The organism is Butyrivibrio proteoclasticus B316 (assembly GCF_000145035.1).
Classification (GTDB): Bacteria; Bacillota; Clostridia; order Lachnospirales; family Lachnospiraceae; genus Butyrivibrio; species Butyrivibrio proteoclasticus.
This window is the reverse complement of the sequence record NC_014387.1, coordinates 3,212,472-3,443,157: the sequence shown is the minus strand read 5'-3', so window position 1 is coordinate 3,443,157 and position 230,686 is coordinate 3,212,472. Positions and strand designations below refer to the sequence as shown.

The 230,686-nt window shown below is 41.2% G+C and carries 242 protein-coding genes, 2 tRNA genes, 1 other RNA gene, 1 pseudogene and 1 riboswitch (2 of these 247 only partly in view); of the genes and pseudogenes, 212 read left to right on the top strand and 34 right to left on the bottom strand.

Annotated elements, in window-relative coordinates; translation table 11 throughout:
* From BPR_RS14550 to BPR_RS14540, 3 genes are all read left to right on the top strand, one after another.
* A protein-coding gene (locus BPR_RS14550; RefSeq protein WP_013282249.1) for a sensor histidine kinase crosses the window boundary here: on the top strand, nt 1-469 show its 3' end. Its footprint begins 530 nt before the window's first position; the window shows 469 of its 999 coding nt (coding positions 531-999); the start codon falls outside the window, past its left edge; it ends in the stop codon at nt 467-469.
* A gap of 211 nt (nt 470-680) precedes the next feature.
* A complete protein-coding gene (locus BPR_RS14545; RefSeq protein ID WP_042257184.1) occupies nt 681-1,376 on the top strand; it encodes an ABC transporter ATP-binding protein in 696 nt (231 codons plus the stop codon).
* On the top strand, nt 1,373-3,964 hold the full coding sequence (locus BPR_RS14540) for an ABC transporter permease (RefSeq protein ID WP_013282247.1): 2,592 nt from the start codon (nt 1,373-1,375) through the stop codon (nt 3,962-3,964). Before BPR_RS14545 ends, BPR_RS14540 begins: the two co-directional genes overlap by 4 nt.
* A gap of 1 nt (nt 3,965) precedes the next feature.
* Here BPR_RS14540 and BPR_RS14535 read toward each other — a convergent pair whose 3' ends face one another.
* On the bottom strand, nt 3,966-5,699 hold the full coding sequence (locus BPR_RS14535; RefSeq protein ID WP_013282246.1) for an ABC transporter ATP-binding protein: 1,734 nt from the start codon (nt 5,697-5,699) through the stop codon (nt 3,966-3,968).
* A gap of 183 nt (nt 5,700-5,882) precedes the next feature.
* On the opposite strand from BPR_RS14535, the gene BPR_RS14530 reads away from it, so the two are divergent.
* Nucleotides 5,883-6,509 (top strand): CPBP family intramembrane glutamic endopeptidase, encoded by a 627-nt coding sequence (locus BPR_RS14530; protein ID WP_081441792.1) that lies wholly within the window; start codon nt 5,883-5,885, stop codon nt 6,507-6,509.
* Between the two features lie 127 nt (nt 6,510-6,636).
* On the opposite strand, the gene BPR_RS14525 is transcribed toward BPR_RS14530, so the two are convergent.
* Both BPR_RS14525 and BPR_RS14520 read right to left on the bottom strand, forming a co-directional pair.
* Nucleotides 6,637-7,344, bottom strand: coding sequence for a hypothetical protein (locus BPR_RS14525; RefSeq protein WP_013282244.1), 708 nt, complete (start codon nt 7,342-7,344; stop codon nt 6,637-6,639).
* Nucleotides 7,345-7,447: 103 nt separating this feature from the next.
* Nucleotides 7,448-8,971, bottom strand: coding sequence for a Na+/H+ antiporter NhaC family protein (locus tag BPR_RS14520; protein ID WP_013282243.1), 1,524 nt, complete (start codon nt 8,969-8,971; stop codon nt 7,448-7,450).
* Between the two features lie 230 nt (nt 8,972-9,201).
* On the opposite strand from BPR_RS14520, the gene BPR_RS14515 reads away from it, so the two are divergent.
* Entirely contained in the window at nt 9,202-11,160 is a 1,959-nt protein-coding gene (locus BPR_RS14515; protein WP_013282242.1) for a glycoside hydrolase family 31 protein, read from the top strand.
* A gap of 317 nt (nt 11,161-11,477) precedes the next feature.
* On the opposite strand, the gene BPR_RS14510 is transcribed toward BPR_RS14515, so the two are convergent.
* Nucleotides 11,478-11,550: transfer RNA gene (locus BPR_RS14510), tRNA-Gly, on the bottom strand.
* A gap of 105 nt (nt 11,551-11,655) precedes the next feature.
* Nucleotides 11,656-12,549: a polysaccharide pyruvyl transferase family protein gene (locus BPR_RS14505; RefSeq protein ID WP_042257182.1), complete on the bottom strand. Its 894-nt coding sequence runs from the start codon at nt 12,547-12,549 to the stop codon at nt 11,656-11,658.
* 298 nt (nt 12,550-12,847) lie between these two features.
* Here BPR_RS14505 and BPR_RS14500 point away from each other — a divergent pair, with 298 nt between their 5' ends.
* The 4 genes from BPR_RS14500 (at nt 12,848) to BPR_RS14485 (ending at nt 17,098) form a co-directional block, all read left to right on the top strand.
* Nucleotides 12,848-14,143, top strand: coding sequence for a class I SAM-dependent rRNA methyltransferase (locus BPR_RS14500; RefSeq protein WP_013282240.1), 1,296 nt, complete (start codon nt 12,848-12,850; stop codon nt 14,141-14,143).
* A 94-nt stretch (nt 14,144-14,237) separates the two neighbouring features.
* A complete protein-coding gene (locus BPR_RS20030; protein ID WP_167531174.1) occupies nt 14,238-15,311 on the top strand; it encodes a GGDEF domain-containing protein in 1,074 nt (357 codons plus the stop codon).
* Nucleotides 15,312-15,421: 110 nt separating this feature from the next.
* Complete coding sequence (locus BPR_RS14490; protein ID WP_013282238.1) at nt 15,422-15,925, top strand: GAF domain-containing protein; 504 nt, start codon at nt 15,422-15,424, stop codon at nt 15,923-15,925.
* A 54-nt stretch (nt 15,926-15,979) separates the two neighbouring features.
* Nucleotides 15,980-17,098, top strand: a complete 1,119-nt coding sequence (locus BPR_RS14485; protein WP_013282237.1) for a threonine aldolase family protein — start codon at nt 15,980-15,982, stop codon at nt 17,096-17,098.
* Between the two features lie 165 nt (nt 17,099-17,263).
* Here BPR_RS14485 and BPR_RS14480 read toward each other — a convergent pair whose 3' ends face one another.
* Nucleotides 17,264-18,823: a glycoside hydrolase family 28 protein gene (locus BPR_RS14480; RefSeq protein WP_013282236.1), complete on the bottom strand. Its 1,560-nt coding sequence runs from the start codon at nt 18,821-18,823 to the stop codon at nt 17,264-17,266.
* A gap of 327 nt (nt 18,824-19,150) precedes the next feature.
* On the opposite strand from BPR_RS14480, the gene BPR_RS14475 reads away from it, so the two are divergent.
* The 5 genes from BPR_RS14475 to BPR_RS14460 all read left to right on the top strand — a co-directional run bounded on the left by BPR_RS14475 (nt 19,151) and on the right by BPR_RS14460 (nt 24,455).
* Entirely contained in the window at nt 19,151-19,840 is a 690-nt protein-coding gene (locus BPR_RS14475) for an MIP/aquaporin family protein (RefSeq protein ID WP_013282235.1), read from the top strand.
* A 113-nt stretch (nt 19,841-19,953) separates the two neighbouring features.
* Entirely contained in the window at nt 19,954-20,085 is a 132-nt protein-coding gene (locus tag BPR_RS21495) for a hypothetical protein (protein ID WP_275450169.1), read from the top strand.
* A gap of 160 nt (nt 20,086-20,245) precedes the next feature.
* Nucleotides 20,246-23,437: an isoleucine--tRNA ligase gene (ileS, locus tag BPR_RS14470; protein ID WP_013282234.1), complete on the top strand. Its 3,192-nt coding sequence runs from the start codon at nt 20,246-20,248 to the stop codon at nt 23,435-23,437.
* A 162-nt stretch (nt 23,438-23,599) separates the two neighbouring features.
* Nucleotides 23,600-24,229: a helix-turn-helix domain-containing protein gene (locus tag BPR_RS20025; RefSeq protein ID WP_013282233.1), complete on the top strand. Its 630-nt coding sequence runs from the start codon at nt 23,600-23,602 to the stop codon at nt 24,227-24,229.
* A gap of 1 nt (nt 24,230) precedes the next feature.
* On the top strand, nt 24,231-24,455 hold the full coding sequence (locus tag BPR_RS14460) for a hypothetical protein (protein ID WP_042257180.1): 225 nt from the start codon (nt 24,231-24,233) through the stop codon (nt 24,453-24,455).
* A 172-nt stretch (nt 24,456-24,627) separates the two neighbouring features.
* Here the strand turns inward: BPR_RS14460 and BPR_RS14455 are convergent, their stop codons facing one another.
* Nucleotides 24,628-26,010, bottom strand: coding sequence for a hypothetical protein (locus BPR_RS14455; protein ID WP_042257177.1), 1,383 nt, complete (start codon nt 26,008-26,010; stop codon nt 24,628-24,630).
* Nucleotides 26,011-26,584: 574 nt separating this feature from the next.
* Nucleotides 26,585-27,703 (bottom strand): IS110 family RNA-guided transposase, encoded by a 1,119-nt coding sequence (locus tag BPR_RS14450; protein ID WP_013280040.1) that lies wholly within the window; start codon nt 27,701-27,703, stop codon nt 26,585-26,587.
* 248 nt (nt 27,704-27,951) lie between these two features.
* Between BPR_RS14450 and BPR_RS14445 the strand changes: the two genes are divergently transcribed.
* Entirely contained in the window at nt 27,952-28,782 is an 831-nt protein-coding gene (locus BPR_RS14445; RefSeq protein WP_013282231.1) for an AraC family transcriptional regulator, read from the top strand.
* Nucleotides 28,783-28,940: 158 nt separating this feature from the next.
* A complete protein-coding gene (locus tag BPR_RS14440) occupies nt 28,941-31,421 on the top strand; it encodes a glycogen/starch/alpha-glucan phosphorylase (RefSeq protein ID WP_013282230.1) in 2,481 nt (826 codons plus the stop codon).
* A gap of 134 nt (nt 31,422-31,555) precedes the next feature.
* Here the strand turns inward: BPR_RS14440 and BPR_RS14435 are convergent, their stop codons facing one another.
* Nucleotides 31,556-32,467, bottom strand: a complete 912-nt coding sequence (locus BPR_RS14435; RefSeq protein ID WP_013282229.1) for an AraC family transcriptional regulator — start codon at nt 32,465-32,467, stop codon at nt 31,556-31,558.
* A gap of 218 nt (nt 32,468-32,685) precedes the next feature.
* Between BPR_RS14435 and BPR_RS20020 the strand changes: the two genes are divergently transcribed.
* The 4 genes from BPR_RS20020 to galT all read left to right on the top strand — a co-directional run bounded on the left by BPR_RS20020 (nt 32,686) and on the right by galT (nt 38,088).
* A complete protein-coding gene (locus BPR_RS20020; protein WP_013282228.1) occupies nt 32,686-33,894 on the top strand; it encodes a 5-bromo-4-chloroindolyl phosphate hydrolysis family protein in 1,209 nt (402 codons plus the stop codon).
* Between the two features lie 26 nt (nt 33,895-33,920).
* A complete protein-coding gene (locus tag BPR_RS14425; RefSeq protein ID WP_013282227.1) occupies nt 33,921-35,093 on the top strand; it encodes a toxic anion resistance protein in 1,173 nt (390 codons plus the stop codon).
* Nucleotides 35,094-35,343: 250 nt separating this feature from the next.
* Nucleotides 35,344-36,525, top strand: coding sequence for a galactokinase (locus tag BPR_RS14420; protein WP_013282226.1), 1,182 nt, complete (start codon nt 35,344-35,346; stop codon nt 36,523-36,525).
* Between the two features lie 18 nt (nt 36,526-36,543).
* Nucleotides 36,544-38,088 carry a UDP-glucose--hexose-1-phosphate uridylyltransferase gene (galT, locus tag BPR_RS14415; RefSeq protein WP_013282225.1) on the top strand — a complete coding sequence of 515 codons (1,545 nt, stop codon included), beginning with the start codon at nt 36,544-36,546 and terminating at the stop codon, nt 38,086-38,088.
* Between the two features lie 96 nt (nt 38,089-38,184).
* Here galT and BPR_RS14410 read toward each other — a convergent pair whose 3' ends face one another.
* Complete coding sequence (locus BPR_RS14410) at nt 38,185-38,829, bottom strand: hypothetical protein (protein ID WP_013282224.1); 645 nt, start codon at nt 38,827-38,829, stop codon at nt 38,185-38,187.
* An 85-nt stretch (nt 38,830-38,914) separates the two neighbouring features.
* Here BPR_RS14410 and BPR_RS14405 point away from each other — a divergent pair, with 85 nt between their 5' ends.
* The 4 genes from BPR_RS14405 (at nt 38,915) to BPR_RS14390 (ending at nt 43,213) form a co-directional block, all read left to right on the top strand.
* Entirely contained in the window at nt 38,915-40,483 is a 1,569-nt protein-coding gene (locus BPR_RS14405; protein ID WP_013282223.1) for a VanW family protein, read from the top strand.
* 13 nt (nt 40,484-40,496) lie between these two features.
* Entirely contained in the window at nt 40,497-41,480 is a 984-nt protein-coding gene (locus BPR_RS14400; protein WP_013282222.1) for an AIR synthase-related protein, read from the top strand.
* Nucleotides 41,481-41,570: 90 nt separating this feature from the next.
* Nucleotides 41,571-42,059: an Lrp/AsnC family transcriptional regulator gene (locus BPR_RS14395; protein ID WP_013282221.1), complete on the top strand. Its 489-nt coding sequence runs from the start codon at nt 41,571-41,573 to the stop codon at nt 42,057-42,059.
* Entirely contained in the window at nt 42,056-43,213 is a 1,158-nt protein-coding gene (locus BPR_RS14390) for a pyridoxal phosphate-dependent aminotransferase (RefSeq protein WP_013282220.1), read from the top strand. The genes BPR_RS14395 and BPR_RS14390 overlap by 4 nt, the downstream gene beginning before the upstream one ends.
* Before the next feature lie 91 nt (nt 43,214-43,304).
* Here BPR_RS14390 and BPR_RS14385 read toward each other — a convergent pair whose 3' ends face one another.
* The gene (locus BPR_RS14385; protein ID WP_013282219.1) at nt 43,305-44,249 is read right to left on the bottom strand and encodes a 3'-5' exoribonuclease YhaM family protein; all 945 of its coding nucleotides are present in this window, start codon (nt 44,247-44,249) and stop codon (nt 43,305-43,307) included.
* 36 nt (nt 44,250-44,285) lie between these two features.
* Nucleotides 44,286-45,635 carry a S1C family serine protease gene (locus BPR_RS14380; protein WP_052301833.1) on the bottom strand — a complete coding sequence of 450 codons (1,350 nt, stop codon included), beginning with the start codon at nt 45,633-45,635 and terminating at the stop codon, nt 44,286-44,288.
* Between the two features lie 138 nt (nt 45,636-45,773).
* Here BPR_RS14380 and BPR_RS14375 point away from each other — a divergent pair, with 138 nt between their 5' ends.
* The 12 genes from BPR_RS14375 (at nt 45,774) to BPR_RS14320 (ending at nt 57,467) form a co-directional block, all read left to right on the top strand.
* Nucleotides 45,774-48,167 (top strand): endonuclease MutS2, encoded by a 2,394-nt coding sequence (locus tag BPR_RS14375; protein WP_013282217.1) that lies wholly within the window; start codon nt 45,774-45,776, stop codon nt 48,165-48,167.
* A 7-nt stretch (nt 48,168-48,174) separates the two neighbouring features.
* Nucleotides 48,175-48,876 (top strand): response regulator transcription factor, encoded by a 702-nt coding sequence (locus tag BPR_RS14370; RefSeq protein WP_013282216.1) that lies wholly within the window; start codon nt 48,175-48,177, stop codon nt 48,874-48,876.
* A complete protein-coding gene (locus tag BPR_RS14365) occupies nt 48,877-50,310 on the top strand; it encodes a HAMP domain-containing sensor histidine kinase (protein ID WP_013282215.1) in 1,434 nt (477 codons plus the stop codon).
* 92 nt (nt 50,311-50,402) lie between these two features.
* Nucleotides 50,403-50,903 carry a tRNA (cytidine(34)-2'-O)-methyltransferase gene (locus BPR_RS14360; RefSeq protein ID WP_013282214.1) on the top strand — a complete coding sequence of 167 codons (501 nt, stop codon included), beginning with the start codon at nt 50,403-50,405 and terminating at the stop codon, nt 50,901-50,903.
* Between the two features lie 34 nt (nt 50,904-50,937).
* Nucleotides 50,938-52,455 (top strand): 23S rRNA (uracil(1939)-C(5))-methyltransferase RlmD, encoded by a 1,518-nt coding sequence (gene rlmD / locus BPR_RS14355; protein ID WP_042257170.1) that lies wholly within the window; start codon nt 50,938-50,940, stop codon nt 52,453-52,455.
* 151 nt (nt 52,456-52,606) lie between these two features.
* Complete coding sequence (locus tag BPR_RS14350; protein ID WP_026662816.1) at nt 52,607-52,792, top strand: hypothetical protein; 186 nt, start codon at nt 52,607-52,609, stop codon at nt 52,790-52,792.
* A 133-nt stretch (nt 52,793-52,925) separates the two neighbouring features.
* On the top strand, nt 52,926-53,291 hold the full coding sequence (locus BPR_RS14345; protein ID WP_026662817.1) for a hypothetical protein: 366 nt from the start codon (nt 52,926-52,928) through the stop codon (nt 53,289-53,291).
* A 54-nt stretch (nt 53,292-53,345) separates the two neighbouring features.
* Complete coding sequence (locus tag BPR_RS14340; protein ID WP_013282211.1) at nt 53,346-53,705, top strand: helix-turn-helix domain-containing protein; 360 nt, start codon at nt 53,346-53,348, stop codon at nt 53,703-53,705.
* 42 nt (nt 53,706-53,747) lie between these two features.
* Nucleotides 53,748-54,710, top strand: coding sequence for an ORF6N domain-containing protein (locus BPR_RS14335; RefSeq protein WP_013282210.1), 963 nt, complete (start codon nt 53,748-53,750; stop codon nt 54,708-54,710).
* An 11-nt stretch (nt 54,711-54,721) separates the two neighbouring features.
* Nucleotides 54,722-55,540, top strand: a complete 819-nt coding sequence (locus tag BPR_RS14330) for a class I SAM-dependent methyltransferase (RefSeq protein WP_013282209.1) — start codon at nt 54,722-54,724, stop codon at nt 55,538-55,540.
* Between the two features lie 143 nt (nt 55,541-55,683).
* Nucleotides 55,684-56,412 carry a MerR family transcriptional regulator gene (locus BPR_RS14325; RefSeq protein ID WP_042257168.1) on the top strand — a complete coding sequence of 243 codons (729 nt, stop codon included), beginning with the start codon at nt 55,684-55,686 and terminating at the stop codon, nt 56,410-56,412.
* A 281-nt stretch (nt 56,413-56,693) separates the two neighbouring features.
* Nucleotides 56,694-57,467, top strand: coding sequence for a class I SAM-dependent methyltransferase (locus BPR_RS14320; RefSeq protein ID WP_013282207.1), 774 nt, complete (start codon nt 56,694-56,696; stop codon nt 57,465-57,467).
* Between the two features lie 44 nt (nt 57,468-57,511).
* On the opposite strand, the gene BPR_RS14315 is transcribed toward BPR_RS14320, so the two are convergent.
* Together BPR_RS14315 and BPR_RS14310 are read right to left on the bottom strand one after the other, a co-directional pair.
* Nucleotides 57,512-57,703, bottom strand: a complete 192-nt coding sequence (locus BPR_RS14315) for a helix-turn-helix transcriptional regulator (protein WP_026662824.1) — start codon at nt 57,701-57,703, stop codon at nt 57,512-57,514.
* A 3-nt stretch (nt 57,704-57,706) separates the two neighbouring features.
* A complete protein-coding gene (locus BPR_RS14310) occupies nt 57,707-58,243 on the bottom strand; it encodes a hypothetical protein (RefSeq protein WP_013282206.1) in 537 nt (178 codons plus the stop codon).
* 211 nt (nt 58,244-58,454) lie between these two features.
* Between BPR_RS14310 and BPR_RS14305 the strand changes: the two genes are divergently transcribed.
* From BPR_RS14305 to BPR_RS14285, 5 genes are all read left to right on the top strand, one after another.
* The gene (locus BPR_RS14305) at nt 58,455-59,540 is read left to right on the top strand and encodes a PTS transporter subunit IIC (RefSeq protein WP_026662826.1); all 1,086 of its coding nucleotides are present in this window, start codon (nt 58,455-58,457) and stop codon (nt 59,538-59,540) included.
* Complete coding sequence (locus BPR_RS14300; RefSeq protein WP_042257165.1) at nt 59,537-60,967, top strand: MBOAT family O-acyltransferase; 1,431 nt, start codon at nt 59,537-59,539, stop codon at nt 60,965-60,967. Before BPR_RS14305 ends, BPR_RS14300 begins: the two co-directional genes overlap by 4 nt.
* A 5-nt stretch (nt 60,968-60,972) precedes the next feature.
* Nucleotides 60,973-61,989 carry a hypothetical protein gene (locus BPR_RS14295; protein WP_143754311.1) on the top strand — a complete coding sequence of 339 codons (1,017 nt, stop codon included), beginning with the start codon at nt 60,973-60,975 and terminating at the stop codon, nt 61,987-61,989.
* Between the two features lie 81 nt (nt 61,990-62,070).
* Entirely contained in the window at nt 62,071-62,535 is a 465-nt protein-coding gene (locus BPR_RS14290; RefSeq protein ID WP_013282202.1) for a restriction endonuclease, read from the top strand.
* Nucleotides 62,536-62,580: 45 nt separating this feature from the next.
* The gene (locus BPR_RS14285) at nt 62,581-63,474 is read left to right on the top strand and encodes a DNA glycosylase (protein WP_013282201.1); all 894 of its coding nucleotides are present in this window, start codon (nt 62,581-62,583) and stop codon (nt 63,472-63,474) included.
* A 96-nt stretch (nt 63,475-63,570) separates the two neighbouring features.
* On the opposite strand, the gene BPR_RS14280 is transcribed toward BPR_RS14285, so the two are convergent.
* Complete coding sequence (locus BPR_RS14280; RefSeq protein WP_013282200.1) at nt 63,571-65,277, bottom strand: hypothetical protein; 1,707 nt, start codon at nt 65,275-65,277, stop codon at nt 63,571-63,573.
* A gap of 351 nt (nt 65,278-65,628) precedes the next feature.
* Between BPR_RS14280 and BPR_RS14275 the strand changes: the two genes are divergently transcribed.
* The 16 genes from BPR_RS14275 to BPR_RS14200 all read left to right on the top strand — a co-directional run bounded on the left by BPR_RS14275 (nt 65,629) and on the right by BPR_RS14200 (nt 84,045).
* The gene (locus BPR_RS14275; protein ID WP_013282199.1) at nt 65,629-66,720 is read left to right on the top strand and encodes a GntR family transcriptional regulator; all 1,092 of its coding nucleotides are present in this window, start codon (nt 65,629-65,631) and stop codon (nt 66,718-66,720) included.
* 90 nt (nt 66,721-66,810) lie between these two features.
* Nucleotides 66,811-68,406 (top strand): xylulokinase, encoded by a 1,596-nt coding sequence (locus BPR_RS14270; protein WP_026662832.1) that lies wholly within the window; start codon nt 66,811-66,813, stop codon nt 68,404-68,406.
* 21 nt (nt 68,407-68,427) lie between these two features.
* The gene (locus tag BPR_RS14265) at nt 68,428-69,126 is read left to right on the top strand and encodes an L-ribulose-5-phosphate 4-epimerase (protein WP_013282197.1); all 699 of its coding nucleotides are present in this window, start codon (nt 68,428-68,430) and stop codon (nt 69,124-69,126) included.
* Between the two features lie 176 nt (nt 69,127-69,302).
* Nucleotides 69,303-70,133 (top strand): transketolase, encoded by an 831-nt coding sequence (locus BPR_RS14260; protein WP_013282196.1) that lies wholly within the window; start codon nt 69,303-69,305, stop codon nt 70,131-70,133.
* A 24-nt stretch (nt 70,134-70,157) separates the two neighbouring features.
* On the top strand, nt 70,158-71,099 hold the full coding sequence (locus BPR_RS14255; protein WP_013282195.1) for a transketolase family protein: 942 nt from the start codon (nt 70,158-70,160) through the stop codon (nt 71,097-71,099).
* On the top strand, nt 71,099-71,758 hold the full coding sequence (rpe, locus tag BPR_RS14250) for a ribulose-phosphate 3-epimerase (RefSeq protein ID WP_013282194.1): 660 nt from the start codon (nt 71,099-71,101) through the stop codon (nt 71,756-71,758). The genes BPR_RS14255 and rpe overlap by 1 nt, the downstream gene beginning before the upstream one ends.
* A gap of 100 nt (nt 71,759-71,858) precedes the next feature.
* Entirely contained in the window at nt 71,859-72,968 is a 1,110-nt protein-coding gene (locus BPR_RS14245) for a phosphate/phosphite/phosphonate ABC transporter substrate-binding protein (RefSeq protein ID WP_013282193.1), read from the top strand.
* 74 nt (nt 72,969-73,042) lie between these two features.
* Nucleotides 73,043-74,584, top strand: coding sequence for a bifunctional metallophosphatase/5'-nucleotidase (locus tag BPR_RS14240; protein WP_013282192.1), 1,542 nt, complete (start codon nt 73,043-73,045; stop codon nt 74,582-74,584).
* 53 nt (nt 74,585-74,637) lie between these two features.
* Entirely contained in the window at nt 74,638-75,513 is an 876-nt protein-coding gene (locus BPR_RS14235) for a methionyl aminopeptidase (protein WP_013282191.1), read from the top strand.
* Nucleotides 75,514-75,549: 36 nt separating this feature from the next.
* On the top strand, nt 75,550-77,589 hold the full coding sequence (metG, locus tag BPR_RS14230; RefSeq protein ID WP_013282190.1) for a methionine--tRNA ligase: 2,040 nt from the start codon (nt 75,550-75,552) through the stop codon (nt 77,587-77,589).
* 198 nt (nt 77,590-77,787) lie between these two features.
* Nucleotides 77,788-78,744 (top strand): alpha/beta fold hydrolase, encoded by a 957-nt coding sequence (locus tag BPR_RS14225; protein WP_013282189.1) that lies wholly within the window; start codon nt 77,788-77,790, stop codon nt 78,742-78,744.
* Nucleotides 78,728-79,216, top strand: a complete 489-nt coding sequence (locus BPR_RS14220; protein ID WP_026662840.1) for a GNAT family N-acetyltransferase — start codon at nt 78,728-78,730, stop codon at nt 79,214-79,216. Before BPR_RS14225 ends, BPR_RS14220 begins: the two co-directional genes overlap by 17 nt.
* Before the next feature lie 19 nt (nt 79,217-79,235).
* Nucleotides 79,236-80,063 carry a YesL family protein gene (locus BPR_RS14215; protein ID WP_013282187.1) on the top strand — a complete coding sequence of 276 codons (828 nt, stop codon included), beginning with the start codon at nt 79,236-79,238 and terminating at the stop codon, nt 80,061-80,063.
* Between the two features lie 32 nt (nt 80,064-80,095).
* Nucleotides 80,096-81,505 carry a diguanylate cyclase domain-containing protein gene (locus BPR_RS14210; protein WP_013282186.1) on the top strand — a complete coding sequence of 470 codons (1,410 nt, stop codon included), beginning with the start codon at nt 80,096-80,098 and terminating at the stop codon, nt 81,503-81,505.
* 199 nt (nt 81,506-81,704) lie between these two features.
* Nucleotides 81,705-82,814 (top strand): ABC transporter ATP-binding protein, encoded by a 1,110-nt coding sequence (locus tag BPR_RS14205; RefSeq protein WP_013282185.1) that lies wholly within the window; start codon nt 81,705-81,707, stop codon nt 82,812-82,814.
* Between the two features lie 142 nt (nt 82,815-82,956).
* Complete coding sequence (locus BPR_RS14200; RefSeq protein WP_013282184.1) at nt 82,957-84,045, top strand: PucR family transcriptional regulator; 1,089 nt, start codon at nt 82,957-82,959, stop codon at nt 84,043-84,045.
* A gap of 127 nt (nt 84,046-84,172) precedes the next feature.
* Here the strand turns inward: BPR_RS14200 and ffs are convergent.
* Nucleotides 84,173-84,272: signal recognition particle sRNA small type (ffs, locus tag BPR_RS20430), an RNA gene on the bottom strand.
* A 90-nt stretch (nt 84,273-84,362) separates the two neighbouring features.
* Nucleotides 84,363-84,770, bottom strand: coding sequence for an RrF2 family transcriptional regulator (locus BPR_RS14195; RefSeq protein ID WP_013282183.1), 408 nt, complete (start codon nt 84,768-84,770; stop codon nt 84,363-84,365).
* Nucleotides 84,771-84,872: 102 nt separating this feature from the next.
* On the opposite strand from BPR_RS14195, the gene tadA reads away from it, so the two are divergent.
* From tadA to BPR_RS14160, 7 genes are all read left to right on the top strand, one after another.
* The gene (gene tadA, locus BPR_RS14190) at nt 84,873-85,427 is read left to right on the top strand and encodes a tRNA adenosine(34) deaminase TadA (protein ID WP_042258102.1); all 555 of its coding nucleotides are present in this window, start codon (nt 84,873-84,875) and stop codon (nt 85,425-85,427) included.
* Between the two features lie 30 nt (nt 85,428-85,457).
* Nucleotides 85,458-87,020, top strand: a complete 1,563-nt coding sequence (locus BPR_RS14185) for an extracellular solute-binding protein (protein ID WP_013282181.1) — start codon at nt 85,458-85,460, stop codon at nt 87,018-87,020.
* Between the two features lie 93 nt (nt 87,021-87,113).
* Entirely contained in the window at nt 87,114-89,402 is a 2,289-nt protein-coding gene (locus BPR_RS14180) for a hydratase (RefSeq protein WP_013282180.1), read from the top strand.
* A 47-nt stretch (nt 89,403-89,449) separates the two neighbouring features.
* On the top strand, nt 89,450-91,030 hold the full coding sequence (locus tag BPR_RS14175) for a glycoside hydrolase family 9 protein (RefSeq protein WP_207636478.1): 1,581 nt from the start codon (nt 89,450-89,452) through the stop codon (nt 91,028-91,030).
* A gap of 75 nt (nt 91,031-91,105) precedes the next feature.
* Nucleotides 91,106-91,894 (top strand): alpha/beta fold hydrolase, encoded by a 789-nt coding sequence (locus BPR_RS14170; protein ID WP_013282178.1) that lies wholly within the window; start codon nt 91,106-91,108, stop codon nt 91,892-91,894.
* An 88-nt stretch (nt 91,895-91,982) separates the two neighbouring features.
* A complete protein-coding gene (locus BPR_RS14165) occupies nt 91,983-93,602 on the top strand; it encodes a Mur ligase family protein (RefSeq protein ID WP_013282177.1) in 1,620 nt (539 codons plus the stop codon).
* Between the two features lie 32 nt (nt 93,603-93,634).
* Nucleotides 93,635-94,840, top strand: coding sequence for a D-alanine--D-alanine ligase family protein (locus BPR_RS14160; protein WP_013282176.1), 1,206 nt, complete (start codon nt 93,635-93,637; stop codon nt 94,838-94,840).
* Between the two features lie 91 nt (nt 94,841-94,931).
* Here BPR_RS14160 and BPR_RS14155 read toward each other — a convergent pair whose 3' ends face one another.
* On the bottom strand, nt 94,932-95,660 hold the full coding sequence (locus BPR_RS14155) for a lysophospholipid acyltransferase family protein (protein WP_013282175.1): 729 nt from the start codon (nt 95,658-95,660) through the stop codon (nt 94,932-94,934).
* A 147-nt stretch (nt 95,661-95,807) separates the two neighbouring features.
* Here BPR_RS14155 and BPR_RS14150 point away from each other — a divergent pair, with 147 nt between their 5' ends.
* From BPR_RS14150 to BPR_RS14140, 3 genes are all read left to right on the top strand, one after another.
* Nucleotides 95,808-97,130: a dihydroorotase gene (locus tag BPR_RS14150; protein WP_013282174.1), complete on the top strand. Its 1,323-nt coding sequence runs from the start codon at nt 95,808-95,810 to the stop codon at nt 97,128-97,130.
* Nucleotides 97,131-97,216: 86 nt separating this feature from the next.
* On the top strand, nt 97,217-98,029 hold the full coding sequence (locus BPR_RS14145; RefSeq protein ID WP_013282173.1) for a dihydroorotate dehydrogenase electron transfer subunit: 813 nt from the start codon (nt 97,217-97,219) through the stop codon (nt 98,027-98,029).
* A gap of 18 nt (nt 98,030-98,047) precedes the next feature.
* Complete coding sequence (locus BPR_RS14140; RefSeq protein ID WP_013282172.1) at nt 98,048-98,953, top strand: dihydroorotate dehydrogenase; 906 nt, start codon at nt 98,048-98,050, stop codon at nt 98,951-98,953.
* 54 nt (nt 98,954-99,007) lie between these two features.
* On the opposite strand, the gene BPR_RS14135 is transcribed toward BPR_RS14140, so the two are convergent.
* The gene (locus BPR_RS14135; protein WP_013282171.1) at nt 99,008-99,631 is read right to left on the bottom strand and encodes a hypothetical protein; all 624 of its coding nucleotides are present in this window, start codon (nt 99,629-99,631) and stop codon (nt 99,008-99,010) included.
* Between the two features lie 238 nt (nt 99,632-99,869).
* Between BPR_RS14135 and ispE the strand changes: the two genes are divergently transcribed.
* On the top strand, nt 99,870-100,742 hold the full coding sequence (ispE, locus tag BPR_RS14130; RefSeq protein ID WP_013282170.1) for a 4-(cytidine 5'-diphospho)-2-C-methyl-D-erythritol kinase: 873 nt from the start codon (nt 99,870-99,872) through the stop codon (nt 100,740-100,742).
* Between the two features lie 81 nt (nt 100,743-100,823).
* A complete protein-coding gene (locus BPR_RS14125) occupies nt 100,824-101,306 on the top strand; it encodes a DUF1934 domain-containing protein (RefSeq protein WP_013282169.1) in 483 nt (160 codons plus the stop codon).
* 5 nt (nt 101,307-101,311) lie between these two features.
* Here the strand turns inward: BPR_RS14125 and BPR_RS14120 are convergent, their stop codons facing one another.
* Nucleotides 101,312-101,788, bottom strand: coding sequence for a hypothetical protein (locus BPR_RS14120; protein WP_013282168.1), 477 nt, complete (start codon nt 101,786-101,788; stop codon nt 101,312-101,314).
* Between the two features lie 206 nt (nt 101,789-101,994).
* On the opposite strand from BPR_RS14120, the gene tig reads away from it, so the two are divergent.
* The 13 genes from tig to BPR_RS14060 all read left to right on the top strand — a co-directional run bounded on the left by tig (nt 101,995) and on the right by BPR_RS14060 (nt 114,914).
* Complete coding sequence (gene tig / locus BPR_RS14115; RefSeq protein WP_013282167.1) at nt 101,995-103,302, top strand: trigger factor; 1,308 nt, start codon at nt 101,995-101,997, stop codon at nt 103,300-103,302.
* 67 nt (nt 103,303-103,369) lie between these two features.
* Nucleotides 103,370-104,755 (top strand): asparagine--tRNA ligase, encoded by a 1,386-nt coding sequence (gene asnS / locus BPR_RS14110; protein WP_013282166.1) that lies wholly within the window; start codon nt 103,370-103,372, stop codon nt 104,753-104,755.
* Nucleotides 104,756-104,917: 162 nt separating this feature from the next.
* Entirely contained in the window at nt 104,918-106,267 is a 1,350-nt protein-coding gene (locus tag BPR_RS14105; protein ID WP_013282165.1) for a C40 family peptidase, read from the top strand.
* A gap of 203 nt (nt 106,268-106,470) precedes the next feature.
* The gene (guaA, locus tag BPR_RS14100) at nt 106,471-108,021 is read left to right on the top strand and encodes a glutamine-hydrolyzing GMP synthase (protein ID WP_013282164.1); all 1,551 of its coding nucleotides are present in this window, start codon (nt 106,471-106,473) and stop codon (nt 108,019-108,021) included.
* Between the two features lie 703 nt (nt 108,022-108,724).
* Complete coding sequence (locus tag BPR_RS14095; protein ID WP_013282163.1) at nt 108,725-109,537, top strand: hypothetical protein; 813 nt, start codon at nt 108,725-108,727, stop codon at nt 109,535-109,537.
* Nucleotides 109,538-109,578: 41 nt separating this feature from the next.
* A complete protein-coding gene (locus tag BPR_RS14090) occupies nt 109,579-110,064 on the top strand; it encodes an NUDIX hydrolase (RefSeq protein WP_042257157.1) in 486 nt (161 codons plus the stop codon).
* A 78-nt stretch (nt 110,065-110,142) separates the two neighbouring features.
* A complete protein-coding gene (locus BPR_RS14085) occupies nt 110,143-110,967 on the top strand; it encodes a class I SAM-dependent methyltransferase (RefSeq protein WP_013282161.1) in 825 nt (274 codons plus the stop codon).
* The gene (locus tag BPR_RS14080) at nt 110,939-111,169 is read left to right on the top strand and encodes a hypothetical protein (protein WP_052301832.1); all 231 of its coding nucleotides are present in this window, start codon (nt 110,939-110,941) and stop codon (nt 111,167-111,169) included. The genes BPR_RS14085 and BPR_RS14080 overlap by 29 nt, the downstream gene beginning before the upstream one ends.
* Nucleotides 111,170-111,288: 119 nt before the next feature.
* The gene (locus BPR_RS14075; RefSeq protein ID WP_013282159.1) at nt 111,289-111,996 is read left to right on the top strand and encodes a hypothetical protein; all 708 of its coding nucleotides are present in this window, start codon (nt 111,289-111,291) and stop codon (nt 111,994-111,996) included.
* Nucleotides 111,997-112,000: 4 nt separating this feature from the next.
* The gene (locus BPR_RS21550; protein WP_013282158.1) at nt 112,001-112,657 is read left to right on the top strand and encodes a CD3324 family protein; all 657 of its coding nucleotides are present in this window, start codon (nt 112,001-112,003) and stop codon (nt 112,655-112,657) included.
* Between the two features lie 31 nt (nt 112,658-112,688).
* Entirely contained in the window at nt 112,689-113,735 is a 1,047-nt protein-coding gene (locus BPR_RS14065) for a phosphotransferase enzyme family protein (protein ID WP_013282157.1), read from the top strand.
* Nucleotides 113,736-113,834: 99 nt separating this feature from the next.
* Nucleotides 113,835-113,957 (top strand): hypothetical protein, encoded by a 123-nt coding sequence (locus BPR_RS21490; protein WP_275450168.1) that lies wholly within the window; start codon nt 113,835-113,837, stop codon nt 113,955-113,957.
* Between the two features lie 51 nt (nt 113,958-114,008).
* Nucleotides 114,009-114,914, top strand: a complete 906-nt coding sequence (locus BPR_RS14060) for a lysophospholipid acyltransferase family protein (protein ID WP_042257155.1) — start codon at nt 114,009-114,011, stop codon at nt 114,912-114,914.
* A gap of 71 nt (nt 114,915-114,985) precedes the next feature.
* Here BPR_RS14060 and BPR_RS14055 read toward each other — a convergent pair whose 3' ends face one another.
* Complete coding sequence (locus BPR_RS14055) at nt 114,986-116,002, bottom strand: hypothetical protein (protein ID WP_042257153.1); 1,017 nt, start codon at nt 116,000-116,002, stop codon at nt 114,986-114,988.
* Between the two features lie 290 nt (nt 116,003-116,292).
* Nucleotides 116,293-116,401, top strand: a riboswitch (SAM riboswitch).
* Between the two features lie 170 nt (nt 116,402-116,571).
* Between BPR_RS14055 and metK the strand changes: the two genes are divergently transcribed.
* Entirely contained in the window at nt 116,572-117,762 is a 1,191-nt protein-coding gene (gene metK / locus BPR_RS14050; RefSeq protein ID WP_013282154.1) for a methionine adenosyltransferase, read from the top strand.
* Between the two features lie 210 nt (nt 117,763-117,972).
* Here metK and BPR_RS14045 read toward each other — a convergent pair whose 3' ends face one another.
* Nucleotides 117,973-121,512 (bottom strand): DNA polymerase III subunit alpha, encoded by a 3,540-nt coding sequence (locus tag BPR_RS14045; RefSeq protein WP_013282153.1) that lies wholly within the window; start codon nt 121,510-121,512, stop codon nt 117,973-117,975.
* Nucleotides 121,513-121,816: 304 nt separating this feature from the next.
* Between BPR_RS14045 and pfkA the strand changes: the two genes are divergently transcribed.
* From pfkA to BPR_RS13970, 15 genes and pseudogenes are all read left to right on the top strand, one after another.
* A complete protein-coding gene (gene pfkA, locus BPR_RS14040) occupies nt 121,817-122,785 on the top strand; it encodes a 6-phosphofructokinase (RefSeq protein WP_013282152.1) in 969 nt (322 codons plus the stop codon).
* Between the two features lie 368 nt (nt 122,786-123,153).
* Nucleotides 123,154-123,960 (top strand): TrmH family RNA methyltransferase, encoded by an 807-nt coding sequence (locus BPR_RS14035; protein WP_013282151.1) that lies wholly within the window; start codon nt 123,154-123,156, stop codon nt 123,958-123,960.
* A 97-nt stretch (nt 123,961-124,057) separates the two neighbouring features.
* A complete protein-coding gene (gene proC, locus BPR_RS14030; RefSeq protein WP_013282150.1) occupies nt 124,058-124,852 on the top strand; it encodes a pyrroline-5-carboxylate reductase in 795 nt (264 codons plus the stop codon).
* A 168-nt stretch (nt 124,853-125,020) separates the two neighbouring features.
* Nucleotides 125,021-126,136 carry a cell wall hydrolase gene (locus BPR_RS14025; RefSeq protein ID WP_013282149.1) on the top strand — a complete coding sequence of 372 codons (1,116 nt, stop codon included), beginning with the start codon at nt 125,021-125,023 and terminating at the stop codon, nt 126,134-126,136.
* Between the two features lie 301 nt (nt 126,137-126,437).
* Nucleotides 126,438-127,433, top strand: coding sequence for an ornithine carbamoyltransferase (gene argF / locus BPR_RS14020; protein ID WP_013282148.1), 996 nt, complete (start codon nt 126,438-126,440; stop codon nt 127,431-127,433).
* A 126-nt stretch (nt 127,434-127,559) separates the two neighbouring features.
* Nucleotides 127,560-128,429, top strand: coding sequence for a biotin--[acetyl-CoA-carboxylase] ligase (locus BPR_RS14015; RefSeq protein WP_013282147.1), 870 nt, complete (start codon nt 127,560-127,562; stop codon nt 128,427-128,429).
* A 100-nt stretch (nt 128,430-128,529) separates the two neighbouring features.
* Nucleotides 128,530-129,345, top strand: coding sequence for a type III pantothenate kinase (locus BPR_RS14010; protein WP_013282146.1), 816 nt, complete (start codon nt 128,530-128,532; stop codon nt 129,343-129,345).
* 31 nt (nt 129,346-129,376) lie between these two features.
* Nucleotides 129,377-129,853, top strand: a complete 477-nt coding sequence (locus BPR_RS14005; protein ID WP_013282145.1) for a DUF6145 family protein — start codon at nt 129,377-129,379, stop codon at nt 129,851-129,853.
* Nucleotides 129,854-129,913: 60 nt separating this feature from the next.
* Nucleotides 129,914-130,891 (top strand): tRNA dihydrouridine synthase DusB, encoded by a 978-nt coding sequence (gene dusB / locus BPR_RS14000; RefSeq protein ID WP_013282144.1) that lies wholly within the window; start codon nt 129,914-129,916, stop codon nt 130,889-130,891.
* Nucleotides 130,892-131,171: 280 nt separating this feature from the next.
* The gene (gene greA / locus BPR_RS13995) at nt 131,172-131,657 is read left to right on the top strand and encodes a transcription elongation factor GreA (RefSeq protein WP_013282143.1); all 486 of its coding nucleotides are present in this window, start codon (nt 131,172-131,174) and stop codon (nt 131,655-131,657) included.
* A 140-nt stretch (nt 131,658-131,797) separates the two neighbouring features.
* Complete coding sequence (gene lysS / locus BPR_RS13990) at nt 131,798-133,369, top strand: lysine--tRNA ligase (protein ID WP_013282142.1); 1,572 nt, start codon at nt 131,798-131,800, stop codon at nt 133,367-133,369.
* Nucleotides 133,370-134,163: 794 nt separating this feature from the next.
* A complete protein-coding gene (locus BPR_RS13985; RefSeq protein WP_143754310.1) occupies nt 134,164-134,910 on the top strand; it encodes a hypothetical protein in 747 nt (248 codons plus the stop codon).
* A 79-nt stretch (nt 134,911-134,989) separates the two neighbouring features.
* Nucleotides 134,990-136,153: a recombinase family protein gene (locus BPR_RS13980; protein ID WP_013282140.1), complete on the top strand. Its 1,164-nt coding sequence runs from the start codon at nt 134,990-134,992 to the stop codon at nt 136,151-136,153.
* Nucleotides 136,137-136,604 (top strand): hypothetical protein, encoded by a 468-nt coding sequence (locus tag BPR_RS13975; protein ID WP_013282139.1) that lies wholly within the window; start codon nt 136,137-136,139, stop codon nt 136,602-136,604. Before BPR_RS13980 ends, BPR_RS13975 begins: the two co-directional genes overlap by 17 nt.
* A gap of 439 nt (nt 136,605-137,043) precedes the next feature.
* Nucleotides 137,044-137,793: pseudogene (locus BPR_RS13970) on the top strand (radical SAM mobile pair protein B); the annotation flags it as partial.
* A 308-nt stretch (nt 137,794-138,101) separates the two neighbouring features.
* Here the strand turns inward: BPR_RS13970 and BPR_RS13965 are convergent.
* A complete protein-coding gene (locus tag BPR_RS13965; protein WP_013282136.1) occupies nt 138,102-139,289 on the bottom strand; it encodes a cation:proton antiporter in 1,188 nt (395 codons plus the stop codon).
* 180 nt (nt 139,290-139,469) lie between these two features.
* Here BPR_RS13965 and BPR_RS13960 point away from each other — a divergent pair, with 180 nt between their 5' ends.
* From BPR_RS13960 to BPR_RS13930, 7 genes are read left to right on the top strand one after another with little or no spacing between them, the layout of a single operon-like run.
* On the top strand, nt 139,470-141,080 hold the full coding sequence (locus tag BPR_RS13960) for an ABC transporter substrate-binding protein (RefSeq protein ID WP_013282135.1): 1,611 nt from the start codon (nt 139,470-139,472) through the stop codon (nt 141,078-141,080).
* On the top strand, nt 141,073-141,996 hold the full coding sequence (locus BPR_RS13955; protein WP_013282134.1) for an ABC transporter permease: 924 nt from the start codon (nt 141,073-141,075) through the stop codon (nt 141,994-141,996). Before BPR_RS13960 ends, BPR_RS13955 begins: the two co-directional genes overlap by 8 nt.
* The gene (locus BPR_RS13950) at nt 141,996-142,814 is read left to right on the top strand and encodes an ABC transporter permease (protein WP_013282133.1); all 819 of its coding nucleotides are present in this window, start codon (nt 141,996-141,998) and stop codon (nt 142,812-142,814) included. The genes BPR_RS13955 and BPR_RS13950 overlap by 1 nt, the downstream gene beginning before the upstream one ends.
* Before the next feature lie 2 nt (nt 142,815-142,816).
* Nucleotides 142,817-143,539 (top strand): ATP-binding cassette domain-containing protein, encoded by a 723-nt coding sequence (locus BPR_RS13945; protein WP_013282132.1) that lies wholly within the window; start codon nt 142,817-142,819, stop codon nt 143,537-143,539.
* A gap of 1 nt (nt 143,540) precedes the next feature.
* A complete protein-coding gene (locus tag BPR_RS13940; protein ID WP_013282131.1) occupies nt 143,541-144,281 on the top strand; it encodes an ABC transporter ATP-binding protein in 741 nt (246 codons plus the stop codon).
* Between the two features lie 38 nt (nt 144,282-144,319).
* On the top strand, nt 144,320-145,081 hold the full coding sequence (locus BPR_RS13935) for a class I SAM-dependent methyltransferase (protein WP_013282130.1): 762 nt from the start codon (nt 144,320-144,322) through the stop codon (nt 145,079-145,081).
* A 20-nt stretch (nt 145,082-145,101) separates the two neighbouring features.
* The gene (locus tag BPR_RS13930; RefSeq protein WP_013282129.1) at nt 145,102-145,842 is read left to right on the top strand and encodes a DUF4198 domain-containing protein; all 741 of its coding nucleotides are present in this window, start codon (nt 145,102-145,104) and stop codon (nt 145,840-145,842) included.
* A gap of 18 nt (nt 145,843-145,860) precedes the next feature.
* On the opposite strand, the gene BPR_RS13925 is transcribed toward BPR_RS13930, so the two are convergent.
* Entirely contained in the window at nt 145,861-146,817 is a 957-nt protein-coding gene (locus BPR_RS13925; protein WP_013282128.1) for a succinylglutamate desuccinylase/aspartoacylase family protein, read from the bottom strand.
* A 431-nt stretch (nt 146,818-147,248) separates the two neighbouring features.
* Here BPR_RS13925 and BPR_RS20765 point away from each other — a divergent pair, with 431 nt between their 5' ends.
* The 21 genes from BPR_RS20765 (at nt 147,249) to BPR_RS13835 (ending at nt 159,279) form a co-directional block, all read left to right on the top strand.
* On the top strand, nt 147,249-147,416 hold the full coding sequence (locus BPR_RS20765; protein ID WP_207636477.1) for a hypothetical protein: 168 nt from the start codon (nt 147,249-147,251) through the stop codon (nt 147,414-147,416).
* Nucleotides 147,417-147,668: 252 nt separating this feature from the next.
* Nucleotides 147,669-148,709, top strand: coding sequence for an XRE family transcriptional regulator (locus BPR_RS13920; RefSeq protein WP_013282126.1), 1,041 nt, complete (start codon nt 147,669-147,671; stop codon nt 148,707-148,709).
* Nucleotides 148,710-148,711: 2 nt separating this feature from the next.
* Nucleotides 148,712-149,206, top strand: coding sequence for a PIN domain-containing protein (locus BPR_RS13915; protein WP_013282125.1), 495 nt, complete (start codon nt 148,712-148,714; stop codon nt 149,204-149,206).
* Nucleotides 149,207-149,410: 204 nt separating this feature from the next.
* Nucleotides 149,411-150,133 carry a DUF4417 domain-containing protein gene (locus BPR_RS13910; RefSeq protein WP_013282124.1) on the top strand — a complete coding sequence of 241 codons (723 nt, stop codon included), beginning with the start codon at nt 149,411-149,413 and terminating at the stop codon, nt 150,131-150,133.
* Complete coding sequence (locus BPR_RS13905; protein WP_013282123.1) at nt 150,123-150,524, top strand: hypothetical protein; 402 nt, start codon at nt 150,123-150,125, stop codon at nt 150,522-150,524. The genes BPR_RS13910 and BPR_RS13905 overlap by 11 nt, the downstream gene beginning before the upstream one ends.
* Nucleotides 150,521-150,865, top strand: coding sequence for a hypothetical protein (locus BPR_RS13900; RefSeq protein ID WP_013282122.1), 345 nt, complete (start codon nt 150,521-150,523; stop codon nt 150,863-150,865). The genes BPR_RS13905 and BPR_RS13900 overlap by 4 nt, the downstream gene beginning before the upstream one ends.
* An 849-nt stretch (nt 150,866-151,714) precedes the next feature.
* On the top strand, nt 151,715-151,900 hold the full coding sequence (locus BPR_RS20760) for a hypothetical protein (RefSeq protein WP_207636475.1): 186 nt from the start codon (nt 151,715-151,717) through the stop codon (nt 151,898-151,900).
* A gap of 102 nt (nt 151,901-152,002) precedes the next feature.
* Nucleotides 152,003-152,551 carry a GNAT family N-acetyltransferase gene (locus BPR_RS13895; RefSeq protein WP_013282121.1) on the top strand — a complete coding sequence of 183 codons (549 nt, stop codon included), beginning with the start codon at nt 152,003-152,005 and terminating at the stop codon, nt 152,549-152,551.
* Nucleotides 152,552-152,628: 77 nt separating this feature from the next.
* Nucleotides 152,629-153,207 (top strand): HAD family hydrolase, encoded by a 579-nt coding sequence (locus BPR_RS13890; protein WP_013282120.1) that lies wholly within the window; start codon nt 152,629-152,631, stop codon nt 153,205-153,207.
* A 1-nt stretch (nt 153,208) separates the two neighbouring features.
* Nucleotides 153,209-153,439, top strand: a complete 231-nt coding sequence (locus tag BPR_RS13885; RefSeq protein ID WP_013282119.1) for a tautomerase family protein — start codon at nt 153,209-153,211, stop codon at nt 153,437-153,439.
* Nucleotides 153,440-153,451: 12 nt separating this feature from the next.
* Nucleotides 153,452-153,979, top strand: a complete 528-nt coding sequence (locus BPR_RS13880) for a hypothetical protein (RefSeq protein WP_013282118.1) — start codon at nt 153,452-153,454, stop codon at nt 153,977-153,979.
* On the top strand, nt 153,979-154,113 hold the full coding sequence (locus BPR_RS21485; protein ID WP_275450167.1) for a hypothetical protein: 135 nt from the start codon (nt 153,979-153,981) through the stop codon (nt 154,111-154,113). The genes BPR_RS13880 and BPR_RS21485 overlap by 1 nt, the downstream gene beginning before the upstream one ends.
* A gap of 79 nt (nt 154,114-154,192) precedes the next feature.
* Nucleotides 154,193-154,840, top strand: coding sequence for a metallophosphoesterase family protein (locus BPR_RS13875; RefSeq protein ID WP_013282117.1), 648 nt, complete (start codon nt 154,193-154,195; stop codon nt 154,838-154,840).
* Nucleotides 154,841-154,853: 13 nt separating this feature from the next.
* Complete coding sequence (locus BPR_RS13870; protein WP_013282116.1) at nt 154,854-155,294, top strand: GNAT family N-acetyltransferase; 441 nt, start codon at nt 154,854-154,856, stop codon at nt 155,292-155,294.
* A 24-nt stretch (nt 155,295-155,318) separates the two neighbouring features.
* Nucleotides 155,319-155,969 (top strand): class I SAM-dependent methyltransferase, encoded by a 651-nt coding sequence (locus BPR_RS13865; protein ID WP_013282115.1) that lies wholly within the window; start codon nt 155,319-155,321, stop codon nt 155,967-155,969.
* 14 nt (nt 155,970-155,983) lie between these two features.
* A complete protein-coding gene (locus BPR_RS13860; RefSeq protein ID WP_013282114.1) occupies nt 155,984-156,433 on the top strand; it encodes a GNAT family N-acetyltransferase in 450 nt (149 codons plus the stop codon).
* A gap of 12 nt (nt 156,434-156,445) precedes the next feature.
* A complete protein-coding gene (locus BPR_RS13855; protein ID WP_052301831.1) occupies nt 156,446-156,736 on the top strand; it encodes a DUF5131 family protein in 291 nt (96 codons plus the stop codon).
* Nucleotides 156,737-156,770: 34 nt separating this feature from the next.
* Nucleotides 156,771-157,487, top strand: coding sequence for an SAM-dependent methyltransferase (locus tag BPR_RS13850; RefSeq protein ID WP_013282113.1), 717 nt, complete (start codon nt 156,771-156,773; stop codon nt 157,485-157,487).
* Between the two features lie 46 nt (nt 157,488-157,533).
* Complete coding sequence (locus BPR_RS13845) at nt 157,534-157,752, top strand: hypothetical protein (RefSeq protein ID WP_013282112.1); 219 nt, start codon at nt 157,534-157,536, stop codon at nt 157,750-157,752.
* A gap of 31 nt (nt 157,753-157,783) precedes the next feature.
* On the top strand, nt 157,784-158,494 hold the full coding sequence (locus BPR_RS13840) for a hypothetical protein (protein ID WP_013282111.1): 711 nt from the start codon (nt 157,784-157,786) through the stop codon (nt 158,492-158,494).
* 17 nt (nt 158,495-158,511) lie between these two features.
* Nucleotides 158,512-159,279, top strand: coding sequence for an AlkZ-related protein (locus tag BPR_RS13835; protein WP_013282110.1), 768 nt, complete (start codon nt 158,512-158,514; stop codon nt 159,277-159,279).
* Nucleotides 159,280-159,376: 97 nt separating this feature from the next.
* Here BPR_RS13835 and BPR_RS13830 read toward each other — a convergent pair whose 3' ends face one another.
* On the bottom strand, nt 159,377-159,655 hold the full coding sequence (locus BPR_RS13830; RefSeq protein ID WP_013282109.1) for a hypothetical protein: 279 nt from the start codon (nt 159,653-159,655) through the stop codon (nt 159,377-159,379).
* 245 nt (nt 159,656-159,900) lie between these two features.
* On the opposite strand from BPR_RS13830, the gene BPR_RS13825 reads away from it, so the two are divergent.
* The 8 genes from BPR_RS13825 to BPR_RS13790 all read left to right on the top strand — a co-directional run bounded on the left by BPR_RS13825 (nt 159,901) and on the right by BPR_RS13790 (nt 162,907).
* Nucleotides 159,901-160,338 (top strand): hypothetical protein, encoded by a 438-nt coding sequence (locus tag BPR_RS13825; RefSeq protein WP_013282108.1) that lies wholly within the window; start codon nt 159,901-159,903, stop codon nt 160,336-160,338.
* Nucleotides 160,339-160,355: 17 nt separating this feature from the next.
* Nucleotides 160,356-160,604, top strand: a complete 249-nt coding sequence (locus BPR_RS13820) for a hypothetical protein (protein ID WP_042257141.1) — start codon at nt 160,356-160,358, stop codon at nt 160,602-160,604.
* 201 nt (nt 160,605-160,805) lie between these two features.
* Nucleotides 160,806-160,878: transfer RNA gene (locus BPR_RS13815), tRNA-Ala, on the top strand.
* 29 nt (nt 160,879-160,907) lie between these two features.
* The gene (locus BPR_RS13810) at nt 160,908-161,336 is read left to right on the top strand and encodes an SWIM zinc finger family protein (RefSeq protein ID WP_013282106.1); all 429 of its coding nucleotides are present in this window, start codon (nt 160,908-160,910) and stop codon (nt 161,334-161,336) included.
* Nucleotides 161,337-161,354: 18 nt separating this feature from the next.
* Nucleotides 161,355-161,693, top strand: a complete 339-nt coding sequence (locus tag BPR_RS13805; protein WP_042257139.1) for a hypothetical protein — start codon at nt 161,355-161,357, stop codon at nt 161,691-161,693.
* A complete protein-coding gene (locus BPR_RS13800) occupies nt 161,693-162,202 on the top strand; it encodes a pyridoxamine 5'-phosphate oxidase family protein (RefSeq protein ID WP_013282104.1) in 510 nt (169 codons plus the stop codon). Before BPR_RS13805 ends, BPR_RS13800 begins: the two co-directional genes overlap by 1 nt.
* A gap of 53 nt (nt 162,203-162,255) precedes the next feature.
* Nucleotides 162,256-162,483 (top strand): hypothetical protein, encoded by a 228-nt coding sequence (locus BPR_RS13795; protein WP_013282103.1) that lies wholly within the window; start codon nt 162,256-162,258, stop codon nt 162,481-162,483.
* A gap of 172 nt (nt 162,484-162,655) precedes the next feature.
* On the top strand, nt 162,656-162,907 hold the full coding sequence (locus tag BPR_RS13790) for a zinc ribbon domain-containing protein (RefSeq protein ID WP_013282102.1): 252 nt from the start codon (nt 162,656-162,658) through the stop codon (nt 162,905-162,907).
* Here the strand turns inward: BPR_RS13790 and BPR_RS13785 are convergent.
* Nucleotides 162,900-163,913: a LacI family DNA-binding transcriptional regulator gene (locus BPR_RS13785; protein WP_242662229.1), complete on the bottom strand. Its 1,014-nt coding sequence runs from the start codon at nt 163,911-163,913 to the stop codon at nt 162,900-162,902. The two genes, BPR_RS13790 and BPR_RS13785, sit on opposite strands and share 8 nt — an antisense overlap.
* A gap of 334 nt (nt 163,914-164,247) precedes the next feature.
* Between BPR_RS13785 and BPR_RS13780 the strand changes: the two genes are divergently transcribed.
* The 12 genes from BPR_RS13780 (at nt 164,248) to BPR_RS13725 (ending at nt 175,475) form a co-directional block, all read left to right on the top strand.
* Nucleotides 164,248-166,188, top strand: a complete 1,941-nt coding sequence (locus BPR_RS13780) for a glycoside hydrolase family 127 protein (RefSeq protein WP_042257138.1) — start codon at nt 164,248-164,250, stop codon at nt 166,186-166,188.
* A 52-nt stretch (nt 166,189-166,240) separates the two neighbouring features.
* Nucleotides 166,241-167,692, top strand: a complete 1,452-nt coding sequence (locus tag BPR_RS13775; RefSeq protein WP_013282099.1) for an ABC transporter substrate-binding protein — start codon at nt 166,241-166,243, stop codon at nt 167,690-167,692.
* A gap of 153 nt (nt 167,693-167,845) precedes the next feature.
* Nucleotides 167,846-168,769, top strand: coding sequence for a carbohydrate ABC transporter permease (locus tag BPR_RS13770; RefSeq protein ID WP_042258082.1), 924 nt, complete (start codon nt 167,846-167,848; stop codon nt 168,767-168,769).
* 16 nt (nt 168,770-168,785) lie between these two features.
* On the top strand, nt 168,786-169,631 hold the full coding sequence (locus tag BPR_RS13765) for a carbohydrate ABC transporter permease (protein WP_013282097.1): 846 nt from the start codon (nt 168,786-168,788) through the stop codon (nt 169,629-169,631).
* A 15-nt stretch (nt 169,632-169,646) separates the two neighbouring features.
* Complete coding sequence (locus BPR_RS13760) at nt 169,647-170,396, top strand: DUF624 domain-containing protein (RefSeq protein ID WP_013282096.1); 750 nt, start codon at nt 169,647-169,649, stop codon at nt 170,394-170,396.
* 115 nt (nt 170,397-170,511) lie between these two features.
* The gene (locus BPR_RS13755; protein ID WP_013282095.1) at nt 170,512-171,039 is read left to right on the top strand and encodes an NUDIX domain-containing protein; all 528 of its coding nucleotides are present in this window, start codon (nt 170,512-170,514) and stop codon (nt 171,037-171,039) included.
* Nucleotides 171,040-171,245: 206 nt separating this feature from the next.
* Nucleotides 171,246-171,797: an ECF transporter S component gene (locus tag BPR_RS13750; protein ID WP_013282094.1), complete on the top strand. Its 552-nt coding sequence runs from the start codon at nt 171,246-171,248 to the stop codon at nt 171,795-171,797.
* Nucleotides 171,798-171,800: 3 nt separating this feature from the next.
* Nucleotides 171,801-172,397: a class I SAM-dependent methyltransferase gene (locus tag BPR_RS13745; RefSeq protein ID WP_013282093.1), complete on the top strand. Its 597-nt coding sequence runs from the start codon at nt 171,801-171,803 to the stop codon at nt 172,395-172,397.
* A 99-nt stretch (nt 172,398-172,496) separates the two neighbouring features.
* A complete protein-coding gene (locus BPR_RS21375; RefSeq protein ID WP_013282092.1) occupies nt 172,497-173,063 on the top strand; it encodes a DUF4298 domain-containing protein in 567 nt (188 codons plus the stop codon).
* Between the two features lie 50 nt (nt 173,064-173,113).
* The gene (locus BPR_RS13735) at nt 173,114-173,794 is read left to right on the top strand and encodes a hypothetical protein (RefSeq protein WP_013282091.1); all 681 of its coding nucleotides are present in this window, start codon (nt 173,114-173,116) and stop codon (nt 173,792-173,794) included.
* On the top strand, nt 173,791-174,681 hold the full coding sequence (locus BPR_RS13730; RefSeq protein WP_013282090.1) for a J domain-containing protein: 891 nt from the start codon (nt 173,791-173,793) through the stop codon (nt 174,679-174,681). The genes BPR_RS13735 and BPR_RS13730 overlap by 4 nt, the downstream gene beginning before the upstream one ends.
* Nucleotides 174,682-174,893: 212 nt before the next feature.
* Nucleotides 174,894-175,475, top strand: a complete 582-nt coding sequence (locus BPR_RS13725) for a hypothetical protein (RefSeq protein WP_013282089.1) — start codon at nt 174,894-174,896, stop codon at nt 175,473-175,475.
* Between the two features lie 123 nt (nt 175,476-175,598).
* Here BPR_RS13725 and BPR_RS13720 read toward each other — a convergent pair whose 3' ends face one another.
* Nucleotides 175,599-175,913 (bottom strand): hypothetical protein, encoded by a 315-nt coding sequence (locus BPR_RS13720; RefSeq protein WP_042257132.1) that lies wholly within the window; start codon nt 175,911-175,913, stop codon nt 175,599-175,601.
* A gap of 593 nt (nt 175,914-176,506) precedes the next feature.
* Between BPR_RS13720 and BPR_RS21365 the strand changes: the two genes are divergently transcribed.
* From BPR_RS21365 to BPR_RS13690, 6 genes are read left to right on the top strand one after another with little or no spacing between them, the layout of a single operon-like run.
* Nucleotides 176,507-176,827: a helix-turn-helix domain-containing protein gene (locus BPR_RS21365; protein ID WP_013282087.1), complete on the top strand. Its 321-nt coding sequence runs from the start codon at nt 176,507-176,509 to the stop codon at nt 176,825-176,827.
* A 2-nt stretch (nt 176,828-176,829) separates the two neighbouring features.
* Complete coding sequence (locus BPR_RS13710) at nt 176,830-177,954, top strand: AAA family ATPase (protein WP_013282086.1); 1,125 nt, start codon at nt 176,830-176,832, stop codon at nt 177,952-177,954.
* Nucleotides 177,951-178,778, top strand: coding sequence for a DUF3226 domain-containing protein (locus BPR_RS13705; protein ID WP_013282085.1), 828 nt, complete (start codon nt 177,951-177,953; stop codon nt 178,776-178,778). The genes BPR_RS13710 and BPR_RS13705 overlap by 4 nt, the downstream gene beginning before the upstream one ends.
* A 33-nt stretch (nt 178,779-178,811) precedes the next feature.
* Complete coding sequence (locus BPR_RS13700) at nt 178,812-179,225, top strand: EamA family transporter (protein WP_013282084.1); 414 nt, start codon at nt 178,812-178,814, stop codon at nt 179,223-179,225.
* 31 nt (nt 179,226-179,256) lie between these two features.
* Entirely contained in the window at nt 179,257-179,559 is a 303-nt protein-coding gene (locus tag BPR_RS13695; RefSeq protein ID WP_013282083.1) for an HNH endonuclease, read from the top strand.
* Nucleotides 179,552-179,962 carry a peptide deformylase gene (locus BPR_RS13690; RefSeq protein ID WP_013282082.1) on the top strand — a complete coding sequence of 137 codons (411 nt, stop codon included), beginning with the start codon at nt 179,552-179,554 and terminating at the stop codon, nt 179,960-179,962. The genes BPR_RS13695 and BPR_RS13690 overlap by 8 nt, the downstream gene beginning before the upstream one ends.
* 84 nt (nt 179,963-180,046) lie before the next feature.
* Here BPR_RS13690 and BPR_RS13685 read toward each other — a convergent pair whose 3' ends face one another.
* On the bottom strand, nt 180,047-181,582 hold the full coding sequence (locus tag BPR_RS13685) for a methyl-accepting chemotaxis protein (RefSeq protein ID WP_013282081.1): 1,536 nt from the start codon (nt 181,580-181,582) through the stop codon (nt 180,047-180,049).
* Between the two features lie 186 nt (nt 181,583-181,768).
* Entirely contained in the window at nt 181,769-182,431 is a 663-nt protein-coding gene (locus tag BPR_RS13680; RefSeq protein ID WP_013282080.1) for a Crp/Fnr family transcriptional regulator, read from the bottom strand.
* 107 nt (nt 182,432-182,538) lie between these two features.
* Here BPR_RS13680 and BPR_RS13675 point away from each other — a divergent pair, with 107 nt between their 5' ends.
* Nucleotides 182,539-183,309 (top strand): ATP-binding protein, encoded by a 771-nt coding sequence (locus BPR_RS13675; RefSeq protein ID WP_013282079.1) that lies wholly within the window; start codon nt 182,539-182,541, stop codon nt 183,307-183,309.
* Between the two features lie 223 nt (nt 183,310-183,532).
* Here BPR_RS13675 and BPR_RS13670 read toward each other — a convergent pair whose 3' ends face one another.
* Complete coding sequence (locus BPR_RS13670) at nt 183,533-184,405, bottom strand: LysR family transcriptional regulator (protein ID WP_013282078.1); 873 nt, start codon at nt 184,403-184,405, stop codon at nt 183,533-183,535.
* 121 nt (nt 184,406-184,526) lie between these two features.
* On the opposite strand from BPR_RS13670, the gene BPR_RS13665 reads away from it, so the two are divergent.
* From BPR_RS13665 to BPR_RS13645, 5 genes are all read left to right on the top strand, one after another.
* Nucleotides 184,527-184,742 carry a hypothetical protein gene (locus tag BPR_RS13665; protein WP_013282077.1) on the top strand — a complete coding sequence of 72 codons (216 nt, stop codon included), beginning with the start codon at nt 184,527-184,529 and terminating at the stop codon, nt 184,740-184,742.
* Between the two features lie 20 nt (nt 184,743-184,762).
* Nucleotides 184,763-185,764 carry an alpha/beta hydrolase gene (locus BPR_RS13660; RefSeq protein ID WP_042257130.1) on the top strand — a complete coding sequence of 334 codons (1,002 nt, stop codon included), beginning with the start codon at nt 184,763-184,765 and terminating at the stop codon, nt 185,762-185,764.
* Between the two features lie 189 nt (nt 185,765-185,953).
* The gene (locus BPR_RS13655) at nt 185,954-187,033 is read left to right on the top strand and encodes an acyltransferase family protein (protein WP_013282075.1); all 1,080 of its coding nucleotides are present in this window, start codon (nt 185,954-185,956) and stop codon (nt 187,031-187,033) included.
* 3 nt (nt 187,034-187,036) lie between these two features.
* A complete protein-coding gene (locus tag BPR_RS13650) occupies nt 187,037-187,456 on the top strand; it encodes a helix-turn-helix domain-containing protein (RefSeq protein WP_013282074.1) in 420 nt (139 codons plus the stop codon).
* A 37-nt stretch (nt 187,457-187,493) separates the two neighbouring features.
* Complete coding sequence (locus tag BPR_RS13645) at nt 187,494-188,072, top strand: TetR/AcrR family transcriptional regulator (protein WP_013282073.1); 579 nt, start codon at nt 187,494-187,496, stop codon at nt 188,070-188,072.
* Between the two features lie 50 nt (nt 188,073-188,122).
* Here BPR_RS13645 and BPR_RS13640 read toward each other — a convergent pair whose 3' ends face one another.
* The gene (locus tag BPR_RS13640) at nt 188,123-189,013 is read right to left on the bottom strand and encodes a LacI family DNA-binding transcriptional regulator (RefSeq protein WP_013282072.1); all 891 of its coding nucleotides are present in this window, start codon (nt 189,011-189,013) and stop codon (nt 188,123-188,125) included.
* Between the two features lie 185 nt (nt 189,014-189,198).
* Between BPR_RS13640 and BPR_RS13635 the strand changes: the two genes are divergently transcribed.
* From BPR_RS13635 to BPR_RS13490, 30 genes are all read left to right on the top strand, one after another.
* The gene (locus BPR_RS13635) at nt 189,199-189,963 is read left to right on the top strand and encodes a hypothetical protein (protein ID WP_013282071.1); all 765 of its coding nucleotides are present in this window, start codon (nt 189,199-189,201) and stop codon (nt 189,961-189,963) included.
* 13 nt (nt 189,964-189,976) lie between these two features.
* Nucleotides 189,977-191,653 (top strand): glycoside hydrolase family 13 protein, encoded by a 1,677-nt coding sequence (locus BPR_RS13630; RefSeq protein ID WP_013282070.1) that lies wholly within the window; start codon nt 189,977-189,979, stop codon nt 191,651-191,653.
* Entirely contained in the window at nt 191,650-193,110 is a 1,461-nt protein-coding gene (locus tag BPR_RS13625; protein WP_013282069.1) for a sugar ABC transporter substrate-binding protein, read from the top strand. Before BPR_RS13630 ends, BPR_RS13625 begins: the two co-directional genes overlap by 4 nt.
* 11 nt (nt 193,111-193,121) lie before the next feature.
* A complete protein-coding gene (locus tag BPR_RS13620; RefSeq protein WP_013282068.1) occupies nt 193,122-194,408 on the top strand; it encodes a carbohydrate ABC transporter permease in 1,287 nt (428 codons plus the stop codon).
* On the top strand, nt 194,405-195,232 hold the full coding sequence (locus BPR_RS13615) for a sugar ABC transporter permease (RefSeq protein ID WP_013282067.1): 828 nt from the start codon (nt 194,405-194,407) through the stop codon (nt 195,230-195,232). Before BPR_RS13620 ends, BPR_RS13615 begins: the two co-directional genes overlap by 4 nt.
* A 122-nt stretch (nt 195,233-195,354) precedes the next feature.
* Nucleotides 195,355-196,341 (top strand): serine hydrolase domain-containing protein, encoded by a 987-nt coding sequence (locus tag BPR_RS13610; protein ID WP_013282066.1) that lies wholly within the window; start codon nt 195,355-195,357, stop codon nt 196,339-196,341.
* A gap of 152 nt (nt 196,342-196,493) precedes the next feature.
* Nucleotides 196,494-196,796, top strand: coding sequence for a Dabb family protein (locus BPR_RS13605; RefSeq protein WP_013282065.1), 303 nt, complete (start codon nt 196,494-196,496; stop codon nt 196,794-196,796).
* A 33-nt stretch (nt 196,797-196,829) separates the two neighbouring features.
* On the top strand, nt 196,830-197,249 hold the full coding sequence (locus BPR_RS13600; RefSeq protein ID WP_013282064.1) for a DUF523 domain-containing protein: 420 nt from the start codon (nt 196,830-196,832) through the stop codon (nt 197,247-197,249).
* A 114-nt stretch (nt 197,250-197,363) separates the two neighbouring features.
* On the top strand, nt 197,364-198,167 hold the full coding sequence (locus BPR_RS21545; protein ID WP_013282063.1) for a cyclophilin-like fold protein: 804 nt from the start codon (nt 197,364-197,366) through the stop codon (nt 198,165-198,167).
* 35 nt (nt 198,168-198,202) lie between these two features.
* On the top strand, nt 198,203-198,586 hold the full coding sequence (locus BPR_RS13585; protein ID WP_013282062.1) for a VOC family protein: 384 nt from the start codon (nt 198,203-198,205) through the stop codon (nt 198,584-198,586).
* A 16-nt stretch (nt 198,587-198,602) separates the two neighbouring features.
* Nucleotides 198,603-198,971 (top strand): hypothetical protein, encoded by a 369-nt coding sequence (locus tag BPR_RS13580; RefSeq protein WP_013282061.1) that lies wholly within the window; start codon nt 198,603-198,605, stop codon nt 198,969-198,971.
* Nucleotides 198,972-199,064: 93 nt separating this feature from the next.
* Entirely contained in the window at nt 199,065-199,598 is a 534-nt protein-coding gene (locus tag BPR_RS13575; protein ID WP_013282060.1) for a flavin reductase, read from the top strand.
* 58 nt (nt 199,599-199,656) lie between these two features.
* Nucleotides 199,657-199,974 (top strand): glutaredoxin, encoded by a 318-nt coding sequence (locus BPR_RS13570; RefSeq protein WP_013282059.1) that lies wholly within the window; start codon nt 199,657-199,659, stop codon nt 199,972-199,974.
* Nucleotides 199,975-200,071: 97 nt separating this feature from the next.
* Nucleotides 200,072-200,551, top strand: coding sequence for a GNAT family N-acetyltransferase (locus tag BPR_RS13565; RefSeq protein WP_013282058.1), 480 nt, complete (start codon nt 200,072-200,074; stop codon nt 200,549-200,551).
* Nucleotides 200,552-200,682: 131 nt separating this feature from the next.
* Nucleotides 200,683-200,889 carry a hypothetical protein gene (locus BPR_RS13560; RefSeq protein ID WP_013282057.1) on the top strand — a complete coding sequence of 69 codons (207 nt, stop codon included), beginning with the start codon at nt 200,683-200,685 and terminating at the stop codon, nt 200,887-200,889.
* A 301-nt stretch (nt 200,890-201,190) separates the two neighbouring features.
* The gene (locus BPR_RS13555; protein WP_013282056.1) at nt 201,191-201,742 is read left to right on the top strand and encodes a flavin reductase family protein; all 552 of its coding nucleotides are present in this window, start codon (nt 201,191-201,193) and stop codon (nt 201,740-201,742) included.
* A gap of 28 nt (nt 201,743-201,770) precedes the next feature.
* Nucleotides 201,771-201,992, top strand: a complete 222-nt coding sequence (locus tag BPR_RS13550) for a hypothetical protein (RefSeq protein WP_013282055.1) — start codon at nt 201,771-201,773, stop codon at nt 201,990-201,992.
* 562 nt (nt 201,993-202,554) lie between these two features.
* The gene (locus BPR_RS13545; protein WP_013282053.1) at nt 202,555-203,106 is read left to right on the top strand and encodes a prolyl-tRNA synthetase associated domain-containing protein; all 552 of its coding nucleotides are present in this window, start codon (nt 202,555-202,557) and stop codon (nt 203,104-203,106) included.
* Nucleotides 203,103-203,336, top strand: coding sequence for a purine biosynthesis protein PurH (locus BPR_RS13540; protein WP_013282052.1), 234 nt, complete (start codon nt 203,103-203,105; stop codon nt 203,334-203,336). The genes BPR_RS13545 and BPR_RS13540 overlap by 4 nt, the downstream gene beginning before the upstream one ends.
* Entirely contained in the window at nt 203,333-203,638 is a 306-nt protein-coding gene (locus BPR_RS13535; protein ID WP_042257124.1) for a hypothetical protein, read from the top strand. Before BPR_RS13540 ends, BPR_RS13535 begins: the two co-directional genes overlap by 4 nt.
* Before the next feature lie 279 nt (nt 203,639-203,917).
* Complete coding sequence (locus BPR_RS13530) at nt 203,918-204,316, top strand: flavodoxin family protein (protein WP_013282050.1); 399 nt, start codon at nt 203,918-203,920, stop codon at nt 204,314-204,316.
* A 51-nt stretch (nt 204,317-204,367) separates the two neighbouring features.
* Entirely contained in the window at nt 204,368-204,502 is a 135-nt protein-coding gene (locus BPR_RS21480; protein WP_013282049.1) for a hypothetical protein, read from the top strand.
* A gap of 150 nt (nt 204,503-204,652) precedes the next feature.
* Nucleotides 204,653-205,321 (top strand): alpha/beta hydrolase, encoded by a 669-nt coding sequence (locus BPR_RS13525; RefSeq protein ID WP_042258077.1) that lies wholly within the window; start codon nt 204,653-204,655, stop codon nt 205,319-205,321.
* A gap of 76 nt (nt 205,322-205,397) precedes the next feature.
* Nucleotides 205,398-205,940: a YgjV family protein gene (locus tag BPR_RS13520; protein ID WP_013282047.1), complete on the top strand. Its 543-nt coding sequence runs from the start codon at nt 205,398-205,400 to the stop codon at nt 205,938-205,940.
* Nucleotides 205,924-206,253, top strand: coding sequence for a putative quinol monooxygenase (locus tag BPR_RS13515; RefSeq protein WP_013282046.1), 330 nt, complete (start codon nt 205,924-205,926; stop codon nt 206,251-206,253). Before BPR_RS13520 ends, BPR_RS13515 begins: the two co-directional genes overlap by 17 nt.
* A gap of 96 nt (nt 206,254-206,349) precedes the next feature.
* Complete coding sequence (locus BPR_RS13510; protein ID WP_013282045.1) at nt 206,350-206,724, top strand: YccF domain-containing protein; 375 nt, start codon at nt 206,350-206,352, stop codon at nt 206,722-206,724.
* Nucleotides 206,725-206,925: 201 nt separating this feature from the next.
* Nucleotides 206,926-208,491 carry a phytoene desaturase family protein gene (locus tag BPR_RS13505; RefSeq protein WP_013282044.1) on the top strand — a complete coding sequence of 522 codons (1,566 nt, stop codon included), beginning with the start codon at nt 206,926-206,928 and terminating at the stop codon, nt 208,489-208,491.
* Nucleotides 208,451-208,972, top strand: coding sequence for a TetR/AcrR family transcriptional regulator (locus BPR_RS13500; protein ID WP_242662170.1), 522 nt, complete (start codon nt 208,451-208,453; stop codon nt 208,970-208,972). Before BPR_RS13505 ends, BPR_RS13500 begins: the two co-directional genes overlap by 41 nt.
* A 14-nt stretch (nt 208,973-208,986) precedes the next feature.
* Nucleotides 208,987-209,376, top strand: coding sequence for a DUF1284 domain-containing protein (locus BPR_RS13495; protein WP_013282042.1), 390 nt, complete (start codon nt 208,987-208,989; stop codon nt 209,374-209,376).
* Between the two features lie 134 nt (nt 209,377-209,510).
* The gene (locus BPR_RS13490) at nt 209,511-209,981 is read left to right on the top strand and encodes a PaaI family thioesterase (protein WP_013282041.1); all 471 of its coding nucleotides are present in this window, start codon (nt 209,511-209,513) and stop codon (nt 209,979-209,981) included.
* A gap of 59 nt (nt 209,982-210,040) precedes the next feature.
* Here BPR_RS13490 and BPR_RS13485 read toward each other — a convergent pair whose 3' ends face one another.
* From BPR_RS13485 to BPR_RS13475, 3 genes are read right to left on the bottom strand one after another with little or no spacing between them, the layout of a single operon-like run.
* Complete coding sequence (locus tag BPR_RS13485; RefSeq protein WP_013282040.1) at nt 210,041-210,433, bottom strand: C-GCAxxG-C-C family protein; 393 nt, start codon at nt 210,431-210,433, stop codon at nt 210,041-210,043.
* A 35-nt stretch (nt 210,434-210,468) separates the two neighbouring features.
* Nucleotides 210,469-211,050, bottom strand: a complete 582-nt coding sequence (locus BPR_RS13480) for a 4Fe-4S binding protein (protein WP_013282039.1) — start codon at nt 211,048-211,050, stop codon at nt 210,469-210,471.
* A 3-nt stretch (nt 211,051-211,053) separates the two neighbouring features.
* Complete coding sequence (locus BPR_RS13475; protein ID WP_026661833.1) at nt 211,054-211,248, bottom strand: 4Fe-4S binding protein; 195 nt, start codon at nt 211,246-211,248, stop codon at nt 211,054-211,056.
* 110 nt (nt 211,249-211,358) lie between these two features.
* Between BPR_RS13475 and BPR_RS13470 the strand changes: the two genes are divergently transcribed.
* From BPR_RS13470 to BPR_RS13360, 24 genes are all read left to right on the top strand, one after another.
* A complete protein-coding gene (locus BPR_RS13470) occupies nt 211,359-211,691 on the top strand; it encodes a winged helix-turn-helix transcriptional regulator (protein ID WP_013282038.1) in 333 nt (110 codons plus the stop codon).
* A 61-nt stretch (nt 211,692-211,752) separates the two neighbouring features.
* Nucleotides 211,753-212,232 carry a hypothetical protein gene (locus tag BPR_RS13465; protein WP_013282037.1) on the top strand — a complete coding sequence of 160 codons (480 nt, stop codon included), beginning with the start codon at nt 211,753-211,755 and terminating at the stop codon, nt 212,230-212,232.
* 58 nt (nt 212,233-212,290) lie between these two features.
* Nucleotides 212,291-212,461, top strand: coding sequence for a hypothetical protein (locus BPR_RS13460; RefSeq protein ID WP_013282036.1), 171 nt, complete (start codon nt 212,291-212,293; stop codon nt 212,459-212,461).
* Between the two features lie 72 nt (nt 212,462-212,533).
* Entirely contained in the window at nt 212,534-212,941 is a 408-nt protein-coding gene (locus BPR_RS13455) for a hypothetical protein (protein ID WP_013282035.1), read from the top strand.
* Between the two features lie 47 nt (nt 212,942-212,988).
* The gene (locus tag BPR_RS13450) at nt 212,989-214,230 is read left to right on the top strand and encodes a 6-phosphofructokinase (RefSeq protein ID WP_013282034.1); all 1,242 of its coding nucleotides are present in this window, start codon (nt 212,989-212,991) and stop codon (nt 214,228-214,230) included.
* Between the two features lie 12 nt (nt 214,231-214,242).
* Nucleotides 214,243-215,283 (top strand): NAD-dependent epimerase/dehydratase family protein, encoded by a 1,041-nt coding sequence (locus BPR_RS13445; RefSeq protein ID WP_013282033.1) that lies wholly within the window; start codon nt 214,243-214,245, stop codon nt 215,281-215,283.
* Nucleotides 215,284-215,382: 99 nt separating this feature from the next.
* Nucleotides 215,383-215,868 (top strand): hypothetical protein, encoded by a 486-nt coding sequence (locus BPR_RS13440; protein ID WP_013282032.1) that lies wholly within the window; start codon nt 215,383-215,385, stop codon nt 215,866-215,868.
* A gap of 155 nt (nt 215,869-216,023) precedes the next feature.
* Nucleotides 216,024-216,857 carry a YitT family protein gene (locus BPR_RS13435; protein ID WP_013282031.1) on the top strand — a complete coding sequence of 278 codons (834 nt, stop codon included), beginning with the start codon at nt 216,024-216,026 and terminating at the stop codon, nt 216,855-216,857.
* A gap of 21 nt (nt 216,858-216,878) precedes the next feature.
* Nucleotides 216,879-217,640, top strand: a complete 762-nt coding sequence (locus tag BPR_RS13430) for a tRNA threonylcarbamoyladenosine dehydratase (protein WP_013282030.1) — start codon at nt 216,879-216,881, stop codon at nt 217,638-217,640.
* Between the two features lie 99 nt (nt 217,641-217,739).
* Nucleotides 217,740-218,831: an HAD family hydrolase gene (locus BPR_RS13425; protein WP_013282029.1), complete on the top strand. Its 1,092-nt coding sequence runs from the start codon at nt 217,740-217,742 to the stop codon at nt 218,829-218,831.
* 85 nt (nt 218,832-218,916) lie between these two features.
* The gene (locus tag BPR_RS13420; protein WP_013282028.1) at nt 218,917-220,068 is read left to right on the top strand and encodes a hypothetical protein; all 1,152 of its coding nucleotides are present in this window, start codon (nt 218,917-218,919) and stop codon (nt 220,066-220,068) included.
* A gap of 175 nt (nt 220,069-220,243) precedes the next feature.
* The gene (locus BPR_RS13415) at nt 220,244-221,065 is read left to right on the top strand and encodes a nitroreductase family protein (protein WP_013282027.1); all 822 of its coding nucleotides are present in this window, start codon (nt 220,244-220,246) and stop codon (nt 221,063-221,065) included.
* Between the two features lie 37 nt (nt 221,066-221,102).
* Nucleotides 221,103-222,023 (top strand): DUF2156 domain-containing protein, encoded by a 921-nt coding sequence (locus BPR_RS13410; RefSeq protein ID WP_013282026.1) that lies wholly within the window; start codon nt 221,103-221,105, stop codon nt 222,021-222,023.
* A gap of 134 nt (nt 222,024-222,157) precedes the next feature.
* A complete protein-coding gene (gene nagA, locus BPR_RS13405; protein WP_013282025.1) occupies nt 222,158-223,291 on the top strand; it encodes an N-acetylglucosamine-6-phosphate deacetylase in 1,134 nt (377 codons plus the stop codon).
* A gap of 106 nt (nt 223,292-223,397) precedes the next feature.
* Entirely contained in the window at nt 223,398-224,483 is a 1,086-nt protein-coding gene (locus tag BPR_RS13400; protein WP_013282024.1) for a radical SAM protein, read from the top strand.
* A 126-nt stretch (nt 224,484-224,609) separates the two neighbouring features.
* On the top strand, nt 224,610-224,927 hold the full coding sequence (gene trxA, locus BPR_RS13395; RefSeq protein WP_042257114.1) for a thioredoxin: 318 nt from the start codon (nt 224,610-224,612) through the stop codon (nt 224,925-224,927).
* A 283-nt stretch (nt 224,928-225,210) separates the two neighbouring features.
* The gene (locus tag BPR_RS13390) at nt 225,211-225,423 is read left to right on the top strand and encodes a FeoA family protein (protein WP_013282022.1); all 213 of its coding nucleotides are present in this window, start codon (nt 225,211-225,213) and stop codon (nt 225,421-225,423) included.
* 76 nt (nt 225,424-225,499) lie between these two features.
* Entirely contained in the window at nt 225,500-227,491 is a 1,992-nt protein-coding gene (gene feoB / locus BPR_RS13385) for a ferrous iron transporter B (RefSeq protein WP_013282021.1), read from the top strand.
* Between the two features lie 16 nt (nt 227,492-227,507).
* On the top strand, nt 227,508-227,651 hold the full coding sequence (locus tag BPR_RS20585; protein WP_085954371.1) for a FeoB-associated Cys-rich membrane protein: 144 nt from the start codon (nt 227,508-227,510) through the stop codon (nt 227,649-227,651).
* Between the two features lie 99 nt (nt 227,652-227,750).
* Nucleotides 227,751-228,188, top strand: coding sequence for a hypothetical protein (locus BPR_RS13380; protein ID WP_013282020.1), 438 nt, complete (start codon nt 227,751-227,753; stop codon nt 228,186-228,188).
* Nucleotides 228,189-228,313: 125 nt separating this feature from the next.
* A complete protein-coding gene (locus BPR_RS13375; RefSeq protein ID WP_013282019.1) occupies nt 228,314-228,631 on the top strand; it encodes a hypothetical protein in 318 nt (105 codons plus the stop codon).
* Between the two features lie 118 nt (nt 228,632-228,749).
* Nucleotides 228,750-228,944, top strand: a complete 195-nt coding sequence (locus BPR_RS13370; RefSeq protein WP_013282018.1) for a hypothetical protein — start codon at nt 228,750-228,752, stop codon at nt 228,942-228,944.
* A gap of 146 nt (nt 228,945-229,090) precedes the next feature.
* Complete coding sequence (locus tag BPR_RS13365; protein WP_013282017.1) at nt 229,091-230,278, top strand: pyridoxal phosphate-dependent aminotransferase; 1,188 nt, start codon at nt 229,091-229,093, stop codon at nt 230,276-230,278.
* A 155-nt stretch (nt 230,279-230,433) separates the two neighbouring features.
* Nucleotides 230,434-230,686, top strand: the 5' portion of a protein-coding gene (locus tag BPR_RS13360) for a DUF6465 family protein (protein WP_013282016.1). 239 nt of this gene lie beyond the right edge of the window; only the first 253 of its 492 coding nucleotides appear in the window; it begins with the start codon at nt 230,434-230,436; its stop codon lies off the right edge, out of view.

The window sequence follows — 230,686 nt, the reverse complement described above, 5'->3', positions numbered from 1 at the left end:
AGGTACTATCACAATGAAGCCTGAAAAGGAAAAGGCTAATGAGCTGATTGCACAAGTGATGAAGCCTTTTGAAATACAGATGGAGCTTAAAAACATCACATATCACCATGACACCAAAGATATGCTCGTAAAATGCGATAAAAACTGGACTATTGAAGCCCTTCAGAACATTGTGAAAAACTGCATTGAACATATAGGTGAAGGTGGAAAACTTGAAATCACCACAAATGAAACCAACATTTACTCAGAAATAGTTATAGAAGATAATGGCTGCGGAATTCCTGAAAATGAACTGCCACATATTTTTGAAAGGTTCTATAAGGGCAGTAATGCGGGAAAAGACAGCGTGGGAATTGGACTTGCGCTTTCAAATTCAATAATCACAAGTCAGCATGGGGATATCCTTGTAGAGAGCAGGCAAGGAGAAGGAACAAGGTTCAAGGTTAGGTTCTATAAGACAATCCTGTGAAAGAGCAAATATGAGCCTAAGATATTCTGAGAACAGAATTATACATTATATGACAAAATTGTAATTAAAAAGTCATAGGATAGTAAGGTTTTGGCGATAATCTATTCTCATAACTGGATTGAACTACAAAGTGAATAATACAATTAAAAAAATGATAATGGATAGAATCTCTTGGTATAGTTCTTTCCTGCACTGAGAAAGGGGCATGAATATGAATATTTTGGAAATCAGAAATTTATGCAAAGTATATGGTCAGGGGGAGACAAGAGTTGATGCTCTGAAAAATGTCTCTTTTGACGTGGAACAGGGAGAATTTGTGGCAATCGTCGGCCCATCCGGATCAGGTAAATCAACCCTTCTTCATATACTTGGGGGAGTCGATGTACCGACCTCAGGAACCTGCAATATTGCAGGCACTGATATAGGTAAACTTGACGAAACAAAGCTTGCAATCTTCCGCAGAAGAAACATCGGGCTTATCTACCAGTTTTACAACCTCATTCCAATTCTGAATGTGGAGGAGAACTTGACACTTCCAATCCTTCTTGATGGCAAAAAGCCGGATAAGGCCCTTCTCAATGACCTTGTGGAAAAGCTTGGATTAAAGAGTAGACTGTCTCACCTTCCAAACCAGCTATCAGGCGGACAGCAGCAGAGAGTATCCATCGGACGTGCACTTATGAATCATCCGGCCCTCCTCCTTGCAGATGAGCCAACAGGAAATCTTGATTCTGAGAACAGCAAGGAGATCATCTCACTTCTTCGCAAGTTCAACAAGGAAAACAACCAGACCGTTATCATCATTACTCACGATGAGAGGATAGCTCTTTCTGCTGACAGAGTGATCACAATTGAGGATGGCCAGATTACCAGGGATTCAGGGAAAGCCGGGGTGATCGCATCATGAATATCATATCGAAGTTAACACTAAGGCACCTTTTGGAAAACAAGAAAAGATCTGTAGTAACAATTCTTGGTATAGCTACTTCAACAGCGCTTATCAGCGCTATTCTTCTGGGTGTATTTTCTTTCTTTAACTTTTTTGGCTATATATCAGTTCAGACTTCCGGAGCTGCACATGCTGCTTTTGAGAAAGTGTCAAAAGAGCAGTATGAGGCCCTTCTTGCGGATGATACATTAAAGGCAGTTGGCCTAAGGGAGGTTGAAGAAGAAAAGACAGGCGTAAGGTTATTAACGAATACAGAGGAAAGATTCAGAGTCGGGAACATAGACCACGCTACACAAGAAGATTTTGAAATGAGAGTTGTTTCAGACTACGAGGGTACCTTGCCTTCAAACTCGTCTGAAATAGCGGTGGAAGAAAAGTTCCTTACAGATAATGGACTGAATCTAAAGGTTGGAGATAAGCTCACATTTGAAGAGGGCTACAGATACTTTGACAATGAGCTTGAAGGCTTTGGATACCTTGGTGGGAATTACAGGTCTGACGAATTATTTAAAGCAAACTCTACAGAGACCTGCACCATTACAGCAATTCTGCATGGAAACCGCGCTACCAGGGATTGGGATATTCTCAGAGGAATGGATGAAAACTATTATCCAAACCAGGATAAAGCTAAAGTCTCTATAATGCTTAAAAAATGTGACAGATCATCGATCAAACAGATAAAGACTCTGATCAAAAACTATGGAATCAAAAAGTACACGATAAATACTGAGTATCTTCTTAGCAGATTCGCTTTTGAAGGTAGTGCCGGTTCCTACAAAAGATTTTTTGTACTTATGGGAATTGCACTGGCAATTGTAATAGCAACTTCAGTTATCCTTATATTTAACTCTATAGGGATGTCCCTTACAGAGAGGATGAGATATCTTGGGATGTTGGCAAGCGTTGGTGCCACGGCCCGTCAAAAGAGATTTTCAATCTACTACGAAGTCTTTGTACTAGGCCTTATTGGTATTCCACTGGGACTTCTCTTTGGATATATAGGAACAAAGATAACGCTGTCTATACTTGGAAGAAGAATCCTTGAAGCAGATATCCTGGCAGGAGCTGAGGGAATGAGGGGCACGATTTCAATAGTAGTCCAGCCACCTGTGATTGCAGCTATTATTATCTTTTCTGCACTTACAATATTGATTTCTGTTTTGGTGCCTGGAATTAAGGCGGCCAGGATCATGCCTATAGATGCCCTCAGACAGAGCACAACCATCAAGATTAAGGCAAGAAAACTACGTGTCAATCCGCTTATCAGCAAGATATTTGGTTACGAGGGAGAGCTTGCCTACAAGAATATAAAGAGAAATGGAGTTAAAGGAAAGGTGATCACAGTGTCCATTGCTGTTTCTATAATACTTTTCCTGACTCTCAATTTCTTTTGCAGATCAGTGGACAGAGCTAACAGTTATAACGTTGATATTCCCTATCAGATAATAGCTTCCTGCTTACTTGATGAAAGCGACAGGTTAAGAGAAGAAATCATGGAGATGGATGGAGTAACAGATGTTTATTGTTCTGGACTGATCCATTTCTCCTTAAAAAAGCAACCAGAGGACACGTATACAACTCTGGCCAACACAGATATTGCTGATAGAGCTTTTTTGACAGAGAGTTTTAGAGAAAAGACCGATGCCTTTGATCTGTATACTATGGCTGTAGAAATAGTTGATGATGAAGATTTTAATGAGATACTTGATAAAAACGGGCTTTCCAGGGAGGATTACTATTCGGGTAAACTTAGAGGAGTTCTACTAAACAGCTATTTTCATGAGGCTAAGGATACACCTGTATTTAATGAAGGCATCATTGGTCAGAGCCTTCATTATGACGAGGTCATGGGCTTTCCGCCTGCAATTGAAGTGGCTGCTCTGGTTCCCTATACAGATGACAGTAAAGTCTTTGACTATATACCAAAAGGGACAATGACAGTATTTGTTCCCAGGTCAGTTTATTATGAGAAGGCAAAAGAGGTACTTCCTGAGGATAAGCTGACGCTGGACCTTGCAGTTGAGACTACAGATAATAAGGCTGTTTATTCCAAAATCTATCAGCTTCTGATGGAAGAGGGATATCACAATTATTATTGCACAGATCTAACAGATTCCCTGAAAGTAATGGACACTATTACACTTATGCTCAACACGGCTATGTACGGCTTTTCAGCATTATTGACGCTTATAGCTATTGCAAATATTGTGAATACTATTTCTACAGGTGTCCTCTTGAGGAGAAAAGAGTTTGCTATGTATAAGTCGGTAGGCCTTGATAATAGAGGTTTTAAAAAGATGATATGGCTTGAAGTGTTCCTATATGGTTTTAAGGCCTTGTTCTGGGGACTTCCGATATCTCTTTTCTTAAGTTTCATGATGTACCGTTCATTTGATTCTGAGCTGTTTACTTTTAGTCCAAACCTTGCCTTTTATGGCGTGGTTATAGTTGCCGTATTTGGAATACTGGGAATCAGCATGGGCCTTAGCATACACAAGATCAAGGACGACAATATCATAGAAGCCCTGAAAGAAGACGCAGTCTAAGTTACAGCTGCACCTTCTGCATTTCGTAGTAGAAGCCCTTCTTGTCAAGGAGCTCCTGATGGGTTCCCTGTTCAACAATACGTCCTTCATGGATTACCAGGATCAGGTCTGCGTTTATGATGGTGGAAAGTCTGTGGGCAATTGCGATAATTGTCCGCTTTCCAGCCATCTGACTGATCGCAGCCTGAATCTGTTTTTCAGTCTGAACATCTACAGAAGCAGTAGCTTCGTCCAGAATTATGATAGGAGAATTCCTGAGTATAGCTCTGGCAATAGCTACTCGCTGCTTCTGTCCACCGGAGAGCCTGAGTCCTCTTTCTCCAACCTGAGTATCATATAGCTTTGGCATATTGAGAATGTCGTCGTGAATATTGGCCGCCTTGGCAGCAGCTATTATTTCCTGTCTTGTGGCATCAGGCCTTGCGTAGCCTATGTTCTCGGCAATTGTGCCGTTAAAAAGAAATGTATCCTGCAGAACTGGGGAGATGTTATGCCTAAGGCTTTCAAGAGTCACGTGCTTAATATCTTTTCCATCAATCAGAACGCGGCCATGCTGAGGGTCATAGAATCTGGAAATCAGCTGAGTTGCAGTGGTTTTACCAACTCCAGTAGGTCCTACAAGGGCAACCATCATCCCTGGTTTGCAGGAAAAAGAAACATCTTTTAAAACAGGAACTTCGTTGCTGTAGTGGAAACTTACATTTTCAAAGGCAACAGCTCCCTTTACATCGGTGAGTTCTTCTGCGTCCTCTGAATCAGAGATAGCTGAAGGAGTATCAAGGATGAGGGCAACTCTTTCTGCACCAGCAAGTGACTGTTGAAGATCTTCTATGAGTCTGGCTAGTCCTGATACCGGCTGGTAAAAGAGCGAGAGATAGAGCATAAAAGCAACGATATCCGCAACCCCAAGCTGATTCTTGTAAGCAAGGTAACCACCGAAAAATACTACAAGAATTGTTCCGATGGATGAGAGAAACTCAACACTTGGATGGAAGATTCCACTGGCTCTTAGTGCCCGCAACATAGCTCTGACCTGATCAAAGCTCTTGGTTTTAATGCGCTCACTTTCATATTTTTCCTGGCCAAAAGCCTGTATTTCGTGAAGGCCTGATAATGAATCCTGAAGTTGTGCATTGAGTTCGCCCATACTCTTTTGAGAAGCCCTGAAAAATGGCCTTACGACCTTGGCAAAGATAACTCCTGAAATAAGAATAAGTGGTATTGGGAAACATGTAATAAGTGCAAGCTTAACATTTACTGTAAGTAGAATGACAAGGACCCCAACAAAGGTCACGACATTAGTGATCATATCAGGGATCATGTGGGCATAGAGGAGCTCGAAGTCCCTTGTGTCATTGACAATCCTGCTCATAAGATCACCTGTCTGTTTATCATGGAAAAAGCCAAGATCAAGACTTTGAAGTTTGTCATAGAGTCTGCTTCTAAGGTCGCCGACAAGATACCAGGCGGCCCTGTGAGCAAGATAATTACTAAGAAATCTAAAGAGTACTCTTAGAAGATACAGAATAAGGAGTGCCAGAGCCAGTCCTTTTAACTGTGAAAGAGCAGCTTCATCTACACCTTTACCAACTATTCCTACCATATTTGAGAGAACCTTTGGAGCAGTGAGATTGACTGCTGTTAATCCAAATGTTGCCAGAATTGCAATTACATATAACCCCTTGTAGCGCGCTGCTTCTTTGGTCAGCTTCCACAATACTTTCCATACACCCATGTTTCATACCTTCCCCGTATTTATTCTATGACTATATTATAAAAAAGTTTATTAAAAGTATAGTGGGCCATTAAATTTGATACAAGTAAGATGCTCTTTAAATGCGCATGGAACGTATATTTTTGAGTTTTTTGGTGTTTTTTATTGCGTATCACTCTTTAATACTTTAAAGTAGTGATTGGTATGAAAAAATTATTGGAGGAATCAGCAATGACACAGACAATCAATGAATTAATAGGCTCAGTAGTACAGATACTTCTTTTTACGTTGATACCATTTATATGGTGGCTTATAACTGCAAGGAAAAAGGAGAATTTCTTCTCCTGGATAGGGCTTAAAAAGCCAGTTGGGGATAAGAAAAAAATACTATTATTCATTCTTGGTGCATTTGTCATATGTGAAGTGGTCGGTATGATCCTGAATAATACCATTTTGAAAACTGAATGGAATGTATCACCGTTTGCGGGAGAAGGAATTGGCGGACTTTTGGCCGCAGTTTTGTATTCTTATTTTCACACAGCATTTTCCGAGGAAATAATCTATCGTGGTTTCCTTCAGAAAAGACTTCAGAAAGCACTTGGGTTTACGGCAGGAACACTTGTGCAAGCTTTCATTTTCGGAGCATCGCATGTTATTCTGTCATATAATCTGATCACATTTACTGAAGGCGTTGCACTACTTCTTTATCCGATGCTACCTGCAATTCTCATTGCATTTATCAATGAAAAGAAATGTGAAGGTTCAATACTTCCCGGCTGGCTCATTCACGGAACATTAAATGTAATAACACATGTATCTCAGTTGTGGTAAAGAAAAAAGATGCATTCAAATATAAGCAAATTGCCTGTATTTGAATGCATCTGATGTAGCTGTTTAGTATTAACTCGACTATATACTTGTTTGAATTGGAATCTGCTGCATTGTCATCAGGTTGACGTTAGTTCAGATCACCATAGAAATTATCGATATTTTCTTCGGGAAGAGTGACAGGATTCCAACCGTAATCCTGATATTTGGTTATGCTCAGGTCATTGTCAGCAACATAGTTTGCAATGATCTGGGCTCTTGTTTTTTCCATAGCTTCGCGATCTGACATTAGGTTAATAAATGCATCATATTTATCGCCGAATATTTCCTTGGCGGAAGCATCGAAGTCTGAACCGTCGGCTACTACGTCCATCCCGGTTACTATAAAGCCCTTTTCCGGATCATATTTGAGGTGGATAAGTCCCGGGAAACTACCGCCTGATGTACATAGAAGTGTGTCGCCGTCGAGGTCATAGTTATATACCCAGAAATCACCATACACTTTGATATCAGATTTATCAGCATCGTCAATTTCCAGTATTTGAGGAGATGGGATGCAAACATCATAGTCATCAAAGTATGCGCCAAGTTCATCTCTAAGGTAATCATACAGGACTAAGTAGAAGAGCTCTGGGCCGGGATACTCGTAGCGTGGAAGCGGACTATTCGCATTAGAAGCCTCCTTATCAGAAGCCTCTGATGTGGTTTCAAGCTCAGTAGTTGAATACTCAGTAACTTCTGTGATCACAGTCTTGGCACCGCAGCCTGCAATTGCAGAAAAAACAATCGTTGCAATAAGAATATTGGTTAAAGATGAAAATCTCTTTTTATTAAACATATCTTTACATCTCCCTTCCTCATCGTTAATTATATACGAAAAAAAGTAAAAAATGGCAAAAGAAAACCTCAGGGGTATAAAAAACTCCTGAGGCTTAAATATGTCAGTTCTTTTTCATATTCCTAATGACAAAGAGTGTTCCAATCATAAGTACAATTCCTACACCAAGGCAGATGATCCAGTTTCTGACAAATCCGGAAACAATGTAAGAAGCAAAAGATACAACTGCTGCTGTCATAGCATATGGGAGCTGAGTTGAAACGTGCTTGATGTGGTCACACTGAGCGCCTGCACTTGCCATGATAGTAGTATCTGATATCGGTGAGCAGTGATCTCCGCAAACAGCGCCGGCCATACATGCTGAAATAGAAATGATCATTAGTTCATTATTCATGTTTGAACCAAACACATTAACTACGATAGGAATAAGAATTCCAAAGGTTCCCCATGAAGTTCCGGTAGCAAAAGCAAGGAAAGTAGCTATTACAAATACGAGGGCAGGAATGAAACTCATAATTGCGCCGTTATCTGCAAAGTTTTCAAAGATGCCTGCCACATAAGTTGCAGCTCCAAGGGAGTCTGTCATGGATTTCAGCGTCCAGGCAAATGTCAGTACCAGGATAGCCGGAACCATACTCTTGAAACCTTCAGGAATTGAGTTCATGCAATCTTTGAAGCTGAGAACTCTTGTAGCCATGAAAAAGACTATTGTGAGCAGAAGTGCTACAACTGAGCCGTAAACAAGACCAACAGAAGCATCTGCATCGGAAAATGCCTGAACAAAACTTGCGCCATCAAAGAATCCACCGGTATATATCATTCCGATGATACAGCAGATAATAAGAGAGACAATTGGGAAGATCAGGTGGATGACTTTACCCTTCTGTGAAGTAGGAGGATGTGGCTGATCGCTTGCGCCGAGCAGGCCTTCACCATCTCCAAATGGAGCATTAAAATCTTTTATCTTCATATGTTCTTCTGCAAGTTTCATTGAACCATAATCAAAGTTCATAAGAGTAAGAGCAAACATCATGACGATGGTAAGAAGTGCATAGAAGTTATAAGGAATGGCTCTTACGAAGAGAGTCAGACCGTTAACACCATCAACGAAGCCTGTTACAGCGGCTGCCCAGGAAGAAATAGGAGCAATGATGCAGATAGGAGCAGCTGTTGCATCGATAAGATATGCAAGCTTTTCTCTTGAAATCTTGTGTTTGTCTGTTACGGGGCGCATTACTGAGCCTACAGTCAGACAGTTAAAATAGTCATCAATAAAGATTAGCATTCCCAGGATAATAGTAGCAATCTGGGCACCGGTCTTGGTTTTAACATGGGTAACTGCCCATTTTCCAAAGGCTGCAGAACCGCCGGCTCTGTTCATGAGCATAACCATGGTTCCTAGAACGACCAGGAATATGAGAATTCCAACATTCCAGGAATCGGAGAGCTGACTTATCATACCATCTACAAAGACGTGCTCTATTGTTCCTGTGAAACTAAAGCCGGAGTACAAGAGACCTCCAACTACAATTCCAATAAACAGTGATGAATATACTTCCTTGGTAATAAGGGCAAGAGCAATAGCAATGATTGCCGGAAGTAAGGACCAGAAAGAGTTAATGAACATTTTTATCTCCTTTACATTAACGTGTTAAAGTTATCTCTATTATTTTACGGAATGTTTATAATTGTCAATGCTAAATATTCATGATAGAAAATAGCCCTAATAGTTTCCGGATAAATTGGAAGTCATGGGTAATTCTGAAAAAATAGCACCTTGGGATTTTCCAGGTGACATTATATAATTAATCTGCAATTTTAGAGGGAAAACCATAATAGGATAGGAGTAGCTAAGGTATGATCAGAAAATACAAAATAGGAAATCCCATAGAAACAGATTCAGTTGTAGTTGATATCGGTTTGGAAAATGAAGTAATCCCTTACTTTGAAAAGAATGATGAAAAGAAAGAGTTAGCTCTTTTGCTGGGGAAAGATGATCAGGTATACGGACTTGGAGAAACTGTGCGCGGAATCAACAAGAGAGGCTATATCTATACGAGCTTTTGCGCTGATGATCCTAACCATACAGAGGATAAGCGTTCTCTTTATGCTGCACAGAATTTCTTTGTTGTATGGGGAGTTAACAGTGTTTTTGGAATGTATGTTGATACACCGGGGAGAGTGTCATTTGACATAGGTTATTCAGATAAGGACTATTTTCTTATAGATTTTGAGGATTTTGATGCTTATATATATGTAATTGAAGGTTTGGATGTTTTGGATATAGTTAAGCAGTTTAGGGGAATTATCGGTAAGAGCTATATTCCGCCAAGATGGGCTTTTGGCTTTGGTCAGAGCAGATGGAGCTATATGAATGAACAGGAGGTAAGAGAGGTTGTCGATAATTACGACAAGCAGGGAATACCAATCGACAGTGTTTACCTCGACATCGATTACATGGAAAGATACAAGGATTTCACTGTAAGTGATGAGAGATTTCCTGAGTTTGAGTCTTTTGTGAAAGAGATGGCGGATAAGAATATTCATCTTGTTCCGATCATTGATGCAGGAGTCAAGATTGAGGAAGGATACGACGTCTACGAAGAAGGTGTTAAAAACGACTATTTCTGCAAAAAAGAGAATGGGGATAAGCTTGTTGCGGCTGTATGGCCGGGAAAGGTTCATTTTCCAGACTTTTTGAATGAAGATGCCAGAAAGTGGTTTGGAGATAAGTACAAGGTTCTTTTGGATAAGGGAATAGATGGCTTTTGGAATGACATGAATGAGCCTGCTATTTTTTATACAGAGGATCATCTGAAAGAGGTATTTGAGCAGCTTCATGACTTTGAAGGCAAGAACCTTGATATAGAGTCATTTTTTAATATGCAGGGAATTGTTGGCGGACTTGCCAATAATGATGAAGATTATAGAAGATTCTATCATGAGTATAAGGGCAAGAGATATAGACATGATAAGGTTCACAACCTCTTCGGTTATAACATGACGAGGGCAGCAGGAGAGGCATTTGAGAGATTGTCTCCGGATAAGAGAATTCTCATGTTCTCAAGATCATCATATATTGGAATGCACAGATACGGCGGAGTTTGGTGTGGTGATAATAAGTCATGGTGGAGCCATCTTCTTCTCAATATTCAGCAGATGCCTGCACTTAATATGTGCGGATTTTTGTATAGCGGAGCAGATGTAGGCGGTTTTGGGGCAGATGTGACTGAGGACCTTTTGATGCGCTGGATAGAGTTTGGCATATTCACACCTCTTTTCAGGGATCATTCTGCAAAAGGCACAAGAAGACAGGAATTATACAGGTTCAAGGATACTACAGGATTTAGAAATATCATTCAGCTCAGGTATGCTCTTATTCCTTATCTTTATTCTGAGTTTATGAAGGCTGTTAATAATGATGAAATGCTGTTCAAACCTCTTTGCTTTGAGTATTCACAAGACGAGATGGCAAGAGAAGTAGAAGATCAGCTCCTCGTAGGAGAGAGCATCATGATAGCCCCAGTTTACAAGCAGAATGCTAAGGGAAGATACGTATATCTTCCTGAAGATATGAAGCTGTGCAGATTTAGAAGCTTTGATGATTATGATGTTGAAGTTATAGGAAAAGGCCATCACTTTATTTCTGCTGAGCTAAATGAAGTACTTGTATTTATCAGAAAGGGCCATGCGCTTCCTATTGCTGCTCCGGCAAGCAGAACAGAGAAAATTGATTATTCTGATCTTAAATACGAGTGCTATGAATGCCAGGGAGAGGACTACGACTTGTATACAGACGATGGAATCTCACGCTAAATGATGATATGGGATTTGTTTATATTTTGTTGATTTAATACCATGAATAACAAAATCAATGCTTTGTTATTACGGATTTTGAGGCTTTTAGTGGAATAATTGATAAAAAGTAATAACAAGAGCCTGAATACTGGAAGAGTGGTATTACATTTTTTACATTTTGAATCGAGAAATTAGAATTTACATAATAACAATAAGGGGATTTTATTCTACATGGTATTATTTCAACCTTGAGCATAATACCATGTAGGGTGGAATCTCCTTGTTGTTATTACAGATAAAACAAAAGACCCCAGATAAAATCTGGGGTCTAAAAAAGCGATAGACGGGGCTCGAACCCGCGGTCTCCACCTTGGCAAGGTGGCGCTTTACCAACTAAGCTACTATCGCGTTTCATATGTTGTTGTCTGCGCGACAACAAAGTAATTATTACACTAGAGGCTATAGTTTGTCAACGGTTTTTTTACCATAATTAAAGTATTCTTTTCTTTATGTTCAATCCCACAAATCTTTTGGAAAGCTCTTTATAAGATTATCCTGAAGTTCAGACAAATCGGGAACTTCAGGAATAGGCATCTTAAGCCCTTCTTCAACTGTGGTACAAACAGGATAATCATATCTTCCTGTACTATGGTAGTAGTCATCGTATTTGAAACGATCGTCTTTTTCGACACAATCCAATAGAATTGCTGGAATGCCATAAGCTTCGGCAATAATACAGCCATGAAGTGAGCTGCTGATGATCAGTTTGCTGTTATATATCTGGTCAATTGTCTTTTTCCAGTCATTAGTTAGAACATCAATCTGGTTATCTATGCCTTTATTTTTACGATTCATATGAAGAATAACTGAATATTCTTTCTTTTCGTCATATTCTTGTGGAGTATATATAAGAGGCATCAATACACCTGGATCTCCAAAAAGGCAACGACTGACATCATATCCGTTTTCCATAAGTCTTCTTTTGGTTTCTGGGCCTCTGACACATCTGATATCAAGCTTTCTGTAGCTGCTACGTTTCCACACAGATCCTTCAGGATCTGTCCGCAGTAAACCGCTTCCCCAAACGGTTGCGTCCTGATATCCCAAAAGAATGATCGATCCGATTGTATATAAATGCCTGGTCTTTTTTACCTTTTTATTTTTATCCAATCCGAATCTGTCTGTCATATAGTCATAAATTGGAAGAGCGAGGTAATCTCCAAAATTCTGTTTGTCTGTATCGATTTTATAATAAACATTTTCACCAACAGACTTCCAGATAGGGGTCCAGTTGAGATTTATTCGTTTTCTTCTAGCGGGATAATTGATCATTGAAAGAATTACCCCGTTTCTATTTATAATTATAAAGGCTTTTCGCAGCTTGGCATTCAAGGCTTTCATGTTCATAATTAAATCTCCCCCCAAATTGTATGAATATGATTAGTATAACTGTAAATTAGACTTTTCAAAAGATATAGCGAAGATAATTTGCTGTATTTCTATATCATATGGTGTTAGAATCTACTTTTGGCATCTATATCATAATATTATGATATATATTTGTGATAATTACGATAGTCATATATCAATTCGTATATTATAATGTGAAGCACAAATTTTATTGCGTGAAGATATATAATAGCTTTGTGAGCAACTAATAATTGGTAAATACTTGTACAAAGATAAATATAGTAATGGAGATGTTATGAGCAAAAAAGAAATCACTACCGCAAATGCAGTAGCAATAATTAAAAAGAGAGAAGGACGTGAGTTCAAGGCAGGCGGTGCCTGGATCTATGACAATGAAATAGACAGAGTGGAAGGCTCTTTTGAAAATGGTGATGTTATAGAAGTCCACGATTTTGATGACTATTTTCTTGGATACGGATTTATAAATGAGAAGTCCAAGATAAGGATCCGCATGATGTCCAGGAAAAAAGATCATCCGGTTAATGAAGAGCTTATTGAAAAAAGAGTCAGAGATGCCTGGGAGTATAGAAAGGCAACTATGGCTGACTATATGCTCGAGTATCTGGCGCCTGACAATAGTGATAATAGCTATGCTCTTGGTGCAGATGAGTACACAAGACTTTCCTGCAGACTTATCTTTGGCGAGGCAGATTTCCTTCCCGGCATCACAATTGATAAGTTCGCAGATGTACTTGTAATTGAATCACTTGCTCTTGGAACGGATCGCATGAAAGATATTATCCTTGATAAGTGCAAAAAAGTGCTGGCTGAGGATGGAGTACAGATAAAGGGAATTTACGAGAGAAGTGATGCCAAAGTTCGTGAGCTTGAGGGACTTGAGCGCACTAAGGGATTTATAGGAGATAAATTTGATACCAAGGTTTTAATAGAAGAAAATGGTGTCAAATACTATGTTGATGTGGAAAATGGCCAGAAGACAGGCTTTTTCCTTGACCAGAAGTTTAATAGACAGTCAATCAGAGGACTTTGTAAGGGTAAAAAAGTACTGGACTGCTTTACACATACCGGCTCTTTTGCCCTGAACGCTGCTGCAGGAGGAGCTTCATCAGTTCTTGGAGTTGATGCATCAGACCTTGGATGCAGACAGGCCGAAGAGAACGCAGCACTTAACGGGCTAGAGAAGATTGCATCTTTCCAGTGTGCAGATGTGTTTGAGCTTCTTCCTGATCTTGAGAAAAAGGGCGAGAAGTTTGACGTGGTAATCCTCGATCCACCTGCTTTTACCAAATCCAGAGCTTCTATCAAGAAGGCTGCTACAGGTTATAAAGAAATCAATATGCGCGGAATGAAGCTTGTCAAGGACGGAGGCTATCTTGCAACCTGCTCTTGTTCGCATTTCATGGATGAAGAATTATTCTTAAAAACAATTGCGGATGCGGCAAGAGATGCACACAAGCGCCTAAGGCAGGTTGAATTCAGGCAGCAGGCGGCTGATCATCCAATTCTTTGGGGTGGCGCTGCTTCATATTACCTTAAATTCGTGATTTTCCAGGTATGTGACGAAATATAATATTTTTTTAATTATTATTTCATTTTCATAATTTGAACATTCAGACATGCCGCACTACAATTATGGTATGAAGAATGAACGCAGACAACCTAATATGCGTGATAGGACGCATAAGCAGACTATGCGTGGCGATTACCTTTCGGATAAACAGTATGTGGTAGTTGCCATCGCTCTTTTGATGACGCATATTTTGCTGGAACTGTTCTATCTGTGGCTTGGCTGTATACCGATGGCTTTGATAAACATAGCCAGCATTTTGATATATGTAGTAAGTATCATAGTAATTGTCAGTAACAAAGTGTTGGTGTCGATATGGATAATGGTCTTTGAAGTGTATTTGCATGTAGTTTGCTGCTGCATTTTCCTTGGCATAATGTGTGGATATCAGCTATGGCTTTTTGGTACATTATCTTGTGTCTTTTTACCATTCTTTTTGCCGGGGCTAAATGGATTTCAGAAAAAGCAGATTGGAATATTCAGCGTAGTTATTATAGGAACTTTTATGATACTTACTACGCTTGGAAGACAAAATCTTTTACCAACCAATTATAATGCATCACCTGAAGTTGCCAATGTCTTGTACTATGTAAATGCATTTTTGTCGTTTTCTGGGATCATGTTTTATGCGGCGGCGTATAACAGCAGAATGTCGGAGAAGAATATGGAACTTCAGATGGCGGCTGAACATGACTTTTTAACCGGCATCTATAACAGGCAGAGAATGCAGAAGATACTTGATGCAGAGATTTTGAGGGCACAGGAACTTGATGAGAACCATTTGATGGTTGCCATTGCAGATATCGATTTTTTCAAGAAGATCAACGATACGTATGGCCACGTTACTGGTGATGAAGCGTTAAAAGAGCTCACGAAAGTCTTTTCAAGGTATTTTGATGAGGGACTGTTATATGGAAGATGGGGCGGAGAGGAATTCCTTCTGATAGCTCCGGAGAACGTGACTTATGCTGAGTTTGGATCAATGCTTGAGGATATCAGGAAGCAGGTTGAAGATAATGAATTTATGTCAGGAAATGAAATGATTAGATTTACGATATCTATCGGTGCGGCCGAATATAAGAAAGGGATGACGTCTGAGCAGCTTATGAATACTGCTGATGACAAGTTATATATTGCCAAGGAAACCGGAAGAAACAAGGTGGTTTACTGACAAAAATAGATTGTATGCAAGATAAAAGAGTGTTAGAATCGTGGGTATGAGGTCATGGAGGACTTCTATACCTTTTTTATAGAAGGAATTATTATTAGGAGGATTTGAAAATGCCAGGAATGACAGATTACGATTTACTTACTCAGCAGCTATACTCGCTTGCGGAGGATGAAAATTTTTACTTACCGGTGCTGTCCAACGCATCAGCACTTTTATATGAGAATCTTGAAGACATTAACTGGGCAGGATTTTATCTGATTGACAAGGGATCTCTTTTGCTGGGACCATTTCAGGGCAAAGTTGCATGCATCAGGATTCCGCTTGGAAAGGGCGTTTGCGGAACAGCTGCCAAGGAGGACAAGACTCTTTTAGTAGCAAATGTTCACGAGTTCTCCGGACATATTGCCTGTGACGCAGCTTCTAATTCAGAGATTGTAGTTCCTATTCATTGTAATGGCAAAGTGATAGGCGTTCTCGACATAGACAGCCCAAGCTTTGACAGATTCAAGTTTGAGGATCAGATAGGACTTGAGAAGTTTGTTAAGGCGATTGAGGAAAAAACAGATTTCTGCAGGTTTAACGGACTGAACGAGGAACAGTTCCGTGCTGAGTGATTGGAATTAAGTAGATATATTAATAAAACAGATCAAACACAGAAGGGAAACGTCATGGCAGGAAAGATATCTTTTTCAAGTGATTATACAAAGGGCGCTCATCCCAGGATTCTTCAGAGACTGACAGAAACCAACTACGAGCAGATAGATGGATATGGAACAGATGATTACTGCAAAAGTGCTGCAGATAAGATCAGGAAGGTCTGCGCAGCTCCGGAGGCGGATGTCTTTTTCCTTGTTGGAGGAACACAGACTAATCAGACCATAATAGATATGCTCCTTGAGCCCTACGAGGGAGTTGTGGCTGCGCAGACAGGACATGTTGCAGCTCATGAAGCAGGTGCCATTGAATTTTCAGGCCACAAGGTGTTAACTGTTCCAAGTCTTCCAAGAAAAAGCACAGGATCAGCAGAAAGTGATGAGTCCGGTTCTGCTGCGAGTGGCTCTCACCGAGCTGTTTATTCTGATCAGGTAGGCAAGATAAGTGCAGCAGAGGTCAAAAAGCTGATTGATGACTTCTACGCAGATGATAATCACGAGCACATGGTATTTCCGGGTGCAGTGTACATCTCTCATCCAACTGAGTATGGTACACTTTATTCAAAAGCTGAACTTGAAGAACTGTCCAAAGTATGCAAGGAATATGATATTCCACTTTTCCTTGATGGCGCGAGACTTGGATATGGTCTTATGAGTAAAAGAACTGACGTAACAATTGAAGATATAGCAAGGCTTGTAGATGTTTTCTATATTGGAGGCACTAAGGTGGGAGCACTCTTTGGAGAAGCAGTCGTGTTTCCACATAAAGTCCCTACCAGACATCCTGTGCCAATCATCAAGCAGCACGGAGCACTTCTTGCAAAGGGATGGCTTCTGGGACTTATGTTTGACACTCTTTTTACAGATAATCTCTATTTTGATATCAGCGCAAATGCAATCGAAATGGCAGAGCTTCTGAGGAAGGGGCTTGAAGAAAAGGGCTATCAGATATATATTGATTCGCCAACTAATCAGCAGTTCATAGTTATGGAGAATAACAGACTTCAGGAGCTGTCTGAACATGTAAGATATGGCTTCTGGGAGAAGTTTGATGATACACATACAGTTATCAGGCTTGCAACAGACTGGGCTACGACCAGAGAAGATATTGATACACTTATGAGTTTTCTGTAATACTCATATGTGCGGTTCAAGTCATTTTCGAATTTCAATAACAAGACCGGCAAGCGAATGTATGCTTGCATACAAATTCATTTGCCGGTCGTAAGAACATGGAGCACTAAGTGCGGAATGTTCGTGTGCAGAATCGAGTAGGAATCAGCCTACTCGATTTCTCAATCAGTAGCATTCAGTACGTGGAACAATTTTCATATTCTCATATGTGATGTTTGTGCAATACTCTATATGGATATCCTCAATTCCTTCTGCGGGTTCTTCCATTTCTATATCTTTGAATTCTACATTTTTGATTTCATATCCCGGAACATCAAAGCCGCACAGGAGTATTGAAGGACAGTCATGCCATTCGTTATGACCTGCATTGTTGTCAAGGTACCTTCCCAGCAGGTGCATTCGTTCAAACCTGCAATCCCCAAGAATTGGAGGAACCTTGGAACCCTCACCGTCATCGTTATAACCAACAGAGTGCATCTGTATATGTGAAGCAGTGATATCACGGACTAGGATATTTCTGACATAACCGCCGCGTTTCTTGGTTGCCTTTATCTCAATACCTGACCACGTAGGTCCCATTTGGCAGTCCCACAAACGGACGTCCTCAACACCACCTGACATTTCACTTCCAATACATAGGCCATGTCCGAAATGTGTAACGCTGTCAAATACTCTTATGTGTTTGGTTGGCCTGTTTATCACATTTCCCTCAGGATTCTTGCCTGATTTGATGGCTACAGAGTCATCCTCTGTATAGAAATCACAGGCATAAAGCGTTGAATTAGTAGAAGAGTCCGGGTCCCAGCCATCACCATTCCATACTCCTTCAGATTTTAATGTGCAGTGATCGGTTACAATCTGGTCTGAGTAAATAAAGTGAATATTCCATGAAGGTGCAAATCCAAGTGTCAGACCATGGATCCAGATATTCTGACAGTTACTCATGTTGATGAGACGGCCTCTGAATCTGCTGGCGATAGTTTCCGGCTTCTCATACTCTTTTATCTTATCTCCAAGAGAAGCAATATAGTCCCTGAGGCGTTCACCTTCGATTCTCGCAATAGACTTGGCAAGCGCAGCACCGCCGCCCATAATGGATCCTTCTCCTCGGATGATCACATTTTCACAGTTAAAACCTGAACTATGATCAAGCTCGCCCAAATTCAGCAAACTTCTATAGCACTCCATTTCATAGCCTTCAAAGCGACTGTGAATCTTTGGAAGATAATCAGCGGGATCTTCTGTTCCCTGCAAAAGAGCTCCTTCCTCCAGGTAAATTTCTGAGTTTGAATGGACATTAAGAGCGCCTGTTAAATATGTTCCTTTTGGGAAAAAGACAATTGAATTCTCATCACAGTCATCAAGGGCCTTCTGAAGCGCAGCGGTATTGAGCGTTTTGCCATCGCCTAGGGCATTATAAGGTGACGTGGTTACGTCGATTTTTCTTTTGACTTTACCTGTTCGAACAGTAATGCGGCCAAGACATACAGGCTCAGAGCCATTTACATGTCCTTCCGGATATATGATCCTGATCTCGACGTCCAGAGCTGTGTCAGGAGTAAGATCAGTGAGAGAAATGTGAGTTTTAGTTATTTCTTTATATAAAGAGCCATTAATAAGGCAAAGATATCTGCAGCTAAGATCAGCGTCAAGAGGCATATCCCAGAACACTTCAGCCTCAGAGTCAGTTGCTCTATAGTCCAGTAGAAAATCAAAATCCATCATAGTAACCTCCATATTACAAAGAGAAAATAGTTAATAATTCTACTATAGTGAACGGCAGATTTATTTGCATCTGTTATAGGTAAATCATACAAGTTCTATGCAAGGTCTTCAAATAAAAAACGCTACAAATTCATGCATATTCAACTATGATCACCTGTTAAAGATATGCAATCCAAATTGTGCAAAACAAAGGTGAAAATCAGCAAAAAGACTAACACTTTTATATGGGAAAGATTATAATATTTATGTACGAAAAAATGTTGTCGGAAATAGGGGTGACAACATAAAGATGCACATGCATCAATAACAAATTTCAGGAGGCGTGGTATGAAGAAATATTTAGCAGAATGTATTGGTACAGCAACACTTGTGGTTCTTGGATGCGGAACAGCTATGCTGGTTGGATGCGATGCGGCAAGCGGTTCAGGATATCTTTTGACAGCGCTTGCATTTGGTCTGACAATAGTTGCAATGGCTTATTCTATCGGTAATATCTCAGGATGTCATATTAACCCTGCTGTTTCACTTGGAGTGCTGATTAGCGGTGGAATGGAAGTGAGCGAATTTGTTGGTTATGTAATCTCTCAGTGTATTGGTGCTTTTGCAGGCGCCGGAATTCTGGCTCTTATCTTTGGCCTCGGCGGTGTTGAAGACAAGACAGGCGGATTTGGATCAAACGGCCTTGCAGGCGTAGGTGGAAACCCTGTTGCAGGTCTTATAGTTGAGATTATTCTTACATATATTTTTGTAACTGCAATTCTTGGGGTTACTTCCAAGAAGGCAAATCATGGCTCTTTTGGCGGACTTGTAATTGGTCTTACGCTGGTAGTTGTTCATATTCTCGGTATTGGCCTTACAGGAACATCAGTAAACCCTGCAAGAAGCTTCGGCCCGGCTCTCGTTGCAGCATTTACAGGAAATACAGAACCACTTGCAGCTCTCTGGGTGTTCATTGTTGGACCACTTGTTGGAGCAGCATGTGCAGCATTTGTGTATAAGGCATTAGAAGAGAAGTAATAAAAAAATATGAAATGAGCATTTCCCGGTTGTGTAAAAATGCAGCCGGGAAATTTTTTATCTTGCATAAAAAAATAATTAATAGTAGAATGTGTCCATAATAGACAAAAGCAATGACGAAGACAGTAGGTAGTAAGCGAAGCCTTCAGAGAGCCGGCGGTTGGTGCGAGTCCGGTGCAAGTAGATGCTATTCGAAAATCACTTCTGAGCTGCAGAATCGAAAGGTATTAGTCGAAATCCTGTAGATTTTTGCCGTGAATCCTGGCGTTAACGGGAAACGTATTCAACCTGAGGGATGTCCGAGGGCGCGTATGTGTAAACAGGTGGTATAACGAGATTAGATTAATTTGCTCTCGTCCTTTTTACAAAGGACGGGAGCTTTCTTTATTAAGAAAGGAGCTCAATATGTATAACAAAGTCGAAACTGACATGAATTTTGTCGGCAGAGAAAAGAAGATTGAAGAATTCTGGAAAAATGAAAACATATTCCAGAAGAGTGTTGATACCCGCAGCAAGGGTGACATGTATATGTTCTATGATGGCCCGCCAACAGCTAATGGTAAGCCACATATCGGACACGTTCTTACACGTGCTATCAAGGATATGATTCCAAGATACCGTACAATGAAGGGATACACAGTTCCTCGTAAGGCTGGTTGGGATACACATGGTCTTCCTGTTGAGCTTGAAGTAGAGAAGATGCTTGGCCTTGATGGTAAGGAGCAGATTGAAGAATACGGAATGGAGCCTTTCATCAAAAAGTGTAAGGAATCCGTTTGGAAATATAAGGGAATGTGGGAAGACTTCTCCGGCACAGTTGGTTTCTGGGCTGATATGGAGCACCCATACATCACATATGACGACAACTTCATTGAGTCAGAGTGGTGGGCTCTTAACGAAATCTGGAAGAAGGGCCTTCTTTATAAGGGATTTAAGGTAGTTCCTTACTGCCCACGTTGTGGAACACCTCTTTCATCACACGAGGTAGCACAGGGATATAAGACTTTAAAAGAGCGTTCAGCTCTCGTTCGTTTCAAGGTTAAGGATGAGGATGCATATTTCCTCGCATGGACAACAACACCTTGGACACTTCCTTCAAATATCGGCCTTTGCGTAAACCCTGATGAGAAATATGTCAAGGTTAAGGCAGCTGACGGAAATGTTTATTATCTTGCACAGGCACTTGCTGATAACGTTCTTGGTTCACTTGCCAAGGAAGAGGGACAGGCTGCCTATGAAGTTCTTGAGACATATGTTGGTACAGATCTTGAGTACAAAGAGTATGAGCCACTTTATCAGTGCGCAGCTGACGAGGCTGAGAAACAGCACAAGAAGTGCTTCTTTATCTACTGCGATAACTATGTAACTATGACAGATGGTACAGGTATCGTACACATCGCTCCTGCATTCGGTGAAGACGACGCTAGAGTAGGACGCAAGTATGACGCTCCTCTTGTACAGATGGTTGATTCAGAAGGTAAGCTCAAGCCTGAGACTCCATTTGCAGGCATGAGATGCAAGCCTACACAGAAGGAGATGGATGAGGGTGCAATCAGTGCAGATCCAGAGGTATTAAAGGATCTTGATAAGAGAGGACTTCTCTTTGGCGCACCTAAGATGGAGCACGACTATCCACACTGCTGGAGATGTTCAACACCTCTTATTTACTATGCTCGTTCATCATGGTTTATCAAGGTTACAGAGGTTAAGGATGACCTTATCCGCAACAATAAGGAGATCAACTGGGTTCCTGAGTCAATCGGTAAGGGACGTTTCGGCGACTGGCTTGAGAATATTCAGGACTGGGGTATCTCCCGTGACAGATATTGGGGAACACCTCTTAATATCTGGGAGTGCGATGACTGTGGACATCAGCTCTCTGTTGGTTCCAGAAAAGAGCTTGCTGAGCTTTCAGGCGATCCTAGCGCAGAGACATGTGAGCTTCACAGACCTTATATCGATAAGTTTGAGATTACTTGTCCTAAGTGTGGCAAGAAGATGCACAGAGTTAAAGAGGTTATTGACTGCTGGTTCGATTCAGGAGCAATGCCATTTGCTCAGCTTCACTACCCATTTGAAAACAAAGAACTCTTTGAGAAGCAGTTCCCTGCAGAGTTCATTTCAGAAGCTGTAGACCAGACAAGAGGATGGTTCTATTCACTTCACGCAGAGGCAACACTTCTTTTCAATAAGCCTGCATTTAAAAATGTTATAGTACTCGGCCTTGTGCAGGATGAGAACGGACAGAAGATGAGTAAGTCCAAGGGCAACGCAGTTGATCCTTTCGACGCGCTTGAAAAATATGGCGCAGACGCTATCAGATGGTACTTCTATACAAACTCAGCACCTTGGCTTCCTAGCCGTTTCTCAGGTGATGCAGTTATGGAAGGACAGCGTAAGTTCCTTGGTACACTTTGGAACACATATGCATTCTTTACACTTTATGCTAATATCGACGGATTTGATGCTGCTAACTACAAGCTTGAGCTGGATAAGCTTACAGTAATGGATAAGTGGCTTCTCTCCAAGCTTAACAGCTGCGTTAAGGCTGTTGATGAGAACCTTGCAAATTACAGAATTCCTGAGGCTGGTAAGGCACTTGATAACTTTGTTGATGAGATGTCTAACTGGTATGTCCGCAGATCCCGTGAGAGATTCTGGGCTAAGGGAATGGAACAGGATAAGATTTCTGCTTATATGACTCTTTATACAGCACTTGTTACTGTATGTAAGGCAGCAGCACCTATGGTTCCATTCATGACAGAAGAAGTCTATCAGAACCTTGTTCGCAACAGCTTTAAGGATGCTCCAGAGTCAATTCACCTCTGCGACTTCCCTGCTGTAGACGAGAGCCTTATCGATACTAAGCTTGAAAAAGATATGGAAGAAGTTCTTGATATCGTAGTACTCGGCCGTGCTGCAAGAAATGCAGCTAACATCAAGAACCGTCAGCCTATCGGACAGATGTATGTCAAGGCAGAGCAGACTGTAGGTGAGTTCTACACTGATATCATCAGAGAAGAGCTTAATGTCAAGAATGTAGCATTCACAGATGATGTTCGTGACTTTACAAGCTACACCTTCAAGCCACAGCTCAAGACTCTTGGACCTAAGTATGGCAAGAACATCGGAGCTATCAAGGCTTACCTTGAGACTCTTGATGGAAACGCTACAATGGATGAGCTCAATACAAACGGTTCAATCAAGTTCAATGTAAATGATGTAGATGTAGAGCTTGTTAAGGAAGATCTTCTTATTGAGATGGCTCAGAAGGAAGGCTTTGTATCACAGGAGAACTGGGGAATCACAGTTGTTCTTGATACTAACCTCTCAGATGAACTCGTAAGAGAAGGCTTTGTCCTTGAGGTTATCAGTAAGGTTCAGACAATGCGTAAGGATTCCGGCTTCGAAGTTATGGATCACATTAAGGTATCTCTTAATGGTAATGACAAGCTTGCTGAGATCGTTAAGGCACATGCAGACAGCATCTCAACCAAGGTTCTTGCTAACGAAATCGTATACGGCTCTGATGTAGCTAATGCTAAAGAGTGGGATATCAACGGCGAGAAAGTTACTATCGGTGTTGAGAAGGTCTGATAAGAACTGACTTGTAATAAGAAAAACAAATAATATTTGTGAAAAGAAGAGTGAGATAACTAAATTGTTATTTCACTCTTTTTATATGGGTAAAAAAGATTGAAGGAAGAGGTCGGGCATGATAGAATATCCGTAATTAACGATATTAATGGAGGGTGTACAATGACGATTGGACAAAGGATTTTTTATCTATTAGAAGAGAAACATATGACGCAGAAGGAGTTTTCAGATAGAACAGGTATAGCAACAACTACTATTAGCGACTGGCGCAAGAAGAATACTAATCCAGGATCAGATAAGATTATGTCAATTTGTGCAGCCCTTGATGTTACACCAGAATACTTGCTTTCAGGAGTTACGGAAGATAGTGATAGAGGTCGTAATATAGACTACATGGTAATTCCTACTGGAACTGAAGAACGCGAATTGATTGAGATTTTTAATGATATGAACTTTGTTGATAGAGCCCATGTGATGGAATATGCGCGTAAGATTAGTGAGAGAAAATCTCGTTATTGTGAGACGGCTAAAGCTAAGTCTATGGTTAAGATTGCAGAGTTTTGTGACATTGAGGTGTTTATGAATTCAAACTTCGAGGGAGAGCCATTTGTTGACGTGAATTATATCGACGATGATGTTCTTGGAAAACTAGACATACGTAGTGGAGTTATCAGCGGCAACTTTTCCAAGTACGTTCGCCCTGTTATAGAGGCTTGGTATAAAGATAATAAAAATCTTTTGGAATCAATTTGGAACACTAAGAAAATGATGATGATTCCTGCATGGGAGTAATATGGCTTGTAATGTAAAAAAGAAATTGTTGGGATATGAAATATGTACATTTGATAGGGAAGGTACGTTGTTCTGTCAGGATCCAATAGTAGTTGTCAGAAAAGAGCATTTTACAGAAATATATAATTTACAGAAACATGACCATGAGATTGGAGATAGGATAGCAAAGGATGTAACTAGGAATATAATCTATGAATATATAGATGATTCATTTGGCGAAGGGTGAAAACTTCCTTGTTATCCTCATGCTATTTTCTATGGATAGAATTGACTTCTGAACTTAAAGTGGTGAAGTCATAATTTGTGACTTTATGTTAAAGAGAAATGTGCAAAACGGCTTCGGCGAGAAATGATTCGCCGAAGCCGTTGTTTTAAATATAGGTTATGGATATATCAAATTAAAGAGTTGTTCCGCCAAGGATTGACATAAGCCTTAAGAATCCACAGTATCCATTCTCATCAAGAAGTTTATTAACATCGTAGCCTGCTGGAATAGTAACTTTCATTTTTTTGCCCTGATATGTAAATACTACGTTTACATCGATATCAGGACGAGATGCGATTGCACTTATCATAGTTCTATCAAAACATGAAATTGTATCTGTTTCGATATTGAATGCACCGCCAGCAGGAGTATTTCCAACGTGATTAACAACGGCTGCCTGATACTGGCTAGGAGTCATTGTTGACATTGTAAGTGAAACAGTGTGTGCTGGCTTGTCACCGCTAATAGCTGCAATGGCTGCTGGTGCATCTGCAGCAGAACGAGTATCAACAATTGCAAAGTATCCAGTATTAACTACTGTGCTTTCTGATGAAGCATCAGTTACGATTGAGCTTGTGTTCTCAGGAACTACAACCTTGTATGTTTCAACATTTCCTTCGTTATCGTATGATGTAGGAACAATATGGAATATCTTTTTGAGTAAGATTCCACCACCAGGAGTAATCACTCTAAATTCATAACTACCATTTCCGCTATCACGTACGAGTGCTACATTCTCACCAGCATCAATTATCTGGCCTTCAGTATAGCTGGTATACAAATAGAAGGTATCATTAAGTCTAACTGTCGGAGCCTCACCAACACCTCTAAAGCTCTTTGAATGATCATGTCCATCATTCTGGAAGCTTAGGCTATATCCAGCAAAATCGGATAATACGAAGTAGTTTATGGCATTCATTACCGCTTCATTAAGTGCTTCACTTGCACTTTCTCCAGATGAAGATACAATCTGTCCATCAACTTTATATACGGAAATGTCTGGAATATCATCTAATATATCATCTAAACTGCTGTAAGTATTGTTTCCTGTATCTATCTGAATAGCTGCACCGATATCATTGGTTACAGTTCCCATTACAGCAACGTCGCCCTTATGATTGTCATTATCAGGGGTAATCTTGACATCAACGCTTGTTTTATCAACACCATTTCCGTCGATAACAACTGTTGCATCTCCATCGGTAACAACATCGTTAGCAGTACCATCAACATCGCCCTTTACATATACAATTGCGTTATCTGTAGCTTGCACACCAGTACTGTTCTGACCAGTTGCATCAACATCTCCTTCTACAAGAATTACCTCATTTGTACCAGCTGAAATAGCAGTGCTATTATCTGTAGCATCAGTTGTATCGCCGTATGTTGTTGTAGTAATTAATGCGTTTGGATCTGGAACAAATCCGTCTGTAGCAAAAGCAGTTGTAGCTGGAGCCATTGCCATTGTGATTACCATAAGTGTTGCTGTGATTGTTGCGAGAACCTTCTTGTACATTGGATGATTCCTCCTTGAATAAAAAATTAAGAAAATATTTAATAACACACTTTTTACCAATAACTATCGCGCCTCCACGGCGCTGACAAGTACGTATTGTATACCTGACCAATAAAATGCCAAGAAAGAAACTCTAAAAAAAGTATAAAAACTGATATGTAATGACCTCCTGTCAAGCAAAAAATGACTGGAATCACCACAAACATATTTAATTGTTGCTGAAGGCACCTTGAAAGAGCCTCGGGGTATCAGTTCCCGGCATTGGCCACTCTGATATACGTGGATTGGTTACCGACAGGTCAATGGTCCGCCGTGAGCTCTACCGTCTAGTTGCGTGGATCACAAATTTCTCTGTGCCAACATAGTTTTATCGTAGATAGCTCTAACCTTGAAATGGCCGAAGCCCTTTCAAGATGTCTTCAGTTGGTACTTGTTGGTGGCCAGATGTAAATGGCGTAAGCCATCTTACATCTGCTTGATTACCCGCTATAACAGCGGGGTGAAGATGTCAAGGCTGCGAAGCACCGCCCACGGCGGCTTGGCCTTGATATCGGAGGCGCGATGTTATACCTGATCATGCTATATTATCGGTTATCATGCCCCACATGAAGCAGGCAAGTTCTCTTGCTATTGCAGTTTTAGCCACATTGTGTTTCTTGCTTTTACCAAGAACCATTTTGTAAAACTTGCGTCTTAGCCTTTCATTAGCTTTATCAGCATATGCAATGACTTGAGGTGAGTTGCCAATCTGACGGGATTTAAGTGCTTTTGATTTATGTCCGATTTGTCCTTTGCTGTATGACTGGGATGATTCTATAAGAAGCTGTCTAACATGACGATTTCCGGCTTTTGTGATTCCAAGCCTTGACTTTTCATCACCACTGGATTCTTCACCAGGCACAAGTCCAAGATATGCAGCAAACTGATTGGCTGATGCAAAACGTTTGAAATCACCTACTTCAACCAATACAGATAGTGCTGTGTGAGTTTGAACCCCGATGAAACAGCAGAGTTTTTTAACAGGCTCTCTGTATTCATCTTTTAAAGCAAGTTCTTCTATTCGCTTGTCTAAACGTTCAAGCTTATCTCTCAAGTTTATGTAGGTCAGCAGATATTCATCGAGTATTTCTTTATACAGTGCCTCAGGCTTTAATGATTTTAACCAGTTCACATGAGCTTCTGTCCAGTGACTTTTTCCTTCATAGCGATAGTCGTGGCGAAGACAAAACGAAAGTATTTGTTGCTTCACTTTCTTGAGTGCAAGCTTATGATCATCTCTCATACGGAGAAACTCTTTTGTTTCTTCATCTGTAGAAGTAGGAACATGAACAGGACTGTAATTGTGCTGAGCCAGACATTTGCCAATCAATTCAGCATCACGTTTATCAGTTTTAATTCTTTTGCCACTACGCGGTTCAAGCATAGTGGTTGGTGCAAGTATCACACAGTTAACGTTATGATTAGTTAACTGATGATATAAAGTATAGCCGAGACATCCGGCTTCATAACCGCATATAAAGTTTGTATCATTTCCGTAGATGGTTCTAAGGAATTCCAGATATTTTAGGACTTCCTTGTAATCAGCGTGGGTGCGCCTTGTATGAGACGCCTTCTCTGTTTCGATTAAATAATCGCAGAGAGTAAAACTTTCCTTATGTACATCCATTCCTACGTAAACTGTGATATTATTCATTTAGTGACCTCCCTTTGTATGCGGTAATCCCTGTTACCATTGACTCAACATCTTTAGTATACAGGTAAATCCACGTTGCTACATAGTGGAGGTCATTACATATTGTCTAGTCAATTTTGAAATGTATATTCGTTAATGCAATCAGATTAGTGAAATATAATATTACCTGCCAAAGAGCGCACGAAATGTCGGGGGTATAATAATATGGATGCTATAATGAGATATAGCAAGAGAAAGGAGCAAGTTAGATGCAGGGTTGGATAGAAGGATTCCAGGAATCAATAGACTTCATAGAGCAAAATCTTACGGATGAACTGGATATAGAAGCTATAGCAGATAAAGCGGCGCTGTCACCCTTTTATTATCAACGCATATTTGGAGCTCTTTGCGGTGTAACAGTCGGTGAATATATTCGTGCGCGCAGAATGACGCTGGCTGCTCAGGAACTTACAAGTAAGGATATAAAGGTGATAGATGTTGCTATTAAGTATGGCTACGATTCACCGGATAGCTTCGCAAAAGCTTTTCAAAAGTTCCATGGAATTACGCCGTCTCAGGCACGAGAGCCTGGAGCTGCACTTCGTTCTTTTGCTCCGTTACATATTAGAATCACGATGGAGGGTGGAACCATGTTGGATTATCGTATAGTTGAAAAAGCACCGTTTACTATTGTTGGAGTAAAGAGACCATTTAATTCTGAAACGAGTTACCAGGAAATTCCAAAGTTTTGGGACGAGTGGCTGGCACAGGGAGAGAATCGTTCTATTAAAGGTACTTTTGGAGTATGCATTGATATGAGAGGTAAGGACTTTGACTACTGGATCGCAGATCTCTATTTTCCTTGGGAAGATATCCCAGAAGGGTGTGAGACCAGATGTATCCCAGGAAGCTTATGGGCACAGTTTCCTTGCACAATGAGTACTCTACAGGAAACAAACACTAAGATTTGGTCAGAGTGGCTGCCTGCATTAAATGGGTATTCACTGCTTGGAGAATATGACATTGAAGTATATCTTCCTCCAGAAGAGGGCTCAGATGAAATGTCAGTGTACATATGGGTGCCTCTTAAAAAGGATTGATTGCTGCTAAGAGCAAGCTATGTTTATGGATATTTAATAAAAGACTGTACGAATTTGCGGTAAAATATAGACGTACGAGTTTTGATGGCATAAAACTGCATATTTGCTTAGTTTTTGTTATAATGATAAGTATCAAACATGCATTATGAGGAGGCTTTATGAAGAAAAAACCGTTATCTTTTGACAAAGACCTATTCAAGAGAAGTGTCCTTTACAACGTTAAGACCCTTTACAGGAAAACGATGGAAGAGGCTACTCCTCAGGAAATCTACCAGGCAGCAGCATACGCGATAAAAGATGCAATAGTAGATCACTGGATGACAACACAGAAGGCAGCAGCAGAGCAGGACCCCAAGATTGTTTACTATATGTCTATGGAATTCCTCATGGGTAGAGCATTCGGTAACAACCTCATCAACCTTCAGGCTTATAAGCCGGTAAAAGAGGCACTTGATGAACTGGGACTTGATGTTAACCTTGTTGAAGATCAGGAACCGGATCCTGCTCTTGGAAATGGTGGTCTTGGAAGATTAGCGGCGTGCTTTCTTGATTCACTTGCCACTCTCGGATATATGGCTTATGGCTGCGGAATCAGATACAAATATGGAATGTTCCGTCAGCAGATAAAGGATGGTTATCAGGTAGAAGTTCCTGATACATGGCTTGAAAATGGTAACCCCTTCGAACTTAGAAGAAGTGAGCTTGCCAAAGAGGTTAAATTTGGCGGCTACGTAAATATGTTTACAGATGAATATGGCAGAACAATCTTCAGACAGGAAGGCTATCAGGTTGTTAGAGCTGTTCCTTATGATCTGCCTGTAATAGGATATGGTAACGGAGTTGTAGATACACTCAGAATTTGGGATGCCGAGCCGATACAGTGCTTCCAGCTTGACTCTTTTGATAAGGGAGATTATCAGAAGGCGGTTGAGCAGGAGAACCTCGCAAGCCAGCTCTGTGAAGTCCTTTATCCTAATGATAACCACATTGCTGGTAAAGAGCTGCGACTCAAACAGCAGTATTTCTTTATTTCAGCTTCTGTTCAGACTGCTGTTCAGAGGTATTTGAGAAATCATGACGATATAAGAAAACTCTACGAGAAGACTGTATTCCAGCTCAATGATACGCACCCGACAGTTGCAGTTGCTGAGCTTATGAGAATTCTCATGGATGATTACTATCTGTCATGGGATGATGCCTGGGATGTAACAACTAAGACATGTTGTTATACTAACCACACTATCATGTCAGAGGCTCTTGAGAAGTGGCCGGTAGATCTTTTCCAGAGGCTTCTTCCCAGAATTTATCAGATTGTTGATGAGATCAACAGAAGATTTGTTGACCAGATCATGCGTACATATTCAGGTTCCGCAGGTATTGATGTGCAGGCCAAGATCCGTAGTATGGCTATCCTTTATGATAATCAGGTCAAGATGGCTCATCTGGCAATCGTTGGCGGTCATTCAGTAAATGGTGTTGCCAAGCTTCATACAGAAATCCTCAAACAGAGAGAACTTAAGGATTTCTATGAGATGATGCCTGAGAAGTTCAACAATAAGACTAATGGAATCACTCAGAGAAGATTCCTTATGCACGCCAATCCGCTTCTGGCTGACTGGGTTACAGAGAAAATTGGTGATGACTGGATCACTGACCTCTCACAGATGGACAAGCTCAAAGACTTCGTTAATGACAAGAAAGCACAGGCTGAGTTCATGGACATTAAGCTCAAGAACAAGCAGAGGCTTGCTGAGTATATTCTGGAGCATAACGGAGTTAAAGTTGATCCTAAGTCTATATTTGATGTTCAGGTCAAGAGACTTCATGAGTACAAGAGACAGCTCCTTAACATCCTGACAGTAATGTACAAGTATCACGATATCAAGTCCCATCCAAACAAGGACTTCTATCCTAAGACTTATATTTTTGGTGCCAAGGCGGCAGCAGGATACCTCACAGCTAAGCTGACGATCAAGCTCATCAACTCTGTTGCTGAGGTTATCAACAATGACCCTGATATCAAGGGCAAGATCAAGGTAGTCTTCATAGAGGATTACAGAGTATCTAATGCTGAGCTTATATTTGCTGCAGCGGACGTTTCCGAGCAGATATCTACAGCAAGTAAAGAGGCATCCGGAACAGGTAATATGAAGATGATGCTAAACGGCGCTGTAACTATCGGAACAATGGATGGTGCTAACGTGGAAATCGTCAATGAAGTTGGCGAAGAGAATGCGTTTATCTTTGGTTTGTCATCACAGGAAGTAATGGAGTACGAGAAAAACGGAAATTACAATCCAATGGATATTTATAACAGCGATCCTAATGTTAAGAAGGCTCTCGATATGCTTGTAGATGGCACTTTCTCCAAGGATAAAGAACTGTTCAGACCTCTTTACAACTGTCTCCTTAACAAGGTTGGCGGCAACAGGGCAGATCAGTACTTCATCCTCAAGGATTTCGAATCTTATCTGGAAGCTCAGAAGAAGATATCAGATGCGTATGCTGATAAGAAGCGCTGGGCTAAGATGGCGCTGATGAACACAGCTTGCTGTGGCAAGTTCTCATCAGACCGTACAATTCAGGAATATGTTGATGAAGTATGGCATCTTGATAAGCTGAATGTGGAAGCAAAATGATTTTTCTCATGATGCAATTCGTCTATCATGTGATATAAATGTATATCATGTAATATGAATATGAACAAGAAATGAAAAAAGGGATTGTCAGCAATAAAATGCGGCAATCCCTTTTAGACTTTTTTGTAATAATTTTAGTTAGGATCATTTGAATCAAGATGATGCTTTTCTATAAGCTTTTCCACCTGCTTTAAATGTTCAGCGCCTGCGGTATTTCCACTCTTAGGAAGGCTCTTACGGAACTTGGAGGGGGACATACCTTTTTCCTGTTTGAAGGCCTTGGAGAAAACAAGAGGGTCTGAATAGCCGCAGGATATAGATATGGATTCAATTGGAAGATCCGTTAACTGCAATAGCTCTGAAGCCTTGGCAATTCGATAGCTTGAAAGGTATTGTTGAGGTGATATACCAAGGTTTTCCTGAAACAAGGTATAGAGATAGCTTCTGTTGATGCAGACATAATCAGCAATATCAGTAACCTTGATCGGATTATAGTAGTTGCTGCGTACAAAGGCCTGAGCCTTGTGAACATAGTTGTTATCGCTGCTGGAATCACTTCTGGGAGTGACAGAGAGTCCTGACGCAATAACAGACAAAAAGAGAGATAAAAGTCCATTTCTGCGAAGTGAATCCTCTACACTAAAGGTATTGTGATCCATCATATCTTTGACAAGACCGTAAATGTCCTTGGATTTATCACTCATAAATATAGGCTGCTGTAGAGAAAGGCCAAGCTGAGAGACTATTTCTTTGGCACGATTTCCGCCAAAGCCAATCCATACGTAGGTCCAGGGATCTTTTTCATCTGCAACATAGTAGGCCAGCTCATCAGGTACAATAAGGAAACCATATTTTTCAGTCAGCGGATATTTTTGGCCACCGATAGTAAATGAGCCTTTTCCGCTGAGAATATAGTGAATCATATAATGAGGCTTAAGGGCAGGCCCAAAGCTGTGTCCGGGTTCTGTCTGGGACAGGCCGCAGCAGTAAACATACAGATCATCTGATTCCTCCGTATTAAAGAGGAGTTTGTAGGCTTTTTCCATATATCTTTTTCCGTTTCTTAATGTAATCCAGATAAATTCATATTATATTTTCATATTAACAATTTAACTAATGTATAGGCAAGGAAACTAATTAGAAAAAATGAAACAAATCCCTCATTAAAATTGTATTTTAGGTAGACTTACTGTAAAATGGACTTGCATGTTTTGTAAATTAGAGTAGTAGAAATCGGATTGTTATGAAATCCGGGAGGCAGGTTGTGGATAAGAATACGCAGGAACTTTTAAATGCGGGTAACGATATATTAAAGAGTGTGACTAAGGCCATAGATACCAATGATTACAGTAAGCTGGCCGGAGAGATCAGTAGAACAGTCAAGTCAGTCAGTATTGAGCGCAAGACGACTTATGCCAGTGGTATCAATCAGGACAGAACGGTACATATAGTCCGTAACAATGGCGCTAATGCTGTTCACACATTTCCATTTTTGGCCAAGAGGATCAGCAAATATAACGGACTGGTCGAGGGAATAATTGGAACATCACTTTCTTTTTGCTTTTTCTGGGCGTTTTTTGGATGTCTTTTTTCTCATCTGATGCCTTTGATAATAACGATGCTTGCAATTACGATTGCAACAGGTTTATGGGGATTCAGAGGTCTTAAGAAATTCAAACTGGCGAAGGCAATGCACAAATATGGTAATATTCTCAAGAATGCAGAATATTTTAAGGTAAGTGATCTTGCTGCTGCGGCTCTCGAATCTGATGAGAAAGTGTACAAGAATCTCAAGGATATGGTTGCTATGGACTATCTTCCAAGAGGTAAATTTGACGCTACGAACTCTACTTTTATGATAACAGATGCTGCATATCAGCTCTATCTTGGAGCAGAGCGCGACAGAATGGCTAGAGAGGAAAGAGATGCTCAGGTTGAGGAACTCACAAGGTCTGCTACTCCTGCCAAGGCGCCTGACAAGGTTCAGAGCATTTTGGATGAAGGAAGAGAGTATATTGTTTTTGTCAGACAGATAAATGATGTTATCCCTGACACAGAGGAAATGTCTAATAAGCTCTATAAACTCGAGAGCCTTATGAACAAGATTTTTGAGCAGGTTAAAAAAGAGCCTGATACAGCAGATGATCTTCATAAACTGATGAACTACTATCTGCCTACAACCAAGAAACTTCTTGCTGCTTATGTGGAACTTGATAAGCAGGCGGTTCAGGGTGAGAATGTTCAGCAGACCAAAAAAGAGATTGATGAAGTTATGGATACGATCAATGAAGCTTTTGAGAAGCTTCTTGACAGCCTTTTCCAGGATATGGCCTGGGATATCTCATCAGATATTTCAGTCATGAAGACAATGATGGCACAGGATGGACTTACAGATGACGGAATGCAGGTTTCAGCTGCAGGAGGGATGATGGCTCAGGCACAGCAGGGTGCAGTTCTTGAGTTTGATAAATAAATTAAGTTTTTAGGAGGATTTTTGTAATGGGAGATGAGTTAAACTTTGATGCAGCACCAGCTGCACCTTCACTTTCTTTTGGGGCAGAGGCAGCTACAGCAGAGGCACCTGCACAGGAAGCAGTTCAGGCAGAGCCTGAGAAAGCCAAGGACAACGGCAACCTTGCAATGGAAGCGCAGTTATCAGCTGAGGAACTTAAACAGGTTGATGATTTCAGCAAGCAGATTGATATCAGCAACACAACAGGTATCATGAACTATGGTGTTGGTACACAGAAGAAGCTTGCAGATTTCTCTGAGAAAGCTATAGATAATGTACGTACCAAGGATATGGGACAGGTTGGTGATATGATCACTGATCTCGTTACACAGCTCAAGAGCTTTGACATCGCTGAGGATGAGAAGGGACTTAAGGCTCTCTTCAAGAGAGGTGCCAACAAGATTGAGGGCATGAAGGCCAAGTACAACAAGGTTGAGACAAACGTTGAGACTATTTCTAATGAGCTTGAGAGACATCAGGTAACACTGATGAAGGACGTAGAGCTTCTCGACAGAATGTATGACCTCAACCTCAACTACTACAAGGAGCTTACAATGTACATCCTTGCAGGTAAGAAGAGACTTGAACAGGAGCGTAGTACTACACTTGTAGAACTTCAGAAGAAGGCTGAGGAATCAGGACTTCCTGAGGATGCCGAGAAGGCTAAGGATTTCGCAAACAAGTGCGACAGATTTGAGAAGAAGATCTATGACCTCGAGCTTACAAGAACTATTGCTATGCAGACCGGCCCACAGATCCGTATGGTACAGAGCTCAGACACAGTAATGGCTGAGAAGATTCAGTCAACTATCGTTAATACTATTCCTCTTTGGAAGAACCAGATGGTTATTGCTATCGGTATCGAACATTCAACACAGGCTGCTCAGGCAGAGAGAGAAGTTAACGATATGACTAATAAATTACTCAAGGCAAATGCAGATGCACTCAAGGTTGCAACTATCGAGAGCGCTAAAGAGGCAGAGAGAGGAATTGTTGATATCGAAACTCTCAAGCATACAAATGAGTCTCTTATCACAACTCTTGATGAGGTTCTCAAGATCCAGACAGAAGGTAAGGCTAAGCGTCGTGAGGCAGAAGCTGAGCTTTCACAGATCGAGAATCAGCTCAAGGATAAGCTTCTTCAGGCTGCTAAGCAGTAATTCATCTGTTTTACAGACTTATATTTACATATGAACAAAATGACCCGGGTATATGGCTTTTGACTATACCCGGGATTTTTTAACTAATTATTAACAGTTAACATTTTGACAGGTAATATGAACAAAGTGGTATTTAAATATTTGCATCTTAAATATATAGTATAAGCAGAATAATTGCTCTGAGAGAGTAAATAAATTGATAATCTATTTATAAGAAAAAACATAAAGTTTAAAAATACAGGAGGGTTTTATGATCGATCAGAACATGAAGCAGTCAGTTCTTGAGAATTTCGAGAAGGTTTTTGGAAAAAGAGAAGGCATCAAGACATACTTTGCACCGGGAAGAGTTAACCTTATAGGTGAACATACCGACTATAACGGAGGACATGTTTTTCCATGTGCGCTTACAATTGGAACTTATGCAGCTGTTGCTAAAAGAGATGACCGCGTAGTTCAGTTCTATTCTGTCAATCAGGACAGGTTTGGTGTATACGGAGTAAATCTTGATGATATAGATACTATAAACGATCAGGCAGGATGGACTAATTATCCGATTGGCGTTATATGGGCATTTGCAGGACGTGGAATGAAGCTTGATAAGGGCTTTGATATGGTCATCAATGGAAATATTCCTAATGGATCAGGCCTTTCATCATCAGCTTCTCTTGAGGTTCTTACAGGATTTATATTAAGAGACCTTTATGGATTTGATGTTACTAATCAGGATATAGCTCTTATCGGCCAGTATTCAGAGAACAACTACAACGGCTGTAACTGCGGAATCATGGATCAGTTCGCATCAGCTATGGGTAAAGAGAATAACGCTATTTTCCTTGATACAGCAGATTTGTCATATGAATATGCTCCTATCAAGCTTGATGGAGCCAAGATTGTAATAGCTAATACTAATAAGAAGCACAAGCTTACTGATTCACAGTACAATGCAAGACGCAGCATGTGCGAAGAAGCGCTTGCAATTCTTCAGAAAACTGTAGATATAAAGGGACTTGGAGATCTTTCAATAGAAGAGTTTGAGGCTCATAAGGATGTTCTCACAGATCCTGATATGCAGAAGAAAGCTAAGCACGCTGTTTATGAGAACCAGCGTACAATTGAAGCTGTTAAGGCACTTAAGGCAGGAGATATCGAGCACTTTGGTGAGCTTATGAGACAGTCACATGAATCTCTTCGTGATGATTATGATGTAACAGGTGTTGAGCTTGATACACTTGCTGAGGAAGCCTGGAAGATTCCGGGAGTTATCGGCTCCAGAATGACAGGCGGCGGATTCGGCGGATGCACAGTTTCTATAGTCAAGGATGAAGCTGTTGAAGACTTTAAGAGAATTGTTGGAGAAAACTACCTTAAGAAGATTGGTTATGAAGCAACCTTCTATACTGTAGAAATCGGTGGCGGCCCACAGGAAATCTGATCAGGATTTAGGAGTGAAATGGCTATGACAGATATAAATGTAGCAATTAAGAAACTTGTAGCATATGGACTGGCAACAGGACTTATAGAGAAAGAGGATATCATTTATACAGTTAATTCTCTTTTGATTGAGCTGGGACTCGATAGCGTAGAGGCAGAGATAACAGATATTGAGAAGCTTGTCGCAGAGGTTCCGGGAGATGAAGCAGAACTTGGAAATTATCTGGAGAAGGTTCTTGGAGAGCTTGATGATTATGCCGCTGCAAATGGACTAATCGAGAATGACAGTGTAGTTTACAGAGATCTATTTGATACCAGACTGATGGGACACTTTGTAGAAAGACCAAGCGCTGTTATCAGGAAATTTAATGAGAAGTATAAAGAGAGCCCTGAGGCTGCAACCTATTACTACTATAATCTTTCCAAGAACAGTGATTATATACGCAGATATCGTATTGCCAAGGATATGAAGTGGATAGCACCAACAGAATACGGTGATCTTGACATTACTATTAATCTTTCCAAGCCTGAGAAGGATCCTAAGGCTATCGCAGCTGCCAGAAATGCCAAGCAGAGTGGATACCCTAAGTGTCAGCTGTGCTGGGAGAATGAGGGGTATTCAGGAAGATTAGATCATCCTTCCAGAGAGAATCACAGGATCATTCCTGTAACTATCCAGAATTCCAAATGGGGATTTCAGTATTCTCCATATGTTTACTATAATGAGCACTGTATTGTATTCAATTCACAGCACATTCCTATGAAGATTGAGCACAATACCTTCTGTAAGCTATTTGATTTTGTTAAGGCATTTCCTCACTATTTTGTCGGATCCAATGCAGATCTTCCGATAGTTGGAGGTTCTATTTTAAGCCATGACCATTTCCAGGGCGGTCATTACACCTTTGCAATGGCTAAGGCTCCAGTAGAGAGAACATTCACAGTCAAGGGCTTTGAGGATGTAGAGAGTGGAATTGTTAAATGGCCTATGTCGGTTATCAGACTTTCAGGTACTGATACGGATAGGATCATTGAACTTGCTGACGTGATCCTTAATAAGTGGAGAGGTTATACTGACGAGGCTGCATTTGTGTTTGCTGAGACCGATGGAACTCCTCACAACACAATTACACCTATTGCCAGAAAGCGTGGAGATAAGTATGAGCTTGACCTGGTTCTGAGGAATAACATTACAACTGAGGAACATCCTCTTGGAGTTTATCATCCTCATGCTCAGCTTCATCATATTAAGAAAGAGAACATTGGACTTATAGAAGTAATGGGGCTTGCTGTTCTTCCTGCCAGACTCAAATCAGAGATGGCACAGCTCAAAAAAGCTATGCTTGCAGGCGCTGATCTTAGAGCTGACGAGGTTCTTGAGAAGCATGCCGACTGGGTAGATGAGTTTAGCAAGAAATATGATGTGATCAATGAGAGCAATATTGATGAGATTGTTCAGAATGAGATTGGAGAAGTATTCATGCATGTTCTGGAAGATGCAGGTGTTTATAAGAGAACACCTGAGGGACAGGCTGCTTTTGACAGATTCACCAAGTCTCTTTGATCAGAATCTAGTAGAAAAGGTTTACATTATCGGATGAGATAGTGTAAACCTTTTTATCGTTTGTAATTCAGTGAATTGCTTTATTTTAATGAGATTTCAGGCTTCGACATTCATGGTTTCAAGAGCTTCATCAATCATTTTGGTGATCTGATTACGGCTAAGAGAATTAAGTTCATTGGCTATAGGAGTAAGAGCCTGCAATTTATGAGATATTTCGCTTTCAACAAGACCAAGTTTTGTCTTGTACATATCAATCAGGAGTCTGTAGGTTCCGGAGATATCTGTCCTTGTCTTGACAGCGAATTCAAGAACAGCGCAGGCATCTTCAAAACGTCCCTGATTATATAACTCCTGTCCCCATTTCTGGAGAGCGACAACAAGAGCAGTATAATTAAGGTCATACTGAGTAAGAGCTGTGATATTGGCGGCTCCATATTCAAGCTTGAGATCTGTATTTGTTATTCCTGTAAAATTGACGATCTTTTCATCCTTTAGTGCTAGGATTTCTTCTTCTGCCTTGCGAAGGATTTCATTTTCACCGTATGTTTCAAACGGGAGGAGCTGAGTTGGAATGTGTATGTATTCAAGATTTTCTAAACTTTTTTTACGTACACTGTTGGCCGCACGCTCTTTTTCCCAAAAGTCAGCCTCCTGTTGCTCGACCTTCCTGGAAACCTTGCGGGAGGAGATGTTGAAGAGGACGATAAGAACTATGAAGCTTGCTAAAAAGGGTAATTTCATCTATAATATCCTTTCAGTTAAGGAGTAAATATTCTAACTATATTGCATATAATTTATAATAGCACAATCTTTCAGAGGGGGCATTATGAAAAAATTTCTCGGAGGAGTTCTTCTCTTCATTGGTGTGCTGTTACTTCTGCCTGGTATTCGGACAAAAGCAGCAGATGGACGAACAATTGCAAATGGCGTTTATATCGGAGATATAGATGTTTCAGGAATGACAGTATCAGACGCAACAGCGGCTGTTCATTCCTATTTTGATAAGATGGCTGGTGCAGAGATTACTCTCGATGCCGGCGAGGGCCGCAGTCTTCAGGTTAGCGGCGAGGATCTTGGCATTTCATGGAAGAATCCTCAGATCATAGAAGATGCTTATAGTCTTGGACACAAGGGCAATGTGATCCAGAGATACAAAGCCCTCAAGGATCTTGAGAAGGAAGGCCACAGATTCGATATAGAATATGGTTTTAATGATGAACACCTTCAGGAGATAGTTGGTGACAGATGCAGCTCTTTTAATCAGGACAAGGTTAACTATACTCTTAAGAAGACAGCTGACGGATTTACAGTAACTGAGGGACAGACAGGCTATGTAGTTGATGTAGATCAGTCTATTGCGGCAATTAAGAATTTTGTAACAAGCGGATGGAATGGCGACAATGGAGCTGTTTCTCTTTCAATTAAAGAGGATGCTCCGCTTGGAAGTGCTGAGGATTTGTCCAAAGTCAGAGATGTACTTGGTACATTCACTACAAGCTATAAGACATCAGGATCATCGAGATCTGCCAATGTGGCAAATGGATGCTCGCTGATCAATGGAACAACACTGTATCCGGGCGAGGAATTTAATGTACTTGATACTATCACTCCGTTTACAGAAGCTAACGGATATTATCCTGCAGGCTCATATCTTAATGGAATAGTAGTTGAGAGTATTGGTGGAGGAATCTGCCAGGTTTCAACAACTCTTTATAACGCTGTATTGCTGGCGGAGCTTGAGGTAACAGAGAGACATAATCATTCAATGATCGTCAATTATGTATCTCCTTCTGCCGATGCGGCTATCGCAGAGTCCGGGGGCAAGAACTTCAGATTTGTTAACAATACTGAATACCCTATTTATATAGAAGGATACACATCTTCAGACAAGCATATTACATTTACAATTTATGGAGTTGAGACAAGGGATCCTGGTAGGAAGGTTGCTTTTAAGAGCGAGGTACTTGAGACTACACCAGCCTCTGAGGATCAGTATGTGACAGATGGTTCTCAGGGAATCGGCTATGTGGGAACACAGTCAGCTCACATTGGTTATAAGGCTCAGCTTCGCAAGATTGTTACTGAGAATGGTTCAGAAGTCAGCAATGAAGTGATCAACAGTAGTACATACAAGATGGTTCCAAGGATTATCACTGTAGGTACAGCAGGTGCCGATGCGACAGCTTTGGCACAACTCCAGACAGCGATCGCTACGAGAGATGTTGGCACAGTCAAGGCGGTAGCCGGAGCTCTCAAGGCTGCAAGAGACGCAGCCGGAACAGAGAACGCTGAGGCGGCGGCTCAGGCAGCAGCGGCAGCAGTTGATGCAGCAAACGCCCAGATTCAGCAGCAGGCAGTGGCTGAGGATATGGAGTCTATAACAACTAACGGATGATATAGGAGCCGGAATGAGATTAGGCAAGATTACTGAGAATGCTTTAAAGAGATCTGTTTTAAAGCAGCTTAGAACAGAATTTAAGAATACAACAAGCGCAGCTGTAGGGACAGACTGCGCTTTTTCTGAAAAGAAAAGGACTTTTTCCACAATTGTTCCTGTAACTGTAAATGTTCAGGATGCTGCTTTTTATGGTGTGGTAAAAGCGGTTAATGGGTTGGTATCCCAGGGACTTATACCAGACCATGTGGAAGTGTCAGCTCTTTTACCAATAGATGCAGAGGAACAGGTTATTAAGAAAATTGTCGCTGATGCCATAAGGGCGGCAAAATTTTGTAAGGTTGTCTACAGCGGAGGGCATACCGAGGTTACATCGGCAGTTAACAGGCCTCTTGTAACTGTTTCGGCTGTTGGATCTTGTGATGATGTTAGTAAGTCTTCAGGGCTCTTTGACAGTAAGCCGGCGCCCGGTCAGATGCTTGTAATGACTAAATGGGCTGCAATGGAAGGAACTGCGATGCTTGCAGCAGAGAAATATCAGGAACTTACAGGCAGATATCCGGCACCTTTTATAGATGATGCAATAAGCCTTAGAGAAGCTCTTTTTGTAGGAAAAGAGATGGATATAGCTGTTGAATCCGGAATTACTGCAGCACATGATCTGTCAAATGGCGGAGTGTTTGCAGGATTATGGGACATGGCCGCCCGAGCGGGATGCGGGCTTAAGGTGGATATGAGATGTATTCCTCTTAGACAGGAAACTGTTGAAATATGCGAATTCTTTGGGCTTAATCCGTATCATCTTTTGTCAGGTGGATCTCTTTTGCTTGCAACTGATAATGGGGAGAAACTCGTGGCTGACCTAAGAGAAAATGGCATTTTGGCTGTTGTAATCGGAGAGCTTGTGGAGGGGAATGACAAGGTTATCATCAATTCTGATGAGACAAGGTTTTTGGAATCCCCTCAGGCGGATGAGATTTTAACTGTGCTGGGGTAAAGAGATCATGATGTTAAATATGTCATGTTTACTTTGGAGCAAATGTAAGGCACAATAATGGTTGTAAGTCATTAAGTTGAGGAGAATAAAATGGGAACAAGAGAAGAGATATTAAATATCATCGAGAAGAATAGTAGAATTGATATTCATGAACTTAGCGTTTTGCTTGGGGCAGATGAGCTTCTCGTGGCTAATGAGCTTAAGGCACTTGAGGAAGAGGGAATTATCTGCGGATATCACACAATGGTTGACTGGTCCAAGACAAGTCTTGAAAAGGTCAATGCCCTTATAGAAGTTAAGGTTACACCAACAAGAGGACAGGGCTTTGACAATATTGCCGAGCGTATTTACAAATACCCTGAGGTTACAAGTGTATACCTTATGAGTGGTGGCTTTGACCTTATGGTAATCCTTGAAGGCAAGTCACTTCAGGAAGTTGCCGGCTTTGTAAATAACAAGCTTGCAACACTTGATACTGTTCTTAGTACAGCGACACATTTTATTCTCAAAAAATATAAAGATCACGGCACTATTTTGACTAAAAAGTACGAGGATACAAGGGAGATTATCACACCATGAGAAACCCATTAGGAAGTAAAGTTGTAGATATCAAACCTTCCGGAATCAGGAAGTTTTTTGATATCGTACAGGAGACTGAAGGGGCTATATCACTTGGTGTCGGCGAGCCTGATTTTGATACTCCCTGGCACATAAGAGATGAGGGCATTTATTCCCTTGAGAAAGGCCGTACCTTCTATACATCTAATTCCGGATTAAAGGAACTTAGGGTAGAAATATCCAATTATATTAAGAGAACACAAGGCGTGGAATACGACCCGATAAAAGAGGTCTTTGTAACTGTCGGAGGATCTGAAGCAATAGATCTTGCTATGAGAGCTATGCTTGATCCGGGAGATGAGGTTTTGATTCCTCAGCCAAGTTATGTTTCCTATGAGCCATGCGCTATTTTAGCTGATGCAACACCGGTTATTATCGAGTTAAAAGAGGAAAATGAGTTCAGACTGACAGCGCAGGAAGTTCTTGATAAGGTTACAGACAAGACCAAGATACTGGTTCTGCCATTTCCTAACAATCCAACCGGTGCGGTTATGGAAAAAGAGGACCTTGAGGCAATTGCCAAGGTTGTCATAGAAAAAGATCTGTATGTGATTTCAGATGAAATATACGGAGAACTCAGCTATAAGGGAAAGCATGTGTCTATTGTTTCGCTTCCCGGAATGAAGGAGAGAACAATACTCATAAATGGTTTCTCCAAGGCTTATGCCATGACAGGATGGAGACTTGGATATGCCTGTGGGCCTGAGATTATCATGAAACAGATGATCAAGATACACCAGTTTGCAATCATGTGCGCTCCTACAACCAGCCAGTATGCTGCTGTTGAGGCGCTCAAGAACGGTGATGAAGATGTCAGGATGATGAGGGAAGAGTATAACCACAGGAGAAGATACCTTCTCAATAAGTTCAAGGAGATTGGACTTCCTTGCTTTGAGCCATACGGAGCATTTTACGTATTCCCGTGTATCAAGAAGTTTGGAATGAGCAGTGATGAATTTTGTACCCGTCTTCTCACAGAAGAGAAGCTTGCAGTTGTTCCGGGAACAGCATTTGGAGACTGTGGTGAGGGATATATTCGTATTTCCTACGCATATTCTCTTGAGAATCTGAAAACAGCAATGGAGAGATTCGAGAGATTTATTTCAAAATTATAATTTTATATGAATAAACCAAAAAGCCGGGATATTAGATATGTGCAAGTTGTGCATACCAATATCCCGGCTTTTTGCATTGCTAACGTCCTGTTCAATCAACCTTAGTTTCGAAAATATTTGATTCGAAGAACTTATTATAGCCCTGCCAGCCAGGAACGGTTACATTTGACAGAAGTTCCGTAAATGTTTCCATCTTGGCATCTGTGTTGTCTGCAAGATTAAGTGCTACAGCTTCCATGATGGCTGGTTTCTTGGGAGAGCCATATTCAAACTCACCGTGATGGGCAAGAATGCAGTGCTGTAATTCCTGCTTGAGAAGCTCAGGGAAGCCTTCAATTGTTCTGGCCTTTTCGCTTACCATTTCACATCCCATAACGATGTGGCCAAGGAACTGACCTTCGTCAGTATAGTCATTTATCGGGAAAAGACTAAGCTCTCTTGTCTTACCAATATCATGACAAATAGCTGCTGTCAGAAGAAGGTCACGGTTGAGTCTTGGGTAAGAGGTGCAGAAGTAATTACACAACTTGGTCACGCTAAGAGTATGCTCTAAAAGACCGCCGATAAAACCGTGATGTACAGTCTTGGCTGCACTGGACTTGCGGAACAGTTCGATAAACTTCTCGTCGTGAACAAAGAACTCTTCAAGTAGCTTTTTTAAATATGGATTCTGGATACTTCCGATGATGCCAAGAAGCTCTTTGAACATTTCATCGATATCTTTGCTGGTAACAGGAAGATAAAGAGCCGGATCATATTCGCCTTCATGGCACTTTCTGGCTCTCTTGATATTAACCTGAAGAGCTCCGTTGAAGCTTGTCACTTCACCAAATACATCGATGCAGTCGGTGTCATCAAATTCATCAATTCCATCACTATTAGGTTCCCAAACCTTGGCGTCTACGGTACCGGTCTTGTCCTGGAGAGTAACTGAATAGTACTCTTTACCATTCTTGGTAGTAGCGCTTAATTTGTGTTTGCACATGTAGATATCTGCTACTCTGTCGCCTGGTTTCAAATCCTTGATAAATTTCATTAAAAAACCTCATTTCTAACTATTACATAATCATGGTCAATCATGTGTTGACTCAGTAAGTGTGGCTTCCAGATTCATTTCTATATAATCTGAAACAGCCTGACGCATTACAGTAATTGATATTACATCATCAGGGCTCAGCTGGGCAAGTTTATTTGTCAGCTGTTCATAACTTGTTATATCCATATCCCCAATGGCAGTAATTATATCGCCGCTCTGAATACCGGCCTTCATGGCTGGAGAGCCAAGTTCCGCCATTGTGATGTATGCTCCTGAAGGAACATTTTGTAGAGTCTGTATTTCCTGTGGGACAGTTGTTCCGTGAACACCAAGGTAAGCTCTGGATTTACTGTTGGATAAATCTTCCATAAGTGCCTTGAGCTCAGTAATTCCAATGGCACAGATATTATTGGACAGATCAACAGGCTCTTTATCCATGTCTATTATACCTACTACCTGTCCAAGAAGGTTTATCAAAACGCCGCTTCCTTGCTTACTGCCGTAGATATCCGTAGTAATAAGCTTATAGGTACTGTCCGGAAGATCCAGAGTAGTTTTTTCACTTGTTACAATTCCATACGCAATGGATCCCTGTACTCCAACTGGAGAGCCGATCGCTATAACCGGAAGGCCGGCAATGCTGTTGGAATTAGAGCTACCAAGAGTTGCTACAAGAATCTTTTCTCTTGTTTCTGCGGAAAGGTCTGATTTCTTGATTGAAAGGATACACAAATCGGTGATAGTGTCCACAAGATTGACCTGAGCTTCTGCCTTGGCATTGTCGCAAAAAGTGATTCCTATAGTTTCGGCATCCTTGAGTGCTTCGTAGAAAGCGAGTACGAGGAGATTACTGCCGCTGTCGGCAACAATCAGTCCTGATGCTGTTCCGCTGCTCTCAAACGATGGGCTGAACCAGTTGGTGTCACTGGAAATAGCCGTGATCTTGACGATGCTGCGGCTTCCTTCCGTAGCAACACCCTTAAGAGAGGACATCATCTTACTATAATCTTCTGAACCAAAGGTATAGGAGGCAATTGCCTGATCAATCTGATCCTTTTGTGTTGCTTCCAGGTATTGAGCCTCTGTAGCAGCAATTTCATTATCATCTGCGTACATTTCTTCCGGCGTCAGCTCGTCACTTGCTGATTCTGCGGGAAAAGAAACTTTCTCAGGCTCTTTTTCCGGATAGAGAGTATCGGTAAATACCGGCTGTAGCAAAAGAAATGTAAAACAGGCAACTACACCAAAGACTACAGCCAAAGAGATAGTGATAATAGTCCTGCGCAGCAGTTTTTTACGATTTATTGGACGCTGCTTGATCTTCTCACTGATAAAGGCTGTGTTGGCCAGAGTGTCTTTTTTGTTGTCGTCCTGATTAAGTGGCATATGCATTCCCCCAAGCTTGAAATAACATAATATCTTTATAATTATAGCCGCTTTCACATTAGAATTCCACTAGTCATGCGGAGAGTTAGGTGTTAAACTGTAGTTTGGGTAGTTATATGATAAAGAGGTTTATTAGCAATGAATTCAAAAGCATTACGCGTACTTGAGTACGATAAGATCATAGACAGGCTTGCAGAACACGCTACTTCCGAGCCTGGACGCAAGATGTGCAAGGAGTTAGTGCCATCTGCAGATATCAAGGAAATCAGACACAATCAGACCAAGACATCTGATGCTATTGCAAGAATTTTTAAGAAAGGCTCTGTGTCTTTTGGCGATAACAGGGATTTTACAGGTTCCCTCAAGGCACTTAAGATTGGAAGTGCACTGGATACAGCAGGACTTTTAAGACTTGCGGCTTTTCTTGAAAATGTAGCGAGAGTCAAGAATTATGGCAGAACACAAAGAGATGACGAGGCTCCTGATTCACTCACAGAGTCTTTTAGCATGTTGGAGCCATTAACTCCTGTTTCTGTTGAAATCAGGAGATGCATCGTTTCCGAGGATGAAGTCAGCTCAGATGCAAGCCCGGCTCTTAGACATATCAGACGTGGAATCATGCTGACTAATGACAGGATCCATGAGCAGCTTAACAGACTTATCAACGGACCTATGCGCACATATATGCAGGATGCAGTAGTTACCATGCGTGACGACAGATATTGCGTTCCGGTACGAGCAGAGTACAAATCACAGATAAACGGAATTGTTCATGACCAGTCGTCTTCAGGATCTACTCTATTCATTGAGCCGGCTGCGGTTGTGGAGCTCAACAATAAGATCAAGGAGCTGGTTCTTCAGGAAAATGCTGAGATTGAGAAGATTCTGTTAGAGCTGAGCCTGCAGGTTGGAGAGCACGCTGAGGCAATTAAATATAACTCAGATATCATGACTGACCTTGACTTTGTATTTGCCAAGGCTTCTTATGCTCTTGAGATAAATGCTATTTCACCTGTTTTTAATGATAATCACTCATTTGACATCAAGAAAGGAAGACATCCTCTTATTGATAAGAACAAGGTTGTTCCTATTGATGTTTATGCGGGCAAGGATTTTGACATGCTCATAATCACAGGACCTAACACAGGTGGTAAAACAGTTACCCTCAAGACAGTAGGTCTTTTGACACTTATGGGACAGGCAGGCCTTGCAATTCCTGCTGGGGATAAGTCAGAGCTTTCTGTATTTGACGAGGTTTATGCAGATATTGGAGATGAGCAGAGTATTGAGCAGTCTCTTTCAACTTTCTCATCTCACATGACAAATACTGTTAAGATATTGGAGAATGCTGATTCTAATTCGCTTTGTCTTTTTGATGAGCTTGGTGCGGGAACAGATCCCACAGAGGGTGCGGCACTTGCGATTTCTATCCTCAACAATTTGCATGAGAGACAGGTCAGAACGCTTGCAACAACGCATTACAGTGAGCTCAAGATTTATGCACTCAATACGCCCGGCATTCAGAATGCCAGCTGCGAGTTTGATGTAGAGTCACTTCGTCCTACTTACAGACTTCTCATCGGAATCCCGGGTAAGAGTAATGCATTTGCGATTTCTTCCAAACTGGGCTTGTCCGAAGAAATCATAAATGCGGCCAAAGAGCAGATTGGAACCGAGGATAAAAAGTTTGAGGACCTTCTTTCTGATCTTGAGAAGAGCCGTAAGACAATAGAGAATGAGAGACTTGAGATTGCCCAGTACAAACGGGAGGTTGAGGAACTCAAGGCTGAGCTTGCAAGTAAGACAGATAAGCTTGATAAGCAAAAAGAGGAAATTCTCAGGCAGGCCAATGAGGAGGCAAGGAATATTCTTCAGGAAGCCAAAGATCTTGCGGATGAGACTATCAGAACCTTTAGAAAAGCCGGTCCAAATGCTACAATGCAGGATCTTGAGAGAGCAAGAACTAACGTCGGCCAGAAGATTTCAGCCAAGAACAAGGCTATTTCAGCCAAGAAAGAAGCTGCAAATGCTTCACATCCTATACTCAAGGAATCTCAGTTAAAGCTTGGTGAGTCAGTAAAGATCGTATCTATGGGACTTAGGGGTACTATTTCATCCAAGCCTGACAAAGACGGAAATCTCTATGTTCAGTGCGGAATCATGCGTACTAAGGCTAATATAAGAGATCTTGTGCTTGTACAGGATGAAGATGGCAAGGCGGCCATGAAGAAGTTCTATGGCAGAAATACAAGCTCAGGCAAGATGGATCTGTCCAGAGCAGCCAGCATCAGAACTGAGATAAACCTGATTGGTAAGAACAGTGATGACGCTATTTCTGCTCTTGATAAATATCTCGATGATGCTTATATGTCGCATCTTAATAATGTTCGTGTTGTCCACGGAAAGGGCGCAGGCATACTCAGACAGGCTGTTCACAACTACCTTAAGTCAGTGCCTTATGTTAAATCATTTAAGCTTGGGGAATTCGGCGAGGGAGATGCCGGAGTTACAATAGTTACATTTATAAAGTGAGGGGAAAATGGCAACAAAACAGAAAATCTTAATTGTCGATGATGACAACAACATTGCAGAGCTGATCTCATTGTACCTGATCAAAGAGTGCTTTGAGACACGAATCTGTAACGATGGCGAATCTGCCATCAACACATTTGATACTTTTGAACCAAATCTGGTACTGCTCGATCTGATGTTGCCTGGTATCGATGGATATCAGGTCTGCAGAGAGATCAGGACCAAGTCACAGGTTCCTATTATCATGCTCTCCGCCAAGGGTGAGGTTTTTGATAAGGTGCTTGGACTGGAAATGGGAGCAGATGACTACATGGAGAAGCCCTTTGATTCCAAAGAGCTTGTAGCCAGAGTCAAGGCTGTTCTGCGCCGCTACAAACCGCAGGTACAGGAGATTCAGGAATCTGATGATAAGGTTGTAAGATATCCTGACCTTGAAATAAATATGACTAATTATTCTGTCAAATATATGGGAGAAAGAGTCGATATGCCGCCCAAGGAACTGGAACTTTTATACTTTTTGGCAGCATCACCTAACCATGTATTTACAAGAGAGCAGCTTCTTGATCAGATCTGGGGCTATGAATATATAGGCGATACCAGAACAGTTGATGTTCATATCAAGAGGCTTCGTGAGAAACTCTCAGACCATGAGAAATGGCGCCTTGCTACAATTTGGGGAATTGGATACAAATTTGAGGTACAACAGTAAATGAAGAGAACTCTTTATTTAAAATTTCTATTGGCGTATCTTTTGTTTGCTATCTTCGGATTCGTAGTAGTTGCTACCTTTGTGTACAGCATGACCTATGAGAGACTCAGAAGAGACAAGGCTGACAGTATGTACCAGGTTGCAACACAGATAGCCAATACTTACGCAGCGGATCTGTATAACAGTGAAACGTCGCTTGATGCAGTACATACACAGATGGTGGCACTTTCCAAATATATGGACAATGCGGCTATCTGGATCATCAACCCATCAGGCCGACTGGTTCTTGACTCATCGAGAGTAATTGAACCGGGAAAAGAAATAGTGATAGATGGTTTTGATCCTACGGTTACAGGAAGTTCTTACTATACGACAGGAAATTTCTGGAATAGCTATAGCGAAGATGTACTCAGTGTATTTGCGCCTATAACTGCTAATTTCAAGGTTCAGGCCTATGTTGTAATACACACGCCGATAGCAGCCATTCAGAGTGCGGCCAATGAGTTTTTGAATATTTCCTACCTGATGCTCATAGTTCTTTTCCTATTGTCACTTATCATTCTCATTTTCTTCACAGAGCTAGTGTACGTGCCACTTAGGAAGATCACGACAGCTACTGAGCAGTACGCGGCAGGAAATATGAGCTATGAATTCTCAGTTGAATCAGAAGATGAAATGGGATATCTTGCCGCTTCACTGTCTTATATGGCAGGTGAAATTGCCCGTCAGGAGGACGATCAGAAGAAGTTTATTGCAAATGTTTCCCATGATTTCAGATCGCCACTTACATCAATCAGAGGTTATCTGGTGGCAATGCAGGACGGAACTATTCCCGAAGAAATGCATGGCAAATACCTGGGAATAGTAATCAATGAAACTGACAGACTTACCAAGCTCACCAATGAGCTTCTGACGCTTAACAATCTCAACACCAGGGGAATGCTCCTGGACAGAACTGATTTTGACATCAATCAGGTGATCAGAAACGTCGCAGAGTCTTTTGGCGGAACCTGTATCGACAAGAAGATAGCTATAGAGCTTGTTCTGACAGATGAGAAGATGCTGGTTAATGCCGATATGAGTAAGATCCAGCAAGTGTTATACAATCTTGTGGACAATGCGATCAAATTCAGCCACAAGGATTCCAGTGTCAAGATAGAGACAACAGAGAAACACAGTAAAGTATTCGTTTCAGTCAAGGACAGTGGAATTGGAATCCCCAAGGAAGATCAGAAGCTTATTTTTGACAGGTTTTATAAATCAGATGCATCCAGAGGTAAGGACAAGAAGGGCACAGGTCTTGGCCTTGCCATTGTAAAAGAAATAATCAAAGCCCATGAAGAAAATATCAACGTGATCAGTACGGCAGGTGTTGGAACAGAGTTTATTTTTTCTCTTGCCAAAGCTAAGGCAATGGATGAAGAGGATGAGTGATCATGGGTGTTTGATACCAAATAATATACGAATTGCTTCATGATCATCATCATTTTCGCAATTCTCAATATAATAATCGGAGTTTTATAGATATGCATATAGTTTTACATCAGCCGGAGATTCCACAGAATACCGGCAATATTGGAAGAACCTGCGTTGCAACAGGAACAAGTCTTCACCTTATTGAGCCGCTTGGCTTCAGACTTGGGGAAAAAGACCTTAAAAGAGCAGGAATGGATTATTGGCAGCATCTTGATGTTACAAGATATGTTGATTACCAGGACTTTCTGGAAAAGCACCCAGGAGCCAAAATCTGGATGGCTACTACAAAGGCCAAAAAGTGTTATACAGATGTTCAGTTTGGAATGGATGACTTTATAATGTTTGGAAAAGAGAGCGCAGGCATTCCGGAAGAAATCCTTGTAGATAATGAAGAGAACTGCATCAGAATTCCAATGGGAAGCGATATCAGATCCCTTAATTTATCCAATTCTGTGGCAATAGTGTTGTACGAAGCTCTCAGGCAGAACAACTTTGCAGGGCTTGAGCAGCAGGGAGAACTACACAGACTTCATTGGAAAAATGAAGAGTAAGAACAGTTAAGTTAGATTCAATCGGGTAATAAGTATGGGAAATAATAAAAAAAGAGAAGACGTGAAATACGACAAGGGAAATCTTCTGACAGTAGAAATAACAGATATAGGAAATGACGGAGAGGGCATAGGCAAGATAGATGGCTATACCCTCTTTATTAAAGATGCGGTAATAGGTGATGTTGTAAGCGCCAAGATAATGAAGGCCAAGAAGAACTATGCCTATGCACATCTTGAGGAAGTTATCACTCCTTCTGTGGACAGAGTGGAGGCTAAATGTCCTGTTGCCAGAGCCTGTGGTGGCTGCCAGACACAGAATATGTCCTATGAAAAAGAGCTTGAGTTTAAACAGCGTAAGGTAAGAAACAATATTGTCAGACTTGGTGGATTTGATGAGTCGTTTGTCGACAGCATCATGGAACCGATAATTGGAATGGATGAGCCCTGGAGATACAGAAACAAGGCACAGTTTCCAATTGGAAAAGATAAAAACGGCAGGATAATTGCAGGGTTCTATGCCGGCAGAACTCACAGCATCATTCCTGTTACAGACTGTCTTATAGGTACCGCAGAAAATAAAGATATTCTGAGTGTTATCATAAGCCACATGGAAAAAAATAACATTGAGCCTTATGATGAGACTTCCGGAAAGGGGCTGATGAGACATGTTCTGATCAGAAAAGGCTTTACTTCAGGACAGATCATGGTCTGCCTTGTTCTGAACTACAAGGGAATTAGTAAGAATAAGAAATTTGCAGGCATTAATGCAGATGGAGAGAACACTGCTATAGAATATATATCCGGTCAGAAAGAGCTTGTTACAAGGCTCTCTCAAATCAAAGGCATGACAAGTATATCTGTCAGCATCAACACTGATAAGACCAACGTCATAATGGGAACAGAGATACACACAATCTGGGGAAATGATACTATTTCTGATACTTTGTGTGGCCTTGAATTTGATATTTCACCCCTCTCTTTTTATCAGGTAAATCCTGTTCAGTGTGAGAAACTGTACGGACAGGCAATAGAATATGCAGGTCTTACAGGAGAAGAGACGGTTTGGGATCTGTACTGTGGAATTGGAACTATCACATTATCAATGGCCAAGAAGGCAGGACATGTCTATGGAGTTGAGATTATTCCCGATGCCATTGAAGATGCCAAGAAGAACGCGCTGAGAAATGGTCTGACTAATGCGGACTTTTTCTGTGGAAAAGCTGAGGAAGTTCTTCCGGATTTCTATGCTAATGGACGTTTGGAAGAAAAAGATAAGCATGCATTACAATCTGAATACAATATTTCTGAGTCTGCTCTTCACCCTGATGTGATCGTAGTAGATCCTCCACGTAAGGGCTGCGATCAGGCCTGCCTTGATACTATGCTCAAAATGTCTCCTGACCGTATCGTATATGTCAGTTGTGACTCAGCGACTCTTGCAAGAGACCTCAGAATTCTTGCAGACGGCGGATATGAACTAAAGGCAATCCGTCCATGTGACATGTTTGGTCATACTGTTCATGTGGAGACGGTTGTTCTTTTAACTAAATAAAACAAGCAATATCTGCGGTGCAATGCAGATGGTTGCTATGGTAAGATAGAGACATGTGTTTTCTTGGGAAGAGGGCACATGTCTTTTTGTTGGAGGAATTTTGGTGGGAACGCAATTATTGAATTAAAACCCATGACCCGGGAATTGTGCCATGCACTTTTCAGAGCTTGGAATGACTGCTGTTAATTCAGACACGATAATAAAGAATAAGCGTAGTCAGCATATTCTTGATATTATGTACAATATTCATTATCCACTTGATTCCGAACATATTGGAAAGACAGCTCATGATTACGCAGGTGTTCTTCAGAAGAAAATTGATGTTGGGGAATACTAATAAAAACTATTATTTCTTTCTCCGACGTTTTTTGTCATTTGGTTCTACGATTGGAGACTTGTTTACAAGATTATCAAAATCTTCATTAACACCGATTTTAGCGACTCTATCAAGATTGGAGTCGTTATTTTTCATGCTCAATTATTCACTGACGCTTTCAAAAGAGATGAAGGAAGAATTAGAGGCGCTGCAGGAAGTTTTTGTGCCTGACGACCCAATGGAAACTGAGATACGAGATTTCCTTGATTCATCTAAAGAAAACTATGTATATGTGAGCATGCTTTTCTACAAAGCACTTGAGCACAATAGGAATTTTGATAATACTAAGCAGGGAGAAGCAAAGATTATCGCAGATATCATGGATAACATTCCAGGCTGGGATAGAGTTACTTCCCACAACTTCGTTGAGTATGGAAAACAGAGAGACTGGAAGAGAGAAGGAACGCCACTAACAGATGAAAATGCAATGAAGAGCATTGAATATGTGTTGGTGGGATGATATCATAGACGTACTGACGAAAGATAAACATATTCGTAAATGCGGAGATAAGATATGATTATTAGTGAAAGAATATTTAAGATACTTGAGCAAAGAGGAATATCGCAGAGTGCTTTTGGAAAGATGGTGGGGCTTTCAGGTAGTACTATCAGCGATTGGAAGACCAAGAAGACCAATCCTTCAGCAGATAAAATAATGACTATATGCGATGCACTTGATATAACACCGGAGCAGCTTCTTACAGGCAAAGGGATTGATGGTGATTTTGATGAGTATTCTAGTAGGGAATTAGACTTTAGTTTCCATGATAAGGAAATCATTCTGGAATATCATAAGTTGTCTATTGATCAGCAGAAGAGATTTGAGAGGTATCTTAAGACATTAAAAAAGCTTGATGATTTGGAAAAAATGTAAACTTGAAATGCCAATTTGGCATTTCAAGTTTAGGGAGGAAAAATGGAAGAAAAAAATGAGTTGGTGGAGTTTTCTACTGAAATAGATAATGATGATTATGAAGATATCAAGGATGTTATTCATTTATTGAGGGGCGCTCAGATAGTGCTTGATTCTGACCTTGCGAGGTTATATGGAGTCGAGACTGGAAGCCTGAACAGAGCTATGAAAAGAAATAAGAAAAGATTTCCAGAAGAGTTCTGTTTTCAAATAACCAAACAGGAATATGATCACTTGAAATGCCAATTTGGCATTTCAAGTGAGTATGAACATGGTGGTAGACGTACACTTCCTTTTGTGTATACAGAGCAAGGCATTGCTATGTTATCATCTGTGCTTAGAGGAGAAACTGCGGTTACAGTTAGTATACGTATCATGAAGACATTTGTAGTCATGAGAAAGTACCTTGCTAGAAATGCGTTACTGATGGATAAAGTTAATACCATCGAACATAGGCAGATAGAATCACAAATCCAAAACGAGCAATTCAGACTGGAAACAGAGAAAAAATTTGATAAGGTTTTTGATTATATTGAGTCGGATAAGGAAGATATGCAGAAAGTTTTCTTTGACGGTCAGATATTCGATGCATTTTTGCTTTTGGCGGATATTGTAGAAGAAGCTCAAAGCAGCATTACCCTTATTGATGGATATGTGGATTTACAAACATTGAATATACTGGCTAAAAAGAAGTCTGGCGTAGATGTTGCTATTTACACATTGCCAGGAACTAAACTGACTAAGCAGGATATTACAAATTTTAATGCACAGTATCCGGCTCTTAATGCGTTTAAAACAACGGCATTTCACGATCGCTTTATGATTATTGATGGTAATAAAGGTTATCATATTGGAGCATCTATCAAGGATGCTGGTAAGAAGTGCTTTGGAATCAATAGACTGGCTGATGTTGGGCTAATCAATTCCATTATACAAAAAGCTCAAAGTACCGGAAAACAGGTGTAGGAGGATTGAGGATGGGACTTAGTGGAACAGAATTATATGAGCTTTATCAGAGACAGTATGCAGGGGCTGTTGAAGAGAAACGACTGTTTTACACAAAAGCAAATGAAACGGAATTCATAATAACGAAGCATTATATTCACAAATATCTAAAGCCTAGAGCAAAGGTCATAGACGTAGGTGCTGGATGTGGCGTATATACTAAGGCTTTGGCAGATGAAGGATTCCATGTTGATGCTATAGACCTGCATCCCGACAATGTTTCAAGAATGAAAGATTTATTCCAGGATAGAAAAAATGTAAATATTTGTCAGGGCAATGCATTGGATTTGCGAGATTCTTCAGATGGTACTTATGATCTTGTTTTGGAGCTTGGGCCAATTTACCATCTTAAAAATGTTCATGAGAGAGTTGTTGCGATAAAAGAAGCTGTGCGTGTGGCAAAGAAAGGTGCTCCGATATTTGTCTCTTTTGTTCTTCAGGATGCTCCGCTTATAGAATATATTTTTCAGAGTGAAAACCCTGCGGAAGAAATAAATGAAATAGGATATGAGAGAGATACAGCGCTGGTTACTGATAATACAGGCTCATCTATACAGCTGCATACCATATCTGCAATTGATGAACTTACTGATAAAGTACTAGAGACTTTGCCTGTATCAAAGGGACCAAGATTTGCACAGGATGGACTTTCACAGGTTATAAGAGAGTCTGTAAACAAAATGTCTGAAGCCTCATATAATGAATGGATTCAGTATTTGAAAGCAACAGCTGAAAGACCTGATCTTATGGGCTATTCAAATCATGTTGTTCAGATATTCATAAAGAATTGATAATGTTGGAGGAACATCATGAGCGTCAAATTACAGAAACCTTGCTGATTATTCTATGATGTGAGGTATTTTTTACAAAAAGTATTGACCCTCACGTTACGTTATGGTTTAAGGTATAGTTACACGTGAAGGAGATGAAAGCCATGATGACAGTAAATGAAGTAAGTAAAATGACGGGAGTGAGTATACGCACACTGCATTATTACGATGAGATCGGACTCTTAAAGCCGGCGAAGTACACCGATTCTGACTACAGGCTGTATGACGATGCAGCTCTGGAAAAGTTGCAGCAGATTTTACTGTTCAGGGAGCTGGAATTTCCGCTAAAAGACATAAAGGAAATAGTTAACAGATCTGACTTTGATAAGACAAAAGCACTGGAACAGCAGATAGAACTTCTGGAACTTAAGAAGGAGCACATTGAGAATCTGCTGAACATGTGCAAATACCTTAAAGTGAGAGGAGTGAGAAAATTGAATTTTTCAGCATTTGATACAAGTAAGCTTGATGAATACGCTAAAAAGGCTAAAGAACAGTGGGGAGATACTCCTGCTTATAAAGAATATGCCGAGAAGAGCAAGAACTGGACAAAGGAATATGAGAGCGGCCTGATGGCTGACTTTACTAAGCTTTTTGAAGAGTTGGGAACTATGAAGGGAATGGATCCGGCATCCGAAGAGGTCCAGGCTCAGGTAAAGAAAGTACAGGATTTCATTACAGAGCATATGTACACATGCACTGATGATATTCTTTATGGCCTTGGAACAGGCTATGTAGGCGGCGGAGAGCTGACCCAGAACATTGAAAAGATGGGCGGTAAAGGAACTGCAGAGTTTATCTTTCAGGCTATTAAGATTCATTGCGGAAGATGATCACAACAATATACGATTTTGAAGTCATCTGGCGAATTAAACTGTCAGAATAATTAAATCAGTATTTACGCGTGCTTATAGCATTGTATATAATATCTTTGTTGTGTCAATCTGGATAAACAGATGTCGCATAGGAGGTAATCATGAGAATGCGAGATAACTACTCGGTGCAGTTTTAATGCTGACAGCAGGTTGTACCGAGATTAATAAGAGTTATTTGCTGTCACATACTGCACCGAACAAATAATGAAGAACAGTTTTTTATTTGAAAAGGAGCAGATATGAATACAGATAGAATAAGTGAATTAAGAATAGAGTGGGAAGCAGAGGAGAAGATAGCTCATATTCACGGCTGGGATTTTTCTCATATCCATGACAGGTACGAAGAGGAGGAAGATCTTCCTTGGAATTACAAGCAGATAATTGATGAGAACCGCGTGGATAGTATGGAGTTATTGGACTTTGATACAGGCGGTGGAGAATTCCTGAGATCTCTTGGACATCCTTATGGCAAAACTGCAGCTACAGAAGGTTATGCACCAAATGTTGAGTTGTGCATGAAAGAACTGTTGCCACTTGGAATAGACTTCAAGGCTTGTGATGATGCGTCAAACGTTCCTTTTGCAGATGGCTCTTTTGATATGATTATTAATAGACATGGTGACTTTGATCCTGAGGAAACTGCAAGGCTTCTTCGACCTGATGGACTGTTCATTACTGAGCAGGTTGGCGGGGAGAATGACAGAGATCTTGTAGAGATGGTTCTGCCTGATGTGCCAAAGCCATTTCCAGAGCTTGAGCTTTCTATTCAGAAGAAAAAGTTTGAGGATGCAGGATTAAAGATTATCAGAGCAGAGGAGGCCTTTAGACCTATTCGCTTTTATGATGTTGGTGCATTTGTATGGTTTGCTCATATCATTGAGTGGGAGTTCCCGGGATTCTCTGTAGATAAGTGTTTTGACAGACTTCTCAAAATACAGGAAGTAATTGACAAGAATGGTTATGTAGAAGGTACTATTCACAGATACCTTATAGTGGCAAAGAAAAAAGGCTAATAATGAAAAAGCGGTAAGTATAAAACTTGCCGCTTTTTTGAGCCTTAATTCCAAAACAGTTCGTCTAGAGTCTTATCCAAAGCTTTGCAGATAGCAATACAAAGATTTATTGTCGGGTTATAGTCCCCCTTTTCAATAGCACTGATAGTTTGTCTTGATACGTCGCAGAGTTTGGCCAAATCTTCCTGAGACAAGTCCTTGGCAGCTCTGGCAGATTTTAATTTCAAATTTTTCATGGCTTAATCCTCGCATATCTTGTTTTCTCTATACTGCTTAATTCCAATAACAACAGCCAATGTAATAAATGTAATAGTCATCATTGCACTTGCGGATACCTTGGAAAGTACCAGGTTCCAAAAGTTCTCTTCGTGCTCGCCGCCTTTTAATATGCGTGAAATGACGCTAATAAGTTCGATTAACTGAGCAAGCCCTACGCCGATGCATACACCAAAGTAGGCTTTCCAACTCTGCCCAAGGTAGAAGAAGGCATCGTGCCATATAGAATAAACTGCAAAAACAAGAAAGCCAGTCATGACAACGATTATGAGCAGTCCGCTAAGAACAAATGGCGGAAGAGTATTGCCTGAACAGGTATCATATATAATAATTCCACAAAGAAGAACGATTATGGTAAAGAATGCTCTCTTGTAAGCTTCTGCTCTGTTTTTCAGCTGCAGTTCATCATAGTGTTCGGTCTTGTGTCTGCGCTTGATCAAAAAAGCAAGCACAATTACTATCAAAGCATAGAATAATAACAATATTATAGATTCATTCATTACATCATACCTCCAACGTTTTTAATCTGTTCTTGTAATTTTATAGTAATCTTTCAGATGAATAATGTCAACTATATTTTACATATTTCCAATGAAAAAAGTAAAATATATTTTACAATAAAAGCCTTGAAGACGTGTGTAGTGCTATGTTAGAATTTTTCAGAAAATATTAAGAAGCGGTGACCCGGTATAGGCCAGGCACCGACGGAGGATGAAAATGAAAGAGTTTTTGAAGAAGAAGGATATCGAAATCTCTCTTAAGAGATACGGTATCGACGCGCTCGGAGCAATGGCGCAGGGATTATTTTGCTCATTACTTATCGGAACAATCATCAACACGGTAGGCACTCAGTTTAAGATTCCATTTCTGATGCAGACTGTAGCAACGATTGCAGGCGTTGAGTACACAGTAGGTGGACTTGCAACAGCTATGAGCGGACCAGCGATGGCAGTAGCTATTGGTTATGCTCTCAAGTGTCCGCCACTTGTTCTTTTTTCTATGATTACAGTAGGCTTTGCTGCTAATGCACTTGGCGGAGCAGGCGGGCCACTGGCAGTTCTTTTTGTCGCAATAATTGCTGCTGAATTTGGTAAAGCAGTTTCTAAAGAAACAAAGGTTGACATCCTGGTTACTCCTCTTGTTACAATAGCAGTAGGTGTTTTCTTTTCATGGCTCATTGCACCTCCACTTGGAAGAGCAGCTATGTGGGTAGGAAATCTTATTATGTGGGCTACTGAGCTACAGCCATTCCTGATGGGAATTTTGGTCTCAGTTGTAGTTGGTATCGCGCTTACACTTCCTATCTCTTCTGCGGCTATCTGTGCTGCGCTTCAGCTCACAGGACTTGCGGGAGGAGCTGCAGTTGCCGGATGTTGTGCCCAGATGGTTGGCTTTGCTGTTATTTCTTTTAAAGAGAATAAGTGGGGCGGCCTTGTATCACAGGGAATTGGCACATCAATGTTGCAAATGGGGAATATTATCAAAAATCCAAGAGTTTGGATTGCGCCAATCGTTGCGTCCGCAATCACCGGACCATTGGCGACATGCGTGTTTGGACTTCGTATGAACGGCGCTCCTGTATCATCTGGTATGGGAACCTGCGGACTTGTTGGACAGATTGGTGTTTATACAGGATGGGTTAACGATATAGCTGCTGGCAGCAAGGCTGCAATCACAGCTTTTGACTGGATCGGACTTGTGATGATATCATTTGTTCTCCCTGCTGTATTCTCACTTATCATTCACGCAGGTGTCAGAAAGCTTGGATGGGTCAAAGATGGGGATCTTAAACTATGACAGTTGGTGTCACGTCGGTACTATATGCACTGGTTATATGTATACTGTTTTATATTCTAAGGGGGAATAGCAGAAAGTATTTGCTGGCTGTAGCGAGCATTTTATATATCTATTCTCTTAATAGACTTGCAGGAGCGGTAGTCCTTTTTGTGAGCGTTTTTACGTGGGCAGCAGGACTACTCGTGTCCATTTGGCAAAAGAAAAGTGAAAGAGCTGCAACAGGCATTATGTCTGTTGCAGTTTCTATCTTTGTTCTCAGTCTACTTATTCTAAAATATTTTCCTGCGTACTTTTCGCAAGGGGCAGCAGAGGATAGTTTTCTTAGTAAAATTCTAATGCCTATTGGCTATTCGTTTTATGTTTTTCAGGCGATCAGTTATATAGTCGATGTCAAAAGAAAAAGCGTAAAACCTACAACTAACATCGCTGATGTAGTACTGTATCTTGCATGGTTTCCCAAATTTGTAAGCGGTCCTATCGAAAGATGGAACGGTTTTAATGATCAGATCAAAAATGCCTGTTGTGCAAAACTCATAGACAAGGATAGGTGGAAAAGAGTGTTTTACTACACTCTCTATGGTGCCTTCATGAAGGTTGTAATTGCAGACAGACTGGGAATCTATGTGGATAAGATTTTTGATGGTGCAGAACTCTTGGGGAGTAACTGGTTATTATTAGGAGCGCTCTTTTACACGGTTCAGATATACTGCGATTTTGCGGGCTACTCATATTTTGCAATCGGAGTATCTAAGGCATTTGGTATTGATCTTGTAATGAATTTTGATATGCCATATTGCAGTCAGAATATCACAGAGTTCTGGAGACGCTGGCATATGTCACTTTCTTCATGGCTCAGAGATTATGTATATATTCCGCTTGGAGGAAACAGAAAGGGACCAGCCAGAAAGATCATCAATACGATGATTGTCTTTTTGATCTGCGGAATGTGGCATGGCGCCGGCAAGAATTTTATAGTATGGGGATTACTTCACGGAGTCTTTTCTGCGGTAGATAGTATTTGCAGAGACAAGGGATTTAGTATAATAAGAAAAGGTGTGGTTGGTACAATAATCACTTTTTTGGAAGCTTCTTTTGCGTGGATATTCTTTAGAGCTTCGTCACTAAGTGCCGGGCTTAGGTATGTAAAGGCGATGTTTACGCACTTTGCAGGATATATCTCTTTTGCCGAAAATATGGAGAATATGAATCTTGTCGTGATAGAAATGGTTGTGATCATAGTTTCAATACTGTGTATTGCAGTGCTTGACAGGATTGCCTACAATGGAAAGTCTAATATTCCGGAGATGACAGCTTCACTGACACAGGGGAGACGATATATAGTGTGTTACTTGCTGTTAATGATACTCGTAATATTTGGCATTTATGGACCTGATATTAGTACAAGACTCATATATATGGAGTTTTAATGCATATGAAAAGAGTAATAGGGGGAATTAAGTTCATAGCGTTGGTGCTGGCACTTATAGTATCGCTTAACGGCGCGTGCAGGCTTTTATGCTTTAAGACAGCACATGGAATTAAGCAGGCCAGGTGTCTATATGCACAGCCTGAGAATACTATAGACGTGGCTTTTCTTGGCTCTAGCCATATGCATGTAAATATCAACACAGCTCTTTTATGGGAAAAATATGGGATTGCCGCCTATGACTATAGCGCAGCAGAGCAGCCTCTGTGGATGACCTACTATTATCTTAAGGAAATATGCAAGTACCAGAATCCCAAGGTGATAGTGCTTGATTTTTTTGCACCTGCGAATTTTCTGGACGATTATCAGTATAAGTATATTGCGGATAATTTCTACGGACTTAGGCCATCGCTTAATAAACTGGATATGCTGAAGGCGAGTGTAGAACCCACAAGGGTGCTTGATTTTTTTCCTGCGCTTGTTAGTTATCACGCCAGATATCAGGAACTTGAACAGGAGGATTTCGATTTTCTTTTTGAAACGACTGAGGAAAAAAGTGCCTTCAAGGGCTATACGCCTTATTTTAAAGAGTCTCAGTGGGATAAGCCTGAGTTTGATGCTGAGGATCCACTACCCCTTACTGACAAGTCACAGAAATATCTTGATAAGATAATAGATTTTTGTAATGAAAACGGGATTGAGATGTTTTTCATCGTGACTCCATATATCAAGGAACATGAGCCGGATCGAAGGTATGAATATGTGGAGAGATTATGCGCTGAGAGAGGAATTTTCTTTGAGGATGATACGGAATGGTATGATACCATAGGAATTAATTTTGATGAAGATTTCTTTGATTTCTCGCATCTGAATTATGTGGGAAGCTGTAAGTATACAGAACATATCGGTAACGGGCTTAAGTATAGGTTTGATCTGCCGGATCACAGAGGGGATGAGAGATATGAGTCCTGGGACAGAAATGTTCTTGAGATACAGAAAAAAGTAGATGAGGCCGGATGGTAATCGGGGGAATAATACTGGCGAATTGATGATGCATGGAATCATGAGGTTTGCTGAGAAGTATAGTTGAGGTTATGAAAATAAATGAATAAAGAACATGTACTTGCTTTTATCATAGGAGCCACTATAGTTTTATTGGCGCTTCTGATAGTACATATAGTAAAGATAATAAGATCAAGGCCGCTTCCAATGGATGAGATGGAAGGGCACGATTTTGAATATTACTGCGCTGATATATTGAAAGCTCATGGCTTTCTCGATGTGGAAGTTACAAAGGGAAGCGGAGATTTTGGTGCGGACATCCTTGCGGAGAAAGATGGTGTAACTTATGCAGTGCAGTGCAAATGCTATGATAAACCAATTGGAGTTAAGGCAGTTCAGGAAATATATGCAGGCAGGGATTTCTACGACAGAATGGTCGGAGTAGTGATGACCAATCAGTATTTTACTCAGCCGGCGGTGGAGCTTGCCCAAAAGCTGAATATCATGTTGTGGGATAGAGGATATGTGGATGCCATGGCCGATGAGGATGGCAGAAGACGCAGATAGGGTAAGAGCTGAATCAGGAAATTATAGAGGAATAAAACAGAAAACATGAGAATTACGATACAGGACGATTTTGATCTTCAGAAAATAGCTGATAGTGGCCAGTGCTTCAGATTCAATAAATGCGGTGAAGGCTACAGCGTGGTCGCTGGAGATAAATATTTATTTATAAAAGAAGTGTATGATTCCGATGTTGAACCGGATATTGTTGTTGGAGAATCAGATAATAAGGATGAGAAAAATAGGCCGGGTGGTCGGTATGAGCTAAGCTGTAATAAAAAAGAGTTCGAGGCATTCTGGAAAAACTACTTTGATCTGAATAGCAGTTATAGCGATATAAGGAGCCTGATCGACAAATCAGAAGACGAATACCTGTATAACGCTTCTGAATATGGACAGGGAATTAGAATTCTCAGACAGGACCCATGGGAAATGCTTATTTCATTTATTATTTCCCAGAGAAAAAATATTCCGGCAATCAAAGCCTCAATTGAGAAAATATGTGCCCTGGCAGGGCGTAAGATAGCGGTGGATCCAGAGGGAAATGATGTATATTCTTTTCCTACTCCAGAAGAACTCTCAAAACTGACTGTTGAACAACTATCAGCATGTAGCCTTGGCTACAGAGATAAATATGTTCATCAGGCTGCACTTGATGTGGTGAGTGGTGCGGCAGACCTTGATAGCTGGAAAGAAATTGATGATGATGCTCTTATGCAGAAGCTTCTTGCACTTTACGGCGTTGGAGTCAAGGTTGCAAACTGTGAGATTCTCTTTGGATATCACAGACTTGATGCTTTTCCTAAAGACGTCTGGATCAACAAAGTTCTTGATGCCAAGTATCCGAATGGCTTTCTGTTTGATAAATACAAACCTTATAACGGAGTAATGCAACAGTATCTGTTCTTTTACTCACGATCAAACGGCGTGGAAACCAAGTAATAAATAGTAGTTTTGTCTATAATAAAAGGCAGCACCTGTAAATTTAGGTGCTGCCTTTTAACAATGCGCTCAATAGCGCGCTTTTCATGCAAATCATTAACTGTTCTGGAGCACTGTGATCAGTCCTTCATAGTCCGCATCTCCCTGAAGTGGCTTGTAGTCGTAGTTCCAGAGCTCGTTTACCTTGGTTTCAAGTTCTTCCTGTGTCATTTCTACGCCAGTGTGGTTTTCGTAGTAGGATTCAGAATATTCCATATCACTGTTTGCTGCGAGCTCGTCTTCAGAAGGAATGCCGTCTTTATCTTCATCCTTGAAATAGTTTGTTTTCACGGAATAATATGTCTGAAGCTCCTGGCCTTCACTTGGCATCATGAAGGAGTCATAGTGTATAGCACCGGCGTAGTCTGAATTGTCATTGAAATAGACATTTTTGCCGGGAGCATATTCATAACCGTGATTGCCCATTGCTCCCCAGCCCCATTTTTGCATGAGACAGTGTATATGTCCGTTTTCAAAGGTAAAGAGGGAAGTAGTGCTTGCACCATTTATAACAAGTTCCGGAATAGCATCACCATTGCCGTCGATAAGGCCATAATCATAGCCGTATACACTGGAAGACATGTTGTAAAGCTTGGCTACCTGGGCATAAGCTTCATTGTAAGTATTGTAGATGCCTTCAGTATTGTCTCCAAGGAGCGCTTTCTTGACCTTGTTTAGAGTCAGGTCGCCATCAATCATTTTTTCTACAGTTTCATCTGCTGAGCACTGCTCGTAGTTGTAGTTTGTGTCAACCGATTCATATAGGATGACGTTTTTACCATTGTCAGAATCTCCGATACAAACGATATCTTTTATGCCATCAGCATTAAAATCAAAGAATCCAACAGCTGTCAGCGTTTTAACATAAATGGAACTATCGTCTCTTACCCCTGAAAGAGTTCCTGTGGAAACCACATTTCCGCCCTTGGTGAGAATGAAACGGGCAGCGCCTGAATAACCCTTGTAGGTATAAAAAGTCAGGCTTTCGCCATTGTCTGCAAGATCGATATCAAAAGACTGATCCGGATCACATCCATCTTTCCACTGAATCTCATTTGATCTGATCAGCAGGCCGTCATCTGTTTTAGTGGCCTTGACAATCCTGTCTGCTGATTTTCCTACGTGGGAATTATCATCCATTTGGAAACGAAGTGTTAAGTCGCTTCCATCTTTTTCTATAGAAAAACAGGTATAGGTCTTGTCATCGTAATCCCAGTGGAAATTGTAGAATGAATCATATTTGTACATGTATGACCAGGGGAGTGTGTGCTCGTCAGTGTTCAAAGCCTCACCTGTGTGCTTTAGAGCAAATTTTTCCAGGTCACTTCTTCTGATGACAATAAATTTGTCTTTATCAAAGAAAGAATAGTTGGAAAGTACCCTATAGTCTTCTATTTCTTCAGAGGTCAGATTCTTATCTGATATTCCTCCTCCGGCAGTCATGACAACATCCCAGTCGATTTCTGATGGTTTGCTAAAAGACTTGGTGAGGAAGCCGTTGTATTCAGGCGTGTTGAAAAGAGCTGTATACTCAGCAAGTTCTTTTTTGGTCTCTGCATTTGGATCTGCAACAGTGGATTCTACGGAAGAAGTTGTTTCTTTTTCCGGGGAATTGTCAGAGGGGGAACTATCAGAACTTGCGCTGATTTCAGATACTGATGAAGCTTCTGCGGCAGATGCGCCGCTATCATCTGTTGAGACATTTCCGCAACCGGACAATAAAAGAGCAAGTGTAAGTGGTGGAATAATTCGTTTGAAGTTCATGTTAATGCTCGCTTTCTTGTATTTACGTTGTAGAATTTCGAGAATGATGCTGATCATGGAGCAATTCATGTATCACATGAAATTTCATACTCGTCTATAATATCGTACATCTGGGGAATTGAAAATGTTGAATAATTGCTATGTTTTCTTCTGAATTTGCTTTCTAATGAAGAACTGATCAAAACAAGCTGATGGAAATTCTTTGATATATTTGTACATATACAACTTGTCAAAATTGTATATATTAGTCATTGACGCAATTCTGCCACCGAACGTAAAATGATAGACGTGGAGCGGATTTGAAAGCTCTTGATTATAAATACAAGTTATAGAAAAGCGTACAACTTGTGAATGGGGTTAGTTTTGGCTAAATATCAGAAGGTTATAGATTGGATCAGTGAGAATATTGATAGTGGCAGTTTAAAGTCCGGGGAAAAGATTCCCTCTGAAAATGAGCTGTGTGACATGTTTGGACTTAGCAGGCAGACGATAAGGCATGCTATACAGAAGCTTTCTGAGGAAGGCTTACTTGAGAGCAGAAGAGGGAGCGGAACGTATGTTGCGGATCAGTGCGCGGATGACAGCAATAAGTCTGTGGTCGCAGTTGTTACAACTTATGTAGATGACTACATTTTTCCCAGTACTATCAGAGGAATTGAGAGCACCCTTAGCTCTAAGGGATATTCTATGCAGCTTTCTTTTACCAACAATACAACCGGTAAAGAGAGGCAGATTTTGGAGGATCTTCTTGAGAGAAGTGATGTGGCAGGTGTGATCATGGAGCCTGTTAAGAGTGCACTTCCAAATCCTAATATCGGCCTTTATCGCAAACTGATAGACAAGGGGATGAAATTTCTTTTTATAAACAGCTATTACCCGGAACTCGATATGCCTCATGTTTCGATCAACGATGAGGAATGTGCCTACAGAGCAGTCAAGGCTTTGGCTGCGGCAGGACACAAGAGCATCGGATGCGTGCTCAAGCTGGATGATGGACAGGGAAGGGAGAGATACCGAGGATATCTGCGCGCAATGACAGAGTGCGGGCTTTCTTTTACCTATGACCATGTGAACTGGATTGACACAATAGATATCAAGGATGGGAAAAGAGCTTTATCAAGAGTAAAGGAGAGACTAAGGGACTGTACAGCAGTGTTCTGCTATAACGATCTTGTGGCGGGGCTGCTCATGCAGGTTTTGACTGATGACGGTCTGAAGCTTCCAAGAGATATGTCAGTTATAGGAATGGATGATTCTGATATGGCCAAGATAGGAGTTGGAGGAATGACAATTTCCTCTATTCCGCATCCCAAGGCAAGGCTTGGAGAAAAGGCTGCACAGAATATGATAAGACTTATTCACAGCACCGGGAAATTTGGGAATGCGACTTATGAATTCACAGAAGACGTTATTTTGCGCCAGTCTGTGAGGGATATCAGGTAAAAGAGGCAACAATCAGAGATCAGGGGCAAAGATACAAAAGATCTCTGCAGAATTAATTCAACAACATAGAAAACAGGAGAGAGAATGATTATGGGTGATGTAAAAAGTTTAATTGCTGAGGGAAAGACACTTCTTGGTATCGAGTTTGGTTCTACCAGAATCAAAGCGGTACTCACAGACTATGAGTATAATCCGATAGCATCAGGATCACATGGCTGGGAGAACAGACTGGATAATGGAATCTGGACATATACACTTGAGGATATCTGGACAGGACTTCAGGACTGCTACAGTAAACTGGCAGCAGATGTAGAGAAACAGTACGGAGAGAAGCTTGTCAAGATTGGTGCAATGGGATTTTCGGCTATGATGCACGGCTACATGGCTTTTGATAAGGATGGAGAGCTTCTTGTTCCATTCAGAACATGGAGAAATACAATTACCGAGAAGGCATCTGATGAGCTCACAGATCTTTTTGGATACCACATCCCACAGAGATGGAGTATTGCGCATCTCTATCAGGCTATTCTCAATGGCGAGGAGCATATTTCAAAGGTTGATTTCTTCACAACACTTGCAGGCTACATTCACTGGCAGCTGACAGGTGAGAAGGTTCTTGGTGTGGGCGATGCATCCGGAATGTTCCCTATTGATTCCAAGACTTGTGATTACAACCAGAAGATGCTTGATCAGTTTGATGAGCTTATTGCAGGCAAGAATCTTGGCTGGAAGATAAGAGATGTCCTTCCCAAGTCACTTCCTGCAGGCGCTTCAGCCGGTACACTTACTGCAGAAGGAGCTAAAAAGCTTGATCCTACAGGAAATCTTCAGGCAGGCGTACCTGTATGTCCTCCAGAGGGAGATGCAGGAACTGGTATGGTAGCAACAAACTCTGTTGGCGTTAGAACAGGTAATATCTCTGCCGGAACTTCAGTATTTTCAATGGTGGTTTTGGAGCATAGTCTTTCCAAGGCTTATCCTGAGCTTGATCTTGTAACAACTCCAAGTGGAGAGGAAGTTGCAATGGTTCACTGCAACAACTGTACTTCTGACCTTAATGCATGGGTCGGACTCTTTAGGGAGTTTGCAGGTGCAATCGGCAAGGATATTGATGATGATACACTCTACGGAACACTTTACCGCAAGGCTATGGAAGGCGACGCAGACTGCGGCGGACTCCTTGCTTATAACTATTTCTCAGGCGAGAGCATCACAGGCTTTAACGAAGGAAGACCTCTTTTTGTCAGAAGACCTGATGATAAATTCAACCTTGCAAACTTCATGAGAACTCACCTTTACACAGCTCTTGGAGCACTCAAGGCAGGTAACGATATCCTTATGAAAGAAGAGAATGTCAAGGCAGACTTCTTCTTTGGCCAGGGCGGATTCTTCAAGATCAGAGGCGTTGGTGACAGAGTAATGGCAGCAGCCCTCAACACACCAATCAAGCTCATGGAGACAGCAGGAGAAGGTGGCCCTTGGGGACAGGCTATTCTCGCAGGCTATATGCTCCAGAAGGCAGAGGGTGAGACTCTTGAAAGCTTCCTCAATAACAAGGTATTTGTTTCCGGCAAGGTTGAGACCTTTGAGCCTGTAAAAGAGGATGCAGAAGGCTTCGATGATTTCATGAAGGACTACAATGCTGGTCTTACAATTGAGAGAGCAGCAGTTGATTCATTAAAATAAGATATGAAAGAAGGCAATAAAATGTTAGAAGAACTCAAGAAAAAAGTATATGAAGCGAATATTCTTTTACCAAAGTATGGTCTTGTAACCTTTACCTGGGGAAATGTAAGCGCCATCGACAGAGAGAGCGGACTTTTCGTAATCAAGCCAAGTGGTGTTGATTACGAGACAATGACTCCTGATGATATGGTAGTTATGGATCTTAATGGCAATAAGGTTGAGGGTAAACTTAATCCTTCATCTGATACACCAACTCATGTTGAGATTTATAAGGCATTTAAAGAGGTTGGCGGTGTTGTTCATACACATTCATCCTATGCCACAAGCTGGGCACAGGCCGGAAGAAGCATTCCATGCTACGGAACAACACATGCTGATTACTTCTATGGTGAGATTCCATGTGTAAGATGTCTTACCAAGGAAGAAATTGAAGATGCTTATGAAGAGAACACAGGCCATCTCATAGTTAATGAGTTTGAACGTATGGGAAAAGATCCGGTGGCTGTTCCTGCTGTTCTGTGCAAGAATCACGGTGTATTCAGCTGGGGAAAAGATGCTCATGAAGCAGTTCACAACGCAGTTGTAACTGAAGAAGTAGCTAAGATGGCATACAGATGTGAAGTTATAAATCCAAGAGTTATGCCTGCACCACAGGAACTCCAGGATAAGCATTACTATAGAAAACATGGCGCTAATGCATATTATGGTCAGGGCAAATAAGCGGGAGCAGAAATAACTAAAGCGGTAGCATTATATAGTAAAATCTCGGCAAAAATTAACATAGATAATTGATTTTCATTATGATACATTGTATTTGCGTTAAGAATTTGAAACAGAAATGCATATATACAGTGCGTTTTGTGAGAACATTATGCAAGGAAAAAAGTGGAGGAAATATGACTAACAAAGAATTGCAGAAGATTGCAAACGAAGTCCGCAAGGGCATTGTTACAGCGGTTCACGCAGCAGGTGCCGGTCACCCGGGTGGATCACTGTCAGCAGCAGATATTTTCACATATCTGTATTTTGAGGAGATGAACGTTAACCCTGAGAAGCCAGCAGATCCTGATCGTGATCGTTTTGTTCTTTCCAAGGGACATACAGCACCAGGTCTTTATTCAGTAATGGCGCAGAAGGGCTACTTCCCTGTTGAGGAGCTTACAACACTCCGTAAGCTTGGATCAAGACTTCAGGGACATCCTAGTATGCAGTATCTGCCAGGCCTTGATATGAGTAGCGGTTCTCTTGGACAGGGAATTTCAGTTGCTTGTGGTATGGCTCTTTCTGCAAAGCTTAACAATAAAGATTACAGAACATACACACTTTTAGGTGATGGTGAGATTGAGGAAGGCCAGGTTTGGGAGGCTGCCATGTTTGCAGGTTTCCGTAAGCTTGATAACCTCGTTGTTATCGTTGATAACAATGGCCTTCAGATTGACGGACCTATCGATCAGGTATGTTCACCATATCCTATTGACAAGAAATTTGAAGCATTTAACTTCCATGTTATTAATGTTGATGCTCATGATTTTGACGCTCTTAGAGCAGCCTTCAAGGAAGCAAGAGAAACAAAGGGCCAGCCTACAGCAATCATTGCCCACAGTCTTAAGGGCAAGGGTGTATCCTTCATGGAAGGCCAGGTTTCATGGCATGGCGTAGCACCTAATGATGAAGAGTATGCAAAGGCTATGGACGATCTTAACAAGATCGGCGAAGCTTTGGGCTGAAACCAGATTGACAGGAGGTAAATAATGAGCGAAGTAAAGAAGATAGCTACCAGAGATAGCTATGGAAAAGAACTTATAGAGCTTGCAAAGGTTAATGATAAGGTAGTAGTACTTGATGCAGACCTTGCAGCAGCAACAAGAACAGGTTGGTTCAAGAAGGAATTCCCTGACCGTCATATCGACTGCGGTATCGCAGAGTGTAACATGATGGGTGTGGCAGCAGGTCTTGCTACAACAGGAATGATCCCATTTGTCAGCACATTTGCTATGTTCGCTACAGGACGTGCATTTGAGCAGGTTCGTAACTCAATTGGTTATCCACACCTCAATGTTAAGATTGGTGGAACACATGCCGGAATCACTGTAGGTGAGGATGGAGCGAGCCACCAGTGTAACGAAGATCTTGCACTTATGCGCACAATTCCTGGAATGGTTGTTATGTGCCCTGCAGATGACATCGAGGCAAGAGCTTGCGTAAGAGCAGCTGCTGAGTATGTTGGACCTGTTTACATCCGTTTTGGACGTGCAGCTTGCCCTGTTGTTAACGACAGACCTGATTATAAGTTTGAACTTGGAAAAGGTACTGTACTTAGAGAGGGTACAGATGTTAGTATTATAGCAACTGGTATCGGAGTAGGAGCTGCTCTTGAAGCTGCTGAGAAGCTCGCAGCTGACGGTATCAGCGCAGAAGTTGTTAACATCTGCACTATCAAGCCTATCGACAGAGAGCTTGTAGTAGCAACAGCCAAGAAGACTGGCAAGGTTGTTACAGTTGAAGAGCATTCTGTAATCGGCGGTCTTGGAAGTGCTGTATGTGACGTTCTTTCAGAGGAATGCCCTACAGTTGTCAAGAAGATCGGTATGCAGGACAGATTCGGTGAGTCAGGATCTGCAGCTGCTCTGGTTAAGAAATATGGCCTTGATGGTGACGGAGTATATGCATCAGTAAAGGAATTTTTGAAATAATGAAGAATATCTTGAGTCCCTCAATATTGTCTGCAGATTTTAATATTCTTGGTCAGCAGATAAGAGAAGTAGATGAGGCAGGAGCTGAGTATATTCATATTGATGTAATGGATGGCATTTTTGTGCCATCCATTTCCTATGGTATGCCAGTAATTAAGAGTATCAGGAAGACAACACAGAAAGTTTTTGATGTTCACATCATGATCACTGATCCGATCAGGTATATTGAAGAATTTGCCAAGGTCGGTGCAGACATCATTACTTTCCACCTGGAAGCTACAGACGATGCTATGGCTGTTATAGACAAGATTCATGGCTGCGGTATCAAGGCGGGTATTTCTATTAAGCCGGGAACTGCAGTAGAGGAATTATTACCTTACCTTGATAAGGTCGACATGATTCTTGTTATGACTGTTGAACCTGGATTTGGAGGACAGTCTTTTATCCCTGAGAGTATAGGCAGGGTTAAAAAAGTTCGTCAGATGTTACAGGAAAGAGGCCTTACTACTGACATCGAGGTAGATGGCGGTATATATACAGAGAACGTTTCAAACGTGCTCGATGCCGGTGCAAACGTAATTGTATCCGGTTCGGGAGTGTTTAAAGGAAATGTTTCTGAAAACGTTAAAAAGTTTATAAACATATTGCAGAATCGTTGACGCTGCTTTTTTAATATTTTATACTTGTTAAAGAGATGGGGGCTCATGTGGGAAACACATGGGCTCTCAATGTTTATAATAGAATTAATCAGGAGAGAGTATGCGAAAACTTTCGATCAATCTTTTAACAGGTATTGCTTTAGCTGCACTACTCATGGGGTGCGGAAAAGAAAAAGCTGAAATAAGCGTTGATACCGGTCCTGAGGAACTTACAATGCAGCAAAACACTGCTGATCAAATAGACCAGACACAGATTGGACCTGCGGAACCTACGCAAATAGACAAGCTTATAGTAGGTTTTGTTCCATCGCATGAACCTGATGAGATAATAGCAACAACTGAGCCTCTTAAAGAACTTCTGATCAATGAGCTGGCAACTTCCGGCTACGATGTTAAAGAGGTAGAGATAGTTGTAGGCTCAACCTATGAGTCTGTAGGCGAAGGCCTTTCTGCAGGAACTATTGATGTTGGACTGATCCCCGGGGGCACGTACGTACAATATGATGACGGATGCGACGTTATCCTGACTGCGACTCGTGATGGCCTGTCTCTTGATAGTCCGGACCCAAAAGTATGGAATGATAATAAGCCAACAACCAGAACTAAAGAGCCTATTACATATTACAGATCTATTGTGATAGCAGGCCCGTCAGATGCCGGTAAGGCGATAGCTGAGAAGGTAAATGCCGGAGAAGAGATCACATGGGATGAACTGGATTCTCTTAAATGGAGTATTATGGATTCCACGTCACCGGCAGGTTTTGTATATCCTTCTCTCTGGATACAGTCAAACTATGGTAAGCATATAGCTGACCTTACCCATGCGGAAGTTTCTGATAATTACGGTACAGCGTTTTCCAAGCTGGCAAATGGCACAGTTGACGTTCTTGTAACCTATGCAGATGCCAGGCTTGATCAGGCCGAGAAATGGACTAATACATACGGAAGAACTGAGAGCATTTGGGATGAGACTAATGTTATCGGTGTCTCAGATGGAATCTACAATGACACAATTTGTGTCAGCAAGTTTTCACCGGTTATGACAGAGGCACTTAAGGAAGCAGTTAAACAGGCTTTTATAAATGTAGGAAATACACAAGAGGGAAAAGAGGCCGTTTCAATCTATGCACACACGGGATATATGGAAGCAACCAGTTCAGACTATGATTCTGAGCGTGCTGCACAGAAGATGATGATGGCACTTGACTGAGTACTTTATAATATAGTATGGGGAAGATATCATTGGTATCTTCCCTTTTTTAAGTTTAATATAAGGAGTTTTTTATGCGTATTATTTTTACTTCAGATACCCATGGTCATCTGTTCCCAACAAACTATGCCAAGAACTGTCCGGAGAATTCCGGCCTTTTTCTGTTGGCATCTCAGATAAAAAAAGACGAAAATACACTTGTACTCGATGGTGGTGATTCACTTCAGGGAACACCTCTTTTGTCTTATTACCTTGAACACAAGGATGAATATGACTTCAATCCTATGGCAGAGGGCTTCAATGCCATGGGGCTAGATTACTATACACTTGGTAATCACGATTTTAATTTTGGCTATGAGGCGATTGAAGATTACACCAGGTACATGAAAGCGACGATTATCTCAGCTAACGTTGAGGACCTTGACGGAAAGCTTGGGATCCAGAAGAATGTTATCCACACAATGCCGGATGGAACAAGGGTTGGAATTACAGCGGCAGTTACAGGTTATGTAAATGTCTGGGAGCAGCCTGAGCACCTTGAAAAGCTCAATGTTACAGACCCTGTTAAGGCTCTTTCTGAGCAGTATGAGGAGCTTAAGGATAAATGCGATCTTACTATAGCAATATACCACGGCGGTTTTGAAGAGGATCTTGAGACAGGAGCTCTTTTGTCACAGTCTTCTGAAAATCAGGCCTGCAAGATCTGTCGCGAGCTTGGCTACGACATTCTTTTGACGGGCCATCAGCATATTGCGGTTGCAGGAACTATAATAGAGGGCACATATGGAGTTCAGCCACCATCAAATGCAGTTAAGTACTGCCTCCTGAATGTGGATAAAAAAGACAGCTCTTTTGACATAACTTCAGAGCTGGTAATTCCCGATGCACCTGATGAGAAGTGCAGGGAAATAATAGAGGCTCACAGCTTCATGAACGGACTTACTGATAAGATACAGACCTGGCTTGATGAGCCTATTGGCTGTCTGGAAAAAGAGATAGCGCCTGAGGCCAAGCTTGATGCCGCAATCCACGGAAGCAAGGTGGCTGCGATTTTCAACCAGGTTCAGCTCGACTACACCGGAGCAGATTTCTCCTGTACCAGTCTTGCAAACGACCCACTTGGGCTTAAGAAAGAGATAACAGTAAGGGATGTCCTTGGAATCTATCAGTTTGCTAATACAGTTGAGGTAAAAGAAGTAACCAAAGCTGTTCTTAAAGCTGCTCTTGAAAGATGCGCTGAGTACTTTGACTATAATGCTGAGACAGGTGAGATTAGTGTATCAGAGAAGTTTTTGAAGCCTAAGATCGAGCACTACAATTATGATTATTATGCAGGACTTGAATATGCATATGACCTCACCAGACCGGTGGGAGAGAGAGTTGTAATGCTCAGAAAGCTTGATGGAACAGAGCTTAGAGATGATGAGAAGTATACACTTGTTACCAGCAATTACAGGGCAACAGGAACCGGCGGATACGAGTGTATAGGCAATTGTAAGTCGGTTGGAAGTTATTCGGATGAGATGCCGGATCTGCTGATAAACTTTATCAGAAAAAACAGTCCTGTTAAGGAAATAATAAATGGCAGATTTACTGTGAATAATTTGACAGTTTAATGGTGAAAAGGCATACTATTATAGAGTAATTGTCGATAAAAAGAAGGTTGAATATGTACAAGAGATTAGGAAGAAATGATATGTGCTGGTGTGGCAGTGGCAAGAAGTATAAGAGTTGCCATGCGGCTTTTGATGACAAGCTGATCCACTACGAGCATGAGGGCTTTATCATCCCTAGCAGAGACCTTTTCAAAACAGAGAAGGACATTGAGGGAATCAAGAAGAGTGCTGTCATAAATATGGCTGTGCTTGATGAGGTTGGAGACAAGATCCGCGCAGGAATGTCAACACAGGAAATTGACGACATCGTCAATGATGTGACCACTAAGATGGGAGGCATCCCAGCGGACTTAGGTTATGAAGGCTTCCCTAAGAGCGTATGCACTTCAATTAATGAAGAGGTATGCCACGGAATCCCTTCCAAAGACATAATTTTACAGGATGGAGATATTATCAACGTAGACTGTTCTACTATTCTTGATGGTTATTTCTCTGATTCATCACGAATGTTTATGATAGGCGATGTTTCTCCTGAGAAAAAGAGACTTGTTCAGGTTACCAAAGAGTGTATGGAAGCCGGAATCAAGGCAGTTATTCCTTGGACTCCGATTGGAGATATGGGACATGCGGTACATCAACATGCTCTTGATAATGGTTATACTGTCGTTAAAGAAATCGGTGGTCACGGCTGTGGCAATGCTTTCCACGAGGAGCCATATGTCAGCCATGTCAGCAGACCCGGTACAGGAATGCTCATGGTTCCAGGTATGGTATTTACAATCGAGCCTATGGTCAATATGGGTAGGGATGAGATCTTTATTGACGAAGAGAACGACTGGACAGTTTATACAGCAGATATGAAACCATCAGCTCAGTGGGAGGTTGAACTCCTTGTAACAGAGGACGGGCCAGAGCTTTTGTGCTGGTAATAGAATAGATATTACGATTTGAAAGGATATATAGAAATGCAGAATAAGGGTAAATACTACATTACTACTGCGATTGCTTATACATCAGGTAAGCCACATATCGGTAACAGCTATGAGATCGTGCTTGCAGATGCAATCGCAAGATATAAGAGAAGAGATGGATTTGATGTTCACTTCCAGACCGGTTCAGATGAACATGGGCAGAAGATTGAGACAAGAGCAATTGAAGCAGGCTGTGCTTCTCCTAAAGAGTTTGTTGATCAGGTTTCAGATACTATTAAGGGACTTTGGAACCTCATGGATACATCTTATGACAGATTCATCCGTACTACAGATGATGATCATGTCAAGCAGGTTCAGAAGATATTCAAGAGATTTTATGATCAGGGTGATATTTACAAGGGATCATACAAGGGAATGTATTGTACAGAGTGTGAGGCGTTCTATACAGAGTCTCAGCTCAAGGATGGCAAGTGCCCTGAATGCGGCGGTCCTGTTCATCCCGCAGAGGAAGAGGCATATTTCTTTAAAATGAGCAAATATGCTGACAAGCTTATTGATTATATCAATACACATCCTGAGTTTATTCAGCCTGTATCCAGAAAGAATGAGATGATGAACAACTTCCTTCTTCCGGGACTTCAGGATCTGTGCGTTTCCAGAACGTCATTTAAGTGGGGAATTCCTGTAGACTTTGATGACAAGCATGTTGTATATGTATGGCTTGATGCACTTTCAAACTATATCACAGGTATTGGTTACGATGCAGAAGGCCATAGCAGCGAAGAATACAAGAAGTGGTGGCCCGCTGATCTTCATCTTATTGGTAAAGATATTATTCGATTCCATACAATTTACTGGCCTATTTTCCTGATGGCACTCGGAGAGCCGCTTCCTAAGCAGATATTTGGTCATCCATGGCTCCTTCAGGGCGGCGAGAAGATGAGTAAATCAAAGGGTAACGTTATCTATGCTGATGACCTTGTAAGTCTCTTTGGTGTTGATCCTGTAAGATATTTCGTACTTCACGAGATGCCTTTTGAGAACGACGGTGTTATTACATGGGAACTTTTGGTTGAGCGTTTCAACTCAGACCTTGCTAATACACTTGGAAACCTTGTTAACAGAACAATTGCCATGAGTAACAAATATCTTGGTGGCGTTGTAGCTGATAAGGGTGTTACAGAGGATGTTGACGCAGACCTTAAGGCTGTAGTTACATCATGCTATGACAAGGTTGAGAAGAAGATGGATGAGCTCAGAGTTGCTGATGCGCTTACTGAAATCTTTACTCTCTTTAAGAGATGCAACAAATATATCGACGAAACTGAGCCATGGGTACTTGGTAAGGATGAGAGCAAGAAGGACAGACTTTCTACAGTTCTGTACAACCTTGTAGAGTCTATTTCAATCGGCGCTGCTCTTCTTGATCCATTTATGCCTGAAACAGCTCAGAAGATCAGAGAACAGCTCAATGCTCCTGAAAGAGAATTCGACTCACTTGGCCAGTTCGGCGTGCTTGCTTCAGGCACTAAGGTTGTTGAGGCTCCTGAGATGCTCTTTGCTCGTAAGGATCTCAAGGATGTGCTCGAGAAGGCTGCTGAAATAACCAAGAAGCAGAAGGCTGATTTTGAAGAATCTCAGAGAAAGGCAGCAGAGAACCTTGCCAAGGCCGGACTTGCTCCTGCACCAGCACCTAAGGCAGAAACAGCAGAGTCTGAGCAGGCTCCTATCGACATTCCTGCCAAGGAAGAAATCGAATATGACCAGTTCGGAGCTATGCAGTTCCAGGTTGGTGAGATCATTGCCTGCGAGGCAGTTGAGAAATCCAAGAAACTTCTGTGCTCACAGGTCAAGATTGGAAGTCAGGTCAAGCAGATCGTATCCGGTATCAGAAAGTATTACACTCCTGAAGAGATGGTCGGCAAGAAAGTAATGGTTCTTGTAAACTTAAAGCCTGCTAAGCTTGCCGGAGTTTTGTCAGAAGGAATGCTTCTTTGTGCAGAAGATGCTGAGGGTAACCTTGCGCTCATGACTCCTGAGAAGCCTATGCCCTCAGGTGCAGAAATCTGTTGATAATAAATGGATCAAAGTCCAAGAATCTCATGCTTGCATGAGAGATTCTTGGACCTTGAGACATATACACGCATGAGGAAGTAGCACGATAGTGCGGATTCCGAATGTGTGCATGGATTTCGAAAGCGTAGCGGAGAAATCCATGTTATTATATATATAGGTTTACTTATAAACTAAATTATGGGGAGGAACTTCCAAATGGTGCGCAAAGAGGAATTGACTTACAAATCAAGAGACAGACAATCCATGATCCATGCAATCAAGTGGATTCCTGAGGATAAGCCTGTAGCTATTTTACAGATTATCCATGGTATGCAGGAATACGTTGATCGTTACGATGAATATGCCCGTTTTCTTGCTGAGAAAGGCATTCTTGTAATGGGTAATGATCATCTTGGTCATGGCGGCTCTGTAACTTGCAACAGCAACGCTACCAAGGGCTTTTTCTGCAAGGATGATCCGGCAACTGTACTTGTACGTGATGCACACAGACTTAAGAAAATGGTTCAGGAAGAGTATCCTGGAATTCCGGTGTTTATACTTGGACACAGCTTCGGATCTTTTGTGGCAAGAGAGTATATTACCCGTTACGGAACAGGTATTCAGGGGGCTATTATCCAGGGTACAGCGTATATGCCTACCGGAACAGTTAATTCATTGGCTAATCTGGTTAATATCATGCAGTTGTTCTCAGGAACCAAGAAGAGATCAACTATGATCAACAACATGGCATTTAAGGGATATCTCAAGAGAATCCCTAATCCAAGAACTAAGTTTGACTGGCTTTCACATAATGAAGAGAGCATAGACAAATACATAGCTGATCCTTTAGACAACTTCATTTTCACACTTAACGGATTTGCTACAATGGCTGAACTTCTCAAGAGAGTTCAGGATATCAACAAGATGGATGACATTCCTAAGAACCTTCCAATTCTTATCACAGCAGGTAAGGAAGATCCTGTAGGCAACTATGGAGAGGCTCCTGCCAAGTTGTTTGATATTTACAAGAAACAGCTTCAGATTCAGAACGTTGAACTCAAGCTGTATGATAATATGAGACACGAGCTTCAACAGGAAATCGGAAGAGAGCAGGTATTTGAGGATCAGTACCAGTGGCTAAGGAAAGTGATTGAAAGTGTCAATAAAGGTTGATACATCAAAAATAATGGTAAGGTGTGCTTACCATTCTGACTGGGACGGGGCTATGAAACTCGCATGGGACACCTTTGAGAGGTTTGATGCCCCGGATTACTCCCAGGAAGGAATAGAGAATTTCCACAAATTCGTCAATGACGATATGCTCAGGAAGATGTTTGTGGCAGGGCATTATCAATTGTTTGTTGCTATGGACGGTGATAGATATGTGGGACTTATCTCTCTTAGGGAGAGAATGCACATATCTTTGTTGTTTGTCGACGGGGATTATCATGGCAACGGGGTTGCAAGTGCTCTGATTAAGTATGTTTCCATTTATGGAAAAAATGAAGAGGGGATAGATAAGCTTACAGTTAATGCGGCACCTTATGCTGTAGGCTTTTATCATAAGAGGGGATTTCGGGACATAGGTCCCGAGACTGTGGCGGATGGGATAAGATTCACGCCAATGGAACTAAAGTTACGCTAGAAGGAACGGGTTTTGTTGTATGGGAAAGATTTTTGATATTGATAGTCCACTTATGCATGCGCTTTCTAAACTTGCAGACATAATGTGGCTGAACATTTTGACTTTGATTTTTGCTACTCCTCTGATCATTGAACAGGCGGTTACAGTTGGAGGATACTTGATACAGATTGCGTCCGGAGATATTACTTCTTTGGATGGAATTGTTTTCTATGTAGTAGTAGCCTGGCTTGGCGGTATTGTTTGTTCTATACCTTTAGGACCTGCTCTGACAGCTATGCATTATGTGCTCCTTAAGCTTGTCAGAGATGAAGATAGTTATGTAACCAAGTCATTTTTTAAATCCTTTAAAGAGAACTTTAAACAGGGAGCTATTTTACAGGTTATTCAGTTCACAGCAGGCGGAATCCTGCTTCTGGATTTCCTTATCATGAGAGATGGCTCAGGTATATACAGATACATAGTGATAGCTATTTCACTTATTCTGTATATGGTTTCACTATATATATTCCCTCTTTTATCCAAGTTTGTTAACACGGTACTTGGAACGCTCAGGAATGCTGCTCTTATGTCTATAATGGCACTTCCTAAGACAGTGCTGATGGCTCTTGTGAGCGCAGTGCCTGTAGTAATTCTCTACTTCTTTAGTGCTAAGGCTCTTCCAATCCTCATACTTATGGGTATTGCAGGCCCCGGATTTGTACAGGCTCTTTTGTACAATAATACCTTTAAGAGATTTGAGCCCAAGGTAGAAGAAATGTCTGATGAAGAAGAGATGGATGCTGCTATCAGGAAGATTGATGAAGGTACTGAAGAAATAAGTCAGGGAAATACAGATTCAAACCAGTAACTGCAGGAATTCTTTTATCAGTGAGGTATCCCATGAAAAAGGCTTATCTTAAGTGGTTAGTTCCGATTATTGCTTTGTATGTTATGGCAGGCATAACCTGCTGGATTTTTCGTGGGATAGTTGAAGAAGAAGTTCAAGAAAATGAAATGCATAAGATATCACATATTGCAGAGGAAAACGTTCGCTCTGTAGATGTGATAATACAGACAGTCGTAGATTACAATAATTCTACGGCTGTTTCTTTTGCTAATATGGATTTTAACGAAGATCAGGACAAGCTGGTCAATGTATTAAGAACACTTTCTAAAAATGAATCTGTCTTTGGAAGTATAGTAGTTGATGCTAATGGAGTTGGCGTAAATGAAAAAGGTGAAAAGATAAATATCAGCAATGAGCTGTTTTTTGCAAAGATTATAGAGAGCTTCCATAATGGTGGAAGTGGAATGGTACAAATTAGGGAAGATGGATATTTTTCAGCCGGAAGTGTTGTAGTCGTTAATTATATAAACTTTGACGGAAATACCAAGGGATATCTGATAACAAATTCAAGAGTTGAAGATGTTCAGGAGAGAATTTTAAAAGGATTGCCAAAACTTGAAGTTACAGCGCTGGTGAATTTGGAAGGCTATATTTTTGCAGGAAATTTCAATGGAGATAATATTTGGGAAGACGGTAGCGACTTGTTACCTGAAGATACGATCAAAATGTATATTTCACAGAAGAAATATTACATGTCTCAAATAGAAGGGTACGGAAATCTTATTTTTGTCCCATCAGGGCAAATATCAGGCGGAGTTGTCATTGTAGCTACTGATGATGATATGTCGGATATTATGAAGGTATATATGATGAATTACTATAACCTGGTGATCGCGCTTTTGGTTATAGTTACGATTTATATACTGGCAAATCTTGGAATATTCATGTTCGGCAGCTTTATTAGAAAAATTCGTGCAGCCAAGGAGAGCGAAAGAATTAAAACTGACAGTATCACAGGGCTTTATAATGAGTTTGGCTTTACCGGTGAACTGAGTGGATATACAAGGTATGCAGGGGATAGAAATGGTATTTTGTTCGCAATTTCAATAGATTGTGACAATTCCACAGACAGGATCAATATACTAAAAGATGTGGCAGAGGAACTAAAACGTACTTACAGGATCACAGATATACTAGGGCGCGGAGAAGAAGGGGAATTTCTGGTATTCTTAAAAGGCTTCGAAGGTGAAAAAGATATAAGAAAACAGACAGATGAGCTTCAGATGTTTTTGTATGATCTCAAATCAGGCCTTATAGACAAAGGTAAGAAGGCCAAGATAGCAGCTGGCCGGGCAATATATCCTCAAAATGGTGGAAATGCAGATGAGCTGCTTGCAAAAGTAAGGGAAGCTCTCGAAAAATCTAAGGTTGATGGCAAGGGCAGTATTTCTTTTTGCGAATAAAGCAATGGACAAATTGCACAGTGAATTTTTTGAATATTCGTCAACATTTTTAAATTGTGGAAAACTGATTGTTATCTTGGTCACATTTGCTAATGAATGCTAAAATATTTGTGAAATTAGTGAATAGATAATAAAATTTCTAAAAGCTATACTTTTTTATAGCATAAACGTATTTGCAAATTAGGAGGAAAAATAAGGTATGGCAAGTTTATCACTTCAGCATGTTACTAAGGTTTATCCTAATGGTTTCGAGGCTGTTAAAGATTTCAACCTTGATATCGAGGATAAGGAATTTATCATTTTCGTAGGCCCATCAGGATGTGGTAAGTCTACAACACTTCGTATGATCGCAGGACTTGAGGATATTTCTTCTGGTACTCTTAAAATCGGTGACAGAGTAGTTAACGATGTAGAGCCTAAGGACAGAGATATTGCGATGGTATTCCAGAACTACGCTCTGTATCCTCATATGACTGTATATGATAACATGGCTTTCGGACTTAAGCTTAGAAAAGTTCCTAAGCAGGAAATCGACAAGATGGTTAGAGAAGCAGCTAAGATCCTTGATCTTGAGAAGCTCCTTGATCGTAAGCCTAAGGCTCTTTCAGGTGGACAGAGACAGCGTGTTGCTATGGGACGTGCTATCGTTCGTAACCCTAAGGTATTCCTTATGGACGAGCCTCTTTCAAACCTTGATGCTAAGCTCCGTGTTCAGATGAGAACAGAGATCGCTAAGCTTCACCAGAGACTTGGCACAACAATTATCTACGTTACACATGACCAGACAGAGGCTATGACTCTTGGTACAAGAATCGTAGTTATGAAGGATGGTGTTGTTCAGCAGGTTGATACACCTCAGAACCTCTATGATAAGCCAGGCAACCTCTTCGTTGCTGGATTCATGGGATCACCTCAGATGAACTTCCTTGATGCTGATGTTGAGGTTAATGGCGACAAGGCTTGCCTCAAGATCGCTGGCCAGTCAATCGAGCTTCCACCAGCTAAGGCTAAGAAGCTTATCGAAGGTGGCTACGGCGGAAAGAAGGTTACATTCGGTATCCGTCCTGAGGATGTTGATGATTCAGAGATGGTTGTTAGCACATCTAAGGCTGTATTTGAGTCAACAATCAACGTATACGAGCTTCTTGGTGCAGAAGTTTATCTGTACTTCGATCTCGCTGAGTTCCCTATCACAGCTAGAGTAGATTCTCGTACAACAGCTAGACCTGGCGATAAGGTTAAGTTTGCTTTCGATGTTGAGAAGATCCACATCTTCGACAAAGAGACAGAGAAGACAATCACAAACTAATAATGATAATAATTTGGGCCGCACATTTCGTGTGGCCCATTTTTTGTTGCACAAGACCGGCGCGAGAATGTCGTTCGCGACATTCTTTTTTATGTTATGATAATAGAGAGACTAATTGTTAATAATAGATAAGGAGCAGTGTATGATTTCTGCACAGACTATCAGAACAAGTATAGAAGAACTTAGCGCTATTACAAAAGTTGAGCTATGTGTTATGGATTTGGGAGGCGAAACGGTAGCATCCACAAGCGAAAGAGATTTCCTTGATGTTTCTATCGTTATTAATTTTGCCAACTCCCCTGTAGACTCTCAGGTAATCGGCGATGTGCATCTGTTTAAGATATTGGACGAGGGTGATCCGGCCTATGTGCTTCTTGCCAAGGGTGACAGTGAGCACGCTTATATGGTTGGTAAAATAGGTGTAAGTCAGCTTCAGAATCTTGTTGTCGCATATAAAGAAAGGTTTGACAGGAATAACTTTTTCCAGAATCTGCTTCTTGATAACATGCTTCTTATTGATGTGTATAACAGGGCACGTAAGCTCAAAATAGAGGTTAGTGTTCCGAGAGTAATCATCCTGGTTGAAACCAAGAATGTTCAGGATAACACAGCGCAGGAGCTTCTGAGCAGCATGTATGGTCAGCATTCCGGAGACTATGTTACAGCCGTTGATGAGAATAGTGTGATCCTGATCAAGAATCTTGGAAGAGGACAGAACTATGAAGATGTCCACAAGATTGCTACAACTATTGTTGATATGATGAATACTGAGGCAATGCTCAATGTCAGAGTTTCCTACGGAACGATTGTTGAGGAGATCAAGGATCTTAGTAAGTCTTTCAAGGAAGCCAAGATGGCTCTTGAGGTAGGAAGAATATTCTATGCAGAAAAAAGAGTTAATGCCTACAATACACTTGGAATAGGAAGACTTATTTATCAGCTTCCTGAAAGCCTCTGCAAGATATTCATTGATGAAATCTTCGGCGACAAGGAAGTTCCTGATGATCTTGATGAAGAGACACTCAATACTATCAATAAATTCTTTGAAAACAACCTGAATGTTTCTGAGACATCAAGACAGCTCTTTGTTCACAGAAACACATTGGTTTACAGAATAGAGAAGCTTGAGAAGAGCTCAGGACTTGATGTTAGAAACTTTGATGATGCTCTTACCTTTAAGATTGCTCTTATGGTAATCAGTTACATGAAGTATCTTGAAGGCAGACAATGAAACTTCTGATACACTAGATTCGAAAGAGTCTCATCAAGTGTAGTGAGAATGTATATACTAAGCTCAGGAACACTCGCCTAGTATACACAGACGGCTCTGTAAAGGATGCATGTACGTTGACTTCCGGTAGAGACAGGCAACCTTACAACACATGGAAGGTTCCACTTAGTGCTGCTTCGTTCCCGACCTGACACGGTTCGCAGATTTCCATTGCATAAGACCCGAACCTACACAAAAGGACTGCTACATACACCCTTTACAGAGCCGCTCTATAAATATACTTGGTTTTGATAATTATTTCAAGTAAATTATGATTATTATTTTTGTTTAACGAGTTGATCCAGAGTATAGCTGTCTATGTACTGGTTGACTACATCATCCAGCCCCTTCCAGAAATTAAGACTGGCACAGGAATCAGATAAGGGACATTCAGACATCCCTTCTGCAGCACATTCTACAGGCGAGAAGTTGCCTTCCATAACTCTTAATATATCACCTACAACATATTCAGAAGGATCCTTGGCAAGGCGGTGTCCGCCGTTTGTTCCGCGCATGCTCTCAAGGTAACCTGCCTTATTAAGAGCAGTAACTATCTGCTCGAGATATTTGACTGTAATACCAAGTCTGACAGCAATATCCTTAAGGGAGATGTATTCACCATTATAATGGGCTGCCAAATCTGTCATAACTCTCAGACCATATCGGCCTTTTGTGGAAATCCTCATATTTTACCTTTCGATAATAATTAAAAATGTCTATAATAATGATATATAATAGCAAAAAATGAAACGAATTACTACTAAAATGGTATGAATTTAAATATGCAGATGAAACCTAAGGCTCTGGGCAGGATCAGTACAAAAGGTCTTACTCAGGAGGAAATACAAGATATTAAATTTATGAAAGCCGCCATTACACAGGCGAGAAAGGCATATGTTCTGGGAGAGGTGCCAATCGGGTGTGTAATAGTTTATGAAGGCAAAATAATTGGAAGAGGCTATAACAGGCGCAACACCGACAAGACAACCCTGGCTCATGCTGAGATAACTGCGATCAAGAGAGCGGGGAAGGTAATTGGTGACTGGAGACTTGAGGGCTGTAAGCTTTATGTAACCTTAGAACCTTGCCAGATGTGCGCCGGAGCTATAGTACAGGCCAGAATACCTGAAGTCATCATGGCTGCTGAGAATCCCAAGGCGGGGTGTGCAGGATCTGTTCTGGATATACTGAACAATCCGGGATTTAATCACCAAGTACAGGTTAAAAGAGGCGTGTTAAAGGATGAATGCGCCAAAATGTTAAAGGAATTTTTTGTGGAACTGAGAGCCAGAAACAAGGCTGAGAAAGAGCTGAAATCCAGTCAGGGACTAGACGAGAACTGACGCCTTACCGGTTACGAAAGGAATCCGTTAATGAAAAAGAGGATAATATCCAGCTTGTTGATCATGTTCCTGATTATTGGAACTGCTGCATGTGGAAGCTTTGGCCATAGTAAAGATAACCGCAAGACAAATGATGACGCGTACAAGGTGTGGAATATCGACTTTAACGAAGAACCTACTACAGTGACTCTTTTAACAATCGGAGATAAGCCAACTAATGGAATGACAGAAGAGGCAGTGGCAGAAATCAACAAGATTCTGCTGAAAAGAGTAAATGCCAAACTGGATATCTTCTATGTTGGATGGGACGATTATCTCCATAGATATAATGAAATAATATCATCTAAGAATTCTAATATTGACCTGATAGGAACAGGTTCTGATTGGCTTGACGCATGGCCCAATGCCAGGCAGGGTAATTTACTTCCGATGAGTAGGGAAATGCTACAGTTTTTTTGCCCTGAAACCTACAGCCGGGTGACAAGCGCTGAGTGGGACAAATGCTCCTATGATGGGAAAATCTATTTTATCCCTGAAAACGAATATACGCAGTGGACCAACCACGGGTTCATTTACAGAGCAGATGTGGCCAGAGAAGCCGGCTATGATAAGCTCCAAAGCTGGGATGACATTACCGGGTATTTTAGATATATAGTGAGAAAAAAACCTGAAATGATAGCCTGGGACAGCGATGGGACAAATACTATCATTGGTCTTGGATACCTTATGTCTCAGAAAAAATACAATCCTATATATGAAGTTACAACTTATGGACTATGGGGGGCGTATTCTGATGGCGACGGGAAAATAGTTTCTCCGTATTATGAGGGAGATGAGTTTATCAAATTTGCCAAACTCATGAAGGAATGGGACATGATAGGTGTCTGGAGAGCTGGCCAAAAAGGCGCCGGAGATGAAACTGATGAGTTTTATCAGGGGTATTCTGCAGTCGTCCAACATCATACAGCACAGTATTATAACGTTATAGAGCCTTTGCTCAGAGTTAAAAATCCTTCGGCTTCGGCCGGGTTCTACTGGTTTGGAGAAGAAAACGCTAATCTTATGAAAACCAGTATTTTACATGGCGCAATGGCCGTATCTGCTTATAGTAAAAATCCGGAAAAGGCGCTTATGGTATATGATGTACTCCGAAATGACAGAACCTGCTACAGACTTATGCGCTATGGTGTTGAAGGAATTCAATATGTCAGTCCTGATGGGAAAAAGATGGAAAAGCCCCGAGGCTATAATGCTGACAGAGACGACATTACAACTAACTTCTGGTGGGGAAGGCGAGATGATTATGAACTTCTGGATACAGAGGTAAACTGGAATGATTACTATAAATTATTGGATAGTTATAAACATGTAGCGGTAGATTACCCGTGGGATGGCTATGATTTTGCCTATGGTCTTGATCAGAACAAATTGCAGGCGGTAATAGAGGTTTGTGATAAGTATATTCCTGAAATAACCTATGCCAGATACAGTATTCCTCCGGAAGCAGAAGTTACTCTTTTTAGAGATGCTCTTAAGGCAGCAGGTATTGAGGATATAACAAGACAGTTACAAAAAATCAAAGACACACATTAAAATTGTCACTACAAATCATTACGAAATTATTGTATAATATCGCCAATATTATTGTATACATGTATAGCGGCTTAAATGGTAGGAGGATTTACTATGGTAACAACGCTCGATAAGGGATGTTATCTCTTAAATGGAACAACAATTGTTCCTGATGATGCAGAAGCCTCTGCTGTTCTTGGAAGCCATGGGGTTAATACTTCCAGGGAAGAGGCAAAAGAAAATACGATTGCTTACGGGATACTTAAGGCTCACAATACTTCCGGCAACATGGATAAGCTCTGTGTTAAGTTTGATAAGCTTACTTCACACGATATTACTTATGTAGGAATTATCCAGACTGCAAGAGCTTCAGGTCTTGAGAAATTCCCTATTCCATATGTTCTTACCAACTGTCACAACTCACTTTGTGCTGTCGGTGGAACTATCAACGAAGATGATCACATGTTTGGTCTTACTGCTGCTCAGAAGTATGGCGGAATCTATGTTCCACCTCATCAGGCAGTTATCCACCAGTTTGCAAGAGAAATGCTTGCCACATCAGGCGGAATGATTCTTGGATCTGACTCTCATACAAGATATGGCGCTCTTGGAACAATGGCTATTGGAGAGGGCGGCCCTGAGCTTGTTAAACAGCTTCTGGGACAGACATATGATGTAGATATGCCAGGTGTAGTAGCCATATATCTTGAGGGAACGCCCAAGAAGGGAGTTGGTCCTCAGGACGTTGCTCTTGCTATTATCGGCAAGGTATTCGGAAGCGGCTATGTCAAGAATAAGGTAATGGAGTTTGTAGGACCAGGCGTCAAGAATCTGAGTGCGGATTTCAGGATTGGCGTTGATGTAATGACAACAGAGACTACTTGTCTTTCATCTATATGGCAGACAGATGATACGATCAGAGAATTCTATGATATCCACGGAAGAGTCGGCGATTACAAGGAGCTTAAGCCAGGAGATGTAGCCTACTATGACGGCCTTGTTAAGGTTGATCTTGATACGCTTAACCCAATGATCGCTATGCCTTTCCATCCTAGCAATGTATATGAGATTGCTGAGGTAAATAGAAATGCGGCAGATATCCTGGCAGATGTTGAGAAGCGAGCTAAGGTAAGCTTTGGAGATAAAGTTGAGTTCTCACTTCAGAACAAGCTTAGAGATGGTAAGTTCTATGTTGATCAGGGAATCATTGCAGGCTGTGCAGGTGGTGGATTTGAGAATATCTGCGCTGCTGCAGACATTCTAAAGGGACATTTCATCGGTAATGACAGATTTACACTTAGTGTATATCCAGCTTCTACACCTATTTTCATGGAGGTTGTCAAGAACGGTACAGCCGCAACTATTCTTGAGACAGGTGCAATCCTCAAGACAGCATTCTGCGGACCATGTTTTGGTGCCGGAGATACTCCTGCCAACAATGCTTTCAGTATCAGACATTCAACCAGAAACTTCCCTAATAGAGAAGGTTCCAAGGTTCAGAACGGACAGGTTGCTTCCGTGGCACTTATGGATGCCAGATCTATTGCAGCGACAGCTGCTAATCAGGGCGTGCTCACACCTGCTACTGAATTCGACGGAGAACTTAATAAATATAAGTATCACTTTGATAGCGAGATTTATAAGAATCGTGTATTTGATTCACATGGCAAGGCAGATCCATCTGTTGAGCTTCAGCTTGGACCAAACATCAAGGATTGGCCTAAGATGGTTGCACTTACAGATAACCTCCTGCTCAGGGTAGTTTCAGAGATCCACGATCCTGTTACAACTACTGATGAGCTTATTCCTTCCGGAGAGACTTCATCCTACAGATCAAACCCTCTTGGACTTGCTGAATTTACTCTTTCAAGAAAAGATCCTGAGTATGTTGGAAGAGCCAAGGCGGTATATGCACAGGAGATCAAGAGAAGGGATGATGTTCCGTTTAACGAGATGGATCCTGAGCTTGCAGACGCGATTAAGACTGTCTTAAAGGATTATCCTGAGGTTACAAGCCATAATACAGGTATTGGCTCAACAATCTTTGCAGTTAAGCCTGGTGATGGCTCTGCAAGAGAGCAGGCTGCTTCATGTCAGAAGGTTCTTGGAGGTTGGGCTAACATTGCCAATGAATATGCTACCAAGAGATATCGTTCAAACCTCATCAACTGGGGAATGCTGCCATTTATCATTGATGGTGAGGAGCTTCCTTTTAAAAACCTTGATTATATCTTCATTCCGGGCATCGCTACAGCGGTAAAAGAAAAAACTGAGAATATCAAGGCTTATGTGGTTACAGGCGGAGCACTAAAGGAGTTTAATTTAAAGCTTGGAAGCCTGACAGACGATGAGAGACAAATAATACTGGATGGTTGTCTAATTAACTTTAACCGCGTAAAATAAACTATGTAGCGTATAAAAGTGAAGTGGACAATGACATGTTTTATGATATGAGAGGGAAAAATAGAGTAGTTGCAGCACTTATGGTGCTGATCATGGGAAGCGTCGCAGGTTGCGGCGCTTCTTCTGCTGAAAGAAGTGAGGAGGTTGTGCAGGAAACAGAGGTTTTGGAAGAAACCGGTACGCAGTCACAGACCTCTATTGAAACAAATATAATAGAAATCCCGCAACAGGTACCGAATATCCTTGTAGATCAGACCGGCTTTAATGTAGATTCTGAGAAAGTAGCTATATTCAGGGGAAAGAGAATACCGTCTGATTTTAGTATCATTAATCTGGAGAGCGGAGAAACAGTCTACAAGGGCGAAGTTGTCAAAGCAACCCTAGATGAAGCGAGTGGGAAATATTATGGGATCGGCAGGTTCAATGATTTAAGAGAACCGGGCAATTACTATATTTACGCAGACTATATAGGTGAGTCTTTGTCTTTTTCTATAGGCAAAGATGTATATAGGGCAGTTTTTGATGAAGCGTGCCGTAAATACTATACCAACAGATGTGGAATCGCTATTTCTCAGGTGGACTCAGGAGATAACGGTCACAGCGCCTGTCATACAACTGAGGCAAGACTTCAGGAGAATACAGAAACTACCATAGACGTTACTGGCGGCTGGCACATGGATGAGCTGGCAGACAGAGATGTTTATATTGGAACAAGGATTGTGGATAACTTACTTCTTGCTTACGAGATGAACCCGGACGCTTTTACGGATGAAACGGGAATACCCGAAAGCGGAAATGGAATACCGGATATAATAGATGAACTCAAATATGAATCGGACTGGCTCCTCAAGATGCAGGATACCAAGACGGGAGGTGTCTATGGCGCAGCTGTTACAGTGAGTAACGCTGGAGGGGATATCTTTTCTGCTCCAGTTGAAGTGACACCTGTGTCAATGGATGCGACAATAAGTTTTGCTGCAACTATGGCCAGATTTAGTTATGTTTATCAGCAGTTTGATCAGGAATATGCTACGGCGGCGCTTAAGGCTTCAGACAGAGCCTGGGAATGTTTCTCAATCAATCAGAGCGTGTATGAAAGTACGGCAGCTTTTAGGGCGGCAGCACAGCTCTACAGGGCAACAGGAAGCGATAAATACCAGCATGTACTTGATAGCTTTTTTGCCAGAGATGACCTGATGACTTTATTTGAAACAGATGAGAATGTATTTATCGGTGCCGTATCTTACCTTTCTACCAATCAGGAGGTTGATAAGGAGCAGTGTGAGAAACTTATTAAGGCGCTTATGAAGAGATCTGAGGCTATTGCGGCCAAAGCAACAGAGAGTAGGTATCTGGTAGCAGATGCTGCAGAGGGTGAGGATTTTACGACTCTTTTGGATGAGGCCAGATGCCTTACAATTACCAATCACATCATCTACAACCATGAGTACACAACTATAATTGAGAACCATGCTCACTATATGATGGGAATGAATCCCTCATGTGTGAATTTTGTTACAAATAGTACTGAAAGAAATCACGAGGATATAGAAGAGTACAAAGGCGTAATGAATGATCCTCAGAAGGATGCTCTTCTTATCTTTATGCTCAGTGTTCTTGAAAACTAAAGGCATTTTTTCCCTTATGGTTGTCATAATATGGAATTTGCAACTAGATAGAGCTAGTGATAATATAGGTGAGTCATGAATACAAATATAAATGGACTTAATATAAATTATATAGATGAAGGGGCCGGACCTCTTCTGGTAATGCTCCACGGATGGGGCTCAAACATAGATCTCTTTGCAGGAGTTATTTCTTTTGCCAAGAGTAAATATCATGTGGTGGCAATGGATATGCCGGGATTTGGTAAGAGTGATGAGCCGGCAGAGCCAATGGGCGTTGACGATTATGTGGACTTTGTACTGGCCTTTATCGGCAAGCTCTATCCTGAGGAAAAAGAGGTTATTCTCCTGGGACATTCCATGGGCGGAAGGATAATAATTAAGCTCGCCGCCGGAATACATGATGGAAGGATTGAGGCAGGATTTACCATTCCTAAGATAATCCTGACTGATTCGGCCGGAGTTATACCTGTCAGGACCGGTGCCATGAGTAAGCGCACCAAGAGATATAAGTTTTATAAGAATCTTATCACTAAGACCGGAATTGTTAAGCTGTTTCCGGGAACACTTGATTATCTTCAGAAGAAATTTGGAAGTGCGGATTATGCGGCAGCTTCACCTGTTATGCGCAAGTCTCTTGTTATGAATGTCAACGAGGATTGCACTCCTTACATGCCTTCTGTTACTCAGCCAACGCTCCTTATCTGGGGCGATCAGGATACGGCGACACCTCTGTCAGACGGACAGAAGATGGAAGAGCTTATGCCTGAGGCCGGACTTGCAGTTATTCAGGGAGCAGGGCATTACACCTTCCTGGACAATCCATATCTGTACAACAAGATTCTTGGTAGTTTTCTTGGAATATAAGATATAAGGCTCTATGTTAAGTGGCAGATAGAGCTGACGATTTCTATAGAAGTTACTGACTCATAGACATATATTATGGAGAGCTTATATGTATATTTTCGCAATTTTGATCAAGATTATAGGCATTGTGGCTATAACTATTCTGGGGCTTCGTTATTACACTCATATGCTTCAGTTGTCCAGTTATCAGTTTCAGGGATACTTTAGATTCCTTGGAACTATACGCAGCAGCTTTGGACTTCATGTAGGAGCTGCCTGCTCACTTGTTCTTGCGCCTCTATTCATGGCACAGGAGAAGTTTGGACTTTATCTTTTATTTGATATTCTGGCAATAGTGTTTATTGTGATGACTGTTTTTCTCTATATCCCCAAGCCTGCCAAGAAAAAGTTTGTGGTGACAGACAGGGTAAAGAGATTATTTATAACAGATGCTGTTCTGATCATTATTTTACTTGTTGTTTCTTTTGTTTTATATAATTCAAGTTCTGCAGGAATTGTAGCAGTGCTGATAGTATGGGCTGTTTATATCGGACTTTTCCCCTTTCTTACTGCTCTTGCAAATCTTATAAACAAGCCGATCGAGAATAGGATCAACCGCTACTTTATTGATGATGCCAAGAGAATTTTAAGAGAGCATCCTGGGCTTCGTATAATTGGAATTACAGGAAGCTTTGGTAAAACAAGTGTTAAGTATTACCTGACAACTCTTTTATCTGAGGGCTACAGAGTTCTCATGACTCCCGAGAGCTACAATACTCCTATGGGAATTGTCAGGACCATCAGAGAGCATCTTATGCCAACACACGAGATTTTTGTGTGTGAAATGGGTGCGAGACATCTCCATGATATCAAGGAGATTACTGATATAGTTCATCCTGATGATGGAATCCTGACTTCTATCGGACATCAGCATCTTGAGACCTTCCACAGTCTTGATAACATTATCAGCACCAAGTATGAACTACTTGATGCGGTTGATGAGAAGATGAAGGCTGACGGCAAGAAGGACGCACACCTTAAGTTCGTAAATGGTGACAATGAGATCATCCGCGCCAACATGAAGTATGAAGATGCTATAACATATGGTCTTTCAGAAGGTTGTGATTACAGAGCTACTGATATCAAGGTTTCGGGAAGCGGTACCTCTTTTACCGTGACGGCACCGAATGGAGAGACATGCGAGTTTGCAACCAAGCTTGTTGGAAGACATAACGTTGAGAATATTGTTGGAGCAATTGCGGCTGCTAACAGTCTGGGAATTCCAATGACCAAGCTCAGAATTGCAGTAAGAAGGCTTGCAAGTGTTCCTCACAGACTTGAACTGATCAAACACGGACCGGTTTCAATTCTTGATGATGCATACAACTCCAATCCAAACGGAGCCAAGGTTGCGCTTGAGACTCTTGATCTTTTTGAGGATCAGGTCAAGATTCTGGTAACACCCGGAATGGTTGAGCTTGGAGAAAAAGAGGATGAGTATAACAAGGAATTTGGTAAGCAGGCAGCAGCTGTCTGTGATTACATAATCCTTGTCGGAGAGAAGAACAGCGCATCTATTAAGGCAGGCGCTATCGAGGGCGGATTTGATCCGGAGAGAATATTTATCAAGAACACTCTTAACGAGGCTACAGCCCTTATGTATGAGATTGATGCAGGAAGAGAAAAAGTTATTCTCCTTGAGAATGATCTTCCTGATAACTATAAGTAAAAAGATATACAGATTTAGAAAGAAGGCAGGTTATGAAGCTTAAACTGGCAGTATTATTTGGTGGAAAGAGTACAGAACATGAGATTTCAATCATCTCAGCAATTCAGGCAATCGGACATATCAATAGAGATAAATATGATGTAATTCCTGTATATATTACCAAGAACAACGACTTCTACGTAGGTGAGGATGTGGATAAGATTGAGGAATACACACATATTCCTGAACTTATCAAGAAGAGCACACAGGTCATCTGGGTTAAAGAGGGCGACAAGGTTTCTCTTATGAGATATCCTATGAAGAAATTCGGTAATAACGTTATTTCTCAGGTTGATATTGCTTTTCCTATCGTGCATGGAACAAATGTTGAGGATGGTACACTTCAGGGATATCTTGCTACTCTTGGACTTCCTGTTGTTGGATGTGATGTTCTCTCATCAGCAGTTGGCATGAACAAGTATGTTATGAAGACAGTTCTCAAGGATAACGGAATTCCTGTTCTTGATTGTAAGTGCTATACATGGAAAGACTATGAGGATGTTAATGCACTTGTAGAGAAGATTGAGGCAGCATTTGAATATCCTGTTATCATTAAGCCTCTTAACCTTGGTTCCAGTATTGGTATCAAGAAGGCAAGTGACAGAGATGCGCTTATAGAGGCTCTTGATCTTGGATTTGAATTCTCCAAGAAGATTCTTGTTGAGCCTGCCATTTCTGATCTTAAAGAGATCAACTGCTCAGTAATCGGTGACTACGAGAACGCTAAGGCTTCTGAATGCGAGGAGCCTGTTAACTCAGACGATATCCTCAGCTTTGAAGATAAGTATATCGGCGGTGCCAAAGGCAGCGCTAAGGGAGCTAAGACCGGTGGCAGCAAGGGAATGGCATCTCTTAAGAGAAAGATTCCTGCAGAGATCACTCCTGAGAGAAGAGAAGAAATCAGAACCATGGCAGTTGATGCATTTAAGTGCCTTGGTTGCTCAGGTATCTCCAGAATTGACTTCATGATCGACAAGAAGACTGACAAGGTATATCTCAACGAGATCAACACTATCCCGGGATCTCTTTCTTTCTATCTCTGGGAACCACTTGGACTTAAGTACACAGATCTCCTTGATGAAATAATTGAATTGGCACTTAAGGCTGACAGAGAGAGCCACAAGGTTGTATATTCATTTGAGACTAATGTTCTTGAAGGTGTTCACCTTGGCGGCGGCAGCAAGGGCGCTAAAGGATAATAAGAAGCGGTATGCATTGAGTTATTAATGCATACCGCTTAATTATGCCATAAATCAGGTGAATTTAAGATCTGATAGTGGTGCTAAACAATCACTGAGCGTTTTTAAGATATGTTTTTTCAACAATATCTGCTACGTACTGGTCGATGTTTTTCTGATCTTCCTTGGAAAGTTCAGACATGATCACCGGCTTGCAGTATTCGATGGTAACATGAGTAGCTTTGATAAATGGGAAGTGCTTCTCTAATATTTCATCGGAATGGTTGATGACAACAGGTACGATCGGACAGTTTGTTTTCTGTGCAATCTTAAAGCTTCCTTTTTTGAACTCGCCAAGTGGCTTGTCAGTTTTATTCCTGGTTCCTTCAGGATAGATGAAGATTGATATTCCGTTTTTGACCTTATCAATTGCTGTCAGTATCATTTCCATACCCTTGCGGATATCGCTTCTGTCAAGGAAGAGACAGTCCATATAGATCATCCAGATGTTGAGAAGCGGAACTTTCAGGATTTCTTTTTTGGCAATAAAACCTGTAGGTCTTGGAACTCTTGGATATGCAAGCACAATATCGAAGATGCTGCGGTGATTACCTACATAGAGAACAGCTGAGTCCTTGGGAACATTTTCTTCGCCTATGACAGTTCTCTTGATGCCACTGAGGAAAGAAACCACGTTAAAAGCCCAGCTGACAATAGCCAGAGAGACAGTTTTCTTGGCCCAGGGATTGAACTTACCGACAATCCAGAGGACGCCCTGAATTGGGAGGCTCAGTATTAGGAAAACAGCTACAAATAAAACTACTAATATCAAACGTATCATAAAAAATGCCTCTTTTCTATAAACTAAAATACCTCATATATTTTCTCATGGTTAGCCTCAAAATGGAATAGAAAAAACAATAGTGCACGACGGGGCTTTATGATAAAGTAAATGAGAATATGGAAAAGTAAGGTCAAGGAGGAAGTCATGATAATTATCAAGAACGGAACATTACTTGATCCTGCAAGTAACAGAAGCGGAATGTATGACATTCTGATAGATGAAGACAGGATTGCGAGGATTGGTGCGTGCGGAAGCCTTGATGATATGGCGGCTGAATGCGTTTCAATGAAACTTATGGAGAATCCTGCTGCGGGTGAAGAACTGTCAGAAATTGATGCATCAGGATGTATAGTTGCTCCGGGACTTGTGGATTGTCATGTTCATTTCAGAGATCCGGGATTTACATATAAAGAGGATATTGAGACAGGAGCAAGGGCGGCGGCCAAGGGTGGTTTTACCACTGTTGTCATGATGGGAAATACAGAACCACATATGGACAATGTGGCGACGATCAAAGATGTTCTTGAAAGAGGCAGTAAGACCGGGATCAGAGTTCTGACCTGCGGAAATGTCACAAAGGGCATGGACGGAAAAGAACTTGTTGATATGGATGCTCTTATGGAGGCCGGGGCAGTTCTTTTTACTGATGACGGTAAGCCTGTTACAGATTCCGAAATTATGGAGAAAGCCTGTATAGAGGCAGCCAAAAGAAACATGATAATCAGTCTTCATGAGGAGAATCCTGAGCTTATTACTAATAATGGAATCAATGCTGGAGAAGTCTCAGAGAAACTGGGAATTACAGGTTCGCCAAGAGAAGCGGAAATCTCAATGGTGAAAAGAGATATAGAGATAGCTGAGAAGACAGGAGCTGAGATTGTTGTTCAGCACATCAGTACCAGTGAGGCAGTTGACCTGATAAGAGAGGCAAGAGCGCGCGGAGTTAAGGTTCATGCGGAAGCAACGCCTCATCATTTCACTCTTACGCAGGATGCAGTTCTCAAGTACGGCTCACTTGCCAAGATGAATCCGCCGCTCAGACTTGAGAGCGACAGACAGGCAATCATTGCAGGACTTCAGGATGGCACAATAGAAATGATAGCAACAGACCACGCTCCTCATTCAAGAGAGGAGAAACAAAAAGAGCTGACACAGGCACCTAGCGGAATTACAGGGCTTGAGACATCTCTTTCTCTTGGGATCAGAGAGCTGGTTAATACAGGATTTCTCACAATGGGAGATCTTATAGACAGGATGAGCGCAGGCCCTGCCAGAGTATATGGGCTTGATGCAGGAAGAATCACAGAGGGAGGATATGCTGACCTTGTGATCTTTAACTCCGGAGAGGAGTGGAGCTTTGTACAGAGCGTTTCCAAGTCCTCCAATACACCATTTTTGGGCCAGAGGTTGCCGGGAAAAATTTATAACACGATATGCAGGGGAAAAGTAGTTTATTTTCATGGGTGAATTTTCAGAAGAGTGCATTTTCAGCGGACTTTGTGAGTATGTGTATATGATGTAGTTTGATTTTAGATAAATTGAGGAGTATAGGAATGGGAAGAAAAGAAAAAACCGAGGCAAAAGTACTTAGTCAATCTCTTTTGGCAGAGGGAATCTACGATCTGTGGCTTGAGACAGATCTTGCAAAGGATGCTCATCCGGGCCAGTTTGTTGGGGTTTATCCGACGAATAAGTCAACTCTTTTGCCAAGACCTATCAGTATCTGTGAGATTGACAGGGACAGGTCAGCAATAAGACTTGTATACAGAGTTGTGGGAAGCGGAACAGCGGAATTTGCCCTGTATCAGCCGGGGGATTATATGATGATCCTTGGAATTTTGGGCAATGGTTTTCCTCTCGATAAGGCAGCAGGTAAAAGAGTTGTTGTTATGGGCGGAGGAATCGGAGTACCGCCTCTTCTTCAGACAGCCAAGGAATTATCCGGAAAATGTGATGATACAGCCGAGAATGTGACAGCAGCGTCAGTTACTGCAGTCATGGGATATAGAAATCAGGAAACTTTTTTATCGGAGGATTTTGAGAAATACTCTGATCTTGTCATAGCTACAGAGGACGGAAGTGTAGGTACAAAGGGGAATGTTATTGATGCCATGAGAGAGCAGAATGTCACGTGCGATGTGATTTTTGCCTGCGGCCCAATGCCAATGCTTAGGGCAATCAAGGCCTATGCGGATGAGAAGAAGATAAAAGCCTATATTTCTCTTGAGGAGAGAATGGCATGTGGCGTAGGAGCGTGTCTTGGCTGCATTTGTAAGACTAAAGAGATCGATCACCACTCATACGTGCATAATACTCGAATCTGCACTGACGGACCGGTATTTGATGCAGATGATATAGAATTCTGAGAAAAGGTGGATAATATAATGAATACACAGGTTGAAATAGCTGGAGTTAAGTTCAAAAACCCTGTAATGACAGGCTCGGGAACCTTTGGCTCCGGAATGGAATATTCTGATTTTGTAGATCTTAATAAGCTCGGAGCTGTAGTTACCAAGGGAGTTGCCAATGTTCCGTGGCCCGGAAATCCGGTTCCAAGGGTTACAGAAGTCTATGGCGGAATGTTAAATGCTATCGGTCTTCAGAATCCGGGAATTGATGTTTTTGTAGAAAGAGATCTGAAGTTCCTTGAAGATTATGATACAAAAGTAATTGTTAATGTGTGTGGAAAAAGTGTTGAGGACTATCTTGAAGTTGTAGAAAGACTTGGAGACGAGTCCAGAGTAGACATGCTTGAGATCAATGTCTCCTGTCCTAATGTAAAAGAGGGAGCAATTGCCTTCGGCCAGAACAAAGATGCACTTTATGATATCACATCAAGGATCAAGAAGGTTGCCAAGCAGCCTGTTATCATGAAGCTTAGTCCTAATGTTACCAGTATTGCAGAGATGGCCAGGGCAGCTGAGGCAGCAGGTGCTGATGCTATATCGCTTATCAATACGATCACAGGAATGAAGATAGATATCCACAAGAGAAAATTTGCTCTTGCAAATAAGACCGGTGGAATGTCGGGCCCTGCTATTAAGCCAGTGGCTGTCCGCATGGTATATGAGGCTTCTCACGCAGTTAAGATTCCGGTTATTGGAATGGGCGGAATAGCAAACGGAGATGATGCAATTGAGTTTATCATGGCAGGAGCTACAGCAGTGGCTGTAGGAGCCATGAATTTCCATGATCCTTATACTACAGAGAAGGTAGTTGAGGGAATTGAGAGTTACATGAAGAGATATAATGTTGCAGATATAAATGAACTCAGAGGTATTGTAGAGTAAAGGCATGCCAAAAGGAAGGGCTTTGACACCCTTCCTTTTTGATTACTAGCAACCTTATTCAGTTACTGTCTTCCCTGTCAGCTCATCGAATCCCTTCATCACAGCTCCATAGGTCTGCTGAGAAATGTCCGGGAGCTTACCGCCCCAGGTCTTTTCTGCTTGCGCGAAACCTTTTTGGAAGGCGTCTCTCATCTTTTCGAGCTTGTCAGGATCGTCTCCGGCAAGAGCCTTGGCGAAGTCGAGGATACGCTCGGAGGTCTGATTAACACCCCAGTATCCATCCTCAGCAATATCGGCCTGTGCCTGAGCCTTCGTGGCTGCATCGACAGTGAAATCACCCTTGGCAAGGAAACTCCAAATGGAGTCATCCGGATTGTCAGAATTAGCGATTCCATAGCTCTTGGCCTGCTTGCCCATCATCTTGTGGACGATGTCAAGAAGCTGTTGCTGACGAATCGCATCGTCTGCCTTCAGCTGTTGGATGATCTTGGTCCTGTCTGCCTCTTTAGAAGAAATTGACGAAGATTTGTCGTCTGATTTCTCATAAACGGCGGCAGCCTCCTGCTTTACCTTTACCTCATCGTCTTTCTTTTTTTCTTCGACAGAATTAGGATTGACAGATGATGCATAGGTGGTTGCGATGTTGTTAGTAACCTCGGTAACTCCGTTTACGCCCATATAGAACTCCTTTTCCGCGACGGTTAATAAAACTTCGCTTGAAACGAAACAATAGTTTACCTAATCCCCATATCGGCATTTTTTTAAAAAACTTTAGAGTTAAAACTAAATTTTTTTAATTTTTTTGGACTTTTTTTCTTGAGTTTGATATTTACTAGTGAGAAGATGTAAGAGGATTGATGTAACTGCGTATTTATGCGCTTTTGCACACATTAAAATGTTGGAGACGTGAGTAATTATGAAGATAGAGAGAACAGCATACGCCAAAATCAATCTGGGACTGGATGTTACGGGCAGGAGAGATGACGGATACCATATTGTACGCATGATAATGCAGAATGTGGATATATATGACACACTGACTTTTGAGGATAACGATACCGGAGAGGTTGTTCTGACAGCCAATCAGGATACTATTCCAACCGACGGATCGAACCTCATCTGCAAGGTTGCAAAGCAGCTTCAGGAGGAATATGGAGTTAAAAAGGGCGTTAATATCCACCTTGTTAAAAGAATTCCCGTAGCAGCCGGAATGGCAGGGGGAAGTACTGACGGAGCTGCTGCTTATATGGCGCTTAATGAGCTCTGGAATCTCGGACTTGATAAAAAGAGATTGTGCGAACTTGCAGTTAAGCTTGGAGCGGACATTCCATATTGCATTCTGGGAGGAACTGCTCTGGCTGAAGGAATCGGAGAGGAGCTTACGATCATTTCCGATATGCCAAAGTGCAGTATAGTTGTAGCCAAGCCGAATATCGATGTTTCCACAGGCTGGGTGTACAAGGAACTTGATAGTAAAGAAATAGAGAATCACCCGGATATAGATGGGATAAGGAAAGCTATTGAAGAAGGTAATCTTGAGGAAATGTGCGGACTCATAGGTAATGTACTTGAGCCTGTTACTTCTTCCAAATATGAAGAGATCGGCAAGTTGGAAGCTCTTTTAACCAAGGCAGGAGCCATTGGGGCGTTTATGACTGGTAGCGGTCCGACTGTATTTGGAATATTTGATGACGAAGCTCTTGCCAAAAAAGGGTACGAGAGCCTGTGCGATAGCGGAATGAAGCTTCAGGTGTTCCTGTCAGGACCGATTAATCCTAATAAATTATGATGGTGAAAATGATTCAAAGTATCATGTGATGGGTGGTGAGTAATAGATAGTAGTTTGCTTGAGGAGTAAGAGGAGATTATTATGAGAAAAAATGTAGATGTGAATGTAACCGGAATCCATTCAAGACCGGGTGAACCGACAGAGAAGATTGTTACCAGTTCAATAGGATTTTACGAGGATATGGAAGATGGAAGAAGACTTGTGGAATACGATGAGGAACAGGATGCAGGGAATGGTACTGTGAAGGTTCATAATAAAGTATATATTGCTTCTGATGGAAAGAGCATGGAGATAATCCGTGGCGGAGAAACTGAGAACAGACTTCAGTTTGGTGAAGAAATGGAGTATGACACTCAGTACGATACACCTTATGGCTCAATGTCCATGAAGGTTGTAACGAACAACTTTGATTTTAACACTACCCATCAGGAAGAAGCCATGAAAGTAATCGCTGAGTATGCCCTGGAAATGGAAGGACAGGTTCTGTCTGATTCAATGATCATAATAGAAATAAAAAATNGCGGAGACAAGATAACTTGTCTCCGCTTTATTATGCAAATATAATGCAATTATTTAACCATCTTAGCTCCGGCTTTTTCCTGTGCCTTAGCAACAAGCTCCTTGAAGAAGCCCTTCTTTTTCTGCTCAGGGGCAGCTGTCTTACCGTGAAGACCCTTAACCTCTGTTACGTAAATACCGCTTACGGAAGCCTTAACTTCCTTCTTGGTAGGAACGTTATCAAAAATCTTCTCGTCACAGATAAGACTCATTACTCTGTTACCAACTCTAACCTTAAGGATAGGAAGCTTGGATCTGCGAAGAAGCTTGGGAGTCTGATCGATAACAGCCTGTGGAAGGCCTGCCTCGTTAAGCTTCATTCTCTTCTTATCAATGATCAGCATTGTAACAGTCTGCTTCATGGCATCGAGCTGTACCTGCTGCTCTTCCTGCCTCTTCTGAGCTCTTTTTCCAAAGAAATAAAGTGCAACAATTGCAGCCACGAGAATAACTGCAATGACAATAGCGACAATAGCTCCTGTACTCAAAACTAAATCCTCCAATATCTAAACATCTTGTAACCCGGCCGAAATAATAGTTATTTATCTCAGCCTACGCAGAACATATTGTAGCATTTCTTGTTACGTTAGGCAAATAAAATACTTTAATATAGAGAAAATCTGTGCTAGTATAAAAAATATTGTTTTTACTATGGAAACAATATATATTTTTTTAGTTTTCAAGGAGAAGTATTATGAAGAAAAAACTATCAGTGCTACTGGCGGGAGTAATGGTGTGCACTATGTTTACAGCTTGTGGTAAAGAGAATGCAAGCGAGAATGCTGATAATGCAGCATCAACTGAGAACAGCGCAGATGCAGCTGCTACAGAAACATCTGTTGCGGAAGGTATGGCCCTTACAATTGATTTTGACAATCTTGAAACAGAGACACTTAATGATGTGACAGCATCAGATATTGTTACACTAGGTCAGTATAAGGAACTCTCTTTTGAAGTTGCCAAGGACGAGGTTACAGACGCAGAAGTTGAGGACTACGTTGCAAACCTTTGGTCAACCAAGCCACTTATGTTAGATGTTACAGACAGAGCCGTTCAGGACGGAGATACAGTAAACATCGATTACGTTGGTAAATATGCTGATACCAAGGAAGCTTTTGATGGCGGTACAGCAGAAGGCGCAAGTCTTACAATTGGATCTAATTCTTATATCGAGGGATTTGAGAGCGGACTTGTTGGAGTTAATATTGGAGATACAGTAGATCTTAACCTTACATTCCCTGAGAATTACGGTGCAGAGAACCTTGCAGGCAAGGATGTTGTTTTCACTGTAACAGTTAACAGCATTCAGGCTCCTGACACAGAGATGTCAGATGAGTGGGCAGCAGGTCTTGGATATGATGGTGTTACAGATCTTGCGACACTTAGAGATTATGCCAGAAAGACACTTGAGGATCAGGCTCAGAATGAATTTGATTCAACTGTAGAGAATACTGCAGTTCAGACTGTATATGATTCTACAGCATTTGGTGATATTCCACAGGCTCTTATCAACAGATATATGAAGCAGCAGAAGCAGATGCTTGATTATCAGGCAACTATGTATTCATATTATTATGGACAGCAGCTTACAGCTGATTCTCTTTTAGCTAATTATATGAATGCAGAGGGCTTCGTAGGAACAGTTGATGACTATCTCAACGACATTTCCAAGGATATGGCTCAGCAGTATCTTATGTTCCAGGCAATTGCAGATGAGGAGAACATCACAGTTTCTGATGAGGAGATTGATGCTTATCTCAAGAATGCATATGAGAATGCTTCAACAACTTCTTTCAGCTCATTTGAGGAGTACAAGGAATCTCTTGATCTCGAGATCTACAGAGAGGGACTTATGGCTGACAAGGTAGTTGCTTTCATCGTTGAGAATGCAAATGTAGTTGCTACAGCAGCAACAGAAGATGCAGCTTCTGAAAGCTCTTCAGCAGAGGCATCCGCAGATGCAGCTTCTGAGAGCTCATCAACAGAGACAGTTGCAGAGTAATTGACAGATCATTATATAGAAGTATGAGCCTTTTTTATGGCTAATATAAATACTAAGGAGAAAAAAGATGAGAACTAAAATTAAAGAGCTGTTCAGAAACACATCTGAATATGCTTCCAAAGAAGTGACCATCTGCGCTTGGGTACGTACTAACCGCGCACAGGCACAGTTTGGATTCCTTAACGTTAACGACGGTTCATTTTTTGAAAATCTGCAGGTCGTTTACGATCAGGAACTTAATAATTTTGATGACATCTCCAAGATAAGAGTTGGCGCAAGTGTTAAGGTAACAGGTACACTGGTGCTTACTCCTGATAATAAACAGCCATTTGAAGTTAAGGCTACAGCAGTTGAACTTCTCGGCGATTGCCCAGAGAACTATCCTATTCAGCCTAAGCGTCACACAAGAGAGTATCTTCGTACAGTGGCACACCTTCGTCCACGTACAAACCTCTTCAGCGCTGTATTCCGTATCAGAAGCGTTGCAGCTATGGCAGTACATACTTACTTCCAGGATAGAGGATATCTGTATGTCCACACACCTCTTATTACAGGAGCTGACTGTGAAGGCTCAGATCAGATGTTCAAGATCACAACCTTCAACATGAATGATCTTCCCAAGACTGAAGACGGTAAGGTTGATTTCAGCAAGGATCTCTTCGGCAAGCAGTCCTTTATTACAGGTTCAGGACAGCTTCAGGGTGAGACTTTTGCCATGGCATTTGGTGATATTTATACTTTTGGACCTACTTTCAGAACAGAGAATTCCAACACACAGACTCATGCAAATGAGTTCTGGATGATCGAGCCTGAGATGGCTTTCTGTGATCTTCAGGGTCTTATGGATGTTGAAGAGGAAATGCTCAAGTTCGTTGTTAAGTATGTTTGCGACAAGTGTCCTGAGGAGATTGATTTCTGCGACAAGTTCGTATCCAAGGGATTGAAGGATAAGCTCAATGATATCGTAAATGCCAAGTTTACACGTATCAGCCATCACGATGTTATCGACATCCTCAAGAAGGCAGACGTTAAGTGGGAGTTCGAGCCTGATTACGGTGAGGACATTGCCAAAGAGCATGAGAAGTATATTGTTGAGTATTTCAACGGACCAGTATTTGTAACTGACTGGCCTAAGGATATTAAGGCATACTACATGAAGGTTAACCCTGACAACAAGACTGTTGCTGCAGTTGACCTCCTCGTTCCACAGGCCGGTGAGCTTATGGGCGGTAGCCAGAGAGAAGAGAATCTCGACAAACTCATTGAGAGAATGGACGAGATGGGCGTAGATAAAGAGGGTATTGACTGGTATCTTGATACCAGAAGATACGGCGGTTGTATCCACAGCGGATTTGGTATGGGATTCGAGCGTCTGATCATGTACTTAACAGGTGTTGAGAACATCCGTGACGTAATACCTTATCCAAGAACACCCAAGAACTGTGAATTTTAATTATTTAGGGCATCCCAATTGGGGTGCTCTTTTGCATTGCATCTCATATTATGATGTCATAATATATATTTAGGGTAGCATCGGCGACGGGTATTGTTGCATGTATTTATATGATTTTTTGGCGGGGCTGCCGAGAACATAACGAGGACAAGGGGGACAGGTATGAAAAAAAGGAACAAAATTCTTTTTAAGATAATAGCTCTGGCTCTTGTTATGTCTTTTTCCATTGCGGAGCCGGTGGCAGTATATGCCAAAACCAGTGAGGAACTCGAGCAGGATCAGAAGAAGCTTGAGCAGGAAGAGAAAGCCCTGGAGAAGCAAAAAAAGGATCTGGAGAAACAGTCCAAAGATAGCCAGAACAAGCTAAATAGTGCCAATAGCAAGATTGGTGATTATTCAGAGGCCAAGGAAGATACTCAGGAAGCAATAGATGAGACTAACACAGAGCTTGTTGGTTTGATGGCAGATATAGAGATGATCAAAGAGGACATTGCATACAAGGAAGAACTCATTGATAAGACTCAGAAAGAATATGATGAAGCCAAGGAGCATGAGGAAACTCTTTATGCCGCCATGGTTCAGAGAGTCAAGTATATGTATGAGAAGGGCAATTTGTCCTATGTACAGATACTACTGACAGCTACAAGTTATTCAGATGCTCTTAATAAAGTGAACTTTGTTGAGAATCTGTATGAATATGATAGGATCAAGCTTGCAGAATATGTTGCTGCAAAAGAGGCTGCGCAGGCTTATGGAGAGCAGCTTGAAGGTGAGAAGGCGGAACTTGAGACTTCTCAGTATGAGCTTGAGCAGGAGCAGGAATATATGGAAGAACTCCTTGCTCAGTACAAGGCTACTTATGCTGATTATGAGGTAAAGATAGCTAAGGCTAAGCAGGACGCTGCTGTTTATACTGCACAGATCAAGAGTCAACAGTCGGGAATTGCAAGCCTTCAGAAACAGATTGAAGCCAAACAGAAAGAAGTAGATGAAGCCAAGAAGGCCACTCAGGAAGCTAAGGCTGCAGAAGATGCTGCCAAAGCAGAGGCTGAAGGAAATGGTACAGGTAACACTGATGTGGCTTCCGGAGATAGCGGACAGATATCGGGTGGATCAGGTTCATCCGGAAGTGGTTCAGGCAGTTCCAAGAGTTATTCGTCCCCCGGAAGTTTGTCCGGATCAAATGTTGCCAGTTATGCCTGCCAGTTTGTTGGTAATCCTTATGTGGCAGGAGGAACAAGTCTTACGAATGGTGCAGATTGTTCCGGATTTGTTCAGTCAGTTTATAAGGCCTTTGGAGTATCTGTTCCAAGAACATCCTGGGCACAGGGATCATATGGAAGAGAGGTATCCTATTCAGATGCTCAGCCGGGTGATGTTATTTACTACGGCGGACATGTAGGAATCTATATCGGAGGCGGACAGATTGTTCACGCCAGCACACAGAAGACAGGAATCAAGTATTCACCTGCAACTTACAGATCAATTATTTCTGTCAGGAGATTTATTTAAGGGTATTGGATTATGGATATAGCAATTGCTTATCACAATAATTGTGAAATAAATTCTGGTATGCCTTGATAAGATTGTGATATTATGCTAGCGACAGTTTAATATGAGTTATGGTATTATGTGAGAGATTGTCTAGATATCTTTGAGCTGGGCAATTAGAATTTGTTAGTAGTTTTCTATAATGTAGGAAAGGTAGATATCTAATGGCGGCAGAAGAAAAAGTCATAGTAATTGACTTTGGCGGGCAGTATAACCAGCTGGTTGCGCGCAGAGTCAGAGAATGCAATGTATATTGCGAGATTTATTCCTATCGAACACCACTTGACCAGATCAAGGCAATGAATCCCAAGGGTATTATTCTTACCGGCGGACCTAATTCATGCTATGAAGATGGTGCACCAACTTATACCAGGGAACTGTTTGAACTTGGTATACCTGTACTGGGACTTTGTTATGGAGCTCAGCTCATGATGCATGTTCTTGGCGGAAAGGTTGAGAAAGCTCCTGTTCGTGAGTACGGTAAGACTAATACTTATATAGATGGCTCTAAGGAAGCTCTTTTTGCCGGAATAGAAGATGAGACAGTCGTATGGATGAGCCATTTCGACTATATCAGCAAGGTCGCTCCAGGATTTGAGATTATTGCGCACACTGCAGATTGTCCTGTTGCGGCAGCAGCATGCGAAGAGAAAAAGCTTTATGCAATCCAGTTCCATCCGGAAGTTCTCCACACAGTGAGAGGTAAAGAAATACTTCACAACTTTGTTAGAGGAATCTGCCAGACAGGCGGAACCTGGAGAATGGATTCATTTGTTGAGAACACAATTGCAGAGATCCGCGAAAAGGTTGGAGATGGCAAGGTACTTCTCGCTTTATCAGGCGGAGTAGATTCTTCTGTACTTGCAGCACTTCTTGCCAAGGCTATTGGTAAGCAGCTTACATGCGTATTCGTAGACCATGGTCTTCTGCGTAAGAACGAGGGTGACGAGGTCGAGAGCGTATTTGGACCAAATGGTAATTTTGATATAAATTTCATCCGTGTTAATGCAGCTGAGAGATACTATGCTAAGCTCAAGGGTGTAGAAGAGCCAGAGAGAAAGCGTAAGATAATCGGCGAAGAGTTCATCAGAGTATTCGAGGAAGAAGCCAAGAAGATTGGAAAAGTTGACTTCCTTGCTCAGGGAACTATTTATCCGGACGTAGTAGAATCAGGACTTGGCGGAGAATCCGTTGTTATCAAGTCACACCACAATGTAGGTGGACTTCCTGATTATGTTGATTTCAAGGAAATCATCGAGCCATTAAGACTCTTATTCAAGGATGAAGTCAGAAAGGCTGGACTTGAGCTTGGTCTTCCTGAGTACCTTGTTTATCGTCAGCCATTCCCTGGCCCTGGCCTTGGAATCCGTATTATTGGCGAAGTTACAGCTGAGAAGGTTAGAATTGTTCAGGATGCAGATTATATCTATCGTACAGAGCTTGCTGCAGCCGGACTTGAGAAGCTCCCTGATCAGTACTTTGCAGCCCTTTCCAATATGCGTTCTGTCGGTGTAATGGGTGATGAGCGTACCTATGACTACGCAGTTGTGCTTCGTGCAGTTGAGACTGTTGACTTTATGACTGCTGAGGCTTCTGAGATTCCGTTTGAAGTATTGCAGCGCGTTATGAGCCGCATAATCAATGAGGTCAAGGGCGTTAACCGCGTAATGTATGATCTCACAAGTAAGCCACCAGGAACGGTGGAACTTGAGTGATAACGAGCCAGGCACTCGTAAGTATCAATAAGCACAGGTACGGAGTACCTGCCCAAATAATAAAGACAGCAACTCATGCTTGCATGAGAATTGCTGTCTTTTTATTTGGGTAAGAACTGCGAAGCAGTGTGCTTATTGATACGGAGAGTATTTGGCGACAACAGACGCTTCTAGAAATCGCTGCCTTTTAGCGATTTCTAGAAGAGGAGTGATGCAGCAGGCTTGTGATGCTGGTGTTCAAAAGCTTTGCGGGTTATTTGTTGATTTTTTCTATGGTTTGAGTTATATTTTTCTAGATTTCTAATTTTTCTTTAGCAATCTTTTGTGGTGATAGTTGTCTTACCACGAATAAATCCAATGAATAACGCGACGAGTGTTCGTTGCTTAGCAATAACACTTGGATAACGATTCAATGCACAGAGGAGTGTAGACCTTTTGGGACCATAACACTCAGATGATGCCTACTATTTACAGGGAGTGTCAGTTTTGGACAGTGCAACACTCGTGGATTAAGAGGATTGATATAGGAGTGCTTGCTTGGTATTAAATGTGGTAAAAAAGCTAGTTTTGAGCACTTGTAGAAGCAATGTTTACCTGATTGAGTGTTGGACAGGCTTGAAGAGACTCATAATAGACACTTATAAAGCTGGCGGGGAAGTAAAGAAGTGTTAGACAGGAAAAATTAGAAACAGAACTTGGATAAATGGAGGGAAAAGCAATAGAAGACTATTCAATACAATTAAAAGAACAGGTTGCTAAGCTGGAAAATCTGATCAGTGAAACACAGAGGGCAGCAAATGCGATAAAAATACAAGATGATAGACCTGTGAGAATTTCCAAACGAAAGAATGGATATCAGTATTATCTGGAAAAGGATGATGGAAAGTTAGAGTATATAAGAGAAAGCAATATTGATAAAGTAAAAAGAATAGTGCAGAGGGACTATTATAACGTAGTGCTTGATAAGCTTCTGACTATGAAATATAGGATTGAAAGATTTTTGAAACTTTATGATATTAGCTCAATCGAGGATGTATATAATAATTTGAGTGATGCAAGAAAGGCATTGGTCAAGCCCTTGATACCAACAGATGAGAGCTATATTAGTGAGTGGCGTTCAATGAATAGGGGCGGAATGAATCCTTTCCCGGAAGAAGGACTGTATCAGACATTACGCGGAGAAAAAGTTCGTTCGAAGTCAGAGAAAATACTCGCAGATTTATTTGCTAAGTACGAAATACCTTATAGTTATGAGCCGCAAGTGATATTGAATGACGGAAGAACAGTGTATCCGGATTTTGCTTTGCTAAATGTAAGAACGAGAAAGACAATCTATTGGGAACACTTAGGACTAATAACTGATGGCGAATATGCTAAAAATGCATTATTAAAGCTGCATATATATGAGCAAGCAGGGATAGGTATTGGCAAGGACATGATTATTTCTATGGAGTCTGTGAAAATACCACTAAATATGAAATATGTAGAAAAGAAAATCAAGGAATATTTGATATAATTGAATTCAGCGTTGGAGGAATGCTATCCAGGAGGATATTTATGGAACAATGGGATGCTTATGATGCAAAACTAAATAAAATCGATGGAATGACATTGATTCGTGGTGAAGAGATTCCGGATGGAGTTTTTCATCTTGTGTGTGAAATCATCGTAAGACACGCTGATGGTACTTATTTACTTATGCAAAGAGATCCAAGAAAGCACTTAGGTGGGATGTGGGAAGCTACTGCTGGAGGATCTGCACTCCAAGGGGAAGATCCACTTACTTGTGCGCATAGAGAACTTTCAGAAGAGACAGGAATAAAAGCAGATAAACTTACTGAGGTAGGACGTGTTCTGCATCATCTTCATAGATCAATATATGTGGATTACTTATGTGAAACGGATGCTGATAAAAATAGCGTGGTATTGCAGGAAGGAGAAACATCTGCATTTAAATGGGTAACGGCAGATGAATTACTCTCAATGACACGAAGTGAGTTGGCGACACAGAGGATGCTGAATTTTATTGTAGAACTGAAGTAATCAGTGTACTCTTTTAACCCCCTCGAATTCGGAGGTTTTAAAAATATAAGATGCTGGTGAGGAGAGCATAAGCTATTCATGGATAATAAGGCATTTGACTCTAAAAGGATAGCACAGGGCTATGCCAAGAGACCCTGGCTTCATAAGTCAGTAATAGAGCAGATTAAAAAAGATTGCAGTCTTCCTAATGATTATATGTTCAAAAATGGTCTTGACGTGGGTTGTGGAGCGGGACTTTCAACCAAGGCACTAAGGCTCATATGTGACAAGGTAACAGGAACAGATATAGCAGAATCAATGGTTGAAGTATGCGATGAGATTTATGGCACAGATTCTTCTTACTCTTTTTATACTGCTAAAGCGGAAGAAACAAGAATCCCAAATAAAAAATATGATATTGTAACAGCTGCAGGATGCATCAACTGGGTGGATGAAAAGAAGTTCATGACTAATATGGCTGAAGTTCTGGAGGATAACGGGCTTATCGTAATTTATGATTTTGGGATTACAGACAGAATGGTAGGAAATGATGATTATACCAGATGGTACCGGGATGAGTATCTGAGCAGATTTCCTAAGCCACCTAGAAAAGAGAACAAGTGGACTCAGTCTGATCTGATTGGTGGCTTTGTAATGGAAAAGCAGACGGAATATGATATGGAATACTCTTTTACCCTGGATAAGTTCGTGGATTTTATGCTGATCCAGTCCAATGTTAATGCTCAGATAGAGCGCGGAAATGCCAGTGCTAATGAGATAAGAAAATGGATGAAGGAATCCTTGACGCCAGTTTTTGCTGGGGGAGAAAGGCAACTTGTATTCTATGGATACAGCTGGTATTTACGGAAATGGGGAATAACGGCAGCAGCCAACCATGAGTTATTTCTCAACAGATATCTTTGAAGGTGAGATGGCACACGCAAGATTTTACGATGAGGAGATCCGTAAGCAGATCCCGAAGTGCCATTACAGGAAGTACACCATCAGCGAGATCATCAATTCTATCATCGGGAGCGGATTTACTTTGGAGCGTTTTGATGAACATCCTTCATGGGAAAATGAAAAACTCCCGGGTGAGTTTACGGCGATTGCAATAAAGCGGTGAGTAAAGTTTTGTTATAACCGTTCTTTCTATATGAAGCTGCCGGGGTGGCTGTTATCATTCTTTTTGTAAGGCGCCGCTACAAGTAACAGGAAATAAGTAGATACGAAAGGATGATAAAAATGAACAGAGATATATTTATAAAGAATCTGACAGGGGACAAAATTGAGATGAGCCCCAAGGGAAGATGTGCTAATGAACTTTCCGTGGAAGAGTTTGAAAAAGGATATGAGAACTTTTTCGATATGATCTTTGGGATTGCTGATACGGATATTTCTTCTCTGACCGGTTACGGTGAGTTCGACGAAGACAACAAGGCGCCCTTTGCCACTTTCGAAGAGTTTGTCCGCGAGACCTTTAATGAGGATCAGGAGGGCTACTGGCACAACTGGACTCAGATGTTTGAGACAACGTTTCTTAAGAAAGATTATTTCGATAAGATATATGCAAAGATCATGCAGTATGCTCCCTTCTGCGAAGGGCAGAGATTTCTTGCAAATAACAACACTTTCTTTGTCAACATGATCGTGGATGATGCGGGAAAGACATACTGCGCAGACTGGGGACGTGCCGGCATCATGGACTTCCTTATGGATTTTGCAATCCTCGACTTGAATAAGCCCTATCTCCTGGTTCCGGAAAAACTGTATGAGTATGCAAAAAGAAAAAATATAGATATAAAAAACTATAAGGAACGTTTTCTGTGCATGGCGTATTTTAAGGGACTGCACACACTCATGTGGCATGCATCCATAGACGATCTTGAGTCCTGCGAATCCATTACCGCATCTTTAAATGAACTGGAAGAACGCATGAACAGGCTGGTCTGAACAGATGAAATATGAAAATGCCAAGGATATTCTCCCCGCAAGTCTTTTGAAAGAAGTGCAAAAGTATGCGGAAGGAAAAGCTATTTATATTCCCAAGTGCGAAAAAACTAAAGGCTGGGGAGAAGCATCCGGATATCGTGAAAAACTGAATAAGAGAAATGCCCTCATCTGCAGCAGATATGCTGCAGGTGCCGGCATCGTTGAACTGGCTGAAGATTTCTACCTGTCTCCGGAATCAATCAAAAAGATCGTATATGGTAAGAAGATAAAGCTTCCCGTGTATTCCCCGAGCATTTACTCTGCAAAGCAGTATTCGGATGCAGGCGTAGGTGAAGAATGGGTAAGGATATATCTGGAGAATGGAGGACTGGAAACACCTGACGGGGAGGAGTTTTTCCTGTCTGAACTGGTAAAGATACCCCTTCGGCTTATAGAAGATGATGCAGATGTGATCATAAATAAAAAATCGGATGGATACACAGATGTACCGTTGATCGCTTTATTTGAGGGCCACAGATTCAGAAGTTTCTGTGGAGAAGAATATCTTGCTTTGCTGAGAAAGGAAAAGAAGAACGCTCACTGGGCTTTTATTTTCGTGAGCCGCAAGGAGTACAGTTACTATCTTAACAACTTCGGCAAGCAGTTTCAGAGAGGAACATAATTACCTGGAAAAAAGCGTGGAGGAATGCGTATTGACAAATGTTTTAGAGAAGGCAAAAGCCATTTATGATTTAGAGAATTATGAGTTTGAACAAGTGGGCGGACATGACGGCGGAAGAAACCTCGTCTATGTCTGCAAACAAAAGGAAGAAAAGAAATGCGTATTAAGAATATCCGCGCTTGGTGACAGGACGATGGAGGAATATGAGGCAGAGACGGAATTCGTGCATTACCTTGCGAAAAACGGTGCATCCGTCGCGGATGTGATCCCTTCGAGGAGCGGAAAACTCGTGGAACGCATGCAGGTAAAACCTTCGGTGATCGGTTTAAGCGAGGCTGCTGATGGAGCAGAAGGTGATGCGGAATGCTTTGTATCTTTGTTTGCGTATGCTAAAGGAATCCTTCTCAGCGAAAACGGATATCATTACAGAGATGGGGCACCGCTTTCCGAGCTGTTTTACAACATGGGAAAGACCATCGGAGCGATTCACAGGCTCTCGAAGCAATATCGGCCGACACACCAAAGGCAACATTATTTTGACAAGTACAACATGGAGTATGTCGATAAGGTGATCCCTGATGCTTATGCGGAGCTGAAGGCGGCCATTGCGGATCGCCTGGAGAGGTTCAGGACGCTCCCCGTGGATCCGGAGAGCTATGGCCTTGTACATTTTGATTTCAGCGACGGGAATTATCACGTGGATTTCAGTGACGGCGCAATTACGACCTTTGATTTCGACAATTGCATCTATTGCTGGTATATGTTTGACCTTGCACATCTTTGGACGCATGGCGTTGGCTGGTGTCAGTGGATGCCGGACGGAGAGAAGCGACTGGCCTACATGAAGGAAGAGTATTTTGCGACCATTTTAGAGGGTTACCGGAGTGAGGCAACGGTTTCCGAGGAGCTGTTGGAAAAGCTTCCGCTCTTTATCGACATGGTGCTGATCGAAGGCATTGTGGACGAGTTTGAGTGCGCCGCCAGGGAAGGTGAGGAGCTGGATCCGGAGGACGTGGAAGATTACGTAAAGTGCCTGGTGGAAGCCATTCCATACGCAGGCATAGGAGTAGACTTATAAGGGCTCTATCTTGGTTCATAGCGCTGAAAAATAGGCTTAAAGAAGAGGGAAGTCAGTTGGTGACAAATTGTCACCAACTGAAAATGAGATCGCCGAAGGATGGAAAACGATATTGTTGAAAAGAGAACCGGAAAACCTGTAATAACGAATAAAAATGCAGCCCAATTGCAAGATTTGGTTACTGGACTCATTGAAACTATAAATGACAATAGTGATGATTAAGAAAGGTATATATTGAATTATGATAAAATATATATCAAGAGGGTATTGCTTATGCGAAGTCTTCAGAGCCTGGAGAATTCCTACAGACAAAAGCGCTATGACAGATACGACAGCGGCAATATGAACATCAGACATCTATTGGGACACCGCGTTGCCAATAGAATAATTGTGATGCTTATCAAGGTTCAGAGGCTCATAAAAAGGCAGAAGCTGATAATTATAAATGACAGACACAGTATAACTGACAGGCCAACTATTTTTGCTCCTACACATATTGGAGGCGTTGATGCAGAGATGGTTTTCGAGGCTGTGCAGAAACCTGCCTGGTTTATGGTTGCTGATTCACGTGAGATGTATAGAAGCTTTTCGGGAGCAATGCTTGATCTTAACGGAGCAATATGCTTTGATTCAGACCATAAGAAGGACCGCTTTATTGCAAAAGAGAGAGTAAAAGAGCTGATGAGAAAAGGGCAAAATGTCATTGCTTTCCCTGAAGGAGCGTACAATATAAGCCCTAATCAACTAGTCATGCATTTATATACAGGAACGGCGGAAATAGCTATCAGCACAGGGGCAGATATTGTGCCTATCGCACTTGTACGTGATGGTAGAAATTATTATGTGAATATTGGGAAAATAATTGATGTAAGGAAATATTCGCTTGAGCAGAAACATGAATTAACAGTGTTACTTCGTGAAGCATTGGCTTCCATGGTGTGGGAAATTCTTGAACAACTTCCTGTAACAAAGAGGGGAGATATTGCGTCTGACTACTATGAGAATGTATTTCTGGAGGAAATGTTCGCTGACAATGGAAACTATACTTACACGGTAGAAGATGTCAGAAGTACTATGTTTCGGCCGAAAAGTATCACAGAGCCTGATGAGGTTTATTCCTTCATGCACAAACTTCAGCCCAAAAAGGAGAATGCATTTCTGCTTAGAAATTCTACTTGATAATGCAAATTCAAGCCATTGTATTATTCAATAATTATGAATCTTAACAAAGAACATAATATTTTCAATGATCACGATACCGTCTTGTCAATTACCAGTGCCAGCAGTGCACCAAAAAGAGCCATAAAGAACGCATCAAAGTTAGTGATCAGATACTGAAGGAAACCTTCCATGACATCGATATCTTCAAGGCTGGCAGCAGTGGGCTTTCCACTTACCACAAGGTCTGCGGATTCTGCATCATAAGTGTATTCGGACTTTAGTTCTTTGCCTGCAACAAGGAGTGACTGATTTCCACAGAAAAAACTGTTCTGAGAAGCACCGGACGTGCTATACAATTCAGCTCCATCATTTTCAAGAGTTCCCGAGAGCTTTTTAATTGTTCCGCTCAAGTGGAAATCTTCGATGTTGTCGGTGAGTGTGGTACTAAGCTCAGTTATATTTTCAAAAGAAAAAATGCAGTTATCATGTAAAACAATTTGAGCTCCATTATCGCTAATAGTCTCTCCTTTAAATATGATGACAGTATTGCTGTCAGCTTCTAATGGAAGATCACTCCAAATATGCAATGAGTCAAAAGAGGTAAAATCTTTCATTGTTACTTCTATATTATCAACAACAGTTTTGTGATCGGAACCGGATTCATCAGTAAAACTTTCGGTTAAACGATCACCTTTTTTTATTTCTATAAAATCTGCAAATGTGGAATTAACCGTAGAATCAATGGGCGTAAAATGCATCTGAGGATTTGTGATACTCCCGGGGATACCATCTGTAAGATCGTCTGCCTCAGCGCTCTTGAACTCTATGACAAGATCATGGGGCTGTGCGCTATATGTTTTACCGTTTATGTCAAAAGAAACAGCATCTTCGTTAGTTATTGAGCCGTCTGTAGCATTAAGGGTAATAGCCACAAAGTCAAGATTTCCTTCAAACCCTTCAAGGGCAATGTCCCTGGGATCACCCTGAATAATGATTGAGGTGTTATTCTTTCTGACCAGATAAAGAACACTGATAAATAGGAAAGAAACAATAAAGATTCCGAGAAGAACAAAATAGATTAGATTTTTCTTATTGATATTCTTCATTTCTTTTACCCCGATATTGCAGACCGCTGTGTTAAGAAATATACATATACATAATAGCATAGATTATTACATGAGATTGCAAAAATGCACAATAACTTGTGATCATATAAAAAGAATGATATGAGAGATAAACAGGTCATTATTGAAATGTGAAAAATAAGTATAAAGTGCTGTTTAGACAAATATTATCATTTTGCCTATTGCTTTTATTTGTTTTATGGTTTAATATCAGATAACGGAAATTTGTTATACAAGGTAGTTTCCGGGATACAATATTATATTTATATGTTCTCTTATTCAGAGTGGTGGAGGTACATAGGACCTATGAAACCACGGCAACCCCTTGAGTGATCAGGAAGGTGCCAACCTGAGCGTGCAGTTCCCGAATGGGAATATGAGATGACATTTGGTATCACGATGCGTTTAGCATATGAGATACCGGTTTAGACAGAAGTCATTTCTACGAGCAATAAGAGGATCTGAAACGTTAATCAGTTCCGCTTGTTTGTGCACGCAACAAGCGGATTTTTTTGCTAGTTAAGGCAAAGCTAAAAAGAAAGGAAAAAAGAATGGATAAGTTTATTTTCACATCCGAATCAGTTACTGAAGGACATCCAGATAAAATCTGCGATAACATCTCTGACGCAATCCTTGATGCCTGCATGGCACAGGATCCTATGAGCCGTGTTGCCTGCGAGACAGCAACATGTACAGGTTTTGTTCTCATCACAGGTGAGATCACAACTAAGGCAAACGTTGACTATGCTAAGATCGCTCGTGAGACAATCAAAGAGATCGGCTATGATGATTCAGCTAAGGGCTTTGATGGAAACACATGTGCAGTACTTGTAGCACTTGATCAGCAGTCAGCAGATATCGCTATGGGTGTTGATAAGGCTCTTGAAGCTAGAGAGAACCAGATGACAGATGAGCAGCTTGAGGCAATTGGTGCCGGCGATCAGGGTATGATGTTCGGTTATGCTACTAACGAGACAGAAGAGTACATGCCATACGCAATCAGCCTTGCTCACAAGCTTACCAAGAAACTCACAGAAGTTAGAAAAGATGGCACACTTGCTTACCTCAGAGCTGATGGTAAGAGCCAGGTTTCTGTTGAGTATGATGAGAACGGTAAGGTTAAGAGACTTGAAGCTATCGTTATTTCAACTCAGCACGATGAGAAGGTTACTCAGGAGCAGATCCACACAGATATCAGAAAGTATGTTATCGACGCAGTAGTTGATCAGTCGCTCGTAGATGAGAACACTAAGATCTATATCAATCCTACAGGACGTTTTGTAATCGGCGGACCTCAGGGTGATGCTGGTCTTACAGGACGTAAGATCATCGTTGATACTTACGGCGGAGCAGCTCGTCATGGCGGCGGTGCTTTCTCAGGTAAGGATTGCACTAAGGTTGACCGTTCAGCAGCTTACGCAGCAAGATATGTTGCTAAGAATATCGTAGCAGCAGGCCTTGCAGACAGAGCAGAAATCCAGATATCTTATGCTATCGGTGTTGCACAGCCTACATCAGTTCTTGTTGATACATTCGGAACAGGTAAGGTTTCTGATGAGAAGCTTACAGAGGCAGTTCGTAAGGTATTCGATCTTCGTCCTGCCGGAATCATCAAGATGCTCGACCTTCGTCGTCCTATCTACAAGCAGACAGCTGCTTATGGACACTTTGGACGTAACGACCTCAATCTTCCTTGGGAGCAGACTAACAAGGTTGATGAGCTCAAGGCAGCAGTGCAGTAATAGAACAAATAAAGTCTAATCTGTTCGCTTCTGGCTCGAACTAATTCATGGTATAAAAATCAAAGGACCAATTCCTACGGTTTAAATAAGTAAACCGTAATCAGGAATCGGTCCTTTTCTTTTTACACTCATGAATTTACGTACTCGTGCGAATGACTCACATCTTAGACTTTATTCTTTACATACTGTCAGTGCAGCTCATATATGTTCTCACGTCACCTGTACATTCTCTTTTCCAAGAATATCTGCAAGAGCTTCAAGTGTATCCTTGTCGGCCTTGATGGTATGGGCTTTGCCAAGCTTCTTGATCTGCTTGGTGTCGGTTAAATATATCGCAACTTCATCGCGTCCGTCACTCTGCGACAGCACTTGTTGTACAGAAAATGCCTTGGCCTCGTAATCCTCTTTGTTTGGGAAACGCAGCCATACAGTCTTCTGCACCTCATCAAATAGCATTATCTTACTGGCTATCAGCTTGGCATCGCGGTCATCCTCGACAGAAACACGGCCTTCTATGAACACTTTTGCATCTTCATTAAGGCGCGGAGCGTTGGCTTCGTAGGTCTTGGGGAAGACGATAACTTCAATAGAGCCGACCAGATCTTCCACAGTCAGAAAGGCCATTATCTGGTCCGTCTTGGTGTATTTGACCTTCTTGTCACTTATGATTCCACCGATAGTCACAGTCGCGTTATCACGTACTACAGGGACACCTGTTTCATCATCAAGATAAAAGTCAGTGGTGGTATTGGTGATCTTCTTTTTCCATATTCCGATATATTCTTCAAGAGGATGGCCTGAAACGTAGATTCCAAGCACCTCTTTCTCAAACTCAAGAAGAAGCTCACGTGGAAATTCTCCAACATCAGGAAGGGGAATCTCGTACATTTTTTTCTCCTCTTCCCCGGCAAAATCAAACAGTGTCATCTGGCCTGCCATGGAATTGCGGTTGGAGTTGTGGAGCTGATCCATAATGTGAGCATAAACAGTCATATGTTGTTTGCGAGTTCCCTCAAAACATTCAAATGCTCCTGCTTTGATAAAGTTCTCAACAGCTCGCTTGTTGACATCATTGGCACGCCCCTGCATTCTGGACAGGAAGTCGTTGAGATTCTTGAATTTGCCATGGAGCTGTCTCTCCTGCACAATCGAAGCTATAACCGGCCTTCCAACGCCCTTGATAGCTGTGAGGGCATAGCGGATTGCCTTCTTGCGGCCGGGAGCAGTTGTTACAACGGCGCCAGGAATAGGCTTATCATTATCCCCAGCATCAATCTCTGTAACAGAGAATCCATCGAAGCCTTCATTAATATCAGGTGGCAAAAGAGCTATGTTCATATTCCTGCAGCTCATGATATATCCCGAAACCTTGCCCGGATTATCAATGACAGAGGTCATAAGCGCAGCCATGAACTCGACAGGATAATAGTACTTGAGCCATGCGGTCTGAAGGGCAACTACTGCGTAACAGGCGGCGTGGGATTTGTTAAAGGCATACTTGGCAAAATCCATCATGGAATCGTAGATAGCATTACCAATTTCTGGAGAAATCCCCTTCGAAGCACATCCCGGAACATTCTCCTCAGGATTGCCGTTTACGAAGTTAGCTCTTTCTACTTCCATGACATGTTGTTTCTTTTTACTCATGGCACGTCTTACAAGGTCAGCTCGTCCAAGAGTGTAGCCACCAAGCTGCTGAACTATCTGCATTACCTGCTCCTGATAAACGATACAGCCATAGGTGGGCTTCAAGATAGGCTCCAGTTCAGGCGTCTGATAGGTTATAGCCCCTGCGTCATTCTTACCCGCAATGTATTTGGGAATAAAGTCCATAGGGCCCGGGCGATAAAGTGATATGCCCGCGATAATATCTTCAAGCGACTGAGGGCGCAACTCCTTCATGAAGGACTGCATTCCACCTGATTCAAGCTGGAAGACACCGTCACAGCGGCCACTTCCGATAGAAGCAAGAACAGCAGGGTCATTGTAGTCTATTTCATCTATATTAATATAATTGGCATCTCCGGGCTTGGCGCCGAGAGAGCGGTTGGCAAAATTAGTTGCATCCTTGATAACAGTAAGGGTGCGAAGGCCCAAAAAGTCCATTTTGAGAAGGCCAAGCTCCTCGATGGTGGTCATGGTGAACTGAGTTGTGACGTTTCCTTCTGCAGAGCGGGAGAGTGGCACCAGATCCTCAGCCGGAGCTGAACAGATAACGACACCTGCCGCATGGATAGAGGTGTGACGAGGAAGTCCTTCCAGTTTCTTGCACATATCGATCAGCTTGTGAACTGTTTCATCGCTCTCGTACTGGCTGCGAAGCTCGGGATTCATCTCAAGAGCCTTGTCCAGAGTGATGTTGAGCTCTGTAGGGATCATCTTGGAAATCGTATCGCCAAAGCTGTAAGGAAGGTCCATAACTCTTGCAACATCGCGGATAACTCCCTTGGCAGCAAGTGTACCGAAAGTGATGATCTGCACAACCTTGTCAGCGCCATATTTCTCAGTGACATAATCTATAACATCCTGACGCCTCTCGTACTCGAAATCCACGTCGATATCAGGCATGGAAACACGCTCAGGATTAAGGAACCTCTCAAAGAGAAGATCATACTTGATAGGATCAATGTTTGTGATATGCATGCAATAGGAAACAATACTACCGGCAGCAGAACCACGTCCCGGGCCGACAGCAATGCCGTTTTCACGGCAGTAATTTATGTAGTCCCATACAATGAGGAAGTAATCTACATAACCCATGCGCTTGATGACACCGAGCTCGTAATCAAGTTTGTCTTTGAGCGTGCCATCGTCATCCGGATACCTCTCATGAAGACCATCAAGACAGAGCTTGTTAAGATAAGTCCAGGAATCGTATCCTTCAGGAACCTCGAAATGAGGCAATTTGGTAACGCCAAACTCAATCTCAACGTGACATCTGTCGGCAATCTTCTGCGTATTATCTAGCGCTTCCTGAGCATATGGGAAAAGAGAACGCATCTCTTCTTCACTCTTAACGTAGTACTGGCCGCCTTCGTAGCGCATGCGGTCCTCGTCGGAAACNTTTTTACCCGTCTGAATACAGAGAAGAAGGTCGTGAGCTTCTGCATCATCTGCATAAGTGTAGTGGCAGTCGTTGGTCGCAACAAGCGGAATATCAAGCTCCTGTGAAAGAGCCATGAGAGAAGCGTTAACCATCCTCTGTTCAGGGATTCCGTGATCCTGAAGTTCCAAGAAGAAATTCCCGTGGCCAAAAATATTATCAAGGCGGATTGCTGCCTCTTTGGCCTTGTCAGGAGTGCCCTTAACAATGTTCCTGGGAATCTCGCCGGCAAGACAGGCAGAAAGCGCAATAATTCCTTCATGGTACTGCTCTAAAAGCTCCATATCTACACGGGGCTTGTAGTAGTAGCCTTCAGTAAAACCGCGGCTGACAATGTGCGAAAGGTTAGCGTAGCCGACATTGTTCTCAGCAAGAAGGACAAGGTGATAATATCGGTCATCTGAAACCGCAGTCTCTTTTTCAAAGCGGGAACCGGGAGCAACGTAAACCTCGCACCCGATTACAGGATTGATGCCCGCATCGCGACAGGCTTTATAGAAATCAATAACGCCATACATGACACCATGGTCCGTGATAGCACCGGCGGTCATGCCAAGTTCTCCAAGGCGTTTAACATATTCTTTTATCTTATTGGATCCGTCCAGAAGAGAGTATTCTGTGTGGACGTGCAAATGAGTAAATGCCATATCTTTAACCCCAACTAAATATATGAAGAAATTATAACACAAATGGATTGGAAAAAGAGTTACATATATTAGTAGGAAAGCGAATAATAATTAACCGTAAAAGAGTTAACATGAATACATAAAAAAGATAAAAATTAAAAGTTTTTTAAATCATTGCAGATTGAAAAAACTTGCGATAAGATAAAAGAAAAGTGTGACAAACTCTTGTCAATTTAAGGCTTTTGTATTATATTTAATTAGATTTTTGAGTGAATTTATTAGAGAAGAATTCTACAATTTTTAGTTTGGAATCGAGGAAATAATTATGGCAAAACAGGTCAAGACTATTGGAGTACTTACAAGCGGTGGCGATGCACCGGGCATGAACGCAGCTATCAGAGCTGTTGTACGTAAATCACTTGCTAACGGACTCAAAGTTAAGGGTATCAAGAAGGGATACATGGGACTTCTTAACGAAGAGATCATTGATATGGACAGACGTAGCGTTTCTGATATCATCCAGAAGGGTGGTACAATCCTTGGAACAGCTCGTTGTATGGAGTTTACAACAGCTGAAGGTCAGGCTAAGGGCGCTGAGATCTGCCGTAAGCACGGCATTGACGGAATGGTTGTTATCGGTGGTGACGGATCATACCGTGGTGCTCAGAAGCTTTCTGCTCAGGGAATCAATACAGTAGGTATTCCTGGTACAATCGACCTTGATATTGCCTGCACAGATTATACAATCGGATTTGATACATCAATCAATACAGCTATGGAAGCTATCGACAAGATCCGTGATACTTCTTCTTCACATGAGAGAGTTAGTATCGTAGAGGTTATGGGTCGTCATGCCGGATATATCGCTCTTTGGTGCGCGATCGCTAACGGAGCTGATGACATCCTTCTTCCTGAGAAGTATGACTACAACGAGCAGAGAATTATCGATAACATCATCGATAACCGTAAGAAGGGTAAGACTCATCACATCATCGTTAACGCTGAGGGTATCGGACATTCAACATCAATGGCTCGTCGTATCGAGGCTGCTACAGGTCTTGAGACAAGAGCTTCTATCCTTGGTTACATGCAGCGTGGTGGTAGCCCAACATGTAAGGACCGTGTATATGCTTCTATGATGGGATGCTACGCAGCAGACATTCTTGCAGCAGGCAAGACTAACAGAGTAGTAAGTTACCGCAATGGCCAGTTCGTTGATTACGACATCGACGAGGCTCTTGCAATGAAGAAGAATATCAACGAGTACATGTACGAGATCGCTCGTATCCTGTAATTGATAAAGGCAAGTCCGCAGAAATGCTGGTTTTCGTCTGCGGCGTAATTCATTAAGACTCATAAAGACAGATTTGCTTCCTTTCATGTTATTCAGAACAGTCAGCAAATCTGTCTTTTTTCGTCTTATGAATTATCGTCCTCGGCCGTGGGATGATGCACTAAACTCGGCATTACCTCGTTAAGTGCGCACCCGTGGCTCATACTAGGCTCGAAAATACCTCGCCAAGTATTCTGCTCAAGAACTGCACTAATTTTTCGCTATGTCTACATACAGAATAACGTGTGATAATGTTTGGAATGTGTAGGTTAAAGTATGCTATACTAGTGTATATTTTCTTGGGTGAAATTTTTTAGATAGAGGTTTTTATGATTACAAGTGTAAACAACGATAGAGTTAAACAGGTCGTTAACTATATAGAAAAGAGCAAGGCTCGTCGTGAGGATGATGTTTTTGTTATAGAAGGCATGAAGATGTTAAGGGAAGCTCCGGTACTTCAGGTTAGAGAAGTGTATGTGACAACACGCTTTCTTGATAAAGCCAGCGAGGAAGATAAAGAGATTCTGTGGAGATATGGTGCAGAAGAGGTATCTGACGAAGTTATGAAGAAGATGGCTGCGACACAGACGCCGCAGGGTGTCATTGCTGTTATTAGTCAGTATCACTACACAATGGAAGAGGTTCTTGAGGGCTATAATCAGGATGATGAGGGGGCTAAGCCTCTTATTCTGGTGCTTGAGAATATTCAGGATCCTGGCAATGTTGGAACAATGCTCAGGTCTGGCGAGGGCGCTGGTGTTACGGGAATAATCCTTAGCAAGGGCTCGGCAGATATCTACAATCCCAAGGTTATCAGGTCAACAATGGGATCAATCTTTAGAATGCCATTTATATATGTGGAAAGTATTCCGGAGGTTCTTGAAACACTCAAGGCAAACGGTATACACACATATGCAGCTCATCTAAAGGGTGAAAAGAACTACGACGAGTTTGATTATACACATCCAACAGCATTCCTTATCGGTAATGAAGGTAACGGACTTACCAAGGAAACAGCTGATGCGGCTGATACATATATCCTTATCCCTATGAAAGGGGAGGTTGAGTCGATGAATGCGGCAACTTCCTCAGCAATTCTTACTTTCGAGGCATCAAGACAGCGCAGGGGCAAGTAAGAGAGGCTAAGCACTAGCACCACCAGTAGTAAATTTAAATATATAAACATGTGTAGACATGCAGATATAAGATGATACATACAGGAGGAGAAGTGACATGACAATTGGTTTTATCGGACTTGGAAACATGGCTAAGGCCATTATCGGCGGTATTCTTGCCAAAGGGCTCATGGGACCTAACGAGATTATTGGAACAGCAGCAACAGAGGCTACAAGACTTAAGGTGTCTAATAAGTATGGCATTCAGATCCGCAACTCTAATGAGGCAGTTGCCAAGGATGCGGATATTATCTTTCTGGCTGTTAAGCCACAGTATCTTAAGGTTGTGATCGCTGATATCATGGACAGCATCGATGACAACAAGATTGTAGTCAGCATCGCTGCCGGCAAGACAATCAGCTGGCTGGCAAAAGAGTTTGAGAAACCCGTCAAGCTTGTAAGAGTAATGCCCAACACTCCTGCTCTTGTACTTGAGGGATGCTCAGCTGTGTGCAGAAATGACCTTGTGGACGACAACGATTATCATTTTATCATTGAGCTCTTAGAGAGCTTTGGTAAGGCTTATACAGTTCCTGAATCAATGATGGATGTTGTAGTGGGTGTAAGCGGATCATCACCTGCTTATGTATTTCTTTTCATAGAAGCTATGGCTGATGCGGCTGTGGCAGGTGGAATGCCAAGAAAACAGGCCTATGAGTTTGCTGCCCAGTCAGTTCTTGGCAGTGCCAAGATGGTTTTAGAGACAGGCAAACATCCGGGAGAGCTCAAAGACATGGTTTGCTCACCTGCAGGAACTACAATTGAGGCTGTAAGAGTACTTGAGGAAAAAGGATTTCGCGCAGCAGTGATAGATGCAGTAACTGCCTGCATTGACAAGAGTAAAAGCCTGTAATTTTCTTGCATTATTCAACTTATAAATGTATTAAAATTTGACAAAGATGACAATTTTTGCTAATATCTTTATGTTTTCGTGATAGTAACAAATTGCAACAATTATGTAATAATTGTGCGCAAGACATTTGTTGCTAAATATAGGAATAATTAAGAGGATAGCAAAGATATGAATAAAGTGGCGACGTTATCCCGTGGGATAATGAGACTTTTCATTATTTGTGGTCTCATCTTCGTTCTAACACTTTCTCAGGGGTTAACAGTAGATGCCCGGAGCAACAAGACAATGTCTGATGTTGCGGCAGGTATTTCGAACATTATCAGTCCCGTTTCACCACTTGGTATTGATGCTGATGCTTATGAAGTTCAGGTAGCTTCTAGCGTTGATAAGTCATCTGATGCCAGCAGCGCATCCAGCACTGCCGACGAGACAGAGACCAAAATTGTAATGGCCAATGTGTCCAGGGCCATGAATGTAAGAGAAGAGCCCAGTGAGGATTCTGCCAAGGTGGGAGTCCTGTACAAAGACTGTGGTGGTAAGATTCTCGAGAGAAGAGATGGATGGACCAAGCTACAGTCAGGCGACCTGATTGGTTGGGCCAAGGATGATTACCTTCTCTTTGATGAGGACGCACTTAGCCTTGCTGCTGATGTTGGTAAGCAGATAGTTACCAGCCAGAGTAATGCTCTTAATATCAGAGCAGAGGCTGATGAGAATGCCGAGGTACTTGGAGTTCTCACAGAAAAAGTATTTGTAGATATGATTGAGGATCTGGGCAATGGCTGGATCAGCGTTGATTACAACGATGAAACAGGTTATGTTCAGTCCGATTATGTAACAAGCGAGTTCAAGATCGACCAGGGCGAGACTATTGCGGCTATCAAGATTCGTGAAGAGGCTGAGAAGAAAGCTTCTCTTACAAAGAATCGCGGCGCTGTCAGTGCAGATGCTGATGAAGTCAAACTCCTTGCAGCACTTATCCAGTGCGAGGCAGGCAATCAGCCTTATGAAGGAAGAGTTGCTGTCGGTGCGGTTGTTCTCAACAGAGTTAAGAGTGGGGCTTATCCTAACAGTATTTACAGCGTTATCTATGCTTCAGGTCAGTTCACACCGGCTCTTAACGGAACTGTGGCGAGAGTTTATAACAGTGGCAAGATTGCAGATGCCAACTATCAGGCGGCTCAGGCAGCTATTAACGGCGAGACTACTGTTGGCGGTGCACTTCACTTTAGAAGAGTTAACGGGCGAGAGGGTATTATCATCGGAGCTCATGTATTCTGGTGATGGCAGGTGTATATCCGTACATATTCCTTCTAGATCCTGTGATGTAATTTATAAGAATATAAAAGACAGATTTGTTCCTTTCATGTTATTTATAACAGCTAGCAAATCTGTCTTTTTTCGTTTTATGAATCATTATCCTCATCCGATGACTGCACATTTTGGTTTGCAAAGTATTTTTCTTTAACTAAGCTGCATAATTATGCATAAATTATGTATAATTATTGCTTATATGCATATTTATGTGTTATTATCGATGTAATGACACATTATAAGGCTATAGGCGTGAACAAGGAGGAATAGTATGAATCTGTACGGACGTGACTTTTTGAAACTGTTGGACTATACACCGGAGGAAATCTCTTATCTTGTGGATCTTGCAGCCACACTCAAGGAGAAAAAGAAAAATGGAATTCTTCACGATGAGCTAAAGGGCAAGAACATCGCACTTATCTTTGAAAAGACAAGTACAAGAACCAGATGCTCTTTTGAAGTAGCGGCAAGTGACTTGGGAATGGGTTCAACCTATCTCAACCCTACAGATTCACAGATTGGCAAAAAAGAGAGCATTGCCGATACAGCACGCGTTCTTTCCAGCATGTATGACGGAATTGAATACAGAGGCTTTGAGCAGGAAATAGTTGAAACTCTTGCCAAATACAGCACAGTTCCTGTGTGGAACGGACTTACCAATGAATTTCATCCTACGCAGATGCTTGCAGATCTTTTGACAATAAAAGAGCATTTCGGCAAGCTGAACGGAATTCATCTGGTATACATGGGCGATGCAAGATACAACACAGGAAATTCGCTGATGGTTGTATGCGCCAAGATGGGAATGCATTTTACTGCAGTCTCCAACAAGAAATACTTCCCGGAAAAAGAGCTGGTTGAGACCTGCCTTGATATTGCCAAGAAGACAGGGGCAATAATTGATTTCTGTGAGGACCCTATAGAAGGAACCAAGGGGGCAGACGTTATTTACACAGATATCTGGGTGTCAATGGGAGAACCTGACAGTGTATGGGAAGAGAGGATCAAAGACCTCGAGCCATACAGGGTTACAATGGACATTATGAATAATGCAGGGGATAAGTGCGTATTCATGCATTGCCTTCCATCCTTCCACGACCTCAATACAGGCATAGGCAAGGAAATTAAAGAAAAATACGGCTTAAATGAGATGGAAGTTACGGATGAAGTCTTTGAATCTGACAGATCAATTGTCTTTAAAGAGGCGGAAAACCGTATGCACACTATTAAGGCTGTAATGTATGCAACTCTTAAAAAGAGCGAATAATATAAGAGTTGATGTATAAATGGAAAGCATATATATTAGTATTGTGTAATAATAATCAACATAATCAAGACAAAAATAATCTTGATTTAATACGACGGAAAATTAAGGCATAAAGGAAGAAAAAACATGAATCAGGAGAGTATCGCAGAAAAAATACATACCAAATGGGCTGGTCAGAATCTTATATATAAAGAAAAGACCGGCTCAACCAACGATGACGCAAGAGAACTTGGAGTGCTTGGAGCACCTTCCGGAACTTTAGTTGTTGCTGATCTTCAGACTAAGGGAAGAGGTTCAAGAGGCAGAAGCTGGGAGACACCACAGACAGATAATATCGCTATGAGTCTTTTGATAAGACCGGATGCACCGCCTGAGCGCATTTCGATGCTGACACTTATAATGGGGCTTTCCATTGCTGAGGGTATCGAGGATGCACTGGTTAGTGCAAGGGATGCACAGCTCAGCAGGTCAACTGAGGTTAATATCCCGGGACAGATCATTACTGAGTGCAAGTATTTTCCACAGATCAAGTGGCCCAACGACATAGTCATTGCAGGTAAAAAAATATGTGGTATACTTACTGAGCTTCACATGAATGATGACAATACCATAAGGGACGTTGTAATAGGTGTTGGAATAAATGTGAACATGACAGAATTTCCTGAGGAAATAAAAGATATAGCGGGCTCAATCCTGACAACTACAGGAGTGGAGCTGGCAAGAGAAGATGTAATTGCGTTCTGCATGAAGCGTTTTGAAGAGAACTATGAGAAGTACTCTGTAAACTATGATCTGACTCTTTTGCATGAACAATATGAAGTAAGGCTCATCAACAGGCATAAGATTGTCAAAGTGCTTGATCCAAAGGGAGAATATGAGGCTGTAGCGCACGGAATCAATTCTCTCGGGGCACTTATAGTATCCAATGAAGATGGCGAAGAGTACGAGATCAACGCCGGCGAAGTATCAGTGCGTGGCTTGTATGGATATGCATAGGATCTCGAATTTCTTCAGAAATACGGTATCCTGCAAAGCAGGATTCTTGAGGCATTTCCCGCTTTTGCCCGCAAGAAGTTATGATAAACTGAGGTAGAAAATGATTCTGGTAGTAGATGTAGGAAATACAAATATTACATATGGCGTGTTCAAGGGCGACAAAATGGTCAGCTCTTTTAGGATGACTACGGGAACTACAAGGACATCTGATGAGTATGGACTTGAGCTTCTGGCCCTTATGAACATCAACAATGTGGATAAAGACAAGATTGAGGGCGTCATGATCGCAAGCGTTGTGCCCAAGGTCATGCATGCACTTGTCAATGCGATAGTTAAATATATTGGCAAGAAGCCATATCTTGTGGGCCCTGGTATCAAGACCGGTATTAAGATCTCTCTGGACAATCCAAGAGAAGTTGGCCCTGACCTTATTGTTGACGCTGTCGCAGGATATGAGATTTACGGCGGTCCTGTTCTTGTGGTTGACTTTGGAACCGCAACTACCTATATTATGATAAATGAAAAAGGTGAGTTTTTTACCGGAGTTGTATGTCCCGGAATCAGAATTTCAGCCAAGGCTCTGTGGCAGGATACAGCCAAACTTCCTGAGATAGAGATCAAGAAACCTGCAGGAATTCTGGCCAAGGAGACAATTTCCAGTATGCAGGCGGGACTTATCTACGGACAGATCGGGCAGACCAAGTACATAATCGATAAGATGAAGGAAGAGTCAGGTCTTATGAACACCAAGGTCATTGCGACAGGCGGTCTTGGAAGACTCATTGCAGATGAGACCAAAGAGATAGATGTCTACGATCCGATACTGACACTTAGGGGACTTCAGATCCTCTATGAGAAGAACCGCAGAACCAAGCCACAGCTCAAGGAGTTTGATAATCAAAATGCACCTGAGTGATGGATAAATAATAGTAGTAAGGGCAAAAGAGATGAGTGCTAAAGATTTTGAAGAACAATATAACAAGGAATTCCGTGACAAGGATATGACCACGGAAGAGGAAAAAGATTTCAAGATTGATGAGATGCAGAAGACCAATAAGGGAAGGGTTTTCGAGCAGGCAGCAGGTGGAAGAGTAGTTTTGTGCGGAGCTAATGCTTATGAGCAGAAGTACTACTTTAACCCTGTATTTAAGCAGATTCCTGAGAGCATCAAAAAAGAGCTCAATATAATCAGTGTTCTCTTTACCCAGGAAGCTGGTGGAATCTTCACGATAGTATTTGAAGAGGACGGAACTATCAGCATGGAAACAAATGCTGATGAAGAGGATATCACTTACGATGAGATCACAGCAGGTCTTCTTGTGAGCGAAGTAAGACGTAAGAGACAGGATCTCTTCGAGGCTCTTGGACTCTATTACAGGATTTATGTTCTGCACGAGAATCCGGCAGATATATTGGAAGAATAGGATTGTGAGAGCGCATGGCGCGGAACAATCCGTATTCATTTGGATAGTGAAAGGAACGATATGTCAGGCTACGGCAAGTTACAGATAGGGAACGTAACCCTGGACAATAATATAATACTTGGACCAATGGCAGGTGTATCAGACCTGCCGTTTCGTCTGTTATGCAGAGAAATGGGAGCAGGTCTTGTGTGCATGGAAATGGTAAGTGCCAAGGCCATCACCTACAAGAACAAGAATACAAACATGCTCATGGAAATTCATGAGGACGAGCACCCGGTTTCACTTCAACTCTTTGGATCAGAGCCTGAAATAATGCAGCAGGCAGTAGAGATGATTAAGGACAGGCCTTATGATATTCTCGATGTGAACATGGGATGCCCCGTTCCCAAGGTCGTTGGAAACGGTGAGGGCTCAGCTCTTATGAAGAACCCTGAGCTTATTGAGAAGATTGTTAAGGCACTTACAGAGGTTTCAGACAGACCTGTTACAGTCAAGATCAGAAGAGGTTTTACAGAGGCATCGGTAAATGCGGTCGAGTGCGCTCTTGCAGCTCAGGAAGGCGGCGCGGCAGCAGTTGCAGTCCACGGAAGAACAAGAGAACAGTACTATTCAGGCCGGGCTGACTGGACCATTATCAGACAGGTCAAGGAAGCTCTTAAGATTCCTGTTATCGGTAATGGTGATGTAGTTGATGGACCTAGCACGAAGCGCATGTTTGAAGAGACAGGGTGCGACGGCGTTATGGTAGCCAGAGCTGCCCAGGGGAATCCATTTCTTTTCCGTGAGATAAAGAGCTACTTCGAGACGGGAGAAGCCTGCGAACGCCCAACAGCGCAGGAGATATACGATACAGTTATCAGACATGCTGATCTCCAACTCAAGTATAAGGGAGAGTTCATCGGAATCCGCGAGATGCGTAAGCACGTGTCTTGGTACACTGTCGGAATGCCGGGAAGCGCCAGATTCAGAAATGAGATAAACCAGATGACAGATATGGATTCGCTCAAGGAAGCCTGCAAGAGAGTCATGCTGAGTTGAATAACGCTATTAGAAGGTATTAATAAATATTTTATACTCGATCAATATTTGGATATCTTATTGGAAAAATGTAAAGAAATAGCGCCATATCACAATAGCGTAAACGAATAAATGTTTCGCAAATAGCTATAAAGGGGAATTTTAGGTCATTGACAGATGTTTTTATAGACTATATAATAGCAAAGTTAAAATAGCTTTTTAATAAGAAGTATTATCTATAAATACGCGCTCTAAGCCCACATTTGTGCGGTTTAATCTATTATGAAGGGTAGGTTATCAAATGGAAGAAAAGAAGAACATTTTAACTTATGAAGGACTCAAGAAGTATGAAGATGAACTTCATGAGCTGAAAGTTGTTAAGCGTAAGGAAGTAGCTGAGAAGATCAAGGAAGCTAGAGAACAGGGCGACCTTTCAGAGAACGCTGAGTACGATGCAGCCAAGGACGAGCAGAGAGATATCGAGGCTAGGATCGAAGCTCTCGAGAAGATCCTCAAGAACGCTGAAGTTGTAGTAGAAGAGGACGTTGACCTCAACAAGATCAGCATCGGATGTAAGGTTAAGATCAAGGACCTTGAGTTTGACGAGGAACTTGAGTACAAGATCGTAGGTTCATCAGAAGCTAATTCACTTAAGGGTAAGATTTCAAATGAGTCTCCAGTAGGTAAGGCTCTTATCGGTGCCAAGAAGGGCCAGACTGTTTCAGTTGAGACTCAGGCCGGTGTTATCAAGTACAAGGTACTTAGCATCGAGAGATCAGAAGTTTGATAATAGATTGCAGCTTTCTTTTATAAGAGGATGCGAACAATAAGATCTGCAAGAGCAGATAGTTTATGAAATGTGAATTTAGGGGGCCAGCGATTTACAAGATATTTCGCTGGCTCTTATGATAATAGGAGGAAGAAAAAGTGGCAGATAATAATCAGCAGAACAATCAGCAGAATGCACCTGCAGAGGACGTTGGACGTCTTCGTCAGGTACGTAGGGACAAGCTCTCTGAGCTTCAGGCAGCAGGCAAGGATCCTTTCCAGATTGTTAAATATGACCAGACACATCATACACAGAACGTCAGAGATAACTTTGAGGCATTGGAGTTTGTGCCTCCAGTAGACGAGGAAGGCAAGGCAGTTGTAGTACCTCTTTCAGAAGTACCTGCTGACAAGGTTGTTTCTCTTGCAGGACGTATGATGTCCAAGCGTGTAATGGGTAAGGCATCTTTTGCTAATCTTCAGGACAGAGATGGCCGTATGCAGCTCTATGTTTCCAGAAATGATCTTGGAGACGAGGCTTATGCTGATTTCAAGAAAATGGACATCGGAGATATCATCGGTGTTAAGGGATTTGCTTTCAGAACCAAGACAGGTGAGATCTCAGTTCATGTTAAAGAGCTGACTCTTTTATCCAAGTCACTTATGCCACTTCCAGAGAAGTTCCACGGACTTACAGATACAGAGATTCGTTATAGACAGAGATATGTTGACCTTATCATGAATGAAGATGTTAAGGAAACTTTCAAGAAGAGATCAGCTATCCTTCGTGAGATTCGTAACTTCCTTGCTGATAGAGACTTCCTTGAAGTTGAGACTCCTATGCTTGTTGAGAACGCAGGTGGAGCAGCAGCAAGACCTTTCATTACACATTATAATGCTCTTGATGAGGAGAGAAAGCTTCGTATCTCTCTTGAGCTCTACCTCAAGAGACTTATCGTTGGCGGCCTTGAGAGAGTATATGAGATTGGTCGTGTATTCAGAAACGAAGGTGTTGATACAAGACACAATCCTGAGTTCACACTTATGGAGCTCTATCAGGCATATACAGATTATGAAGGCATGATGGAACTTACAGAGTCAATGTTCCGTTACCTCGCTGAGAAGGTGTGTGGTACAACACTCATCAAGTATGGCGACAACGAGATTGATCTCGGCAAGCCTTTCGAGCGTCTTACAATGAACGATGCTATCAAGAAGTATGCAGGCATCGACTTTGATGCAGTTAAGACTGATGAGGAAGCTAAGGCTCTTGCCAAGGAGCACCACATTGAGTTTGAAGATCGTCACACTAAGGGCGATATCATCAACCTCTTCTTCGAAGAGTACTGTGAGAAGAACCTGATCCAGCCTACATTTATCATGGATCATCCTCTTGCAATTTCTCCTCTTACCAAGAAGAAGCCTACAGATCCTGAGAAGGTTGAGCGTTTCGAGCTCTTCATCAATACTTGGGAGATGTGTAACGCATATTCAGAGCTTAACGATCCTATCGATCAGCGTGAGCGTTTCGCTGCTCAGGATGCTAACGCAGCAGCCGGCGACGAAGAGGCAGAGCACACAGATGAGGACTTCCTCAATGCCCTTGAGATCGGTATGGCTCCTACAGGTGGTATCGGCTACGGTATTGACCGTCTCTGCATGCTACTTACAGATAGCGAGACCATCAGGGACGTTTTGCTCTTTCCAACCTTAAAATCTGTAAAGAAGTGATGAGTTGTGCTCGGAAACCCAGCATTTATGCGGGTTTCATCGGCGGGTTGATTTGTATTTTGTGTTTTGTTTTTAGTTTTTGAATTTGTTTCTGGCGGGCGTCCTCGTGGCGCCCGTATTCTTGGTAATCCGGGGACTACTCCCCTCGCCACACTTCTTATTTGTGGCTCCGCTCATCGTTCTGGTGGGTGGGAATTTTCCATTTTTATTAGTGTTTGGGCTTAGTGCAGACGTGGATTGGTGCTGAGGACTAGTGTTGGACTTAGTGCTGACGTGGATTAGTGCTTGTGACTAGTGTTGAGCTTAGGGGGGCTTATCAGGTCCATCTATGCCTCTAATGAGCAAAAATACTATCTCAAGGCATATTTTTCTGCGGTACAGAAGAGTGCAGAAGCGCGCTGAGATGCTAAATATGCCTTATACAAAAGAATCTTCTCAGTTAGGGCATACTTCTTCGGGTTGCAGAACTGCGTTGAAACGCAGAATATGCCTTATACAAGAAGAAATTCTCAATTAGGGCATATCCTGCTCTCGTTCAAAGCCGGCAGATGACAAAAACGGAATAATAGTATGCCCTCAGAAGGAGAATCTGCAACCAAAAGGCATATTCCGCAATCTTAAGCGCCAACCAAAAGAAGAACCCCAAAACATATTTTTTAAAACAAGGTCAACCACAGCCACAATTACACAGAACCCTAAGACCAGAGTATAAAGACAAGTAGAAAGGACAATCTATACATATGAATGAATTGCTCAAAGCACTTAATACTCGTTTAGAGATGCTTAAAAGAGCTATGAAACTTGCAGAGAAGGCAGAAAAGACATTTCCGGACGGCCATCTCAGAGTAAGCAGAAACAAAAGGCAGACGCGCTATTATAAAATGACAGACAGCGCTGATAAAGTAGGAGAGTATCTGCCAATGAAGGAATCGGATAAAATCAAGACCCTCGCGCAGAAAGATTATAACAAGCATTTTCTGAAAACCGCCAAGGCAGAAATGGAAATGCTGGATAAGTTCCTGCAAAAGTACAAGATCTCTGCGGAGAACACCTACAACAACCTAATCCCCGAGAGGAAGAATCTCGTCACTCCCTACATCTTAACTGATGATCTAATAGTCAAAGAATGGCAGTCTAAAACATTCAAACCAAATCCATACAAACCTGAACATAAAATCCACGACACCAAAAGAGGAGAAAAAGTCAGATCCAAATCTGAAGCCTTCATCGCGGATACTCTATATGAGTTTGGGATACCTTATCGTTATGAGTACCCGGTCAAAATGTTCAACGGTGAGATCAAATACCCGGACTTCACGATCCTCAAGGTCAAGACCAGAGAGATAATCTATTTTGAGCACTTTGGGAAAATGGGGGATGAGGGCTACAGAATAGACACTATGGAAAAGATGGACCTGTATAGAGCCAGCGGGATTTATCCGGGCAAGAACCTGATATTCACCTATGAAACAGAGAATAATCCACTCGATATAAAAGGCATGAGAAAAATGCTACATGAACTTTTCTGCGAGTGTGAATAATAGAAACGCCACAGATTACTGGTAAAATAGTAATTTGTGGCGTTTTTTATTCGCAAAAAAGTATAGGAGGACAAACAAAATGGATGGAATGGCCATCAGACAAGAGCGACGGAATCCAAAGGAGAAAGCAAAAAAGACAAATCCGTTGCCGATGAATGTGCAAGTAATTCCCAAGAAGGAAAAACCTAAACCGGGGGACAAGGAGTTTAAACCCAAAAGAGTAGCTGCATACTGCAGAGTCAGTACGCTTCAGGAGCAGCAGGAAACCAGCATCCAGGCGCAACAACAGTACTACAACGAGCTTATAGAACAAAGACCTGACTGGGTAAATGCAGGAGTCTATGTGGATTGGGGAAAAACAGGAACTCAGACCAAACATAGAGAGCAATTTAATAAGATCATTGCTGATGCGGAAGCCGGGCTTATTGACATGATAATTACAAAATCATCATCTCGATTTGCCAGGAATACGTTAGATTTTATCAGTGTTGTGAGGCGGCTCAAAAAACTTAAAACACCGGTAGGAGTCTACTTCGAAAAGGACCAATACAACAGCCTTGATGAACATGTAGATTTTATGCTGACGCTAATGGCATCCTTTGCACAGGAGGAGTCCCGCACTATCTCAAGTAATGTGAGATGGGGGATTTTGGTCCGAATGCAGAACGGAACCTTCAAAATCCAGACGCAGTGCCTTCTTGGCTATGACACCAGCGAGGACGGTCTTATGTACATACTTCCTGAAGAGGCCAAAATCGTAGAAGTTATCTACGAGAATTGCATAAGAGGCAAATCCTATGCCGAGACAGCGAGGATCCTCAATGATATGGGCGTAGTCACTATTAAAGGCAACCCCTTCACCGGAGGCGCGGTAAAAAACATTTTGCTTAACGAGAAATATTGTGGCGATGTCCTTATGCAAAAGACATTTGTAGAAGATTATCTTACCCATAAAAGCGTTAAGAATACAGGACAGATGGAACAGTATTACATCAAGGATCACCATCCTGCGATCATCGCCAGGGAGGACTGGGAGCTTGCGCAGGACATTATAGCCAGGAAAAGAAAACCCAAGAAACCACAGAAGAGATTGAAACCGGTAAAAGAAGGTGCTTTAAAAGGCTTCGTACCTATAGAAGCGGATTGGACCGATCTTCCGGAAAAGAGGCTTGTTTCAGCATCTGAACGCGGAGAAGGAAAATACAAGAAGAAGGAGAAGTTTAAAAATGAGCTCAGTACTTGAAGGATTCAAAGTAATCAATGTTAATGAAATTTCCAGCAAATCACAACTTACACTGTTCCAGGATACAATGAGATTTAACAAAGCTACGGCATCAGAACTTAATTTTCCTGCGTTTGTAAGACTTTTGATCAATGAATGTGACGGCGGATTTAAGCTTGCGGTTGAAGTATGTAACGGCCATTGCAAAGAGGCCATAAGATTCAGCGAGCTAAAAGAGAAGCAGAACTATGCAATCAACATAAAGCACCCGGCTACCATGGTTATGGTGAGAAGATTTCTGGACTTTTCACATGAAGAGGATGAGAGAGTGCAATTCAAGGTCAATGGAACATATTACTTAGAAGAAAACGTAATAATTTATGACCTATCAGAAGCGAGAAAAGAGATAACAAAGAGTAAGAAAAAAACTATGAATAAGAAAATAACAAATACGGAAGGAGATGTTTCATGAGAAAAAGAGCAATCTTTTATTAAGTGAAACAGAATCTTTTTGATTTGATTTTATAGATTTAGATAAATTAGAAAACGCAAATTATAGATGCTAAGCGTTTAAAAAGAGCCATTTGATGACTTAACCTGCTTTCTGTCGCAACTTAAGTAACATTTTGAGATAGAGATGCAGATTCTGTTTTAAAAGATTGCAAATGTAAAATTAAAACAATGACATCTCTATTTTGAAAAGATGCTTAAAGTAAATTTAAAAGTTGCCACAGATAGGTGTGATCGGATATGGCATGGATGGCGCGGTTGTGCTGATTACACAGAGGTTGAGCATTAGGGACGTACTACAGTTCCCGACCTTGAAGTCAAGCAAGTAATATAGTGCGTCTTAGAAAGTACAGGGAATCCATAGGAGTCCATATTCGTCCAATCAGGCAATGGAGTGACAAACTTTCATGGATGTGAAAGACTGGCCTGAAATAAAGAATCCAAAGAAGTATGCCGGCCAGAAAGTAATCATTGGAACAGTTACGGATGGTTATAATCCGCTAGAGGAAACATATAAAAATACAAGAAGACTTCTGGAAGAACTAAAGGACAGTGGTGCGGACATACTTATCTGCACAAAGTCAGACCTTGTACTAAGAGATCTGGATCTGCTAAAAGAGATCAATGAAAATAGCAGACTTACAGTATCATGGTCAATCAATACTCTCGATGAAGAGTTTAAAGATGATATGGATGCGGCAGTAAGCATAGAAAGAAGGCTTGCTGCAATGAAAGAGGTATATGCGGCAGGCATTCGTACAATTTGCTTCATTTCACCCGTGTTCCCGGGGATTACGGATATAGAAGCAATCATAGACAGGACAAAAGATCAGTGTGACCTTGTATGGCTTGAGAATCTGAATCTTCGCGGAGGTTTTAAGGCAGATATCATGAAATACATTTCCGATAAACATCCGGATCTGGTGCCGCTGTATGACGAAATCTATAATAAAAAGAACCGCAGCTATTTTGAAGCGCTGGAAAAGAAAGCAGAAGAGCTGGCTAAAAAGTATGATTGCAGGTTTGTTGATAATGAAACTCCGTATGAGAGAGTAGAGAAAGGACATCCAACAATCGTAGATTACTTTTACCACGAAGAAGTAAGAGGAACTGCCAATAGTGGAAAGAGAAATGTAATACATAATCCTTGATGGAAGAATAAACCGGAATTTAAAGATTCGATAGCATTACAATAAATACCATTTTGCATTTGGTAAATTATTGGATTGAAGGTAAGGACAAGTAATATGGCTTTTCGTAGGACCCTTAGTGATCTTATTCGGCTGTATGCTGATGAGATTGCTGATATGGATGTAGATATTTGCCAGTATGATAAAAGATATGATGTGTGGGGATGCTTTTAGCATTGCTTGTTAAAACTGAAATTAAACGGCCCGTTTTCTTAATAGAAAGCGGACCTTTTTATTTTAGTACAATATCAGTTCTACAGTCGATTAACTCAGGCAGGAGAATTAGCTTTGTCATCTGAGGCATATATAGCCTTCAATATTATAGGTGTCAGAATTGAGCTTAATATTATCAACAGGATTACTGCGGTAAAGTATCTGCTGTCAACGATATCAGCTTTTAAACCTCTTTGAGCTACGATAAGTGCAACTTCGCCTCTGGTCATCATACCCACACCAATCTTTAACGAGTCAGAGGTGTTGTACTTAAGGAGCTTTGCAACGATGCCACAGCCTACAACCTTTCCGAGGAGTCCAACGACAACAAATGCTGCCGAGAATGCAAGGATTGTCATGTCGACAGACCTTAGGTTTGTCTGAATGCCTACACTTGCAAAGAATACGGGGCCGAATAACATATATGAATTTATGTCCATCTTTCTGTCTATATACTCGGAGTTGTCCAGAGAGCTGAGAATAATACCTGCAACATAGGCACCGGTGATATCAGCTACTCCAAAGTACTTATCGGCAACATAAGACATTGCAAAGGCAAGTGCCAGACCCATGATCGGGATTCTTCTGGTATGAGGCCATTTCGCTTCTGCTTTTGACATTATCTTAAAGATGATAATTCCCACAACAACCGAAAGCGCAAAGAAGGCTACGGTCTTTAAGCAAACAGCTGCAAGATTGGCATTTGGATCTTTCAGACCAAGAACAGCTGTAAGAACCACGATTCCTATTACGTCATCGATGATTGCGGCGCTCATAATTGTTGTTCCCACTTCTGTGGAAATCTTTCCAAGTTCCTTTAGAACCTGAACTGTTATGCTCACGGAAGTAGCTGTAAGAATAGTTCCTATAAAGAGTGCTTTTATGAACTCGGTTGATCCGGGAGCTGCAAAGCCATAGAAGGCCATGTACAGGAGCGTTCCAAGAACAAGCGGAACTCCAACACCTGTGCATGCAAGGATTGTTGCCTTCAGGCCGGATTTTTTGAGTTTGTCGATATCTGTTTCCAGTCCGGCGCTGAACATCAGAAGAATCACACCGATTTCGGCCATGCCCGACAGGAAATCACTGGGATTAACAAGATTAAGCAGTGTTGGACCTATGAGAAGACCTGCGATGATCTCACCGGCAACCTGTGGCGCATGAAGTCTTCTGGCTATCAGTCCGAATAACTTTGCCATGACGATTATGATAAAAAGATCTCTGAGTATCTGAATTGTATCCATATATATACCTCCTAGTTAATAACGCTAAGAAATGAGTATGATGCTTTTTCGTCTCAAAATCAAGTTAAAAAACTATAACCAACGTAGTAATAACCCCCCAGGGGGCTTGTGGGGCGGATTTTACAATGCTATCCTTTCCATTGTGTGAGGTGATTCAGACACAATGGAGGATACTATATTATGAAGAAAAAATTTCTAGCAGCGCTTCTTGCTGCAACCATGACATTATCAATGGTAGCTTGTGGTTCAGGTGCAGACACACAGACAACAGAAACTGGGGCAGCAGAAACTGAGACAACTACTGAAACACAGGCGACAACATCTGATGATCAGACAGCTGACGCAAGTCAGTCTACAGCTACAGGTGAAAAGATTCTTCACACTGCAGCATCTTTTGCTTATCCAAGTCTTGATGTACACAAGGAATACTATGGATGGTACACATCAATTTATGGAGTTTCAGAGGCACTGTTTAAGCTCGACGAGACCATGAGCGCAGCTCCATGTCTTGCTAAGGACGCAGTTGCTGATGGCAGCATATGGACAATTACGCTTAATGATGGAGTTCAGTTCTCAAACGGAAACCCTCTTACAGCTGATATGGTAATCAGAAACCTTCAGCGTCTTGCTGCAGAGAACAGCAGATTTGATTATCTCGGCGATTTTGAGATGACTGCTACAGATGACAAGACAATCGTTATCGATACTAAGGAAGTTTATCCTACTCTTAAGAACGACCTTGCAAGCCCTGAGTGCGGAATGATAGATCTTGATGCAACAACAGATTTTGACAACGCACCTGTGTGCACAGGACCGTTTGTTGTTACAGAGTTTATCCCTGAGGGTGACGTGACAGTAACTAAGAACGAAAACTACTGGGGCGGTGATGTCAAGCTTGACGGCGCTGTATTCTACTACATGCAGGAGGATGATCCCAAGCTCCTTGCTATGCAGAGCGGCGAGATCGACTGCTACAACAGCGTTTCATCAGCAGCTCTTGAGGTTTATAACCAGAGCCCTGATCTGTACGATGTAGTTTCAATTCCAGGTGCACGTCTTCAGTTCTACATTCTCAATGAGAATACACTTGATGATTCTGTGAGAGAAGCAATCAATCTCACTGTTGATAAGGACAAGATTGCAGAGTACCTTTCAGGTACAGTATCTGCAGCAGTTGGACCATTTGTGGCATCAGCTGCTTATGGCAAGGTGAGTGTTCCTGCAGTAGATACAGCCAAGGCAAAAGAGCTTTTGGAGGCCGATGGTTACACACTTGGAGCTGACGGCATCTACGAGAAGGATGGTAATAAGCTCAGCATCAGCATTGCATACTATGCAGCAAGATCTCTTGATACTCTTGCAATCCTGATCCAGGAGCAGCTTAAGGCTGTTGGTATTGATTCAACACTTAGAGTTGAGGAAGATCCTGATGCTACTTACATTGCTAACGCAGACTTTGATCTTGCTCTTTACTGCATGATCGCTGATAAGTCAGGTGATCCTCTTTATTTCATCGACTCAACTCTTGCAGACGGAGCTTACTACAATGTAGGTGGATTTGAGAGTGCTGAATGCCAGAGCATGATTGAGCAGCTCAGAACTGAGACAGATACTGCAAAGAGAGCAGAGCTTGCCAACAAGATCGTTCAGATTGCTATAGATGACAATGCATTTGGATATGTTGGACTTTTCAATAACACTACAGTTCTTCGTAAGGGCGTAAGCGGATTTGCAGAGTATGTTCCTTTCGATTTCTATGGAGTAGACGCAGAGACTGACATTAATGGCTAAACAAATACTTAAAAGGATCCTGGGACTTGCCCTGATACTTTTAGTGCTGAGCTTTCTTGTGTTTGGCATAATGTATCTGGCTCCCGGTGACCCTGCGGAAAAGAGACTCACCTCCCAGGGTGTGGTGGTCACAAAAGAAATACTGCAAGCGGAGCGGGAGAGGCTTGGCCTCCTCCGCCCCTTTATCGTTAGGTACGCGGAGTGGCTTTCGAATGTTCTTAGAGGAGATTTTGGAGTTTCCTTTAAGGATGATCTTCCTGTTGCGCCAAAACTGATAAAAGGGCTTAAGAACACATGTGGACTGGCTTTAACCAGTCTGCTTTTGGCGCTTATAATCTCTTTTCCACTGGGAATATGGTCAGCGGTCAAAAAAGGGAAATTGGTAGACCATATAGTCAGGCTCTTTTCATTTATAGGTAATTCCCTTCCGAATTTCCTTATTTCAGTACTTTTGATGTATCTGTTTTGCATACATATCAAGGTCTTTCCTGTAATTGCAGATGGAAGCATCAAAGGACTTATGCTGCCTGCACTTTCTCTGGCAATACCCATGGCAGGAAGGTTTACAAGACAGATTAGGAGCGAACTCCTGGATCAGCTTGGAGAAGAGTATGTTTTGGGAATGAAGTCCAGAAAGGTAAAGGGCAGATTTATTCTTATCAACAATGTCCTTAGAAACAGCCTTGGACACATACTTACAATAATCGGCCTTCAGATCGGAACCCTGATGGGAGGCAGCGTTGTTATTGAGAATATTTTCAGATGGCCGGGTATCGGCAAACTTGTGATGGATTCCATAACAGCCAGGGACTACCCTGTGATCATGGGCTTTGTGCTTGTTATGGGAACAATCTATGTTGTTATAAATCTGATAGTTGATATTACCTACAGGCTTTTGGATCCGAGGTCTTTTTAATGAACCATAAACGGAAAAAGATTAACAGAATAAAAGTAATTGTATCTGCAGGTGTTGCGTTGCTTTTGGTGCTTATAGCTCTTTTCGCAAATGTAATTGCACCAAATGACCCATATGCTACAAGCGCGTCAGCAATAAGGTCAGCCCCGTCGGGGGAATTCCTGTTTGGAACAGATAACCTTGGAAGATGCGTGTTATCAAGGGTTTTATATGGAGCAAGGACAACTATAGCAGCTACATTTGTATTGGTTGCGATTTCATTCATTCTTGGAAGCTTTATTGGAGTCCTTAGCGGATACTATGGCGGGATACTGGATGAAATTACGATGAGGATTGCCGATATTATGCTGGCATTTCCTCAGATGGTAGTAGCCATCGCGGTTGCGGGCATTCTTGGAGGAGGACTTTCAAGTGCCATGATCGCGCTGGGAATAACTATGTGGACCGGGTTTGCCAGACTTGCACGGAGTCATACTTTTGCCATAAAGAATTGCCCCTACGTGCAAGCTGCAAAACTGGCAGGAAAGAGTGGGCCGGCTATAATGATGGCCCACATACTTCCTAATATAATAGCACCACTTCTTACAAATGCCCTTACACAGATAGGAACCACCATGATAGGTATCTCGGGCCTGTCTTTTTTGGGGCTTGGAGTTGTGCCACCCACTGCTGAGTGGGGGTCAATGATCAATGAGTCCAGGGCATATATACAGATAGCTCCCTGGGCTGTGCTGTATCCGGCAATTGCTACCATAGTCACCATCATAGTATTTAACTATCTTGGGGACTGCGTCATGGAATATAGAGATGAGGATTAAGCATGGATACAATACTTAGGATAAACAATCTCTCTGCCGGCTATGGTGATGAGAGTGTTATAAATGATATCTCTTTTGAAGTGGAAGCAGGTAAAAGAGTCTGTATCGTCGGTGAGAGCGGAAGCGGCAAATCTACGCTTCTTAAGGCTATTCATGGCTTTGGAGGCGTGATCAAAACATGCGGAAGTATAGAGATTCCCAAAGACATTTTGCTTGGCGTTGTGCCTCAGAATCCCGGGGGATCTTTTAATCCCATAAGGACTTACAAGGCACAGATCATGGAGGCGCTAAAGAGCAATAACATTGATTTTAAAATAGATGAAGTTGAGAAGACGCTCCGGATCCTTGGACTTAATGATGCTAAAAGAGCACTTGCATCAAGGCCTTATGAGCTGTCAGGAGGCATGAACCAGCGTATGGCCATTGCCACAACAATGCTCTTGGAGCCGGGGATTTTATTATGCGATGAAGTTACAAGCGCCCTGGATGTTAAGACTGCAGGGATGGTTGTGGAGCAGCTTCTTGAGATCAACAAACTAAAGGGTACTACTATTTTGATGGTTACCCACCATTTGGGTATTGCATCTAAAATGGCTGATTACATTGGAATCATGAAAAGTGGCAGGATGCTTGAGTATGGCCCTGCAAAAGAGATCCTGGAGAATCCACAAAACGAGTACACAAAGAATCTCTTGAAGGCCGTACCAAGACTGAAGGTGAGCTGATATGCCGGATTCAGATATAATTTTAGAAGGAAAAAATCTAAATAAAAGTTACGTTGATAAAGGCAAAAAATTGCAGGCTTTAAAGGATGTGAGTTTCTTCCTGAAAAATGGAGAGATCCTTGGAATCGTCGGCGAGAGCGGAAGCGGAAAGAGCACCCTTCTTCGTCATGTCAGCTGCCTGGAAAAGCCTGACAGTGGAAATCTTTATTATAAGGGAACAGAGTATACTGGTAAGTCGCCGGCCTTTGCCGGAACTTTTCTGCAGATGATATTTCAGGATGCCCAGATGTCTTTTGACCCAAGAATGAAGATGAAAAAAGCCGTTGTGGAAGCTGCAAAGGGCTGTGGCCATGAAAAACTGTCACGAATCCTTGAGGCCGTTGGGCTTGATGAGAGTCTTTTGGAGAAAAAGGCAGGAAGCATGTCCGGAGGACAGTGCCAGCGAATGTCAATTGCAAGGGCGCTGTGTTCTGATGCCGGGATTCTTTTGTGCGACGAGGCAACAAGTGCGCTGGATGTTACAACTCAGGCCCAGGTAGTAGCTCTTTTGCAGCAGCTGAGGGAAAAAGAAGGGGTGTCGATCATATTTGTCTCCCATGACATTGCTCTGGTGAGCATGCTGTGCGACAGGATAATGGTAATGAAAAACGGCGAGTGTGTGGAAGAGGGAGAGACCGGTAAAGTTCTTGGAAATCCACAACATGAGTACACGAAAGAACTGCTTGATAATCTTATTGAGTAACAAACTTTTAGAAAAATAATTGAGGTATACGTAGTAATATGACTAAACTTATGCAGATTCCTTTTGAGGAGGAAGCTGAAGATATCAAAGATAAAGTTGTGACCTACTGGTCCAAGAGAGCGGAGAGCTTTAGTGAGCACAAACACGAGGAGATACACAGCAGGAAAAAACAGCTGTGGCAGGCGGAGTTTTTAAGGCATTTTTCAGCTGATGATAAGTTGTCTGTTCTGGACGTTGGATGCGGAGCCGGCTTTTTCGAAATGGTGTTGTCGGATTTCGATTTTGACGTGACCGGGGTGGATCTTACGCCTGAGATGATAGAGAGGGGAAAAGAGCTGCTTTCGCGCCATGGAGCAAAGGCGCGCCTTATGGTTATGGACGCAGAAAAACTGGATTTTGCCGATAGCTCTTTTGACCTGGTGATAAATAGAAATCTTGTCTGGACACTTCCGCATCCGGTGGAAGCCTACATGGAGTGGCACAGAGTGTTAAAGCCGGGAGGAATGCTGCTTGTGTATGATGCGGAGTATGCAAAGGGATTTCATCACTATGATCAGATGCAGAACCTTGCCCACAAAAATGTGACCGACGCCATGGTAGAGGAGTGCCACGATATTTATCACATGTTATCTATCAGCACTTTGGACAGACCGGAGTGGGATAAAGCTGCACTAGAAAAAATCGGTTATGAAAATATAGTTACTGATCTTGGGGCGGGAGATAGACTCTATAGCGAGAAAGACCAGTTTTATATGCCTGACAGGATGTTTCTGGTAAAGGCGCAGAAAGCATTAGTCTAATAATATGAATGGAGTTTGAGATGAGAAGAGGAATTGATACTACAGATATGATGGTATATGGCCACGAAGCCTGGATAATCACTGACAAGAGTGTATATGAGCCGGGGGAAGAAGTCTGCGGAATAATGAGGTGGGGACATCACATGAGACCGGACGGATTCTTTCGCCTTGATGAGATAAGAGCTTTTGCCACAGATGAAAAAGGAAACAGAATAGCAATAACACCGGTAAAGGGCCCGGGCGATGAGCTGGGAGACTATTATGAGCTTCGCTTTACGCCGGTTTCTGAGGGCATTTATACCCTTATGTGTATCTATGACAACAATTATGTAAGAGATGAAAAAGACGTGTATTATGAGGGCGACAGAAGGACATATCCTGATATTCTTGATGCCAAGAACTATCCTCAGATATATGTGACAAACATAACTGTTGGAGATAAGAAGGGGACTCCCGAATTTATCCATGAGTCCAGAGTAAGCTTCGTTCCCGATCCCTGGGAAGCAGACACCGATGTGCTTCATTTAAAGCTTATTCACGACAAATTCCCGCTTAAGGGATCCACGGTAGTTGTTGTGTTCTATGATGGAAAAGAGTATTTTGAGAGAATCCTGAACACAGATGAGGAAGGCAGGATATTCTTCTCAGTGGAGAAAAAGGGTGTGTATATGGCCGTTACAAGAACTCCGCTGGCGGAAGGAATTCCCGGAATCTATGACAGCAAAGAGATAGCTTCAACATTCACATACGTTAAAAGGTAATACAAAAACAGGATGCGTTTAACATGCATCCTGTTTTTGTATTACTCCGTAGGTCACCATGGGACCATTCTTGATTATGCTAAGAGATGAGCACTGGTGGATTAGAACTCCGTCAGTATCGGCAATGGCTGTGTGAAGGGGTCTTCCAAAGTAATCCCTTATCTCACCAAATTTATCACCTTTTGAAAATCTCTCTCCCACCTTTTTCTCCGGATACCAGCAGCCGGTGAATGGGGCGTCATCACTGAATTCTCTGAGTTCTGTCTTAGGATATGTCTTGTACTCTCCTTCAATAAGACCAAGGAATTTCAAAATGTTCAGCACATCCTCTTTGTCTGCCTGTACCTCATCCTTTGGAAGCAGGCTTAACTGACCGCGCTCTATGAGAACACTGGGGATTCCGGCCATGGATGCTGTGTTGTAGGCGCCTTCGGTGGTACAGGTACTCTTTACGCAGTAGGAGGCGTTGACGCAGTCTACCATCTTTTTTGCAATATCGCTGGCAGGAGAAGCTCCCACGTAGTATGCGTAGGGGATAAGAGTCTCGTACCCGTCTCCGCTATGCAGGTCAATGTAAGCATCAGCGTTTTTGATAAAAACATCAAACAGAAGGTTTGCCAGGCGATCCGCGGCTGAACCATCCTTGTCTCCCGGGAAGACCCTGTTGAGATTCTTGCCATCCTCATAAACAAGGGACATGGTTCTGTTTTCAAAACCTGACCTGTTGGCTAATGGGATGATGATAAGATTTCCTGAAAGGTCTTTGGGAGAAATCTCATTAGAGAGCTCAATAGCTGCCTGAATGCCGACATATTCCGCATTATGGATACCTGCTGTAACTAGTACGGTTTTGCCCGGCTTTTCTCCGCAGATGATGATGTGGGGAATGTGTATCTCAGTTCCGCCGACATGTATATGATCTTTTATCGTCTTGCCGGAGGTAAGTTCGTGTCCGGCTATATTTATTTTCTCCATAGTTTTTAAACCTCACTTCAGAGCCAAGGTTATCATGTTAGGACCGGGACTTTCAAGCCCCCTGGGGGGTTACATAGCTCCCGCGTACACAAAAAACCATAAACATCAGTACCACTTCAAGGCTTATCGTTGATAAGATTTCTCACGTTTGATAAGGATAAATAACCGATACAGATATTTATTGATTTTAACAGAACTGCGCATGTGCTTTTATTGAAGTTCCTTGATGAGTGGGGCAATAGATCCTGCTGAATAAGAATAGGAGATGAGACAGAAAAAATACTGCAGTACTATTGAAAATGGAGTTAGCGTATGCTAACATTTGAGATAGCTGATAATTATTTTCATGATATTAAATATCTATTAAAAACACCCGGTTAGTGCGGGCTTTTCTTTTGAAAATGGGTTAGCTAAAACTAACAAAATAATGTTTGGCTGGAAGTGATGGCATGATGAATAATGAGCAGATTGTTGAGGCTTTAAAAGAGAGCGGTATGAGAATAACCAGACAGAGAATGATAGTTGCAGATGTCATTGCGGATAATGACGGAGCCAGCTGCAAGGATATCTGCTGTATTGTACGAGGCAACTATACTTAAACATTACTCTCACATGTTTGTAGGTGATGAGCAGATGCTGCTTGATGTGTTGGAAGATGATGATATGTGAAGATATCTTTCTGGCCTCTGTAAATGTAGCAAAGCAGCACGAATCATCAAATGTAATACAATTTCATAGAATACCATTAGGAGTGGCTTGAAGGCTGTTCCTTTTTGTTTAGAACACATATGCTGTTTATATTTGGAAAAAAAAATGATAAAATAAACGTATGAAGGAAGGTGGTAGATTATATGTTTGAGAAAAATCTTAAATATTATCGTTTGAAAAAGAACATGAGTATGAAAGATTTGGCAGATGCTGTTGGCGTAACATCTATGGCTATCTCAAACTACGAATCAGGCAAGAGACAGCCAGAGATAGAGATTATCAACAAGATGGCTGAAGTACTTGGAATAAAGGTCGTTGATTTTCTTGCTTCACGCAATTCGCATTTGGAAATTAAACATTGTGAGTTTAGAAAGCATTCAACACTTACAAAAACACAGCAGGAGTTCATAAGGGAGTCAGTTGAAGAATACTTTAGCAGATTTTTTGATGCTTTGGATTGTCTATGTGGAGATCCTCTGCCTACTCCACCAAAATGCTATACACTAGAGTTGTCTGGTTCTTATCAGCAGGATGCTTTGAATTTACGAGAGCATCTAGGTCTTCCAAAAGAAGGACCTATCGATGAATTAATAGGTATTCTTGAAAACAAAGGAATTATAGTATTCGAGTTGGATATAGACGATGACCATTTTTCCGGAATGAATGGATTCGTTAATGGATATCCATTCATTGTTATCAACAAGAATATGAATCCCGAGCGTAAGAGGACAACTATTATCCATGAGCTGGCACATCTTATGTTTATCTGGGATGAAAGCAAAGAGAAGGAAAACGAGCTTCTAGCAACACAGATAGCAGGAGCATTTTTAATAACTGATGCAGATTTGTTTCGAGAACTTGGGTTAAAAAAAACCAGACTTACAAGAGATATGATTTTGGTCTGCGAGGAATATGGCATTTCAATGTATCTTTTAGTCAAGCGTGCAGCCCAAGTAAAGATAATGTCAAATTCTTTGGAAAAAGAGTTTTATATTAAAGCAAATAAAGCACATTGGAATAAGCATGAGCCTCAGCGTGTTAAGAAACTTGAAGAACCATTACTTTTCAAGCAGCTTGTCTATAGAGCTGTAAATGAAGAAGGAGTCAGCATACAGCGTGGAGCAGAGCTTTTGCAGATGCCATATAGTGATGTAGAAAAATATTGTGGCCTTATGGAGGTATAGACTTGAAGTACATTAGTAGTGATACCAACATTTGGTTGGATTTTGAAACTATATCACGTACAGACTTGCCATTCCTTTTGCCTTGTACTTACGTCATGTATAAGGAAGCTCTTGAGGAAGAAGTTGTTTCACCGCCAGATTTACTGGAGGATTTGAGAAAGAAAGGACTTGTGGCAGTAGAGCTTACTACAGAAGAATTCTTTTATGCAGCTGAATGTGTAGCAAAATATGTAAAGATATCCAAATATGATAGCACTGCATTGGCTATTGCCAAGCACCGAGGAATACCATTGTTGACTGGAGATAATGCCCTTAGAAAGGCGGCCATCAAAGAGGGGGTTGAAGTAATCGGTACAATTGGAATTTTGGATACGTTATATGAAGGAAATTATATAAATTCAACAGAGTACAAGTATTGTCTCGAACAATTATTGGAACACGCGGAGAGACGTCTTCCTACGGAAGAGATGAAGAAGAGACTTGAAACTCTGAAATAAAAGAGGAGGTGGTTACGTTGAATGTTTGTAAACAAAGAAAAAACGTATAGTTGAATGTTGGAATCAGACAACTATACGTTCTCTCATAAGGACATGCTAAGCATTATCCTACTTGTCATTAGATTATCTTAGCATATCCTTTCTGAGAGCGCAATCGAATTTGGAACTGAAGATTGATTGCCATAGTGCAGAAAGGAGATTTTTATGCCGGTTTATAAGAATAAAGACTACGTAAAAATCATGAGACCACTACCGTATTATGTGGCCAGGGATATCTATGATATTCCGTTTATCGAGGTCGATGATATTGATGTCTCAAATCTCAATAATGGCAAGTGGCTGGTGAATGTTAAGAATTGCTCGAAAAACGATAAGCATCAGAGCGAGAAGATAGTTCATAATTTCTGTTATGATGACGTGCTTATGCGTGATTACAACAATCCGTTCAGATTCTTGGAAAAGGTTGGTCCATATTACGCTGCTAGTTCATCTGACTTTAGTATGGACAGCAAAATGGGATTTAAAGAAATCTTGGATGCTACATACAATAACAGATGGATGGGAGCATTTCTTCAGACGCATGGGAAGAAGGTAATTCCAACAGTTGGATGGGTAGGCGCTAAGTACTATGATATTACTTTTGCAGGGCTAAGAGATGGAGGAGTATTTATTATTTCCACTATTGGTGCTAATAATGATATCAGTTACGCTGGATTTATTGAAGGATATCATGAACTTCGAAGAAGATTTCCAAATACGCAGCTTATTTGTGCAGGAGATTTTATTGAAGGTATGGACTCGGATATTTGCTACATTCCATATGAAGATAGTTTTGGTTCTTGGGATAGAAAGCAGGATTGGTGGCAGCCTAAGTTGTTTAACTGGGATATGTCTTATGCGATGGGAGGTGTAGCTGATGTCATCTAGAGGAGCTGTGATTCAAAATGGGCATGTGACCACAGATGAGTATGTGGATGTGCCTTCAAAGCAGGTTTATGATGCAAAAGTTTTGGTGGGAAGCTCAACGAAATATCATGGTCTTCCAGATTACGCTCATAGCCCTAACAGTAAATATATAAAAGAAAATCCGGATGGAAGCTTTCGTGAAATGAGAGTATATGGTTCTGATGGAAAGCCTTTGATTGAAATAGGTTATCATCCTGAGCAGAAACTGACAGGTAATCGTCACACCTACGTTTTGCACTATCATACTTTCAAGTCAAATCTGGAGCGCATAATGGGTGGTAGAATATCAGAAACTGAAAACAGCGATATCTACAATGAATACAAGAAGTATTTGAGGAGGTATGGATTATGATCAATGGTAATTTGGAGCAATTCTTAGATACAGGCTGGTTTTCAGAAGCAACACTTTTCTACAATGGTTTTATTTATTGGTTTGAGGCTCAAACGGAGCATGATGAAATCACATTTTTTGTAGATAAGTGGGAAGCCCAAAATGAAGATAATAAATATTACCATTCAATAATGAATGAGGATGACACCTTGTCATGGGAAAGGGTATTAGAGTTAAGGGGCTCTGATCTTGAGTTGATAAAACGAGATTTCCTTACTTCTAATATTTTTGATGGAAAGACATTTTGGGATGTTGAAAGTAAGCTAGCATGGCTTGATGAGGGAACACCAATTAAAAAGTAAATATTATCGAAAGGGATAGTATGATTGATACGATTTGAGGAACAGTCTTAATGCTGTTCCTTTTTCTTTTGACAAAAAGGTATTATTACATCAGAACAAAGCAAACAGCCTACTGCAGGGACTAGATATTGTGGGGCACTTCAAACCCGCATAAATACTAGGTTTTCGTGAAAAAAGATGGTGACAAAGGTATATAAAAGTGATAGGATAAGAGAGTAATAAATGACATTTCCGAGATGTGCTGTTGAGAGCACGATGTCCTTGGATCAAAGAGATATTGATTAGGACTCGGAAGTCCAGAAAAGTGGTATTCGGAATAGAAGACCACAGGCAGAGGTGTCTGACACACCGGCCACAACACTATTGTTCCTTTCTATGGTCTTACAAGACCAGTATTGAAGAGATTTCACAGGCTCTTATTCCTCCCAGTTCGCTCCAATTCTTGATTAGGGGAGGTATCGAATAAATGTTCCCGACTCTTAAGTTAGTTAAGAAGTGATAAATTCAGTATTTATGCGGGTTTGCACTGCTAATAATGACTGTACATCAGTACCTGTATGAAGAGATGACTGTGCAGAGTTGTTGTTCCTTGTAATAACAGGAATATAAGCTCTCAGGTAGGATAATATATTTTCAATTATTTTCGGGCGCCGGCAATAGACATGGCCTGTTTGGCATATTGGCTGTTGCGGCACCCGGTTTCTTGTGAATCTAATTGTTCTGCGTTTTGCAGAGGTGCGCTTCGTTCTAAGGCGCGGTAAATTCCATTTTGTATCTAAATTGTGTTTGGGCTATGTTTAGTCACTTTATTTGTGCTGTTATGTGGTAATTGGCGTTGCTTTGTGCTGGTTGATACAGAAAAATACATTGGTGCTTTTAATAGGATTCGGAATTGGCTATTGTATCTATAGCCATAGATACCAGGAAATCATCATTTTTCTTGTTGTAGGTATGATAATGATGGCCGGTATGTTTGCGGTAACTGTTATTGAAGGTATGTGTGATTCTCTTATCGAAAAGATAAGAGAACTATGAATCTACAAATTGATGAGATGGAGCCATTTGACAGAATAATTGCTGTAAGATGGCTCTTTTTTCTGATATATTAGAACTATGTCATCGTTGGAGGAGGGGAAAATGGTATTTGGGGAAATATCTATTAGGGATAAGCTTGGGAGAACAATAATACTTAGAAATGCCAGACCGGAGGATGCTGATGATCTGGTTAAGTATTTGAAAGCAACTAGCGCAGAAACTCCTTATCTAATCAGGGAACCTGAAGAAATCACGATAACAAAAGAGAATGAGGAACAGTTCTTGCAGGCAAAAATAGATGCTGAACGCGAATTAATGCTTATTGCATTGATTGATGGAAAGCATATAGGAAACTGTTCTCTTATGAGCATAGCACCATATAAAAGATATAGGCATAGATGCGATGTGGCAATAGCTCTTTATAAAGAATACTGTGGCTGTGGAATTGGAACGGCGATGCTTCAAACCGTTTTGAACGTTGCCAGGGAAGCTGGATACGAACAGGCTGAATTGGAAGTCATGGCTGAAAATGAAAACGCAATTGCCATGTACGAAAAGTTGGGTTTTAAGAAGTATGGGACATTTCCGGATAATATGAAATATGCAGACGGATCATACATGGATGCATATTGGATGATGAAAAAGCTTTAAGGAGTATGGGAGATGCTGGAAGATGAAATTTAATAATATTGAGTGGCTCTTTTTTGATGTTGGCTCAACTTTGGTAAGTGAAGAAAAACCTTTTTTTTCATAGGCTTCATGAAATTGCTGAAGCTGTTAATGAGCCTTTTGAAATTATACAGGATAAGGTGCTTCAGCTATACAAGGAAAAGAAAAAAGGTGAGCGCGTACTGATTAAAGAGTATGGAATAGAAAGACCTCGCTGGAGAAGTGAAGATGAGGAATTATTCCCGGAGTCTTATGAGTGTCTTGAGAGATTAAGTAAGAAATACAAAATTGGAGTTATAGCTAATCAAAACCCGGGAACAGCCTCCAGACTAGAAAAACATGGTGTTTTAAGATTTATTGATCTTGTTATAGCTTCTGCAGAAGAAGGTTTAGAAAAACCTGACAGGAGGATATTTGAGCTTGCTTTATCAAGAGCACATTGTAAACCTGAGAATGCTGTGATGATCGGAGATAGGGTTGATAACGACATAATACCTGCTAAGAAACTCGGTATGAAGACAGTTCGTGTAAAACAAGGCATGTGGAAATACTGGGAGGTTCTCAGTGAAAGTGAGCAGGCGGATTATGAAGTGGATGATCTGAGCGCAGTCTTGGAGTTGTTTGAAGAGGAAATGTAATATGCCACACGTTGAAATTAAGTGCTTTTCAGGAAGAACTGAAGAGCAGAAAAAAGAATGTGCTGAAAGAGTTGTGGAAGTAATCGCTGAGACACTTGGATGCAAGACTACGAGCGTTTCTGTTGCAATCAAAGATATTCCGGAGGAAAGCTGGAAAGAACAAGTATGGGATAAAAGCATTGTTCCGGATGATCAGTATTTATATAAAAGGCCAGAATACAATTGTGACTAAAGGAAGTAAATCATGTATCTGTATCATTACTATGATAAACGCACAGGCCCATGCAAGCGTATAACGTTATTACCTGATGAGGAATCAAAGGCTTTGCTGGATCAAATCCGTCTTGAGAGACCTGATTCGATGTGTGCCAAAAGAGATGACTCATATGTTGATAAGAGAAAGAAATGTGAGGCAAAGCTGAAAGAAGCATTTTTAGCTAAAGGAGGACTCATAGAGATAGATAGTCCGTACTATTTTGTTGTTGAGCATAGTCCGTGGCTTTATTCATGGTATGAGCAGCCGGATTTTATTAAGATTCCTGCTTCAGAGATAGACCTTCGATATGTTTCTTTTACGTATGGTGATTCAATGCCGACATTTGCTGTTCAAGACGGTAAGGAATATCGCGGGCAAGTATACACTTATGATGAAATCCTTAAGATTATCGATAAGTATGGTTTGCCGCAGAATTGGAATGATGATGGTGCCCATGGTCCGGAACGCTATATAGAGGTTCATATTTGGAAAAAAAGATTTGATGGAGAAAGTTAATGAGTGAGTTGTGGGATGTATACACGATAGACAGGAAACTAATCGGAAAGACCTGCATTCACGGTGAACAGGGGAAGCTTGCTGATGATGAGTTTCATCTTTGGCTTCTTTGTGAGTTGGATAAACTATTGTAATACATTAAGAAAGATTGATGAAGGATGAGACTTTGAGTTAAGCACAGAGCGTGCAATGATTAAGTAGAGGGTAAAAACGATGCTTATAGGAATCCTTTCAGATACACATGGACTATTAAGGCAGGAAGTGATTGATGCCTTTAAAGGTGTTGATCTTATCATTCATGCCGGAGACATAGATAATAAAGCAGTCATTGATCGGCTTGAGGAGATTGCTCCCGTTACAGTTGTGAGAGGAAATGCGGATAAAGAGTGGGCTGAAAATCTTCCGGAGACTGCGATAGAAGAATTTCTTGGCAATAAGATCTATGTTATTCACAACAAAGGTAAAATTCACGATGATCTGACGGGGATATCAATTATCATATATGGACACAGCCATAAATACAGCCTGGTAGAGAAAGATGGGCAGGTCTGGTTTAATCCTGGCTGCTGTGGAAAAAGGAAACCGGAGCAGGAAGTGTCTTTTGCCCTTCTTGAGATATCGGGCTCTGGACAGTTTGAGTTTAGAAAAAGAGTCATAGATAACTCGGGTCAGGATTCAAGGCTTCCAAAGGATATAGACAGGATTATTTCCAAAGCAATGGACATGACAGATAAAGGAAAAACGCATAAAGAAATTGCCAAGAAGCTAAAGATATCAGAAGAGCTTGCAGAGAGCATTTGCAGAATGTACCTGACGCATCCGGGAGTTGATGTGGCGGGGATTTTACAGCGGATAAGCTGAGAGGTGCCTATAAATGGAACTAAAGCGAATTGGAATTGAGCAAAAAGAAGCGATAAAAAAGCTGTTTGTAAGTGTGTTTACTATAGAACCATGGAACGATGACTGGTCAGATGAAAAGCAGTTGGATTGCTATATAGATGATCTGATTGGACAGGGATATTCGCTTACATATGGGTTATATGATGGTGATGAACTCATCGGTATGTCCTTGGGCTACATAAAACACTGGTATAAAGGGACTGAATACTATATTGATGAACTATGTATAAGAACTGACAGGCAAGGCGCAGGAGCCGGTAACTTTTTCCTGTCAGAAATAGAAAAGGCAATTAAAGAGCTGGGGCTGAAGCAGATCTTCTTACAGACAGAAGCGCATGTGCCTGCATATGAGTTCTATAAAAAGAATGGCTATATCGAATTAAACGGGCATGTATCATTTGCCAAGGAGCTATGAAAAATAACTGGGAGAAATTAGAACATGCTTGAAAGAATGGATGATTTCTTTACTGCCCGTATCAATGGGTATGATGAGCACATGAAGAGCAATATTGAAGGCGCGTCTTCATTTTATAAGTTTACAGCAGCTCTTTTGCCGGCCGGTGAAAACGCAAAGGTGCTTGATCTGGGTTGCGGAACAGGACTTGAATTAGAGGAATTCTTTTTGGTAAATCCAAATGCAAAAGTTACCGGAATTGATCTCACAGAAGCCATGCTTGATTCACTAAAAGCTAAGTTTCCGGATAAGGATATTACAACAATCTGCGGGTCATACTTTGATGTGCCCTTTGGAGATGGAATATTTGATGCTGCAGTTTCTGTGGAATCGTTACATCACTTTTCAAAAGAGGAAAAGATTCCTTTATATGCGAAGCTTTGGCAGGCACTTAAGCCCGATGGATATTTAATCCTGACTGATTATTTTGCAGAGACAGATGAACAGGAAACGTTTTTCAGGCAGGAGCAGATTAGACTAAGAAAAGAGCAGAACTTGCCGGATGAAGTGTTTTATCATTATGACACTCCGCTGACTGTGGAGCATGAAAAGGAAGCTTTAATAGCTGCTGGATTTACAAAAGTAGAAGTGCTTAATCATTGGGAAGCAACATATACACTGAAAGCAGGAAGGTGATAAGGTAAAGAGCCATGAGTCTACAATTTGTAAAAGCAAGAACTTCTGATGCTTTGACACTAAATGGAATATCTAAAAGAGCTTTTGACAGCGATGTTCAGGTCGGAGCACCTTCAGCAGGCGGACCACCTGGATACATGTCTATGCCTTTTCATACCAAGATGGCCAGATCAAATCATTTGTACAAGTTAACCGATGATGGATTGATTGTTGGCGGAGCTATTCTGTTTCCTGATAAAGACAAGCTGAACGTCGGAAGGATATTTGTAAGTCCAGAGCATTTCCGTAAAGGCTATGGAATCTACATGATGCAGGAAATTGAGGCGATGTTTTCAGATGCAAAGGAATTCACGTTGGATACGCCCATTTGGAATGTCAGAACAAATGCATTTTATTCTAAGCTTGGGTATAAAGAAGCAAGACGTGATAACGAGTTTATTTATTATTCTAAGAAACATGAGTGAAAGAATGCCGTGATGATAGAACCTATGCTGACTGAGGTGGATTTGAGTCCATATATCGAAAAATACAGGACTTCCGATGGGCGACCGCTCATCGAGGAGGTTTCCGTAGGTGGAGAGTCAGGAGCAAATGCAAGGGTCTGCGATTATAAATGGGTAGAGAAGGTATGGTTACAGTGTAAAGAGAACGGAATCTCATTTTATTATCACCAGACAGGAGCAAAACTGATTAAGGATGGGAAGCTTTATAACATCCCAAGAAAGCTACAGCATATCCAGGCGCATAAAGCTGGATTGGATTTATAACTTTCTAAATATTGTGCTATGGAGGACGCTGTTTATGAACAGTATAGAAATGTACAAGAAGTATTTTACAAAGGAATATTTGATGGGACCGAATTCCTTTAGGCTGCTAGATGAATTGATTCGCAAAAGACCTGAAGGAGCTAGCTTTAACAGAACACTGGATTTGGGGTGCGGTTATGCCTTAACATCGATGTTTGTAGCAAATGAAACGGATGCAGAGCATGTATACGCATTTGATCTTTGGGTACCCGCAACAGAAAACTACCGAAGGATTCAGGATAATGGTCTGGAAGACAAAATTATTCCAATTCATGGTGATGCCATGGACATGCCTTTTGCTGAAGAGTATTTCGATGCCATAGTCAGTGTAGATGCATATCATTACTTTGGATGTAAAGAAGGCATCTTTTCTGAGAAGGTACTACCATATGTAAAAAAAGGCGGTACAGTTATGATCGCGGTTCCGGGGTTAAAGGAACAGCCGCAAGGTGAGCTTAAAGAAATATTTGAGACATGGGCGGAAGGCGATGATTCGGAACTTTTCAAGACAGCATCTTGGTGGGAAAAACTGTTGAAGGATGAGTGCCAAGACCGATGCGATATCGAAGTCAAGGAGGCTGATTGCTACGATATCGCTTGGCGGGAATGGTTTGAATCAGGACATGAATATGGCATACGCGATAAGGAGTTTTTGGATAAGGGTCTGTATGATATTCTGAATTTCCTTCTAATTTATGTTCGAAAAGAATGATAAATGGATTTGATTTTTCTTTTAATATAAATGAGGATTATATGACATGGTAGTAAAGGCATCTTATAAGACGGACGGATATAGTGCTCATTTGGGCTCAAGGGATATATACGAAGAGCTAAGGGAAATTCATCCGGACCTGCGTTATACAGAGTATAAAGCTGGCGAGTTGAAGGAAAGATATGGCATAAATCCTCACTGCAGTTGGGTTCCTGCCGGGCAGGATGATGAAGTTAAGGAGTGGCTGTTTTCAAAAGCTAAGTGAAAAAGTGTTGAACTTATGAATACAGGACGGAATGGAAAAAACAATGACATCGAAGACAAAAGAAAAACCTTTAGGAATGAGAATAGGTGAGAATGCTTTTTGCATCGGATATCTGGTATTTGCACTCATCGCCGGGATCATATTTACCACCCGTACTCTAAGTACTGGCGACTTGTTATTCAGAATCTGCGCTGTGATGACTCTGCTTCTTGGCGGAGGAGATGCATTTCATCTGATTCCAAGAATAGTAATCAATTTTAAGGAAGAGGCATCTGATAAAGAAGTACAGAGAAAAAGAGAATTCTGGCTTGGCCTTGGCAATCTGATCTCATCAATTACCATGACAGTTTTCTACATTTTCTTCTTTGCAGCACTATCAGTAAAGCATGGGAAGTATGATGTCAGTTCAGTAATGCCGGAGAAGTTTACTCTGTATCTTGTGCTGAATGTGCTAGCATTAATCCGTATCATCCTATGTCTGTTCCCTCAGAATCACTGGTTTTCGAAGGGCAATGAGACTAGATGGGGGCTTTATAGAAATATCCCATTCGTAATCATGGGCGTGATCACAGTCCTGTACCTGATCTTATGGTATCAGGAGTGGCTGTTGGCAGTTCTTGTAACAATAAGTTTTGTCTGCTACATGATAGTAGTGCTTGGAGCAAAGAAAAAGCCGATGCTTGGAATGATGATGATACCAAAGACAATCTGCTATATCTGGATGATTGCATTATTTTTATAAAGGTCGAGGAAAAAGATATGTCAGTAGAAAATGGTGTATGGGTAATGCATGGAGTGGACTGGAAACATCCTGAATGCATTCATACAGTAGAAGAACTGGAAGATTATGTAAATGAAGTTGGATTCCTGCCGTTGTTTGGTAATGATGTTGCAGGTTTCTCTGTCGAGGAATGGACTGATCCAAAGTACTGGTGGACCGGTAATGAATCAAGAGATCCATGGGAATGGCGTGAGACTATAGCAAGGCGTGGCAAAGTTGCCTATGGCAAATTCTTTGATAAGAAGGCGGGATTCATCAGTCTGGAGTGGCTTCCATATTTTGCTAATTACAGGCGTAGCGGTTATGACTTTGATGCGCGCTGGGAAGATGGCCTGGCTAACAGAAGAGAGAAGACCATCATGGATGTATATGTGTCGGAGAATGAAGACGGCGATACTGTTTACAGTACTGAGAGGATTCTTTCTACAGAGTTAAAGAAACAGTGCGGCTTTGGAAAAGAAGGCAGCAAGAATTTCCCCGGCATTATCACTGGTCTGCAGATGCAGACATACCTTGTGATCACAGACTTTGTTCGCAGAAAGAACAAGAAGGGTGACGAGTATGGCATGGCAGTATCTATCATGCTGTGTCCTGAAGCTGTCTGGGGCAGAGATCTTGTTACTAAGGCATATGGCGAAAGCCCAGCTGAGTCTTGGCAGAGACTCTTTGACCATGTAAAAGAGATGTATGAAGAGGCGGATGATTCTGCGATTATAAAACTTATTGGCAAGAAGCCGGTGGGATAAGAGAAAGTGACACTAAAGATACTCCGGTATCAAATGAGAAGTTAATAAAAGAGCTGTTGATGAAGTGATCAATCTCACTCCATCAACAGCTTTCTCTTTACCACTGTCCATAATGGCGGTCTATTAATTCCTGAACCGATTCTTTCAGATCATCGCTAAAGTCAGCGAGATCTTCCTTTGTAATGATCCCAAGATTTATCATTTTTACAATATCGTAAATAGCTTCACCCTTATCAAGTTGCATCTGCACTCCGGGATTTTTCTTGTCAGCTTTTATGCGCTTATCAAGATCCCAGAATTTGGTGGATGCAGGCTTCTTGCTCTGAAGCATCTTAACATATTCTTTTAAAGTTTTTCCATGAAGGTTTCCTGCCACTCAGGAACCTTTTCTATGAACAATTTCCAATCAGCTTTTGTAATTCCATTCATGTTAGAATCCTCTTTTGAATTTAGTCTTGAAAAAGATTATACCACATATTGTATATCTGAAAGCTGAAATTCTGGTTGAAACCACAATATACAGTTGTCATTTTTATGGGACTCTTGATTTTTTAATATATGAGTACAAGCTAGGTACAACAAACGAAAGTGAACTTAGATTCAAAAAGAAGGAGGAACCTCATGACAATGTTTTTATATCCGGAACAGACAATATGCTCCAATGTTACATATGGACTTCTTAGCACAACGTTCTTTGCTAACAAGAAGAGCCTGCGTGATCTGTCAGGTCACACCGTGATCATCGTCACAGATGAGCTCGCCAACGACAACCTGAGCAGGGCAGCTGCGGACATAATCTTGAGAAGAGGATGTAAAAACATCGTGTTCTGTGGTGAGTCATCAGAAGAGATGCAGGACATCTTTGATCAGGAGGACCGCGAGATAAATGGATTTAACGACATAACAGGTTACGAGGACTTCGCGATTACAAGAAGATTTGAGTATATCGAAGATCTTCCTGAAGAGATCTCAATGTGCTGGGGTGATGTCCTGGTTCTTTGCAGCAACATGAGCCTCTTAAGGGAGTGCCAGAGAATAGTAGCTGAGGAAATGAATTAACAATGTTGGGGCGGGGCATGATCATATATCGTGCTCTCCCTGCATTTCTAAGAAAGGATGGTAAAGATATGTTTTTTGGAAAAAGAGAAAAGGATAAAGATGTAAGAATTTCAGAATCTCAGTATAAGAGCCTTGTAGGCGGAATGTCTAAGAAAGAACGAAAGAATTTTGATCGGAAGCAGAAAGAATTTAGGCGCGACAGGGAAGATGATCACTTGGAGGCCTGGCTCGATTTCGAAGATGACATGGATGACATGGGCTGGTAAGGAGGCAGATTATGGATAACAAGCATTACATTTTATTTTGTAATAGAAACTTTCATAACACACAAAGGTCATCCCAAATTGTTGATGGCCTTCCTCCCAACATTAACCCGCTTATAAAAGGGGATTTAACATAGATACACTTTCATGGCTCATATAGCATGGAAGTGCTTTTTTGCATATAATAGAGTAAGTTGGAAATTAGGGGCATTGGCGCAGCTGGGAGTGCGCTTCCATGGCATGGAAGAGGTCACGATTTCGAGCCTCGTATGCTCCATGAATAAGAATATATAAGGGGAGTGTTGTATGGGGCTGATTGAACTTGCCAGTGGAAATTCAGTATGGCGTGGAATGGATTATTACAATGCCAAGAAAACGAAATCTGTAGAGAAGACAGGTCCGTATACATACGATGGAACTGTTCGGGGTGAGCAGCTTTATCATGTTCACATAGACAAGGAGCATCCGAGGAGATCTACGTGTACATGTCCTTTTGCTGAGGGTAGGAGAGTTATATGTAAGCACATGATAGCTCTTTATTTCACTGCGGAGCCAAAGGCGGCAGAAGACTTCCTTAAGCAGGTTGAGGAATGGGAAAAAGAGGAAGAAGAGGAAGAACAGCGCCACTATGAGGAACTTAGAGAGTATGTTTACAGTTTAAGCAAGGCTGAACTGCAGCAACTATATCTTGAGGCGCTTATTGAAGAGGAAGAACGAAGGAATAGGTATTGGTGATTAGGAGGTTTGTTGGGGATGCAGGGGAAATATCCGGTAATTACGCTGTGTGGGAGCACACGTTTTAAAGATCAGTTTATGGAAGTCCAGAAGAAGCTGACGCTGGAAGGCAAAATAGTAATCAGTGTTGGATTGTTTGGCCATTCAGGGGATTATGAAGTCTGGGAAAATATGGATGAAGGTACTCTTACCAAGACCAAGGAAATGCTGGACGATATCCATAAGCGCAAGATTGATATGTCTGACGAGATCTTTGTTATCAATGTCGGAGGCTATATCGGTGACAGTACCAGAAGTGAGATTGAGTATGCTTTGGCTCATGGAAAGAAGGTTAGGTATCTGGAGGAACAAAAGTAATGTGGGAAATAGATTATGAAAAAGCAGCATCAGTGTGGTTAGAAAAGGATAAGGATTCTGTCCACATGAAGGAAGATGCTCTTAAGGATAAGATTGATGAGTTTATAAAGGCACACAATACATGTGCATTGGCTGTCGCATCAGGGGATTTTGTGAGATGTACTCCGATTGAGTACAACTATGTGGATGGCAGCTTTTATCTCTTTTCCGAAGGAGGTCTGAAGTTCAAGGCTCTGAAGAATAATAAGCATGTGGCATTTGCTATCTATGAGCCCTATGGTGGATTCCATCAGCTTAAGAGTCTTCAGGTGATGGGACTTGCCAGCATGGTTGAGCCCTTCACGGATGAATACCTGAAGATCATGGAGCACAAGAGGATTCCTGTGGAAGCAATGAAGAAACTTCCGATGCCTATGAATCTGATTAAGATCGTACCGGAGAGTTATGATCTGCTTGATTCAGATCTTAAGAAGGATGGCTATGGAAACAGGCAGCATTTAGAAGTTTGAGCGGCGACGCTTTAACGAACAATAAACAAAAAGCAAGATTGGAGGAGAAACAAATGGGAAGTATTTTGGACGTAGCAGACATTATCAAGAAGATCAATGGTAACAAAGAGCTCATGGCTCAGATTGCCAAGGCTGACCCCAAGGAAGGCGTTGCGCTTCTGAAGAAAGCCAACATTGATGTTAGTGAAGACGACATCAAGAAAGTTCAGGCTGCAGTAGCAGACGGTAAGCTTGACCTCGGAGATCTCAAGGATCTTGCAGGTGGATTGTTCAAGAAGTAATTAAGTGGTTTAAGCCGCGATTCCTACGGGGGTCGCGGCGAACTAATAAGCGCGAAAGGAAAGAGAAAAGCATGGAGTTTACAACAGAAGTCTGAGCCTGCAACAGAGGCAGACAAGCAGGTTGTGAGGGTACATTATTAAGGATGGAGTGAAATAGAAGATGTTTTTTATCATGGGAATTACAGATGGCAGGAAGGATTTTGAGTTCAATCAGCTGATAACCTGCTCTATCTGTGGGAAATATGGGCGCTTCAACGTGTTCATGACATATACAGTGCTGTCTCTTTTCTTTATACCTACATTAAAGTGGAATAAGCATTACTACGTGCAGACTAGCTGTTGCGGAACAGTTTACGAGCTTGATCAGGAAATTGGCAAGATGATCTCAAGGGGCGAGGAAGTTGAGATTCTACCAATCAGGTAGAATCTCTTTCTATTATCCTGCAAGGAAGTCGCACTTCGCCTCGCAGAATGTCTTCTTTATGTTCAATTTTTGAAATCAGGCCTTCGGCTGATTTGTAGCCGATATCAAAAAGAGGGGGTTCAACAGTTGTGAGTGTTGGACGACACACTGTTGATAATTCCCTGTTATCAAAGCCAATAAGTGCAATATCCTTGCCAACCTGAATCCCAGCATCATTGCAGGCATCTATTACGCCCATGGCCATTTCATCGTTATGAGAAAAAATAGCAGTCACATGCTGCTTGATAAGTTTCTTGGTGGCGTTGTAGCCACTGTCTCTTGACCAATCACCATTTACTACATACCCGGGATTGTAGGGGATGTTATGATCATATAAGGATTCCTGATAACCTGTTAGTCGCCATCTGGTGTGAACACTGCTTACTTTGCCAGTTATGGTGGCTATTTTTTTGTGTCCTTTTTTGATCAGAAGAGAAACTGCTTCATAGGCGGCGTGCTGATCATCATACAAAACAGAAGGAATCGCAAGGGATGGAGAAATGCAGTAAGCGCATACGAAAGGAATATTGTTTTCAAATATGCTTGGTACTACTCTGTGAGAATGGCAGCCAAGATAAATAATTCCATCAACCTGCATGGAACTCATGTGTGAAACTGCATTGTTTTTGATTTCTGAGTATCTATCCTTGTCATTGTCAGGATCAATACCAAGAGTGTTTATGCGAAGATTTTCCAAGAGATAACGATAACCCTTCTCTTCGCAACAGGCTCCGATGCCGTCTATTACTGGAGGAGTGTTGAATACGGTAAGGTCCTCTGCAAGAATCCCAATTGTCCTGCTGGAACCAGTTTTTAGATTTCTGGCATAGAGGTTCGGATGATAATTAAGTTCCTCAGCAATTTCCAGAATTTTCCTGGTGGTCTCTTCACTTATATTTCCGGTGCCATTTAAAACCTTGGATACTGTTGCGACAGATACCTGGGCTTTTTTGGCGATGTCTTTCATATTAGACACAGTTCGTCCTCACTTCCAAAATACTAATTACAAGATAATGGTAAACGTTTTCTTAATAAAAAACAACCAAAAAATTGCTCGCAATATTATTGAAAATTGCTATTTACATATATAATGCAACAATATAAAATCCAAATTAAGGTAAACGTTTACCTAAAATAAAATTGGGAGATGGGTTACAAGAATATCATGAGTTGTAGCGAGGACTACAGCTTTATATATGAAAAGGGAAAACGTTAACTTTGCACACAACTAGAAGGAGAGATGTACACCTTTGATGAAAACGGAGTGCTTATTAACTAAAAAATAAGAAGGGGCATTGGGCATGGAAAAAGAAATAAGGCCGTTGAAACTTCAGCAGGTAAAAGTCACTGATCCTTTATTCGGGCATTATATCAATAAAGTAAGTGAAGTCATGCTGGTTCATCAGTGGAAAGCTCTAAATGATGACCTGGAAGGAACTGATCCTACGGGATGTATCAAAAACTTCCGTATAGCTGCCGGACTACAAGAGGGAGAACGGCAAGGAGTAGTTTTTCTTGATACTGATCTATATAAGTGGATAGAGTCAGCTGCCTATTGCATTGCAATAGGTAGCGGGACTCAGTTTGAAGGTAAAATTGATCAGGTGATCGATATTTTGGAAAAGGCTCAGGAAAAAGACGGATATTTAAATACTTACTTTCAGATAACAGCTCCGGAAAAGAAATGGACAAACCTGGTTGAGGGACACGAATTATATACCTCAGGACATATGATTGAGGCAGCAGTTGCTTATGCACTGGCCACTGGTAAGGAGAAATTTCTTCAAATTGCAATGAGGAATGCTGACCTTATTTGCAGGGTATTTGGAACAAAGAAAGGACAGATTCCTGGAGTTCCAGGGCATGAAGAAATTGAGTTGGCTTTGATCAAGCTTTATAGGTGGACCAGGGATGACAAGTACTTAAAGCAGGCTGATTATTTTGTCAGGCAGAGGGGAACTGCACCTAATTATTTGCAGAATGAGATTGATGGCAGAAAAGGCCCTGAGTTCTTTCCTGAGTTTAGAAACTATTCTATGAAGTATGCACAGGCAGAGAAACCTCCAGTAGAACAAACTGAGGCTGAAGGTCATGCTGTAAGGGCAATGTACCTGTACAGTGCTATGGCAGACCTGGCAAAATGGCAGCAGGATAAAGAAATGGAAAAAGCCTGTGACAGACTGTGGGATAACATGATAGGCAAGAGAATGTATATCACAGGAGGAATTGGCAGCAGCGGATTTTTGGAGTGCTTTACCACAGATTACGACCTGCCTAACAGCACAAATTATTGTGAGACTTGTGCTTCTGTGGGAATGATGATGTTTGGACAGAGGATGGCTGCCCTAAAGAAAAATGCAAGCTATTATGATACAGTTGAAAGAGTATTGTACAACACTATTCTGGCAGCTATGAATCTGGAAGGAGACAGATATTTTTACGTAAATCCATTAGAGATGATTCCGCAGTTTTGTACTGAGAATACCTATATGGATCACGTTAAACCTGCCAGGCAGAAATGGTTTAGTGTTGCCTGCTGTCCTCCTAATCTTGCGAGAACGCTGGCTTCTCTTTCTCAGTATTTATATGCTTGTGATGAAAAGGGAATCTACATTAATCAGTTCATATCATCAACCCTTTCGGTGGATAATTCCGGTCAGGAAATATTTGTGGAGCTTAAGTCAGCTCTTTTGACAGATGGAACAGTAGATATCGGGATTTCTACTCTGCAGGCTACAGATATCAGGATAAGAGTTCCGGCCTATGCCAAAGATATGGAGATAGCCCTTGATGGTGAAAAGCTTTCCTATATAGCTGACAATAACTATGCAGTAATTGCTCTTAAGGGTGGTAAACACAGGATTGAGCTTAATATGGGGATTCATCCAAGATTTGTGGCAGCAGACCACAATGTCAGGGCTGATGCAGGTAAGGTTGCTGTAATGCATGGACCTATGGTCTATTGCCTGGAGGAGGCGGACAATGGACAGAACTTATCTGACATTTACGTGGATACTGATGCTAATCTGCTAAAGGGCAAAGCTTATGAAGAATTTCCGGGAGAAGTACCGGCGATAGAGTATGAGGGCTACAGGGTTAAGAGTGTTGGTATTGAAGATGGCAGCCTTTACGGAGAGGCAAGATTTACTAAGAAGCCTGTGAAGATCAGAGCGGTTCCCTATGCTTTTTGGAACAACAGAGGTATTGGAGAGATGGAAGTCTGGCAGAATATTTCTATCTAAAGATAGAACATTACTGCTGAATAATAATTTTCTAAAGGAGGATATTTCAAGTATGCAAAAGAAAAGATTGTTGAGCATGGCATTAACTGTTGTTACTACTACGGCAATGTTGGTAACAGGTTGTGGTGCAAGTTCTCAAAGCGCACAGGGGGAAGCGCAGGACACAACGCAGAACGCAGTAGAGACACCTAAAACAGAGACAGAGACACCTGCTTCAACTAGTGAGAGCACTGGAGAAAAGGTACATATTACCTATGCTCAGTGGGGCAATGAGACAGAGACTGCTGCAACTCAGGCGGTGGCTGATAAGTTCAATCAGTCCCAGGATGAAATTGAAGTAGAAGTAATCAAGATTGACCATGATACCTATGTAACCAAGTTAAACGCAATGGCTACAGCAGGAGAACTTCCTGATACAGCCATCATGAGTGAAGCTGGAGTATTAAAATTTGCAGAGAATGGATTACTTGCAGACATCAGCTCAATGTACGATGAAGGTGATTCCAAACCTCTTGATTCCATAACCTTTAAATATCAGGGAACACCTGTGGCTTATTCAGCAGCCAATGAGGTACTTACCCTTTGGTACAACATAGATCTTTTGGAAGAAATCTGTTCCAAACAGGGATTAAATGTTGCTGATTTTACACCTCCTGCAAGTGCAGACAGTGCATGGGACTGGGATACATTTGTTAAGATAGCTCAGACTCTCACAGTTGATATCAACGGTAATAACGCATTAAGTCCAGACTTTGATCCAGCAAACGTTGATGTTTACGGCTGCACAGTTAACACTCTTCCATGGCAGCTTGAAGTATGGGCAAAGAGTAATGGTGGCGGATATTATAGTGCTGACGGCAAAGAATGTACTATCAATGACGATGCAACAGTAGAAGCACTGCAGAAAATTGCAGACCTTTCAGATGTTTATCACTGTGCACCTCCTGTAACAAGCGCAGCTAACGCGCTTGAATCCTCACTTGGTTCCAAGAAGGTTGTTATGGCTACAGATGGAACCTGGAATGTTGGAACCTTCCTTGGACCATCTGCAGATTTTAAATATGGCGTAGGCGTTCTTCCTTACATGAAGGAGAAGGTTACAATTTGTACTGGCGGACCAAACGTGGTATTTGCTACAACCAAGCACCCTGAAGAAGCTATGACATGGCTCAAGTGGTACTACCAGGAAGAAAACAGCTGGTCACTTATTGAAGCAGGAACATGGATGCCTATTCTTGATAAGTGGTACACAGATGATGAATTTACAAATAAGTGGATTGATAACCCTAATTATCCTGACCATGATATGTACAAGAGTGCAGTAGTAGACTACGCAAGAGAAAATTCTCAGTCAACAGCATGGTATTACATCAATGCAACAGACGAGTTTAATGCAACTCTTGATTCAGCATTCTCGGCTGTTTGGTCTGGTGATCAGACAATGAAAGAAGCTATCGATGAGTATTATGATGAGCTAAATGATATTTTCAGCACAAATAATTAACAATTAATACATTGCCGTGCGAAGACAGTTTATTATAGCCTTTGAAACATGGTCAAAAGTGCAGTATAACTGCCTTCGCCGGCGTTGATATCAGGGGAGAGGGATTATACAATGGAAGTTGCGGGGATATATAGTACAAGCGAGGCGAAGAGTATGAAAAGAGCATCCGGCAAAAGAAAAATACGTACTTCTCAGTCCAAATATAATAGAAAAGAGGAAAGATGTGCCTACTTGTGCCTGATTCCGGCATTCCTTGGAATCACATTTATAAGTTATCTTCCTACCATAGCAGTGTTTGTACTTAGTTTGTTTAGCTATAATGGTTTGTCCACCCCTGAATTTGTGGGTCTGGATAATTACATTAGGATTTTTACAAAAGATGTGTATTTTGCAAGTGCTGTAAAGGCAACGCTTTTGTATGCATTTTTGGCAGTTATCGGCGCGGTTATCTATTCTCTGGTGATAGCACTTATTCTAAACATGGATATTTTTGGAAGAACTATCTTCAGATCTATTTTCTTTATACCCTATCTGCTACCGGCAATAGGTGTTTTCAAAGGCTGGCAATGGCTTTATGAGCAGAACTATGGACTCTTTAACTTCATCTTCAGAATGCTAGGAATTCCACCCCAGAGATTTTTGGACAGTCCAAGGCAGGTAATACCGGCCCTTGTTCTCATCGCAGTATGGGCCAGCGGAAATCTCATAGTAATATTCCTTGCAGGACTTCAAAATGTACCTACTGTGTACAAGGAAGCAGCTCAGATAGATGGAGCCAACTCATGGCAGAGATTTTGGAACATAACTATTCCATGCATCAAGCCTATTATTTTTTATAATGTATTGACTGCTCTTATCACACATCTGCAGGTAGTTAATCCGGCTCTAGCCCTTACAAATGGCGGCCCGGCCAAGAAGTCTATGTTTTTATCTTATGTTATCTACATGTATGGATTTGAAAAAAATAAGCTTGGATATGCAGCAGCTTTTTCAGTTATATTCTTTGTTCTAGTAGGCATTTTTACAATAGTATTATTTGTAACTCAAAAAGATAGCATCTTTAGCGATGAAGCATGAGAAAGGGGGAGCAGACATGACAGGAAAAGAAAAAAGGAAACTGGCAAACCGCTCAGTTGTAACATTGATTGCCTTATTTTTTGCATTTCTGACACTCCTTCCAATATGGTGGATATTCAGATCTTCACTTATGAGTGTTGCGCAGGTCAACGCTTATCCGCCATCCTTTATTCCAACAGAGTGGCTATGGTCCAACTACACCAAGACCCTTCAGACCTTCGAATACTGGACATATTTTAAAAACACCTTTTCAATTATCATTCCGGCTGTGACATTTGGTGTTATTACTGCCATCTTTTGTGGCTACGCCTTTGCCAGACTAAGGTTTAGAGGCAAAAATCTTATATTTAAGATCTGTGTCAGCACAATTCTTCTTCCAGGCATGGTTACGCTGATTCCACTTTATATTGCGTGGACAAAATTCTTTGGACTTGGTGACACATATTGGCCTCTGATCCTGCCGTTTTTAACAGGTGGAGGATTCTTTAACATCTTCCTGATAAGGCAGTTCCTTATGACAATCCCCAGGGATCTTGATGAAGCTGCATCAATAGATGGGGCCAGCCGCATGAGGATATTGTGGACAATTCTTGTTCCTGCGATCAAGCCAGCAGTAGTTGTTGTTGGAATGATGTTATTTATACAGATTTGGAATGATATGCTCCAGCAGATAATCTACATTAACAGTATGAGCAAGTTTACTTTTGCCATTGCACTCACCAATTTCACAGGCTCTTTTGGAACAAACTGGCCCATGGCTATGGCAGCCACTTTTATGACTATTCTGCCTGGTATAGTAATCTATATATTTGGGCAAAAGAGCTTTGTAGAAGGTATAGTACTGACTGGTATGAAAAACTAATATATAGGGGAAAAAATGAAATACTTGAATCGTTTTATGAAATGGTATCTTGGAGAAAACGATGTGGAAAAAGAGCCGCCTAAGGGCGGCTTTTTCCGCATCTTATATCTTGTTGTTAATTTTCCAGGAAAGCTGTTCATGATAAATATAGTATTTATCATAAGCTGCATTCCTCTAATCACAATACCGGCTGCATGGACAGCACTTTGCGCCTTTACCGGCAAAATGTTTCTGAAGGGTTATGACTTTACCCTGGAGGACTATCTTGCAGAATTTAAAGATGGCTTTATTAAAAAGCTTGTCTTGGGCATCATGGAGTCTGCAGTCATTTTCTATGGCTATTATCTCATGAGCTTTGCGGGAAACTTTAAAGCTGTCTCTGACAATACTTCATATGTGATCATCATGGGTGCCGGCTGCGCTATATTTGGCATAGGCATTCTTTTTGCAGCATGGACTTTTGTATTGGCTGCTCATCTGCGTCTTGGATTGTCAGGAATAATTAGAAACGCAGCCATACTCCTTATTCTGGAGTGGAAGAGCAGCCTGAAGCTTATTATATATACAGCAATTTATCTGTTCATAATACTTGCTCTTATGCCGTACTCAATTCTTGTGCCAATGATCATTGGTAATTCTCTTTATGGCTTGATCTCTTGCAGCATAATATGTCCAGTGATAAAGCGGAGAATTACTGATCCTTATGAAGAAGCTGTGAAGACATCCACTTCCACATATTGGAGGAGAATTGATAGGGATGTTTAGAGGAGGAAATGAGAAAGATGTTGCTCGAATTATTCTGTATTGATTAAAATAGATACAAAAAGGATAGAGCCAAAAGATCTATGAAAAACTAGGACAAAAGTGGAGTAACATTTCAATGGAATATATAGATATTTTTACAAGAGATGGTCAATTTACAGGAGTTAGCAGACCAAAGCATGATCCTAAGACCACTGGAGAATACTATAGGCATGTCCTCATTATCATGAAAACAACGGATAGTCCTGCACCAGGCAAGGGAGAAGGTCAGTATATTGTTCAGCAAAGATCCCTGAAAGCCAGGTTTTACCCCGGTAAGTGGGATATGACCGGTGGAGCTGTAATGGCAGGTGAGACACCGGAGGCAGCAGCTATAAGAGAAACAAAAGAGGAACTAGATATAACAATTCCCGCCGATGAGCTCAAATTTGGTTTTGAACACATTGTTGACTGGGATGATGGAACAGGAGCTATCGTAACTGTTTTTATGTGTAGAGTAGATGTGCCAGAGGAAGGCTTTAAATATGATACTCATGAAGTCAATGATGTGAAGATAATGCCATTTGGTGAATTCCTATACCATGTATCTGATCATAATGATGAAGATTTCTGCAATGCACTTAAGAAAATAGAAAAAACGTTATGACGGCAATATTGCGCTCTGTTCATTATCAAAATTGATATTGAGCAGGGCTTTTTTTCACGCATTAAAGGAAAGCGCTTTCCTAGATTTTCGTTGACCGTAAAAAGGACTTTTCTGATTTTATAACCCCCCATGGGGCTTGTGGCTGTTTTTNGGTGTTGTTATCATAATAGAAGTTTTGAAAAAAGAAACCATGGGGGTTAAGAAAAATGAAACAACAAAACTTAGTAAAAAATATGGTAACAACTGCAATGTGTATTGCCTTGTGTGTGGTACTGCCGATGGCATTTCACATGATTCCGAATGCCGGGTCAGTGATCAGCCCTATGCATATTCCGGTACTTATTTGCGGATTGGTATGCGGATGGCAGTATGGTCTTGTTTGCGGACTTGTCGGACCACTTCTTTCATCGATTATTACAGGAATGCCACCAATGGCTATTTTGCCTGCAATGATGGTTGAACTTGCTGTTTATGGCATCTGTACTGGTCTTATGATAAAACTTGTCAACACAGGAAAGATATATGCGGATCTTTATATAAGCCTGATTGTTGCTATGCTTGCAGGTAGGGTTATCGGTGGTTTGTCCCGCGCTCTCATTTTTGCAAGAGGTGAGTATTCAATAAAGGTATGGGCTACAAGCTACTTTGTAACAAGCCTTCCGGGAATTATCATTCAGCTTATATTCATTCCTACAATAGTATTTGCTCTGTATAAAGCAGGATTAGCAACAAATAGTACAGTAAAAAAGGCTGCATAACATATGGATATTGTCAGTAAAGAACAGGTAATTGAATTTTTTGACGGACTGGCCGAAAAATGGGATGACTTTGCAAGCAATGATGAATCTGTTACGCGTGATATCATCGGGAATCTGGGGCAGCTTGAAGGAAAAAAGGTGCTGGATATTGCCTGTGGAACAGGCTTCATGATTCCGTATTATCTGGAAGCAGGCGCAAAAAAAGTGACCGGAGTAGACATTTCAGCTCAAATGCTGGAAAAGGCCAGGCAAAAGTTCAGAAATCATTCCGAAGTTGATTTTATTAACGGAGATGCGGAGCAGTTTGAGTTTGATGAAAAATATGACGTATGCGTTATATATAATGCATTTCCTCATTTTCCGTCGCCGGAAACACTTATGCATAATCTGTCAACGGCTCTGGTAGATAATGGGAGTATCTGCATAGCTCATGGAGCCAGCAGAGAGGTTATAGATGGCTGCCACGCAGGTGGAGCCTGCCACGTGTCACGGGGGCTTCCTTCAGATCAGGAATTTCTCGAGCTGCTTGAGAAAGAATTTGTCATTAAGACATTCATCTCAAATGAAAGAATGATAGAACTGATTGGGATAAAAAAGTGACCTTGAGTAATATATTTATAATGAACGGGATTGCTACGATGTAGTAGTCTCGTTTTTGATATAATTAAAAGACTGATAATTACCAGAAGGATACCATCCATGAGCAAAAAGAAACATCCACCAAGAATAAAACACTACTCAGATCTGAAGCAGCGTGCCAAGGCTCTCTGCACAAATCTGATGTACGCAATATACAAGGATCAGATAAAGGAATGCTTTTCTGATGAAGAAGCCCACAAGCGTGTTGCAGAGGTCCTAACCAACAGAAGTCTTCATTTATTCCCAGAGGAAGCTGCAGAGAGATACGATCACAAGAAGAATCACTTTGCTAAGCGTCTTCAGAGAGATAATGTTCCGGCGAATCTGAACAAGATGGAAGCAATCTACCAGAAGGCAAATGCTACGCTTAAGGCTCTTGAGGCTAACATTTTTGATCTTCAGCACATGCAGGATGATCTTCAGAAACTGTCCGACTACTATGGCAGTAAGCAATGGAGAAAAGATTTTGAGGCGGATGAGCAGGGGCTTTATCCAGAAGATCTAAAACGCGGCGTATTGTCTGAGGATGGTGTTTACAACCTTCTTGAGCACAACAAAGAGATTATGGATGTTCTTAAGCCATATCTTACAGAGGATGAGACTGACAACGAAAGTGGAGATAAATGATGAGAAAAGGCTCCGCTACGAGTTTCTTAAGAAGAGGTTGAAAGAAAAAGATGAGTAAACTAAAGGTTTGCCTCAGGCATATTTCAGAAGTCTTTTTATATGAATACTACTGCTTGGGCGATGATGAATATGAAATATCCGATGAAGATACTTTGACACCACACAAGGAGAAGGCAAAAGGGCTTTTGATTTCCGGTAATTATTCAGGTGCTCAACAAGAGTGGCTTGCTGCATACCTTGAGAATCCGGTGGATATGGAAGTGATACTTGGAATCATTTTGTGTTGCAAACAGCTTGGAGATGCAGAAGGAGAGTATTCATACACTACTGAGTCATTTAACTACTGCTGCACCAGAGCAGAACTTGCAGCATATTACAGAAACCTTGGATGGTACTATCTTGAGAAGTATAAGCCGGAAGTCTCAGCAGCATGTTATCTCTACAGCAAATATTTTGAGGATTCTCAGCAGGCTGATGCAGAACTGGAATTCCTGGAGAAGGCTATTGGTAAGAAGATTGCAGAAAAAGACCTGGACCAGATCCAGAAGATCCTTAAAGATAACGAAATTCCTACAGCAGCCAATTCTGTGACGCTTGCTCTTTTGTATAAGGCTGCAGAAGAGGCGGAGAATGCCGGCGACAAAGATCAGGCACTTGACTGTTACAGGATGGTTTATGACCTTACCGCAGATGAAGACGTTGGCAAAAGAATTAGTGGGTTCAGTTCATGACACTTAAGGAAGCATACAAGACACTTGGCGCATCCGAGCAGGATGACGATCGGGAGATAAAAGCAAAATACAAAAAGCTTCTCATTATGTACCATCCGGATTCTGATCCGACCAGGAAAAGGAATTCTGAGGATGATGAAAAGATAAGACAGGTCATAGAAGCTTATAAAAAGATCAAGGAATCTGAAGGGCAGCCTATCTTCGATACCTACGAGTTTACCTGGGATGCCTTTGAGAACAAGGCAGCGTTCTCTGAGAGAAACATCTATGTCCAGTTCAAGATGTATGATGAGGAACTGCCACTTTCCAAGATGGCCAGAGGAAGATTTGTCTGGGATCCTGATATGGAGGAATTCAGGCTTTTTTCCAAAAGCGTTCTGGAAGCCTGTAAGGATATCATGACAGACTATAGCGCAATACTCACTTCTGATAAGGTAAAAGACATCTTTCATCTCATGATGCAAGAGTATGTTCTTCCTGCAGATGCAGCTAGGAAGATTGGTAAGAAGGTTCGTGAGGATGGCGACGTAGAAGTTTTTACTTTCAATGGATTTGTAAAAGAGAACTATTCAGATCTGAAAGCTTCAGTACCAATTATAGGAGAGCCTTTGAATATTTTTCTTAGAGAAAATAGGGCTGTGGTTGAAGAAATCGTGACAGGCAAGGGCCTTGGATCGGTGTCTTTCGATGAGGATGAGCTATATTATGTGATTCTGCCTCTTTTGGAAGATCCAAAAGTTCAGGCCCATGCGTCGATTACCAAAGTTGAAAAGAGTCGCAGAGCTGGGAAACGCATGAATGTTGAGATAGAGCTGACTATACCAAAGAGTCTGAAAGATACTCTCGTTACTAACGGGAAACTTATAGAGAAATTAATGCGGGCATAAAAAAGTACCTCCATCGGGAGCCTGCCGCAGTGAAGGTATCTTTACCTTTTTGGGAGTTTGTTCATTGTGTATCTTCCTCCTTCCTCTTTTTAAACTACGCGAGGAATGACAAGCTGTAAAAATCAGCTATATACTTGAGCTATAACTAAAAAGGTTTTTGCTCTCTTCTATAGATCAAATAGTACATAAGAAAAAAATAGGAGAAAACAGTGATGGTACCGGCAAAGGTGTATTTCGATTATTTGAGAAATGCGTTTAAATCCCACAGAGTTCGCGGCTATTGCGTTGGCCAGAAAAGGAATGGGAAAACTTGTATTTTTGATGAGAATGGTAAATTAGTAGTCGCTGAGGTAAAAGGAAAAGTCCTTTATAACTTTAAAGTGTATGATTATGAATATATATGGATGGCATGTGAGGACATTATTGCAAGATTGGCTAGAGACGAGGAACACAGGCAAAAGATTTGGATGAGCTGGGCATCGACTACGAATTGGGAAGAGAAAATGGATGAAGAAATAAAAATAAGACGAGTTGTATCTAAGGATGTTCTTGATGCTGTGAAGAATGTACTTAAGGAGATTGACATGTACGGCCTGATAGAGTATGGTGCACCTGATGATGAATTTGATACAGAGGCAGAAATGATTGCTGAGCAGATAAAGGCAGGCACCAGCATTGAGGAAATATCAGGAATAATCGCGGACGTCATTAATAAAATGTTTGGCGTGAATATAGATCGTATTAAGTACTTGAAAGAGGCAAAGAAAATATATGAAGTGATGCATAAATTATGATGCCATTCGTCAGATGAATTGGCTACACATGTGTAGCCAATTATCATGTCCTTACAAAAAACACTTTTTTCTATTATCGAGTCCCCAAGTTGGGGACTGAATACATTCCCTTTGTAGAGAGGGTCAAAATGATCTCCATGGCAAATTTTCGCTTTCTGCAATATATCGCTTAACAAGTCTCTTCTCGCTTAGATTCTCGTATTTGCGATAGAAATCCAGCATATTGCAAAGATCGGAATTATCCCACATTTTTAGTAATGTAGAATGATCGCCCTCGGTAGGCTCATTGCTTCTGATCTGATCATCTGTATATTCCTTTGTAAGGATCTTTATCAGACGGAATTTAGCAAATAAATACGATTCCGCGTATCCTAAAGCGAAACCTTGGCTATAAAAGCTATTGCTTCTCTGTTCGGTTTGTTCATCATATTCAAGCATATTCGGACCTCTCTTTCCAGGCGCGCTGCGCCATGTCAACTATGTCGCTTCTTCTAAGCAGATACGCTCCAAGATTGGTAAAAACAGCATTGTATTTTGCGCTTCTTTTACATCCGTAGATTTGAAGTATGTATTCAGAAAGCTTCAAAAGATTAAGGCAGACAAGAAGAACCCAGGAGTTCTTTTGCAGGATGTCAGAAGATCAAATTTCCATGTGCATCTAGCGTCATTGGTGGGTTATGAGGTTGTCTCAATGAAGGACCTGGATGATTCAGTGATGAGACTAAAGAAATAGTAGAGCGTATGGTTAGATGAGTTCAGAATGGGGTTTAGGATTGTAATGGATTTTAAGAAGTTGATGATCTTCTAAAAATGGATATTCTTGCTGAACTTAGGGCTGCAATCGATGAACTTCTTGAAATCAAGAAGAGAACAACAGAGAAGGAAGAGAATCCACAACTCCCAGTGATCAAAGGTTTCTAGTAAAAATATGCTATTACTGACATGTTTTAGAATGATTATGTCACAGAAAGCAATAATAATGAAAAATGCCAAAAATTATGTTATACTTAACATAAAAGGAGGCCTCTTATATGAATAATGCAGAAATAAAGACCATATTAGAGCAGATAAACAATCTAAAGAGTCCAAGTGTAGAACAAAAAACTGATGACGATTCAAATAAAGCAGTAAAAAACGTATTAGCGGGAGTGTCAGAAGAAATACAAAGAGTAATGGATGTTAATGATTTCACTCAAGAAGATCTATGCAGAATAACTGATATGTCTCAATCTAACATCAGCAAAATATTAAATGGTAAGGTGGTTCCCAAAATTGAGACTTTACAAAAAATAGCAGAGGCAACGCATACAAAACTTGTTATCAGCTTTGAGAATCTTGATGGAGATTACTGATTATGGCATATATAAAATCAATCGAAATAAACCAATTTAGAAGCATTAAGAAACTTTCTGTTTCAGGTTTTTCAAACATTAATCTAATTGTCGGAGATAATAATAGTGGTAAAACCACATTATTGGAAGCTATCCAATTGCTGTTTGCAAAGTCACAGCTTGGATCGATCAAACCTGTGATAGATCAGAGAACAGTACTTAGTCCGGATAAGAGCAGTTTTTATGTTTCATTTATTAAAATGTTCAATGCGGCGGAAAGCAGGGATCAATTAGAATTTGATATCTCTGCAGAAAGCAAAAGAGGTTTTTTGCGCCTTCAAATAAGCGGAAATGAAAAAGTGATTTCTGGGGAGGAAGCGCTTCAGATATCCTCTTTATCATCACGCCAAAAAACTCAGTACAAAAGAGAGGCGGCATTTTTACCAGAAAACGCAAAGATCTTTATAGGTAGTATTGCTAAACAGGTTGGTAAAAAGATAACGGAGGATGGCATAAGATGTACATCTCTTGATTCTTTAGCATCTTTACCTGACATTAGGAAAGAAGTTCATTATATCCCTTCTTTTGGTCATATGCGTTATGATCTACTTCAGAACATCGTGGATAATCTAGATTACAAAAAGCTGGTAATAGATATTTTGAGGCAATTTGACAAGGATATAGCTGATATATGCTATACAAAGGCAGATGATGGATCTTTTTTGGAAACAATAATTACGAAGAATGGGATAACAATGCCGTTCTCTGTATATGGTGATGGTATTAAGAAGATACTATATATTCTCAATAGACTGTATGCCGCTTCTAATTCAATATTACTGATTGATGAGATTGAGACTGGGCTGCATAAAAAATACTTTGATATTCTATTCCCGGTAGTGTTTGAATTGGCCAAAAAGTTTAATGTTCAGCTGTTTATTGCAACTCACAGCATAGAAGCGATAGATGCAATTCTTAGATATGGTAATTATGAGAATTCTAATGAGAAAGAAGATCCAATCAAGGTGATTACTTTGAAGAAGGTTGATTTTAGCGATGGATTTGAAAGTAACATAGTTGCCAGAAATGTTACGGGAAAATATGTGTATGATAACAGGATGGCATTTGATTTTGAGGTGCGCTTATGATTGAAATAGTTCTTGTCGAAGGCGTATCTGATGTTCGGTTGATCAGCTATTATCTGCAAAATATATATGGATGGAAGCATGAGAATAGTAATGCGTTGGGCATTACAGCGAATGATGAGTATGAGCACATTGAGAGCCTGTCCAAGCAAGAAAACCAGTTAGTATTATGCGGGGTTGGTGGTAATGGGAAATTCGCTTCTTTTGTTGAAAAACATCGTGTAAACATGATGCTTGTTGAAAAAGAAATAGCATCATTGATGGTTGTAACAGATAGAGATGAAGATTCCGATGCTAAGGTTGGAAGGAAAATCGGTAAATCTTTAGAATCCATTTCAATAAGGGCGGGGGAATGGATTAGCAATGATATGGTTGATTCTTTTGGACAGCGTAAAATGATAAACACATATCTATTAGTAATACCACCCAATGAAAATGGAGCCTTAGAAAGGGTTATTATCAATGCCCTTAATGATATTCCTGAAGAAAAGGAATTGATTCAGGAAGTGAAGAAATTTATAGAATCATTAAAAAATGGGTTGGTTAAGGAACTGGAACAAACTAACAAGTATGACAAGGCTGCAGTTGGTACTTTTTTTAGTGTAAGAAATCCGCAAAATGCATTACGTTCTTTCGGAGTCTTTTTGCATAAAGTAGATTGGACAAAATCAGAATACTTAAAAGACCTGTTTTTGCCATTTATGTATTTAGGAACTGAAAAGCCAATTAAGGAAAAAGGTGATGAGTATTATTTTGAGGATCATAGGTTTGATGAGCGGTCTGAGCGTGAAGGCGAGGCTCCAAAACTCGATTTTATGAATGAATAACATAGAGAAAAATCTTATTGGGGTGTAGAAGATATGTGGTTTTTATTTGCAATTCTATCAGCGGTGTTTGCAGCACTGACATCAATACTTGCCAAGGTCGGCATTGAGGGAGTTGATTCTAATCTGGCTACAGCGATAAGAACCTGCGTTGTTGGGGTGATGGCCTGGGTTATGGTGTTCATTACGAGTGCTCAGGGCGGTTTAAGTTCAATCGGCAGAAAGAACTGGATCTTTTTGATTCTGTCAGGACTTGCTACCGGTGCATCCTGGCTATGCTACTACAAAGCTCTGCAGATGGGGGAAGCTTCGAAAGTTGTGCCTATCGATAAGCTGAGTGTTGTTATTACGCTGGTGCTGGCATTTGTCTTTTTACATGAGGAGTTCACAGCAAAGTCTTTGATCGGTTGTGTGCTGATCGGAGCAGGGACGCTGATTATGGTAATTTAATGGTGGATGGTAAATGTGCTTGGGGGTGCGTATGAGGGGACAGAAGCAAAGAAAAGCTGAGATTAAGCGTATAGTTCTTGGCAAGACGGATGGAGTGTGTGCTCGCTGTGGAAGACCTATTCCTTTTGAGAAGGCCACTATAGAGCATTTTATACCAAAGTACAGAGGCGGAACAGATGATGAGAGAAATCTTCTTCCGCTGTGCAAGAATTGTAATAAGCAGAAAGGCTCAAGGATAGTGGCTGTTGAAGAATACTATCCGTACCTTAATTGCGTATTCTGCGCGAGTGCTAATGAATATAAAGCAGAATGGGAGAGGATAAGCAATGGTTAAGCAGATAGTTAAAGATCCGTTTTTTCTGCAACAGAAGTCAGAGCCTGCAACAGAGGCTGACAAGCAGGTAATTCAGGATCTCCTTGATACATTAAGAGCCAACCAGGATAGATGTGTTGGTATGGCTGCCAACATGATTGGCGTTAAGAAAAGAATAATCGTAGTGGCTATGGGACCATTCCATTTTGCGATGGTTAATCCTGAAATTACCAAGAAGAGTGGGGAGTATCAGACAGAGGAGAGCTGCCTGTCCCTTGAGGGCGTAAGACCCTGCACCAGATATAAGGAAATCGAGGTGGATTATCTTGATCAGGACTTCAAGCCTCAGCATGGGAAGTACAAGGACTTCACAGCTCAGATAATCCAGCATGAGATCGACCATTTTGAGGGAATCCTCATTTGAGCGTTTACATAGGATAGAGATGTAAATAAAAAAAGACTGTGCCCTCTTTTTTAGAAGGCACAGTCTTTTGACACTCACATCTTTTTAATTATTTAGAAGACGATTAATTTCATCAACCATGTCATTGATTGCACTAGCCTGCTGTGCAACATGTTCAGTATTTGTAGCATTATTTCCAGCCATGGTACTGATAGCCACAAACTGCTCGTTCTCACTTCGGATACTCTCTGCGATATTCTGGTTAATCTCAACAGTTTTTTTGATGATTTCTGACTGGCGTTTATGTGCCTCATTCATCTCTTCAATTGCATTAACCGAATCATTCAGCATTGTAGTCATTTCACTTATGTCGCCAAATACTGTCTTAAACTGTTCATTCTGTTCAGCAAGCTTATTGGCATTTATCTCAACCTGTCCTGTAATCTCTTCTACATTCTTCTGAACTCTTTCAATTATTGCACCAACGTCCTTAAGTGAGCTCTGCGTGTTTTCTGCAAGCTTACCAACTTCAGTTGCTACAACAGCAAATCCCTTTCCAGCATCACCCGCTCTTGCGGCCTCAATTGAAGCATTAAGAGCAAGAAGGCTTGTTGATGACGAAATTCCCTGAATAAGTTCAAGCGTTGTTCCAATTTCTTCTACTGCCTTTAGAAGTCTGTCTGCAATATCTGTTGTAACTGCCATAGAATCAGAAACTTCCGAATTTATTCCCTGAAGATCATTTAATGATTTCTCATTTTCTTTTGACTTCTTAAGAAGGTTGTCAGATGTCTTCTCAACAGTCTCAACATTTTCTTCTACAATGCTTGCGCAATCATTAAGCTCTGACAAGTTTGCCATACTCTCATCTGCTTTATTACCAAGAATATTACTGTTTTTAACAAGCTCATCACTTGTTGCTGATAGCTCTTCTGCTGAAGCGCTCTCACTTGATGAGATATCCAAAAGAGTTGTTCCTGCAGTTACCATCTTGGAAGATATTGAACGAACAGCATCCATAACACCTGTAACACGCCTGTTGTTCTCTTCAAGCTCATCCTTTTTGGCAGTAATCAAAAAGTATGAAACAAAGAATAAGAACATTACAAGGCCGGCTAACGAAAGCACAAGGCCTACAACACACATGATTACATCTGTAATAAAGAGTTCGTCTTTTACTGGCAAAAGAGCTGTGCCTCTGACAAACCATGCAATAAACATAGAAACAATACAAATACTGCCAGTAACGGACAGTAGCTTAATATCCATAAAGAATCCGATAAGTATCAGGAAGAAACATAAAAATCCCCAGAATGTTCTGGTCGGAACCATGTAAATAATGTAGTTCCACTGAAGGATAAGAACAACTGAGCAGAAAATCTTTCCTATTTGTAGTTTTCCATCTTTTAAATATCCATCTTCATCAAATGAAGACTTAAGAATCAGCATTCCTGTAATAAAGAAACACACATCCATGATACCGAAAATTATTACTGCGATCCAAGGGATAACCTGATAAAAGCCAATTGTCTTTTCTACTATGAACATTGCTGTAGCAAACATACAGGCCGATACCAGTGCAGTAATACCCCATTTAAAAACCGCAGACAGGTATACTTCAAAAGCAGACTTTTTATTCATTGATAATTACCTCCTGAGATAAATGGTTTGTGTTAACTAGATTGCCACAACTATTTTACTAAATTACGCAAATTCTCATAAGTAAATATCTCTGAAATTATTATTAAAAAACTCTGCGTTGAAATGAATTATTTATTTCACCTTGTATTACCTGTCTTTCCAGCATTTAATACATTATTAAGCCATCTAGGAATCAGCCTTAAGAAGCTTGAAATGACATTTCCTATACTCTATAAGCCCTTCATCTTGCATGCGTGAGAGTTCTTTTGACATATTGGTGCGCTCAAGGTTCAGATAATCAGCAAGTTGTTGTCTGTTGAAGGGAATATCAAATTCTCTGGAGTCAGACTGCAGTGCAATGGCATTGAGATATGACATGAGGCGTCCGCGGCAGCTCTTGGAAGAAGTATAAAAGCTACGTCCGGAGAGGACAAGGTTCTTCTGTGATGAGATGATAAGTATATTTTTTAGGAGCTTTTCCTTCCAGGGAGAGCTCTTTTTGCTATCTTCAAGAAGATTCTTTATATTGCAAAAGAGAATGCGGCTTTCCTCATTTGCTCTGACATCAACCAGAAGGACTTCACCAAGAAGAGCATAGGCCTCGGCAAAGTACTGGTTCTTTCCCACATGGCTTAATACAGTACGGTTGCCCCAGATGTCATTGCTTTCAACAGTAACACTTCCAGAAAGCACCATGCCTATTTTGGAAGTCTGTTCTCCGGCGTGGAGAATCACATCATCTTTTCGGAATCTCTTTTCCTTTGCATCCAGGAAGTCAAGGCACGAGGATAGCTCTTTTGTTGTCATTCCCTGGAATAGTCTGCTTTTTTCTATATCTTCAAGATTCATAAATAATTTCTCCTGAAATGTGGTTTAAACAACATACATGTTATGAATAGTATATTACACTGATACCATCAGAACAAGGTTAAAGCTAAGAACAGAGAGGTTTAAAGATGGTAAGAAAGATAATAAAGATCGACGAAGAAAAGTGCAATGGATGTGGTATTTGTGCCAGTGCATGCCACGAAGGGGCTATTGATATTGTGAACGGAAAAGCAAAGCTGGTAAGAGAGAACTTCTGCGATGGATTTGGGGACTGTTTACCGGGATGTCCTATGGGAGCGATTTCTTTTGAAGAAAGGGAAGCGCCTGCTTATGATGAGGCTGCAGTAAAGGAAGCGCAGGAAAAGAAAGGGATTGTAAAAGATATGCATCAGTGTGAGAACAAGATGATGAATGAAATGGAACAACATGCCGCCGGGCATGGATGCCCGGGGTCAAGATTTATGATGCTCAAGAGCGGTAACCAGGAAGAAAATGCTCCCAGTCAGGACGTGATTTCAAGAATGAGCACTCATCCATCAAGATTAATGCAATGGCCATGTCAGATAAAACTTTTGCCGACGCAGGCAGATTTTTATAGTGGGGCAAAGCTCCTCATTGCAGCTGACTGCACAGCATACGCCTATGCAAACATGCATGAGGAGTTTATGAAGGGCAAAGTTACAATGATAGGATGCCCAAAGTTGGATGATGGCGACTACACAGAAAAACTGACAGAAATCATATCAAATAATGATATCGTCAGCGTGACCATAGTAAGGATGGAAGTTCCATGCTGCGGAGGACTACAGAGGGCCGCAGAGAATGCTATTAAGAACAGTGGAAAGTTCCTTCCCTGGCAGGTTATAACCATATCTCGTAACGGAGAGGTACTTGATTAAATTTCCCAACAAACATTTTTTGGCGTAATGTTCAGACAAATGAGTTTATACTTAATATAGTGAAAGATAAGGAGGCACACTATGGCAACATTAAACGAAAGAAAAGTAGCAGTAGTAGGTTGTGGATTTGTTGGTTCGGCATCAGCATTTGCCCTAATTATAAATCAGTAAAAGGATTGTAGAAGCGACTAACAAGTGATAATTTTTCTCAACAACACGTAAATTATTTGAAAGCCTTTTTTATCTGCTCCAGAAACTTTTCAGCAATAGGAGTAAAGGTCTGATACTTATTCCAAATGAGATATAGCTCTGATTTCAGTTCCGGTGAAAGAGGCTTAAATACCATGTCAGTTCCTTCGGTATTTATCAGATCTTTAAATGTAAGAAGTATTCCAAGGTTTTCCCTTGCAAATACAGAGCCGTTATAGGAAAGTCTAAAAGAGCCTTCAAGTTTAAGCTCATTAAATCTGTCTTTGGCCCACGCTTTGATTTCATTGTTCCAGCTCTGTTCAGAGACAAATAGAGGTTGTCCTATCAGGTCAGAGACCCGGATGGACTTTTTCCTGGCGAGGGGATGAGATGAAGGCATGATTGCTCCCCACACATCAGCTTCCGGGAATTTTACATATTCATATTTATTGCTGTCTGGTGTTTCACATAGTACAGCAAAGTCTAAAATACCCTTATCAAGCTTTTCAGTAACCTGCTCAGTATCTCCGCTGGTTATATGATAAGTGAAGTTGGGGTATTTTTCTTTTAACTTATAGATCTCTCTGGCAAGATATCTTATCTGATAGCTCTCAGCCAGTCCAAAATAAATATACCCACCTGTTATATCATCCAGGGAATTAAATTCCTGTTCTATCTTATCTGACATAGCCACAAGATCCTGAGCACGATCACGTAGAAGCATCCCTTCGTCCGTAAGCGAAATGCTGAAACTGTGCCTTACAAACAGTTTCTTCCCAAGTTCTTCCTCTAATGATTTTAATGTCTTTGAAAGAGTAGGCTGTGATACATGAAGCTGCTCAGCAGCCTTTGACATATTTTCTTCCCTTGCAACTGCAAGAAAATATCTGAGATTTTTTATTTCCATGAAAACCTCCATAAAGCTGACATTTTAAATGTTATTCCAAAAACGAATATCATGATATTTATTTTATTCATTAGCGAAAACCTGGTCAAGGATTTACTATGAAGTCAGAAGGAGCAAAAAGATGGATACAGAAAAGATTCTTGAAAGCCTTTCAGACATGGGCTGCAATGAGAAAGAAATAAGCTTTATGAAAAAGATGTATGAAGAAGGGGATACAGATACACTTCTTCGAGATCTCAGGAAATGCCGATGTCACCTCATGGATGAACTTCATGACAGCCAGAAAAAAGTAGACAACATGGATTTTTTGATACGACAGATTCAAAAAGAGAAATGATTAAAACGGAGGAATGTAAAATGATCAGAAAAGAAGAACTAAACCTTGTAACAGAGTGGGATAAGACCTTTAAGAAAAGAGATAAGGTTGACCACAGTAAAGTAACATTTGTAAACAGATATGGAATCACCCTGGCAGCAGATATGTATGTTCCTAAAGATGCAGAGGGTAAGCTCCCAGCCATTGCAGTATGTGGACCTTTTGGCGCAGTTAAGGAGCAGTGTTCTGGTCTTTATGCACAGACAATGGCAGAGAGAGGATTTTTAACAATAGCATTTGATCCCTCATTTACAGGAGAGTCCGGTGGAAATGTGAGATACATGGCATCTCCTGATATCAATACAGAAGACTTCATGGCGGCAGTAGATTTCCTTTCTTTAAATGAGAAGGTTGATCCTGACAGAATCGGAATCATTGGTATTTGTGGATGGGGCGGAATGTCAATTAACACAGCAGCTCTTGATACAAGGATCAAGGCTACCGCTGCAATGACAATGTATGACATGACAAGAGTAAATGCCAAGGGATATTTTGATTCAGAGGACAGTGAAGAAGCAAGATATCAGCATAAGGCAGCTATGTGCGCGCAGAGACTGGAGGACCTTAAGGCTGATGAATATAAGCTTGGCGGCGGAGTAGTAGATCCACTTCCGGAGGATGCACCTTTCTTTGTAAAAGATTACTATGACTACTACAAGACCGACAGAGGTTACCACAAGAGAAGTCTTAATTCCAACGGCGGCTGGAACGTGATCGGTTGTGAGTCTTTCGTTAATCAACCAATCCTTAAGTACAGCAATGAAATCAGAAGTGCAGTTTTACTTGTCCATGGAGAAAAGGCACACTCATGTTATTTCTCAAAAGATGCTTATGCAGATATGATCAGAGACAGCAAGTATGCAGATAACAAGGAACTTATGATAATTCCTGATGCTGTACATACAGATTTATATGATGGCGGTGATAAGGATTATATTCCTTTTAACAAGTTGGAGAGCTTCTTTAAGGAGAATCTGAAGTAAAGAGAAAACTGATCGGCAAGCGGGTGTTTACAGTTATTGGATTTCCGGTTTTGGCAGTGCTCATTTCAGGGAAAGCTTAAGCAACAATTCTTAACATAAATGCTTCTTAAATGTTAATACTGATTGGTGGACACCTGCTGATTTGCACAATAGAATTATGTTAAAATAAATTGCAAAGGTGGGATTGGTATGAGAAAACACTATTTGGACAACATTCGCTGGATAACTGTCGTCATCGTTGTAATCTATCATGTGTTATATATGTATAACGCTGAGGGCATTCTTGGCGGTCTGGGAAAAATTACACATCTGCCGGTTCAGTATTACGACATTTATCAGTATCTGGTCTATCCATGGTTTATGCCGGTTCTTTTCGTGGTTTCCGGAATAAGTGCCAGATTATCTTTGGATTCACATTCGGATAAGGAGTTCATAAAGTCCAGAACTTTGAAACTTCTTGTTCCATCAACAATAGGTCTTTTTGTATTTCAATTCATTCAAGGGTATGTGAGCATGTCATTTGGAGGCGGTTTTGACGGGCTTGCCTCTGCGGGAGTTCCGAAGCCTGTTATCTATCTGATTATGGTTGCCTCCGGAAGCGGAGTGCTCTGGTTTATGCATCTTCTGTGGATTTACAGCGTGCTTCTAGTAGCTATAAGAAAGATTGAAAAAGGGAAACTGCTGGCAGCCGGGGCCAGGACTCCACTGTGGCTGATTGCAATGTTTGTTTTTCCAATCTGGGGCGCAGCGCAGATTCTTAATATGCCTATTATTTCAGTTTACAGAATTGCATTTTATTTCGTGTTCTTCATGCTTGGCTATTTCGTGTTCTCAAATGATGAGGTAATCGAGAGAATAAAGAAGATAGCAGTGCCTTTGATAGTGGTGGCTGTAGTGATATGTGTGGCTTTTGCTGCCATGTATTTTGGCGATAACTATGCAGATAAGCCAATTAACAGAGGCTTTTTATATGCGCTTGATGCATACGTTGGATCACTGGCAATGCTGGCCGGGATGGCACGCTTTGGGGATGTTTCAGGTTCTTTATCCAAATGGATGTCAGCTCATAGCTTCGGATTATATGTATTCCATTACCTTGGAATCTCTTCAGTGGCTCTGATCTTTGCTAAGCCGGGGCTCTTACCTGCTCCTGTATGCTACATTTTAAGCCTTGTGGCAGGATTTGCTTTCGGATATGGCCTATATGCCATCATTTCACGGATTCCGTTTTTCAGGTGGGCAGTGCTTGGAATTAAAAAGGAGAAATAAGCTATGTTCAAGGATAATCTGGTTCAGATGCGAAAAGTATTACGGATGACTCAGGAGGATGTTGCAGAAAAGCTTGGTGTCACGAGGCAATCTGTTGCCAAATGGGAATCCGGAGAGAGCATTCCCGATCTTGATAAATGCAAGCAGCTTGCTGATATTTTCGGAGTGTCTTTGGATGATCTGGCCAATTATGAGCCTGAAGAAAATATGGGTTTTGCTGTTCCTCCTAAGGGCAAGCACCTCTTTGGTCTTGTGACAGTGGGAGATAAGGGACAGATAGTGATTCCCGCCAAGGCCAGAAAGCTGTTTGATATATCTCCCGGAGACCAGATGGTTGTTCTGGGAGATGAAGGACAGGGAATTGCCATAGTCAAAGCCGAAAACTTCCTGTCACTAGCCGGTATGATTGCTAAACTCAAATGAGTCAATGTTAAACATTTTGTGTTAGGAGTGCTTTGCTATGAACAAGAATGAGAGCAAGTATTTTAAGTCTGCGGAAAAAATGCATACAGCGTTATTAACACTTCTTGACAGTAAAGATTTTGAACTCATTTCTGTTAAGGAGATATGTGAAAACGCTGGCGTTAACAGATCCACCTTTTATCTTCACTATGATAATGTAAATGATCTTCTGCAGGAAACGGTGGAAGCTGTATATAAAGATTTCTTTGGGCGCTTTGGTGCTGAGGGGCCTGGAGCACTTGATATTGATGAAAAAAATGAGGATGAGTTGTTCCTTGTAACACCCAAGTATCTGATGCCATATCTGGATTTTGTGGAAGAGAACCGCAAGCTCTTTTATCTGATGTATGAAAAGAACGAGATGATGGGCGCAGAAAAGACCTATGAAACCTGGTTTAAAACAATATTCGGCCCCATTCTTACAAGGTTTGGAGTTCCCCAAAAAGAACAGCCACTTATCATGGTCTTTTATCTTAAGGGCATTATCGGAGTTGTCACTGAGTGGGTTAGAGGCGGATGCTCCGAGTCAAAAGATGAGATCATAAGCGTCATACAGAAGTGTATCATCAAGCCATAACGCAGTATACAGATAATTGCTAAGCTGTAGTGGCATATCAAAATGAACTATCAAAATACCTTATATTCGTGCTTAACATCAAATTTTTTTTCTATGGCATTCATCATGATATTCATGGTCAGATTGGCCTTCTTCTCAATATCATAATGGATGGTCTTAAGATCCTTGAAATAAATATGAGGATTATCTTCACCGGAAACTACAACCAGGTCCTTGCATTTGGCATTCTGACGGATTATCATTCCCAGCTGCATACCATAAACAAGGACCTTTTTGCCCTTTAGCATAGAATAGTCACTGCCTTCTAAATCTGAGAAAAAGAAAACATTTTCTCTTGGAAGATCTGCCAGCAGGTAATCGCAATATCTTTTATTGTTGTACTTATCAATAACAAGGCAGTAATCCTCACCCAGAATCTCTTTGGCCTGTGAAGCGATACTTTCCATATCAGTATGTATCTGATAAAAAAGAAAATCATTGATCATCATGTCAAGGCATAGGATAGGAATAAAGTACTGTCCGGACATCTGCTTGAACACAGATTCTTCCAGGTCTATAGCTATTATTCCATCCAGACCATCTATGGGCTTCTGATATTCCGCTGTAAATTCAAGAGGAATGAGCTGGCAGTTGAATCCAATCCTGAAAAACCTGCCGGCCAAAAGATTTATAAGAGAGAGAATCTCTGCGTTTCTGGAGGGAGTATCCGCCATAAGCGTATACATGACGCCGATAGTATAGGCACCCTTTCTTGCATCTATATTCTTGTACTTCTCAGGAATACTGTAGTTGAGCAGATTTGCAACCTGCAATACTTTCTTTCTGGTTACATCACTTATCTTGGTATCCTTTTTGTCATTAAGTACATATGAAACTGTAGCTACCGATACACCGGCCTTAGCAGCAATATCCCGGACAGTAGCTTTCTTTTCGTTGGCCATGATTATACGTCCTCTATAATTAAATTCTAGGTTAACAAGTTAAGCTAATGATAGCAGAGCTATCAGATATTGACAAGAGAAATCTAAAGTGATATTACTAATTTAACAGTTAAGTTAACAAACTTAACATAATGATGCAACTGACAAAAACAAAGCTAAATGCTTATGCAAACGGAGGACAAAGCATGAAAAAGAATGGATTTGCAGCAAGAGTTTTAACCGGTACGATGGCAACATTATTTGTATTTTGCGGACTTGCAGGATGCGGAGAGAAAGAGGTGCAGGAGGCACCCAAGGAAGAAATTACTGTTACTTTTATGAATCAGGATACGACTCTTGGTACAGTTAATGCTGTAGCAGGTGAACTTTTGGATAAAGCTTCTTATGAAGCATTTGAACAGACAGAAGATGCTGAGTTTAATGGCTGGTTTGAAACTCCATCTTATCTTGAAACCAGCAAAAAAGACCTTTCTGTAGATACCTTTGAGAAAGATACAACTCTTTACGGAGATTTTAGAGCTAATAGTGTTGCAGAAGATACAAGACACTGGTATATCGCAGGTTCATCCAAGAAAGGAACACTTGCGCTTAACAACTGGGCAGGAAGCCTGAGCGATGAAGAAAAAGCTACATTTGAACTGGTTCCAACCGGAAATGCAACTAATGAATTTGCTCTGACTATAGATCTTTTTGAGGGTGATGAATTTCAGATCATAGCAGACTGGTCATGGGATACACAGAAGGGCTTTGGTAAATTTACACAAATAGATGAGTCTCAGATGGAAAACGCCGGAGGCCTTGCCGGAACAGATGACAAAGCAAATGTTAAGGTTCTGACTGATGGTAACTATACAATTACTCTTACAACAAATCCTGATAATCAGGCGCAGGATACTCTTTCAATAGTAAGAAATTCTGATCCATTGACTGATGGAACAGAAAATCAGTAAAAGGAGCTGTTTAATGAATCAGTTTGCACTTTTACACATTACAGATTCGGAATACTGTTTTCCTGTATCTGAAAATGAAATTGTCATAAGGCTTCGTACAGCTAAAAATGACATTGAAAGAGCATATATCATCTACGAAAGCAAATATGTTATTGGCAATAGTCAGCAAAAGCTTCAGATGAAAAAGGAACTTTCAGGAGAGCTTTACGACTATTACTCTATCAGGCTTAAATTGGAAGACACCAGACTTGCCTATGTCTTTTACCTTTATGATGGAAAAGAGTATTACTATTTTTCTGAGGATGGCGCAACACTCACATATGATTTCACCAAGGGCTTTTACAATTTCTTCCAGTATCCCTACATTAACAGCGCCGATATCTTAAAAAAAGAAGAGTGGTTATCACAGGCCAGCTTTTATCAGATCTTTATCGACAGATTCTGCATGGCAGATGGAAACAAAGATAAGAACTATATTAACCTTAAGTGGGGCGACATTCCTAATGCCAAGAGTTTTGCGGGTGGCGATCTGAAAGGGATCATCTCCAAACTCGAATATATAAAGTCACTTGGATGTGATGCTCTTTACCTTACACCTATTTTCAAATCTCCGTCCAACCACAAGTATGATATTGTGGATTACTTTGAAGTAGATCCAAATTTTGGGGATGAGACAGATCTTACGAATCTGGTAAAAGAACTACATAACAGGGGAATGAAGCTGGTTCTGGATGCAGTTTTTAACCACGTAAGTGAGCTTAACGATAAATTCCAAGATGTAATATCAAAGGGAAAAGAGTCTGAGTATTACGACTGGTTTGTTATAAAAGGCGATTATCCTTGTGCTTCGCCGCTGAACTATGAGGTTTTTGCAGGATGTACATATATGCCCAAGTGGAATACATCAAACGTCCAAGTTCAAGATTATCTTATCTCTATCGCTACCTATTATATCAGGGAGTTTGACATAGATGGGTGGAGACTGGATGTATCTGATGAAATCAGCCATGATTTCTGGAGAAGGTTTCGAAAGGAAATTAAAGCAGCCAAAGAATCGGCAGTGATCATAGGCGAAAACTGGCATAATGCAAGTAATTACCTTAGGGGCGATCAGTACGACAGCATTATGAATTATGCATTTACTAAGGCTGCCTTAGATTATTTTGCTTATGGACAGTTGGATGCTCAGGGAATGGCCAATAAACTTAACGATATCCTGGCCAGAAATACTGATACCGTTAATGACATGATGCTTAACCTCCTTGATAGTCATGACACAGACAGATTTTTTAGCGAAGTTCATGAGGATAGAAAGAAACTTAAGGCTGCGCTGGCTCTTTTGTATTTGTTTCCTGGTGCGCCATCGATTTTTTATGGAACGGAGTGCTATACTGTTGGAGGCTATGATCCGGACTGCAGAAGATGCATGGATTTTGCAAAAGATAAAGAGGATACTCTTAATGACTATATAAAACAGTTGGCAGATATAAGAAAAAAGTGCAGCTTCCAGTTTAGCGGCACCCATATTTTTGCTTCGGAGGATAAAAAGCTCTTTTGCCTAAAGAGGCAGGGCAGAAATGGTGACGTGATGCTGTATATAAATGAATCAGAAAGCATTGGAAAAGAAAAAGATATTCAGGTAGCACCTGGAGACTTCAGATTATTTGTTTGTGGAGGAGAAGTTTTATGAAAGGTTTAAAAAATGCGTTCGCACTGCTTTTAATATCATCACTTGGTGTTTGCATGACAGCGTGTGGAAGTGATAACGTCAAGCAGGTTAAGTCAGCAGCTGATTCTGCAAATGGTGAGGTGATCACACTGCGTATTCTTGAAAATGATACTGCCAAGCAGGAGGGATACCTTGATGAACTCTTGTCCGCTTTTAATGAAGCGTATAAAGATAAAGGAATTCAGGCGGTTGATGCGAACATGGAGGAATATAGCAACCTTGCTGAAAACGGCCCTTATGGCTACGGCCCTGATGTGCTTTATCAGGCCAACGATAAGCTGATGGCCTACGCAGAAGATAAGCACATTCTGGCTCTTAACAGGGATGATTTTGAGTGTGCAAGCCTTATCCCGGAAGAAGCCTGGGATGCCTTTACCATAGCAGTTGATGGCAAACAGTACACTTGCGCCATTCCTGTTAATGTTCAGGAGCCCATGCTCTTTTATAGAAAAGATAAGCTGCCTGAAGACTGGGAATCACAGTGGGATGAGGATGGGGACAAGACTCCGGATTTCCTTCAGAACTGGAGCAGTTTGTACCAGTATTCCCAGCAAATTGTGGAGACATCTGATGGCCAGAACTATGGACTTGTTGCCTCCTGCAAGGATCTTTATATGATGGCACAGTTTGACTTTTCCTATGGCGGATATGTTTTTGGAAAAGATGAAAATGGCCTTACAAATGCAGAGGATGTCGGCTTTGGTAAAGGTGATGCTGCCAAGGGGATGTTAGGTCTTCGCCAGTTTGCAGGCCTTATGAATGAAGAGTGCATTGATGATTCTATTTCTCAGAACAGATATGCCAAGGTAGCTGATGGTACATATTTTTGCTCTATTTCAACTCCGGATACATATGTTCTTTTCCATGACAGGCTTGCAGATGTATATAAAGCTGAGGGAAGTAGCGATGAAGAAGCTGACCAGAAAGCTACTGAGAATCTGGGAATGGTTGAACTTCCTGGAAAAATGCCGGCTGATGGGGACTTAAGTAAAAAAGGAGATACCGTTGATACTGTAGTAATGGGTGGCGTTAACGGCTATGGAATCAGTGCTTATACAGAACACAGAGAAGCCTGCATTGAGTTCGTAAACTTTGCTACAAGTAGAGAAATGATAAAGAGAAGAGCAGAGATTCTTGGAGTTGCGCCAACAAGGTCAGATGTAGCAGAGGAAATGGGTGGAACAACAAGTATGATCTTTGAAAGTCTTAATGCCGGACATATAAGTCTTATGCCGTCTGTTAAGGCTGTTGATCAGATATGGGATCCGATGGGTACCCTTCTTAGTGATGTTGCCAAGGATGCCTTTAGAGAGAAAAAAGGTGAAACTGTCAAATATGCAGATGAAGCTTCCATGCAGGAAGCGCTGGATAAGGCATCAAAGAGTATCTACGATGCTATTTATACTTTGTCTAATTAAGGGAGCTCAACATGAATTCAAGAAATATTAAGACAAAATGCTCCTACGTTATAATGGGACTTGGGCAATTCCTGTACGGGCAGAGAATAAAGGGAATGCTTTATATGGCAGTACTTGCCTTATATTTGTGGTATCTTTTTACCGTCGGATTTGGAGATATGGCAGGTTTTTTTACCCTTGGAACTGTGGAGGGTGATCCATGGCTTGGCACAAAGGGTGATGATTCTATCATCATGATGTTAAGGGGAATACTGGCATTTCTGATACTTATTTCAGTAATCGTGTTTTATCTCTCTAACATAAAAGATGTTAAGAACACAGAAAAGCTAGTGGAGCAGGGCAAGCCTGTTCCCGGCTTTTTAGCATCATTGATGCTGTTTGTGGATAAAAAGTTTTATGTTGTGGCTCTGTTTCTTCCGGTTGCGGGAGTTGCACTGTTCAACGTGCTTCCTATTATTTTCATGATCCTTATTGCCTTTACAAATTATGGTGGGGATATCGTTCCTCCCAAGCTAGTGGACTGGATAGGATTTGGGAATTTTATACAGATCTTTTCCCTGTCAGGAATAAAGGATACCTTTCTAAAGATACTTGGATGGAATGTGATCTGGGCAGTGTGCGCAACGACTCTTAACTATTTTGGAGGATTATTTCTGGCACTTCTTCTAAATAAGAAATGTGTTAGGGGAAAGACCTTTTGGAGAGCCTTCCCTATTCTTGCATACGCCGTTCCGGGATTTATTACCCTTTTGGGATTCAAGTTCATGTTCTCTTATGGCGGACCTATCAATTACTACCTGAAAGTTATGGGACTTGCGCCGGTGGGATTTTTGGATATTGATGCCGGATGGAAAGCTAGAATTATAGGTCTTTTAGTTAATGCCTGGATATCAATACCTACTTCAATGTTGCTGGCTACAGGAATACTTTCAAACATGAACAATGAACTCTATGAGGCTGCCAGCCTCGACGGAGCAGGAAGATGGAAGCAGTTTACAAAGCTCACACTTCCTTTTGTGGTGTTTTCTACAACGCCAACACTGATCACCAGCTTTGTAGGGAATTTCAACAACTTTGGTGTATTCTACTTTCTAAGGGGAGGCCTTTATTTGGATGATTATTTCCTTGCAAGTGATACAGACCTTCTCATTAACTGGCTCTATAACCTCTCTATTGACAATAATTACTATGGAATAGGCGCGGCAGTCAGCCTTATCATTTTCATTATTACTTCGGTGATTTCTCTGGTAACATACGTTAATTCATCAGCATTTAAAAAGGAGGATACTTTCAGATGAAAAAAGAACGACTTTCAGAAGCTGTCGTTACACATATAGTACTTATCTTAGTATCCTTCATATTCTTTTTTCCGGTGTTGTGGCTTGTATTGGCTTCATTTTCAGCCTCTGGATCAATTTATGATTATGACGGATTTTTTCCAAAAAGCTATAGCCTTGGGACCTATCTCAAATTGTTTACGGATACACAGATGTATGACTATCCAAGCTGGCTTAGGAATACTCTTTTTGTGGCTGTTTTCTCCTGTGTACTGTCTACAGTACTGGTAATTCTGACAGCATATACCATGAGCAGATTCAGATTCAAAATGAGAAAACCGCTTATGAAGACCACCTTGGTACTTAGTATGTTCCCTAGCTTTATGGGAATGACGGCTGTGTATCTTATAATGATCAATTTCAATCTGATAAACAATCTGTGGAGCCTTATACTGGTCTATTCAGCAGGAGCACCTATGGGATATCTGGTTCAGAAGGGATATTTTGACACCATAAGCAATTCAATCTATGAAGCTGCTAGAATTGACGGCGCTTCCAACCCTGTGATTTTCTGGAAAGTCACAATGCCATTGTCCAAGCCGATACTGGTATATACTGCGCTGACTTCTTTTGCCTGGCCCTGGAGTGATTTCATTCTTCCTAATTTGCTGTTAAAAAATCGTGATCTATGGACTGTTGCTGTTGGGCTTACTCATTTAGGGGAAACTGAGTTCTCAAGATTTGCGGCAGGAGCTATTTTTATTGCGGTACCAATTGTTATCTTATATTTTTCTTTGTCAGGATTTCTTGTGACAGGAGTATCTGATGGTGCTGTGAAGCAGTAACAGTTTATTACATAATCACTATTTAAATATAAATAATTTTAAGATTTTTCTTGAAAACAATTTTTAATCATATTAGCCTTTTCTTAGGACGTCTGAATCTTACCTAAGAGGAGGCTATTATTTTGAATAAAGAGCAATTACATCAGTACATTACCGAAAGTAGCGGGAACGAGAGCAACATCTGTCAGATATATGCGATTAAAGATGGTTCTACTGTTTATGATGATTGCTGGCATGGCTTTAAAACAATAGATGCGATGAATGTCAATTCTGTGACCAAAGGCCTGATGGGGCTGCTTGCCGGGATTGCACTGGATGAGGGGTATATTAAGAGCGTAGATCAGAAGGTGATGGATTTCTTTCCGGATTACACTGTAAAGCGTGGTGAGAAAACTATCTATGATGTAACGATCAGGCATTTGCTTACAATGACAGCTCCATATAAGGGCAAGTCAGAACCCTGGAAAAAAGTGTGTACTTCACAGGACTTTACTCTTGCCATACTTGATTATCTTGGAGGTCGTAAGGGAATCACGGGAGAGTTCAGGTATGCTACCCTTGGTATTCAGATTCTGACAGGAATAATCGAGAGAGCGACAGGGGAGAAATGCATTGATTTTGCCAACAGGAAGCTGTTTGAACCGCTGAATCTTCCAAAGAGAATACCACACGGAGATAGCTCCAAGGAAGATCAGTTTGATTTCTTCATGAACAAAAATCCCAGGAAATATGAGTGGTATACTGACCCTCAAGGCAGTGTTACTGCAGGGTGGGGATTGTGTATGTCGGCAAAAGATATGGCTGTAGTCGGAGAACTTGTTCTTAATGGTGGGATGTGCGATGGCAGGAAGATTGTTTCTGAGAGCTACTTAAAAGATATGCTGACACCTCATATTAAGCTTGGAGAGCGATTTGGCCACATGAACTACGGCTACTTATGGTATAAGCCTTATGACGACAGAGAAATTTATGCGGCGATTGGTGACAGTGGAAATATAATCTATGTAAACAAAGAGGAAAATGTTTCAGTAGGGATTACGGGTACATTCAAGCCAAGGATTTTTGATAGAGTGGAGTTCATAGAGGAAAAAGTGTTACCGATTCTATAGGGATTAGGTTCTAGAAGATCATCACGTAGCGATTTTGTTTGATTAGCATATAATAAACCGGAGTTACCTATAATAATGGAGAAAATGAATAATTTAGTAGATATTAGTGTTTCATACCAAAAGATTAGATGGAAAGGATAAAGGGAACGAGAATGGTTAAGCATGTGATTTTATGGACACTTAAGGATGAATTTTCTGCAGAGGAGAAGGCAACTATTAAGCAGGGGATCAAAGAAGGGCTTGAGGGATTAAAGGGCAAGGTCCCCGGGATCGTTGATATCAAGGTTAACATCAATGGCCTTGAGTCCTCTAACGCAGACCTGATGCTTGATTCAACTTTTGAGAGCGTAGAGGCACTTAAGGGATATTCTGTACATCCCGAGCATGTAGCAGTAGCTGATTCTAAGGTAAGACCTTATACCAAGATCAGAAGCTGCCTGGATTATGAGGCTTAAGGCATGGGGATTACAGATGGAAGGAAAACTGTAATGGTCATAGCTGTTAGCGCATGCCTTTTAGGTGAGAACTGCAAATATAACGGTGGGAATAACTACAGCGAGAAGGTCAGGGCTTTTTGTGAAGGTCATAAAGTGATTCCTATATGTCCTGAAGTAATGGGAGGACTTCCTACACCAAGGATTCCGGCTGAGATAGTGAACGGAGTTGTCACCAATAAAGAAGGCAAGGTTGTTGATAAAGAGTTCAGATCTGGAGCAGAGGCGGCCTTTAAGAAGATAATGGATGCAGGTGCTGAAGTATGTATTCTGCAGTCAAGAAGCCCAAGCTGCGGATTAAAAGAGGTTTACGATGGCTCTTTTACCGGGAAGAAGATTCCCGGAATGGGAGTTTTTGCGCAGATGGTTAGTGAAACTTCAATAAAGATGATTGATGTGGAGGACTTGGACTGAGGTTTAGAGGATGGAAAAATAGATAAGTTCACCACAGAGTCTGGGAAGTATCTGGAACTGATGGGAGCAATCATAGAGGTTTAAGAGAAAATTGGATAAGCAGGAGACTATTAAGTGAAAAGAAGATATTTAGCGCTGGGGATGCTTACGCTAGCCATAATATTGACGGGCTGTGGAGCTAAAACTGAGTCGGATGTGACAATTATTGGTGGGGCTGATGGACCGACATCTGTTTTTCTTGCGTCAAAGAACGATAAAGTCAGTTACACGCAGATTGATCAGGAAACAGCAAAGCTGATGATGGATCTTAATGATGGCCATGTGATTGTAGATGTCAGGCGCCAGGATGAGTATGATGAAGGACACATCCCGGGGGCTATATGTATTCCTAACGAAAGCATTACGGATTCTATGCCATCGGAACTTCCTGATCTTGAACAGATAATTCTTGTTTATTGCAGGAGTGGGAGACGCAGCAAAGAGGCAGCACAGAAACTTTTTGATATGGGATATACTAATGTCTATGAGTTTGGCGGAATCATCGACTGGACTGGAGAGATTGTTACAGAGGAGGCAAAAGAGACAGCTATGAAACTTTCTATTGATGGAAAAGAAATGCCGGTTACATGGGAAGATAATACCTCGGTAAATGAGCTGAAGGAAATCTGCCCTCTCAAAGTAAACATGTCAATGTATGGCGGCTTTGAGCAGGTTGGATCAATAGGGCAGAGCATAAGCCGGGATGACAAGCAGATCACAACAGAGTTTGGGGATATAGTTCTTTATTCGGGAAATCAGATTGTGGTTTTCTATGGCTCAAATTCCTGGGCATATACTAAGCTTGGGCACATTGATCTATCTGAGGAAGAGCTGACACAGCTTCTTGGTAATGATGATGTTGTTTTAGAGATAGAGTAAGGTATAAATTCACAGTTTTTTGGAGAATCAATCTGATGAAAATAGAGCATATTGCTATGTATGTGAATGACTTGGAAGCTGCAAGAGATTTCTTTTTAAAGTATCTCGACGGCACTTCTAATGATGGTTATCATAACAAGAATACAGACTTTCGGTCTTACTTTATCTCTTTTGAAGATGGAGCAAGATTGGAGTTGATGACAAAATCTCAGATCATAGATGCAGAAAGGCCTCTGTCAAGGGCAGGATATGCACATATAGCTTTCTCTGTTGGGAGTAAGGAAAAGGTTGATGAACTTACGGAGAAACTTAGAGCCGATGGCTATGAAGTTGTCAGCGGGCCGCGTACTACAGGAGATGGATATTATGAGAGCGGTATCGTGGCTATTGAAGGAAATCAGATAGAGATTACGGTTTGAGGAGATTTGGAGAGGAATGAAATATCTAAAATGGTTGAATCTGATACCGCTTATAATGTTCTTCATAGTAGATAAGCTGAGAGGAACATTGATCAGCAGGTATTTACTGATCATAATTGTGGTACTTGGAGTTATAAATATGCTTATTGCAAAAGGAATGAAAGAGTATTGTATTTCATCTCTGCTGCTTGTTGTATCGACTGTCGCTGGAATGATTCTCTACACGTATTATTACTACTATTATGTCAGTGCTGGTCCTGAGACTCCGATTTTTGGTGCGGCTATCATGATGGTTTATGGATTTATTGCTTTTGCTGTTGCGGCGGTTGGAACTGTTGTAGTGGTGATAAAGGATAGAATAACGCAAAAAGCATCGGAGGCATAGCCGCCTATAAAGGACAGATGGTGCGGATATAAGACAAAAGAGGACTGATTTAGGATCAAGAAGTTATTGTTTTGAACGATGGAGGTTAAGAAAATGAAGGAAAAAGTCAATGTAACTGATTATGCGTGCCTTATTACAAAGGCACTTCCCAAGGGAATCCTTTTAAATACCAATGCTGATAAGTTCAACACAATGGTAATAGGCTGGGGACATCTTGGAACCCTGTGGAATAAGCCAACTTTCCATGTTTATGTCCGCCAGGGAAGATTTACCAAGGGACAGCTTGATAAGGCGGGCGAATTTACAATCAGCGTTCCACTTGAAAATCCGGATCCTCAGATAAACAAGATCTGCGGATGGCAGTCAGGCTTTAATATCGACAAAGTAAAAGAGGCAGGGTTTGAGTTGGTGGATGCTGATACCATTAAGACCCCTGGAATTAAGCAGTATCCTCTGACTATCGAGTGCAAAGTTCTGTATGCACAGGATCAAGACCTTTCAAAGATTCCTGAAGATATTAGAGAAAAAACATATCCTCAGGATGTGGACGGGACATATCCTATGGCTAACAGAGATTTCCACACCATGTATGTTGGCGAGATAGTTGATGCTTATATCATCAAATAAAGGGAAATATGTATAAAATAGTAGCCAGACTTTCTGGAATTTAATTGGAGGTTTTGAAATGTTAAAAGTATATGGAAGTGAGATGTGTCCTGACTGCATTGAGTGTAAGTGCAATCTGGACAGAAACAATATAGAATATGACAATATTGACATCACAAATAGCCTTAAGGGCTTGAAGGAGTTTCTTAAACTCCGCGATAAGGACGCTACCTTTGATGATGCCAAGGACAATGGATACATTGGAATTCCTGCGCTTGTGACTGATGATGGCAAGCTCACTCTGGATTGGGAAAGCTTTTTTACTCAGCAGGGAATCGAGGTTGTTCATCCTGGGGAAGCGGGAGCAGCCTGTGGTATAGATGGCAAGGGATGCTGATGTTATCAAAATAAAGTAGTAGGAAACTATATGTGATTCGTATGATGAGCTTTCAGAACAGAAGAAATAGATAACTTTAGCTTTGCAGGTGAAATAGATGGTTAGATATAGAGAAATGGTTGCAGCAGACAATGATGCTGTTGCAAGGCTTGTGAGAAATAATCTGGAAAAACATAATCTTGATATTCCTGGAACAGTTTATTTTGACAAAGGGCTGAATCATCTAAGTGACTATTACGGTGTAGACGAGAGAAGATATTTCGTAATAGAAGATTCGCAGGGAAAGGTAATTGGTGGAATTGGTTTTGCGAAGTTAGATTTTATGGAAGAGACGGCTGAGCTTCAGAAACTGTATCTTGATGATTCTGTAAAAGGTTCAGGCCTTGGATATGAGCTTATATCATTTGTAGAAGACAAAATGAGAGCAGCTGGATATAAGTATTCATATCTGGAAACGCATGATAATCTACAGGCGGCAATTCATGTTTATGAGAAGTGTGGTTATAGTGAGATTGAAAAGCCTAAAGCGGTCGTACATAGCGCAATGAATAGGTTCTTTAAGAAGAGTTTGATTTAGTATAGGTATGGTAGTTATTTGGAGTAGCTTAACAGCTGCTCCTTTTCTTTTGCCAAAGTGATATAATTATGTTAGTCTAGACTAACTATAATCAAGGTGGAGAAATTGAATACTGGTGTGCGGATGCGGAGATGAAAGACAGGAAAACCGATATCAAATATATGAAGAAGTGTTTCCCTCAGACAAGATTCAAACTGGTTAAGAATGCAGGCCACGGCGGTCTTGCACCTTTCCAGCCTGAGAGACTTGTGAGAGGTTTGAGAGGAAAAGAAATTAAAGCATCTGAGGCAAAATCGGAAAATTCATATGTTTTGGGTTCAGATACAGACTGTATATAAAAAAATAACATCCCTAGGCTTGGGTGAAACGTCGTCACCTTTGCTGTGGATGTTATTTTTTTACTGATCTTTGATGAAGCTTAAGCCATCTCGACCATGTCCCTCATAAGAAATGCTTTTTGACTACGGTGAAGCATGCGCCACCATCGCCTTTTTATCGCTTAACAACTATCCCTGCCGCTCGTGAAGCATATGCCACGTAAAGTGAAATGGTTGTTTTTCTTATCTGCTTATATATACGAATGAAGATGTTGTTGTGGCAATAAAATTTTTTTATAATTGAAAGAGAAGGAGGAAACAGATGAGCAGAGTTAATTTTGGAGCAAAACCACTTATGTACCCACAGCCGGTTCTTATCATTGCAACATATGATGAGAATGGAGTACCAAATGCTATGAATGCAGCCTGGGGTATAACCACTGATTTTAAAGAGATTTCAATCAGTTTGTCTGAACACAAGACTACTGACAATCTCGCCAAAAGAGGAGCTTTCACAGTAAGCCTTGCGACAGAAGATCAGGTTATTCCTTGCGATTATGTTGGGATTGAATCGGGAAGAAAAGTACCTGACAAATTTGAAAAGGCTGGATTCCACGCGACAAAGAGCGAGTTTGTTGATGCTCCTTTAATTGATGAACTTCCTGTCGCTCTTGAGTGTAGAGTAAAGAGCTTTGAAGATGGAATTCTTGTTGGAGAAATTGTAAATGTCTCTGCGGATGAAAGCGTAGTGACAGATGGAGCTGTTGATATCACAAAAGTTAAGCCTATCAGCTTTGATCCCTTTGGTAATGGATATTACGGGATTGGAGTAAAAGTGGGCAATGCTTTTAAGGATGGAGCAAAGTTGAAGTAGGTCATATGATTGAACTTATGGGGGAGTCATGAAGTCAATCCTTATCAAAGATACAACTAAAGAAGAACGTGAACAGGTAGTGAAGAACTCTCTTGACTGCGGAGGCGGTTGTGAGAACTGCTCTTCGTGCTGGCTGGGCGGTGGAAGCCCCTGGGACATATATCAGGATTACATTGACGGAAAAAAAGAGATACGCGAGATAAACATGGAGTATATGGAAAAATATCGCCAGGACAGGCAGATACACTGAGGAGATTGTTGCTATGACAGATGCACCTGAGATAGAAAATTCCACTTCTGAAGAGCGCAGAGCATATATAAAAGAAAGATATCCATGTATTTCTGACTGTGACATGTGCGGACTTTGTAAGGTGTTCCACGGAAAGGACGCAGAAACAGCATATAAAGACTACATAGATGGCGCCAAGNAGTTTTTTTGAAGTCTCTGCGTACTACAAGTAAATAATGATGGTATTTGTAATTGAGAGTGTGGTTCAGTGCCCTGGAAGGAGCTTTTGTGCAGTTTGTTTTGTGATTGACATAACCGAAATTCTTAAGTAACATCAGAACAGTTGAATTTAAAAAGGCGCCCATTGCTACCGAGTAGTGGGATTAACGTCATTCTTTTACCATTAGGTCTTAGCAGGTAGGGGAATGGCGTATTTTATTATTTGGAGGATTTCAAATGAAGTGGATTAAAGCTATTAGCGAAGGAGTGAGTGCATCTTAAGGTATATTCAGAAGCGGATGAAGTCATATAGCGCGGCAGAGCTTTTTTGCATATAATGAGATATGAATGGAGTGAGTAAGTAATGGAATTGTTTGATGGAAGGCCAGAGACCTGTGAAGGCCGTTTGGATAGAGAAGTCAGGGTATACGACTATTTGGATAGACTTGGGATAGAGTACAAACGAGTTGATCATGAGCCGGCAAATACTATGGAGGCCTGTGAAGAGGTGGATAAAGTGCTGGGAACACTGATGTGCAAGAATCTTTTTCTTTGTAACAGACAGAAGACCAGGTTTTATCTATTGCTCATGCCAGGGGATAAGAAGTTCAAAACAAAAGAACTTTCAAGTCAGATAAATTCAGCCAGGCTTTCTTTTGCTGAAGCAGAAGATATGCTGAAATATCTGGATATTGAGCCTGGGGCGGTAAGTGTAATGGGACTAATGAATGACAAAAACCATGAAGTGCAGCTTCTTGTGGATGAGGATCTTAAGACATCTGAGTTTTTTGGCTGCCATCCATGTGTATGTACATCGAGCCTGAAGATCAGGACAACTGATATTTTTGAGAAGTTTCTACCGGAAGTAGGACATGAACCGCAGACAGTACACCTTGTAGGAGAGGATAGAGAATGAAATCAATTTTGATCAAAGATACAACAAGGGAGCAGAGAGAGCAGATAGTGGCAGAGTCCATAGGGAATATCAGTGGCTCATGCGACGGATGTATGTCCGGACTGGCAGATATGTACCAGGACTATATTGATGGTAAAAAAGAGATCCGCGAGATAAATATGGAATTTAGAGCGCACTATGAATCAGGTGTTGATGGACCAGAGAAGGCAGATTGTGGGTACAAACTATGACAGAGAATCAGATGGAATGGTCCAGGAAGCGCGATGAGCTGGTATCTGCAGTAAAGCAACTGGGATTTCCCAGAGAGCTTGGCGAACAAATTGCCAAACAGCTTGGAAGCCCGAAGGCAATGGACAGGATGTTGGCCTATCTCTACAATGTAAAGCCCAGAACTGCTGAGCTGATCGTGGATGAAATGCTGGCAATATGCAGCGATATAGACAATTGGCATAACAAGAAGGCTGCTGAAGAGGCCAATGCCAGGTATAATCAGATGCTTTATTACGGGCTGGGGGCGGAAGAAACTGATTAGTGCCAAGTATTTTGATTACACAGTTTCTTCATAAAAAATTAAGGCTGCTTTAAGGTTGGGATCATATCATGAATACATCAAGAATAACAAAACACTTCTTGATCCCCACACACTTTTTCATAACACATAAAGGCTACGCCAAAATGTTCGTAGCCTTCCTCCCTACAACAACCCGGTTTTTTATTGGGATTTAGCATAGATAAAGACCTCTTGAAATTAATAGCATGTGTGATACAATCATATTGCACAAAACATATAATTTCTAAGAGGTTTTTTGTTATGAATATTGCAGTAAGATACTGTTCTAAAACTAAATTTGGGAATACAAGGAGAATTGCAGAGGCGATAGCTGATGGGATTGGTGTAAAAGCAGTCAGCATAGCTGATGAACCAAGACTCCAAGACAAAGTAGACATTCTTTTTCTTGGTGGGGCTCCATATGCAAATATCATGGCTCCTGAGCTGAAAGAATATGCGGAAGAACTTGATCCTAAGATGGTTTCAAAGGTAGTTCTTTTTACAACTTCAAATTGGTCAAGAAGAACAGTCCTGGCGCTCAAGAAGATGCTTAAGGGTAAAGGGATTACTGTCTGTGAAGACTATTTTTATGCGCATATGCTGAATATAGATGGGAAACTTGAAGCGGCAAAAGAATTTGGGAAAAAGATGATGGAGTAATCGTGCCAACACATATTACACGAGGAGGAAACAAAACGGAGGTGGATCATCATGGAAATCAATGTAGTTGGAGCCGCAACAGCAACAGTACTTACGGCTGAGACAGAAGGACTTCTGGATCATGAAGTATATAACGGAAAGGTGACAGAAAAAGCGCTTGAAACAAAAGAAGCGTCTGCGGCTTGAGTACGAAATAAATAAATGAATGCTGGCTTGGAGGCGGAAGCCTCTGGGATATATATCAGGATTAGTGCGGTAGTATATTTGGGAATTTATCAAAGATAAACTCTGACGACTCATATGGCGTCAGAGTTCTTTTTTTCATATAATAAAAAGATGAAAGAAATTATAGTTGAAGAAAAACACATTTATATTTACGGCGAAGGGAGCGCTTCTGCTCCACTGGTGATCACTAACACATTTCAGGGGGATGGTAGCAGTGTTTACAGCGCTCTTTGCTCGATGACAGATAAAAAGGTAAACCTTGCTGTCATAAGTGATGTAAACTGGGACGATGAGATGTCGCCATGGGAATGCCCGCCTTTAAATAAAAATGTAAGTCCATGTACAGGCGGCGCAGATAAATATCTTACAAAACTGACTGATAGCATAATTCCTGCAATTAAGAAAGAACTTGGTGCCGAACCGGAATATATGGTCATAGCCGGTTATTCTCTGGCGGGATTATTTGCTATCTATAGCCTGTACAAAACGGATATTTTTTCAAGGGCTGTAAGTGCGTCAGGTTCCATGTGGTTCCCTGATTTTATAGAATATACCAGGAAGAATGAGTTTTGCAGAAAGCCTGACAAGGTCTATTTTTCTCTGGGAGATAAAGAGGCACATACCAGAAATGCGCTGCTTGGCACAGTGGAAGATAGAACTAATGAGATTTATGGTCATTACAAAGATGAGGGGATAGATACTGTCTTTGAGATGAATCCGGGCAACCACTTCAGGGATGCAGATATAAGGCTTGCTAAGGGTATTGCCTGGATTTTGTGACGCATGCTTCACAGTTACTCATATTGTAATGTGTTTTATCTGTTTGTTTTGAAAAAAAGGTTAAGAAAGAATAAAGATGAGTGTTATTATTGCAAACATAATTGACTTTGTTGCTGCTATGGTTCAGGTTGGATCAGGGGCTATAAAGAAAAAAAATAAGATACTTGTTGTTCAGATAATCCAGCTCTTGATGCAAGCGGTCAGCATGCTCCTTCTCGGAGGTGTGACAGGTGCAGTAAGTAATGTATTGTCATGCTTTAGAAACTATCTCTGCTATAAAGAAAAGCTAAACCTCGTATGGAAGATCGTTCTTATCGCTGCATCTATAGCTATGACTATTGCTTTAAATGATCAGGGCTTTCTTGGGATAATACCCGCTGCAGTATGTACTGTATATATTATCTTCATGGATATCAAGGATCCTGTTAAGTTCAAACTTCTTGTAACACTGTCTTTTGTGCCATGGATGTTTTATCATTTTATTTTGAAGTCCTATACCGGAGCAATCTTTGATGCTGCTACTGTTGTGACAAATAGCATAACACTCGTGGGGATGATCAAAGAAAAGAAAAAGGTGGATAAAAAAGCATTTGGAGGTTACGATGAGCATTGTAGTTAATTTGCGTTACAAGGGAACAAATGGCGCAGCAAAAAGATTTGCTGAGGAGATGATCAGCAGTGGAACAGTTGATAAGATCCGGAATGAAGCAGGAAATCTAAGATATGAGTATTTCCAGTCCTTGGATGATCCGGAAACAATTCTTTTGATAGACAGTTGGGAGGATCAGAAATCCATTGATGTTCACCATGCTTCACCTATGATGAATACGATCATGGAGCTTCGCGAAAAGTATAATCTTCATATGACTGTAGAAAGATTTAAACCTGATGATGGCATGCCTGAGAAGGATACAAATTTCATAAGAAAATAGACGAATTTGGATTATAATATTTATAATATTGCGAAAATGATGTAAATCATGAAGCAATTCGTTTATTATATGAAAATCTTATGGAGGGAATGACTTATGAGACTGTTGGGAAATATTATATGGATTTTATTAGGCGGCTTGTTAAGTGCAATCGGATGGTGGTTCATGGGAATTGTCTGGTGCATTACTGTAGTGGGAATTCCCGTAGGAATCCAGTGCTTTAAGCTATCATCTATTTCGCTTAATCCATTTGGGAAAGAAATTGTTAATGACGGTGGAACAGGATCTTTTCTGTTAAATATCTTGTGGCTCATCTTTTCCGGATGGGAGCTGGCATTAGGAAATGCTATTATCGGATGCCTTTTCTGCATCACAATTGTGGGAATTCCATTTGGAAAGCAGTTTTTCAAGATTGCTAAAGTTGCGTTGATGCCTTTTGGCGCCAGAGTTGTAAGAGAACATTATCTATAAAGACGATGAAAACCAGGCTTAAAAACCTGGTTTTCAGTTTTTTGCATAATAAAAAAGTAAATAAGAAAAGCTATTCTGAGGCGTAATACTTCAGAATAGCTTTTTTTCATTAATGTGTTGACAAATATAATGATAATAAGTATATTGAATATATATTCAATGAATTGAAATTCAATATTATAATGAAACGGGGATAAAGATATGAAAAAAGTAGTGATTATAGGTGGTGGAATAGCAGGGCTTTCAGCAGGTATCTATGCGAGACTTTGTGGAATGGATGTTGAGATTTATGAGAAGAACGCTGTTCCGGGTGGCGAGTGTATGGGCTGGAAGAGAAAGGGATTTGTTATTGACAATTGCATACATTGGCTTACTGGTACCAAGAAGGGAACCGAACTCTATGATGTCTGGAAAGAGGTTGGAGCTCTTATGGATGACACAGAATATGCGCCTCTTGATTCTTTTTTCACCTCATGTCACGGTGGCAAGAGAGTAACTCTCTGGGCTGATCTTGACAGGACCAGAAGGGAACTTTTGGAGCTTTCTCCTGAGGATAAGGAAGAGATAGACAAATTCATTGATTATGTTGAATACTCCAAGAAATGCGTTATGCCAGCAGCCAAGCCTCTGGATATGTTCGGTTTTATGGACTACATTAACTACGGCAGGGAGATGGGGCAGTTTGTGCAGGTTATGAAGGAACTTGGGGATATCTCACTGGCGGAATACAGTAAGAGATTCAAGTCACCACTTATCAGAAAGATGCTCTGTGATTACCTGCCTGGGGACTACACAGCATATTCACTTCTTGTTTCTTACGCTACTATAGCGGACGGTAACGGTGGTATTCCTATTGGAGGTTCACTGGAAATGTCTCTTAGAATGGAGAAGCGCTTCAAGGACCTTGGAGGCAGGATTTACTACAACAAGCCGGTAGAGAAGCTTAATATAGAAAAGAAAAAGGTTGTTTCTATGCTACTTGAGTGTGGTGCAACAGTCACAGGTGATGAGTTCATCTGTACCGCAGATACTGCAGTTCTGTTCAAAAAACTTCTTGATGAGAAGTATATGCCAAAAATCTATAAAAAAGCATATGAGTCTCCAAAGGAATATCCTGCTACAAGTGGTTTTCAGGTTGCTTTTGCCGCAGATAAAAAATTTAATCCCGGAGAGACAGTATTTATTGACATTGAGCCTCTTAAGGTTGGTGCAGGTACTTTTGACAGAATGTATGTTAAGGTTTACGGTTATGATGAGACCTTTGTTAATGGAGACAGACAGGTGATGCAGACCAACATAATCCAGAGTGATTCGGATTATGAGTGGTGGAAGTCTCTTTCAAGGGATGAATACAACAGAGCAAAAGAGAAACTGGTAGAGGCGGTCAGAACGAGGATAGAGGCTGCATTCCCTGAGACTAAGGGTACACTTGAGTACCTGGATGCCTGGACACCTCTTACCTATGAGAGATATTGCAACGCATACCACGGCAGCTATATGAGTTTTGTAACTACACCAGGCAACAAGACTATCAGAGTGAGGGGAGACATAAAGGGTATCAGAAACCTATGTTTTGCAGGCCAGTGGAGCAGCCAGCCGGGCGGACTCCCTGTAGCAGTTACTAATGGTAAATTCGCAATTCAGAGAATGGTTGGCAAAAAGGAATTTGAGGAAAGAATAAATGACCAGAGAAGAGCAGAAGGAAGAGAGAAGGAAAGCAATACTTATGACAGCACTGCAGCTGTTTGTAGAAAAAGGGTATCATGAAACCAAAGTAAGTGATATTGCCGCTGCAGTTCCAATGAGTACGGGACTTATGTTTCATTACTTTAAGTCCAAGGAGGAGCTGCTTGCAGCCTTGGTTGCTATGGGTGAGCAATATACAAAGGCTACTGCCGGTGGCGATGGTATCCCCGCGGATGCGTTTCTTAAGGGAATGCTGGATGAGCTCTTTAAATATGCCAAGTTGCAGCCTTTTGTCAGCAATATGTTTGTACTGATGGCCCAGGCCAGAAGAGCCGGAATGCCTGAGGATATCAGAAAGATGGCTATGTCTGTGGAGGCGGTCGATAACACTGCCAAAGTAATCAAGAGAGGGCAGAAAGAGGGCTCTTTCAGAGCGGGAGATCCCAAACTCCTGGCACTTTGTTTTTGGTCAGCCTTCCAGGGCATAATGGAAGAGATGACTATAGATAAAAACCTTGAAACACCTGACTCCGAGTGGATAATGGGAATTTTACGCAAATGAATCAGAGGCATAAAGTGAGTAGAATATTACGACCACATCATGGGATGTGTTTTCAGTTTTATGAAGGCAAGGGATATAGTGAGGATTTCACTGATCACATGGGCAGGATAATAAGAGAGATGGAGACTGATCCGCTTCAGAAGATCAGGCTGAAGGTTGAGACAGATATTGTATGTGCGAACTGTCCCAACAATATGGCAGGAGAGTGCTCTACATTTGATAAGGTAAAAAGATATGACGAAGAAGTCCTTAAGAAATGCGGGTTGACCTGTGATGACGAAATCTCTTTTGCCGAGTTTACTGAATTGGTAAGAAAGAAGATCATTTACGCAGGAATCAGAAGTGATATATGCGGTGACTGTAGTTGGGATTATATCTGCAGAGAAAAAGAGCAAGGCTGTTGATGGATGCAGAGAAAAAGCAGTTAAGTTTGCCAAGAGATATATCTGAGTCTTGCAGGAAATCTGAGGGTGCCAATTTCATTTAAATGTACTATAATCTTCGAGGATAGTTGATCCATATTAGAATTTAGAAAGGCATGGTCATAAAAGTGAGAAAAGCACGTTCAGAAAAAGAAGCAGCAATGAGGGAGAAGATGATCCCGGAATTGTATGCTAATGAATATAATAGTTTTATAGGTTTTGAGATTATGGAGCTGAGCTCCACATACAGCAAAGCCAGAATTAAAGCTGATTCAAGATTACACAACACCTACGGAAGTATTCATGGTGGTGCACTGCTCTCATTTGTAGATGCTATGGCAGGAGCAACAGCCAGCATGAGTGGATATTACGCAACAACAGTATCTGCTAATCTTAACTTCCTATTGCCCGCAGTAAACACTGAATACATATACTGCGAATGTATGAAACTCAAGACAGGTAAGCACATCCTCGTATTTGACATAAGAGTTACAGACGATGAAGGAAATCTACTCGATAGTGGTGAGTTTTCATTTTTTGCAAGTAAAGTACCTGTTCTTGGCGACAATTTGAAATTTGGTAAATAATATAAATAAAAGCCATTCCCCTGTTTGATAAACGTAAGCGATAGAGGAATGGCGTTTTATTATTTGAGATTTAAGGTTTCTCCAAGTGAGAGAACCGCATTTCTTACACAGTCCGGGCATTCGCATAGAACTTTGCCAGTGTTTATTCCCTTTAAGTCTTTGCATATCGTAGCGCCGCATTTGTCATTAAACTGTGCAACGATCTCCTTGGAATACCTGGGGGTTCCTGCGCCACCGGTTATCATTCCGGCAGTCATTACTGCACCAATCAAAGCACCGCAGGTGCTCTCCATGCAGCCCATGCCTGCTGCAAAGCCTGAAGCAAGTTTGGATAGTTCTTCCGGGGAAATATCGATAACATCTTCGAAAACTTTCAGTACTGACTGAGTACAGTTACATTGTCCGGTTGCCTTTAAATTTGCTGCTAAATCAGCTCTTTCTTGTAGTGTCATAAATTTCATCTCCGTTTTCTAATAATCTGTTTTAGTCACTTAGCCTTTAATTTGCATATTCCCTGTGTCATAGTGCCCATTGGACAGAAGGTACACCAGGTTCTTTCTTTATATAGTACCATGACGATCAGCCCTATCAAAGTGGATGTCAGCATCAGGCTGTAAAAGCCAAAGCCAAACTGAGCTACCCAGTCCGGAAGAATACTTCCGGAATATGCCTGTTTCCAAGGCACTTTGAATGTCCAGAATAGTTTAATAGCCTTGTGCAAGCTGTCAGCTCCTGAAAATACCAGATATGTCTGGAATATCATGGTTCCGAACATGGTCAGGAAGAATACCAGAAAACCGTACCTGAACCATTTTGAAGACAGCCACTTAGGTGCAGGCTTTCTTCTCGAGAGTTTGGCTTTTCTTCCAAGTACCCAAAATAGCTGGCCTCGTCCGCACATATTGTTGCAAAACCACTTATTACCGAAGACTGCAGCAAATATTAGCGGAAGCACAAAATCAATCATGCCAAGCCATGCAAAGAGAATATTGAAAAAACCAAGAGCAAAATAAACTATGCTCCAGATCCATAAATAATTGTACCAATGGGTTTTCTTCTTGTTAGCCATTTATCAGTTCCTTTCTATCAGATCAATTGCTTCAGCGGGGCAGGCTTTTTGGCACAGCCCACAGCCAACGCATAATTCTTCATTTACATTTGCATAGCAGCCTCTGTAAATCGAGATAGCCTCTCTGGGACATTGAAGTCTACATACACCGCAGGCTACGCAGATGTCTGTATTAACACTTGCTTTCTTTTTTGCCATAATTATTTCCTTTACACTTGACATTTATATGTGAGACATGCTTATTATAGGTGGTAAGAAAAATATATCAAGTACGCAAAATTAATTAACCTGGTAAGGAAAAAATGACTATGAGAAAAGAACCTTTATGTGAAGAAATTGCAGGAGAAGGCTGCGGATTAAAAAAAGTATTGAATATAATTGGCGGTAAATGGAAGATTATGATCCTATGCGTTATAGATAATAATGAAGTTGCCAGATATGGTGATTTAAGGCGCTCTGTTTATGGCATTACCAACACCATGCTCGCACAATCTCTCAAGGATTTGGAGACTGATGGGCTGGTATGCAGGACTCAGTACGATGAAATGCCTGTGAGGGTTGAGTATACACTCACAGAAAAAGCAAAGAGCCTGATTCCCATTCTTTTGCAACTGAAAAAGTGGGGCGAAGAAAATCTATAGGGTGTATCATAGATATGAAAGAGATTGGTTTATTGACGAAAGAATAAGGGAATAAGATAAAATGAGTGAAATTTGGGAAATACTGCACAGACCTGACACGGTTGTGTTTTTTGATATTGACGGCACACTGACAAGCTACAACTATGGCAAACATCACGCTCATCATGAACTTGATGGAAAACCTGAATTTAGAGATGTAAATATATATGCGGATTGCAAGAGACTTAAACCGCTGTATGATTATATTAGTGGCCATGATGTTAACCGACTTTTTTGCATATCAAGAGAACCGCATGGACACGAGGAATGGAAATCTGAGATGGTCGAGAGACTATATGGTATTCCGGCATCTCACTGTTTTTATACACTGGAGGCCAGAGAGAAGCCACAGATTGTTATGAACAAGGTAAAAGAGCTGTTTCCGGACATTTCACCTGAGTCTGTAGTGCTCATGGATGACAATGACGATACTCTTGGGATGTATATGACACAGACTCCGTTCTGCACAGCGCATCCTATGTTATTTATGGAGAAAATGTAAGATATCGCAAAACGGCAGATTTAGATTATTGCTGGCGGGATTATTAAGGAGAAAGAAAATGGAAACCTGGTATTATGTAGTAGAGAGTATTGACGGCGACTATGCCAATCTGAGAAGAACTGATATTGAATCAGATGATCTTAAACTGGTTGCAAGAGCTCTTTTGCCGGAAAATATAGCAGAAGGAACACAGCTCAAATACGAGTTTATGCAGTATTCAATTGTGTGAGTGCGGTACGAAACTCAGCATATTGTACTTTTTTTAAAAGAAGAACAAAAGAGTTATGAGGAGAGGATTATTATGAAAAAGTTTTTTATGCCACTTATTTTGTCTGCAGTTGTTTTAGTTTCTGCGTGTGGAACTGCAAAAGATAATAGTGCGTCGCAGGCATTTTCTAAAGAAGAGGTTTCTAATACCATAACAGAAGATGAGGCTTATAATGCGGTAATTAACTATAATAAGGCAATTGATCCTGAATTTGACGCCGGAATTAATACTGAAGGATATACAGAATACTGGGATGTTTCTACTAATGAAGATGGGCAGATAGTTGTATTGTATCGTTCCTACACGGCTGCTCAGATCCGTTACTATGTAAATCCAACTTCTGGTGAGACCTATATTACTGAATTTGTTCCCGGAATAATTGATGAGGAGCAGAAGACCGGTGAAACCTTTAATGCAAGAGATTATTTGACAGAGCCGTGACAGTAAAGTATTGTATCTTCAGAAAAACTTTACGAAAGGATTTGTAAATGAATAAGAAAAACGTTCTTGTTGCACAGTCAGGGGGACCAACTTCCGCGATCAATGCGAGTCTTGCGGGAGTGTTGAAGGCTACGATCGACTCGGATAATTATGATCGATGTTATGGGGCTATTAATGGTGTTTTGGGGGTGTTATCAGAAAATTACCTTGATCTTACCGATAAGGCAAAAGAGGATTCGGATTTCATTAAACTTCTAAATCAAACTCCTGCTATGTATTTGGGAAGTTGCCGTTTTAAACTTCCGGAGTACAGGGATGATGATTCTTCTTACTCTTTTATTTTTTCACAGTTTAGAAAGCTTAATATTGGGGCCTTTTTCTATATTGGCGGCAATGACAGTATGGATACTGTTCTCAAGTTGTCGAATTATGCCAGAGAAATCGGCTCAGACGTTAAGATAATCGGTGTTCCCAAGACTATTGATAATGACTTGTGCAACACAGATCACACACCGGGCTTTGGTTCTGCAGCCAAATATATTGCAAGCTCTTTGCTTGAAATTGCCCATGATACATTTATCTATGCAGTTAAATCTGTTACTATTGTCGAAATAATGGGGCGTGATGCCGGCTGGCTCACAGCAGCGTCAGCTCTTGCCAGAAACGGCTATTCTACAGCGCCGCATCTTATTTATCTTCCTGAAGTTCCTTTTGATAAGGAAAAATTTATCTCAGATGTTCGCCATGAACTTTCAAAACGAAATAACGTAATAATTGCTGTGTCCGAGGGAATTAGGGATAAGGACGGCAACTACATCACATCCAGCAAGGCTATGGCAGATACCTTTGGACACCAGCAGTTGTCAGGTGCAGGAAAGGCTTTGGAATTTCTTGTAAAAGAGAACATTGATGTCAAAGTTCGTTCCGTAGAGATCAATGTACTTCAAAGATGTGCGGCTCATTTGGCAAGTAAAACCGATCTCGATGAGTCTTTTGCCCAGGGTAAAAAAGCTGTGGCTCTTTCTGAAGAAGGACAGACAGGCTGCATGGTTGTGCTAAAGAGAATTAGCAATGCGCCTTATCAGGTAGAGTATAGCTATGCACAGATCAAAGATATTGCAAATGAAGCCAAGTCTGTTCCTGTAGAGTGGATAAATAGGGAAGAAAACGACATAACAGAGGAATTTATAGAATATCTCAGGCCGCTTATTGTTGGGGAGGCTGAGCATTATTATGAAAATGGAATTCCAAAGTATTTGGATATTTCACACTTAAATCAAAAGCATTAAGGAGGGTACGGTATGAAGGCACTATTTATTGGCGGAACAGGAACTATCAGCATGGGAATAGTAAAGAGACTTGCTGAGGATCCTTCGTGGGAAGTATATCTTCTCAACAGAGGCAACAGGAAAAATGAAGTTCCTGCATCTGTTAAGCAGATTACTGCAGACATTGGCAATGAAGAAGATGTCAAAAAGAAACTTGAAGGTATGACTTTTGATGTAGTAAGTGATTTTATAGCATTTGATGTCAGTGCTGTGGAGAGGGACTATCGTCTTTTTGAAGGAAAAACAAGGCAGTATATTTTTATCAGTTCTGCGTCTGCCTATAATAAGCCTGCAGCTTCCTATGTGATAACTGAAGGAACAACACTTGCTAATCCGCACTGGGAGTACTCCAGAAATAAGATTGCATGTGAGGAGTTTCTTTTGTCAAAATATCGTGAGAACGGCTTCCCTGTTACGATTGTAAGACCAAGTCACACATATGATGAGAGACATATTCCGCTTGGAGTGCATGGTAAAAAAGGCTTTTATCAGGTTATAAAGAGAATGCAGGAGGGAAAACCTGTTATCATTCAGGGCGATGGATCTTCTCTCTGGGCTGTTACCTTTAACAGTGACTTTGCCATTGGTTTCATTGGACTTATGGGAAACAGACATGCAATTGGCGAAGCCTTCCAGATCACAGGAGATGAGATCCTTAGCTGGGATCAGATATACAAGACAGTTGCAGATGCATTGTCAGTAGAACTAAGGCCCTACCATGTTTCATCAGATTTACTGAGTGAAGTGGGCAAGGAATATGGTTATGACTTTGAAGGAGAGCTGCTGGGAGATAAGGCAGTTTCTGTAGTTTTTGATAACAGCAAGGTGAAGAGGCTCGCTCCACAGATGACTACAAATATCCCATTCCACAAAGGGGTTCGCCGGGCTCTTGACTACATATTATCTCATCCAGAGGAATATGAAGAAGATCCGGAATTTGATGCATTTTGTGACAAGGTGATTGATGCGCTTGATAATGCTAAAAAGGCAATAATATCATCAGCTAATAAGTGACTTCACGAAATTTTATAGAAAACTTAATACAATTTTAATAGGCTTGGTACAGCAAGGAGGGTAACATGAAGTAGATGTCTTTTTTATGAGGAGGGGGAAATGAATAAAAGAGGGAAATTTGTACCGATAGTGCTGTGCCTTGGCTCATTGTTATCTGCATGTGGGGGAGAGGAAGCATTTGGCAAGGCTTCTGATAATATCCCGGTAGAGATTGTTCTGGAATCGGACTATGATAATAATGGTCAGCAGAGCAGCCAGCTTGGGGCATATAACATAGTTGCTGATGATACTACCGGAGCATTTTCTGAAGAACAGGCCTTTAATGCTGTAAGAAACTATTACAAGAGTATTAATCCGGATTATGATAACAACCAGGATATGGGTGATTACTGGGATGTCTCAAGAGGTGAAAATGGAGAGATAGTTGTGACATACAGATCATACACCGGCTCTATAAACAGGTATTATGTGGATGCGATTTCAGGCAACACTTACGTTACTGAGCAGGTTCCCGGGATCATAGAAGATGAGCAGCTTACAAGTGAAAACTTTAATATTAAGTATTATTTGGTTGCAAGAGGATAAAGAGAAATGATAATTGCTCCTAAGTTGGTGATTGATCCGACTTAGGAGTTTTTTCGTTATAATTGAAATTGCTACAATAACTATGGCAAAATTGATATGTATACCGTAATTCTGAAGAAATTCAGTATCCTATAGTAATTGCAGGGGGAATTATCATGAAGAAAAAGAAAGAGCTCTTTTCGTATATATTCATAATAATCGGAGCCATAATGGCAAGCTTTTCTGTTGCACTTATTCTGCTTCCAAATGATGCTATTGACTATGGCACTGCAGGTGTGGCTATTATTATCAGTAAGTTGTCTGGAATTCAGCTGTCGGTATGCGTTCTTGCCGTATTCATACCCTTTATTGTGGCGGGATACGTCTTTTTGGGAAGAAGCTTCACCATAAAGGCTGCGCTTGGCTCTCTGGTCTATACGCTGGGACTTGAGTTCTTTGAAAATATTCCATTTGAGCTCAGTACAGAGCATTTTCTGGCGGTGGCATTTGGCGGAGCTATTCTGGGGGCAGGACTGTCTCTGATACTCAGGAGCGGCGGTTGTATAGATGGTTCTGAGATTCTTGCCAATATTATAGTTAAAAAGTTATCTGATAAAACAGGACGAAACTATAGTATGACGCCTGTTCTTTTGGCATTTAATGCGATAGTCTATATGACAGTTTTTGTTGTTATAGATGTGACGGCAGCTCTTTTAAGCCTTCTTGTCTATGTGGTGGCAACAGCTGTGATAGACCACTATACCGATCACTTTGAAGCTATTAAGCAGGTGACTATAATTACGCAGGATCCTGATGGGATCATAAGGGATATCAAGGACAAACTGAATAAGACCTGCACTATCATGGATTCAAGAGGAGCCATTGCCGGAGAGAATAACACGCTTATATGCTATATCAGCTATTTTGAACTTCCTATAATGAAAGAAATAATTTCAACACATTCAGGAAGTTTCAGTACGGTTTCAACAATCGATGAAATATTGAGATGAGAAAATCAGGAGAAGTTTTTTATGAAAGATCAGTTTTTAAGAACACAGTTATTATATGGAGAGAACGCAATGAAGAAGCTTGCTGACTGCAGAGTTGCGGTCTTTGGAGTAGGCGGAGTAGGTGGATATGTAGTAGAGGCTCTTGCAAGGAGCGGAGTCGGAGCACTTGATATTATCGATGACGATAAGGTTGCCTATTCTAATATCAACCGTCAGATAATTGCTACTACAAAGACGGTTGGTCAGTACAAGGTTGATGTGGCCATGGAGAGGATACATGACATTAACCCGGATTGCAGTGTCAGAGCCTATAAGACTTTTTTCCTTTCTGAAACTCAGGATCAGTTCAACTTTAGTGACTATGATTATGTGGTAGATGCTATAGATACTGTTACAGGTAAGCTGGCTATCATTGAGAAGGCCAATAAGGAGGGAACGCCTGTAATTTCATCTATGGGAGCCGGAAATAAGGTTAAGCCTTCGCTTTTTGAAGTTGCAGATATTTATGACACATCAATTTGTCCTCTTGCCAAGGTAATGAGGCGTGAGTGCAGGAAAAGAGGAATCGAGTCGCTCAAGGTTGTATATTCCAAGGAAGAACCTTTAAAACCTATGGGGATTGCTGTTGAAAATTCCGAGGAGAACAACGAAGAGACTCCGGATACAAGCAGAAAAGGCAAAGGTAAGAGAAGCACTCCCGGATCAACTGCTTTTGTACCGTCTGTTGTAGGACTGATAATTGCTGGTGAGATAATCAATGATCTTACCGGCTTTGCCAGATAAAATTTTTTTGCCAGCAGCGTAAGGTCATTCGTATAAGAGGATGTATCAATTTTCATGAAAATATAAAAGCATTTTCTTATGAAGGGTGAGGGATAAAAAATGAAAAAGAGAGCAGCAAGTATTTTAACTTTGGTAATGAGTGTCGTGATGCTCATCAGTAGCATTGGACTTACAGGATGTGGGGCGCTTAATAACAAGGCGCTGACAAATTATTGGGCAGCAGATTCTGCTGTTTCTGAGAGCCTCAGAAATTATGTGGAAAAGGTTACCAACAAAAATGACAAAGAGAACTTCATTCCGGTAAAGGATAGAATTGCAGTATTTGACATGGATGGAACGCTTACATGCGAGACATTCTATACATATTATGACACTATGATGTTCATTAATTACTGCCTCGAGGATCATCCTGAGAGAGTATCCGAGGAATTAAAGGCAGCAGCCAGAGAGATAAAGCCCGGATATACCGCAGGTGAAGAGCTTGCCAGGAACTTTGCCAAGGCCTACAAGGGTATGACTGTTAAAGAGCTTTATGACTATGCTGTAGAGTTTGGACAGAAGGAAACAGACAGCTTCCACAATATGCGTTACATAGACGGATTCTATCTCCCAATGGTAGAGGTTGTTAAATATCTATATGATAATGATTTTACTATTTATGTTGTAAGCGGTACTGAGCGCACTACTACAAGAGCCATCATAGACAATTCTCCTATTAAAGATTATGTCTCACCAGCTCATGTAATTGGAACTGAGTTTGAAGTGAAGGTAAAGGGAAATGAGGATGTATCCTCAAATATGGACTTTAAGTACGTTGACGGTGATGAGCTTGTATTTACCGGCGGATTTATACAGAAGAACTTAAATGCCAACAAGACAATCTGGATAGAGAGAGAAATCGGGCAGCAGCCGGTTCTGGCATTTGGAAACAGTGGAAGTGATACAAGTATGATGAACTATGTTCTTGATAAGAGAAATCCATATCCTGCACAGGCTTACATGATCGTTGCAGATGACAATGTAAGAGAATGGGGCACTCAGAACTGGGATGAGAAATCTGCAGCATACGCAGAACAGGGCTATATTCCGGTTTCAATGAAGAATGACTTTTTGAAAATTTATCCGGACACTGTGATAAGAGCAGATGAGCAGTATCAGGAACCGGAACTTGAAGACAATGAGGCTGCGTAAATTATTTATAATTTTTTCATTATTTTTGGTACACAAAAAGGAGTACCATAAATAGGTAGTGTATATATGAGGAGGAAAAAAGATTATGAAAAAGAAACTTATTTCAATTATTGCAGTGCTTACAATGGCATCAGCTTGCGCTTCCGGATGTGGCAGCACGCAGACACAGGAAACTACTGACAATGCAGAAGTTACAGAGGCAGCTACAGTTGAGGCTTCAGCTGCTGCAGAAGAGGCAACAGTGCAGATGGCTAATCCATGGGTGGAGATTTCTGAGGAAGAAGCAAATGAGGCTTGCGCAAGACTCTTCAAGGCCCCAGAGGGTGCAACAAATGTAACATGGCGTATATGCAAGGATTTGGGAAATCCTGAGCAGGGAATCGGACCTCTTGTTCAGCTTGACTTTACTCTTGATGATATGCCTTTCACAGCAAGAGCTCAGCAGGGCGCTTCTGAGGATGCAGATATTGCAGGCAACTACGTTGAGTGGACAGTTGGCCCTGAAGATACAACTCTCGCAAACTGGGGCGAGGGAAATATGGCAGGAAAGTTTTATCGCTCAATTGGAGATACAGGATATGTGGATATGATCACATGGTATGACGTTGAGATTGGTATATCTTATTCATTATCAGTGGCAGCAGCTGATCTTGATGGATTTGATATTCAGGCAGTAGCTGAGCAGATGTACAATGGAGAGAATGAGCCTTTTGCAGATATGCCTGCTGACTTCCTTCAGGAGCAGTCAGGAATTGTATCTTTTGCAACATATGACGACGTAATTGCAGCCTTGCAGCCTGGACAGGGTTATGCATACATTAAGCTCACCGGAAGTGACGAAGAGGTTCTTGCAGTTACAGATTTAGTGTTCGAGGCCGACCACTCTGCGTATGAAATTTCTGTTTACGCTAAGCCTAATGGCAAGGTAAGCCAGGTTGGCAATGTTTCAGGCAATGGATCAGCTTATCCATTAAGACTTGAGGATGGAATTCTTTATGCCGGAGATAATCACTCCTATGAGACATATTTCCTTTCAAAAGAGTATGTATCTCTTATGATGAAAGATTATGTCAGTGATGGTGTCAACGCAGGATCCAATGAACTGACAGGATTCACCAGAGAAAAGAACAGCTTTGATGATGAGACAACTGACTTTACAGGAACACAGGAAGACTTTGAAAATCTTTTGCAGGAAAGAGATAAAAAACCTGTTATTGAGTTTACAATTGTAGAGTGATCTTAAATTAAATGAAATGATTTATGTGTCAAAAAAGAACTGAGCCTATGCGGTTTTCAGTTCTTTTTTATTCTTACAAAGATAAAAACATAAAAGATTGATAACAATTTAATTGCATTTATATATAAAGATGGTATAATCATCAATTATAGGTTTCGATTATTGGAGGTAAGCAATGAGCAAATTTTTTGATCTGGTTAAAACCAGAAGAAGTGTCAGAACATTTGATGACCACAAGCTTGACAGAGAAGTTATAGATGAACTCAAATCTTTTTCTGAGAATATTACTAACCCATATGGTATTCCGGTAAGATTTGCTTTCCTTGATGCAGAAGAGTTTAAACTTTCCAGTCCGGTACTTGCTGGTGAGAAGCTCTATGTAAGTGCTTTGACCAAAAGGGGAGAACATGCTGCAGAAGCTTATGGCTATGCTTTTCAGGCTCTTCTCATGCATGCTCATGAGATGGGACTTGGAACAGTTTGGATTGGCGGAACAATGCCAAGAGAGAAATTTGAGAAGGCATCAGGACTTGCAGCCAATGAGATCATGCCATGCGTAAGTCCACTCGGTAAGACAGCCAGTAAGATGGGTGTAAAAGAAACTCTGATGAGAAAGGGAGTCAAGGCTGATACCCGCTTGGATTTTGAGACTCTTTTCTTCGCTAATGATTTCAAGACACCGTTAACAAAAGGAAACGCTATGGAATCCGGACTTTTTGATGCTCTTGAGAGTATTAGACTTGCTCCGTCTGCAGTTAACAAACAGCCTTGGCGCGTTGTTGTGGATTTGAAAAATAAGACAGCACATTTCTATGTCAAACATGATAAGGGCTATATCACACCGGATTATGATCTTCAGCTGATAGATCTTGGAATAGCTTTTTATAACTTTGAGCAGGAGCTTCTTGCAGAAGGAAGAAAGCCTGAGTTTGAGATAAGAGATCCGGGTATTGCTACCCCGGATCAGACAGATTATGTCGCTACCTACAGATGGTGAAGCCTGGTGACACCGTCACATTTGGAGTAGTTTTTTTATGGATAAAAAGATAGTATTTCATAAGCCTTCTTTTGATGAGGCGTCTAAGCTTGCTGCTATTTATGCACTTAGAGATAATATGACCTGCGATAGTACTGTTCTTGATACATATATATGGAAAGATCAGTATAATGCGGAAGTTTACATTGGCGATGAAGCTGCCTTTATCCTAATGAAGGATCAGGAATGTTATTTCGCAGCAATGCCATATTGCAGAGAAGAAGAGCTTCCAAAGTATTTTGGAATATTAAGGAATTATTTTAATGAAGAGTTAAAGAGCCATCTTAGGATCAATCTCGCTGATGAGGATGCCATAAAGGTTCTTGGACTTCTGGATGATCAGGACTTTGTCGTTGAGGAAGAAACCGATCTTAAGGATTACCTTTATGATGCGGACGAACTAAGAAAACTTCCGGGTAAGAAATTCCAGAAAAAGAGAAATCTGGTAAATAAGTTCATGAAGGAATATGAAGGAAGATGGCAGTACAAGACCATGTGCTGCGTTGATGAGTATTTCCTTGAAGTATTCATGGACAAATGGATAGACAAGAGATTATCTGAGGGCGTTGACAGTAGAGAAACACTTGTGGCAGAGAAAAATGGGATAATAGATATTCTCAGAAACTGCGATAAGGTAACCTACAGGGTTGGCGGTATATTTGTGGATGAAGAACTTGAAGCTTTTACAATAGGTTCTTACAACAGCAGGGAGAAAATGGTTGTCGTCAGTATAGAAAAAGGCAATTCAGAAATCCCCGGAATATACCAGGTAATAAATCAGCAGTTTCTATTAAACTCATATGAAGATGCCCTTGTTGTTAACAGAGAAGACGATATGGGTATCGAAGGACTCAGGCAGGCCAAGGAAAGTTATAACCCTATTGGATTTGCCAGAAAATACAAGGTCTACGAAAAATAATAAGAGCTGTCCATTCACGCAGGAGCTGAAAAAATAACCTTGCGTGAGTGGCTAGCTCTTTATTTATCCGGGAACCTAAATCATAATAGAAGAAGAAAACTTCGAATAGTGATTTGGGAAAGCAGAGGACTGATATGAGGATTACGGGCGCAGAGGTTTATGGAAGTGACCATAAGTTTCATAAAAAGGACTTATCTATAAAGGATGGACTGGTTACAGATGAAGTGGTAACTGATGAAGAAATAATAGATGCTTCTGGATGTTATGCTATTCCGGGACTTATAGATATACACTTTCATGGGGCCATGGGCTATGATGTTTGCGATGGAACTATGGAAGCCTTTGAAAAAATCGCTGAGTATGAGGCTGGCAGGGGAATTACAGCTATTTGCCCGGCAACTCTAACGCTTCCTGTCAGTAAGCTTAAAGAGATTCTTGCGGTTGGCGCAGAGTTTGCATCCAGAGATTATGGAAAAAGAAAAGAGACTATGGCAGATCTTGTCGGTTTTAATATGGAAGGACCGTTTATCAGCCATACTAAAAAAGGAGCCCAGAACGAAGAATACATAAGAAAGTGCGATGCAGGTACTGTCTTGGAATTTGTAGAGGCATCAAAAGGTCTTGTAAAGATAATAGGTCTAGCTCCTGAGGAAAACGCCGGATTCGAAGATTATATAAAGGCTGTAAGGGATAAAGTAAAGGTGTCACTTGCTCACACAAATGCGGATTATGATACAGCCATGAAAGCCTTTGAAGCAGGGGCTTGTCACGCGGTTCATTTGTATAATGCAATGACGGGGATGAGTCATAGACAGCCCGGAGTGGTTGGTGCTGTATTTGACAAAAGGGATGCAACAGCAGAGCTAATCTGTGATGGAATACACATTCATCCTGCGGTTGTCAGGACTTCTTTTGAATTACTCGGAACGGACAGGCTGATAATGATAAGCGATAGCTTAAGAGCTACAGGGAAGCCGGATGGAGAATATGAACTTGGAGGACTTGCTACAGTTAAGAAGGGTAGAGAAATAAGACTTGCTACAGATGGTGCGATAGCAGGCTCCGGGACTGATCTTATGGGATGCCTTCAGACTGCAGTTCTTCAGATGGGTATTCCGCTTGAAATTGCGGTGGCTGCTGCAACTATCACTCCTGCGAAATGCATAGGGATTGATAATGAGTATGGGTCTCTTGAAAATGGTAAAAGAGGGCATATTGTGCTCCTTGATAAGAAAAATCTGGAAGTAAAGCGCGTGATAAAAAGATAAAAATAAAAAAATGATAAATTGGCAACAATTTAATTGCAATAAATATAAAGCGGTGTTATAATGACTCTGCAATTACGAAAAACATTGAGTGATTCGAGGAAATAACATGACGCAGGATTTTAATATTCAGGAATATATGACAAAGGGAGTTGAGCGTGTTGTCGCAGATGCGATCAGGGCAACACTTAAGAATCCCAAGGAGAGCGCTTTTATGGCAAAATTTGCTGTGGCCAGCAAAGCTGCATCCAAGAAAAGAGCTGCCAAAGAAGAGAATGGTGAGCATGTTCCTCCATTTCTGATTGCCAGCATTACAAGTGCCTGTAATCTTCACTGTGCAGGCTGTTATTCCAGATGTAATAGTGCTACAGAAGATTCTGAGCCGGTGAATCAGCTTACCGATGATGAATGGAAGAATATTTTTGATGAGGCTGATGATCTTGGCGTAAGTTTTATTCTTCTTGCAGGCGGTGAACCACTTCTCAGAAAAGGTGTTATTGAGGCAGCAGCTAAAAAGCCGTCAATTCTTTTCCCAATATTTACAAACGGTACTTATATGACAGAGAAGTACTTTGAGGACTTTGATAAGAACCGTAATCTTGTACCGATCATGAGTATTGAAGGTGAGAAAGAGGCGACTGATCACAGACGAGGTGAAGGTGTTTATGACAAGCTTATTTCAAATATGGATGAGCTTAAGAAAAGAGGTATCATATTTGGTGCTTCAGTAACAGTTACCACCGAGAATATTAAGGAAGTATCATCAGAGAGCTTCATTAGTATGTTATCTGAAAAAGGCTGCAAGGCTATAATATTTGTTGAATTTGTTCCTGTAGATGAAGGCTCTGAACATCTTGCACCCGATGATGAGGATAGAGAATATCTCAAGGGCGAGATCATGAGACTTCGTAAAGAACACGAAGAGATGGTATTTGTTTCATTCCCGGGAGATGAGAAGACATCAGGAGGATGTATTGCTGCCGGAAGAGGATTTTTCCACATCAATTCTCATGGTGGAGCAGAGCCTTGTCCTTTCTCCCCATACTCAGATATCAATGTAAGAGATACATCTCTTAGAGAGGCGATGAAGTCCAAGTTGTTCCTGGATTTACAGGCCGGGGACGTACTTATGGATGACCACAAAGGTGGATGCGTCCTGTATGAGAAGCGTAAGCAGGTAGAAGAATTGTTATAAAGATATATCTTCAATAATGATATAGGATTGCGAAAGTGGTAATAGCCATGAGGCAATTTGTATATATTGCAGTTGTTGTTTTGTTTTTTAAGAAAGGCCGCTGTTTTGAGCGGAAAGGTGAATCATATGGAATACAAGTTTACACAGGATAATTTTGAAGCAGAAGTAATGAAGAGTGATGTACCTGTACTTATAGATTTCTATGCAGACTGGTGCGGACCTTGCAAGATGATGGGCCCTGTTGTTGATGAAATCGCCAAGGAATTTGATGGAAAGTTCAAGGTGGGCAAGGTAAATGTAGATGAGAGTCCTGATCTTGCAGCCAAGTACAATGTTATGAGCATTCCATTCTTTGCTTTTATCAAAAACGGAGAGCTTGCTGACAGCGAGATTGGTGCAGTTCCTAAGGACAGACTTGTTCAGAAACTTCAGGGACTTGCATAAGAAAATATAGCTAAGATGTTATGGAGACCATATTGAAAAATATGGTCTCTATTATATTGCAAGAAAAAATTATTTTCTTATTGACAAGAGTTATCAACTGGATTATTCTAACAATGAGTTAGACGATGCTAACTAGATGTTGCGTTACACTAACTAATTGTGCGCAGTATAACTGCATTGCACACTATATCAATCATAAAAATTTATAAATGCAATTATAATTTATTGTTGCATTTGGCTAACATCCTGTTATACTTAGCTAACAGGAGATAAGGAGGCTTATATGACACTTAATGAAGCAACACTTGGACAGGAATATATGATAGATGCTGTTGATACCGGAGCGGATGAGGAAATGGAGAGCTTTCTCTTTTCACTTGGCTGCTATAGTGGTGAGAGGATCACAGTTGTTGACAAGAAACGTAATCTGGTAGTCGCAATCAAGGACGCAAGATACAATATTGATCCTGAGTTAGCAAATGCTATCAAGATCTGATCTTATTACTGAATATTCATATGCACATAGCTGTATTTTGAATGATAAATGAAAAAGATTGCAGGAGGAAAATGTTATGAGAATCGCGATGGCAGGTAATCCAAACAGTGGAAAAACTACCATGTACAACGCGTTGACCGGAAGAAACGAGAAGATCGGTAACTGGGCGGGCGTTACTGTTGACAAGAAGGAAAGTGCTATTAAGAAGAAGTACTATGATGGGGACAAGGAACTTATTGCAGTTGACCTTCCCGGTGCATATTCTATGTCACCTTTCACATCGGAGGAGAGCATAACAAGCGGTTATGTTAAGAACGAGCACCCTGATGCAATTATCAATATAGTAGATTCTACAAATCTTAGCAGAAGCCTTTTCTTTACGACTCAGCTTTTAGAGCTTGGAGTTCCTGTTGTTGTAGCGCTTAACAAAAATGACGCCAACGATAAAAAAGGAAACGCCATTAACGAGAAGCTTTTGTCAGAAAAACTTGGATGTCCTGTTATCAAGACAGTAGCCACATCTGAGACTGGTCTTAAGGAAGTAGTTAAGGCAGCAGCTGAACTTGAAGGTAAGGGACAGAAAGAGCCTTATGTTCAGGGAAATATAGATCTTACAAATAAAGCTGAAGTTGAAGCTGCAGACAGAAAGCGTTTTGAGTTTGTTAACAAGATTGTAAGCGAAGTCGAGAATCGTAAGGCTCTTACCAAGGATAAGAACTTTGGAGATACAATTGATAACGTTGTAACTCATCCTATTTTAGGACTCTTCATTTTCGCAGCTATTATGTGGCTGGTATTCTACATTTCTCAGACAACTGTAGGAACATGGCTTGCTGATATCCTTGCAGGATGGATTGAGACATTCCAGGGATTTGTAGGTGATGCAATGGCTGATGCCAACCCACTTCTCTATGCACTTTTGGTTGATGGTATCATTGGTGGTGTAGGTGCTGTAGTAGGCTTCCTTCCACTTGTTATGGTTATGTATTTCCTCATCGCGCTTCTTGAGGATTGTGGATATATGTCCAGAGCAACTGTAGTTCTTGACCCTATTTTCAAGAGAGTAGGTTTATCAGGTAAGTCAGTAATCCCTATGATCATTGGTACAGGTTGCGGAATTCCTGCTATCATGTCATGCCGTACTATCAGAAATGAAAGAGAGAGACGTGCAACAGCAATGCTTGCAACTTTCATGCCATGTGGAGCTAAGCTTCCTGTTATAGCTCTTTTTGCAGGTGCTTTCTTCCCTGAGTCAAGATGGGTAAGCTTTATCTGCTATATGGGCGGTATCGTACTCATTCTTCTTGGTGCACTTCTTATAAAGGCTATCACTGGTATGAAGTACAGAAAGAGCTTCTTCATCATTGAGCTTCCTGAGTACAAGGTACCAAGCCTTATGTTCGCTCTTAAGTCAATGCTTGAAAGAGGTAAGGCTTATATTGTTAAGGCCGGAACTATCATCCTTGTTTGTAACACTATAGTTCAGATCATGCAGAGCTTTAACTTCAGCTTCCAGCCTGTTGAAGAAGGAATGGAGAGCACTTCAATCCTTGCAGGAGTAGCAGGACCTTTTGCTTACCTTCTTGTTCCTGTTGTTGGTATTGTCAGCTGGCAGCTCGCTGCAGCAGCAATTACAGGATTCATTGCAAAAGAGAACGTTGTTGGAACAATAGCTACAGTATTTGCAATAGCTAACCTTATTGATACAGAAGAACTTGAACTTATCGGCGAAGGAAATGCAGTAGCAGCAGTTATGGGTATCACAAAGGTTGCAGCACTTGCATACCTTATGTTTAACCTTTACACACCACCTTGCTTTGCTGCTCTTGGAGCTATGAACTCTGAGATGAAGTCAGCTAAGTGGCTGTGGGGCGCAATTGGACTTCAGCTTGCGACAGGCTTTACAGTAGGATTCCTTGTATATCAGATTGGTACTCTTATTACAACAGGTGCACTTGGAACTGGCTTTGTTTATGGCCTTATTGCAATAGCTGTATTTGCTGGTGTAATATTCTATCTGATCAAGAAGAACCAGAGAGAAATGGTTCTGGAGTACAAGCTGGATTAATAGATTTGGAGGTTCTATGGCAAATTTAATTGCAGGCGCAGTTATAGTACTGCTATTAGGATTGTCAATCGGATATATTTATAAAGAAAAGAAAAAGGGCACCCGATGCATCGGGTGCCCTATGTCCGGTAAATGTCACAAAACGAATACATGTAAATAAATATACGAATTTGAGTGGCTTTGTGTTGACCTGACGGAACTACACTCATATAATTTAACTATAGTGACTGTTAAATCCAACTCATGAAAGGATACGAATATGCCTAGAGTTAATTTATCAATAAGTCAGGAATTATATGAGCAGATCGAGAAGGCAGCCAAAAAAGAGAATGTAACGGCTAATTATTTTATCTGTGAGATGCTTGAAGAGAAGTTTGGCAAAAAGGTTGTGTATGATTATGGCGCAGCAATTGCCAGCATGATCAGCGAAGCCAGGAAGATAGAAGGGGAGTTTACCTTGTCTGACCTGGAGACCTTTTCAGATGTTAATACTGTTATTAAAGACTACAAGATTAGCGAAACACCGGCGCAGGTCAGAGCACGCCTTGGTAAGATGTTCAATGAGGCGGTCCGCAGAGGAAACGTCAAAGGTGTTGAGAGAGCAACAGTAGTCAGAAACGGTGAGGAACAGCTTAAGTTCTTGTCGAGGGCTGCTGTATATATTAATAAAGCCGGGAAGACCAGGAAAAACAGTTAATAAAGATTATACAGGCATATAGGGACAGAAATGTTGTAAAATATAGTTAAATCTTTTCCTTCTAAACGGTATACAAGATATAATAACAGTAGGAGAATTTATAAAAAGCTGGGAGAGGTGAAGACATGCAGGAACGTAGAACGATCAATCGAGTAGAGTTTTTGGCAAACAGTGTAATTGTTGACAAGGAGTCACTGAACAAGTACTACGGGCAGGTTAAGAATATCAGCCCTCTTGGAATCGCTATAACTGTGGACGAGCGTATTCCAAATCTGGTTACACGCGATGTTATAATTGTAGCTGAGACAATGATCATGTATGCAGAGGCTGTTCGTGAGGATAAGGAGAACAACGGCAAAAAATCTGTGGCATTTAAGGCGAGAAAGTTTACACCTGAAGTATTGCAGTATCTGTTTGAGCATATTGGTCTTGATGAAGGTTGATGATTTCTTTGATTGATGTATACTAAAAAAGAATTGCCATAGTTTATTTGTATTCGTATAAATGAGTGTAAAGAAAAATACAAATACAAATTTACTATAAGAATACAGGAGGCATACTATGGAGAAGAAATTATCAAGACTTTTTGATTTTCAGAAATTTGCAGAGAACAGTGAACTTGCTGATATTATTGCAGATGTAGATTCAAGATATCCTAAGGCACAGGAATTATCAGATGATGACCTTTTTAATGTTGCGGCTGCAGGTACAATGACAGGCCAGAATGATAAGAAGAAAATTAAAATCGACAAGTAATGACTGATGCATTAGATAATTAAGGCTTCAAGTTCACGACCAATATGTTAATATTGCCATGGATAAGATGATAAAAAAGGACCTCTTTTACGGAGGTCCTTTCGTGTTATAATAGACCGCAAATAAACAGGTATTGGAGGAGAGGTATGATCAACGAGAGCTATAAGAAAATGCTGGGAGCTAAATCCGTTATCCGCGAGTTGTCTGAATATGCTACGGCAAGGGGCAAGGAAATAGGGTATGAGAACGTTTTTGATTTTAGTCTTGGAAATCCAAGTGTTGCTGTTCCGCAGGAGTTTACAGATGAAATGATAAGGCTTCTGGAAACAGAAGATACAATGACACTTCATGGATATACACCAAGTCTTGGTAATCCGCTTTATAAAGAGAAGATCGCCGAGTCTCTAAATGAACGCTTTGGAATGAATTATGGCCCGGAACATATCTTTCCAACAACAGGAGCTGCAGGAGCTATAGCGCATGCAGTCAGAGCAGTGACTGAGCCCGGAGATGAAGTGCTTGCCTTTGCTCCGTTCTTCCCTGAATATGGTCCATATATCACGGGAGCAGGTCTCAAGCTGAGTGTAGTTCCTGCTGACACAGATACTTTCCAGATTAATTTTGATAGATTTCTTGAGATGCTTAATGAGAAGGTAATGGCTGTTATTGTTAATACTCCTAACAATCCTTCGGGAGTAGCTTATTCTACGCAGACTCTTACAAGACTTGCTCAGATTCTCAAGGATAAATCTGAGGAGTATGGGCACACGATATATCTTTTGTCTGATGAGCCTTACAGGGAGATTGTGTTCAAGGGAGCAGATGCGCCTTACGTTTCGAAGTTTTATGATAATACGCTTAGCTGTTACTCTTTTTCCAAGTCATTATCACTTCCCGGAGAAAGAATCGGCTACGTTGCAGTTAATCCTGCTTGTGATGGTGCTGAGTACATTGTGCCTATGTGCGGACAAATATCCAGAGGAACAGGACATAACTGTCCTCCGTCCATCATTCAACAGGCTGTTGCCAAGGTTTGCGGCATGACAGCGGATTTGTCAGTATATGAGACTAATATGAACATCATCTATGCTACTCTGGTAGATCTGGGCTTTACTGTAGTTAAGCCGGGCGGAACATTCTACATCATGCCTAAAGCCTTGGAGGAGAGCTCTATCGAATTCTGCAAAAAGGCCAAGGAATATGACCTTATATTTGTGCCCACTGATGGTTTTGGAGCACCGGGCTTTTTTAGAATGGCATACTGCATTGATACAGAGAAGGTGGAGCGTGCAATGGTCAGATTAAGGCAATTTGTGAGCGAGGTGTACAGATAAGCCGCAATATAGCTGATTGAATCTTATTCTTTTGTTCGGGAATGCGTTGACAATGCGGATTAAGGGGTGTAAACTCTATTTCGTAAACCACTTTATTGTTTTAACGAGTCACATTTCATGTTCGTGATTTTTTCTGACGAGGAGGAGAAAAAAAGATGGCTGAAGTTAAGAAGACAGTGGCAGCAGTTAAGCCTGTTGCATCAATTAAGACACCAGTAGTTACAGAAGCTAAGACAGAGGCTAAGGTTGAAGTCAAAAAGGCAGTAGAAGCCAAGAAACCGGCAGTTAAGAAGGCTCCTGTTAAGGATGCCAAGAAGCCGGCAGTTAAGAATGCTGAAACACCTGCTAAGAAGGCACCTGCCAAGAAGACAGCGGTAGCTAAGAAAGCTACTACAGCCAAGAAACCGG

What these genes read in the sequence shown, in the direction of transcription:
- BPR_RS13650 (WP_013282074.1), top strand. Translation starts at nt 187,037, where the DNA reads ATGTTCAAGGATAATCTGGTTCAGATGCGAAAAGTATTACGGATGACT.
- BPR_RS13620 (WP_013282068.1), top strand. Translation starts at nt 193,122, where the DNA reads ATGAATTCAAGAAATATTAAGACAAAATGCTCCTACGTTATAATGGGA.
- BPR_RS14235 (WP_013282191.1), top strand. Translation starts at nt 74,638, where the DNA reads ATGTACAAGAGATTAGGAAGAAATGATATGTGCTGGTGTGGCAGTGGC.
- BPR_RS14085 (WP_013282161.1), top strand. Translation starts at nt 110,143, where the DNA reads ATGGATAATAAGGCATTTGACTCTAAAAGGATAGCACAGGGCTATGCC.
- BPR_RS13925 (WP_013282128.1), bottom strand. Translation starts at nt 146,817, where the DNA reads ATGGAGAAAATAAATATAGCCGGACACGAACTTACCTCCGGCAAGACG.
- BPR_RS13745 (WP_013282093.1), top strand. Translation starts at nt 171,801, where the DNA reads ATGGATATTGTCAGTAAAGAACAGGTAATTGAATTTTTTGACGGACTG.
- BPR_RS14340 (WP_013282211.1), top strand. Translation starts at nt 53,346, where the DNA reads ATGATTATTAGTGAAAGAATATTTAAGATACTTGAGCAAAGAGGAATA.
- BPR_RS21365 (WP_013282087.1), top strand. Translation starts at nt 176,507, where the DNA reads ATGAATAATGCAGAAATAAAGACCATATTAGAGCAGATAAACAATCTA.
- BPR_RS13435 (WP_013282031.1), top strand. Translation starts at nt 216,024, where the DNA reads ATGAAGAAAAAGAAAGAGCTCTTTTCGTATATATTCATAATAATCGGA.
- BPR_RS13445 (WP_013282033.1), top strand. Translation starts at nt 214,243, where the DNA reads ATGAAGGCACTATTTATTGGCGGAACAGGAACTATCAGCATGGGAATA.
- BPR_RS14475 (WP_013282235.1), top strand. Translation starts at nt 19,151, where the DNA reads ATGAAGAAATATTTAGCAGAATGTATTGGTACAGCAACACTTGTGGTT.
- BPR_RS14390 (WP_013282220.1), top strand. Translation starts at nt 42,056, where the DNA reads ATGAGAAACCCATTAGGAAGTAAAGTTGTAGATATCAAACCTTCCGGA.
- BPR_RS14055 (WP_042257153.1), bottom strand. Translation starts at nt 116,002, where the DNA reads ATGAAGAATATCAATAAGAAAAATCTAATCTATTTTGTTCTTCTCGGA.
- BPR_RS14210 (WP_013282186.1), top strand. Translation starts at nt 80,096, where the DNA reads ATGAAAAAGGCTTATCTTAAGTGGTTAGTTCCGATTATTGCTTTGTAT.
- BPR_RS13765 (WP_013282097.1), top strand. Translation starts at nt 168,786, where the DNA reads ATGACAGGAAAAGAAAAAAGGAAACTGGCAAACCGCTCAGTTGTAACA.
- BPR_RS13465 (WP_013282037.1), top strand. Translation starts at nt 211,753, where the DNA reads ATGAGTGAAATTTGGGAAATACTGCACAGACCTGACACGGTTGTGTTT.
- BPR_RS14480 (WP_013282236.1), bottom strand. Translation starts at nt 18,823, where the DNA reads ATGATGGATTTTGATTTTCTACTGGACTATAGAGCAACTGACTCTGAG.
- BPR_RS14095 (WP_013282163.1), top strand. Translation starts at nt 108,725, where the DNA reads ATGGAGGGAAAAGCAATAGAAGACTATTCAATACAATTAAAAGAACAG.
- BPR_RS14200 (WP_013282184.1), top strand. Translation starts at nt 82,957, where the DNA reads ATGATTTCTGCACAGACTATCAGAACAAGTATAGAAGAACTTAGCGCT.
- BPR_RS13490 (WP_013282041.1), top strand. Translation starts at nt 209,511, where the DNA reads ATGGTCATAAAAGTGAGAAAAGCACGTTCAGAAAAAGAAGCAGCAATG.
- BPR_RS13980 (WP_013282140.1), top strand. Translation starts at nt 134,990, where the DNA reads ATGGATGGAATGGCCATCAGACAAGAGCGACGGAATCCAAAGGAGAAA.
- BPR_RS13690 (WP_013282082.1), top strand. Translation starts at nt 179,552, where the DNA reads ATGGTTAAGCAGATAGTTAAAGATCCGTTTTTTCTGCAACAGAAGTCA.
- BPR_RS14450 (WP_013280040.1), bottom strand. Translation starts at nt 27,703, where the DNA reads ATGAATAATATCACAGTTTACGTAGGAATGGATGTACATAAGGAAAGT.
- BPR_RS13835 (WP_013282110.1), top strand. Translation starts at nt 158,512, where the DNA reads ATGTCAGTAGAAAATGGTGTATGGGTAATGCATGGAGTGGACTGGAAA.
- BPR_RS13580 (WP_013282061.1), top strand. Translation starts at nt 198,603, where the DNA reads ATGAAATATCTAAAATGGTTGAATCTGATACCGCTTATAATGTTCTTC.
- BPR_RS13525 (WP_042258077.1), top strand. Translation starts at nt 204,653, where the DNA reads ATGAAAGAAATTATAGTTGAAGAAAAACACATTTATATTTACGGCGAA.
- BPR_RS14460 (WP_042257180.1), top strand. Translation starts at nt 24,231, where the DNA reads ATGGCTTGTAATGTAAAAAAGAAATTGTTGGGATATGAAATATGTACA.
- BPR_RS13505 (WP_013282044.1), top strand. Translation starts at nt 206,926, where the DNA reads ATGAAAAAAGTAGTGATTATAGGTGGTGGAATAGCAGGGCTTTCAGCA.
- BPR_RS14500 (WP_013282240.1), top strand. Translation starts at nt 12,848, where the DNA reads ATGAGCAAAAAAGAAATCACTACCGCAAATGCAGTAGCAATAATTAAA.
- BPR_RS13555 (WP_013282056.1), top strand. Translation starts at nt 201,191, where the DNA reads ATGAGCAGAGTTAATTTTGGAGCAAAACCACTTATGTACCCACAGCCG.
- BPR_RS13920 (WP_013282126.1), top strand. Translation starts at nt 147,669, where the DNA reads ATGTTTGAGAAAAATCTTAAATATTATCGTTTGAAAAAGAACATGAGT.
- BPR_RS13625 (WP_013282069.1), top strand. Translation starts at nt 191,650, where the DNA reads ATGAAAGGTTTAAAAAATGCGTTCGCACTGCTTTTAATATCATCACTT.
- BPR_RS13510 (WP_013282045.1), top strand. Translation starts at nt 206,350, where the DNA reads ATGAGACTGTTGGGAAATATTATATGGATTTTATTAGGCGGCTTGTTA.
- BPR_RS14520 (WP_013282243.1), bottom strand. Translation starts at nt 8,971, where the DNA reads ATGTTCATTAACTCTTTCTGGTCCTTACTTCCGGCAATCATTGCTATT.
- BPR_RS13700 (WP_013282084.1), top strand. Translation starts at nt 178,812, where the DNA reads ATGTGGTTTTTATTTGCAATTCTATCAGCGGTGTTTGCAGCACTGACA.
- BPR_RS13720 (WP_042257132.1), bottom strand. Translation starts at nt 175,913, where the DNA reads ATGCTTGAATATGATGAACAAACCGAACAGAGAAGCAATAGCTTTTAT.
- BPR_RS13460 (WP_013282036.1), top strand. Translation starts at nt 212,291, where the DNA reads ATGGAAACCTGGTATTATGTAGTAGAGAGTATTGACGGCGACTATGCC.
- BPR_RS14290 (WP_013282202.1), top strand. Translation starts at nt 62,071, where the DNA reads ATGAATAAAGAACATGTACTTGCTTTTATCATAGGAGCCACTATAGTT.
- BPR_RS13560 (WP_013282057.1), top strand. Translation starts at nt 200,683, where the DNA reads ATGAAAGACAGGAAAACCGATATCAAATATATGAAGAAGTGTTTCCCT.
- BPR_RS13540 (WP_013282052.1), top strand. Translation starts at nt 203,103, where the DNA reads ATGAAATCAATTTTGATCAAAGATACAACAAGGGAGCAGAGAGAGCAG.
- BPR_RS13665 (WP_013282077.1), top strand. Translation starts at nt 184,527, where the DNA reads ATGGATACAGAAAAGATTCTTGAAAGCCTTTCAGACATGGGCTGCAAT.
- BPR_RS13420 (WP_013282028.1), top strand. Translation starts at nt 218,917, where the DNA reads ATGAAAAAGAAACTTATTTCAATTATTGCAGTGCTTACAATGGCATCA.
- rlmD (WP_042257170.1), top strand. Translation starts at nt 50,938, where the DNA reads ATGGGAAATAATAAAAAAAGAGAAGACGTGAAATACGACAAGGGAAAT.
- BPR_RS14410 (WP_013282224.1), bottom strand. Translation starts at nt 38,829, where the DNA reads ATGAAATTACCCTTTTTAGCAAGCTTCATAGTTCTTATCGTCCTCTTC.
- BPR_RS13875 (WP_013282117.1), top strand. Translation starts at nt 154,193, where the DNA reads ATGCTTATAGGAATCCTTTCAGATACACATGGACTATTAAGGCAGGAA.
- BPR_RS14540 (WP_013282247.1), top strand. Translation starts at nt 1,373, where the DNA reads ATGAATATCATATCGAAGTTAACACTAAGGCACCTTTTGGAAAACAAG.
- BPR_RS14025 (WP_013282149.1), top strand. Translation starts at nt 125,021, where the DNA reads ATGAATAAAGTGGCGACGTTATCCCGTGGGATAATGAGACTTTTCATT.
- BPR_RS14170 (WP_013282178.1), top strand. Translation starts at nt 91,106, where the DNA reads ATGAATACAAATATAAATGGACTTAATATAAATTATATAGATGAAGGG.
- BPR_RS13380 (WP_013282020.1), top strand. Translation starts at nt 227,751, where the DNA reads ATGCCTAGAGTTAATTTATCAATAAGTCAGGAATTATATGAGCAGATC.
- nagA (WP_013282025.1), top strand. Translation starts at nt 222,158, where the DNA reads ATGAGGATTACGGGCGCAGAGGTTTATGGAAGTGACCATAAGTTTCAT.
- BPR_RS13425 (WP_013282029.1), top strand. Translation starts at nt 217,740, where the DNA reads ATGAAAAAGAGAGCAGCAAGTATTTTAACTTTGGTAATGAGTGTCGTG.
- BPR_RS14005 (WP_013282145.1), top strand. Translation starts at nt 129,377, where the DNA reads ATGAGTGCTAAAGATTTTGAAGAACAATATAACAAGGAATTCCGTGAC.
- BPR_RS14205 (WP_013282185.1), top strand. Translation starts at nt 81,705, where the DNA reads ATGGCAAGTTTATCACTTCAGCATGTTACTAAGGTTTATCCTAATGGT.
- BPR_RS13430 (WP_013282030.1), top strand. Translation starts at nt 216,879, where the DNA reads ATGAAAGATCAGTTTTTAAGAACACAGTTATTATATGGAGAGAACGCA.
- BPR_RS13440 (WP_013282032.1), top strand. Translation starts at nt 215,383, where the DNA reads ATGAATAAAAGAGGGAAATTTGTACCGATAGTGCTGTGCCTTGGCTCA.
- BPR_RS13605 (WP_013282065.1), top strand. Translation starts at nt 196,494, where the DNA reads ATGGTTAAGCATGTGATTTTATGGACACTTAAGGATGAATTTTCTGCA.
- BPR_RS13450 (WP_013282034.1), top strand. Translation starts at nt 212,989, where the DNA reads ATGAATAAGAAAAACGTTCTTGTTGCACAGTCAGGGGGACCAACTTCC.
- BPR_RS14350 (WP_026662816.1), top strand. Translation starts at nt 52,607, where the DNA reads ATGCACTTTTCAGAGCTTGGAATGACTGCTGTTAATTCAGACACGATA.
- BPR_RS14155 (WP_013282175.1), bottom strand. Translation starts at nt 95,660, where the DNA reads ATGATACGTTTGATATTAGTAGTTTTATTTGTAGCTGTTTTCCTAATA.
- BPR_RS14435 (WP_013282229.1), bottom strand. Translation starts at nt 32,467, where the DNA reads ATGGAAAAAGCCTACAAACTCCTCTTTAATACGGAGGAATCAGATGAT.
- BPR_RS13655 (WP_013282075.1), top strand. Translation starts at nt 185,954, where the DNA reads ATGAGAAAACACTATTTGGACAACATTCGCTGGATAACTGTCGTCATC.
- feoB (WP_013282021.1), top strand. Translation starts at nt 225,500, where the DNA reads ATGAGAATCGCGATGGCAGGTAATCCAAACAGTGGAAAAACTACCATG.
- BPR_RS14215 (WP_013282187.1), top strand. Translation starts at nt 79,236, where the DNA reads ATGGGAAAGATTTTTGATATTGATAGTCCACTTATGCATGCGCTTTCT.
- BPR_RS14195 (WP_013282183.1), bottom strand. Translation starts at nt 84,770, where the DNA reads ATGAGGATTTCCACAAAAGGCCGATATGGTCTGAGAGTTATGACAGAT.
- BPR_RS13930 (WP_013282129.1), top strand. Translation starts at nt 145,102, where the DNA reads ATGAGAAGAGGAATTGATACTACAGATATGATGGTATATGGCCACGAA.
- metK (WP_013282154.1), top strand. Translation starts at nt 116,572, where the DNA reads ATGGATAAGTTTATTTTCACATCCGAATCAGTTACTGAAGGACATCCA.
- galT (WP_013282225.1), top strand. Translation starts at nt 36,544, where the DNA reads ATGGCTATGACAGATATAAATGTAGCAATTAAGAAACTTGTAGCATAT.
- asnS (WP_013282166.1), top strand. Translation starts at nt 103,370, where the DNA reads ATGAGAACTAAAATTAAAGAGCTGTTCAGAAACACATCTGAATATGCT.
- BPR_RS14260 (WP_013282196.1), top strand. Translation starts at nt 69,303, where the DNA reads ATGACTAACAAAGAATTGCAGAAGATTGCAAACGAAGTCCGCAAGGGC.
- BPR_RS14265 (WP_013282197.1), top strand. Translation starts at nt 68,428, where the DNA reads ATGTTAGAAGAACTCAAGAAAAAAGTATATGAAGCGAATATTCTTTTA.
- BPR_RS13415 (WP_013282027.1), top strand. Translation starts at nt 220,244, where the DNA reads ATGAGCAAATTTTTTGATCTGGTTAAAACCAGAAGAAGTGTCAGAACA.
- BPR_RS14325 (WP_042257168.1), top strand. Translation starts at nt 55,684, where the DNA reads ATGATGACAGTAAATGAAGTAAGTAAAATGACGGGAGTGAGTATACGC.
- BPR_RS13905 (WP_013282123.1), top strand. Translation starts at nt 150,123, where the DNA reads ATGTCATCTAGAGGAGCTGTGATTCAAAATGGGCATGTGACCACAGAT.
- BPR_RS14280 (WP_013282200.1), bottom strand. Translation starts at nt 65,277, where the DNA reads ATGAACTTCAAACGAATTATTCCACCACTTACACTTGCTCTTTTATTG.
- BPR_RS13530 (WP_013282050.1), top strand. Translation starts at nt 203,918, where the DNA reads ATGAATATTGCAGTAAGATACTGTTCTAAAACTAAATTTGGGAATACA.
- BPR_RS13900 (WP_013282122.1), top strand. Translation starts at nt 150,521, where the DNA reads ATGATCAATGGTAATTTGGAGCAATTCTTAGATACAGGCTGGTTTTCA.
- BPR_RS13805 (WP_042257139.1), top strand. Translation starts at nt 161,355, where the DNA reads ATGCAGGGGAAATATCCGGTAATTACGCTGTGTGGGAGCACACGTTTT.
- tig (WP_013282167.1), top strand. Translation starts at nt 101,995, where the DNA reads ATGAAGAAAAAACTATCAGTGCTACTGGCGGGAGTAATGGTGTGCACT.
- BPR_RS13780 (WP_042257138.1), top strand. Translation starts at nt 164,248, where the DNA reads ATGGAAAAAGAAATAAGGCCGTTGAAACTTCAGCAGGTAAAAGTCACT.
- BPR_RS14060 (WP_042257155.1), top strand. Translation starts at nt 114,009, where the DNA reads ATGCGAAGTCTTCAGAGCCTGGAGAATTCCTACAGACAAAAGCGCTAT.
- BPR_RS13940 (WP_013282131.1), top strand. Translation starts at nt 143,541, where the DNA reads ATGCCGGATTCAGATATAATTTTAGAAGGAAAAAATCTAAATAAAAGT.
- BPR_RS14320 (WP_013282207.1), top strand. Translation starts at nt 56,694, where the DNA reads ATGAATACAGATAGAATAAGTGAATTAAGAATAGAGTGGGAAGCAGAG.
- BPR_RS14185 (WP_013282181.1), top strand. Translation starts at nt 85,458, where the DNA reads ATGAAAAAGAGGATAATATCCAGCTTGTTGATCATGTTCCTGATTATT.
- BPR_RS21490 (WP_275450168.1), top strand. Translation starts at nt 113,835, where the DNA reads ATGGAAAACGATATTGTTGAAAAGAGAACCGGAAAACCTGTAATAACG.
- BPR_RS13820 (WP_042257141.1), top strand. Translation starts at nt 160,356, where the DNA reads ATGATCATATATCGTGCTCTCCCTGCATTTCTAAGAAAGGATGGTAAA.
- dusB (WP_013282144.1), top strand. Translation starts at nt 129,914, where the DNA reads ATGTCAGGCTACGGCAAGTTACAGATAGGGAACGTAACCCTGGACAAT.
- BPR_RS13670 (WP_013282078.1), bottom strand. Translation starts at nt 184,405, where the DNA reads ATGGAAATAAAAAATCTCAGATATTTTCTTGCAGTTGCAAGGGAAGAA.
- BPR_RS13470 (WP_013282038.1), top strand. Translation starts at nt 211,359, where the DNA reads ATGAGAAAAGAACCTTTATGTGAAGAAATTGCAGGAGAAGGCTGCGGA.
- BPR_RS14270 (WP_026662832.1), top strand. Translation starts at nt 66,811, where the DNA reads ATGGGTGATGTAAAAAGTTTAATTGCTGAGGGAAAGACACTTCTTGGT.
- BPR_RS13865 (WP_013282115.1), top strand. Translation starts at nt 155,319, where the DNA reads ATGCTTGAAAGAATGGATGATTTCTTTACTGCCCGTATCAATGGGTAT.
- BPR_RS13680 (WP_013282080.1), bottom strand. Translation starts at nt 182,431, where the DNA reads ATGAATCTTGAAGATATAGAAAAAAGCAGACTATTCCAGGGAATGACA.
- BPR_RS14300 (WP_042257165.1), top strand. Translation starts at nt 59,537, where the DNA reads ATGACAGTTGGTGTCACGTCGGTACTATATGCACTGGTTATATGTATA.
- BPR_RS14440 (WP_013282230.1), top strand. Translation starts at nt 28,941, where the DNA reads ATGAAGAAAAAACCGTTATCTTTTGACAAAGACCTATTCAAGAGAAGT.
- BPR_RS13845 (WP_013282112.1), top strand. Translation starts at nt 157,534, where the DNA reads ATGGTAGTAAAGGCATCTTATAAGACGGACGGATATAGTGCTCATTTG.
- BPR_RS13975 (WP_013282139.1), top strand. Translation starts at nt 136,137, where the DNA reads ATGAGCTCAGTACTTGAAGGATTCAAAGTAATCAATGTTAATGAAATT.
- BPR_RS14345 (WP_026662817.1), top strand. Translation starts at nt 52,926, where the DNA reads ATGCTCAATTATTCACTGACGCTTTCAAAAGAGATGAAGGAAGAATTA.
- BPR_RS14545 (WP_042257184.1), top strand. Translation starts at nt 681, where the DNA reads ATGAATATTTTGGAAATCAGAAATTTATGCAAAGTATATGGTCAGGGG.
- BPR_RS13960 (WP_013282135.1), top strand. Translation starts at nt 139,470, where the DNA reads ATGAAGAAAAAATTTCTAGCAGCGCTTCTTGCTGCAACCATGACATTA.
- proC (WP_013282150.1), top strand. Translation starts at nt 124,058, where the DNA reads ATGACAATTGGTTTTATCGGACTTGGAAACATGGCTAAGGCCATTATC.
- BPR_RS13485 (WP_013282040.1), bottom strand. Translation starts at nt 210,433, where the DNA reads ATGACACTACAAGAAAGAGCTGATTTAGCAGCAAATTTAAAGGCAACC.
- BPR_RS13475 (WP_026661833.1), bottom strand. Translation starts at nt 211,248, where the DNA reads ATGGCAAAAAAGAAAGCAAGTGTTAATACAGACATCTGCGTAGCCTGC.
- BPR_RS13500 (WP_242662170.1), top strand. Translation starts at nt 208,451, where the DNA reads ATGACAGCACTGCAGCTGTTTGTAGAAAAAGGGTATCATGAAACCAAA.
- BPR_RS13750 (WP_013282094.1), top strand. Translation starts at nt 171,246, where the DNA reads ATGAAACAACAAAACTTAGTAAAAAATATGGTAACAACTGCAATGTGT.
- BPR_RS14175 (WP_207636478.1), top strand. Translation starts at nt 89,450, where the DNA reads ATGAGAGGGAAAAATAGAGTAGTTGCAGCACTTATGGTGCTGATCATG.
- BPR_RS14535 (WP_013282246.1), bottom strand. Translation starts at nt 5,699, where the DNA reads ATGGGTGTATGGAAAGTATTGTGGAAGCTGACCAAAGAAGCAGCGCGC.
- BPR_RS14485 (WP_013282237.1), top strand. Translation starts at nt 15,980, where the DNA reads ATGGCAGGAAAGATATCTTTTTCAAGTGATTATACAAAGGGCGCTCAT.
- BPR_RS14240 (WP_013282192.1), top strand. Translation starts at nt 73,043, where the DNA reads ATGCGTATTATTTTTACTTCAGATACCCATGGTCATCTGTTCCCAACA.
- BPR_RS20585 (WP_085954371.1), top strand. Translation starts at nt 227,508, where the DNA reads ATGGCAAATTTAATTGCAGGCGCAGTTATAGTACTGCTATTAGGATTG.
- BPR_RS21485 (WP_275450167.1), top strand. Translation starts at nt 153,979, where the DNA reads ATGAGTGAGTTGTGGGATGTATACACGATAGACAGGAAACTAATCGGA.
- BPR_RS20030 (WP_167531174.1), top strand. Translation starts at nt 14,238, where the DNA reads ATGCGTGATAGGACGCATAAGCAGACTATGCGTGGCGATTACCTTTCG.
- BPR_RS14295 (WP_143754311.1), top strand. Translation starts at nt 60,973, where the DNA reads ATGAAAAGAGTAATAGGGGGAATTAAGTTCATAGCGTTGGTGCTGGCA.
- BPR_RS14015 (WP_013282147.1), top strand. Translation starts at nt 127,560, where the DNA reads ATGAATCAGGAGAGTATCGCAGAAAAAATACATACCAAATGGGCTGGT.
- BPR_RS13855 (WP_052301831.1), top strand. Translation starts at nt 156,446, where the DNA reads ATGATAGAACCTATGCTGACTGAGGTGGATTTGAGTCCATATATCGAA.
- BPR_RS13730 (WP_013282090.1), top strand. Translation starts at nt 173,791, where the DNA reads ATGACACTTAAGGAAGCATACAAGACACTTGGCGCATCCGAGCAGGAT.
- BPR_RS13790 (WP_013282102.1), top strand. Translation starts at nt 162,656, where the DNA reads ATGGGAATTACAGATGGCAGGAAGGATTTTGAGTTCAATCAGCTGATA.
- BPR_RS13910 (WP_013282124.1), top strand. Translation starts at nt 149,411, where the DNA reads ATGCCGGTTTATAAGAATAAAGACTACGTAAAAATCATGAGACCACTA.
- BPR_RS14160 (WP_013282176.1), top strand. Translation starts at nt 93,635, where the DNA reads ATGAAGCTTAAACTGGCAGTATTATTTGGTGGAAAGAGTACAGAACAT.
- ispE (WP_013282170.1), top strand. Translation starts at nt 99,870, where the DNA reads ATGAAGATAGAGAGAACAGCATACGCCAAAATCAATCTGGGACTGGAT.
- BPR_RS13615 (WP_013282067.1), top strand. Translation starts at nt 194,405, where the DNA reads ATGAAAAAAGAACGACTTTCAGAAGCTGTCGTTACACATATAGTACTT.
- BPR_RS14365 (WP_013282215.1), top strand. Translation starts at nt 48,877, where the DNA reads ATGAAGAGAACTCTTTATTTAAAATTTCTATTGGCGTATCTTTTGTTT.
- BPR_RS13795 (WP_013282103.1), top strand. Translation starts at nt 162,256, where the DNA reads ATGGGAAGTATTTTGGACGTAGCAGACATTATCAAGAAGATCAATGGT.
- BPR_RS14530 (WP_081441792.1), top strand. Translation starts at nt 5,883, where the DNA reads ATGAAAAAATTATTGGAGGAATCAGCAATGACACAGACAATCAATGAA.
- BPR_RS14405 (WP_013282223.1), top strand. Translation starts at nt 38,915, where the DNA reads ATGAAAAAATTTCTCGGAGGAGTTCTTCTCTTCATTGGTGTGCTGTTA.
- BPR_RS13630 (WP_013282070.1), top strand. Translation starts at nt 189,977, where the DNA reads ATGAATCAGTTTGCACTTTTACACATTACAGATTCGGAATACTGTTTT.
- BPR_RS13535 (WP_042257124.1), top strand. Translation starts at nt 203,333, where the DNA reads ATGACAGAGAATCAGATGGAATGGTCCAGGAAGCGCGATGAGCTGGTA.
- BPR_RS13935 (WP_013282130.1), top strand. Translation starts at nt 144,320, where the DNA reads ATGACTAAACTTATGCAGATTCCTTTTGAGGAGGAAGCTGAAGATATC.
- BPR_RS13850 (WP_013282113.1), top strand. Translation starts at nt 156,771, where the DNA reads ATGAACAGTATAGAAATGTACAAGAAGTATTTTACAAAGGAATATTTG.
- BPR_RS14385 (WP_013282219.1), bottom strand. Translation starts at nt 44,249, where the DNA reads ATGAAATTTATCAAGGATTTGAAACCAGGCGACAGAGTAGCAGATATC.
- BPR_RS14420 (WP_013282226.1), top strand. Translation starts at nt 35,344, where the DNA reads ATGATCGATCAGAACATGAAGCAGTCAGTTCTTGAGAATTTCGAGAAG.
- BPR_RS13550 (WP_013282055.1), top strand. Translation starts at nt 201,771, where the DNA reads ATGAAGTCAATCCTTATCAAAGATACAACTAAAGAAGAACGTGAACAG.
- BPR_RS13685 (WP_013282081.1), bottom strand. Translation starts at nt 181,582, where the DNA reads ATGAATAAAAAGTCTGCTTTTGAAGTATACCTGTCTGCGGTTTTTAAA.
- BPR_RS13515 (WP_013282046.1), top strand. Translation starts at nt 205,924, where the DNA reads ATGAGCATTGTAGTTAATTTGCGTTACAAGGGAACAAATGGCGCAGCA.
- BPR_RS13660 (WP_042257130.1), top strand. Translation starts at nt 184,763, where the DNA reads ATGATCAGAAAAGAAGAACTAAACCTTGTAACAGAGTGGGATAAGACC.
- BPR_RS14395 (WP_013282221.1), top strand. Translation starts at nt 41,571, where the DNA reads ATGGGAACAAGAGAAGAGATATTAAATATCATCGAGAAGAATAGTAGA.
- BPR_RS13585 (WP_013282062.1), top strand. Translation starts at nt 198,203, where the DNA reads ATGAAAATAGAGCATATTGCTATGTATGTGAATGACTTGGAAGCTGCA.
- BPR_RS13390 (WP_013282022.1), top strand. Translation starts at nt 225,211, where the DNA reads ATGACACTTAATGAAGCAACACTTGGACAGGAATATATGATAGATGCT.
- BPR_RS13695 (WP_013282083.1), top strand. Translation starts at nt 179,257, where the DNA reads ATGAGGGGACAGAAGCAAAGAAAAGCTGAGATTAAGCGTATAGTTCTT.
- BPR_RS21375 (WP_013282092.1), top strand. Translation starts at nt 172,497, where the DNA reads ATGAGCAAAAAGAAACATCCACCAAGAATAAAACACTACTCAGATCTG.
- BPR_RS13480 (WP_013282039.1), bottom strand. Translation starts at nt 211,050, where the DNA reads ATGGCTAACAAGAAGAAAACCCATTGGTACAATTATTTATGGATCTGG.
- BPR_RS21480 (WP_013282049.1), top strand. Translation starts at nt 204,368, where the DNA reads ATGGAAATCAATGTAGTTGGAGCCGCAACAGCAACAGTACTTACGGCT.
- BPR_RS13810 (WP_013282106.1), top strand. Translation starts at nt 160,908, where the DNA reads ATGGGGCTGATTGAACTTGCCAGTGGAAATTCAGTATGGCGTGGAATG.
- greA (WP_013282143.1), top strand. Translation starts at nt 131,172, where the DNA reads ATGGAAGAAAAGAAGAACATTTTAACTTATGAAGGACTCAAGAAGTAT.
- BPR_RS13950 (WP_013282133.1), top strand. Translation starts at nt 141,996, where the DNA reads ATGAACCATAAACGGAAAAAGATTAACAGAATAAAAGTAATTGTATCT.
- BPR_RS13400 (WP_013282024.1), top strand. Translation starts at nt 223,398, where the DNA reads ATGACGCAGGATTTTAATATTCAGGAATATATGACAAAGGGAGTTGAG.
- BPR_RS14400 (WP_013282222.1), top strand. Translation starts at nt 40,497, where the DNA reads ATGAGATTAGGCAAGATTACTGAGAATGCTTTAAAGAGATCTGTTTTA.
- BPR_RS14375 (WP_013282217.1), top strand. Translation starts at nt 45,774, where the DNA reads ATGAATTCAAAAGCATTACGCGTACTTGAGTACGATAAGATCATAGAC.
- BPR_RS14445 (WP_013282231.1), top strand. Translation starts at nt 27,952, where the DNA reads ATGCAGGGTTGGATAGAAGGATTCCAGGAATCAATAGACTTCATAGAG.
- BPR_RS14245 (WP_013282193.1), top strand. Translation starts at nt 71,859, where the DNA reads ATGCGAAAACTTTCGATCAATCTTTTAACAGGTATTGCTTTAGCTGCA.
- BPR_RS14145 (WP_013282173.1), top strand. Translation starts at nt 97,217, where the DNA reads ATGGGAAGAAAAGAAAAAACCGAGGCAAAAGTACTTAGTCAATCTCTT.
- BPR_RS13965 (WP_013282136.1), bottom strand. Translation starts at nt 139,289, where the DNA reads ATGGATACAATTCAGATACTCAGAGATCTTTTTATCATAATCGTCATG.
- BPR_RS14490 (WP_013282238.1), top strand. Translation starts at nt 15,422, where the DNA reads ATGCCAGGAATGACAGATTACGATTTACTTACTCAGCAGCTATACTCG.
- BPR_RS14275 (WP_013282199.1), top strand. Translation starts at nt 65,629, where the DNA reads ATGGGGTTAGTTTTGGCTAAATATCAGAAGGTTATAGATTGGATCAGT.
- BPR_RS14080 (WP_052301832.1), top strand. Translation starts at nt 110,939, where the DNA reads ATGAGTTATTTCTCAACAGATATCTTTGAAGGTGAGATGGCACACGCA.
- BPR_RS13570 (WP_013282059.1), top strand. Translation starts at nt 199,657, where the DNA reads ATGTTAAAAGTATATGGAAGTGAGATGTGTCCTGACTGCATTGAGTGT.
- BPR_RS14105 (WP_013282165.1), top strand. Translation starts at nt 104,918, where the DNA reads ATGAAAAAAAGGAACAAAATTCTTTTTAAGATAATAGCTCTGGCTCTT.
- BPR_RS13565 (WP_013282058.1), top strand. Translation starts at nt 200,072, where the DNA reads ATGGTTAGATATAGAGAAATGGTTGCAGCAGACAATGATGCTGTTGCA.
- BPR_RS14370 (WP_013282216.1), top strand. Translation starts at nt 48,175, where the DNA reads ATGGCAACAAAACAGAAAATCTTAATTGTCGATGATGACAACAACATT.
- BPR_RS13725 (WP_013282089.1), top strand. Translation starts at nt 174,894, where the DNA reads ATGGTACCGGCAAAGGTGTATTTCGATTATTTGAGAAATGCGTTTAAA.
- BPR_RS14165 (WP_013282177.1), top strand. Translation starts at nt 91,983, where the DNA reads ATGTATATTTTCGCAATTTTGATCAAGATTATAGGCATTGTGGCTATA.
- BPR_RS14330 (WP_013282209.1), top strand. Translation starts at nt 54,722, where the DNA reads ATGGGACTTAGTGGAACAGAATTATATGAGCTTTATCAGAGACAGTAT.
- BPR_RS13945 (WP_013282132.1), top strand. Translation starts at nt 142,817, where the DNA reads ATGGATACAATACTTAGGATAAACAATCTCTCTGCCGGCTATGGTGAT.
- BPR_RS14010 (WP_013282146.1), top strand. Translation starts at nt 128,530, where the DNA reads ATGATTCTGGTAGTAGATGTAGGAAATACAAATATTACATATGGCGTG.
- BPR_RS14090 (WP_042257157.1), top strand. Translation starts at nt 109,579, where the DNA reads ATGGAACAATGGGATGCTTATGATGCAAAACTAAATAAAATCGATGGA.
- BPR_RS14140 (WP_013282172.1), top strand. Translation starts at nt 98,048, where the DNA reads ATGAATACACAGGTTGAAATAGCTGGAGTTAAGTTCAAAAACCCTGTA.
- BPR_RS14360 (WP_013282214.1), top strand. Translation starts at nt 50,403, where the DNA reads ATGCATATAGTTTTACATCAGCCGGAGATTCCACAGAATACCGGCAAT.
- BPR_RS13885 (WP_013282119.1), top strand. Translation starts at nt 153,209, where the DNA reads ATGCCACACGTTGAAATTAAGTGCTTTTCAGGAAGAACTGAAGAGCAG.
- BPR_RS13645 (WP_013282073.1), top strand. Translation starts at nt 187,494, where the DNA reads ATGAACAAGAATGAGAGCAAGTATTTTAAGTCTGCGGAAAAAATGCAT.
- BPR_RS13365 (WP_013282017.1), top strand. Translation starts at nt 229,091, where the DNA reads ATGATCAACGAGAGCTATAAGAAAATGCTGGGAGCTAAATCCGTTATC.
- guaA (WP_013282164.1), top strand. Translation starts at nt 106,471, where the DNA reads ATGGCGGCAGAAGAAAAAGTCATAGTAATTGACTTTGGCGGGCAGTAT.
- BPR_RS13955 (WP_013282134.1), top strand. Translation starts at nt 141,073, where the DNA reads ATGGCTAAACAAATACTTAAAAGGATCCTGGGACTTGCCCTGATACTT.
- BPR_RS14335 (WP_013282210.1), top strand. Translation starts at nt 53,748, where the DNA reads ATGGAAGAAAAAAATGAGTTGGTGGAGTTTTCTACTGAAATAGATAAT.
- BPR_RS13880 (WP_013282118.1), top strand. Translation starts at nt 153,452, where the DNA reads ATGTATCTGTATCATTACTATGATAAACGCACAGGCCCATGCAAGCGT.
- BPR_RS14225 (WP_013282189.1), top strand. Translation starts at nt 77,788, where the DNA reads ATGGTGCGCAAAGAGGAATTGACTTACAAATCAAGAGACAGACAATCC.
- BPR_RS14075 (WP_013282159.1), top strand. Translation starts at nt 111,289, where the DNA reads ATGAACAGAGATATATTTATAAAGAATCTGACAGGGGACAAAATTGAG.
- BPR_RS14425 (WP_013282227.1), top strand. Translation starts at nt 33,921, where the DNA reads ATGGGAGATGAGTTAAACTTTGATGCAGCACCAGCTGCACCTTCACTT.
- BPR_RS13785 (WP_242662229.1), bottom strand. Translation starts at nt 163,913, where the DNA reads ATGAAAGACATCGCCAAAAAAGCCCAGGTATCTGTCGCAACAGTATCC.
- BPR_RS14525 (WP_013282244.1), bottom strand. Translation starts at nt 7,344, where the DNA reads ATGTTTAATAAAAAGAGATTTTCATCTTTAACCAATATTCTTATTGCA.
- BPR_RS13760 (WP_013282096.1), top strand. Translation starts at nt 169,647, where the DNA reads ATGAAATACTTGAATCGTTTTATGAAATGGTATCTTGGAGAAAACGAT.
- BPR_RS13675 (WP_013282079.1), top strand. Translation starts at nt 182,539, where the DNA reads ATGGTAAGAAAGATAATAAAGATCGACGAAGAAAAGTGCAATGGATGT.
- pfkA (WP_013282152.1), top strand. Translation starts at nt 121,817, where the DNA reads ATGGCAAAACAGGTCAAGACTATTGGAGTACTTACAAGCGGTGGCGAT.
- BPR_RS13840 (WP_013282111.1), top strand. Translation starts at nt 157,784, where the DNA reads ATGGAAAAAACAATGACATCGAAGACAAAAGAAAAACCTTTAGGAATG.
- BPR_RS13545 (WP_013282053.1), top strand. Translation starts at nt 202,555, where the DNA reads ATGGAATTGTTTGATGGAAGGCCAGAGACCTGTGAAGGCCGTTTGGAT.
- BPR_RS13735 (WP_013282091.1), top strand. Translation starts at nt 173,114, where the DNA reads ATGAGTAAACTAAAGGTTTGCCTCAGGCATATTTCAGAAGTCTTTTTA.
- ileS (WP_013282234.1), top strand. Translation starts at nt 20,246, where the DNA reads ATGTATAACAAAGTCGAAACTGACATGAATTTTGTCGGCAGAGAAAAG.
- BPR_RS13705 (WP_013282085.1), top strand. Translation starts at nt 177,951, where the DNA reads ATGATTGAAATAGTTCTTGTCGAAGGCGTATCTGATGTTCGGTTGATC.
- BPR_RS14310 (WP_013282206.1), bottom strand. Translation starts at nt 58,243, where the DNA reads ATGAATGAATCTATAATATTGTTATTATTCTATGCTTTGATAGTAATT.
- BPR_RS13775 (WP_013282099.1), top strand. Translation starts at nt 166,241, where the DNA reads ATGCAAAAGAAAAGATTGTTGAGCATGGCATTAACTGTTGTTACTACT.
- BPR_RS14255 (WP_013282195.1), top strand. Translation starts at nt 70,158, where the DNA reads ATGAGCGAAGTAAAGAAGATAGCTACCAGAGATAGCTATGGAAAAGAA.
- tadA (WP_042258102.1), top strand. Translation starts at nt 84,873, where the DNA reads ATGAAACCTAAGGCTCTGGGCAGGATCAGTACAAAAGGTCTTACTCAG.
- BPR_RS14135 (WP_013282171.1), bottom strand. Translation starts at nt 99,631, where the DNA reads ATGGGCGTAAACGGAGTTACCGAGGTTACTAACAACATCGCAACCACC.
- BPR_RS13770 (WP_042258082.1), top strand. Translation starts at nt 167,846, where the DNA reads ATGAAAAGAGCATCCGGCAAAAGAAAAATACGTACTTCTCAGTCCAAA.
- BPR_RS14285 (WP_013282201.1), top strand. Translation starts at nt 62,581, where the DNA reads ATGAGAATTACGATACAGGACGATTTTGATCTTCAGAAAATAGCTGAT.
- BPR_RS21550 (WP_013282158.1), top strand. Translation starts at nt 112,001, where the DNA reads ATGAAATATGAAAATGCCAAGGATATTCTCCCCGCAAGTCTTTTGAAA.
- BPR_RS14515 (WP_013282242.1), top strand. Translation starts at nt 9,202, where the DNA reads ATGATCAGAAAATACAAAATAGGAAATCCCATAGAAACAGATTCAGTT.
- argF (WP_013282148.1), top strand. Translation starts at nt 126,438, where the DNA reads ATGAATCTGTACGGACGTGACTTTTTGAAACTGTTGGACTATACACCG.
- BPR_RS13520 (WP_013282047.1), top strand. Translation starts at nt 205,398, where the DNA reads ATGAGTGTTATTATTGCAAACATAATTGACTTTGTTGCTGCTATGGTT.
- BPR_RS14035 (WP_013282151.1), top strand. Translation starts at nt 123,154, where the DNA reads ATGATTACAAGTGTAAACAACGATAGAGTTAAACAGGTCGTTAACTAT.
- BPR_RS13375 (WP_013282019.1), top strand. Translation starts at nt 228,314, where the DNA reads ATGCAGGAACGTAGAACGATCAATCGAGTAGAGTTTTTGGCAAACAGT.
- BPR_RS13410 (WP_013282026.1), top strand. Translation starts at nt 221,103, where the DNA reads ATGGATAAAAAGATAGTATTTCATAAGCCTTCTTTTGATGAGGCGTCT.
- BPR_RS13575 (WP_013282060.1), top strand. Translation starts at nt 199,065, where the DNA reads ATGAAGGAAAAAGTCAATGTAACTGATTATGCGTGCCTTATTACAAAG.
- BPR_RS13800 (WP_013282104.1), top strand. Translation starts at nt 161,693, where the DNA reads ATGTGGGAAATAGATTATGAAAAAGCAGCATCAGTGTGGTTAGAAAAG.
- BPR_RS13640 (WP_013282072.1), bottom strand. Translation starts at nt 189,013, where the DNA reads ATGGCCAACGAAAAGAAAGCTACTGTCCGGGATATTGCTGCTAAGGCC.
- BPR_RS14380 (WP_052301833.1), bottom strand. Translation starts at nt 45,635, where the DNA reads ATGCCACTTAATCAGGACGACAACAAAAAAGACACTCTGGCCAACACA.
- BPR_RS14305 (WP_026662826.1), top strand. Translation starts at nt 58,455, where the DNA reads ATGAAAATGAAAGAGTTTTTGAAGAAGAAGGATATCGAAATCTCTCTT.
- trxA (WP_042257114.1), top strand. Translation starts at nt 224,610, where the DNA reads ATGGAATACAAGTTTACACAGGATAATTTTGAAGCAGAAGTAATGAAG.
- BPR_RS14315 (WP_026662824.1), bottom strand. Translation starts at nt 57,703, where the DNA reads ATGAAAAATTTGAAATTAAAATCTGCCAGAGCTGCCAAGGACTTGTCT.
- BPR_RS14455 (WP_042257177.1), bottom strand. Translation starts at nt 26,010, where the DNA reads ATGTACAAGAAGGTTCTCGCAACAATCACAGCAACACTTATGGTAATC.
- BPR_RS13635 (WP_013282071.1), top strand. Translation starts at nt 189,199, where the DNA reads ATGAAAAAGAATGGATTTGCAGCAAGAGTTTTAACCGGTACGATGGCA.
- BPR_RS13600 (WP_013282064.1), top strand. Translation starts at nt 196,830, where the DNA reads ATGGTCATAGCTGTTAGCGCATGCCTTTTAGGTGAGAACTGCAAATAT.
- BPR_RS13870 (WP_013282116.1), top strand. Translation starts at nt 154,854, where the DNA reads ATGGAACTAAAGCGAATTGGAATTGAGCAAAAAGAAGCGATAAAAAAG.
- BPR_RS14505 (WP_042257182.1), bottom strand. Translation starts at nt 12,549, where the DNA reads ATGAACATGAAAGCCTTGAATGCCAAGCTGCGAAAAGCCTTTATAATT.
- BPR_RS13860 (WP_013282114.1), top strand. Translation starts at nt 155,984, where the DNA reads ATGAGTCTACAATTTGTAAAAGCAAGAACTTCTGATGCTTTGACACTA.
- metG (WP_013282190.1), top strand. Translation starts at nt 75,550, where the DNA reads ATGCAGAATAAGGGTAAATACTACATTACTACTGCGATTGCTTATACA.
- BPR_RS13455 (WP_013282035.1), top strand. Translation starts at nt 212,534, where the DNA reads ATGAAAAAGTTTTTTATGCCACTTATTTTGTCTGCAGTTGTTTTAGTT.
- rpe (WP_013282194.1), top strand. Translation starts at nt 71,099, where the DNA reads ATGAAGAATATCTTGAGTCCCTCAATATTGTCTGCAGATTTTAATATT.
- BPR_RS13370 (WP_013282018.1), top strand. Translation starts at nt 228,750, where the DNA reads ATGGAGAAGAAATTATCAAGACTTTTTGATTTTCAGAAATTTGCAGAG.
- BPR_RS13825 (WP_013282108.1), top strand. Translation starts at nt 159,901, where the DNA reads ATGACAATGTTTTTATATCCGGAACAGACAATATGCTCCAATGTTACA.
- BPR_RS21495 (WP_275450169.1), top strand. Translation starts at nt 19,954, where the DNA reads ATGACGAAGACAGTAGGTAGTAAGCGAAGCCTTCAGAGAGCCGGCGGT.
- BPR_RS14150 (WP_013282174.1), top strand. Translation starts at nt 95,808, where the DNA reads ATGATAATTATCAAGAACGGAACATTACTTGATCCTGCAAGTAACAGA.
- BPR_RS13755 (WP_013282095.1), top strand. Translation starts at nt 170,512, where the DNA reads ATGGAATATATAGATATTTTTACAAGAGATGGTCAATTTACAGGAGTT.
- BPR_RS14180 (WP_013282180.1), top strand. Translation starts at nt 87,114, where the DNA reads ATGGTAACAACGCTCGATAAGGGATGTTATCTCTTAAATGGAACAACA.
- BPR_RS13710 (WP_013282086.1), top strand. Translation starts at nt 176,830, where the DNA reads ATGGCATATATAAAATCAATCGAAATAAACCAATTTAGAAGCATTAAG.
- BPR_RS13985 (WP_143754310.1), top strand. Translation starts at nt 134,164, where the DNA reads ATGAAACTTGCAGAGAAGGCAGAAAAGACATTTCCGGACGGCCATCTC.
- BPR_RS13895 (WP_013282121.1), top strand. Translation starts at nt 152,003, where the DNA reads ATGGTATTTGGGGAAATATCTATTAGGGATAAGCTTGGGAGAACAATA.
- BPR_RS20025 (WP_013282233.1), top strand. Translation starts at nt 23,600, where the DNA reads ATGACGATTGGACAAAGGATTTTTTATCTATTAGAAGAGAAACATATG.